Below are 230,686 nucleotides of genomic sequence, written 5' to 3'. Positions count from 1 at the left end.
TAGTACTTCTTCAGTTGTTCCATTACCTGGTAACATTGGTTCGGTAGTTGATTGGGCAATCTTTGTTCAACAAAAAGAAGGAGATTACCGAATTCGACTTCGCTCCAAAGGTCCTTCAATTAATGAATTAGCAAAACAACACAATGGCGGAGGTCATGCTCTTGCTAGTGGTGCGGTAGCTAAAGATGAAAATGAAATAAAACAGGTTGTGGTCGAATTAGACCAGTTAACCAAAGAATATAATAAGAAAGGTAAAAATTAATGAGTGCATCTTTTAAGGATTACAATTTTAAGCCATTTATCAACGATGCGATTAATGACTTAGGATTTAAAAATCCAACACCAATTCAAGCTAAAGTAATTCCTACCATTCGTCATGGTAAAAGCGTAATTGGTAAATCAGCAACTGGGAGTGGTAAGACTCATGCTTTCTTACTACCTTTAATTAACCAGTTAGACGCAGATAATCCGAAAACACAAATCGTAATTACAACCCCAAGTCGGGAATTAGCTTATCAAATTTATGAAAATATAAAACAAATTACCAGTTTCAGTTCAGAAACAATTCATATTGCCAATTATGTTGGTGGAACTGATAAAGAAAAACAAATTGAAAAATTAAAAAGAGAACAACCACAAATCGTAGTTGGAACTCCTGGTCGGATTTTAGATTTATCTAAAGCCGGTCATTTAGATATCAATACAGCTAACCAATTAGTAATTGATGAAGCCGATATGACTCTTGACCTTGGTTTTTTGGAAACCGTTGATAAAATTGCAGCGGCCATGGCAAAAGACATTCAAATGATGGTCTTTTCTGCTACGATTCCACCAAAATTAAAGCCATTTTTAAAAAAATACATGAAAAATCCAGTATTGGATGATATTCCAACGGAAACGGTCATCAATAAAGATGTTGACAACTGGTTAATCTCAACTAAGGGTCAAGATAAAAACGGTTTAATTTATAAATTATTGACCATGGGAAATCCATATTTGGCTTTGATATTTGCCAATACTCGTGAACGAGTAGATGAAATTGAAGAATATCTTCAAGGTCAGGGATTAAAAGTTGCCAAGATTCATGGTGGTATGCAACCCCGAGTTCGAAAACGTGTGATGAAGCAAATCCAAAATCTTGATTACCAGTTCGTTGTTGCATCTGATTTAGCAGCTCGTGGAATTGATATTGATGGGGTTTCTCATGTCATTAATGATGATATTCCTACTGATAATGAATACTTTATTCATCGAGTTGGTCGGACTGGACGTAAAGGAATGAAGGGAATTGCCATTACTCTTTACGGTCCTGATGAAGATACTCAAGTGCTTGAATTAGAAAAAATGGGAATTAAATTTAAACCTAAAGAAATCAAAAATGGTGAAGTTGTTGATACCTATGATCGACGTCGTCGGGAAAAGTATAAAGGCCATCATGAAAAGCTTGATGGTTCAACGTTAGCCATGATTAACAAGAAAAAGAAAAATGTTAAGCCTGGGTATAAACGAAAAATCAAACGAGCAATTAAAAATAAAGATGACCAAAATCGTAAGATTGAATTACGTAGTCAAATTCGTTCACGTAAGAAACAAAAGAAACGTAGTTCAGAACGTTATCAATAATTGACACTCATATCTTTTATAGCTATAATTTTTAACAAGGACATACTAATAGAGGAGTTTGTGCAGCGATGATTGGATAGTGAGAGCAATCAAAAACAAATTTATTTAGTGCTACCTGATTTGAAATACGGTTCTCGCGTTATAGAGATTTATGAGAGGTAAACGATAAACATCGTTGCAAACAAAGTGGTACCGCGTGTAGACGTCTTTGTGTGCAATGGTGTTTTTTATTTAATTTTATTTATTGGAGGAAGTAAAATGAAACAGCTTAGTAGCGGTGAAATTAGACAAATGTTCCTCGAATTTTTCAAGGAAAAGGGACACACAATTGTACCTAGCGCTTCATTAGTGCCACATGATGATCCAACGTTACTTTGGATTAATTCAGGGGTTGCCACGATGAAAAAATATTTTGATGGATCAGTGGTTCCAGATAATCCGAGAATGACTAGTTCCCAAAAGAGTATCCGAACTAATGATATTGAAAACGTTGGTCGGACCGCTCGTCATCAAACTTTGTTCGAAATGCTCGGTAATTTTTCCGTTGGTGATTATTTTAAGGCTGAAGTTATTCCTTGGGCATTAGAATTATTAACTAGTCCAGATTGGTTTGGCTGGGATAAAAATAAGCTCTATATGACTTATTATCCAGAAGACAAGGCTACTAAAGAACTTTGGGAAAAAGCCGGAGTTGCACCCGATCATTTAATTCCTGTGGAAGATAACTTTTGGGATATTGGTCAAGGACCTTCAGGACCAGATTCAGAAATTTTCTATGATCGTGGTGAAAAATACGATTATTTGGCTCCTGATGATCCAGAAAACTATCCTGGTGGGGAAAATGAACGTTATCTTGAAGTTTGGAACATTGTGTTTTCACAATTTAACCATACGGCAGAAGGTACATATGAACCCCTTCCTAGAAAAAACATTGATACGGGGATGGGACTTGAACGAGTAGTTTCTGTTTTCCAAGATGCACCAACGAACTTTGAAACTGATTTGTTCATGCCTTTGATTGAAAAAACGCAATCATTTAGTGACCATAAAAAATATGGTGATAATGCGGATGATGATGTTGCCTTTAAGGTAATTGCAGACCACATTCGGGCCATTACATTTGCCATTGGCGATGGCGCACTTCCTTCAAATGAAGGTCGTGGATACGTTATTCGTCGTTTACTTCGTCGTGCCACAGTTAATGGACATCAATTAGGAATTGATGGAGCTTTCCTTTACAAACTAGTTCCTGTAGTTGGTGAAATTATGAAATCCCATTATCCTAAGGTCTTAGAACAAAGTGAATATATTCAAAAGATTGTTAAAAGTGAAGAAGATCGTTTTAATGCAACCTTAAATGATGGAATTGCTTTATTAAATGAAGTGATTGCTGATACTAAGCAAGCAGGTAAAACGGAAATTTCAGGTAAAGCAGCCTTCAAACTATATGATACTTACGGTTTCCCATTAGAATTAACCGAAGAATATGCTAGTGATCGTGGTCTTAAAGTTGATGCTGAAGCTTTCGATGCTGAAATGGAAGATCAACGAAATCGGGCTCGTAACGCTCGGAGTAAGAAAGGTTCAATGAAAGTTCAACGTGATCTTTTAATTGAAATCAAAACTCCAAGCGAATATGTTGGTTACACTGATTTAACGGTTGATGATGCTGAATTAAACGATATTATTTTTGACGAAAAACTGGTTAAATCAGTTGATAAAAGCAACGGCGAAGCTGAATTAATTTTTGATAAAACACCTTTCTATGCTGAAATGGGTGGTCAAGTTGCTGATACTGGTAACATTTATAACCAAAATGGCGATTTAGTTGCTACTGTTGAAGATGTGCAACATGCTCCAAATGGTCAAAACTTGCACACGGTTAAGGTGCTTGGGGAATTAAAACAAGGTGCTCATTACAAATTAGTTGTTGATCGCCAATTCCATGCTGGTGTTGAACGTAATCATACCGCCACTCACTTGTTAGACCAAGCTTTGCGGAATGTTTTAGGCGGTCATACTGAACAAGCTGGTTCGTTAGTTAAACCAGATTATTTACGTTTTGACTTTACCCATTTTGGTTCTGTAACTAAGGAAGATTTGAAGAAAGTCGAAGACTTAGTTAACAAAAAAATCTTTGAAGCTATTCCTGTTGAAACTGTAGTTACTGATAAAGAAACTGGGAAAAAGATGGGTGCAATTGCCTTATTTGATGATAAGTATGGCAATCAAGTTCGGGTTGTTAAAGCCGGTGATTTCTCCGTTGAATTCTGTGGTGGTGACCACGTAAAGAATACTAGCCAACTAGGATTGTTCAAGATTACTTCAGAAACTGGAGTTGGTGCTGGAATTCGTCGAATTGAAGCAGTTACAGCAAAACCAGCTTTTGACTACCTAAATGATGAAGAACGTCTTTTAAATAAAGTTACTCAAACAGTTAAAGCAGCTAATAATGCTGCCACTCCTGCAAGAGTTAAAGAGATGCTTAAACAAATTAAAGATCTTGAAAGTAAACAAGAATCGCTTGAAACTAAACTTGCTAATCAAGAAGCAAGCGATATGTTTAATCATCCAGAAACCATCAATGGAGTTTCAATTGTTACTGGCAAGCTAAAGAGTGGTAACATGAATCAACTTCGTGAATTGGCTGATACTTGGCGTGATAAAAAATATTCAAACATTTTGGTTCTGGGAACAGGAACTGATGGCAAAGCTAACTTATTAGTTGCTGTTGATGAAGCAAATGTTAAAGCTGGAATTAAAGCTGGTGACATCGTTAAAGCCATTTCAAGTAACATTCAAGGTGGTGGAGGCGGTAGACCCAATCTTGCCCAAGCTGGTGGAAAGAATCCAGCTGGAATTGATGATGCCTTGCAAGCAGCAAAAGAATGGTTGAACAACAAATAATTAAAAAATAACTGTAGTTCTAAACATAAAGATTGGATAAAATATGAGAATAATGGGATTAGATGTCGGTTCAAGAACGGTTGGAGTTGCAATTAGTGATGCTCTTGGTTGGACTGCACAAGGAATTGAAATTGTTCGAATTAATGAAGATGAAAAAGAGTTCGGACTAGATCGAATTGGAGAATTAATTAAGGAATACGATGTTCAGAGAGTAGTTATTGGTTTACCTAAAAATATGAATAATACTGAGGGTCCTAGAGTTAAGGCTTCAAAACGATATGGTAAAATGGTTAAAGCTTTCTTTCATTTACCAGTCGAGTTTCAAGACGAACGTTTAACGACGGTCGAAGCAGAACGAATGTTAATTGAAAAAGCCGATGTGTCAAGGACCAAACGAAAAAAGGTAATTGATAAAGTGGCAGCAGAATTAATTTTGCAAGGCTATTTAGATAAAAATATGTAATAAAAAGGAGGACTAAAATGAATAATGAACCAGAACAAATTACTTTAATTGACGAAAATGGTGATGAAATTCTTTATAATGAATTATTTACCTTTGAATCAAAAGATTATGATCGTTCATATATTTTAATGTATCCAGCTTCTGAAGAAGGAAACGAAGACATTAATATTGAAGCATATGCATTACCAAAGGGAACTGATCCTACTTCACCAGAAGATGGTGATTTAGAGCCAATCGAAGATGATGCAGAATGGGAAATGGTACAAGAAACTTTGAACACATTTCTAGCTCCAGAAGATGATAATTAAGAATCATTAAAACGAAGAGGTATCAGCAGTTATGTTGATACCTTTTTTGTATATTCATGATAAAATTAAATTATTACTGGAGGGACTTAGATTGGATAACAAAAAGAGATTTAAAGCTAAAATTGGGAATAAAGATTTTACTTTGATAGGAACTTCTTCCGAAGAACACATGACAGCAGTCACCAAAATTTTAAATGATGAACTTAATAAAATTAAGGGACAAGTTAGTCGAATTAGCGATGAAGATGCTGCAATTTTATTAGCGTTTAATGCGATTTCTGATCAGTTAGATAAACAACTAGAACTTGATGAATTAAGAAAAAAGGTATCTGAAAAATGATTTTATCAATTATTATTTTAATTGGATTAATTTTTGCTTTAATTATTGCAAGTAATTTAGCTGATGTAGTTGCAACTTGGTTAAGGACCTTTTTTAATTTATTTGTGGTTAACAAGGTGTATTCAAATCACGGAATGTGGCATGGAATTGGTTTTGTAATTGTTTTTAGTATTGTTTTAATGCTGGTTAGATTATTTACCGGATTTTTGGATCGAATTGTTTCCTTAACCATTCTTCGTCAATTAAATGCACTTTTAGGTGCAATGATTAGTTTAATAATTTGTTTATTAGTAATTACAATTGTTATCGATGTTGCTTTACTATTTAAGCTCAACTGGATTACCTTTGCATATCAAGATTCAACTGTTGCACAATTATTAGTCAATGGCCTGGGTCAAATTTTTACTTTTTAGAATAGGTGGTTAAATGAATCAAAAAGTACTAGATACTTTAGAATATAAGCAAATTAAGCAAAAAATCGGTGATTATTTAGCGACCGAGAATGGTAAAAAAGAGTTAAAACAATTGCTTCCTAGTAGTGAAGCAGAGACTGTTAACGGATGGCTTGATGAAACTGATGACGGGGCTCATATTTATCGATTAAATCACACAATTCCCATTCCTAAACTAGTTGATATTACACCATCAATTAAACGATTAGAAATTGGAGCAAATTTAAATGGTAAAGAACTTGCTCAAGTGAGTGCTGTTTTAAATGCTATTTTAGTGATTAATCGTTTCTTTGAAAATCTAGAAACTGAAAAAGTTGAACTTCATGTTCTTTATGAAGAAGTCAAAACTTTTAGCAATCTTCCGGAAATTACCGTTCAATTAAAAAAATCAGTTGATGATTCGGGAAAAATTTTAGATTCTGCTTCTGGGACTTTGAGTTCAATTCGTCGTCAAATTAGCCGATTAGAGGGCAATATCAAGAGTAAAATGGAAAGTTTTACTCATGGAAAGCAATCTAAATATTTAAGCGACCCAATTATTACAATTCGTGATGATCGATATGTTATTCCTGTAAAAGCGGAATACAAACAAAAAATTGGTGGAATTGTGCATGACCAAAGTACTTCAGGTCAAACAATTTATCTGGAACCCGCAAGTGTAGTAGGTTTAAATAATGATTTACGGCGGGAACAAATTAACGAACGTGAAGAAGAGAAACGTATTTTAGCGCAACTCTCAGACTTAATTCGTCCCTATCAAATGGAGTTACTTTCAAATGCCAAACAGTTAGGTCACTTTGATTTAATTAATGCCAAAGCTCGGTATGCTGCCAGTATGAAAGCTACTCGTCCTGAAATTTCAGCTGATAATCAAGTTAATTTAAAAAATGCTCGTCATCCACTCATTAATCAAGAAAAAGTTGTTGGTAATGACATTAAATTGGGATTTGATTACCGGCAAATTATTATTACTGGTCCTAATACTGGTGGTAAAACAATTACCATGAAAACCTTAGGACTACTTCAACTAATGGCGCAATCTGGTTTATTTATTACTGCTGATGAAGGTAGTCAAGCTGGACTTTATGATGAAGTTTTTGCTGATATTGGTGATGATCAATCGATTGAACAAAACTTGAGTACTTTTTCATCACATATTGATAATATTATTAGCATCTTAAAACGGATGACAAACCGAAGCTTAGTTCTAATTGATGAATTAGGAGCAGGAACTGATCCTCGAGAAGGGGCAGCATTGGCCATGTCAATTTTGGATGCCATTAGTCAATCTGATGCTGAAGTTTTGTCTACTACTCATTATCCGGAATTAAAAGTTTATGGATATAATCGCCCTGAAACCATTAACGCTTCGATGGAATTTGATGAAAAAACGTTGAGTCCAACTTATCGTTTGATGATTGGAATTCCGGGACAAAGTAATGCACTTAGTATTGCTGGTCGTTTAGGTTTAAATGAGTCTATTATTATGGAAGCTGAATCATTGGTTGACGAAGATAGTCAAGATATTAATTCAATGATAAAAAAATTGACTCAGCAAACTAAAGCAGCGGATGATCGAGCACGGAAGTTAGAAGTTGAACTGAAAAAAGTTACTGAACTTCATCAAGAATTAACTGAAAAATTTAATCAATTTACTGAACGTCGTGATGCTATGATTAATAAGGCTAAACGGGATGCTAATCAAATTGTTTCTAGAACAAAAAGACAAGCAAACGAAATTATTGATGATTTACACAAACGACAAAAAAATGCTGCGATTGATGTGAAAGAAAATGAATTAATCGAACAAAAAGGTAAAATTAATGCATTGGAACAACATACTGAATTGAAGAATAACAAGGTGTTGAAACGTTCAAAAGCCAAGAAATCCTTTAAAGTTGGTGACGATGTTCTAGTTAAAACATATGGCCAACGTGGGGTATTGCTTAAAAAGATTGGAAATCACAGTTGGGAAGTCGAGCTTGGCATCTTAAAAATGAAAGTCGATGAGACTGACATGGATAGGGTCAAAGAAGAAAAGCCAAAACATCGAGCTCAAACTGTAGTTCATCGAACTCGTTCTTCATCGACATCGCCTACCCTTGATCTACGTGGAGTTCGCTATGATGATGCAATGCAACGCTTAGATCGCTACATTGACTCTGCACTATTAGCAGGTTATCCATCGGTTACGATTATTCACGGAAAAGGGACTGGTGCCTTACGTAAAGGTGTGATTAATTATTTGCGTGGAAATCGTCAAGTAAAAGAGTTTGGTTTTTCTCCTGCTAATTCTGGTGGAGATGGTTCGACCGTTGTTAAGTTTAAGTAGATTGTAATCAATCTAGTTGAACTAGAAACTGTTAGATAGTATACTTACAACAAGTAAGTAGATGAACTAAGGAGGTTTTATTATGGTACACGAAATTACAGACGCAAATTTTGAAAAGGAAACTGCACAAGGTTTAGTTGTTATTGATTTTTGGGCAAGTTGGTGTGGTCCATGTAAAATGCAAGGACCTGTAATTGATGAATTATCTGAAGAAGATAAGAACATCAAATTTTGCAAGTTGAATGTTGATGAAAATCAAGCGACTGCTTCAAGTTTAGGAATCATGAGTATTCCAACTTTATTGGTTAAAAAAGATGGGAAAATTGTTGACCAAATTGTTGGTTATCATCCTAAAGAACAATTACAAAAGCTATTAGCAGCATATTAATCTACTTTTGTAGTCACAGAAAAAGCCTTATTACAATTGCGTTTTGTAATAAGGCTTTTTACTTTATGCTTGATTTAATTCAATGAGATGTATTTCGTTAGGATCTAAAATTTGACGAGAAATATCAGAAATTACAGTAATTTCAATAATGTCTTTTCGTTTTATTTTATATTCAGCTTCGGTTTCAAAACCAGAATTTTGCTGAATGGTTTGGGCAATAAAACCTGTTTCTAACATGAAATCAGCATCTTTATCAATATTTAATCTTGTTTGTACTTCTGGTCCTGTTAGATTAAAAATGGACTTACTTTCTGATCCACTTTTTAAATCTAAAATACCAAATTGAGATTGTTGAAAGAAAGTAGGCAAGTCAGCAGTATGAATTGGGAATTTAATTGCTAAATTTTTTCCCGCCCAATAAAGAATATCGTGAATGTCTTCTGATAAAACATCCTTTAAAAGAGCATCTCTTAAAAGCTCTATTCCCCAAAATCCTGGATTGGGATTATTCTGAAAAAATTTGGTATAGTCATTTAATTCTTTTTTGCTCATAATGTTCTCCAATCGTTATTTATACGATTTCAATTTTACCATAAAGCATGATACAGAGTGCATGGTTAGTTATTTATGAGTATAATGGATATATAAAAAGAGGGGGAAACACTATGAAATCCGAACCAATTGCGTTTATGGACTCTGGTATCGGAGGCCTAACCGTTTTGAAAGTGGCTCTTAAAGAACTTCCTCATGAGAATATGATTTATTTAGGTGATGAAGCACACATGCCATATGGCGAAAAGAGTGTTGATCAAGTTGTTAACTATAGTATGGAAATTGGCAACTTTTTCGAAAAACAAAACGCGAAGTGTATGGTAGTTGCTTGTAATACTGCAACAGCATCTGCACTTAAAGATTTACAGACTAAATTATCAATTCCAGTAGTGGGGGTGATTAAGCCAGGAAGTAGTGCGGCAGTTAAAGCAACTAAAAATGGAAAAATTGGGGTAATTGGAACAAAAGTTACCATTAATAGTCATGCATATCGCGATGAAATTAAAAAACTTACTCCAGAGATTGAAACAGTCGGATTAGCTTGTCCAACCTTTATTCCTTTAGTTGAAAAAGGTGATTATACTTCACAAGCGGCGAGAGATACAATTGCAAACGGATTAGCTTCTATTAAAAACTCGGGCATTGATACTTTAATTTTAGGCTGTACTCATTTCCCAATTATTGCCAACTTAATTCAAGACGCAATGGGTGACGAAGTTAAATTAATTGATCCTGGTTATGAAACAGTTAATGTTGCTAAACAGATTTTAAAAGATAACAATGAATTAAATAATGCTAAAACGACAGAAATAAACTATTATACAACAGAAGGTGTGATACATTTTAACAATGTTGCTTCTAAATGGTTAAATCGAAAGGTGGGTTCAGAGTTGATTACACCAAATCAACTTAAAGACTATGAAAAATAAAGAAATTGTGATTGCAACCGGTAATCAAAATAAGCTTCGTGAATTTAAAGAAATGTTGGAACCAATGGGATACAATGTTAAATCTATTAAGGATTTTGAAAACATACCTGACATAGTAGAAAATGGAAAAACCTTTGAAGAAAATGCGACAATTAAAGCCACAACAGTCTCTAAAGCACTAGGGTTACCTGTGTTTGCTGATGATTCGGGATTAGTTGTTCCTTCAATTAATAATGAACCTGGAATTTATTCTGCACGCTATGCAGGTGATCATGATGATGATGCTAATAATGCTAAATTATTAAAACGACTTGGCCATTCTGATGATCGAAATGCTTATTTTCACACTTCGTTAGTAGGAGTAAAACCAAGTGGCGAGAAAATTCATGTTAGTGGAATTGTTTCTGGTGAAATTTTGACAGAAAAGCGTGGAGAAAATGGATTTGGCTATGACCCATTATTCTATGTTCCAAGTATGCATAAGACAATGGCAGAAATGACTGACGATGAAAAAAATCAAATAAGCCATCGTGGGCGTGCATTACAAAAATTAAAAGATGTTATTAATGATTGGTGGTAAAAAATAAGCTTTGCTCTGATAATTTCAGAACAAAGCTTAATTTATTTGTTTTGTAATGGATTAGTAATAGTAATTGGGTTTGAATCTGGTTTCTTTTTAGGTTTTTGGGGGACTTCAACAGTTTGAGGAGACATTGGAAGAACAATTCCAGCATTGGTAAGCGCTTTTAGATAGTCAGCAAGGTAATCAGCTTGAATTTTACTCTCTGTGCCGCTACGAGCTGTTATGACAACTTGAATGGCAAGTGAACCATCGTCTAGATAAACTGTTCCAAAAATCAAGGGATCACCAACTACATTGGCATTGGTTCCTTTTTTTTGTTCGTTAACTTGATTCATAATATCTTCAATTTCTTTAATGGGAGAATCTGGCATAATTCTAATGTTAACTAGGGTTGAAATATTACCCCTAGATAAATTTGAAATTGTTGTAATATTACGATTTGGAATGAAATTTAAGGTTCCATTTGAACTGCGAATTTGCGTGGTTCTCAAACCAATTGCATCTACAATTCCGTTGGTACTATTAATAATGACATGTTCTCCTACATCAATTTGATGTTCAAAAAGAATGAAGAAACCACTAACAATATCGCCTACAAAACCTTGTGCTCCTAGTCCAATTGCTAAACTGAAAATTCCAGCCCCAGCAATTAATGTTCCAACTGGAATTCCAATGATTGATAAGATGGAATAGAGCCAAAAGAAAATAACCAAGTAATGAAAAGCATTTTGGGTTAGGGTATAAATGGTTTTATTTCGCCGTTGAATCATAATTTTCGAATTATCAATTTTATTATCGCTATTTGATTCGTTTAACTTGTATTGATACTTTTTAAATAAATGATTGATGATTTTTCTACCAGATTCAGTAATGATAAAAAATAAAATCGATATTAAAATGATACTGATTACTTCGGTAGTTAAGCTCCACAAGATTTCATCAAAATCAAATTTGTTAAGAAATTTATTTAAAAATGTATTTTTGGTATATTGTTTTAAAGTTTCATTAGTAACAGTCAAAAATAAGTTGTTGTACATATGGTTACCTCAATCTAATAATTAATTTGATGCTATGATTATATCAAATTAATTATTAGATGGTTGCAATAATTGTCATTATTATGAAATAATGATATTCTTAACTTGTTATAAATCATTAGGAGGTAGTTCAATGACTGTTGGACAAGTAGCCGGTTTAATCGCCGCAATTGCGTTTGCTGTATTAGTAATATTTATCGGAATCTTTTTACTTAATTTAGTTAAGGCTTTAAATGATGCTAGTCGTAATTTAGATTCAATTACCATTGATATCAACGATTTAAGCGACAACGTTAGTGATTTAATTGAAAATGTTAATGATCGAATTGACCAAATTGACCCAGTTTTTCAAGCAGCAGCTGAAATAGGTACAACTGTTACCGAAGCAACTGAAAAAGCTAAAAGCACGACTGATAATTTAAAGAATAAACTCAATTTATTTACCAAGACATCAATTCTTAGCATTGTGGCTAACACTGCAATGAAGTTGTTTTCAAAAAAGAATAAGAAAAAATAATTTTCGTTAAAAAAGGGAGAATATCATGAGCTTTAAAAAAGGTTTATTTTTAGGAACAATTTTAGGTGGAGCTGCTGCATTTGCTGCATATCATTCACTTGATGAAGAAAAGCAATACGAACTTAGAAATACTGTCTTAGACGCAGTTGAAGATGCTAAGGATCGTGCGTTTGATTATGCATATTACGCAGCTGATTCATTTGCAGATGCCAAAGACTCAGCAAATTACAGAGTAAATAGCTATAAGGATTCTTTTGATGATGTTAGTGAAAAAGTTAGCAACAAACTTTTAGATTTAAAAGAAGATTTAAGTGATTTACAAACTTATTTAAACTTGATTCCAGTTCCTAAAACACCTGAACAAGATCTTGAAAAAGATAAAGAATCTGATGATATTACTTTAGATATGGATGACGCATTTTCTACCGAAAATGATAATGATAATAGAATTGTTGAAAAAACTACTGAAGAACATCGTGATTAAATTTTAGTTTTGAAAAAGACCATTTTGAATGGTTTTTTTTATTACTTGAATGTAAACGGTTACTCTGCTATTCTTGTAGATAATAAGTCTATATTGAAAGAAGGTCGAGTAACTAAAATGAAGAAAAAAGAAACTGTTACAATTTATGATGTTGCAAGAGAAGCTTCCGTTTCAATGGCAACAGTTTCACGAGCGATTAATCATAATCATAACGTTAAACCGGAAACCGAAAAAAAAGTTTTAGATGTCGTTAAACGTTTAAATTATCGTCCTAACGATGTCGCTAGAGGTTTAGCAAGTAAAAAAACTACTACGGTTGGAGTAATTATTCCTAATGTTACGAACTCTTATTTTGCCGCTTTAGCTCGCGGAATTGATGATATTGCAGAAATGTATCAATATAATATTATTTTGACCAATTCAGATGGTGATGAAAAAAAGGAGCTTAAAGCACTTAACACTTTATACTCAAAACAAGTTGATGGACTTATTTTTATGGGTAATGAAATTAGTGAAGCCGTTCGATCTGATATGAGTAACGAACGGATTCCCGTTGTTTTAGCAGGATCAGTAGATTCCCAAAACCAATTTAATAGTGTAAATATTGATTATCGTAAAGCTGTTTATGCCCAAACTAATGAATTGTTAAAAAATGGAAATGATCGTGTGGCATTTGTTGCTTCTCACTTGAACCGTTCAATCAATAAAGATTACAGAATTGAAGGTTACAAAGATGCTTTAAGAGATGCGGGAATTCCATTCCGTAAGACTCTGTTGTTTGAGGCAAATGAAGCCACTTATGATAGTGGATACAAACTAAGAAATAAGTTAGTTCAAGAAGAAGTTACTGCAGCAATCGTAAGCAATGATGATGTTGCTGCCGGTGTTATGAACTCAATGTCTGATAGTGGAATCAATGTTCCTGAACAATTTGAAGTTGCAACAAGTGATAATACTAAATTAACCGAAATGACACGGCCAATGTTATCAACCATTACTCAACCGCTTTATGATATTGGTGCAGTTTCAATGCGATTATTAACAAAATTAATGAAAAATGAAGAAGTTTCTGAACGAAATATTTTATTACCGTTTGGTTTAAAAGACAGAAATTCAACAAAATAGCAGTAAATTTGATTATGGCGGTTTTTGTTGGTATAATCGGAACTGTTAATTTCAGATATAGAGAGGAGTGCTGAATCATGTCAGGACATTCAAAATGGCATAATATTCAGGGTCGTAAAAACGCTCAAGATGCAAAAAGAGGTAAAATTTTCCAAAAGATTTCACGTAACTTGTACCAAGCTGCTAAATCAGGTGGAGTTGATCCAGATGGTAATCCACAATTAAGACTTGAATTAGAAAAAGCTAGAGCTGCAAATATGCCTAAAGATAACGTTCAACGTGCTTTAGACAAAGCTTCTGGTGTTGGAGCTGCTAACTTCGAAGAAGTAACTTATGAAGGTTATGGACCTGGTGGAACTGCTGTAATGGTTTCAACTTTGACTGATAATAGAAATCGGACAGCTGCTGCAGTTCGTTCTGCTTTTACTCATCATGGTGGTTCTTTAGGAACTAATGGTTCAGTTTCTTACAACTTTGACCGTAAGGGATACATCGTTGTTTTACGTGACGATACTGAAGACGATGAGGATACAATGTTAATGGAAGCTTTAGATGCTGGTGCTGATGATATGAAGGTTACTGATGATGAATATCAAATCTTCACTGATCCTTCAAACATGGTTGCAGTTCGAGATGCTTTACAAGCATCTGGTTACAAACTTGATAACTCAGAAGTTCGTTTATTCCCACAAACTGTTACAGAAGTACCTGAAGATAAAATTGCGCAATACACTGGACTAATTGATGAATTATCTGAAAATGATGATGTTCAAGATGTCTATGAAGCTGCTGTTTTACCTGAAGATGCAGAAGCATAATTAAATAGATTTCTAAAAAGACTCAATCTTAAATTAGATTGGGTCTTTTTTCGTATCTTATAAAAAAGGATGTGAAAAAATGGAAATTAGTAATTTATTTGATCAAATAATTGAATTAGCGGTTCAGCAACGGGCTTCCGACATTTATTTTTTGCCCAAAAGTACCAATTATGAAGTTAAAATTCATACAGTTAAAGGAGTAATTCAGTTATCTGAAATTTCTTTTGAAAAAGCACAAAGAATAATCACTTTTTGTAAATATCAAAGCGGAATGTCAGTATCAGAAAAAAGGAGACCACAGTTAGGATCACTTTCCTATGAGCATCAAAAGCTGAATTTAAGAATTCGATTATCATCTGTAGGAACGTTTAACCATCATGAATCACTAGTAATGAGAATTATTTACGATAATGGAAACGAGGATTGTCAATTTTTTGAGGAACAGATGCTACATAAATTAAAGTCATTATCTAATCAAAGGGGTTTAATGATTTTCTCAGGGCCTACTGGCTCAGGAAAAACTAGTACAATTTATAAAATTGCCCGTTCGCTACACGAAAATGAAGTAATTATGTCGATTGAGGACCCGGTTGAAATCTTTGAGGATCGTTTTTTACAGTTAGAAGTTAACGAAAAAGCTGATATGAGTTACGCCAATTTGTTGAAAGTTGGTTTGCGACAACGTCCTGATGTTTTTATTATCGGGGAAATCCGTGATGAACAAACTGCCAAGATTGCTGTTCGGGCAGCTTTAAGTGGACATCTTGTATTTACCACGGTTCATGCAAAAACACCAGCGGGAGTTGTGCAGCGGATGCTAGAGTTAGGGATTAAATATGAACAATTAAAAAGTGCAACCAATTCGATTGTCTATCAGCGATTATTACCTACAAATTCAGGAAATAATCAAGCCTTAATTTCAGTCTCAAATTTAGAAATGCTTGAAAACCAAAAGTACGATATGGAAGATTGGAAAAATAAATTGTGTAATTTGTACAAGGAAGGGAAGATTTCTAGTGAAATTCAGAAAAAATATCAATTCGGATAAAGTCACATTGCAACAACAATCTTTTATTTTTTCTACAATTTCGGAATTAATGAAAATTGGTTTTTCAATTTCACAAGCATTAGATTTTATTAAAACTGTTTCGAAAAAGAATCGCAAAATAATTTTAAAAGTCGAACAAGGATTAAAAAGTGGTTATCCATTGCCTAAATCAATGAAATTCTTTTTAAACAATTCAATGTATCAACAATTATTAATTGCTGATGAACACGGTAAGATTGAGGATGGAATGCAAGAAATTAGTGAATTTATTCAACTTCGTTTAAAACAAAAGAATAAGATTCGTGATATTGCAATTTATCCCTTAATTTTGTTTTTCTTTTTAATTTTATTGTTGATATCAATTAAACTCTTCGTTTTACCAGAAACAAATGCTTTAGGCAATATAACTGCTTCCAAAAATTGGATTACTTACTTAATGATTGTTGTGATTGGATTTTTTGGAATATCTGGGTTCTATCGTGTTAAAGATTTCTTAGCTAAACAAGCAATCTATAAAGCAAATTTTCTAGCAAAAATTCCATTTTTAGGAATGATTTTTAGTTCATATTATGAATACTATTTAACCAGTAATTTAGCAATTATGCTCCAAAATGGGTTAGATTTACGTAAGATTGTCCAAGTATTCGCAAAATTTAAAGAACGAACGTTACTTTTTGAAATTGGTCAAGAAATGGATAGATCTTTAAAACAAGGGATTGGGATTGAGCAAATTTTTAAACGTTACTATTTTGTATCTAATGAACTAGTTGTTTTTTTATCTAATGGAAGTACCAATGAAATGTTAGCAAAAAATTTACGTGCATTAAGTAGATTATGCTTTCAACGGTTAATCAAAAAATCAGAAAGATTAATTAGCCTAATTCAACCTACAGCGTTTGTGATTATAGGAATTACAATTGTTGTTACTTATTTAAAAATGTTGTTACCCCTATATCATTCAATGGAGAATATTTATTAATGAAAAAAAGAAAAGGTTTCACCCTAATCGAAATGACAGTTGTGCTATTTATAATTTCATTATTAATTTTGATTATCATTCCCAATCTAAGTTCGCAAAAGGATCATGCAAATTCAGTGCATGGAAATGCAATGGTTAGTGTTGTGCAAACACAAATTGATGCGTTTGAAGATGATCATTCTGATAATAATGTAACATTTGATAAATTAGTCGAAAATAATTATTTAACTAAGAAACAAGTTAAACAGGCGACTGAAGAAAAGATTACAATTCAAGATAATCATGCCAAAAAAGATTAGAAAAGGTTTTACTCTGATTGAAACTGTTATTGTCCTCGGAATAAGTGCCTTAATTTTGATATTTTTAGTTTTTGCAGTTGCTATGTTTCCACAAAGTAATATAAAAGAAAAAGCTTTTTGGCGTTGCTTTGATGAACAATGGAATTCGGCTATTCAAATGGCAAAAGATAATGGACAAATTACAACGGTTAGTTTTTGGTCAAATTCTGATGAAGTGGTTTTCTCACAATACAGGAATAATGGACTTCATTATAAGCGAGTTCAATTACCTGATGGATTAAGACCAGTAGAGTTTCGGGAAATTAAGATTACCGAAAAAGGGTTTGTTAAACCCCAAACGCTAAATTGGTATTCGCAAAATCGTCACTGTAAAATTCATCAAAAATTTCAGTTAGGATGGGGGATTTATTATTGTGAAGATGATAAGTAGATCGGGTTTTACCTTAGTAGATACTTTAATTGGTTTCTTCATTATTTGTACAGCTGGGACCTTTTATTTTTCAATAAGCCAAGTTATGAATCAAAGGTTAAGTCAAAGTAATCATAAATTGATGGAAACTAGGAGAATCTATGAATTTAAAAATAAATAAACATAGAAATGGTTTTTCCCTTGTGGAGACCATTTTTTCTTTATTAATTATTTCAATTGCAGTTAGTTTGATTGGATTTACATTCCAACAAATGCGTAAAAATAATTTAAACCAACAACAAGAAAGTGAAATTTTTCGTTATTTAGATTTAATTGAATCCAAACAATTTGCTTTTAAAAGTTTGATGATTAAAAACAATCAATTATTTTTATATAGTCAAACAGAACAAAAAAGTTATATTGTGAGTCGTTATAAAGATCAAATTAAAATGAAAACAGCTGATGGTGGCTATATGCCATTAATTTTGCATGTTGAAGATGCAAATTGGAAAATAGACCAAAATCATGTTATTTCAGCGATTAAGCTAAGGGGACATACTTATGAATTTACCAGTAATCTCACAACGAAAAGGTAGTTTAACTTTTATTGCAATTATTTTTTTATTTTTAGTTGCTATCGTGATTACTTATCAATTAAAAACTGTCGATACACAGGTTCACAGTAATAATTTAAGAATTGCTCATATGTTACGAACAATCGAACAATGAATCTTGAAAAATGACAATAATTTCGTTACTATTAACCTAGATACAAGCTAAAGGAGCTGAAGATATTGTCTGAAAAAGATACCACAGATTTATATCAAGTCTTTGATCAATCTACCACGGTATTAATGCAAGCCCTTAATACTTCATATTTGGATGCCTTTATTGAAACGGCTGATAACATTATTGATAATGGGACGGTACGTGTTGAAGATGGAGTTCCAAATGAAAAAATTGTCAAAGAATTGACGGAACTTTATAAAACGGTTGATTATAAAAAGATGGATGCTCCTTCGATTCGTCGAGCTATCCAAATGGCTATGATTAGAGCAATTAAAGTTGATAAAATCCAAGCAATTCATCAAATCACTCCTGATACGATTGCCTATATTATGGGATATTTGATTTTGCGTTTATACAAAGAACAAAAGTCAGTTAAGGTTCTTGATCCCGCAGTTGGATCGGAAAATCTTTTAACTGCGGTGATGAATCAATTGAATTTGGAATTACATGAGAATGTTTCTGGAATTGGGATTGATAATGACGATTCTATGATTTCAATTGCAAGTATTAGTGCTAAGATGCAAGGATTAGATATTGAATTGATTCATCAAGACAGTCTTGCTGAAATGGATATTCCAGATATCGATTTAGTAGTTTCTGATTTGCCAGTTGGCTATTATCCAATTGATGAAAATACAGTTGGTTTTGAAACTAGAGCTAGTAAAGGTCATTCATACGTTCATCACCTTTTAATTGAGCAATCAGTTAAGTACTTAAAAGGGGGTGAATTTGCAGTCTTTCTTGTTCCAAGTAACTTATTTCGAACTAATGAAGCTAAAGGTTTGTTAAAATGGATGCAAGACACTGTCTATTTACAAGGTGTTTTAAATTTACCAAAAGAATTGTTTTTAAATGAAAGTGCTCAAAAAGCAATTATGATTTTACAAAAACGCGGTAATGGTGCTAAACAGGCAGACAAAGTAATGCTTGGAGAATTCCCATCATTTAAAGATACCGATGCTTTTCAAAAATTCATGCAAGAAGTTGTTGATTGGGAAGAAAAAGATTTATTGAAGAAATAAATTTCAAAAAATAAGGGAGATAATTATGAGTAAGATCATTGCTGTTAATGCCGGTAGTTCAACTTTAAAGTTCAAATTATATGAAATGCCTGAAGAAAATGTTTTAGCTGAAGGTGTAATTGAAAGAATTGCACTTCCTGCTTCACATGTTGAAATTAAATATGGTGATGGCAAGAAATATGAAAAAACAACAGATGTAAAAAATCATGAACAAGCTATTCAAATTTTATTAGATCAATTATTGGATCTTGATATTATTAAAGAATACTCAGAAATTAATGGAGTTGGTCACCGAGTTGTTGCTGGTGGTGAATACTTTGATAAATCAGTAGTTATTACTCCTGATGTTTTGAAAAAAATTGAAAGCTTAACTGAATTAGCACCACTTCATGAACCAGCTAATGTTCTTGGAATCAAAGCTTTTAAGAAAGTTTTGCCTGATATTATTAGTGTGGCTGTTTTTGATACTGCTTTCCATGCAACTTTACCTGAAAAGAATTTCTTATACAGTCTTCCCTATGAATATTATGAAAAATATAGTGCTCGTAAATATGGATTCCACGGAATTAGTTACCGTTATGTAAGTCAACGTGCTGCTGAATTACTTGGCAAACCAGCTGAAGATTTGAAGATGATTATTATGCATTTAGGTGCTGGTGCTTCAATTTGTGCCGTTAAAAATGGTAAATCATTTGATACTTCAATGGGATTCACTCCCGTAACAGGAATTACCATGGCTACTCGTTCTGGTGATGTAGATCCTTCATTGCTTGCTTATGTAATGGAAAAAGAAGGCATGACAGATATCAATGAAATGATTAAAGTACTTAATACAAAATCTGGGCTTCTTGGAATTTCTGGAGTTTCTGCTGATATGCGTGAAGTTGAAGCAGCTCAAGCAACTAATCCACGTGCTAAAGTAGCTCGTGAAATTTACGTTAACCGGATTATTCGTTATGTTGGTGCTTACCTTGCTGAAATGGGTGGTGCAGATGCAATTGTGTTTACTGCCGGTGTTGGTGAAAATAGCATTACTATTCGTAAAGAAGTAGCAGAAGGATTAAACTACTTTGGAATTGGCGTTGATAACGAAAAGAATGACGTTCGTGGTGTTGTTAGAGATATTAGTGCAAAAGACTCAAAGATTAAGACTTTATTAGTTCCTACTGACGAAGAATTGATGATTGTACGCGATGTTCAAACATTAGCAAATAAATAAAATTAAATAATTATGGCTCTTCGTCAAGAAGTACTGATGAGAAAATAGAATAAGTTTTCAAGCAGCTCGTGTCTGGAATTCGGCATGAGCTGTTCTTTTATGGTTCCAGTTGATGGCAATATATGAATTAGGTAGGGCGAGCAGGATATGAGCCCGAAAATTGAAGAAGTTGCGAAAACCATAAGCGGTTCGTTTAATGACTTTAATTTTGTTATTTGTCCCTTCTACTGGGCTATTAGTATAGTTTTGGTATTTGAAGCTGTTAATGATCTCTAATTTATGGCTCCGCAAGGTTCGTTGAACCTTTTGGAGTGGCCAAGGTAGCGTGGTCTATTTTTGACTGAGTAACTGATTCAATTCACCTTGATCACGATGACTGACGGCTAAAATTAGATCTTGATAATAACGATAGGCCTGACTTAGATCATCATCGAAAGACAGTAAGCGATGAACTACTTCAACGTCGGTAAGCTGAGCGTAACCAAAATTATGGCGTGACCAATAGTTATCATATTTAAGAAGTCCTGCTGGGGTTAAAATTAGTTTCCAGAAGTGTTTAGGAGCTCGCCACTGGTGAGTACCTTTCCCGGCTCTATTCATAGCCTTGATACGAATTTGATTCAAAGCACGATATGCTTGGGCGACCACGTGAAAGCGGTCGGCAATAATAATGGCATGAGGGAACAATTCATGAATAAGATGACGGTAAGGTGTATACAGGTCAACCGTAATTGTTTGAACCGCTAAACGAGCCGAGCGGTCGTAACGCAGAAAGTAATTGCGTAAGTAGCGACTTCGTCGTGACAAAATAATGTCTAAAGTACGGTGATTTTCAATGTTCATCAAGATCATACTCATTCCACTGGGCGCAAAGCGACCAGACTTAAAATCATCAAAAGCAATGTGTCGTGGTAGCCAGTGGTAGTTAGGCTTGAAGAATTGATCGAGGTTAAAAGATAACCCGTCTTACAGTCCAATCAGAGATGCCAAGTTCCTTAGCAATATCGGTTTGCGATTCATTAACAGTTAGTTGCATCATAACTCGCTGTTTAATGGCTTAACTGATATGATGGTGATACTTAACGTCCTCAACTTTAGCCACTTTGGTAATCGTTTGTGGGCAGTTTAGTGACGGCTTACAAAGATATTTTTGTTTACGAATTGACCAAATAGTTGGCTCATAGTGCAAGCTTGGTCATAGTACTTTAACAAGCTTAAAGCCATTCTTGAGCATTAATTGACCGCAACGCGGGCAATGTAAAGGATAAGACTGAATAAGATGCACAATTATCTGGTTACCTTGATCTTCAATTGCATCTTTAAAGTGTGCTGTATCTAATTCAAGGTAGGGATCTTTAATTTCAAGAGCAGCTTTGGTAGAATAATTCATGAAGGATGGTCCTTTCTTTACGAAGACGGGGTTCCGAGCCATCTTTCGTTTTTTATTTTAAATTTAAACCAAAATAAGTACCGATGTTAAATCCATCAGTACTTAAAATTGTAGAGTCATAATTATAGACACTTTTTAAACAAGTGTCTTTTTTATTTAGACATATTTCGGAAAAACAAGTATAATTTAGTTAATCTATTTGTTAATTTGAAAGGACGTATTTAATTGACTGAAAATAATGAACAAAACATGGAACGTGGTTTAAAAAGTCGTCACGTTCAACTAATTGCTCTTGGAGGAACGATAGGAACCGGATTATTCTTGGGAGCTGGTAAATCGATTCATCTTGCAGGACCATCAATCCTACTTGCATATTTGATTGCTGGGTTAGCTTGTTTCTTCTTGATGAGAGCACTAGGCGAACTATTATTGTCACATACAAGCAGTGTTTCATTTATTGATTTCATTGATAAGTATTTAGGCAAAAAAACAGGATTTGTTGCTGGATGGACCTACTTAATTTGTTGGATAACCATTGCAATGGCTGAAATTACAGCTGCCGGGTTATATATGCAGTTTTGGTATCCTCATCTTCCAATTTGGGTAACTGCTCTGTTCTTATTAGTAATTTTATTTTTTATGAATTCAATTACTGTATCTGCATTTGGAGAAACTGAGTTCTGGTTTGCCATTATTAAAGTGGTTGCAATTTTAGTATTAATTGGCGTTGGGGTAATCCTCGTTGCAATTAATTACAAAACTCCCGTTGGAAATGCTTCTGTTAGTAATATTACTAATGTAAGTTTCTTCCCACATGGGTTTAGCGGGTTCTTCCTTTCTTTCCAAATGGTAGTTTTTAGTTTTGTTGGAGTTGAGATGATTGGAATGACTGCTTCTGAAACTAAAGATCCGCAAAAAATTATTCCTAAATGTATTAATGATGTTCCCGTTAGAATTATCCTATTTTATATTGGAGCGTTAGTCGCTTTAATGTGTATCTACCCTTGGACTTATGTATCACCAGATTCAAGTCCCTTTGTTCAAGTCTTTCAAGGAATTGGAATTAAATCAGCAGCCGCCATTGTTAATTTTGTCGTTTTAACCGCTGCCGTCTCTTCTTGTAATAGTGCGGTCTTTACAACTGGAAGAATGTTGTATTCTCTTACTTCAGGAAGCAAAAATAAGTTTGCAAAAAAATTAGGAATTCTTTCAAAACGAGGTCTTCCTACCAATGCCATTCTCTTATGTACTTTATTGATTGCTTTGTCAGTTATTCTTGATATCATTATTCCAAGTGGCGTGTTTGACTTCATTTCTAGTGTAGCAACGACTTGTTTCTTATACATTTGGTCACTAATTGTGATTGCTCATTATAAGTACCGGAAGTCATTGAGTGTTGAAGAAATCAAAGCATTACCTTTTAAAATGCCACTCTTTCCATATTCCAACTTATTTGTGCTCGCTTTTATGGTAATGGTTTCAATTGTTCTTCTTTTCCAATTATCGACTTTGATTGCGTTACTCGGTTCAGTAATTTGGTTTGTTGTAATGTATTTATTTGCCAATTATAAATTAAAATAATTTAAAATTATTAAGAGGCATCAGATGAAAAAATTATCAGATGAATGGTTAGCTCAATTACCACTAACAAATATAAAAAGTTTAAAACCAGTTGCTGGTGGGGACATTAACGATTCTTATGAAGTAATCAGTGACGAAGGACGTTTATTCTTAAAAGTTCAACCGAATCGAGGTAAAAGTTTTTTTGCTCACGAGGTTGAGGGAATTAAATTATTGTCACAGGCTGCTAATGTTCCGACTGTGATTGATTACGGAGAAATTGAGCATGATGGCTTTTTGCTTTTAGCTTGGATTGAGATTGGTACTGGTAATCAATACAATTTGGGTCAGATGGTTGCCCAAGTCCACCAAATTCATCAGCAAAAATTTGGGTTGGATCATAATTTTACAGCTAGTAAATTTCCTAAAATTAATACTTGGCAGACTAGTTGGTCTAAATTCTTTATTGAGCAACGGTTAGAACCCTTGATTAAATTTGCTAAAGAAAAGGGTCGTTGGAATCAATCACGTGAACAACATTATCAAATTTTAAGACAACAAATCATTGATTATGATAAAAACCACAAAATTGAACCTAGTCTTTTACATGGTGATTTGTGGATTGGAAATGCAATTTTCACTGCCAATCATCAACCAATGTTAATTGATCCAGATGTTTTTTATGGCGACCGTGAATTTGATATAGGAATTACAACCGTCTTTGGTGGGTTTAATAATGATTTTTATCGTGGGTATAACGATACATATCCATTAAGACCTGGATTTGAAAAAAGAGTTAGTTGGTATCAATTTTATTACGCTTTAATGCATGTTTATTATTTTGGTGAAAATTATGAGTCTTTATTAGATGGAATTTTGAGCTCATTTAATTAGTATCTAAAAATAAAAGCTTTCATTTGATTTTTTTCAAATGAGAGCTTTTTTGGTACGTTGGCCTTTTTGTCTGTTTAAATTTTTGAGAGATGGTAGAATTAAAATATATGTTAAGACGAGGGGAATGAAGATGAAAAATAAAGTAGCCATTTTACATACTAATGATTTACATTCACATTTTGAAAATTTCCCTAAGATTAAACGTTTTATGCAAAGTAAAACAAAAGAACTTGAATCCCAAGGATACACTATTTTTCGCGTTGATGATGGTGACGCAATGGATCGTTCTAATCCCTTAACAGATGTGACTAACGGTCAAGCAAATGTTGAACTTTTAAATCAACTTAATTATGACGTTGCAACCGTCGGAAATAATGAAGTTTTGACTAATTCTCATGACGACTTAGAACATCTATATGATAAAGCTAACTTCAAAGTTATTTTAGACAATGTTGATGAAAAAGAAACAGGCAAAAAACCACAATGGTCTGATTCATACGCTGATTATGTTTTACCGAATGGTTCTAAGCTTAGATTTATGGCCTTAACTTTTCCTTATCCCACCTTTAAAATGCTTGGTTGGAATGTTTATCCAGTCTACGAAACAATTAACAAGCAACTAAAAAAGTGGAGTGGAGATTATGACGTTTTGATTTTACTTTCTCATCTCGGTATTAATTACGATGGTGAAATTGCAAAACGTTTTCCAGAAATCTCAATAATTATTGGTGGTCACACCCATCATTTATTGAAAACAGGTAAGTTAGTAAACCAGACTTTGCTAACTGCTGCCGAAAAATGGGGACATTATGTTGGTGTGATTACTTTTAACGTTGACGGAAAACATGTCTCAAACCGTCAGGCGGAAGTAGTTAAAGTTAGCGAATTAGCTAGTCAGCCCGAGGACAAAGATTGGATCGAAGAAATTGATCAGCAAGGACACACGATGTTAGCTGATCAAAAAATTGCTGATTTACCTAAGCCCTTAACTACCTCATTAGAGTCTGATAATTCAATGATAGAGGTTGGATTGAAAGCACTTGAATCTTATACGAAAACTGAAGCGGCAATTTTGAATACCGGTTTATTTTTAAAAGATTTGCCAAAAGGAATTGTTGATATGAATCAAATTCAACAGGTCCTTCCACACAACATCCATGCCATGAAGACAACTTTTTGGGGATTTGATTTGGTTCGTTTAATTAAAGAAATGGAAAAGAATAAAAAGTTCTTGATTCATTTTGAACAAAAAGGAATGGGATTTCGTGGGAAATATTTTGGCTTGCTAGAGTACGATGGAGTTGAATATGATGATAAACGTAATCGCGTATTATGGCATGGAAAACAAATAATTTTATTTAAAAAATATGAAGTTGGATTAATTGATCATTATGATTTTATTCCATTTTTCCCAACTGTTGATATTGCTGGTAAAAATAAAATATATTTTGATGGAACTTTAAAACAAATTTTTGCTGAGTATTTAGCAAAAAAATATCCAATAAGGAATGAAAAGAATGAAGCATAGTGAAATTGAAGAATTAATTGATACTCGTAAAGATGCTAGAACGAAGCTTGCAGATATAAAGCGAGTTGATGAAAATACTTTAAAAATTAACGGTCATTTGTATAATTTAATTGTTAATAAAAATGATGGATTTGAGTTAGGACAGTTTGAGAATACTTTTAATCCTATTTTTACTCATTTTGATTATATTGTTGGTGATATTGGTTATGGACAATTACGATTAAAAGGTTTTTATGACGATCAACGTAATGTTGAAAGTGATTTAAAAAAGAGTTCAATTCAAGATTACTTAATTGATTATTGTAATTTTGGTTCGAGTTATTTTGTTTTACATAATCTTGAAGCAAGTAAAGTAAAGGAAAACAAGAAACCAATTACTCGTCCAAGAAACCGTAATCATCAAAAGAGTAATATCCAAAAGAATCACGAAAATAAACCCAAGCGACAACCGCAAAAGCAAACTAAACCTAATCATCATCGTAAGTTTACTATTCGCCAAAAAAGTGGGGACTAATATTCATGAAAAAATATAAAGGATATTTAATTGATCTTGATGGAACAATTTATCAAGGTAAAATTAAAATTCCAGCGGCCAAACGATTTGTCGAAAGACTTCAAAAGAACCAGATTCCATTTTTATTTGTCACCAATAATACGACTAAGCAGCCAGCTGACGTGGTTAAAAATTTAGCTGACAATCACGATATTTTTGTCAATGAAAGTAATGTGTATACTTCTGGACAAGCGACTACTGAATACTTACTAAATGATGTTGTTAAGCATGGGTTAACTAAAAGTGCCTATGTGATTGGTGAAAAGGGGTTAAAACAACTCCTTACTGAAAATGGATTTGATTTGTACTCATCCAATCCTAGTTATGTAGTAGTTGCCCTAGATCGAGATTTAACCTATCAAAAACTAGCGCAAGCTGTACTTTACGTAAATGCGGGGATTAAATTCATTGGAACAAATGCCGATACTTTAATCCCCAGTGAACAAGGTATGATTCCCAGTGCTGGAGCAATTATTGATTCTGTCCGTTACGCCACTCATACTAATCCCTTTATTATTGGAAAGCCCAATGATTTAATCGTGAATAATGCGGTAAAACGGATGGGATTACAAAAAGATGAAGTTGTGATGGTAGGGGATAATTATGATACTGATATTGCTGCAGGAATTAAAGCGGGTGTCGACACTCTATTAGTTTATTCTGGTGTTTCTAAACGGGATGAAGTTGCTAAATTACCAAATAAACCAACGAATGAGATTGATAATTTTGATGAATGGATTTTATAATAAACGTGATTACGTGCTTTTAATGATGATTATTTTATTTTCAATCACTATGAGTACTTTTTTGGTTATCAATGCAAATTTCATTTATGGGATTGTGATTAAATATTTAGATTTGAATGATAAATATCATGTTTCACTAAATGTTTTGCTACATAATTTGAAAGTGATGACGGATTTTATTCAGGATCCATTTATTAATGGCATGAATTTAACCCCTTATCACTTATCTAAAGGTGCGTATGAGCATTTTACGGATGTACGTAAGTTAGTTATGCTTGATTATCTAATTTTAGCGTTAAGCACTCTTTATTTGATAATTACTTGGTATAAAAAAATTATTCAACGAGAACTTTGGAAATTAACTGATTATTTAAAACGTACCATGATTATTTTATGGTTATTAATGTTAATTTGTTTAATCGATTTTAATGATATTTTTATCTATTTACACGAAATGATTTTTCCTAATCATAACTGGGTCTTTAGTCCAAAAAAAGATCCGATAATTAATGTATTACCGGATCAATATTTTTTATGTTGTTTTGCAGTGTGGTTTGGTTTAGTGTTTTTATTATTAATTGGTTTTTATGGTTATGGCAAATTACAAATAAAAACGAACAAGCATTAGGCTTGTTCGTTTTTACTATTTAGGTGACTTTTGATTATTCCAATGATGACTGGAATAAGTGAAATGAAGATGATTGAAATTACTACAATTGAGAAATGCTTTTGTACAAAGGGAATATTTCCAAAGAAATAACCACCACCACAGCAAAGGGTAACCCATGCAATACAAGCAGTTAAGTTGTATTTGATAAACTTACTATATTTGTAATCGCTACTTGCGGCAACGAATGGGGCGAAAGTTCTTACAATTGGCATAAAACGCGCGATAAAAATTGCAACCGCTCCATATTTATCAAAGAAAGTTCTAGCATGATCGAAATCCTTTTTCTTAATAAATTTACTAAGAAAGCGGTTTTCGGTAATTGCCATTCCTATTTTCTTACCGATAAAGAAGTTTAATGAATCACCACTTACCGAAGCAATTAGAAATAAAATTATAAAAATCCAAATGTTTAGTCCGTATTTAGGATTAGCTGCTAAAGCAGCTGCAGCAAAGAGAAGTGAGTCTCCCGGAAGAAACGGAAGAATCACGGCACCGGTTTCTACCAATATTATTAGAAATAAAATTAGATAGGTCCAATCACCAAAATTATTAACAATGGTAATTAGATGCTTATCGATGTGTAAAACAAAATCAATCAATGTACTCATATTAGTTATAAATCTCCGTTCATAATGTGTTTTATGCAATACTTATATTCTATCAAACAATTGAAACGATAAAACTTTAAAATTGATTAAATTTAATTGAAAAAGATATTGACGCTTTTAATCTTTACTGGTAATATTATTAATGCCGGTAAGGGAGATTGAGAAATGATTTTGATGATTAATTTTAAATTATTTCTTGACGTTATATCGCTTATCGTGTTATTATTATGTAGTTGTCTGATAGGGCAATTAATTTTTAGTTTTCATTCCGACATAGCTCAGTTGGTAGAGCACCTGACTGTTAATCAGGTTGTCGACGGTTCGAGCCCGCCTGTCGGAGTAGTATTATGGAGAGTTGTCCGAGCTGGCCGAAGGAGCATCATTGGAAATGATGTAAACGGATGAACGTCTGTTTCGAGGGTTCGAATCCCTCACTCTCCGTAAGAAATTTATTAATATGACCCGCTGGTCAAGTGGTTAAGACACTGCCCTTTCACGGCAGTAACATGGGTTCAAATCCCGTGCGGGTCATTTTGGAAGATTAGCTCAGCTGGGAGAGCATCTGCCTTACAAGCAGGAGGTCACAGGTTCGATCCCTGTATCTTCCATTATAATATGGTCCGTTGGTCCAGTCGGTTTAAGACGCCTGCCTGTCACGCAGGAGATCACGAGTTCGAGTCTCGTACGGACCGTTGTTGCAGGTTATACATGCAACTATAAAATTAAATAAACAGCATAAACATAAATGGTATGGCTCTGTAGCTCAGTTGGTAGAGCAACGGATTGAAGCTCCGTGTGTCGGCAGTTCGATTCTGTCCAGCGCCATTTATGGAGGGGTAGCGAAGTCTGGCTAAACGCGGCGGACTGTAAATCCGCTCCTTCGGGTTCGGTGGTTCGAATCCACTCCCCTCCATTTAATAGGGATGTAGTATAACGGTAGTACCTCGGTCTCCAAAACCGCTAGTGCGGGTTCGATTCCTGTCATCCCTGTTTATGATGTTATGGCGGTAGTGGTGAAGTGGTTAACACATCGGTTTGTGGTACCGACACGCGTGGGTTCGATTCCCATCTACCGCCCTTTTGATTGTCTTGCTTTAAAGCAAGAAGAGGGCAATTGATTCAAATGATTTATGGCGGTATAGCCAAGTGGTAAGGCAGAGGTCTGCAAAACCTTCATCGTCGGTTCAAATCCGACTACCGCCTTAGTATTGTCACAATCAAGCAAGCTCTTGCCGAGATGGCGGAATTGGCAGACGCGCTGGACTCAAAATCCAGTGATCATTGCGATCGTGCGGGTTCGACCCCCGCTCTCGGCATAACTAAATAATTAAAAGACTTTGTATAACGGTAAAACGTTAGTACTAAGTCTTTTTTTAATTTAAATTTTTTAAGATTAAGTGCAACTTATAATACAAAATAAAAGCGCCTGAACTATTAGTCCACACGCTTTTATTTTGTATTAAATTAATTTAAATAAATTAAGTACGCATTTTTTAAAGATGTTACCAGTAATACCCAAAATAAAACATACATCGATTTTTCCATAAAACCACCAACTTTATAATGGAAAAAGTGCCTATGTTTGTTGGTATTTTTTAAAACGAAGGGGTACCAAATATCAACTTTGTTTGCTGAAAATCCATCTTCAATGATGTGAATTAGGATTCCAATTGAAATACCAAACATACATACCGCAATGTAAAAATGATTAGATTCCAATAAAAGACTAATATACATAAATAGAAAGACATTCCATAATGTGTGCGTGAATCCACGATGTTTAACGTTAATAAAAAAATGCTTATAAAATAAACCAAAGATTGTAGTTTTATTTAATTCACTATTACGAGAATCAACATCGGGAAGTAAACTTCCAAAACCAACTGAGGCGAAGATGATGGTAGTAATCACTAATGGTACAGTTACATGATTAGTTTGTGAGTAATAATTTACAGCGGTTAAAGATATCGCTTCAGATGATACCAAATGAGTTTTTCCTAACATGTTCTCTTCCTATATTAATTTTAAACCTTTATAGCTATCATTAACTCTTATTATAGGCGGTATATCAACGTTTGTGTAGATTTTCCAAAATAAAAATCCCTAACAAAGCTAAATTTAAGGCTTTGTTAAGGATTTGATAATTAAATTACCCGTACGAGACTCGAACTCGTAGCTCCGCCTTGAGAGGGCGACGTCTTAAACCAGTTTGACCAACGGGCAATAAAGATATAACGTTTTAATTTTACTAATATAATGGTTTTATGTCAATGTTAATTTCAAATTGACATGGCTATTTAATCATTGTAAGATTATTAATGTAATTTATTGGGCATTAGCCAAACTGGTAAGGCAGTGGACTCTGAATCCATAATGTACAGGTTCGAATCCCGTATGCCCAATACTATATTAGTATGTTAGAAAAGTCGCTATTTAGCGGCTTTTTTTATTATGATAATTAATTTTAAACCATTATAATGAGTTTAATAGGGGTGATAAATATGAGTTTTGAAAAGGTTAAAGGATTAATTAATCAAATGATAAATGATGAGATTGTACCTGGTGCTTCTTATTCATTTATTACTGGTTTGAATGTTGAAGATCACGTTGCAGGATACAAGCAATTGAAACCAACGAAAGAAATTTTGCCACAAAATCAATTATACGATGTTGCTTCAATGACTAAAGTTATGGGAACTGTTCCAGTAATTATGCAACTATTACAAGAGGGTAAAATTGGCCTTGATGATTCAGTTACTAACTATCTACCAGAATGGAAATTTCCTAAAGTTACCATTCGTCATTTATTAACACATACTTCAGATATAGAAGGATACATACCTAATCGCAATGAAATGAATATGAACCAATTACGTCAAGCACTTTTAGGTCTTCATACAGGACATAACTTTGGAAAAGAAGTGAAATATCAAGACGTTAATTTTATTTTTTTAGGGTGGATTGCAGGTGTTGTCACTGGATTGCCAATTCAACCACTGATTACTCATATGGTATTAACTCCATTAGGAATGATCGATTCAACTTTTCATCCAGATGCTAGAAGAACAGTGCCAACTACTTATGATGAAAAAACTGGCATGAATCGGGTTGCCAAAGTCCATGATCCCAAAGCTCAAATTTTAGGATCGAACTGTGGGTCAGCTGGTTTGTTTAGTTCCCAACGTGATTTTGATAAATTTGCACAATGGATGTTGCAATTAACACAACCTGGCAAAGTTTACACACCAAATATTTTTGATGCGATGTTCTGTAATCAAACTCCAATGCAAAATGGAACGCGGACTTTTGGCTGGAAATTAGAGGATTATGAAGGCCATTCATATATTTACCAAACAGGTTACACAGGAATTTTAATGATTCTAGTACGGGAAAGAAAGAGTGCTTTCACATTCTTATCTAATCGTGTACATCCTGATGTCAGTGAACGATTTATCGATGCTCGCCAAGATATGATTGATGCTTACTTATCGGATTTGTTTGATTAGAATAAAATTGTTAAATGCTTATTAAGTTTTGACAGTATAGTATAATTAAACTAACTGATTTTAAAAAAATTACAATGAGGTAATTCTAATGAATAAACAACCATATAATATTGGACTAGATATTGGAACGAGTTCAGTTGGGTGGTCAGCCACTGAACTGGATAATCGTTTATTACATATTAAGGGACACAACGGAATCGGAGTTCGTTTATTTAAAGAAGGAGAATCGGCAGCTGATCGTCGTGGCTTTAGAACAACTAGAAGACGGTTATCTCGTCGAAAATGGCGGCTTCGGTTATTAAACGAAATTTTTGCTACTGAAATTGCAAAAGTTGATCCAAGTTTCTTTGCCAGATTAAAACAATCAAACGTTTCGCCCAAAGATCCAAATAAAACAATGTTTGGGAATATCTTATTTGATGACGAAAATTTAGATGATCAAAAATTTCATCATGATTACAAAACAATTTATCATTTGCGGCAAGCAATTATTAATCATCCAGAACAAAAATTTGATATTAGATTAATTTACTTAGCCATGCACCATATTATTAAATATCGTGGTCATTTTTTGAATCAAGCAAATGTGCAAGATTTTAAAGGTGGAAAAATTGATTTAGAAAAATCTTTTAAAGCGTTGAATGACATCTTTGAAAATCAAGGACGTGATTTACGGCTTGTGACTGATGAGGCTAATCAATATGTAAAAGTACTTAGTGATAACGCCAAAACTAGATCTGATCGGCAAAAAGAATTATCGAAGTTATTGTATGTTCCAATTGATAAAGATACTGATAAGAATAGTAAGAAAGTTACGGGAGAAATCCTCAAGGCTATTTTAGGTAATAAAGCTAAATTTGATGTGATTTTTGGCATTGAGGTGAAAAATCCTAAAGAATGGGTCTTAACTTTCAATAGTGATGATTTTGACGATAAAATTGAAGGTTTATCATCCCAAATGACGGATGAAGATTCTGAAATTCTTTTAATTTTGAAAGAACTTTATTTCGCTTTGAATTTATCTGATATTTTAAATAACTCAGTTACTGATAAAAATGCAAAAACTTTATCAGAAGCGATGATTAACCGTTACGATGATCATAAAAATCAATTAGCAATGTTGAAAAAAGTAATTGATAGTTCTGATAAGAAACATGCAAAGGAATTAAAAGAAGCTTATTCAGCATATATTGATGGGGAAAATAATAAAAAGATTTCTTTTGAAGATTTAAAGAAACGAATTCAAAAGAACTTAGTTAATTCAGAATTATCACAAAAAATTAATGATTTATTAGATCATGATTACTTTTTACCTAAACAACGTTCTAAAGAGAACGGTGCCATCCCACATCAATTACAACAACAAGAATTAGATCAAATCATTGAAAGTCAAAAACAATACTACCCTTTCTTAGCAGAATTAAACCCGAACGAAAAACGAAGTCGTCAAGCTAAGTATAAACTTGATGAGTTAGTTGCTTTCCAAGTTCCTTATTACGTTGGGCCAATGGTTGAAGTTACCGATAGTAATCAAGAAAATAATGGTAAGTTTGCTTGGATGATTAGAAAAGAACAAGGTGAAATTACCCCTTGGAATTTTGACGAAAAAGTTGATCGGACTGAAACTGCTACCAAATTTATTACTAGAATGACTACGACCGATACTTATTTAATTGGTGAACCAGTGCTTCCTAAAAATAGTTTGTTATACCAAAAATTTGTAGTCTTAAATGAATTAAACAATTTAAAAATCAATCAAGAAACGATTACGCCTGGACAAAAGCAATATCTTTATGAACATGTCATGAAGAAAAACAAGCGGGTGACCTTGAAAAAGATTGCAGATGCCTTAGTAATTAAAGGTGACTATCCTTACGCTCCAGAAGTTAAGGGAACAACTGACCAAAAGAATTTAAATAACGGATTAACGACTTATATCGATTTAGCCAAAATTTTTGGTAATGAATTAGATGATGTTGATCGAGAAGCAGACTTTGAAAAAATCATCGAGTGGTCAACGATTTTTGAGGATCAACATATATTTGCCTTAAAACTTCAAGAGCTTAAATGGCTTACGGAAAAACAACGTAATCAAGTTGTTAAACTTCGATACCAAGGTTGGGGTAAATTATCTAAAGAATTACTTGCTGGTTTAGTTGATGATAATGGGCAACGAATTATTGATCTTTTGTGGAGCGATAATCAAAACTTTATGCAAATCGTAAACCAAAAATCATTTAAAGAATCAATTGCTGATCATAATGGTGCTCACTTAGAAGAGAAAAATTTAAAAGATGTTATCAATGATTTATATACTTCACCTCAAAATAAAAAAGCCATTCGTCAGGTTATTTTAGTGGTCGATGACATTATTAATGCAGTTGGTTATGAACCAGCTAATATTATGATGGAGTTCGCCCGTGAAGATTCTAACGACCATCGCTTAACTAATTCTAGAAGTCGACAATTAGAAAATGTTTATAAGGATATTACTAATAGTTGGTTTGACAATGATAGTGTTAAAGATGAACTAGAGGACAAAATTAAAAATAAAGATAAGTTTACAGACCGCTTGTATCTATACTTTACACAAGGCGGAAAAGATTTATATACTGGTGAACCATTAAATATTGATGATTTATCTAGTTATGACATTGATCACATTTTGCCTCAATCATTTATTTTAGATAATTCGTTAGATAATCGGGTCCTTACTTCTCAAAGAAATAATCGGGTTTCAAAAGAAGATCAATTGCCAGGTGAATTATTCGGTACTAAGATGCACGCATTTTGGAAACGATTAAAAGCAGCTCATTTAATTAGCAATAAAAAATACTATAATTTAACGCTTACACCTAATTCAATTAGTAAATTTAATAATCAAGGACGTTTTATTAATCGTCAGCTAGTTGAAACGAGACAAGTAATTAAATTAGCTGCTGAAATACTTCATAATCGTTATTCTGAAGAAAAAGGAACTAACATTGTGACAATTAAAGCAAATTTAACTCATCACATGCGGGAAAAATTCAATTTCTATAAGAACCGAAATGTTAATGATTATCATCATGCCTTTGATGCATATTTAACGGCTTTTGTGGGAAACTGGCTATTACAACAATATCCTAAATTGAAACCTTATTTTGTATACGGTGATTTTGCTAAAACTGAAATTAATAATTTGAAGTCATTTAACATGCTTTATAAATTTGAACAAGCTCACCAATTGAATGAAAAAGATGGGAAGATTGCTAAAGATACGGATGCCTTATTAGGTTATATGAAAAATGTCTATCACTTTAAGAAGATGTTGGTTACTAAGGAATTGGAAACTAATCATGGGGCTTTATTTAAACAAACTTTGTACCCATCACCAGCTCATGATATTAAAAAACGGCAATTAATAAAACCAAAGGATAATCGGCCAACAGATATATATGGTGGTTATACACATGAAGAAAGAAAATATATGTCTTTAGTTAAAGTGATTGGGAAAAAAGATAACGAATATAGAATGGCGAATGTACCACTTTTAAAAATTAATAAGAATAATGATATTAAAGAAATTTTAAAATCACAATTTTCTAATAAGAAATTCGAAATTGTTTTACCTAAAGTTTTAAAAAATCAATTATTTAGTGAAAATGGTGCATTATTTGTGATTGGCAGTAAACAATATAAATATAATGCTAATCAACTTGTTTTATCTGATCTTGATATGAAACTTTTAAATGATTTAAGTAACAATAAATCTATTGATGAAGTTACTATCAATCAATTATTTAAAAATATTGTTGATAGTACTAATAAATATATGCCATTATATGAAATTAAAAATTTAAATGAAGTAGTTGAAAAATTCAATAATCTAGAATTTAATGATAAGAAGAAAACGATAACTGATTTCTTACTGGCAACTCATGCTAATCCTACTATGAGTAATTTGAAAAATATTGGATTGCCATCTTACTTTGGTGGATTTATAAGAAATACTGGAATTAAATTAAGTGAAAATGCAAATGTAATTTACCAATCACCAACTGGATTATTTTCACGAAAAGTTAAAATTTCTGATTTTTAAATGCAAAACAAAAAGGAAGCTAGAAGATAGCTTCCTTTTCTTATATGTATGGCCCTTAAGGGCTCAGAAGATAAAACTTGGCACAAGACCTTGTTTGATTTTAACTCAGTACGTCATTCTAATGAGATTAAAATGCTGGCATTCCAACCAACAAAATAAATATAAACAATATCTGAGATATTGTCAAGGAGAAGAACATGGGTTGGAGGACAATTGTAATAACGCAGCACGCAAAAATTTCTTATTCAGGTAGGAGAATTATCGTTCAAACTAATAGCAAAATTAATGAAATTCCAATTGATGACATTGAAGTTTTATTAATTAGTACTACACAGGCAGTTATAACAGCACGAGCAGTTGCCGAATTGGCAAATAATTCAGCAAAAGTTATTTTTTCAGATAAGGTCGGACAACCAATTACAGAAACCAATAATTATCTTCCAAATAATCGATCATATTTGTTATTAGAAAAACAATTTAATTGGGATGATAATCGCAAAGAAATGTTATGGACTTGGATTGCTACTGAAAAAATGAAAATGCAGATTGAAGTTTTACAAAAGAAAAAAATTGATACAGAAGAATTGAACTATGAGTTTGCTAAAATTGAAATTAACGATTTGACTAATCGTGAAGCCGTTATTGCCAGAAAATATTTTCCACTACTTTTTGAAGATGGTTTTGGTAGACGTGATTTTAATCCATATAATGCCGCCCTTAATTATGGATATTCAATTTTACTTTCGTTTGTTGATTTGAATATTTCAGCAGCAGGATATTTAACTCAATTAGGAATTCATCATCATAGTGATGAAAATCAATTTAACTTAGGTTCTGACTTAATGGAACCATTTCGTCCGATTGTTGATTTGTGGGTAAGTCAACAAGATATTAAAGAACTAACTCCAGACATTAAGTACGGATTAGTTGATTTATTTAATCTAGAAATTAAGTTTAATGGAAAAAATACTATTTTGCGAAATGCCATTAAAAGTCACGTTCAGAATTGTTTGAAATATCTTTCTGAAGAAACTGATGAAGTTAAAATTGATTTGGAGGTTGGAAATGAGGTATCGGGTAATGCGATTAATCGTAATGTTTGATTTGCCAGTTGAAACAAGTGAAGAAAAACGAAATTATCGCAAGTTTCGTAAAGAACTAATCAATGAAGGATTTTTAATGATTCAATATTCGGTTTACGCTAAGGTTTGCGTGAGTCGTCAATCAGCGACTTTTACTGAAAATCGAATTTCTACATATTTACCTAGCAAGGGACTAGTCCAAACTTTAATGGTAACGGAAAAGCAATACAACAGTATGAATTTTTTGATTGGTGAGAAAAAAGATGATGTTCGAAATACTTCAGATCGGACGGTGATAATTTGAAACTTACATTTTATCCTTATAGCCCCTTTGAAATTGAAAAAGGGGAGCTTACTATCATTCAAACTACAAATAAAAAATTTTATTTTGATGTTATTAATGGTTTGAAAAATCTTGATCGTCTGGTTTTAAGTCAAGATGATGAAAAAATTGATGCCAAACTAAGTTTAGTTAATTTAGACGATGTAGTGACTAATACTGAGCAAACCCTAAAATTTAAAACAAAAATTAAAAATGATGTATTAAATAATCTAAATGATGATAATCGAAAACGGTTATTTCAACTCGATGCAGAAATGAAAGAGATTTTTTTAGGTGCCGCTTATTTAGATGATTTTCCCATCCAAGTTGATGAAGATTGGGATATTAATAAACAATATGCATATACAGGTACTAAATTGTTGAATGTGAATCATGATAATCCATATGATATAATTAAAGAAGTTCTTAATTTATATGCGAAATTTGATTCAAAAAAGTTGTTAGTTCTTAAAAATCTATTTAATTATTTGTATTCCAATCAGATTGAAAGTCTGGTTCAAATGATTAAAACTTTAGAATTGAACGTACTTATTTTAGATTTTTCAAGTGAAGATTATTCCACTTTTCTAGAAGAATGCCGTTATTACTGCATTGACAGAGACTTTGTGAGATGGGATTCTGCTGATAGGTGAATATTACAGACGGTTTTAGAAGTACGTCATTCTAATGAGATTAAGAGCTTCATGGCAAGCGTGGACGAAAGGGGCAACGTTTTAGAAGTACGTCATTCTAATGAGATTAAGAGCGCTTAATCCAGCTTTAGGGCCTAATTTTTTGTTTTAGAAGTACGTCATTCTAATGAGATTAAGAGCTCGAAGACTGGACAAGAGCTTCAAGTGTCTGTTTTAGAAGTACGTCATTCTAATGAGATTAAGAGCGTGAATGAATTATTGAATAGTGATAAGCCAGTTTTAGAAGTACGTCATTCTAATGAGATTAAGAGCAATTTCTTTTTTCTGTTCTTTAATTTCTTTGTTTTAGAAGTACGTCATTCTAATGAGATTAAGAGCGTGGGAAAAACAACCATCGATTAGGTCTAAGTTTTAGAAGTACGTCATTCTAATGAGATTAAGAGCACTCATCTAGCCTATGCTTGCTTGAAGTATGTTTTAGAAGTACGTCATTCTAATGAGATTAAGAGCATATTGATGTTTCTTTAATTTCAAACAAACGTTTTAGAAGTACGTCATTCTAATGAGATTAAGAGCCTCCGTATTGTGTTTCTTTTAAAGCATTGAGTTTTAGAAGTACGTCATTCTAATGAGATTAAGAGCTTTATTTAAGGCTGGATCAAGTGAAACGTTGTTTTAGAAGTACGTCATTCTAATGAGATTAAGAGCCCGATAACAATGCTGATTGCCTATATCTTGGTTTTAGAAGTACGTCATTCTAATGAGATTAAGAGCTTTCTACTTTTAACATGTAGTCAATTGTTAGTTTTAGAAGTACGTCATTCTAATGAGATTAAGAGCAAGTTGAACAGACTGCTAGTACGCTGACTAGTTTTAGAAGTACGTCATTCTAATGAGATTAAGAGCACCAACGGAAAACAATTAGTCCTCAACGGGGTTTTAGAAGTACGTCATTCTAATGAGATTAAGAGCAGTAGTGAATGGTTATGTAGTAAAATACTAGTTTTAGAAGTACGTCATTCTAATGAGATTAAGAGCTCGAGATACCCGAAAACAAGACGTGGCTAGGTTTTAGAAGTACGTCATTCTAATGAGATTAAGAGCTCAACTTTACTAATTCGCCCATCGTGGCCTGTTTTAGAAGTACGTCATTCTAATGAGATTAAGAGCTTGATAACGATGAAAGTTGTTGTTATGCTTGTTTTAGAAGTACGTCATTCTAATGAGATTAAGAGCTATGCGCGAATAAAAAAAGAACCAACTACCGTTTTAGAAGTACGTCATTCTAATGAGATTAAGAGCAGATATTACTACGATAATTGGAAGCCTGGCGTTTTAGAAGTACGTCATTCTAATGAGATTAAGAGCCTAGATGACGTGGACGAAACTAGAGCTACGGTTTTAGAAGTACGTCATTCTAATGAGATTAAGAGCAAATTTCATTTCCAACATCAATAATATTAGGTTTTAGAAGTACGTCATTCTAATGAGATTAAGAGCTATTATTAAATGAATTAAAAACAATTAATAGTTTTAGAAGTACGTCATTCTAATGAGATTAAGAGCAGCAACTAATACTGATTTTGGTGTCCACATGTTTTAGAAGTACGTCATTCTAATGAGATTAAGAGCCAATTGTATGTTTTGCAAGTCCTCGTTCTGGTTTTAGAAGTACGTCATTCTAATGAGATTAAGAGCTCAACAACAATATGCTAACGATAAAGTTAAGTTTTAGAAGTACGTCATTCTAATGAGATTAAGAGCATAAAGGTGACGTTGTTACTGATAGACTAGATAAAATTGTTGCTTATTTATTTTTAGATAACCCAGACAATTTAACAATGCTAAAGCATAAGGACAAAGATAAGGAAAATTGTTCTGTGGATAACCTAGAGTTTTTCACCAATAAAAAGTTCAATAGTTCTCAATATTTGTTAGAAGATAAGCATAGAGTTGACCATGCAAAAGAATTTAACGAATAGGTGGATAACTAAATGAATAATGCAAAATTTGCAGTAACGGTAGATAAACGAACAGATAAGGGATTAGTTAGTAATAAATAAACTATTGTGTCATAATGATAAATGAATATAAAAACTAAACATAAGGTGGAGAATACATGTTTGAGAGTTATAAGAGAGTTTTGACAAACCTACCAGAATATTCTAAGAATATTTTTCGTAAGGGATATTTTAAATGGCTATTGGGTCAAGTAAAAGGTTGGAGTAAGATTAGTTATGCTTTATTAGTAGTAAACTTTATCTTACAAGTCTATATTTTAGCAACTACTCTTATGGGTAGTCCTTCTCCAGAATTATTATGGGGAGCAATTTTTGGATTTATTGGCTCTAACTTAGCAGTATTGACAGTTTGTGGCATTAGTAATTTAAGTCCTATCCAGGGATGGGCTGCGGCATGCTCAGCAGTGTTTATTATCTTATCTGCTGCTATTGCACACAATTATGCTAATATTGTAGAACAATTGGTTTACTTTTTTGCACTAGATTTATTCTGTATCTTAGACCCCCAGTGGAATGAAGACATCCATGTAGAATCTTTCAAGTCTTGGTTAGACTGGATTAAGTATATTATTTTCTTTGTAGTTGCATGGGGAATTGTTTATTATTTATTTGGTTTAACTGACGACCCTAGTTTATTCTGGGATTCCCTCACCTTAGCACTTGCTCTTACAGGTTCTTTACTAGAATTAAACTTAAAGAAAGAACAATATGTAGTGTGGATATTAGGTAACATTACAGCAATATTTTTATGGTTTTCTTCATTCCAACTCGGAACAGCTAGTCCAGCATTATTTGTAACTTATATGATTTTCTTTATTAATAGTTTACAAGGTGCTTATAACTGGAATAAGCTTAGTCATAAATCTAAATAATTAAAACAAATAGAAGACTAATCATTAATTTGGTTAGCCTTTTTTGTATACATATATTTATATATTATCAATGAAACTAAAACGATAATAGGGAGATTCACTATGACCTCAAGAGAAAAAAGTTTAGAGAGATTTAAGAAAAATAGTCAAACTGAACAAGAAATTGATAAAGGTATTCAAGAAGACAAACAAGCAGAAGATGATGCTGAAGTATTAAAAAGAAAATTAGAACAAGCACAAAGGGCTTTAGAACTTGCTAAGAAAGAAAACGCTAACTATAAGTCAGCTATTAATGAAGAAGAAGTAGGGAAGATTGTTTCTGACGTTGACGACGAGTTATTTATTAAAACTTATCACTATCGTGCGGGAAAAGAAGATAAGTCAGTTAGAATTGTCTTAAGACCTGCTATGGCTTATGACCAATCAGTAATGGCACAAAGAGTAGTAGATATTACTGACGGTAAAGGTGTCTATATGGATGCTAATAATACTGAATTAATTACTGCAGTTGCATTGTTCCAAACGGTTGGAAAGGGGCTACCAGATACATTAACAGATTTGCACAAGATTTCTCGTACAGATTTGGTCTTTGAAATTTTTGAAGACTATAATGAATGGTTAGACAATTTTCGTAACAAACAGATACTCTAATAAACTACTAAGAGATTTAAGATATGTCTTAGGATGTTTTAGAAGTACGTCATTCTAATGAGATTAGGAGTAATAATGTTTAAATTTAATATTGATACATCTAAACACAAAAAGAAATATACTTTAAAAATTTCTAATATTTTGATTTTAATAATAATTTTAGCAATAATTTGTTTTAAGTTAGCTATGCAATTATAATTGCATGATCAATAATAATTTCACCATAATTAGGTGGACTTTTTTAATACTCAAAAATCACATCATATTAAAATCTTGGCATGCATCATAAATGTTACTTATGTAAACTATAGGAAAATTTAATAAATTTAGTAAAAACCATTTAAAAGAAGATTAAAATACAATATACTAAAACAATATAAGTGATTAATCACACAATGACGGAGGAATTTACATTTATGAATAATGAAAAACAAAACAGCTCAAGTTTAATTTCACGTTTAGAAAATTTTAAAATCGATGGTTTCGGTTTAGTTTTCTACGCTATTATTGGAATTATCTTTGTAGCTGCTGTTTTAATTCACGCTTTGCCTAATGATATTTTAGGAGCTTTATTTACCATGGTTGTCCTTGGTAATGTTTGCTACTTCCTAGGTTCAAAGCTTCCAATCTTTAGAAGTTATCTTGGTGGTGGTGCATTCTTTGCTTTAATGGCACCAGCTACTTTAGTATTTTTCCATCTCATTCCAACTTATGTTGTTAGTGATGTACATACATTCTTATCAACTGATAACTTCCTTAACTTTTATATTGTTGCCTTGATTACCAGTGCTATTTTGGGTATGAATCGTGACATGTTATTAAAGGCTGCAGTTCGTTTCTTACCAGTTGCAATTATTTCAGCTGCCATCGCGTTTGTAGCCGTTGGTTTAGTTTCAATGTTGATTGGTAAAGGTTTCAGCTATGGTGCGTTATACGTTGCTTTCCCAGCTATGGGTGGTGGTGTTGGTGCCGGTGCTGTGCCACTTTCAAAAATTTACGCTTCATCAATGCATGGGGCTGCTGCTGGATACTTCTCACATTTACTTCCAGCTGTAATCCTTGCTAATATCTTTGCTATTTTAGGCGCTAGTTGGGTAAGTAAACTCTTATCTAACAGTAAATACAATGGTCATGGTCAAATGCTCCCTGGTGAATTTAAAGCTTCTAAAACAGATGCATCAGCTTTTTCTTTCACTAAGTTAGGAGTGGGAATGGCCGTTGCTGGTGCCATTTATCTAGTTGGTGAAATTCTTACCAAATTAGTTCCAATGGTTAACGACTTTGCCTTTATCATTATTTTAGTAATTGTCTTAAAAGCAACTAGTTTGATTCCTAAGTACTATGAAGAATCTGCTGTAACTTTTGGTCAATCAGTAACTAAGACATGTACTCATGCCTTACTTGCTGGAATGGGACTTGCTATGGTTGATTTAAACGTTTTGACTAGTTCAATTACTTGGCAATTAGTTTTATTAGTGCTTGTAAGTATCGTTGCAATTAGTACTTCAGCATTCTTCTTAGGTAAGTTATTTGGACTATATCCAGTTGAAGCTGCGATTACTGCTGGATTCATTGATAACTCAATGGGTGGAACTGGTAACGTTTCCGTTTTAGCTGCTTGTGATCGGATGCAATTAATTGCGTTTGCTCAAATGGGTAACCGTTTATGTGGTGCCATTACATTAGTTGTATCCGGTTTCTACATTGCTTTCTTTGGCTAAAATTTAAAATAAATTAAAAAATTAAAATTCTAGGATATCGGTCATTATGGCTGATTTTCCTAGAATTTTTTGGTTTTTTAGCTAATAAAAGAGTGTTTTAATTGTTACACGATATTTTGATTATGTTACACCATTACATAAATGACGTTTTCTTTAATCTTAACGTAATGTTTATGTAACATATTACCTTTAGCATTGTATTTGTTAACTGAAAGAAGTTAAGACAATATGTCATTACTATTTGTCGAAAAATAAAGGAGTTTTCTATTTATGAAGAAAAGAAACATGATTAAGTCAATCGCAACTTTTGCTGCTGTATCTGCTGGTGTTTTATTTGCAGGTTCACAAAGTGCAAGTGCCAGTACTGTAAAACATACTGTTGTATCAGGTGATACTTTAAACAAGATTTCTGCTCAATATGGCGTTTCAGTACAAGATTTAGCTCAAGCAAACAAAATTCAAGATATTAACAAAATTTATGTTGGTGAAGTATTTACTATTAGTGATGATGGTCAAGTATCTGTTTCAGATCAAAGTGCTGTTGCTGCAGCACCTGCACAAGCTGCAACTGCTCCAGTAGCACAAGCACCAGTACAACAAAGTGCTCCAGCTGCTAGTTCAGTAAGTGGTAGCGATGCTGCTGCTAAAGACTGGATTGCCGGTCGTGAATCTGGTGGTAACTACGGTGCTCAAAATGGACAATATGTTGGTAAATACCAATTATCAGCATCATACCTAAACGGTGATTACTCAGCTGCTAACCAAGAGAGAGTTGCTGATAACTATGTAACTTCACGTTACGGTTCATGGTCAGGTGCTCAATCATTCTGGCAATCACATGGTTGGTACTAAAATTAACTTATTAAAATAAAGTAAACAAAAAAGGAATTCCAATTGGAATTCCTTTTTTGTATTTAAAATTATTAATTATTATTAATGCTAAATTGTTCAGATCCCAAATTAGTACCATCAATACTTGAAGATTCATTGATACTGTTAGTGCTAATTCCTTCACTAGCATTAATTTTAATTGGATCTTTTTGATTATCTAATTCATAAACCACACTGTTTTTGGCAGAATCACCTTCAGCAAGGTTTTTATCAGGATTTGAATCAAGACGATCGTCAGTAAAACTAACTTTTTTAAGCGATTTACCTTTTTGGGTTATTTTAAAGGTATTATTCCAAGCAGTTAGTGGCGTAATAATTTTGTTTGATTTGTTAGTGGTTTTATACATGAAGACCACTAAAGGTTGACTATATTCTTGTGTATCTTTAATTGTTTTGACCCCAGTAATTTTAATTGTTTTATCATTTAATGTTGCTACATTATTTTTAAATGATGATCTAGTAGGGGTTTTGACTTGTTTAGTAGTTTGTTTTTTATCATTACTTGATTTTTTGTATTGACCATCTAATGATGAACAACTTGCTAAAGTCAAAGAACTAAGAATAACAATGCTACTGACTAAAAGTTTTTTCATCTTATTATCTCCCTTAAACATACTATTTATATTGTACCGTAAACTATCAAATTAACCAATCGGATTAGATTTACCTTGCATAATTATAATGATTAAATTTTACTTATTATAAAGTAACTCAGTCCCGCAAGATTAAGTTTTGAAAGACCTTTTAATTTAGGAGGAGAGATATATGAAAGTAGCAGTTGTAGGTTCATCACACGGTGGTTTTGAAACTGTAAGAGGAGTATTACACGATTTTCCCAATGCTGAGATTGATTGGTATGAAAAGGGCGATTTTGTTTCTTTCTTATCATGTGGAATTGAATTGTATCTTCAAGGAGTCGTTAAGGATGTTAATTCCGTTAATGATGCAACGATTGGTGGAATGGAAGCAAAGGGCGTTCATGTTCATATTAATTCTGAAGTGACTAGCATTGACCCAGAACAACATTCAATTAAGGTTGTTGATGTTAATAACGGTGAAGAAACTGAAAGTAAATATGATAAGTTAGTTCTTTCGTTAGGAGCGGTTCCTTTTGAACTACCTGTGCCAGGAAAAGATTTAAAGAATATTTATGCTATGCGTGGACGTGACTGGGAAATTCTTTTAAAGAAAGCTGAAGTTGACCCTGATATTAATAATGTCTCAGTCATTGGTTCAGGTTATATTGGAATTGAAGCCGCCGAATCATTTGCAAAGGCCGGTAAGAAAGTTACTATTATTGATCAAAATCCAACTATTTTAGGAACTTATTTAGATTCAGAATTTACAGATATCTTAACTAAAACGCTTGAAGATCACGGTATTTCAATTAAAACTAGTCAATCCGTTAAAGAAATTATTGGTAATGATGAAGATAAAGTAACCAGTTTGGTAACGACAACTGGTGAAACTATTCCTACTGATTTAGTGATTGAAGCTGCAGGAATTCGTCCAGCAACTGAATGGTTGAAAGATACTGTTAAACTTGATAGCCAAGGCTTAATTATGACTGATGAATATCAAGAAACTAGTCAACCAGATATTTTTGCCGTTGGTGATGCCACTAAAATTGAGTTTTCCCCAACTGGAACGAAAAAATTAATTGCGTTTGCACCAAATGCTCGTCGACAAGGTCGTTCAGCTGCTTATAATTTAAATGAAAAACGTCGCAAAACAACTGCTGTCTCTGGATCATCTGCACTTCATGTCTATAATTACAAGTTTGCTTCAACTGGATTAAAAGATGTTACCGCTAAAAAATGGGTATTGACGTTGAATCAGTATTTTTAACTGATGATAAAGTACCAGCTTCAAACAATGCAAAAGTATACTTCGAATTAACTTTTGATCCGCGTACTCGTGAAGTTTTAGGGGCTCAAATTATGTCTAAACAAGATGTAACGGCTAATATCAATGCAATTTCGCTAGCAATCCAAAAACACATGACAGTTGATGAATTGGTTTATGCTGATTTCTTCTTCCAACCAGGCTTTGACCGTCCTTGGAACGTTATGAATATTGCAGCACAAAAAGCACAAGATAAATTAAATAAATAATTTTTAAATCCTATCAATTTTAGTTGATAGGATTTTTTTGGATAAAATCTTAACAAAAGTAGCCTAATTTTATAAAATTTTGTCATTTTATTGATATTTTCTCAAATTACTATTATCATTGTAAATAAAATAAAACATATGTTTTAAAAATGTAGACAATTAAGGGAGTTTCAAATATGCCAAAATTAAATGCCAGACTTAGTGAGACGTATAATCATACTCTCGCCCAAATCACTCCAGCGCGTATTCGTTCGTTTTCTTTGAAAATAAGCGATGTTCCTGATTTAATCAGTTTAAATGTTGGAGAACCTGGGTTCAATACGCCAGAACACATTAAAAAAGCTGCCATTGAAAGCATTAAAGAAAACAAGTCACACTATTCTCCTCAACCAGGTTGGATGGAGTTGCGTGAAACAATTAGTCGTTACGTAAAAAAACGTCTTAATCTTGATTATGATGCTGCTACAGAGGTTGTGGTTACTGATGGGGCAACGGAAGCTCTATCCAGTACTTTTTTAGCAACAATTAATGATGGTGATAAAGTAATTGTTCCAATGCCTGCTTATCCAGCTTATGTTTCAGTAATTGAAATGGCACATGGTGAGGTAGTTTCAATTGATACCTCTGCAGATGCATTTAAATTAACGGCAGAAAAGCTCGAAGAAACTTTAAAAGCTAACCCAGATGCTAAATCAATTATTTTAAATTACCCAACTAATCCAACTGGGGTTGAATACACTGAAGATGAAATTAAGGCTTTAGCTAAAGTTTTAGACGAATATGGTTTGTTAGTAATTTCTGATGAAATATACGCTGAATTAACTTATGAAATGCCACACACTTCTATTGCACAATATTTACCTGAAAGTACGATTTTAATTAATGGTGTTTCAAAATCTCATGCCATGACTGGGTGGCGCTTAGGGTATATTACAGGACCAGCTGAAGTAATCAAAAATGTTAACAAGGTTCATGGATATTTAGTTACATCACCATCTAATCCAGCCCAGTATGCTGCACTAGAGGCCTTAGACAATGGTTATGATGATTCTAAACCAATGCTTGTTAAATATCGTGAGCGTCGTGATTTAGTAACTGAAGCACTTCGTAAAGTTGGCTTCGATGTAATTAGTCCTGATGGTGCTTTTTATATCTTTGCTAAGATGCCAAATAAGTTCAATGAAACTTCAGAAGAGTTTGCTTTAAGACTTGCTCGTGAAGCTCATGTCGGAGTTACACCAGGAGATGCTTTTGGCGAAAGTGGTCAAGGGTATGTTCGAATTTCTTATGCAGCTGACTTAGATAACATTAAGGAAGCTATGAAACGAATTACAAAATTTGTTAATGAAAATTAAATTTTAAAAAGTCTATGAGAAATCATAGGCTTTTTGTAATTTTAGGTTAAGTTATGGTTAATGACCTTTGCGAATGCTAGATAAAACGATACACTTATACTATAAAAACAAATAAATTGGAGCGATAAAATGAACGTTGGAATTGATAAGATAGGATTTTTTACTCCTAATTACTATGTTGATATGGTTGATTTAGCAAATGCTAGAAATGAAAATCCTAATAAATATTTAATTGGAATTGGACAAACGGAACAAGCAGTAATTCCAAATACCCAGGACACAGTTACCATGGCTGCTAATGCTGCTTTACAAGTAATCGATGATAGTAATCGTGATAAAATTAGTTTAATTATTTTAGGTACAGAGACTGGAATTGATAATTCTAAGTCGGGGGCTATTTATTTACAAAATTTATTAGGGTTAAGTCGTCATGCACGAGCTTTTGAAATCAAGCAAGCGTGTTATGGAGCAACTGCTGGAATTCAAATGGCCAAAGAGTTTGTAAGTCTTCATCCAAATCAACAAGCACTTGTGGTCGGAGCTGATGTAGCGCGTTATGGAGTTAGAACCGCTGGGGAAGTAACTCAAGGTGGAGGAGCAGTGGCAATGACGATTGCAGCTGACTCAACAATTCTTAAACTAAGCAAAAATAGCAGTGTATATTCAGATGATATTATGGATTTTTGGCGTCCTTTGAATCGAACTGAGGCCTTGGTTGATGGTCATTATTCGAATGATATTTACCAACAATTTTTTGTAAAGACGATTCATGATTATTTGCAAACTAATGACATGAATTTGACTGATTTAAGTGCTTTAGTATTCCATCTTCCATACACAAAGATGGGTCTTAAAGGGTTACGTGAAATTTTGCCTGAACTTTCTGAAACTGATCAAAAGCACTTCTTAAGTGAGTTTGAGGCTAGTCGTGTTTATAACAAACGAGTTGGTAATTTATATACTGGCTCGTTGTATCTCAGTTTGTTATCTCTATTGGATAATTCTGATGATTTGCATGCTGGAGATCAAATTGGAATCTTTAGTTATGGTTCAGGGGCCCAAGGTGAATTTTACACTGGTACTTTACAACCAGGATTTAAAAACAGCCAACGAAAAAAACAAATTAATGAAATACTTAATCAAAGAACTCGTTTAACAGTTCCAGAATATGAAACGATGTTTGCACAATGGCCTAAACTAGACGCTGGTGATTATCACCTTGATGATCTTAAAGATCATTCTCAATTTACTTTTACTGGAGTTAACGAAAGTAAACGTCAATATCAAACAAAAGCTTGACATTTATGACCATCGAGTTAAAGTTAATTTAACAAGAAATCTTTAATGACTGTACAGAGAGACTGCAAGATTTTAGCCGAATCTTTAATGCTGTAAAATTAGACTAAAGGACTAACGTCACTGACGTTAGTCCTTTTTGCATAACAGGGGGAATTAAGTTGAGTAAAGAAAAAGATATTGTTTTAGATATTCACGAACGACCAAGTGGGATTAAATGGATTGGGCTATCTTTACAACATATGTTTTCGATGTTTGGTAGTACCGTAATCGTTCCGTTACTAGTTGGATTGAGTCCTAGTATTGCCTTATTTGCATCTGGGATTGGTACGTTATTACATATTTTAATTACAAAGGGTAAAATTCCCGCTTACATGGGATCAAGTTTTGCTTTTATTACACCGATGTTAGCTCTAATGAAGACCACTGGGATTTCTGGAGTACAACAAGGAGTGATTGCAGTTGGGGTTGTTTACTTAATCGTTGCCATGCTGGTTTGGATGCTTGGAACTAATTGGATTGATAAATTACTTCCACCAATTGTGGTCGGCCCAACCGTGGTCGTAATTGGTCTTTCACTTGCCGGAGCCGCTGCTAAAGATGCTATGATGACTGCAAGTGGACACTATAGTTTGACGTATTTCATGATTGCTTTAGCAACCTTATTCTTAGCAGTTTTCTTTAATATGAAATTAAAGGGATTTTTAGGAATGATTCCTGTTCTATTAGCAATTATTTGTGGTTATTTAATCGCAATGGCTTGCGGCTTGGTTGATTTACATGCAATTGCCTCTGCTCCATGGTTCAAAGTTCCAGATTTTCAATTTCTTGGGACTGAAAAAGGATTCCACTTTGACTGGAAAGCAATCTTAATCATGGCACCAATTGCCTTTGTTACAATGACAGAACACATGGGTCATTTAATGGTTTTAGGTGAATTAACTCACCGAAACTTTTTTAAGGATCCAGGCCTAAATCGTACTTTAGCTGGAGATGGAGCTGCTTCATTGATGGCCGGTTTAATTGGTGGTCCAGCAGTAACTAGTTACGGTGAAAATATTGGGGTAATGGCAATTACTAAAGTTTATAGTGTGTATGTAATTGTGGGAGCTGCCATTTTTGCGATGATTTTCGCTTTTGTGAATAAATTAAACGTTTTAATTATGCAAATGCCATTGCCTGTAATTGGGGGAATTAGTTTCTTACTATTTGGAACAATTGCTTCAAGTGGGATTAAAGTAATGGTTGATGATCATCTTGATATGAATAAGAAACGTAATTTGATGATTGCTTCTGTTGTCCTTGTTATTGGAGTCGGAAATGCTTATCTTCAATTAGGTAATTTCCAGTTTACTGGAGTTGCTTTGGCAACGGTGATTGGAATTGTCTTGAACTTAATTCTTCCTGATGAAGATGGAGACAAAGTTTCTCCTGAAAAATAAGCTATCGAAGCCGATACAACTGATACTCTATAAAAACTAAACGAAAGGACTGATTTAAAAATCAGTCCTTTTTTTGATTGGCTTTAGTCAATTTGTGGAAAAAAAGTAAGTGTTTGGTTATAATTGAACTATTTGATAAACCAAAATAAGCAAACAGGAGAGTTAAAATGTGGGATATTGTCATTTCAGCATTACCTAAATTATTAGAAGCAATGGTTAAGTATACAATCCCGTTAACCTTACTTTCTTTTACATTTGGAATTATAATTGCTGTAATTGTAGCGTTAATTAAATTTTTGAATCCAAAGGTTAGTGGAATAGTTTCAATTTTATGGAAACTTCTACGATTACTTACGAGTTTTTATGTCTGGGTTTTTCGTTCGACACCGTTGTTAGTTCAATTATTTATTATCTTTTTTGGTCTTCCAGCAATTGGGGTTAAATTGCCAGCTTTCACTGCAGCTGTGATTGGTTTTTCATTGAATACTGGGGCTTATGCTTCTGAAACCATTCGTTCAGCTTTGTTATCAGTTAATAAAGATCAGTGGGATGCTGCATATACTTTGGGATTTAGTACCCCAAAAACACTATGGAAAATTATAATGCCTCAAGCATTTCGAATTGTTTTGCCACCTTTATCAAACGAATTTATTGGTTTGGTTAAAGATACATCATTAGCTAGTACCATTACGATTGCTGAAATGTTTCAGATTAGTCAGCAGTATGCAGCACAAAATTATGAACCACTTTTAATGTATGTTGAAGTTGCTGCTTTATATGCAATGCTATGTACAATTTTAAGCGTCTTACAACGCTACTTAGAAAAGAAGTCTTCTAGATATATGAAAGGGGACGAGAACTAATGTTAAAAATTAATGAAATTAAAAAAAGTTTTGGTGAAAAAGCGGTTCTCAAAGGAATTTCAGCTAAATTTCCACAAGGAAAAACAACTGTGATTGTTGGACCATCAGGATCAGGGAAGACTACGCTTTTACGTTCTTTAGATATGTTAGTGACGCCTGATTCGGGAACTTTAGATTTTGATGATTTACATTTGGATTTTGCTAAGCCAATTTCGAACAAAGAAAATAAAGAGCTTCGGGATAAAACTAGCATGGTATTTCAAAATTGGAATTTGTTTCCTAATTTAACTATTTTAAAAAACATTACAGCATCGCCTATTTTTGTGCATCACGTCGCTAAAGAGCAAGCCGAAACAAATGCGCATAATCTATTAAAAGAAGTTGGACTAGACGAATATGCGGATGCATATCCTGATGAGTTATCTGGGGGACAACAACAACGTATTTCAATTTGTCGTGCTTTAGCTGTTAAACCAGAATATATTTTACTTGATGAACCAACTAGTGCATTGGATCCAGAAAGTGAAATGATGATTTTAAAAATGTTGGAAAGATTAGCCAAAGAAGGCCAATCGATGATTATGGTTACTCACAACATGCAATTTGCAAAAGATGCCGCAGATAAAATTTTGTTTGTTGAGAATGGTGAAGTTGAGTTTGATGGTGCAAAAGATGCCTTCTTTAGTCAATCATCAATTCGAGTAAAAGAATTTTTACAAGGAATTTCATTGAAATAAGAAAAAAGACTGGAAAATTTTTCCAGTCTTTTTTATATGAAAGCAATAATTGAAATAATGAAAAATGAAAGTAAACTCCAAGTTATTTTTTCTTGACGCATAAAAATTTGAATTCCGTAAGAGAGAAGGACTAAAGCAATTAGTAAGATATCTTTATTAATTGGAAAGTTAGCTAAAATCAAACCAGAAAAACAAATTATACAAATAACATTAATTGCATCCGCTAGCTCATCTTTGAAAACTAAATTATAAAATAAGAAGTACAAGGTTACCAGGATACCAACATTTAAAACAGTTGACTGTTCCAAATATTGACGACTCATATAGTTAATAGCAGTAACGGGAATAATTGCATTTGTAAGCGAAAAACAAAATAAGCCGTAATAATTTTTAATTTGCATTTTGGGGATTCTAATAAGAATATTAACAATTCCAATTAGAATTGTAGAAATTATTAAAATAAATGGAAATTCACTGGTAACTGATAGCAAAATCGGAATAATACTTAAAACTAAGGTATAGACTCCATTTTGTTTGGTGACCATCAAATATGCTTCCGTGGCCCAACAAATTTCACAGATCATCAAATTAAAAGATTTATCAAATGAAGTAAACAAATGATGTTTAGCTGCTAAATTCCAAACTAAGATGGAGAAAAAGACAAATAAAATGCCTTGAATTATTTGAATGGTCCTTTTATGTGCGATTAAAAAATTTTTCATAAGACTACCTCACTGTTAGTATTAATAGTAGGTTACTTTGCATAATGATTCAACTACTTATTTTTAAATAGATATGATAGTATAAAAGAGTTATAAGTTTATTCCCGATAGGATTCACAATTGTGTGAAGAAGCCTTGTAACCAAAACAATTAGGGGGAAATCGAAATGTCAGAAAAACATTTATTTACTTCTGAATCAGTTTCAGAAGGACATCCAGATAAAATTGCTGATCATATTAGTGATGCAGTTTTGGATGCAATTTTAGCCAAAGACCCACATGCTCGAGTGGCTTGTGAAACATCAGTTGCCACTGGTTTAGTGTTAGTTTTTGGAGAAATTTCAACAACAGCTTACGTTAATATTCGTCAGATTGTGAAAGATACCATCAAAAAGATTGGTTATGACAATCCCGAATATGGATTTGATGCTAATAGTGTGGCTGTTTTAGTTTCAATTAATGAACAATCACCAGACATTGCTCAAGGAGTTAATGAATCCGATGAAACAAAAAACGGTGCTTCTGATCCGTTAGATCAAATTGGAGCCGGTGACCAAGGAATTATGTTTGGTTATGCCATTGATGAAACGCCAGAGTTAATGCCACTACCAATTTCCTTAGCTCATCATGTAATGCAAAAAATTGCTAAAGTTCGTAAAAGTGGGGAATTAACTTATTTACGTCCAGATGCAAAAACAGAAGTCACGGTGGAATATGATGAAAATAATCATCCGTTTCGGGTTGATACGGTTGTTTTGAGTACACAACACGATCCTGACGTTACGCAAGCTCAAATTAAAAAAGATGTGATTGAAAAGGTCATTAAAACTACAATTCCTGCTAAATATCTTGATGAAAATACCAAGTACTTAATTAATCCAACTGGTAAGTTTGTGATTGGTGGTCCAAATGGTGATGCAGGTTTAACTGGTCGTAAAATCATCGTTGATACGTATGGCGGTTCTGCTCATCATGGTGGTGGTGCTTTTTCTGGGAAAGATGCTACCAAAGTTGATCGTTCAGCAAGTTATGCAGCCCGTTATATTGCTAAAAACCTCGTTGCCGCGGGAATTGCGCATCGAATTGAAATTCAATTAGCATATGCAATCGGAGTGGCAGAACCAGTTTCTATCGAAGTGAATACTTTTGGAACATCTAAGTACAGTGATGATCAAATCATCAAAGCTATTAGACAAAACTTTGATTTACGTCCAGCTGGAATTATCAAAATGTTAGATTTACAGCGTCCAATTTATGAGCAAACATCAACTTATGGACACTTTGGAAGAACAGATATTGATTTTCCATGGGAACAAACAAATAAAGTAAAAGATTTAAAAGAATTTTTTAACGCTTAAAAAAAGCCGACCTTTATGGTCGCTTTTTTATTTGCGAATAGGGGAAAGTATGATTAAAAAGAAAGCAACAAACGTAAAAATTGTGACAATTGCATTGTTTATTGCCACATTCATGAGTGCTGTTGAAGGGACAATTGTTTCAACGGCCATGCCAACGATTGTAGGTGATTTGCATGGAGTTTCGTTAATGAACTGGGTCTTCTCAATTTTCTTATTGACGAATGCAATTGCTACTCCCATTTATGGTAAGTTAGCAGATCAATTAGGTCGAAAAAAGGTCTTTATTTTTGGTCTTTTGGTGTTTACTTTAGGTTCAATGTTGTCTGGAATATCTAATTCCATGGAAACCTTGATTATTTGGCGAGCACTTCAAGGAATTGGTGCTGGAGTAATCATGCCAGTTTCGTTTACCATCGTTGCGGACATGTATCCATTTGAAAAGCGGGCTGAAGTAATCGGTCTATTAGGATCAGCTTGGGGAATTGCATCAATTGTTGCACCTTTATTAGGAGGATTTATCGTTGATAATCTTTCTTGGCACTGGATCTTTTTTGTGAACGTACCAATTGGAATCGTGACTATAATTTTGATTGCATTTTTTTTAGTAGAACCAAAACAAGTTCGCCACAGTAAAATCGATTATGGTGGAGTTGGTTTAATTGCAGTTTTACTTTTATCAATTATGTATATGTTCCAGATTTTAGGGGAAACTCCATTGAACCTAATGATGATTGCTTTTTGTTTAATTGTTGCACTTGTTTCTGGTTTCTTATTCATTAAACAAGAACAACGAGTAGTAGATCCAATTATTCCATTAGATATGTTTAAAAACCGAACCTTTGTGACACAAAACTTAATTGCGGCATTAATCAGTGGTTTTATTTTTGCCTATGAAGTTTATCTTCCTGATTGGACTCAAGGAATTTTAGGCTTGAAAGCCACAATGGCCGGATTTGCTATCACACCAAGTTCGGTACTGTGGATGTTAGGTTCATTTTGGACCGGAAAATTATTAACGAAATATTCACCCCAATTAATTATGAATCTTAGTTTTATTTTTATTGGAATTGGATCAATCGTTTCAGTCTTTTTACCAATTTCAACGCCATTTTGGGCCTTCTTTTTGCTTTCTGGTTTAATGGGGATTGGTTTTGGAATTTGTATTACGACATCATCAGTGACGGTTCAAAATGAAGTTTCGCAAGATCGAATTGGGGTAGCTTCTTCATTTAATACATTAAGTCGAACTTTAGGGCAAACTTTAATGATTTCCGTTTTTGGAATTGTGATGAACAAATCAATGGCGGATGGGGTTATTAGTCATCCTCATACCAACATGAACTTAATGGATCAGTTAATTAACCCGCAAACAGCACAAAAGCTAAGTAGTGAAATTCTACCTAGCTTACGTGAGATTTTATATAATTCAATTCACAATGTCTTAGTTGTAGCACTTTTATTAGTCGTAGCTGCCTTTATTGTTAATTGTTTTGATCGAAAGAAGAATTAACGTTTTTGCAAAGCTAACAAAATTGGTGGTTCATGAATTTGATTAATGAATTGATACTGTAAGACGTTAAATTGATGTTGATCGATACTTTTCGCAAATTGTAAAACTTGCTCTTTTTCTTGTTTTCCACCTGGATGCCCATAATAAATTACCAAAATAATTATCCCATTTGGTTTTAGTAATTTCATCATAGATTGGACCGATTTAAGTGTAGTTTGCGGCTTAGTAACAATCTTATGATCACCTTCAGGTAAATAGCCTAAGTTAAAGATAGCTGCCGTGATCGGTGATTTTACATAATTTGTCAGATTTTCATGTCCATCATTAATTACGGTGGTTTGTTGTTCAATTTGATGTTGTTCTACTAATCTTTGGGTTAACTGAGTTGCTTGAGCTTGAATATCAAAACTATAAACGTGTCCGCGCTCACCAACTAGTTGAGCTAAGAATAGGGTATCGTTTCCTTTGCCAGCAGTGGCATCAACGACTACATCACCGGGTTTGACGATTTCTTTAAGTAGGGTATGACTAAAGTTTAATGCTGATTGTAATTTCAAAATTTTCACCATCCTTGATTTAATTATAACAGTAGTATTGACTTGTTTTTTTATAATAAATTTGGTAACCTTGCATTAACGAAATAAAAAAAATTGTTGACGTGAATTAATAGGATTAACTAGCTTTCAGAAACCAAGTGGGTGCTGTGAACTTGGAGCTAGAAGATTACGAACTTCTCACTGAAATTTAACTGAAATAAGTAAGTTAAACGTTTTCCGCGTTATGGAATTTGAGAGTCTAGATGTTTTTCATCTAGGAATTTAGGTGGTACCGCGGAAATTCGTCCTATGGAATGATTGTAATTCTATGGGATTTTTTTATTGGCATAAATAAGGAGTGAAGATTATGGCTTATGATCACGCAAAAGTTGAGAAAAAATGGCAACACTATTGGGAAGAAAATAAAACTTTCCGTACTAGTGATAAAACGGAAAAAGAAAAATATTATGTACTAGATATGTTCCCTTATCCATCAGGTCAAGGACTTCACGTTGGACATCCTGAAGGTTATACTGCCACTGATATTATGGCTCGTTTTGAACGGATGCAAGGTAAAAACGTCCTTCATCCAATTGGTTGGGATGCTTTTGGACTTCCAGCTGAACAATATGCAATGAAAACTGGACATAACCCACGTGAATTTACTAACCAAAATATTGATAATTTCCGTCGTCAAATTAAATCACTTGGATTTTCTTATGATTGGGATCGCGAAGTTAACACAACAGACCCTAAATACTACAAGTGGACCCAATGGATTTTTGAAAAGCTTTACGAAAAAGGTCTAGCTTACGAAGACGAAATTGAAGTTAACTGGGCACCTGATTTGATGGGTGGAACAGTTGTGGCTAATGAAGAAGTGGTAAACGGAAAAACTGAACGTGGTGGTTTTCCAGTTTACCGAAAACCAATGAAACAATGGGTACTTCGGATTACGGCCTATGCTGATCGTTTACTTGATGATCTTGATGACGTTGACTGGCCTGAAAGTGTCAAACAAATGCAACGGAACTGGATTGGTCGTTCCGTTGGGGCTAGCATTAACTTTAACATTGATGAACATCCTGATGAATCAATTGAAGTTTTTTCAACACGTGCCGATACCTTATTTGGAGCAACTTACATAGTTTTAGCTCCAGAAAGTGACATCGTTGATAAAATTGTTACACCAGAACAAAAAGCAGCAATTGACGAATACCGTCAAAAAATTGCTTCAAAATCAGATCTTGAAAGAACTGATTTAAATAAGGATAAATCTGGTGTGTTTACGGGAGCATATGCCATTAACCCCGTTAATGGAGCTAAACTTCCAATCTGGATTGGTGACTACGTACTTTCATCATATGGAACCGGTGCAATCATGGCAGTTCCCGCTCATGATGATCGTGATTATGAATTTGCCAAGAAATTTAAGCTTCCCATTATTCCAGTTATTGAAGGCGGGGATATTGAAAAAGAACCTTATACCGGTGATGGCGTTCACATTAATTCTGGTTTCCTTGATGGATTAGGTAAAAAAGACGCCATTAATACAATGATTGAATGGCTTCAAACACATCACGCTGGAGATAAAAAAGTTAACTACAAGCTTCGGGATTGGATTTTTTCCCGTCAACGGTACTGGGGTGAACCAATTCCAGTGATTAACTGGGACGATGGGACTAAATCATTAGTTCCTGAAGATGAACTTCCTTTGCGTCTACCAAAGACTGATGATATTAAATCATCCGGAACTGGTGAAAGTCCTTTAGCTAATTTGAAAGATTGGGTTAATGTAACTGATAAAAATGGACGTCATGGAAAACGTGAAACTAATACCATGCCACAATGGGCAGGTAGTTCATGGTACTACTTAAGATATATTGATCCAAAAAACGATAAGATGTTAGCTGATCCTAAAAAACTTGATTACTGGCTTCCAATCGATCTTTATGTTGGTGGTGCAGAACATGCAGTTCTTCACTTACTATATGCTCGTTTCTGGCACAAGTTCCTTTATGATTTAGGCGTAGTTCCAACGAAAGAACCCTTCCAAAGATTAGTTAACCAAGGAATGATTTTGGGAACTAACCATGAAAAGATGTCTAAATCAAAAGGTAATGTAGTTAACCCTGATGATATTGTTAACGAATATGGAGCGGATACTCTTCGGCTTTACGAAATGTTCATGGGACCTTTAACGGAATCAAAACCTTGGAGTACAGAAGGAATTGTCGGCGCTAACCGTTGGATTAAACGTGTTTGGAGAATGTACCTTAACGACGATAATTCAACGAGTGATATGCTGATTGCTGATAACGATGGTAAATTAGACAAAGTTTACAATCAGACAGTGAAAAAAGTTACTGATGATATTGAAAAGATGCGGTTTAACACAGCAATTTCACAAATGATGGTTTTTGTAAATGAAGTTTATAAAAATAAAACTTTACCAAAACGTTATGCAGAAGGCTTTATTAAACTTCTATCACCAATTACACCACATATGGCTGAAGAAATTTGGCAACAATTGGGACATAAAGATACAATTGCATACGCTGAATGGCCAACTTATGATGAAAGTAAGTTAAAGGATGACCAAGCAGAACTTGTTGTTCAGATTAACGGAAAAGTTCGTGCTCATATTACCGTAGCAGTGGGTACTTCAAAAGATGATATAGAAAAAATTGCTCTCGCCGACGATAATATTAAAAATAACTTACAAAATAAGACTGTCAGAAAAGTAATTGTAATTCCTAACAAAATTGTTAACATAGTTGCTAATTAGTTCTATTAAAAAATAATTACAAATATAATCATTGCGTGAAAGTAGGGTATTTTTTTGAATAATGGTTTTGAAGAAGATGTAATTCAAGAAGAATTACAAGATACTGAGTCTGAACGTGCCAAAGGTCAAATGTTAAAGGGTTCTGCCTGGATGACTGTTGGAAGTATTTTGTCAAGAATTCTTGGTGCTTTATATATTATCCCTTGGCGTTTGATTTTAGGAGCATCTTTGTTCCCGTTAGCCAACTCACTTTATACTCAAGGGTACAATATTTATAGTTTTGCTTTGATTGTTGCGGTAGCAGGGATTCCTTCTGCTATTTCTAAACAAGTCGCCCATTATAATGCTTTGAATGAATATGGGGTTGGAGTTCAAATCTATAAAAAGGGTTTGAGTTTGGCAATTTTAATGGGGATTATCAGTGCACTAATTTTATGGGTTGCTGCCCCAATCTTAACCAATGGTGATAAAAACGTAATTCCAGTTATTCATTCATTAGCCTGGGCTGTTTTAGTAATTCCAACAATGAGTTTAACTCGAGGATTTTTCCAGGGTTATAATAACATGGCTCCTTCAGCAATTTCGCAATTTGTTGAACAACTTGCTCGAGTTATTTATATGTTATTATCAGCTTTCTTAGTCCTAAAGGTCATGCATGGTAGTTGGGTTACAGCGGTTTCCCAATCTACTTTTGCGGCATGTATTGGTGCAATTTTTGGATTTTTAGTTTTAGTTTGGTTTTACTGGAAGAATCGAAATTATTATCAAGGATTGATTAAAAATAGTAATAATAAGTTATCGGTCCCAACCAACCAACTTTATTGTGAAATTATTAGTCAAGCTACGCCTTTTATTATTTTAGGAGCTGGGGTAACGATTTTCTCTTTAATCGATCAATTTACTTTTTTCCATATTATGCGTTTTGCCACTAATTTTTCTGAAGAAGCATTACAGATTAATTATGCAATTTTTGCTGGAAATGCTAATAAACTAACTATGATTGTTGTTTCATTAGCATCTTCAATTGGGATTACGGTTGTTCCATTGCTCTCAGAAGCATTTACTAAGAAAAATAAAAAGGCTTTAAAAGATTCGTTTTCTAATGCATTGGTGCTCTTTGAATTCGTTATGATTCCAGCTTCTTTGGGAATGGCTGCTATTGCGGGTCCTTTAAATCGAACTTTTTATGGAACAGCCAATATGGATTTTAGTAGCAATGTTTTAGCTTTTTCATCAATTGAATCAATTCCAATTGGATTGTTCGTAGTAGTTGCAGCAATTATGCAAGGTGTATCACAAAATAAAAAAGCCGTTAAACTATTTGCTTATGGAACGCTAGCTAAGTTTGTTACCCAATATCCTTTAGTTTATTTGTTTGGAGCATTTGGTACATTAATGTCAACAATGATTGGGTTCTTTTTAGCAACTTGGTTGATGATAAGAGCATTGAAACATGAATTTGGAATTGAAAAGAATATGCTTCAATATGAAAGTATTCAAATTATTTTCTATTCTATAGTTATGTATTTTGTTGCGTTAGTTTCAGTTTATGGATTAAACTGGTTCTTCAGTTTGTTTACGACTCCATTTAGTTCAATTATTAGTTTAATTGTAACTGGTTTAGCATCAATATTTGGAGCAATTGTTTATGCTTACTTCATGTTAAAAACTGGATTAGCTGAACAAGTTTTAGGTAAACGAGTTGGTAGATTAAAAGCTAAATTTAACATTAAATAAAAATAAGACTTTCCAATTATTTGGAAGGTCTTATTTTTATGCTTCATTTTTTTTCATAAATTGAGGTAGAGCTTCGGAAATTTGATGGGGTAAAACAACATATTGCTTTTTTGCCAATTCATCAGCAATTGCACTATGAGTGTAGACGGCAGCTAAGACAGCATTTTCTGTATTTTCGAATTGAGCTACAAATCCACCAATTATCCCTGCTAAGGTATCTCCCATGCCACCAGTTGCTTGTGCGGGTGTACCAACTGTATTAACAAATGATCCAGTTGGAGTTAATACTTGGGTCCGATGTGATTTAACGACTACAATACTACCTTGCTGTTTAAATAGGTTATTGTATGCTGCAAGATTTGTATTTTCATTTTGATCTTTAATTTTTACACCTGATAATTTTTGCCATTCCATTTGATGAGGAGTGAAAATTAGCTTAGTTTTAGGCAAAGATAAATTGTTAGATGCAATTAAGTCAATGGCAGATCCATCAACAACTAAAATTTGAGTAGGAGAAACACTCGCGAAAACCGTTTTAAGTAAACTCAAACTTTTTTCATCAGTGCCTAGTCCAGATCCAATGTTAATAACGTCCATATTTGCAATTAAAGCTTTAACAGCTGGTTCGTCATGATAATCAAGGTACATAGCTTCAGGAACCCAATTATGAAGACTACTTTGGTTAGAAGAATCAGTTATGGTAGTTGTTAAACCAACCCCGGCATAAACAGCGCCGAGCGAACTCATAATAATGGCTCCACCAAAATTTTGATTTCCGCCAATTAAAGCAATTTTTCCATAAGTTCCTTTAAAACTTTGAGTTGGCCTAATTCGAATTGTATCTTGCAAGATTTTTTTTGTGATTGGTTTCATTTCATTCACCTCGAAGTTATTATAGCATTGTAAAATTTGTGATTGTGCTAAAATCACTTATGTAGATTAAAAAAGGAGAACTTAAAATGATTGATTGGAAAAAAGAAGCAGAAAAATATAAAGAAGCTTATCTCGCTGATTTAAAGGAATTAGTGGCCATTGATAGTTCGCGTGATCTAGAACATGCGACCGATGAATTTCCTTTAGGACCCGGTCCAGCTAAGGCTTTAGAAAAATTTCTTGAATTTGGAAATCGCGATGGGTTCACTACTCATAACATTGAAAATATCGTTGGTTACATCGAATATGGTAATGGAAAAGAATATTTTGCCGTATTAGGCCATGCAGATACGGTTCCGGCTGGAAAAGGTTGGGATACTAATCCATTTGAATTAATGTTAAAGGATGGCAAAGCAATTGGCCGGGGAACTTCTGATGATAAAGGTCCTGCATTAGCTGCTTATTATGGACTTAAAATGTTAAAAGACCATGGAATTATGCCTAATTTGAAAGTTCGCTTAATTATTGGAACTGATGAAGAAACAAATTGGACGGGCATGAAACGGTACTTTGAGGTTGAGCCAGATCCTAAAATTGGTTTTTCACCAGATGCAGAATTTCCGTTGATTAACGGTGAAAAAGGGAATGTGACCTTTGAAACTAAATTTGCTGGTGATACGAAAGATGGAGAAAATACTTTAGTTTCATTTAAAGCCGGCTTGAAAGAAAACATGGTTCCTCGTGAGGCCGAAGTCGAAATTAAAACGGATACTGCTGATTTAATTTCAACTAAATTTGAAGAATATCTACTTAATGTTCCCGTTACGGGAACGTATGAAGTGACCCCCACAGGAATTAAATTAGAAATGATTGGAAAAGCTGCTCATGGGATGGAACCTAAGAACGGAATTAATGCCGGAACATATATGGCAACATTCTTGAAAGAATTCACTTTTGATAAGGCGGGACAAAATTTTGTTGGCTTTATTGCTGATAAATTGCATGATGATTCACGGGCAACTAAATTAGGTCTTCAATTTACTGATGATATCATGGGCGATCTCACGATGAACGTTGGAATTATAAATTACAGCCAAAGTCAAGGTGGATTGATTAATACTAATTTTAGATTTCCGAAAGGAATTACACCTGCTAAAATTGAACAACAATTAAAAGATAATTCAGCTTATTATCGCGGTCAAGTTGAAATGAATCCGGATTATATGGAACCTCATTTTGTTGACCCTAAAGATCCAATTGTAACGACTTTAATGGATATTTATAAAGAGCAAACTGGACAAACAGTTGCCGAACCAGAAGTAGTTGGTGGGGGAACTTATGGACGTTTGATGAAACGAGGAGTTGCTTTTGGCGCCCTTTTCCCTGGTGCAGAAGATACAATGCATCAAGCTAATGAATTTCAGAATGTTAACGATTTACTTATGGCAATGTCAATTTATGGTCAATCTTTATATGAATTAACTAAATAATTTCGTTGACAAGTTAAAATGTTCGTTATATAGTGATTAACAAGATTAATAGAATTTTAGCTGAAGAGTTGAGTACAAATTAATAGGTCTCAGAGAATTTCCGGTTGGTGTGAAGGAATGACTGATGTAATTTGGAATATGGACTTGGAGCAATTGTTGATGAATACTTAATCAACAACGGGATAGTATCCGTTATCAATACCAACTTTATTAAGTTGTTGAGGTTGTTTCAGCGATGAAACAACAAACTAAGGTGGTATCACGAAAGCATTCGTCCTTTATTAGGGCGGATGCTTTTTGTGTTTCTAAAAAGGAGAAGGAAAATGAAGAAGAAAAGTTGGATTTGGATTGGAATTGTAGTTTTAATTATTGGAATTGGTTATTTTAGTTTCGGAAATCATAGTAAAAATGTTAGTAAAGATACCATTACTGTTGGATTAATATCAGGATCAAAACCAGATCAACAAATTTGGGATACGGTTGCTAAAACAGCCAAAGATAAATATGGATTAACAATTAAGTACAAGTATTTTTCTGATTATAGTCAACCCAATGCTGCTTTAACTAGTAAGAGTATTGATGTAAATGCTTTTCAAAATTATCCATTCATGGATATTTGGAACAAGGCTCATGACTCTCATATTGTGGCAGTTGGTGATACAATCATCGAACCAATGAGAATCTACTCATACAAAGTTAACAACGTTAAAAATCTTCCAGAAGGTGCTACTATTGCTGTTCCAAATGATTCTAATAATGAATCACGAGCCCTTCATGTTATTCAAAGCGCTGGCTTAATTAAATTAAATAATGACAAGCTTGCTAATTTGAAATCAATTACGAATAACCCAGAAAACATTAAAATAAAAGAAGTTGATGCAAGTCAAACAACACGATCACTAAATGACATTGATGCAGCGGTTGTGAACGGTAACTTTGCTCAATCAGCCAATTTAAACATTAAAAAGGCAATTTATACAGAACAATTTAACAAAAATTCACATAAATGGATTAACTTTATTGCTGCAAATAAAGCTGACAAAAATGATCCTAGAATTAAAAAATTAGTTAAGGCATATCAAACTAAAGCAACGGCTAAAGAAATAAAAAAAGTATCTGGTATTAACCAATTACCAGCTTGGAATTTAAATTTAAAATAAATTAGGTGAACAGAATGAAAAAAGAAGAGAAAATTAAAATTTTACAAGATTTAGTGAAAATTAATTCAGTTAATGGTAATGAAAGAGAAATTTCAGATTACCTTTCTAATTTACTAAATAAGTATGGAATTAAACATGAAATCTTCCCCTTTGTTGATGATGAAAATCGTTCAAATTTAATTGTCGAAATTGGAGAAGGAAGAACAGATCAGGTTTTTGGACTAACAGGACATCAAGATACGGTTGCGGTGACAGATGAGTCAGCTTGGAAATATTCGGCATTTTCTGGCACAATTGAAGGCGACTTTTTATATGGTCGTGGGGCTGCTGACATGAAAAGTGGTTTAGCAGCAGAAGTGATTGCGCTAATTGAATTAGTTGAAAAACAACAAATTCCATCCGGAAAAGTTAGATTAATTATTACAGCAGGAGAAGAATTTGGTGCACCAGGAGCTTACAAGATTAATCCTAAATTAATTGAAGATTTGGATGCTTTGATTGTGGGTGAAGCTACAAATGGAAACGTTAAGTATGCTCATTCGGGTAGCTTTAATTATCGGATAAACAGCATTGGAAAATCCGTGCATAGTTCGGTGCCTAACCAAGGTATTAATGCAATTGAAGGACTTGTAGCATACATTAATGATGAAGGACGCGTTTTTAGCGATTTACCAGTTGATGAAATTTTAGGTAATGTTCAACATAGTATTACTGTAATTGAGGGTGGAAAACAAATTAATACAATTCCCGGACATGCATATTTGTTAGGTAATGTTCGACCTACGCCAACATTTAATAACAAACAAGTTCGTTCTTTAATTGAAAAAACAATTACTAAAATTAATCAGGAAACCGATTACCAATTAAAATTTGAATTATTACATGATTTTTATCCAATTCGTACATTAACTAATAACTCTTTGGTTGAAAATGCATATCAAGCTTCAAAAGAGTTCTATCCTGATCGTGATATTAAGCTCTTTACAGATAATGGTGCAACTGATGCTAGTGTCTTTGTTCAAATTAAACCGGATTTACCAGTTATTATTTTAGGTCCAGATTCAAACGGTTCTGCTCATCAAATTAATGAGCATACGTCACTTAGTAGCTATTTAGCAACAATTGATATCTATCAAAAAATTATTAATGAATTTTTTGCAAACTAAAAAGGAGCTCGTTAAAGCGAGCTCCTTTTTTAACGGATTTCTTTTAATTTTTCATCAATTTTGTCTAGTACAATTTGCGTATTTTCGGGATTTACTAAATCATATTTTTGTAAATCAATTTTCATCTTAGGGCTTAAATTAAAATCATCATACCATTTTTGATAAGCTGTCCACATTTTGTGATAGTAATTTTCCAGTTCTGGGTTATTATCGAATTGCTCATAATCTCGTCCACGTTTCTTAATACGGGATAAAATTGTGTCAAAATCTGCATATGCATATACCAATAAGTCTGGCTTCTTTTTGGGAAGTTGTTTTAATTCATCCATCATGTTATCCAATAATTTAAGATAAACTTCTAATTCAACGTCGGAAATATTTCCTTCTTTATTATTTTCTTTAGTAAATAAGGCATCTTCGTAAATCGATCGATCAAGAATGTTATTATCATCTTTCAATGCTTTTTTAATCATTGAGAAGCGTTTATTTAAAAAATAGATTTGTAGTAAAAAACCGTATTGTTTCGGATCTTTGTAATAAAGCGGTAAAACCGGATTATCCCCAACTGGTTCATAAAATGCCTTGGTACCAAGGTGATTCGAAATTTTTTCAGTTAATGTAGTTTTTCCTACCCCAATCATTCCTGCAGTAATTATCACCATACAAAACTCCTTTTTTATTTAGATATATTTAGTATATCATCATTCAAAAATAGTTAGAAAGAATTCTCAAAATCTATTTAGGATATGGTATTCTAGTAATAATAAAGTGTAGGTGGTTTTTTTGAAAAAATTTTGGTATTTATTCTGGTTTTTCCTATTTTTAGTAGTTTTATGGTCTGGATATGTTTTTTTAGAACATTCTACATCACAAAATGCAAAATTGATGTTGTTTTTTATTGGATGTGTAATTTTAGCTAGACTTGTGATTACTCCAATTGTAACTATTATTATTCGGCATCATGATTATTTAAAGGAACAAACAGAGCAAGAAAGGAAAAATGATGAAAAATCGAATTAGCAACCTGACATATTTCAAAAGAACGCTAATAATGTTAGGGTTAATTTTTGTTGTTATATTTGTGCAAACACCGATTCAAATTTTATCAATTATTCATCATCCTTCAATTATTTCGTTAGTGGTTGGTGGGGTGATTTATTTAGTATTTTTTGGATTTGCAATCTGGGGTGCACTGATAGCTTATAAAAGCGTTTATAAGCAAACAAATCATGGTTTAAACTTAAAAGACTGGTTGTTAATTGCAAAAGCATACGTATTATTTTTTGTTATTGAAATTGTTTTATCATTTCTCAACCAGTTAGTTTATGCACAAAAAACTACAGAAAATAATAAAAATATCATGGCAATACTTCATGCTAATCCAGTAATTTTAATTTTAATGTGTTTTACTATGACTTTTTTCTCCCCAATATTAGAAGAATTAGTTTTTCGTGGGTATTTAATTAAAGGATTTTTTCCAAATTTTAAGCCATTGATTCCAATGCTTATTAGTGGATTTCTATTTTCTCTTTGCCATGATAACAGCAATCCAATAAGTTTCTTGATTTATATGTCTTTAGGAATGATTCTTTCGTATGTTTATTTAAAACAGGATAAAATTGAAGTTTCAATTGGGCTTCACTTTTTGAACAATTTAATTGCAACTACGTTAATGCTAATTGGGATGTTGATAGGATAGGGAAAATAAATGAATATTTCAGAATTTAATTATTATAATAATTTGAAAAATCGTTTAGCAAAAGTTCATGATGAGATTAACTTGGAAAAGAAAAATTATTTAAAGACTATGACTAATTTGAATCAATGACTTAAAGTCATCTGGAAGTGAATGTGATGTAATTCTTGAAATAGACTTTTTTGCTACTTATGATGATTTTGAAGATGACTTTGTCGGAGCAGATTTTGTTCAAGAAATAGTTAAAAAACATTTAGAAGCACATGAGGCAATGACGATGATTATCACGGAAGATATTTATCCAAATGAATATGATATTACAATTATGCCAAAAGAAGGAGAATAACAATGGTAGATAGAAGAGATTACAAATACCCTGATACACAAGCCTATGATGCTGTAATTAAGTCTTTAAATGATAATGATGTAACTGTTAGAGATATTTCAAAGGTTGTTTATAACTTACAAAAGAAGTATATAAAGATTCCAAGTATGGAATATGTTGATAAAATTGTGATTGATGTTTTACACAAACGAGAAGTTTTAAATAATGCGTTAGTTGGGTTAGAAATTGATCGATTAGCATCAGAACATAAACTAGATGAGCCACTTCAAAGCATTGTTGAACATGATTTAGGAGTTTTTGGTGTTGACGAAACTTTAGCATTAGGAATTGCTAATATTTATGGAACCATTGGAATTACAAATTATTGTGGATTAGATACTAATAAACAAGGAATTGTTAAAATTCTTGATCAAAGAACTGATCGAGTTACAACTTTTATTGATGATATTGTTGGTTCAGTTGCAGGGGCGGCATCTGCTAAAATTGCACACGAAAATTCATAATATGTTAAAAAGAGCTCATCTTATACAGATGAGCTCTTTCATTTTATTTTTATTTTGCAGATTTAACTGCTTTTACACATTTTGGTCCAAATTCAAACTCATCGTCAAGTAATTCTGATTTACCAACATTCTTACGAACAACTTTTAATCAGTTAGATTCATTGTCACCGAGACCAGTCTGACTAACAAAAACCACCTCCACTAAATCACAATTTGATAGGGAATAGCCTTATCAAATTCTTGAAGGGTGTATGTTTCGTATGCTTTAGTTTATATCAGAACGATATAAACCGACAACTTTACCTAAAATTGTACAACTTTTTAAAATAATTGGAGCCATTGTATCATTTTCTGGTTGAAGCCTGAAGTGATCACTTTCTTTAAAGAAACGTTTACAAGTAGCTTCTCCTTCATCATTCATTGCAATCACAATTTCACCATTTTCAGCATTGTGCTGGCGACGAACAATTACTTGATCTCCATCTAAAATTCCAATGTTAATCATACTTGTACCGCTGATAGTTAACATAAAAAGAGAATCTGCATTTTGCGCTAGACTATCTGGAATTGGAAAGTAATCGGTTGCTTCTTGAACTGCGAGAATTGGTTCTCCTGCAGCTACAACTCCCAACAAAGGAATTTCTTTATTACGTGTTTCAGGGGATAATCCCAAAAAATTGATTCCTGCAGGGGTAACTTCTAAAGCTCTAGGTTTAGTTGGGTCTTTACTAATAAACCCCTTTTTTTCTAACCTTGATAAATGTCCATGAACCGTTGAAGTTGAAGAAAGTCCGACTTCTTTACATATTTCTCTAACCGTTGGTGGATAACCGTGTTCCCGCACGTTATCATAAATGAAACGTAGGATATCCATTTGTTTTGTATTTGCGTTGTTTGACATTGGTCCACCTCGAAAAAATGATTATTGCTAGTATGATAAGATTAACATATTTAACTCAGTTTGCAAACACTAGTTCGTATTTGAAAACTTTGTTTCTTAAAAATTTCATGCTATTATAGAAGTAATTAAAATAAGGAGTTGTAGATATGGCAGAAGATCCGGAACTTAAAAAAATTATTCCAAGAATTAATGAATTAGCTCATAAGGCAAAATTGCAAGACTTAACTGATAAAGAAAAAGAAGAACGAGATCAGTTACGTAAACATTACCTCAAGCGCTTTAAATCTAATTTTAAAAGTCAAATTGAAATGACACAAATTTATGATAAAGATGGAAAAGAAGTAACGCCTGAGGAAGTAAAAGAAATTCAACGTAAAAAAAATCTTAGAGATAATTAAATAAAGGAGAGTTAATTATGGCAACTTGGATGTGGATCATATTAGTTTTAGTAGCACTTGCTGCTGGTTTGGTACTTGGTTTTTTTGGTGCTCGTAAGTACATGGAAAAATATTTGAAGGAAAACCCACCAATTAATGAAGAACAATTAAAGGGTATGATGCTTCAAATGGGACAAAAACCTTCCAAAAAGAAATTGAACCAAATGATGAATTCTATGAAACGTAATGCAAAATAAAAAAACACCACTTTTTAGTGGTGTTTTTTTGATTCATCAACATATACGTAATTTGGATTAATTTCAGCATCTAAATTTTTGAACGCATCACTCATTTGCTTTTCCACAATTGCTTGATTTTTATCATCTAATTTAAGATTTTTATCTACAAAAATTGGGGTACCGAAGTTAATATGAGCTTTATTACGACAAAAAAATTCTTTTAAAGTCAATGGTCCTTGATAAACGACCGGCAAAAGTGGGACACCAGACATTTTAGCAATCATTGCCGCACCACCTTTTAGTTTTGTCGAGTGTCGCGTTCCTGATGGAAAAATCATTACTGACAAATCTGTTTTACGAAGAACTTTGATTGGCCGTTTGATTACCGAAATTCCTGGGTTATTACGATCAACTGGTTCAACGTTTAATTTAGTAAGAAACCATCCCATAAATGGATTTTTAAATAATTCTTTCTTTGCAATGAAATAAAATTGCTTAGGCAGTAAAATTTCTGCGAAGTAAATCATGTCAAACCAGGTCCGATGTGGGGCAACTAGAATATAATTTCCCTTTGGAATACGATTCTGATTCATTACGTTGACTTTTCCATTGGCAATTCTAATTAATCCTTTAGCAATTGAAAAGATAAATGAATAAAACAATCTTCTCATCCTCCTTTTTGAGTTGTACAATTGATATTATAGCATTATAACGAATGATTAAAGGGTGAATTACGATGGATCAAACAATTGAATTAAAACAGGGTGAACGAATTGATCAGCTTTACAGTAGTGATATTAAAATAATTCAAAATGCTGAAGTTTTTTCCTTTTCATTGGATGCAGTGATGCTAGCTGATTTTGCACAGGTTAAACAAAGTTACAAAACTAAAATTGTTGATCTTTGTGCTGGAAATGGTGCTGTGGGTTTATTTATCAGTAAAAAAACTCACGGAAAAATTGCCGAAGTTGAAATTCAACCAAAATTAAGTGACATGGCTAAACGAAGTGTAACCTTAAATAATTTGGAAAAACATATTTCGGTTTACAATATTGATTTAAAAAATAGTTTAGACTATTTTAAAAAGGAATCAATCGACCATGTAACAGTGAATCCGCCTTATTTTGCAAATGAAAAAGAAAGCAGCAAAAATCCTAATCCGTACTTGGCAATTGCCCGCCATGAAATCAAAACTAATTTAGAGATTGTAATTAAAACTTCTAGTGACCTGCTTAAAAACAATGGCAAAATGTATATGGTACATCGACCTGACCGTTTATTAGATATTTTGAATGAAATGCAAAAATATCGGTTAGCACCTAAAGAAATTCAATTTGTTTATCCTAAGGTTGGTCGTGATGCTAATATGATTTTGATTTCTGGAATTAAAGATGGAAAATTAAATGGTTTAAAAATAAAACCACCAATCGTAGTTTACGATGAGAACGATAATTATACAGAACCTGTGAGAAAAATGTTATATGGAAAATAAAAAATATTATCTCTATGTATTAGTTTGTGGTGATGGTTCCTTTTATGGAGGATTCACGGATAACGTTGCACACAGACTTCACCAACACCAGATTGGTAAGGGCGCTAAATATACTAAGAGCCATAAACCTGTTCGCTTATTATATTCAGAAGACTTTGAAAGTAAGAGTTTAGCTTTAAAAGCAGAGTATGCCTTTAAGCATCAATCTCGTCATGCTAAAGAAAGATATTTGATGGAACATGGAGTTGATCCGATTTTGTGGGTTAATTAATTTTAAATATTATTTGAACTTCTGCTTAATATTTTGTATAATAGATTTCGGTATTAATTTACCAATACGCATCTAGAAGGTTTTGCATAGTAGTGCTCTTTGAGTTCCATGCATAATTCTAGAGAGGAAAAACTAATTTTTATGGAGGCTTATTATGGCTGTTGTATCAATGAAACAATTATTAGAAGCTGGTGTACATTTTGGTCACCAAACTCGTCGTTGGAATCCTAAGATGGCTAAATACATCTTTACTGAACGTAATGGTATTTACATTATCGATTTACAAAAGACGGTTAAGTTATTAGGTTCAGCTTACAACTTTATGAAGAGTGAAGCTGCTGACGATGCTGTAGTTCTTTTTGTAGGAACTAAGAAACAAGCACAAGATGCAATTGAAGAAGAAGCAAAACGTTCTGGTCAATTCTACGTTAACCATCGTTGGTTAGGTGGTACTCTTACTAACTGGAACACCATCCAAAAACGGATCAAGTACTTAAAAGATCTTAAAAAGATGGCAACTGATGGTACTTTCGAAAGATTACCTAAAAAAGAAGTTGCTCTATTAACTAAGAAGACTGCTAAACTAGAAAGATTCTTAGGTGGTATCGAAGATATGCCTAAGATTCCTAACGTTATGTTTATTGTTGATCCTCATAAAGAAGAAATTGCTCTTAAAGAAGCTCAAAAATTAAACATTCCAGTTATCGCAATGGTTGATACTAATACTGATCCAGATGGTATTGATTACGTTATCCCATCAAATGATGATGCTATTCGTGCTATCAGATTAATCACTTCAACTATGGCTGATGCTGTTATCGAAGGCCGTCAAGGTGAAGATGATGTTAACGAAGAAACTTTCGTAGAAGAAACAACTGAAACAGAAGATAAATAATTAATTGTCAAGGCTGACTCTATTTAGACCTATTCGGCCTAGTAGGGTCAGTTTTTTAAATAAATAACTAAACTTAAGGGAGAACTTGGATTATGGCTAAAATTACTGCACAACAAGTTAAAGATTTACGTGAAAAAACAAGTGCCGGAATGATGGATGCTAAGAAAGCCTTAGTTGAAGCTGATGGTGATGAAAAGAAAGCAATGGAAATCCTTAGAGAAAAAGGTGTTGCTAAAGCTCAAAAGAAGAGTGGTAACACTGCTGCTAATGGATTAACGAAGGTTTCTGTTCACGATAACAAAGCTGCTATCGTTGAAATTAATTCAGAAACAGATTTCGTTGCTGCTAACGATGACTTCAAAAACTTAGTTGATGAAGTTGGCGATTTAATTGCTCTTGAACAACCTAAAGATGTTGAAGCTGCTCTTAAGTTACATTTAGGTGAAGATGGATCTGTTGAAGATACTATTATTCACACTAGCCAAATCACTGGTGAAAAGGTTTCTCTTCGTCGTTTTGCAGTTATGAACAAAAATGATGGAGAAAGCTTTGGCGCATACTTACACAATGGTGGAGAAATTGGTGTTTTAGTTAAGATTTCTGGTGCAGACAAAGACGTTGCTAAAGATGTTGCAATGCACATTGCTGCTACTAACCCTGAATTCTTATCAAAAGATGATATTTCAGCTGAACGTTTACAACATGAAAAAGATATTCTTACTAAAGAAGCTCTTGCTGAAGGTAAACCAGCTAATATCGTAGAAAAGATGGTTACTGGTCGGGTACACAAATTCCTTGCTGAAATTTGTTTAGTTGATCAACCATTTGTTAAAGATCCTGATCAAACTGTAGGCCAATACGTTGATTCTAAAGGTGGAAAAGTTGAAGCCTTTGTAAGATATCAAGTTGGTGAAGGTATTGATGAAGCAACAGAAGCTAAAGATTAATTCTGATTGTTTTTGGTATTACCACTTCAATAAATGATTTTTACACAAAAAAGCGATTGAATTCTGAACGAATTCAATCGCTTTTTTTCTATTTATTTTTATAGTCAATTTTATGATAGCAAAATATTATCCTAAGATATTACAAACCTACCGTATTTAGTGCTTTTATGCTAAAATTAAAGTTATAAACGAAGAATTTTCTGGAGGAAGTTAAATGTCTGAATTGAAATACAAACGTATTGTTTTAAAATTAAGTGGTGAAGCACTCGCAGGTGAAAAAGGCTTCGGAATTAATCCACCTGTTATTAAAAAGATTGCAGAAGAAATTAAAGATGTTTATAACCAAGGAATTCAAATTGCCGTCGTTGTCGGTGGTGGAAATATGTGGCGTGGTGAAGCGGGTGCCGAAATGGGTATGGAGCGTTCTCAAGCTGACTATATCGGAATGCTTTCAACTGTTATGAACGGTTTGGCTTTACAAGATAATCTTGAAACTGCTGGGGTACCAACTCGTTTACAAACTTCAATTGAAATGAAACAAATTGCAGAACCATACATTAGAAGAAAAGCAGTTCGTCATCTTGAAAAAGGTCGCATTGTAATCTTTTCTGGTGGTACTGGTAATCCATACTTTTCAACTGATACTGCTGCTGTTTTACGTGCCGCTGAAATTGATGCAGATGCAATTTTAATGGCTAAGAACGGTACGGATGGTATCTATTCAGCTGATCCTAATAAAGACAAAAATGCAGTTAAATTTGATAAATTAACACAAAAGCAAATTTTAGATAAAGGTCTTAATGTAATGGATTCAACAGCAAGTTCATTATCAATGGACAACGATATTCCTCTAGTAGTCTTCAACTTGAATGAACCTGGAAATATTAAACGGGTCGTTGAAGGTCAAAACATTGGAACAATTGTGGAAGGAAAATAGATATGGCTAATACAAAAGAATTAATTAATGAAACTAAGCATAAAATGAGTAAAGCTCAATCAGTACTTGAATCTGAGCTTGGACAAATGCGTGCAGGACGTGCCAATGCAAGCATTCTTAAACCAGTAATGGTCGAATATTATGGTGCCCCAACTCCTTTAGTTCAAGTTGCATCAATTTCTATTCCAGAACCACGTATTATGATGATCACCCCCTATGATAAAACTGCTTTAAAAGAAATCGAACGGGGAATTCTTGAAGCTGATTTAGGTCTTAACCCTATGAATGACGGAGATGTTGTTCGAATTGAAATTCCACAACTTACTGAAGAGCGTCGGAAAGAATTAGCTAAAAAAGTTAAAGCTACCGGCGAACAAAGTAAGGTTGCTGTTCGAAATGTGCGTCGTGATAGCATGGATATTGTTAAACGTGAATCAAAAAATGATGAGATTAACGAAGATGAAGCACATGATTTAGAAAATCAAATCCAAAAAATTACTAATGAAGCAATTAAGGGAATTGATACAATTATCAAAGAAAAACAAGAATCAGTAATGACTGATTAATTTTGAGGAAGTGTAATTATGCCTGAAGCCGACAATGCCAGATTTGAAGTAACTCCGGGAACAACAGAATTTGATAAGATGATTTTTAAATTATTGGAACCAGTTAATGATTTAGAAATTGAAAACTTAGAATTTAATGGAGAACATTTTGATAAAGTTCAAAATGGCGTTTATGTAATGCCTGCTGTTATGAGTGAAAATCTAAATTTGTTTTTTTTGATTTCTCAATTGATCGGTAGTGACTGGATAATTGCTTTTTCAAAAGCAACCGTTGAAAACCAAATTGACGTTACTGATTTATCTGAACCGATTCCAACTGGTAAAGGATTAAATCTACTTGGGTCTGAATGTCCAATTGTTGCTAATCAAATATTAGATTATTTTTCTGAACTTTTTAAAAAAGGAAAAGGAGAATGGAAAATGATTAAATAAAGGATGAGTTCGCTCATCCTTTATTTAATTTAAACACTGAGGTGAAAAAATGTTTGAAGAAACAATTGACATGAATAGAATTCCAGATAGTGTAGCCATCATTATGGATGGAAATGGACGTTGGGCAAAAAAACGCTATCTTCCACGTATTGCAGGACACAAGCGCGGAATGAATGTTGTTGAAGAAATTACTACTGAAGCAAGCGACTTAGGAATAAAAGTATTGACTTTATATGCATTTTCAACTGAAAATTGGAAAAGACCCGCTGGTGAAGTTAATTATATTATGAGTTTGCCATCTACTTTTTTTGATAAGTTTATCCCTAAATTAATTAAAAACAATGTAAAAGTTCAGACAATTGGAGACGTTTCACAGCTTCCAGATAAAACCAGAGAAGCGGTTTCTAATGCGATTGAAGAAACAAAAGCATGTACAGGAATGATTCTAAACTTTGCTCTTAATTATGGTAGCCGACTGGAAATTTTAAATGCAACAAAAAAGATAGCGACTGAAGTTAAAAATGGAAATCTTAATGTTGATGATATCAACGACGTTGTTTTTTCAAACAATCTTGAAACTTCTGGATTAAAAGATCCCGATTTGCTGATTAGAACGAGTGGTGAGGAACGAATTTCTAATTTTTTACTTTGGCAAATTGCTTATAGTGAACTAGTATTTGTAGATAAATTATGGCCTGAATATCATGCAAAAGATTTTAGACAAACAATCATTGAGTTTCAAAAACGTAAACGTCGATTTGGTGGGTTAATTAATAAATAATAGGAGTGAGTTTGTTATGAAACAACGAGTAATTACAGCAATTGTGGCTTTGTTAATATTTATTCCAGTGATTATTGCTGGTGGATATGTAATTGACTTTGCCGCAATTGTACTTGGTATAATTGCGATGTCAGAAATTTTCATTATGAAAAAGAAAATGATTATTTCAGTAGAAGCATTAATTTCTTTTATTGGAATATCTTGTTTAATTGTACCAACCAACTTTTCTAATTTTTTACCTGAATACTTAAGTCCTACTTTTATATTCTACGTTCTGGTAATGTTATTATTATTGGCAACCGTTTTTTCTAAAAACAGATTTAATTTTGACGATGCTGGAGTTTATACTTTAGGAATGATGTACATAGGTTTTGGATTTCATTATTTCATCGTTGCTCGACAAGATGGCTTAACTACATTACTTTACGCACTGTTTATTGTCTGGTGTACAGATTCTGGGGCTTATTTTATTGGTAAGCATTTTGGAAAAAATAAACTTGCTAAACATATTTCACCTAATAAGACTTTGGAAGGTTCAATTGGTGGAACCGTGATTGCTACTATTGTATGCACTATTTATTTATACTTCTTCCCAATTTCTGGGATTAATTTGATTGTAATGATTGGATTTACAATTATTCTTTCAATTTTTGGACAACTTGGTGATTTGGTAGAGTCAGCTTTAAAACGGTTTTATGGTGTTAAAGATTCTGGTAAAATTTTACCAGGACATGGTGGTATTTTAGATCGATTTGATAGTCTTTTATTTGTTTTACCAGTTCTTCACTTATTAGGAATCGTTTAAATGAAAGGTTTGTGATTATTTGTTAACAAATATTATTAGTTTCATCATTGTTTTTGGAATTTTAGTCTTTGTCCATGAATTTGGACACTTCATTGTTGCAAAAAAGTGCGGAACTATGGTTCGTGAATTTTCAATTGGAATGGGACCAAAATTATTTTACTATCGTCGTAATCATACAACTTATACAATACGTCTCTTACCATTAGGTGGTTATGTTAGATTAGCTGGTAGTGTAGATGATGAAGAAGACGAAATTAAGCCTGGAACCATTGTAATGCTTCAGTTAAATAATGCTGGCGTTGTTACTAAAATAGATTTGAGCAAGAAAAATAAGCTCTTCAAGGGAATTCCGTTTCAAGTTGCAGATGCTGATTTAGTTAACGGACTTTGGATTGAAGGTTATGAAAATGGCAATGAGGACGAAAAAAAGCGTCTTAATGTAGATCATGATGCTTTGATTGTGCAAAAGGATGGAATTGAGGTTCAAATTGCACCAGCTGATGTCCAATTTCAAAATGCACCAGCTTGGAAAAAACTATTAGTTAATTTTGCCGGAATTTTTAATAATGTTCTATTAGCAATTGTGGCTTTTATGTTTTTGGCTTTTCTTCAAGGTGGGGTTGAATCTAATTCAAATCAAGTTCAAGCTTCAAATACTAATCCACATGTGGCTAAAACAGCTGGAATTAAGGATGGCGACCGAATTTTATCAGTTAATGGTGTAAAAACTGACAACTTTCAATCACTAGCTACGCAGATTGAAAAACAACCCAATAAAAAAGTTACTTTAACTGTTAAAGATAAAAAGAAAACCAAACAAGTTAAATTAGTGACAGATTCAAAGCAAATTAATAAACAAAAAATTGGTGTGATTGGGGTTAAACAAACGTTAAATACTAGTTTTGGGGCTAAAGTAATGTCTGGTTTTACAACAACTTGGACGATGACTAAAAGTTTATTTGGGGCTTTGTGGCAAATGGTTTCTGGACACTTTAGCTTAAATAGTTTAGGGGGCCCAGTGGCAATTTATGCAAATACTTCTGAAGCAGCATCATTAGGACTAGTTGGAGTTGTGCAATTCTTAGGATGGTTATCAATTAACCTTGCTGTGGTAAACTTAATTCCAATACCAGCATTAGATGGTGGTAAAATACTATTAAATATTATTGAATTAATTAGAAGAAAGTCACTTTCCGAAAAAACTGAAATGATTATTACAATGGTTGGTTTTATATTTTTAGCTGGCTTAATGATTTTAGTTACTTGGAATGATATTATGCGTTATTTCATCCGATAAGATAGGGAGAAGAAAATGAAACAATCAAAAATGTTAATTCCTACGCAAAAACAAGATCCAACAGGTGCAGAAGCAATTAGCCACAAGATGTTGATTCGTGCTGGATTTATTCGTCAAGTTTCAGCAGGTACTTATGCTTACCTACCTTTGGCATATCGTGTTTTAGAAAAGATTGAAAAAATTATTAAAAAAGAAATGAATGAGACAGGTGCTAATGAAATGTTGCTTCCTGAAATCATTCCGGCCCAATATTGGAAAGACTCAGAAAGATATGAATCATATGGACCTGAATTGTTTAAGTTGAAAAACCGTCATGATACTGATTTTATTTTAGGTCCAACTCATGAAGAAACAATGACTGAATTAATTAAGGGGACGATTTCTTCATATAAGAAGTTACCTTTAAACTTATATCAAATTCAAGACAAATTTAGAGATGAAGATCGTCCTCGTTATGGACTTTTACGTAGTCGTGAATTTCGAATGTTAGATGCTTACTCTTTTGCTTCAAATGATGAAGAATTAGATGCAACTTATAAAGAAATGAATGATGTTTTTAGAAAAGTATTTGATCAGGTTGGATTAAATTATCTCGGCATTATTGGTGATAGTGGAAGTATGGGTGGTTCTGATTCAATGGAATTTTCCGCTCCTGCTTCTGTTGGTGAAGATACAATTGTTTATTCAGATGATAGTGACTATGCTGCAAATTTAGAAATGGCTACTGATATGTTTGTTAATAAAAAATCACATGCCGAATTAAACGATTTAGAGTTGGTTGATACACCTGATGTCAAAAATATTAATCAAGTATCTAAATTCTTTGACATTGATAAAAGTCAAATTATTAAGAGCTTATTATATATGGTTGACGAAAAACCTGTATTAATTTTAATACGTGGTGATCAAGAAGTTAATCCTGCCAAAGTAAAAAATCATTTTCATGCTGATGAGGCTGATTTAGCAACAATTGATCAAGTTTCTGAATACCTAGGAGTTAAGCCTGGATCAGTTGGACCATTTGATGTTCCAACTGACGTTCCAGTTTTATCAGATGAGTATGTTCAAAGTATTGTTAATGGAGTTACAGGTGCTAATCAAACCGATAAACATTACCAAAATGTAAATCCAAAACGTGATTTACCTGAATTAGAATATGGTGATTTTCGCTTAGTTAACGAAGGAGATATTTCTCCTGATGGTAGCGGAGTTTTGAAATTTACTAAAGGGATTGAAATTGGTCATATTTTCAAACTAGGAACTCGGTATACCGAAATTCTAGGTGCTAATATTCTTGATGAAAATGGTCGCCAAAAGCCAATTATTATGGGATGTTATGGAATTGGTGTAAGTCGTCTGCTTTCGGCTATTTCAGAACAACAAGCAGATGAAAATGGTCTTGTATGGCCAAAAGCGATTGCTCCATTTGATGTTCATTTAATTCCAACGAATATGAAAAAAGATGAACAAGTTGAGCTTGCCAACCAGATTTATGCTGATCTTCAAGCTACTGGATTAGAAGTTCTAATGGATGATCGGAAAGAACGTGCTGGAGTTAAGTTTGCTGATTCTGATTTAATTGGTATTCCAATTAGAATCACAATTGGAAAAAAAGCCGATGAAGGAATTGTAGAAGTTAAAATTCGTAAAACAGGCGAAACAGTTGAAACGAAGGTCGATGATCTTAAGAATACGATTGAAATTTTATCAAAAGAAATTTAAACATTAAGACCAGAATTTACTGGTCTTTTTTGTTCGTTTAGAGGGGAGGAAAAGATGCCTTTAAATAATAAAGAAAAGTTTAATAAATTATTAGATCAAATCAAAATTAATGACGAATATCGTTCAGAATTTGAAAACGCTGAAATTGAGCAAGTTCGAGTTCATCAAAAGTCAAAACAATGGGATTTTCATTTTTTTATCCCACATGTTCTTTCATACCAAGCGTTTATCGATTTTGTAACTGGTTTACAGACAGCCTTTAGCAATATTGCTAAGGTTGATTTTTACATTCAAACACAACAGGATAACTTAACTAATCGTGAAATTGGTGATTATTGGCAATGGGCAGTTAATAATTGTGGTATTCAATCTAGTTTATTACATGAGCTTTGTGATAATAACGTTCCTGAACTAGATGATGGACGTGTAAACTTTTATGCTGTTAACGACTTGATAAAAGATTTTATGAATAACAAAGCTATTGAACCAATTTTAAGTACTTATCAAAAAGCTGGTTTTCCTAAATTTACGATTAATACAATGGTCGACGAAACAGAATCTCAAGAAAGAATTAAAGAATTAAAGGCAGCTAAAAAAGAGCGTGATGAAAAACTAGCAAAAAAAGCTCAAGTTGCTGCAGCCAAAGCAAATGCGCAAAAAGTTCCTGCTAGTTCAGGTAGCGTTATGATTGGTCGAAAAATTGCTGATAACGTAGATATTACGCCATTGGAAAATATTACTGAAGAAGAACGTTCTGTGGTAGTTAATGGGTATGTCTTTAGTAAAGAAATTCGGGCATTACGGTCCGGGCGATCTTTAATGATCTTAAAGATTACTGACTACACCTCCTCAATCACAATTAAGAAGTTTTCAAAGGATGATGAAGAGGGAGCTAAGTTTGCTAATTTGGAAGAAGGTAGTTGGATAACTGCTCGCGGGAGTGTTCAGGAAGATAATTATTCGCATGAACTTGCAATGAATGCTTATGATATTAATCCAGCAACTCATGCCGAACGTGAAGATACTGCAAATAAAAAGCGGGCTGAATTGCATCTTCACTCTAATATGAGTCAAATGGACGCTACTAATTCGATTTCAGATTTTGTTAAACAAGCAAAAAAATGGGGACATAAAGCAATTGCGGTTACTGATCATGATGACGTACAAGCATTTCCCGAAGCATTTAATGCTGCTCAAAATAATGACATTAAAATGTTATATGGAATGGAAGCAAACGTAGTTGATGATGGTGAACCCATTGCATACAATGACAAACATGTTGGTTTAAAAGATGCAACTTATGTTGTGTTTGATACTGAAACCACTGGATTGTCAGCCATTTATGACCGTGTAATCGAACTTTCAGCAGTTAAAATGCAGGGAAATAATGTGATTGAAGAATTTGAACAATTCATTGATCCTGGATTTCATCTTTCTGAACAAACCACTAATCTAACTTCGATTACGGATGATATGGTAGCTGGTTCAAAATCAGAAGAAGAAGTTTTCAAAATGTTCCGTGAGTTTTGTGGTGATTCCATTGTGGTTGGACATAACGTTACTTTTGATATTGGATTTATGAATACTGGATATGCCCGTCATGGGATGGAACCAATCAAAAATCCAATTATCGATACTTTAACTTTAGCCCGTTTTTTATATCCAAACTACAAAAGTTATCGGTTAAATACGTTAGCTAAAAAGTTTGATGTTGTTTTGGAACATCATCATCGAGCAATTTATGATGCTGAAACAACTGGTCATTTGAATTATCTTTTCTTAAAGGATGCTGAAGATAAATATGATATTCAATATCATGATCAGTTAAATGATCATATGACTGAAAACGATGCATACAAACATGCTCGACCATTTCATGCCATCTTGATGGCCAAAACGCAAGCTGGATTAAAAAATTTATTTAAATTAGTTTCTTTAGCACACATTAAGTATTTTTATCGAGTTCCAAGAATTCCGCGAAGTGAATTAGAAAAGTATCGTGAAGGAATTTTAATTGGTTCTGCCTGTTCTAGTGGTGAAGTATTTACTGCGATAATGCAAAAAGGTAAACAAGAAGCACTAGAAAAAGCTAAATTTTATGATTACCTTGAAGTTCAGCCTCAAGCAGCTTATCAACCATTATTGGATTCTAAGTTAATTAGTGACCGAGGCAAATTACAAGAAATTATTAAAAATATGGCTGACGTTGCTAATGAAGTTAACATTCCACTAGTAGCAACCGGTGATGCCCATTATCTTAATCCACATGATTATATTTATCGAAAAATCTTAATTAATTCACAGGGTGGAGCTAATCCACTTAATCGAACTGAATTACCCGATTTACATTTTCGGACAACGGATGAAATGTTAAAAGATTTTAACTTTTTAGGTGCAGATCAAGCTGAAAAAATTGTTGTTGATAATCCTAATCAAATTGCAGATTCAGTTGAAGAAATTCATCCGCTAAAAGATAAATTGTATACTCCCAAAATGGAGGGTGCAGAGGATGAAATTAAACAGCGGACCTACGATAAAGCTCATGAATTGTACGGAGAAAAACTTCCTGAGATTGTGGAGAAACGAGTTGAGCGAGAATTAAAATCAATTATTGGAAACGGATTCTCAGTTATTTATTTAATTTCACAACGATTAGTAGCAAAAAGTAATAAAGATGGTTATTTAGTTGGATCCCGTGGTTCAGTTGGATCTAGTTTAGTTGCTACGATGACTGGAATTACCGAAGTTAATCCACTTCCTCCTCATTATCGTTGTCCTAAATGTCATTATTCAGAATTTTTCACTAAAGGTGAATACAGTTCTGGTTTTGATTTACCAAAAAAAGAATGTCCCAATTGTGGTACAACTTTAATTGGTGATGGTCATAATATTCCTTTCGAAACGTTCCTTGGTTTCAAAGGAAATAAGGTTCCTGATATCGATTTGAACTTCTCTGGTGATTATCAAGCAATTGCTCATAATTATACTAAGGTTTTGTTCGGTGAAAAGAACGTATATCGTGCCGGTACAATTGGAACAGTCGCCGATAAAACAGCTTATGGGTATGTAAAAGCATATGAGCGTGATACCGGTAAACATTTTAGAGGTGCCGAAATTGATCGACTCGCTAAAGGTGCAACTGGCGTTAAACGAACGACCGGTCAACATCCAGCTGGAATCATCATTGTTCCAGATTATATGGATATTTATGATTTCACGCCAATCCAATATCCTGCGGAAGATCAATCATCAGCATGGCAAACTACTCATTTTGATTTCCATTCGATTCATGACAACATTTTAAAAATGGATATTTTGGGTCATGATGATCCAACTATGATTCGGATGCTCCAAGATTTGTCGGGAATTGATCCTTATACGATTCCAGTAAATGATGCTGGAGTGATGTCAATTTTCAGTAGCCCAGAAATTTTAGGGGTGACGGAGGAACAAATTCAATCAAAAACAGGAACCTTAGGAATCCCTGAATTTGGGACCCGATTTGTTCGAGGAATGCTTGAACAAACTCATCCCCAAAATTTTTCTGACTTACTTCAAATTTCTGGATTGTCACATGGTACTGATGTGTGGTTAGGAAATGCCGATGAATTAATTAAAGATGGAACTGCCACAATTTCTAACGTTATCGGATGTCGTGATAACATCATGACCGATTTAATTAATTATGGAGTTGATTCTGAAACGTCATTCCAAATTATGGAAAAAGTTCGTAAAGGTAAGGGAATAAAAGATGAATGGCAACAAACGATGCGTGATGCTAATGTGCCTGAATGGTATATTGACTCATGCTTAAAGATTAAATACATGTTCCCACGGGCGCATGCAACGGCATACGTTTGGATGGCACTTCGAATTGCGTACTTCAAAGTGTATTTCCCATTAGTTTACTATGCTGCTTATTTCTCAGTTCGTGCCGATGATTTTGATGTTGAGGCAATGTCTCATGGTAAAGATGCGGTTAAAGCAGCCATGAAAGAAATTGAAGACAAAGGAAATGATGCATCTACTAAAGAAAAGAATTTATTGACGGTCTTACAATTGGCCAATGAAATGATTGAGCGAGGATTTGAATTTGAAATGATTGATCTTGATCGTTCGGATGCATCAGAATGGTTAATGGATGGCAACAAATTGATTGCTCCATTTAGTGCCGTTCCAGGATTAGGTTTGAATGTTGCTAAACAAATTGTGGCAGCTCGAGCTGATAAACCATTTATTTCTAAAGAAGATCTTGCTAAACGTGGAAAAGTTTCTAAAACGATCATTGAATATATGACGAAAAATGGAGTCTTAAAAGGCTTGCCCGATGAAAATCAGCTTAGTCTCTTTGATATGATGTAGTCTTTGATTGTGATAATGGTTTGACTGTGTTATATTAAGGACAGTAATTAAAAACTCTTTTAAGGGTGAGCAGAAAATGCTCGCCCTTTTTATTGGAAAATTTTGGAGGTAAATAGTTGAGCGAAGTTAGCGAAATTATTGATAAAGTTACCGAAACGGTACAACCAATCTTAGACGAAAATAATTTTTATCTATACAGTATTGAATATGTACAAGAAGGTGGAAGTTGGTACCTACGTGTCTTTATCGACAAAGATAATGGTATTTCAATTGATGATTGTGTCCTAGTTAGTGATCAATTAAGTGAAAAACTGGATGAAATTGATCCTGATCCATTTGCAGATCAATATTTCTTAGAAGTTTCATCTCCTGGTGCAGAACGACCATTGAATAATGAACAAGACTATCAAAATGCTATTAATGACTACATTAATGTTTCTCTCTATCAAAAATTAGATGGAAAGAAAATGTACGAAGGAACCCTTAAAGAACTTAATGATGATGATTTAACCTTGATTGTAAAAGATAAGACTCGTCGTAAAGAAGTTAAGATTCCTCGCAAGTTAATCTCAAAAGCCAGATTAGCAATTGAATTTTAGTTAGGAGAAATAATATGAGTAAAGAATTAGTAGGTGCTCTTGATGCTTTAGAACAAGAAAAAGGCATTAAAAAAGAAGTAGTAATTGAAACACTTGAATTAGCTTTAGTTTCAGCATACAAACGTAATTATGACCAAGCACAAAACGTTCAAGTTGATTTTGATGAACGTAAAGGTAATATGAATGTTTATGCTGTAAAGAAGGTTGTAGAGGAAGTTGCTGATCCACGTTTGGAAGTTAGCTTGGAAGACGCTTTGAAAATCAATCGTGGTTATGAACTTGGCGATGAAATTAAGTTTAAAGTTACTCCTGAAAATTTTGGACGAATTGCTGCTCAAACTGCTAAACAAGTTATTATGCAACGGGTTCGTGAAGCAGAACGTGAAACTGTTTATAACAAGTATAGTAAATATCAAGACGAACTAATTAATGCAGAAGTTGAACGTCAAGATAATCGATTTGTTTATTTGATGATGGACGGTGTTGAAGCCGTTATGGAACATAATGATCAAATGCCAAATGAAATTTATCGTCCACAAGAAAAACTCAAAGTATACGTTACCAAGGTTGATGATGCGGCTAAAGGACCTCAAGTCTTTGTTAGTCGAACTGCTCCTGGATTATTAAAGCGTTTATTTGAACAAGAAGTTCCTGAAGTTTATGATGGAATTGTTGAAATTGTGTCAATTGCCCGTGAAGCTGGAGATCGTTCTAAAGTTGCAGTTCGTTCTCATGATGCAAACGTTGATCCAGTTGGAACTACAGTTGGTCCTCGTGGTCAAAGAGTTCAAGATATCGTTAATGAACTAGGTGGCGAAAACATGGATATTGTCCAGTGGGATGAAGATCCTGCTCAATACATTGCTAATGCTTTGAATCCAGCTGATGTTTTAGATGTAATCTTTAAAGACGGCGAAGAAAAATCATGTACAGTAATTGTACCAGATGACCAACTTTCACTTGCCATTGGTAAACGTGGACAAAATGCTCGTTTAGCAGCTCGTCTAACTGGTTATAAGATTGATATCAAGCCAGAATCAGAAGCAAATGGAACAAGTGATGATAAAGATGAACTTGTAGAAGAAACTAATGAATCTGAAGAATAATTTCTGAGAGGAATCTAGTCATGAAAACTCGTAAGGTACCTATGCGTAAAGACGTTATTTCGGGAGAAATGTTTCCTAAACGTGAATTAATTCGGATTGTTCGTAACAAGGAAATGGAAGTTTCTTTAGATGATACGGGTAAAAAGCCTGGTCGTGGTGCTTATGTTCGGATTAACGTTGAGGCAGTTAAAAATGCAAAAGCTAAACATTTGTTAGATCAAGTTTTTGATGTTGAATTAACTGATGATTTTTACGATAATTTGATTGATTACGTTGATCACGTTCAGGCACGGGAAGAATTAAAGCGAAATGACAAATTATAATCAGATACTAAATCTTTTGGGAATTGCACGTCGGGCTGGTAAGATAGTTTCAGGAGAAGGAATTGTTTTAAATGCAATAAAAAAAGGAAAAGTTAAATTTCTTTTAATTGCTTCAGATACTGGTGCAAGTACAACCAAAAAATTTCTAAATAAGACTGATTTTTATAATGTTCCATTTAATCATGAAATTACTAAAAGTGATTTAAGCGATGCAATTGGTCAAAGTCGAACAATTGTGGGAATCACAGATAATGGTTTTGCGAGGAAATTAAATGAATTAAACGAATAATAAGGAGAGTGATTCTATGCCTAAAAAGAGAATTTATGAATTGGCCAAAGAATTAAATTTGCCAAGTAAAAAAATCCTAACAGCAGCTCAATCAAAAGGATATGATGTTAAAAACCATATGTCTGGATTAGATGCTGCAGAAGAAAAGACGGTAAAAGCAATGTTAAATAGTAACCACAAAGTAGCTGCTAAAAAAACAACAGCTAAACCTGCAGGTGCTAAGAGTACTCATACAAATAGTGGTAACCATCACACAACTACCGCTTCACAAAATCGTACTAATAGTGCAAAGCCATCTAATAACAACCATGTTAATAGTAATCAGCAAGGCAATCACTCAAATACCAATCATAGTGCAAGTAAAACTCAACATAGCAATAATTCACATAACAACAACGCTCAAAGAAATAGTGGAAAGCCACAACAAACTACTAATAAAACACAAACGCATGCTAAGAGTACAAGTACAACTCAAACTCGTTCAACCGATAGTGGAAGCGGAAAATTTGGTGGTAGTTTAAACAACCGTAATAACAAGAAAAAACGTCGTAATAACCGTAAAGGGCGTAATCCATTTGTTAGTATGTATTCAAAAAACCAACGAATTCGTCAAAATAAGAAAAAGGGACCTTCAGTACGTAAAGATCGTCCATTGCCAGAAGTATTAACTTACGAAGATGGGATGAATGCTCAAGATTTAGGTAAGTTATTACATCGTGAACCAGCAGAAATTATCAAGAAATTATTTATGCTTGGAATGATGGTTAATCAAAATCAATCACTTGATAAAGATACAATCGAAGTTTTAGCTGAAGATTATGGAATTAAGGCTGAAGAAAAGAAACATGTCGATGTTTCAGATATTGATAAGTTCTTTGAAGAAGCAGAAAATAATACAGCTTATGAGGCACCTCGTCCACCAGTTGTTACAATCATGGGACATGTTGATCATGGTAAAACCACTTTACTTGATTATTTGAGACATTCTCATATCACTTCTGGAGAAGCCGGTGGAATTACTCAAGCAATTGGTGCTTACCAACTCCATCTTGATGGAAAAGACATTACCTTCTTGGATACACCTGGACATGCGGCCTTTACTGAAATGCGTGCTCGTGGAGCAAATATCACTGATATTACAATTTTAGTTGTTGCTGCTGATGATGGAGTTATGCCACAAACCGTGGAAGCAATTGATCATGCTAAAGCTGCTGGAACTCCAATTATCGTAGCCGTTAATAAGATCGATAAAGCTGGAGCAAATCCTAACCACGTTAAAGAACAATTAATGGGTTATGGTTTAGTTCCAGAAGATTATGGTGGTGATACTATTTTTGTTGATATTTCAGCTAAAAATGGTACTAACGTTGATGATTTACTTAATATGGTTCTTCTTCAAGCAGACGTGATGGAACTTAAAGCTAACCCTAAACAAAATGGAGCTGGTTCAGTAGTTGAAGCTCGACTTGATCGTGGTAAAGGACCTGTTGCTACGTTACTTGTACAACAAGGTACACTTCATAAAGGTGATCCAATTGTTGTTGGTGATACTTTTGGACGTGTTCGTACAATGACAAACGAGCTTGGTCAAGAAATTGAATCTGCTACACCATCAACTCCAGTAGAAATTACTGGATTGAATGACGTTCCAGAAGCAGGAGATCGTTTCATTGTCTTTAATGATGAAAAAACGGCTCGTGCTGCTGGAGAAGAACGTGCTAAAGAAGCACAAATGGAAGAACGTAAACAAAATAATCGAGTTACACTTGATAATTTATTTGATTCAATGAAACAAGAAGATATGAAACAAGTTAATGTCATTATTAAAGCAGATGTACAAGGTTCAGTTGAAGCACTTGCTGGTAGTTTAAAGAAAATTGATGTAGAAGGTGTTAATGTTAACGTAATTCACTCATCAGTTGGAGCAGTTAATGAAAGTGATATTGCACTTGCAAAAGCAAGTAATGCAATTATTATTGGATTTAACGTTCGTCCTACACCTCAAGCAAAAATTCAAGCAGAAACTGATAAAGTTGATATTCGTCTTTACCAAGTTATCTATAACGCCATTGATGATGTGACTGCAGCTATGAAAGGTAAACTTGATCCAACTTTTGTTGAAGAAGTTACCGGTAGTGTTGAAGTTCGTCAAATTTACAAAGCTTCAGCAGTTGGTACAATTGCTGGTGGAATGGTAAACGAAGGTTACATTAAGAATGACAGTAAAGTTCGTTTAATTCGTGATAACGTTGTTAAATATGACGGTGAAATTGGTAGTTTGAAGCGTTTCAAAGATGATGTTAAAGAAGTTAAGCAAGGTCATGAATGTGGACTTACAATTGAAAATTACAATGACATCAAAGAAGGAGATGTTGTTGAAGCCTACCAAATGAAAGAAGTTGCTCCTAAATAATTAGAAAGGAGAGTTTTGACATGGCTCAATATCGGGTTGGAAGATTACAACAAGAAATTCAACGAGAAGTAGATGATATTCTACTAAAAAGAGTTCGTGATCCTCGAGTTCAAGGAATAACAATCACTGGAGTTAAAGCTACTGGTGATTTACAACAAGCTACTATTTTTTATAGTACTTTAAAAGACGATGAAAAAGATCAAGAACAAGTTCAAAAAGGACTTGATAAAGCTACTGGATTAATCCGTGGTGAACTTGGACATCGTTTGAGTATTTACGTTACACCTGAGATTCATTTTGAAAAGGATCAATCAATTCAATACGGAAGTAAGATTGATGAATTAATTAATAAATTAAAACGCGAACAATAAAAAAGGTGACTGAGAACAGCTCGTTCTCAGTCATTTTTGCGTACATAAATAAATGAGGTGATAACATGATTACTGGAATAATTCCTTTATATAAACCATTGGGCATGACGAGTTTTGATTGTATCAGTAAAATGCGGCATATTATTCACCAAAAAAGAATTGGACATAGTGGAACCTTAGATCCTAATGTAGATGGTGTTTTACCAGTTTGTTTAGGTCATGCCACTAAAGTAGTAGATTTTTTAATGGCATCTGGAAAAATCTATCGGGGTTCTATTACGTTAGGTTTTTCAACAACTACTGAAGATCTAGATGGAGAAATTATAGCTGAAAATTATGACTTTAAACCTTTAACTGATAAACAAATTCAAACTGGTTTAAATAATTTTGTTGGTAACATTACTCAAATTCCACCGATGTTTTCAGCTGTGAAAGTTAACGGTCGTCGTCTATATGATTATGCTCGTCATGGTGAAACAGTTGAACGGCCAAAACGAATTGCTAGAATAGATTACTTTAAAGAACTAGGTCAATCAATCATTGATGAAAAAACGCACACGCAAACCATTTTTTTTGAAGTAGGCTGTGGTAAAGGGACATATGTGAGAACATTGGCTGTAGATTTTGGAAAAAAGTTTGGTATTCCTGCTGTAATGTCACAACTAACTAGAATTAAAAGTGGAGGTTTCACATTAGACGAAACAGTTACTTTTGAACAATTAGAAAAAGCTTCCCAAAATGGTGAATTAGCATCATTAATTTATCCAATTGGTAAAGCTTTGGAAAATTATGTCAAAATTAATTTGACAGATCAACAATGGTCTCGTATCAAAAATGGAGCTTTTTTGCGTTTTAATGAAGTTAATTCAAATGATGAATTTGTTTTACTTTGTTATGATGGAGTTGATCGAGCATTATACGAACGCAGTGAAGAAAAGCAACAATATAAACCATTTAAAATGTTTAATCTTGATTAGGGGAAGTTATGAAAGTTATCAATTTGTCTTATCCAATTAGTAAAAAAATTGAATTTAAACGTCCAATTGTTTTAGCAATGGGTTTTTTTGATGGTGTCCATTTGGGACATCAAAAGGTGATTAAACAAGCTCAAAAAATTGCAAAGCAAAAGGATTTACCATTGGCAGTTTTAACTTATGATCACCATCCTGCTCTGGTTTACAAAAAATTGGAAGGAAATGCAGCTCGGTATCTTTCTATTTGGGAGAGGAAAGTTGATTTGTTTGCAAAGCTTGGTGTTGATATTGTTTATCGCGTGAATTATAACTTTGCTTTCCAGGCCCAAAAACCGCAAGCTTTTGTAGATAACTTTCTAATGCGAATGAATGTTGATACCGTAGTGGCAGGATTTGACCATACTTATGGAGCCAAAAAGGCAACAATGAAAGATTTACCAGGTTACGCACAAGGCCGTTTTAATGTAAACACCGTTCCAGCTGACCGATTAGATGATAAAAAGATTAGTTCTACGCGTATTCGTCGTAATTTAGAAGACGGTCATATGCTAACTGTTAATGATTTATTGGGATATTCATTTGAAACGACTGGTACAGTAATTCATGGATTAGCACGGGGACGGACTTTAGGTTTTCCAACTGCTAATCTTGAATATAGTGAATTTCAACAGCTTCCTTCTGAAGGAGTTTACATTGTAAGCATGCTAGTCAATGATCAATGGTTGCCAGCGATGGCTTCCATTGGCAGAAACGTAACTTTTGGGGATCATAATCCGGTTACAATTGAAATTAACATCCTAGGTTTTAACCAAAATATTTATGGTAATGAAGTTAAAGTTCGGTGGCTAAAGAAAATGCGTGATGAAGTCAAGTATACTGGTAAAGAAGCTTTGATTGAACAACTTAAACGGGATGAAATTAATACGCGTACGTATTTTAAAAATAATGGTTAAGCTTAATTCTTGACCTTAACTTTATTCCTTGGTACTCTATAAATGTACCTTAGCACTTGAAATGTGTGAGTGCTAAAAAGGAAGTGATGAAGATGCTGACAGAACGACAGTCAATGATACTAAAGTATATTATTGATGATTATTCTAAAACTGGTGTTCCTATTGGATCTAAGGCTTTAGCTGAACAATTACCGATTCATGTTAGTTCAGCAACGATTCGAAATGAAATGGCCGTTTTAAGTCATCAAAATTTCATTGAGAAGTTGCATACTTCTTCTGGAAGAGTACCTTCTAATCAAGGTTATCGATATTATATTGATAATTTAGCTAAACCTGCAAAGCTTGATACAAAGCGATTAGAGTACATTAGTGAAATGTTAGATGGTTCTTTTCAGCAAATTGATGAGATTGTTCGTCAGTCTGCTGATATCCTTTCACATCTTACTGATTATACAGCCCTAACGTTTAGTCCAGAATTAACAACTGAAAATACAATTAAGCATCTTCAGTTGGTCAATCTTGGGTTAAATCGCATGATGGTGGTAATCGTAATGGGAAATGAACAAGTGGAAAGTCAGTCATTTTTGGTAACGAATCAGTATATTGATTCACAATTATCACTCGCAACTAACTTATTAAATCAACAATTAGTTGGTAAAACTGCGTGTGAAGTTAAACAAGTTTTTCAATCAAAAATATTGACTGAGTTGCACACATATCTTCCTGATACAAATCAATTTGTTCGAGCAATTCAAGCTATTTTGAGTAAAATTGATGATGATCATTATTTCATTAGTGGTCAAATGAATATGTTCGAACAAAATGGCAAACAAGATTTTTCTAAAATCAAATCATTATATTCGATGTTTAATAACGATAACGGAATTGATGCTTTGTTAGAAAAAAGTTCAAAGCCAATTTCAGTTAAAATTGGAGCTGAATTTGATAATGATTGGTTAAAAGATTACAGCATAATTACCGGAAGTTATGATTTAGGTAATCATGGAATTGGTAGAATTGCGTTGATTGGTCCAACGCGGATGTCATATCCGAATATGTTGGGAGTAGTTGATGCCTTTCGCCACGAATTGAAAAATCGAATTTCCGGTTATTATCGTAGTTATGATCAGTAAAGGAGGGTTGAACATGTCAAAGAAAAAAGCTGAAGATAAGCAACCGATAATAAAAGATGAAGCGGTTGAAGAACCAAAGTCTGATCCTAAAGTTGATGCATTATCAGCTAAAATTGCTGAATTACAACAACAATTAGACGATTCACAAAATGATTATTTGCGTGCTCAAGCTGAAATTCAAAACATGCAAAAGCGTAGTCAAAAAGAACAAAGTGCCCTTGCTAAATATGGAGCACAAAGACTAGCTAAAGAAGTCGTTCCAGTAATGGATGATTTAAAGCGTGCTTTGCAAGTTCAAGTTGATAACGATAGTGGTCAACAACTTAAAACTGGAATCGAAATGGTTTACAAACACCTTGAAAAAGCATTAAATGACAATGATATCAAGGAAATCGATGCAGATGGGGTTGCTTTTGACCCAGAACTTCATCAAGCTGTTCAAACCGTTCCAGCAGATGATGATCATCCTGCTGATACAGTTGTTCAAGTTTTACAAAGTGGTTACAAACTTGCTGATCGGGTGCTCCGGCCAGCAATGGTAGTTGTAGCACAATAGTTATAACTATTAATTAAATAAAAAAATAAATTTAAAGAAGGTATTTAAAATGGCAAGTAATAAAATTATTGGTATTGATTTAGGTACTACAAACTCTGCAGTTGCTGTAATGGAAGGTGGAAAACCAAAAATCATCACTAATCCTGATGGTTCAAGAACCACTCCTTCAGTAGTTGCTTTTAAGAATGGTGAAATTCAAGTTGGTGAAGTGGCAAAACGTCAAGAAATCACTAACCCTAATACTGTTCGTTCAATTAAGAGTCACATGGGTGAAGAAGGATACACAGTTGACATTGATGGTAAAAAATACACACCACAACAAATTTCTGCAATGATTCTTCAATACATCAAAGGTTATGCTGAAGATTACCTTAGTGATACAGTTAGTGAAGCAGTTATTACAGTTCCTGCTTACTTTAATGATGCCCAACGTCAAGCTACTAAAGATGCTGGTAAGATTGCTGGATTAGACGTTAAACGGATTATTAACGAACCTACTGCTGCTGCATTGGCATACGGTTTGGATAAACAAGATAAAGACGAAAAAATTCTTGTTTATGATTTAGGTGGAGGTACTTTTGATGTATCTGTTCTTGAATTAGGTGACGGTGTTTTCCAAGTTCTTTCAACTAATGGTGATACTCATCTTGGTGGAGACGACTTTGACCAAAGAATCATTGATTACTTGGTTGCTGAATTCAAGAAAGAAAACGGTGTTGACTTAGCTCAAGATAAGATGGCTTTACAACGTTTGAAAGATGCTGCTGAAAAAGCTAAGAAAGAACTTTCAGGTGTTAACCAAACTGAAATCAGTCTTCCATTTATCGCATCAAACGATAATGGCCCTCTTCATTTACAAACTACGCTTACTCGTGCTAAGTTCAATGAATTAACTCATGACTTAGTTGAAAAAACTAAGATTCCATTTGAAAATGCTTTGAAAGATGCTGGTTTGAGTACTAGTGATATTGACGAAGTTATCTTAAATGGTGGATCAACTAGAATTCCTGCCGTTCAAGAAGCAGTTAAGGAATGGTCTGGTAAAGAACCTAACCACTCAATTAACCCTGATGAAGCGGTTGCTTTAGGTGCTGCTGTTCAAGGTGGTGTGCTTACTGGTGATGTTAAAGACGTTGTTTTACTTGACGTTACTCCATTGTCATTAGGTATTGAAACAATGGGTGGTGTCATGACTAAGTTAATCGAAAAGAACACGACTATCCCAACTTCAAAATCACAAACTTTCTCAACTGCTGCAGATAACCAAACTGCTGTAGATATTCATGTCTTACAAGGTGAACGTCCAATGGCTGCAGATAACAAATCATTGGGTCGTTTCCAATTGACTGACATTCCTGCTGCTCCTCGAGGAATTCCACAAATCGAAGTTACATTTGATATCGATAAAAATGGTATCGTAAATGTATCTGCTAAAGATAAAGGAACTGGTAAGGAACAAAAGATTACTATCAAGGATTCAAATGGTCTTTCTGATGAAGAAATCGAAAAGATGATGAATGAAGCCAAGGCTAACGAAGAAGCAGATAAGAAGAAAAAAGAAGAAGTTGACTTAAACAATGAAGTTGACCAATTAATCTTCCAAACTGATAAAACTTTGAAAGACGTTGAAGGTAAAGTTTCTGAAGACGAAATCAAAGGGGTTAAAGACGCTGAAGAAGAATTAAAGAAAGCTAAAGCTGATGGTAACCTTGATGATATGAAAGCTAAGAAAGATGCTTTGAACGAAAAAGTTCAAGCTGTTGCCGTTAAGTTATATCAACAACAACAATCTCAAGGTGGAGAAGCCGGTGCTGCTAATGGTGATGCATCTAAGAAAGATGACAACACTGTTGATGGTGACTTCCACGAAGTTCATGATGACGATAAAAAATAATCTGATTCAAAAGTAGTAAAAATTTACAAAAAGCCAAAGCCACTTCGGTTGGCTTTGGCTTTTTGTAATTAAATTAAAGTGGAGGTTATCATGGCTGATAAAAATTATTATGATATTTTAGGAATTTCTAAAGATGCCACCGATAAAGATATTAGTCACGCATATCGACATCTATCAAAGAAATATCATCCAGATATTAATAAAGAACCTGGAGCAGAAGCAAAATTTAAAGAAATTACAGAAGCTTATGAAGTTTTAAGTGATAAACAAAAACGAGCTAACTATGATCAATACGGTTCAGCCGATGGTCCTCAAGGATTTGGTGGCGGAGGTCAAGGTGGCGGTTTTGGCGGTGGTGCTAACTATGGTGACTTCTCCGACATCTTTAGTGATCTTTTTGGCGGAGGTCGTCGTCAACGTCAAGATCCAACTGCTCCCAGACGAGGAGAAGATTTACAATACCAACTAAATCTAACCTTTGACGAAGCTATTTTTGGGGCTAAAAAGACAATTACCTATCATCGTCAAGCTCAATGTCCTGATTGTCATGGAACTGGTGCTAAACCAGGAACGCATCCGGAAACTTGTCCTGACTGTCATGGTTCTGGAGTTGTGATGAGAACAGTTAATACGCCAATGGGACAAATGCAAACCCAGACTGCTTGTCCTAAGTGTCACGGAACTGGTAAAATCATTAAGGAAAGATGTCCTAAATGTGGTGGAATCGGTAAAATTGAAGAAGAACATAAAGTTGAGGTTAATGTTCCTGCTGGAGTTGAAGAAGGTCAACAAATGCGGCTTCAAGGCCAAGGGAATGCTGGAGAAAATGGTGGACCTTATGGTGATCTTTACATTATCTTTAGTGTTTCACCAAGTAAAGAATTCAGACGAAATGGTTCAACCATTTACTATGACAAGACCATCTCATTTACAGATGCTGCGCTTGGTAACGAAATCGATGTTAAGACGGTTTACGGTGATGGTAAATTGAAGATTCCGGCTGGAACGCAAACTGGCACTGTCTTCAAATTGCGTGGGAAAGGTGCTCCTCGTTTACACAGTGAAAGTAAGGGTGATGAATTAGTTAAAGTAATGATTGATACCCCTAAAAAACTTAATGCTGATCAAAAATTAGCATTGCGAGCATTTGCAGAAGCTAGTGGAGACAAATCACAAGAAAATAAAGGTTTCTTTGAGAAATTGAAAGACAAATTGAATAAATAGTTTAAAAAAGCGATTGAATTTTGAATTCAATCGCTTTTTTTAATAATATAATTACGAAAACTTAATAATTGTCATGTTTTTTCTTAAAATTAAAGATAGGAATAACTAGTAAAGAAATAAGAGGAAGCCACAGCATAGTTTTATATACATTTAGAAATGAATTTTTGAGTTTATTTTTTATATGTTTCTTAAACGTTTTTAGAAACTTAGCAATATTAATTTGTTTTTCTTTTTTATTTATTGCATTTATTGACATAGGAGCAGTATTACTTAGATTTGAAGTTTGAATTTTATAAATTACTTATTGCTCCTTTCTAAAAATATATTAGCTATCAAGCCGCTTCCTTATTTGTTTAATCACAAATCCATTGGTATAATTTAGATGGGTGAGAATGAACGAATTTAGAAAGTAGGAAAAAACGTGGATTATCAAAAAATGGAAGAGAAACAAAAGGGAATTAGAAACTTTGCAATTGTTGCTCATATTGATCATGGTAAATCTACTTTAGCTGATCGAATTCTAGAAATGACAGATACGGTTTCTAAACGAGAAATGAAAGCTCAATTGTTAGATAACATGGATTTGGAACGTGAACGTGGAATTACGATTAAATTAAATGCGGTTGAATTAACTTACCATGCAAAAGATGGAATCGATTATGTTTTTCATTTAATTGATACTCCGGGACACGTTGATTTTTCTTATGAAGTATCACGTAGTTTAGCAGCTTGTGAAGGGGCTTTGTTAGTGGTTGATGCTACTCAAGGTGTTCAAGCGCAAACATTAGCTAACGTCTATTTAGCACTGGAAAACGACTTGGAAATTTTACCAGTAATTAATAAAGTTGACTTGCCATCAGCTGAACCAGAACGAGTTAAACGAGAAATCGAAGATGTGATTGGAATTGATACGAGTAATGCCGTTGAAGTAAGTGCTAAAAGTGGCTTAAACGTTGATAAATTACTTGAAAAAATTGTAAAATTCATTCCCGCTCCTCAAGGTGATATTGAAGGACCACTAAAAGCCATGATTTTTGATTCAATTTATGATGATTATCGCGGAGTAGTTTTAAGTGTGCGACTTTATGATGGAGTTGTTAAAGCGGGAGATAGAATTCGTTTAATGAATAGTGGTAGTGAATACGAAGTTACCGAAGTTGGAGTGAACTCGCCTCATCCAATTCCTCGTGACTATTTAATGGCTGGAGATGTTGGTTATATTACCGCTAGTATCAAAGACATTAATGAAACTCGAGTTGGTGATACGGTTACCAAGGCGAATAATCCGACTGCAGAAGCACTACCAGGTTATCGCGAAATGATGCCAATGGTTTACGCGGGACTTTATCCAACCGATAACGCTAAATTTGAAGATTTACGAGAAGCCTTAGAAAAATTGAAGTTAAATGATGCTGCTTTGGAATTTGAACCTGAAGTATCACAAGCTTTAGGCTTTGGTTTTCGTTGTGGATTTTTAGGTTTATTGCATATGGATGTTGTGCAAGAACGATTAGAACGAGAATTCAATTTAGATTTAATCACGACAGCTCCATCAGTTACTTATCAAGTCGATATGAGTGACGGAAGTGTTGTTGAAGTGGAAAACCCTTCAGAAATGCCAGATGCATCTGCAATTAAAGACATTAAAGAACCGTATGTTAAAGCTTCATTGATGGTTCCAAACGATTACGTTGGAGCTGTCATGAAACTTTGTCAATCACGGAGAGGTGATTTTGTCACAATGGAGTACCTGGATGATACACGGGTAAATGTAATCTATGAAATGCCATTATCAGAAATTATCTTTAACTTCTTTGATCGTTTGAAATCAAGTACTCACGGATATGCATCGCTTGATTATGATGTGGATGGTTATCGTCAAAGTGATTTAGTTAAAGTTGATATTTTATTGAACGGTGACAAAGTGGATGCTTTGAGTTTTATTGCTCATAAACAATTCGCCGATGAACGTAGTCGTGATATTGTAGGCAAGTTAAAGGAAATTATCCCACGACAAAACTTTGAAATTCCAATTCAAGCTGCCATTGGAGCTAAAATTATTGCCAGAACTAACATTAAAGCTTATCGAAAAGATGTTACTTCTAAGATTCATACCGGTGATCCTGATCGTCGTGCTAAGCTTTTAGATAAGCAAAAACGAGGTAAAAAGCGGATGAAATCAGTTGGGAAAGTTGAAGTACCGCAGGCTGCGTTTATGGCAGTTTTACAAAATGACGAGGAGCAAAAACCTGGTAAATAGGCATTTGTTAACATTTTTAAATTTTAAAATATCTGATTTGCCGATAATTTGCCGAAAAAGTTTTTAAAAAGTCGTCAAAATTACATGCTAGAGTTATTTTCTTGATTAATTTCTTCGAAAATACCCCCGGTGTGTTTTTTTGTTTTTTCGGTAATATGAACATAGGTATTCATTGTTATTTCTAATTTTGAATGTCCAAGTCTAATTTGAACTTCTTTTGGCATAGCTCCATGCTCCAGTAATAAAGTTGCGTGAGTATGTCTTAACATATGAAAATGAAATTCAATATTTAATTCTTTAGAGATTTTGTCGCAATGATATTTAATTGTGTTAGGGGAAATTAAACTACCATCTGATTTTGTACAGACTAAATCACTGTTTTTATATTTCTTAAATAACATTTTGTTATTGTTTTGGAATAACTTAAATTTAATTAATTCCTTATATAAGGTTTCACCAAAATGAATATCACGATTTCTAGCTGGAGTTTTTGGTGTTGTTATTTCAACACGATGGTGTTTAATATCAATCATAGTATGTCTAACATTTATCACTCGATTTGGATGTAAGCTGATTCCTGAGACAACTTTTAAGAGAGCGTATAATGAATAAATCGTCTCTCAAAAGGAAGGAATTTTTACATGCCAACTCGTTACGACAAAGAATTCAAACAAAACATCATCAACCTATATAAACAAGGCGAATCAGCCGCCCAACTGGCCAGAGAATATGGCATTGGCTATTCAACCGTTCATAAGTGGATCCAGGGCCAGGCCAAAACTCAATCCGATAAATCGCCAGACGAAATCAAAGCGATGGAAAAGCGACTGGCTTCGCTGTCTGAGGAGAACGAAATCCTAAAAAAAGCCCTGGGCTTCCTTGCACAGAAGTAACCAATATCTTTGATTACATTCACCAAGAAAGCCATCACCACCAGGTAACCAAGATGTGCCGAATCCTCGGTGTTTCCAGAGCTCAGTATTATCGTTATCGATCCCCCAAACCTTCAAAACGCCGGGCCAAAGATGCGGACTTGAAACAACGGATTCTACGAATCTTTGCGGAATTTAAGCAGCGATACGGTGTTATGAAGATCCACCATGAATTGAATCTGGAACTTCAACCACTGCAGCTTCGGTGCAGTCCACGACGGATTTCCCGGCTCATGAAGGAACTGGATATCCACTCCGTTACCGTCAATAAGTGGAAAGCGGCTTCGGCTTCCAAAACCAAGGTTGAACAGCGTCCCAACTTGCTTAAGCAGGATTTCTCGACCACTGGTTTAAATCAAAAATGGACCGCTGATATGACCTATATTCAAACGAAGCGTAATGGCTGGTGTTACTTATCAACCATCATGGATCTGCACTCACGACGAATTATCGGCTATTCATTCTCAAAAAAGATGGATACTGATTTAGTCTTAAAGACCCTGGAAAGTGCGGTTAAAAATCGAACCATTACTGGGGACCTGATTATCCACACAGACTTAGGATCACAGTACACCAGCGATGATTACAACCAACGGTTAACAGAACTACATATCCGCCATTCTTACAGCCGTAAGGGGTGTCCATACAATAATGCACCAATGGAATCTTTTCATGCTTCCCTCAAAAAGGAATGTGTTTATCCAGTGCCGGTCTTTGAGAATTATGAAACTGCCGCTGCTGTCCTTTTTGAATATGTGCATGCTTTCTACAATAGGAAGAGAATTCATAGTTCACTGGGCTACCAGACCCCCTTACAAGTTGAAATCGCAACACTTACGAGCCAAATGGCCGCCTGATTTAATGCTTTCTATGGTTCAAATAAGTTATTAATCACGATTAATGATTTATTTGAGCTGTGGAAGGTAAACGCGGTTCTGAATGTCTCTTAAAACCTGTCTCAAATATTGACTTCAATCCAATACCACCATTTTGTAAATACAGGACTCTCATTTTTATTCATAAAAATTCTCCTATCAGCTTTTAACGTGGATCAGATTTAAACGTAAATTATTACAAAACCCCAAAACGGAGTCGAACCGTTTTGAATTCCAAATAGGGTACTAGAAATGTTAGCCATTCCACTTAGTAATATCAATTTTTTCTACTGGAGAAGAAATTTTATAACTATTTTTACCTTTGTTAATAACATTTTCATCAATATCGTTAATTGAATCAGTCACTTTAATTTCTGAATCGTTTGAATTATCCATTTTCCATAACTTACCATCACTCATAGTAATTGATTGGTGTGGTTGGATTTTGGTTTTATCCCAATTATCGTTATCATTACTAATAGCATCGCTAATATTCATAGTTGAATCATTAGAATAATCACTTAAATCTTGAAAGTCTGTTGCTCCAAAGAATTCTTCGGCAGGTTTATCTGATTTAGCGTTTTTTTCATATACTGAAATTTGATTACCAGAAAGAATTTGTTTTGGAGTTAATTCTTCGTTACTGTTATTAGTAATTTTATACATTAAGATAACTCCGTCTTTACCGTCTGTTGTCTTACCGATAGCTTCTTTGATAACTTCAATTGATCCTTTAGGTGTTTTAATCATATTTTTGTTAATACTAATTAAATCTTTTGGTGATTTTTTAGAAGTATTTGATGAGCTTAAGCTACTTTTAGTTGAATTATCAGTAGTTTTTGTAGATTTATCTTTATTTGTAAACATTGAAATAATTCCAATTAATAAAATAATTGCAATTAACCAAGCCCACCATTGTTTGTAAATAGGTTTTTGCATTATTAACTCCTAAGCTTCTTTTTGTTTTCTTAAGTTAAGATAATGCCAAATTAAGAAACCTAGTCCAATGATTAAACCTAACCAACCCCAGACGTTTAAGTCTCCGTAACTTCCAGCACCGTTAATAGCCATTAACCAACCAAGAGCCATAATTACGGCATTGATGATGTCAGCTGCTAATTTTTTAGCTTTTTTAGTTGATAAGTAGACGATACCTACAACTAAATAAAAAATTGCAAGTAAGAAACCTAAACTACCAGATGTTTCACCATTATTACTCATCGCATTTCCTAAACCTGCTGCCATTGATTGAAGAGCGATAATTACCGCTAATACAATCATTAAAATACCTACTACTAATTTTGTTGTTTTCATAAAAAAACAGCCTCCTATAAAATATAAATTTCAGCTTTTAACGTCGATCAGTTTTGGACGTAAATTAACTTTCTTTTAATAAGTTTAATTATTCATTAAGATACAACAGTAAAATAATAGCCACGCAATTTATGTGGCTTTTTAAAATCTTTTCATTTCCATTTTTACGATACCTAAAATGCGCCCAGGTCTATCTTCGTTTAAAACAATTGGGTCATATGATGGGTTATCTGGCATAAGAATTACATTGGTTTTTGTTTTTTTAATTCGTTTTAAAGTAGCAGTGTTTTCATCTTCTAATAGTATTGCTGCTATTTGTCCATTTTCCTTGTACATTTTTAGAAAATGTTTTTTTACTTTGTGCGTAGGTTGTTGGTTGAATAATATTAAATGTTGCCACTCCAGATACGGAAATAATACTAATTGCAGCAATTTTTAAAAACGTCTTTTTCATAATAATCTACTTTTATACAGAGCTAAATTTACATTAAACTAAAATCAAGCTATAAAGCACATTAAAATCCACGGTTTGAATAGATTTCAGGGTGTTTATAAATATTTAAAGCATCAATGTTTGAATTATTATCCGGATCATTATTACTAGTTGTACCAGATTGATTAGTGTTGTTTTGCGTTTCTTTTACTGGAGCAGGAGCAGGTTGATCTTTGTATTTACTTGGATTGTTAAGAATTTGTTGTGTTTGTTTTTCTTGAGGTGTTTTGTCCTTATTAGGTAAAACTTGTAATGATTTCTTCACACTTAAATTTTCGTTTTCATGAAGGTAGGCAGCCGGAGTTTTACCTTCTTTGGCTGCAAAATCATTTACATCTTTATGTTTGGGGAGTTTTTTTGGATTAGGTGTATGTTCCTTTGATATTTTCTCAACTTTTTCTGTTTTGGGTTTGGTATCTTTGTGACTAGTTTCTTTTTTTGAACCACAAGCAGCTAAGCTTAAACTGATTAATACGGTTGAAAATAGAATTGCTGATTTTTTCATAATTGCTCCTTCGTTTAGTTATTAGTAGGGTTAGATTGATTGTTATCATTTTTAGATGAATTATTGTTAGCATTACTAGTCGTCGTTGAAGGATTAGAATTACTATCTTGCTTAGATTTATTATCCGTCTTATCAGTAACTGAATTAACTTGATTTTTAACCTTATTGTCTTCGTTATCCAAAGAACTATTTGAATCATCGGACTGGTTATCAGTTGATGTTGAGGTTGACTGATAATTATCATCATTTGATGATTGAGTTTGTGCTGGGTTATTATTTGAATAAGCATCTGCCGCAACCCAACCTTTATTTAATAAGCCATTAATGTACAACTTATTGTAAATAAAGGCAAATACAATTCCCACAATTAGTGAGCCAAACGCATAGGTACGATAACCCAACATCGTCTCAGTAACGAACATAATGATAAACCAAAGCCAATCGCCACGAAATAATGCTGGCCAAAATCCAAAGAAAAAGGTGATCCAAGAGAAACCGATTTTTGCTCGCTTGATTTGATTAGTTACTGGATTTACTAAACTAATTTTCATAGATTGTTTCTCCTACTCTTCGATTACCTTAATTATAATACATTCAGCCATAATAAAAACACATTGGGGGCATTCCAATGTGTTTTGCACCAATTATTTTTGGAGATTATCACTATCGGCATTTGTTTTAATTCCATTAACAATTAATTCGATTAAGCCAAGGGCAAGTCCAATTGGTGGATAAATGTAGATGCCAATTAAAGTGACAATCACAGATAAAATAAACCAGTAACTTCTGATAAAACGATAAATAAACATTCCGGTTATTTTTTGATATGCTTTGAGATCACCATCTTGTTTTAATTGGTTTACAATTGCATAACTTAAGTAGAAGTAAGCTAAGCTCCAAGCAATAAAAACTAAAAGATAAAAAATTTCTGGTCCGGGATAGGCAATGTAGCGATCAACCCAAGCAGCTGCCACAGGAATTAACGACATGGTGAAAATCCACAATTTATTGGCCCAATAAATTTTCTTAGTAATTCGTTTTGCTAAAAATAACATGATAAAGGCGAAGGTCGCAATTGCTAAGAAAAGCGAGATGAGGGGACTATCAGGGAAATGATAACCTAAGAATTGGCTAACGTAGAAAGTTTTTACAAATCCAACGATTAGAGATAGCAGTGCAACAATTCCGACCACGGTTCCTTTAAAAGCTAAGACATCTTTTTTATGTTTTGGTTGAAAGGCACGACTGGCAAAGTAAAGCAGCATAGTGGGTACTAAACTCGTGATCCAGATTGGTTGAAAGAAAACTGAGCTAGCGGCTTCTAAGTTTTTAGTGGAATGTACGATTGAAGTTTTGACGTTAATCGGGTTCGCAATTGCTTCGGCTTTGCTGTCTGGTACTGAAAGATTAAGGGCTGCCATTTTAGCTAAAACACCAGTTCCAATCGAAGTTCCTACCTTATTAAATAGACTAGTTAAAACTGAGCTAACGTTAGTGGCTAAAGTATGATTTCGTCCTTGATTAATGACAATTTTAACGGTGGACTTTTGTCCAGTTTGACCAACCGTTTGTACTGATTGGGACAAATCTTTGGGAATAATAACGGTGGCATAGTTACCATTAAAGCTAAGGGCATGATTAGCTGCTTTAACCGTTTTGTATTCATACCATTTGAACATGGGATGATCTGCATGAGCTGCTTTAGTTTTATTATGCATAGCTTTGTTAGTTAGGCTTTTTCCGATTAGACCTTGATCTTGATTCACAATGCCAACGGGTACATTTTGGATTGTGGATTTAGCCGTTGGCAATTGGGCTAAAGTCATAATTAAAGTGACTAAAAGGGTGGCTAAAACTGCAAATGCGAAAAACTTATTTTTAAAATTCGTTTCATGAGACTTCCTCCTTTGAATAAAAGAAACAGTTAGTTGCTTTTTACTTAGTTAAGCATATACTGCTTGGTAAAGGGAAGTAAGCATTAAAATGCACGAAACTGTTGCATTTTCATTGGGGGATTAAGATGCCGAAGTATCAACATAAGCTTAATCAAACAGATCAAAAAATTAGCAATGCCTTATTGTCATTAATTACAGCAAAACCATTTGCTAAAGTCTCTACTGACCAAATTTGTAAAACGGCTGATATCAATCGTTCAACTTTTTATCGTCATTTTGCTGATAAGTATTTAGTCTTAGAAAAAATTGAAGCTGACTTACTCAGTAAATTTTTTTCCATTTCAAATAAGCGGATCGAAAAAAGTTTCTCGATTGATGAACTAGCTGAAAATTTGGAAAATTATATTGATGTTTTACTAGATATAATATTAGAAAATCGTTCTAAATTAGCTATTATTTTGAGTAAAAATGGTGATCCTAGTTTTCATAATCAGTTAGCAGAAATGTTATTAACAAAAATTAAAAATACATGGAAGAAAATTAGTCGAAATGGGAGTGAAAATTTTAATAATCTAAATACCGATCTGGCAATTGATTTCATTGTGGCATCCGATATGGCAATTATCATTTATGCAGTCGAGCATCCAGCGATTCCTCATCAAATGATTAAGAATACTTTTTTGCAACTCTTAATTGATGGACCGATGAATACAGTTTATAAGTCACTGATGAAAAAGTAGGCAGGAGTGGTACAAATTGAGCATTAAAAAGCCTATGATATAAGTAAACATAGTTTAATATAGGAGAATTACATAGTTATGAAATTTAATACGAAAAAGATAAAGTTGATTTTAGCAGTACTTGGAGCTTTTTTTGTTTTGAATACTGGCATATCTGTTAAAGCAGCGATTTTTACGCCTAATGTTCAATCAAAAGCGGCAATTTTGGTAAATAAAAATACTGGACAAGTAATTGCCAGCAAAAATGATCAAAAACGTTATCCAATTGCTTCAATTAGTAAGCTATTAGTTATTTACATGGTTGAGCAACAGATTCACCAAGGAAAATTAAAGCGAACAGATGTTATTAAAATTCCTGATAATATTTTAAAATTTAGTCAAGATTCAGGAGTCGCAAACGTCGCCATGAATAAGCAAAATAAATATACGGTTGATGATTTAGAAAAAGCAGCATTGTTGCCTTCATCTAATTCAGCAGCAATGGCTTTAGCAGAAAAAGTAAGTGGCTCTCAAGCTAATTACTATAAGGATGCCGAAAAATTATTAAATTCTTGGGGAATCAAAAACGTTAAAATTTATTCTGCTAGTGGATTATGTAATGGAGATATGGGGCAATTAAAAGATAAGTCTGTTAGTAAAAGTGCCGAAAATAAACTTTCAGCTCGTGAAGTAGCAATTGTAGCTTCAAAACTTTTAGCAAAATATCCTAATGTTTTAAACACAACTCAGTTGACCCAAACAAGTTTTCCTAGTATTAATGGGGGAAAACAACAAATTAATACAACTATTGGACTGCTTGGACACTCTAACTACGGATTCAAAGGTTTAAAAACTGGAACTTATCTTAAAGGATATAATTTTGTGGGTTTTGCGACTTTAAAAAATCAACCAGTGATTACGGTTATCTTTAATAGTCGTCACGCTTCACCATTTTTAAGTACTGAGAGTATGATGAATCAAGCAAATGCAAGTACTGAAACAATTAACAATTCAATTAAGAAAACTAAAATTGATAATGCTGATACAAAGTCTGGAGAAATTGCAATTAAGCAAAAAATTACAACCTTAATATTTGCACCTAATAATTTTAAGCAAAAAGATCTTAGAATAAACTTTAAACAAACGGATGATTTAAGTGCTCCTTTAAAGAAAAATGATCTTGTTGGAACGCAAACTTTTAAGTTTAAAGAAAAAACTTATAATGATTTCATCGGAAAACAATCCAACATTAAGTATGTTTCAAAAAATAATGTTGATAAAACTTGGATGATTGTAAGCTGGTATCGTAAATTAGTTAATTTATTTTAAATAAAAAATCTGGTAACAATTATAAAAAATTGTTACCAGATTTTTTAAATTAATAGACTATTTTTATCTTGGAATAGCCATGAATACTAAGTCTTGGTTTTTGGGGAAAGAGTTTTTTTCGCCAAATTCATCAAATGAAATACTATCACCGATATTACCAATTTCATGTTTTGGATCTTTTTTAAGAATTAAAAGATATTCATGATCACGATTAATATCATCAAGAGTAACTGCATCCAATTCAGCTACTTCACCAGAAGGTAATTCAACTTGAATGGCTTTTAAATCATGAATACCGTCGGCTTTAATTTCAAACGGAACATTTACTAACGTTATAAAATCCTCCTTACATATAATATTTCAATTATAACGGTATAATGAGCAAAAAGTAAGGTTTTAGCTTTTTAAATGCAATGAATGAAAATGCTTTATTAATTCTAAAAAGTGCTTTATAATAAAAGTGTTAAGATATTCACATATAAATAATAATTACTGAGGAGATACGATTATGGCTTTAGATAACTACTTTACTGGAATTCAACACGTTGCTATTCCCGCAGGAAATTTAGATGAAACAAAGGCTTTTTATGAAAAATTAGGTTTCGAATTAGCTGGTGAATTTATGTACAATGATGCTCGTTGTGCATTCATGAAATATGGAAACCTTATGATTGAAACCTGGGAAGGCGATAAGATTGCTGATGTTGATGGTGCTATTAACCATATCTCATTAAATACTACTGATGCTGATGCTGCATTAAAAGAAGCAAAAGCTATGGGATTAAATCTTATTGATACTGAAATCCAAACACGTCCATTCTGGGAAAAAGGAATTCGTTTCTTTAATATTTATGGACCTAACCACGAAAAAATTGAATTTTGTGAAATTGTTAAATAAATTAATTTCTAAGCAGGCGTGGATACACACGCCTGCTTTTTTTAGGCTCTTCGTCAACTGTTGTTGGTGAATCCATATTTCGAGTTCTAATCACTTCGTGATTAGGGCTCTTTTTGTTTTGATTTTGAAAACGTATAGTACTCGAGTTCTAAACCTCCAGAAGCTGCGATAGCCAAAACTGGCTCGTTTGATCGCCTTGATTTTATTATTAGAACCTTCCAAAGGACCATTTGAATAGTGTGTGGTAAAGGTGTTACGAATCTCATCATGATGGCTTTCAAGTGTTTTAATCGTGTTCTTCATTTCTTCAGAATACGTTTTGTTATTCCAAAATGCCGCATTGTAGTTATGCCAATCTTGATGTTGGACAGCTGACCGGACGCTGTTTAAGACTTGATAAGTTTGTTCTAGTTCTGAATCCAACGATAACAGCTGATGGACAACATCGGTGGCAGCCATCCAGTAAGGAAAATTAGTCCACTTTTTGAATTGTTCAAAGTTAAGCTGTTCAGTTGGTACTAACAACAGCTTCCAGTAGCGCTTAAGGGCGTGAAATTCGCGAGAAGACGGGGTAAACTTCTTCATCACCTTGATTCTGGTTTTGTTAAACGCCCGATTTAGGGCGTTGATAATATGAAACTTGTCCATGACCACCATGGCATTGGGGAACACGGTCTGCACAAGCTTGGGGTAGGTATAATTCATATCAGTCACAATAATTTTGACGTTTTCTCGGGCAGCTTGATCGAAGCGGTAAAAATACTTCTCTAGTTTATTGATGGTTCGATAAGGGAGTAAGTCGATTAATTCATGGGTTTCGCCATTCATGAACTCAAAGCTCATGGTACCAGTAGCGCTCTTGGTACTCTTCACCTCATCCATTAAGATGATCTCTGGTAAATAGTGCCAATTGGTTTGAAAGTCTCGTTCAGCGCGCATTAACTGGCGGCCCACAAATGAATCTGATGCCGATACTTCATTGGCAATGTGCTTCAAAGAGACCGGTTCACCGAGCTTCTCTAGGCATTCTTTGCGGCTGGTGTTTGAAATTGTACAGTGTTTCGGAACTGTCACTGTTTGTGCAAGAAAGTTGCCGTGACATTCTTTACAGTGGAAATAGCGGCGCTTTAAGGCTAAGATGACGGTGTTGCTCAGAACCTTCGAGAATCTGATAGTGGTATTGCGCCAGCCGTAGTTAATAATCTTTTGATCATTGATAATCCCGCACTTGGGACAAGCCTTCGGCGTGTAATCCAAGTGGCCAGTTAAGCGAATAACCCCGTCTTCTCCAGTTTCACCGTCAGTAATTTTTAGGTTCTCGTCAGCTATTCCTAATAATAATTTTGTAGTATCATTACACATAGGGCATTTCCTTCTTTCTGAAAAATCTTCGTGGTGGTTGACTTGGATGAACGGACAGGAAATGTCCGCTTTTTTATTCTAGCCATAAATAAAAAATCTGTCATCAGTAATAGATGAAAATCTATTACCAACAACAGATATTGTAGAACCTTTTTTTATGCCAAGACTTGCCATTTTTACAGCTCTCCAGTAGTATTTAATATAGAAAAGAAATTGGCTACGAAATTATAAAAGAATGGAGGGATAACATGTTAGCAATTACTAAGCAATTTTTACGTGATAACGGTTATCATTATAAAAAAGGGTACATTAGACCACTTATGACTCCAGATAGTGTTTACATTTTTCGATTTGGAAAAGATGAATTAAATAATCGAATTATTATTCGCTACGGACACGGATGGACGGGAAGACAAAAAATTAAAGAAATTGATTTACGTCTCCATAAACAAAAACATCCACGAATTTTTAAAACTGAACTTAGTTTAATGAAGTATCTTAAATCTCATTTAGAGTATCATGAAGAAAAAGTCGAGCGATTAGGTTTAGATAAGTAGAGAATGCATCCTGAAATATGGGTGCATTTTTTGTAATTATTGATTTTTTAGATTAGGAATGGAAAAATTTATGAATTTAATTGAAATTAAAGTTAAAACAACTCAAGAAGCAGTTCCTGCAGTTTCAAATATCCTAATGGAACAAAATGCACAAGGCATTCAAATTGACGATGCTAAAAATGATGGCAACGCAACCGTGATTACCTATTTTCCTGATGATGTTGATATTAAAAAAATAAAAAAAGATGTTGAAACTCAAACTAAAAAATTAATTGATTTTGGTTTGAATCCTGGAAATGTAGAAGTAGTAATTAGTGATATTGAAGAAAAAAGCTGGGCACATAATTGGGAAGATTATTATCATGCTGAACGAATCACACGTTATTTAACGATTGTTCCAGCTTGGGAAGATTATCAAAGCAAAGAATCTGATCAGTTAATCATTAAACTAGATCCTGGAATGGCATTTGGAACTGGAACTCATCCAACCACAAAAATGGCAATGCAAGCCTTAGAAATGACTTTGCGTGGGGGAGAAAAACTATTTGATGTTGGAACTGGTTCAGGTGTTTTAAGTATTGCAGCCCGTAAATTAGGTGCTAATCAAATTGAAGCTTGGGATAATGATCCGATTGCAGTTGAAGCAACGAAGAAAAATTTTGCTTTAAATCCAGGGATGAATAATATCAAAGTGAGTGTTAACAGTTTGTTGGACGGAATTAATGGAAAAGCGGATGTAATTGTCGCAAATATGTTAGCAGACGTGCTTTTACCATTGATTCCTCAAGCAGTTGAACATTTAGATAAGGGCGGAAAATTTATTACTGCGGGAATTTATGCTGATAAATTGGAAATAATGCTTAAAAATTTAAAAGAAAATGGATTTAAAATTAATCAAGTAACAGAAGTTGATAATTGGCGGTCAATTATTGCTACAAAAGGGGAATAATCATGCAACATTATTTTTTAAATCAATCATTAGAAGTTGGTGATCAATTAGAATTACCAACTGAAATCAAGAAACATTGGTTACGCGTAATGAGGGCTGAAAAAGGAAGCAAGGCTGAGTTTGTAGCAAATAACCAGCTCATCTATATTGGTGAATTGATTGATGAGCAAAATGGAAAAATTGAACTTATCAAAAAAATTGAGCATAATGTGGAATTACCTTTTGCAGTGACAATTGCTTGTGGACTACCCAAAAACGGTAAGGCAGAATTGATTGTGCAAAAGGCCACTGAAATGGGCGTTAACACAATCATTTTTCTACCTACTGATTGGTCGGTTGCTAAATGGAATCAAAAAGCAGTGAAAAAAGTAGATCGTCTTCAAAAAATTGCAAAAAGTGCTGCCGAACAATCGCATCGTAATTTGATTCCAAAAGTTATGTATTTGGATGGATTAAATAAATTATGTGAAATTCCAGCAAACCAAAAAGTAGTCGCTTACGAAGAGTCAGCTAAACACGGAGAAAGTAGTAATTTAGTTAAAGTGGTTAATTCTTTGGATAAAGGAGAAAAATTGTTAGCTTTCTTTGGACCAGAAGGTGGGATTTCGCCCGATGAAATTTCAAAATTGAAAGATATGAATTTTACCTTAGTTGGATTAGGACCAAGAATTTTACGAACCGAATCAGCACCACTCTATTTTTTGAGTGCTGTGTCTGCACTTTCCGAACTAAAATGATATAATTGTTTTTAAAATAGTTTTATTTACGAACTAAAATATTTTAAAAAGAAAAAAGTGAGGAGATGTAATGAATGGCAAGCTTAAAAACGTGGACGCCCGATGAAATTTTTGCAAAGGTTTCAGAAAGTATGAATGATGAACAAGTTAACACAATCAAACATGCATATGAATTTGCAAAAAAGGCTCATGGAGATAAACGTCGTTCATCTGGTGGCACTTATCTCTCACATGTAACACAAGTAGCGGGAATTTTAGCTGGACTAAATATGGATTATGAAACAATTACAGCTGGATTTTTAAATGATGTAGTTGAAGATAGTAACGTTCAACTTTCTGATGTAGAGAATGAATTTGGCAGTAACGTTTCTTTAATTGTAGATGGTGTCACAAAGATTAGTAAAATTAAATATAAATCTAACAAAGAACAGCTGGCAGAAAATTATCGAAAATTACTTTTGGTAATGTGTAAAGATATCAGAGTCATGATTGTTAAATTGGCTGATCAAATGCATAATATGGATACTTTAGAATCACTTGGAAACGAAGCACAACAAAGAAAGTTCTCGGAAGAAACGATTGATGTTTATGCACCTATTGCTGATCGACTCGGGATGGGGACAATCAAGTGGGAACTCCAAGATATGTCATTACGTTATTTAAAGCCTAATGAATATTATGAAATTGCTCATTCTATGAAATCAAAAAGAAATGAACGAGAAGCATATGTTGCTAATGCAATCGAAGAAGTAAAAAAAGCCATTGCAAATTTTCATATTGATGCTGATATTTATGGACGGCCAAAACATATTTACTCAATTTATAAAAAAATGGTTGATAAGCATAAAAAGTTTGAAGATATATATGATCTTTCGGCAATTCGTGTTTTAGTTGATTCAATTAAAGATTGTTATACAGTTTTGGGAGCAATCCACGCAAAATGGCGTCCAATTCCGGGAAGATTTAAAGACTACATTGCAATGCCCAAACCAAATATGTATCAATCTTTGCATACTACAGTCATTGGCCCTGAAGGTAAACCACTTGAGGTTCAAATTCGAACTCACAAGATGCATCAAATTGCTGAATATGGGGTTGCAGCTCATTGGGCTTATAAACAAGGTGTGACTGAAGAAATAAAAAGTGATAAAGATGGAGTTCAGCTAAATTTGTTTAAACGAATTATTGAAATTCAAGAAGAAACTGATAATGCATCTGATTTTATGGACAGTGTAAAAGGTGATTTATTTACTGATAATGTTTATGCATTTACTCCAGCAGGAGATGTTTTAGAGTTACCTAAAGGCTCTGGGCCACTTGATATGGCTTATGTAATTCATACGCAAGTAGGAAATAAAACAACTGGGGCACGAGTAAATGGAAAAATGGTTTCATTAGATTATCAAATTAAAAATGGTGATATTGTTGAAATTATTACATCATCTAACTCAACTGGTCCAGGAAAGAATTGGCTTGATTTAGTTCATACTAATAGTGCTAAACATAAAATCAATCAGTTTTTCAAGAAGCAAGGTCGTGATGATGATATTAAATCCGGCCTTGAAGTATTGAATACTCATTTAGAAGAAAATGGTTACGTTCCTGGTGATTTATTGACTTCTGAAAACTGGAAAAGAGTTTTAGATGAACTACATTTTCGTACTAAAGAAGACTTACTAGCCGCACTTGGTTTTGGTGATATTCATGTTCAAGGGGTTGCAAATCGTTTTACTAGCGATATTAGAAGTGAACAAGAAAAAATCAAGCAACATGAGGCAGAAAAGGCTTTACTAGAACAAACAAATCAAACGGTTTCAACCAAAGAATCTACTGTTAAAAAAGGTAGTAATCCGGCTGATAATGTAGTGATTGAAGGAATTGACAATGTTTTAGTTAGAATGAGCCATTGTTGCTTACCACTTCCTGGTGATCGAATTGAAGGTTACATTACAAAGGGACGCGGAATTACGATTCATCGAATCGGATGTCCAAACGTTAATTCTGAAGAAAAAAGCAGAATGATTGATGCGCATTGGGCTAATTCGGATAATAATTTGGTTAATTATCCTTCAAAAATTAAAATTGATTCTTATAATCGAAATGGAATTTTTAATGATGTCGTTAAAAAGTTAAATAATAGTCCAGCTTTAGTAACTTCAATTAGTGGTAAAGTTCATGATGATACTGCTTTAACAATTGTTGTAATTATTAATATCAAAAATCTTAAACAATTACATGAGGTAATTGATACAATAAAAATGGTATCTGGGGTGAAACAAGTTCATCGGGTACTTGGATAAAGGATGAAATAAAGTGAAATTAGTTATTCAAAGAGTTAATCATGCAAGTGTTAAAATTGACGGTCAGGTTAATGGTGAAATTGAAAACGGATTTATGATTTTAGTTGGGTCAGAAAAAAATGATAATCAAGCTACTGTTGATTATTTGGCTAATAAGATTGCTAAATTGCGGGTTTTTGAGGATGAAAATGGCAAAATGAATTTAAATATTCATCAAGTTGAAGGTGAAATTTTGTCTGTTTCCCAATTTACACTTTTAGCAGAGCTTGAACATGGAAATCGACCTTCATTTAAAGCAGCAGGTGATCCAGCTGAAGCAAAAAAAATGTATGAGGCATTTAATTTAGCTCTTGAAAATGAAAACCTGAAAGTTGAAACTGGTGTTTTTGGAGCAGATATGCAAGTTGATTTAGAAAATGATGGGCCAGCAACTTTTGAATTGAATTATCAGGTGAAATAATGCTTAAAAATTTAATTTGGGATTTTGATGGAACTCTGTTTGATACCTATCCATTCATGGTTACGGCTTTTGGAAAAGCCCTCCAAGCACAAAAAATTAGTGAGTTTGAAATTGATCCTGATGCTATTTACGAACAAATGCGTGTTCATTCAGTTGGTTCGGCAATTACAAAATACAGTGCTAGATTTGGAATTGATAAGGATAAGTTATTAAGTGATTATAAATCATTTGAGCAAGACGAAGTGGAATTGGCTAAGCCCTTTGTTGGTGTCAAAAGTAATTTACAAAAAATCATTGATAATGGCGGGCAAAATGCTTTGCTTACGCATCGAAACCAACAGGCATTATCATTACTAAAAAAATATGATTTAAAGCGTTTTTTCACGGGATTTGTGACTAGCGATAATCAGTTAAAAAGAAAGCCAGACCCTGAGTCATTAAACTATTTAATTCATAAATTAGATTTAAATAGATCAAAAACGGCAATGATTGGTGATCGAGAATTAGATATGACTGCTGGTAATAATGCCTCAGTTAAGACAATCTTGTTTGATCCTGATTATTTAATTGAAACAAATAATGCTGATTTTGTAATTCACGATTATCAAAAATTAATGACAGATATTTAATAAAAAAACCAGATTATTATCTCTTTTGTGAGATTATAATCTGGTTTTTATTAATAGGTTGAATTTATATAATTATTAACTCCATTTTCGACATCTTGCGCTACTGTTTCTTGGTACTGTTGGTTTTCAATGTGTTTAAAGTCATCATCGTCATTGATGTATCCCATTTCTAAAAGAATTGAAGGGACTTTGACATCTCTAATAACTAAGAAATTTCCAAATTCAATACCACGATTATCAATAGGAATGTTTTCCATTTGACGATTAATGTCCGTGGCTAATTTTAAGGATAATCCCTTGTGGTAGTAATAACTGGTAAATCCAGATGCAGTATTGTTTTCTGGAGATGAGTCAAAATGAAAACTAATAAATAAGTTGGCATTATTATCTGTCGAAAAGCTGGGACGGCTAAATAAACTAACTGTTTTGTCGCTGTCCCTTGTCATAATAACATTTGCTCCTTTTTCCTGAAGCTGTTTAGCAGCCTTTTTTGCTACCTGCAATGTGTATGTTTTTTCCATATTATTTCCGGTAGAAAGGGCACCGGAATCGCTTCCTCCATGACCTGGATCAAGAACAACAGTTGTTTCAGATAGGTTGGTAGCCTCTTTTAAGGTTTTATTATTAACTAACCAGTCAGGAATCCAACCAATTTTACTATGATCATAAACTACTCGGTCCCAATTATCTTGACGATTTAAGATTTGAACTCTTGTACCAGCGTTAATTTTACCGGTTGTTTGATAAGAAATATTTGGACCACTTTTAACTTGTAAATTATTACAATGAATCATAACGTTATTTCTCAATAATAAAATAATCAAAATTAATAAAGTTATGCTAGTAACAATTAAGGTAAAAGTAAATCCACGCTTATTTTTAATATTTATTTTCATAATTAATCCTTTTAAAAACGTGATTAAACATATAATAATATATTTAATTAAAAGTTACTAATTAAATATATTATTTTGTCAGTATCTTGACTTTTTTAGAAAAAGTTATTATTCTTAAAGAGAATATTCCACTGATTATGATGATTAGTAGATAGATAATTCAATTATCAGAGAGCGCTGTTAGATGGGAATGCGTAATTGAAACTATTGAAGACACACCTAGGTGTAGATTAAATAATAAAAAGAAATAAAAAAGGTGGTACCGTGCTAATTGCGCCCTTGTTGCAATTTAGTACGGTCTTTTTTTATTAAAAAGGGGAAATTTAGTTATGAGAAGAACTGCATACGCTGGTCAAATTAATGAAAAATTTTTAGACCAAGAAGTTACGCTCGATGGTTGGGTAGCTAAAAAAAGAAACCTCGGAAGTTTAATCTTTATTGATTTACGTGACCGAGAAGGAATCGTTCAACTAGTATTTAATGCTAGCGATAGTAAAAAGGCATTCGAAGTTGCAGAAGCAATGAAGAATGAATATGTAATTGAAATTAAAGGTAAAGTTGTAGCGCGTTCAGAAAAGGAAATTAATCCTGACTTATTTACTGGAAAAGTCGAAGTTCATGTAAATGATGCCAAAATTTTAAGTAAATCAAAACCAGTTCCATTTGATATCAAAGATGATACCAATGCTTCAGATGACCTTCGTTTGAATTACCGTTATTTAGATTTACGTCGTCCTTATATGCAAAAGGGGCTAATGATACGTAATCGAATTTCTCAAGCTACTCACAGTTATTTGGACGAACATGGTTTCATAGATATTGAAACTCCTGATTTGACAGTATCTACCCCTGAAGGTGCACGTGATTATTTAGTTCCTTCTCGTGTTTATCCCGGCTCATTTTATGCTCTTCCACAATCACCTCAACAATTTAAACAAATGTTAATGGGAGCAGGATTTGATCGTTATTATCAAATTGCTCGTTGTTTCCGTGATGAAGATTTGCGTGGGGATCGTCAGCCTGAATTTACCCAAATCGACCTTGAAACCTCCTTCATGAGTGCCGAAGAAATTCAAGATATTACAGAAGGGTTAATTAAGAGAGTAATGAAAGAAACTCTTGATTATGATGTTAAACTCCCATTTGAAAGAATCAGTTGGCAAGAATCGATGGATCGTTTTGGTACTGACCAACCTGATACACGTTTTGGAATGGAATTGAAAGATTTATCTGATATCGTTAAAGGTTCAGATTTTAAAGTATTTAGTTCAGCTGTAGCTGATGGCGGCCAAGTAAAAGCGATTGCCGTTCCTGGTGGGGCTAGTGAATATTCACGAAAAGAAATTGATAAATATACTGACTATGTAAAACGCTTTGGTGCTAAAGGATTAGCTTGGATGAAAGTTACAGAAGATGGATTTTCTGGTCCAGTTGCTAAATTCTTTAAGGATCCTGAAAAGATTAAAGCAATTGAAGAACGTACAGGTGCAAAAGCAGGCGATTTAATTCTCTTTGCTGCTGATCGTGCTAAAGTAGTTGCCGATACATTAGGTTATTTACGGGTTGCTATTGCTGAAGAACAAAACATGATTCCTAAAGATAAATTTAATTTTCTTTGGGTTGTTGATTGGCCATTATTTGAATATGACGAAGGTGATCAACGTTGGACAGCAGCACATCATCCATTTACCATGCCAAATGAAGGTGATGAACATTACCTTAATGACGGAGAAGACCCACATAAGGCACATGCCCAAAGTTACGATATTATTTTAAATGGTCTTGAATTGGGTGGTGGATCAATTCGTATCCATACCCGTGAACTTCAAGAAAAAATGTTCAAAGCATTAGGATTTACTAAAGAAAGTGCAGAAGCACAATTTGGTTACTTCTTAAGAGCTTTAGACTATGGTTTTCCACCACATGGTGGACTTGCAATTGGACTTGATCGTTTTGCTCGTTTGTTAGCTGAACGAGGTAATATTCGTGATGTGATTGCATTCCCTAAAAACTCTAAGGCAGTTGAGCCATTGACAGGTGCTCCAGCAGCTGTTGCTCCAAAACAATTGGAAGATTTAGGTATTTCAATTAATAAGACAGATAAAGAAAAATAATTAATGATAGAAAGTTGCTAATTTTTAGTGACTTTCTATTTTTTTAAAATTGAGAATGTTATACTATGGAATGATAATAATCAAATAGATTTAGAAGGTATTTATATGGGCGACGTACACAAAGTAATCAGAAGACATCAAATTCTGACAAAAATTTCAACAGCATTTATCTATGCAGTATTGGTATCAATTGCAATGAACTTTTTTTGGACTCCTGGACATATTTATTCATCTGGAGTAACTGGATTTGCTCAATTGCTTACGACCCTTACTCATAGATATACATCTTTTACGCTGTCGACTGCTGCCGGATTGTTCGTCCTTAATATTCCACTGCTATTCTTGGCTTGGAAATCAATTGGACATCAATTTGCAATCTTTACTTTCTTATCAGTATTTCTTGCTAGTACAATGATTAAAGTTTTGCATCCAATGACTTTAACTACTGACCCCCTAATCTGTGCACTTTTTGGGGGTGCTGTTAATGGATTTGGTACAGGTTTGGCTTTGAAAAACCAAATTTCTACTGGTGGATTAGATATTTTAGGGATTGTGATTCAGCGAAAAACTGGTAAATCAATTGGAACAATTAATATTGCTTTTAATGCATTTATTATTTTATCAGCAGGATTTATGTATGGCTGGCCTTATGCTTTTTACTCAGCAATTGGCTTATTGGTTAACGCAAAAGTAATGGATATGACTTATACACGGCAGCAACGAATGGAAGTCATGATTATTACTAGTATGCCAAAAACTGTTATTGATAGTGTGCAAAATCATATGAGACGGGGAATTACAATTGTTCATCATGCTGAAGGAGCATACAATCATCAGCCCAAAACGGTGCTCTTTACAGTCATTTCTCGGTATGAAAAAAACGAATTAGACGAAGCTTTAAAGGAATCTGATCCTAATGCGTTTGCAGTGGCAGTTGATGTTGATGCAGTCTTTGGACATTTTTATGAAAATAAACCTAAATAATTAATTAGATGGCGGCTTAAAAATGAAATTTATATATGTTATTTTTGTTAAGTTAATTTCAAGTTTGTTTTACTTTAAAAATAAGAAAAATGTTTGTTATATCATGAGCTATAATAATAATTTGCACATGATTAAACAAACCGCAGCTATTTTACCACCTGATCAAAAATTGATTGTATTTTACAATCCAAGGGTAATGGTTGCAGCTTATGATTTACAGGCTTTTGGAATTAAAGCAATTCCGATGAAGAGTAGTTTCTCCTTTGCATTGCGGATGATTCCACAAATTATGTCAGCTCGGGTCGTATTTGTTGATAATTATTATGCCTTTATTGCGGGATTAGTTCATCCTAAAAAAAAGATGAAAATTATTCAGTTGTGGCATGCTGATGGTTCAATTAAATGTTTTGGAATTGATACACCCAAATTTGAAAGCTATTCATGGATTAAAAAAATGCGTCATCGGAAAGTTTATAACAGTTTTGATGATTTTGTGGTTGCTTCTCCCGCAATGGCTGAAGTCTTTGAGAATAGTTTTAAACAACCTTATAAAAAGATGAAATTTTTAGGTACACCTCGATCAGATCGATTATTTAGTGATAAATGGATTAGCGTTGTTCGTAAACGGGTTTATACTGCAGCACCAGAGCTGAAGGATAAACGGGTTATTTTATACTTACCTACTTATCGTTCTGATAGTAAGATTAATCCTCCCGAAGGAACCATTCAGGCATTAGCATCTGATCCTAATGCTGTTGTAGCAGTTAAACTATATCAAGATGTCAATCGAGCTAAATTAAAATTAGAACAATTCAATTTAAAAAACGTTAAAATTTATGATGAATTTACAGCTACAGATTTAATGACTGTTGCAGATACTTTTGTGACTGATTATTCTTCGTATTCTTTTGATTACAGTTTGATGCCTCAAGCTCGGTCAATGATTTTTTACATGTATGATTACCAGGAATATTCAAAAAATCCTGGAATTCAAGTCGGTTATGAAAATTGGTTACCTAGTAAACCAATTCATACAGTTGACCAATTAAGAAAAGCAGTTTTAGCAAATGAAAAATTAGATTTTTCTGATTTCAATGCAATGTGGAATACCTATAATGATGGAAAATCTTATAATCGTATCTTAAATAAATATGTTTTGCAAAAATCGGAGGATGAATAAGATGACTAAAGAATTTTTAATCGGTTCACATGTTGCCATGAAAGCACCAAAAATGTTTTTAGGTTCAGCAGAAGAGGCTAAAAACGATGAAGAAACGGTTTTTATGGTTTATACAGGGGCACCACAAAATTCTCGAAGAAAACCACTTGATGAACTAAAAATTCCAGAAGGTAAACAATATATGGAAGAAAATGGCTTATTAGAGGTAGTTGTTCATGCACCATACATTATTAATCTTGCCAATACAAAAAAGCCAGAAAGTTTCGAATTTGCTGTCCAATTTTTACAAAAAGAAATTGAACGTGCAGGTGCAATGGGGGCAACTCAAATTGTTCTTCATCCCGGGGCTCACGTTGGAGCTGGAGTAAAAGCTGGAATTCAGCAGCTGATTAAGGGCTTAAATTTAGTAATTAAGCCTGAACAGACTGTTCAAATTGCAATTGAAACTATGGCAGGTAAAGGAACTGAAATTGGAACAACCTTTGAACAAATTGCAGAAATTATTGAAGGAGTTAAATTAAAAGATAAAGTTTCAGTATGTTTCGACACCTGTCACACTTACGATGCTGGGTATGATGTTAAGAATGATTTTGATGGTGTTATGCAAGAATTTGATAATGTAATTGGCTTAGACCGTTTGAAAGTAATTCATTTAAATGATGACAAAAATCCAATGGGAAGTCATAAAGACCGGCATGCCAACATTGGCTTTGGAACCATTGGTTTTGAAGCTCTAGATAAAATTGCTCATTACGAAAAATTGCAAGACGTTCCCAAAATAATGGAAACTCCTGCAATTAAAATAGATGATAAAGTTAAAATTGACCCACATAAGTATGAAGTTGAAATGTTTCGTGAACAGAAATTTAATCCCGACTTAATTAAAGATATTGAAAATGGAATTATAAAATAGTTCTTTTGGGTAAACTTTCAGTAATGATGGTGGCTGTTTCTTCAATTGATTTATTTACGACATTAATTGAGAGACAGCCGATTTTATGATAAAGGTTCTTGGCATAGTCAAGTTCCTTTTTTATATTGTCTGAGTTTGAATATGGAGTATCTCCGTCTAGTCCATATTCTTTCATTCTTTGAGAGCGAATCTGTTTCAACTTGGTTACTGAATTAGTTAACCCAAAAATTTTTTTAGGATCAACTTCCCAAATTTCTTTTGGTAATTGAAGATCTGGTCCAATTGGAAGGTTAGCAACTTTATAGCTTTCGTTAGCAAGATAAAGTGATAAGGGTGTTTTAGAAGTTCTAGAAACACCTAAAATAACGATATCTGCTTTGGTTAAGCCACTAGGGTTACGTCCATCGTCGTTTGCAACTGTAAATTCAATTGAAGCAATTCTTTTGAAGTATTCAGCGTTTAAATTATGAACTAACCCAGGTACTTCTGCAGATGATTCATTTAAGCGGTGTGAAATAATGTTGATTGGTTTTTGAATACAATCGAAACTATATAATTTATTTTGACGAGAAAAAAGTCCTACCATATCACTTAATTCTGGATTAACCAAAGTATGAAAAATGATGGCATCATTTTCTTTAGCTAGTTTTAAAATCCCACTTAGAATTGATTTAGTTCTTATGAAAGGATATTGACTGATATTAGCTCTAGCTTCAGGAAATTGGGCAGCTGCAGTTTTGGCAATTGCAGTCCCTGTTTGACCACTAGAATCTGAAATTACAAAAACATTATAAATTGTTTTCATGAATAGCTCCTTGTGCTTTATTTTTATTCTTATTATACTCTGTTTAAAATTTTTGAAGATTCTTTTAATCTTCCGTTGACGTAAATTTTATCATGGGATATAATTATATTTGTTGGGTGGAAACATTCAGCACACTAAAACTTGGAGGGGAGGGATTTTTAAATGTCAAAAACAGTTGTTCGCAAGAACGAATCTCTTGATGATGCTCTTCGTCGTTTTAAACGTACAGTTTCTAAGAGCGGTACTCTCCAGGAATTTCGTAAGCGTGAATTTTACGAAAAGCCTAGTGTTAAACGTAAATTAAAATCAGAAGCAGCAAGAAAACGTAACAATAAAAAGAAAAAGAGCCGTAGCAAGTTCTAATTAAAAGAGCAATCACTTTTGATTGCTTTTTTTTTTGAATTTTAAATAGAAATAAGGAGAAGACAAATGTCATTAAACGAAACGTTGACAAATGATTTAAAAACAGCTATGAAGGCTGGAAAGAAAGATGAACTTACAATTATCAGAATGCTTAAAACGAATTTAATGAACGAAAAAATTAAATTTGGACATGATTTAAATGATGATGAAGCTGCAGCAGTAGTAAATCGTGAAATTAAGCAACATTTAGATTCAATTGAACAATTTAAAGCGGGAGCCCGTGAAGATCTCGTTGAACAACAAGAAAAAGAAATGAAAATTCTTAAAAAATATGCTCCAAAGCAAATGGAGCCTGAAGAAGTTGCTAAAATAGTTAAAGAGACAGTGAAGCAATTAGGTGCTACTGGAAAAAGTGATTTTGGTAAAGTTATGGGTGCTGTGATGGGCAAAATTAAAGGTAAAGCAGACGGTAATGTTGTCAAAAAAGCTGTTAATGATGAACTAAAATAAACGTGGGTATGATTGCTGTTTTAAACCTTAAAATTATGCTAGACTTTAGTAAAATTAGGATTAAGGAGATTATTTTTATTGATTGAAAATTTTGAATATCAAAAACAAATCGTTTTAAAAAATCCAAATGATCAAAGTAAATTATTTGGAACACAAGATGCATTTATTAAGATTTTAGAAGAAGAATTTCAAGTTTGGATTCGTTATTCAGCAGGAGTTATAAAGATAGATGGACATAATGAAAGTGATGTTCAACTTACTAATGATATTTTGTTTAACATGTTGAAATTAATTCATGCTGGAATTGAAGTTAATGCTAGTGATTTTGTTTCTGCAATTGGAATGGCTCGTAATGGAAAAATTACAGCTTTGCCTGATTTATATAATCAAGTTTTAATCAAAGATCGTAAAGGTAATCCTGTTCGGGTTAAGAATTTTGGTCAACGTGAATATATTCAAGCTATTTATAATCATGATATTACCTTTGGTATTGGTCCTGCAGGTACAGGTAAAACGTATTTAGCAGTTGTAATGGCGGTTGCCGCGTTAAAAAAAGGTAAAGTTGATAAAATTGTTTTGACTAGACCAGCTGTTGAAGCTGGCGAAAGTTTAGGATTCTTGCCTGGTGATTTAAAAGAAAAGGTTGATCCATATCTTCGCCCACTTTATGATTCTTTATATGCTATTTTAGGGATGGAACATACCGAACGTTTAATTGAGCGAGGGGTTATTGAGATTGCACCACTAGCGTATATGCGTGGACGAACTCTCGATAATGCTTTTGTAATTTTAGATGAAGCTCAAAATACGACTAACCAGCAAATGAAAATGTTTTTAACTAGGTTAGGTTTCAATTCTAAAATGGTGGTTAATGGTGATATTCAACAAATTGACTTAAAAGGTCATGTGGCCAGCGGTTTAGTAACCGCACCTAATATTTTGAAAAACATTAACAATATTGAAGTTATTAGATTGACTGCTGAAGATGTAGTGAGAAACCCAGTTGTTGCTAAAATTATTACTGCTTACGAAAATGAAGATAAATAAAGGATTGTAAATTCATGGACTTAGAAATTTATGATGAAACTAATGGTCAAGTATCTGAAGACCAAAAGAAACTAATAAAAAATGTTTTAGATTTTGCTGCAAAAAAGATTGGATTAAAAGCTAATACAGAAATGTCAGTTACCATGGTTAAAAATGATAGAATTCAAGAAATCAATCGCGATTATCGAAAAGTTGATCGAGCAACTGATGTAATTAGTTTTGCAATTGAAGATGAAAATGATGATGAATTTCCAGTAATGATGAGTGATGAAATGAAAGCTGAAATTCCCGAAAATATTGGTGATATTTTTGTCAGTATTGATAAAGTTAATGAACAAGCAGATTTTTTGGGTCATTCAGTTGATCGTGAACTAGGTTTCTTAATTGTTCATGGATTTTTACATCTCAATGGTTATGACCACATGAAACCCGAAGATGAAAAAGTTATGTTTGACCTACAGAGAAAGATTTTAAATGAATATGGGCTTAAAAAATAAGCGGCAAACTAGTAAAAACAAGAATTTTGGTCAAGCGTTTGGCCATGCATGGGATGGTCTAACTACTCTTTGTTGCAATGAAAGGAATTTTCGCTTTCATTTAGTAACAACAGCTGTTGTTTTAACAGCTGGTTTAACTATGAGAGTTGGCTATTTTAAATTTCTTTGGTTAGTTTTGGCTTGCTATTTGGTATTACAAGCCGAAGTAATCAATACCTTAGCTGAGTACTTAGTTGATTTAACAATTGGAAGCCAGTATAACGACTTAGCTAAAAAAATTAAAGATATTGCTGCTGGTTGGGTATTGTTTTCAACGATGCTTGCCATCGTGATTGGCTTGATTGTTTTTGGAACGACCATCATTAAATTAATATAAGAAAAAGGAAATTAAATGGAAAAAGCAGAAAATTTTAAATCAGGATTTGTGGCCATTGTTGGTCGACCTAACGTTGGGAAATCAACTTTTTTAAATAGAGTGGTTGGTCAAAAAATTGCCATTATGAGTGATAAGGCACAGACTACGCGTAATAAAATTCAAGGTGTCTATACTACTAAAGATGCTCAAATTGTCTTTTTAGATACTCCTGGAATTCACAAACCCGAAAACAAACTAGATGAATACATGGATGCTTCGGCATTGTCTTCATTACGTGAAGTTGAGGCCGTTTTATTTATGGTTAGTGCAACTGAGACAAGAGGTGCTGGAGATAACTATATTATTGATCAACTAAAAAAAGTTGATGTACCGGTTTATCTAATCATTAATAAAATTGATGAAATAAATCCTGATAAACTATTGGTAATCATGGATACTTATCGTAAGGCTTATGATTGGGCAGAAGTATTTCCAATTTCTGCTTTAAGGGGGAATAATGTTGATGAATTAATTGGTAATTTGATTGATCATTTACCAGAAGGTCCACAATATTATCCTGATGATCAAGTTACTGATCATCCCGAACGATTTATTGTACAAGAAATTGTACGAGAAAAAATATTGGAAAACACACGTCAAGAGATCCCTCATTCTGTAGCCGTTTACGTTGAAAGTATGAAAACCAATGAAAATGGTAAAGTTCAAATTGAGGCTTCAATTATCGTTGATCGTGAAGGTCAAAAACGGATTATCATTGGTAAAGGTGGAGCATTACTTAAATATATTAGTATTGGTGCTCGTCGAGAAATTGAAAAATTATTGGGCAGCAAAGTTAACTTAAAACTTTGGATTAGAGTTCAATCTGGTTGGCGTGATAAGGATACAGCACTTAATAACTTGGGTTATAGTGAGAAAAATGATTATTAATTAGCAGGTGATATTTGTGGTAAATACAAAGAGTAAACCATTTCATGGAATATTAATTTATCGCAAAAATTATCGAGAGAACGATATGTTAGTTAAGTTTTTTACTGCTGAAGCTGGTAAAAAAATGTTTTTTGTTCGTGGAGCAAATCGTCCTAAGTTTAAGATGATTAGTGACATTTTACCCTTTAGTTATGGAACCTATGAAGGTGAATTGCGTGGCAATGGATTGTCATACATCGATAGCGGTGGGAGTGTTAAACATTTTGACCAGATTAGTGAAGACATATATCTAAACGGATATGCGACATATTTAATGGGTCTGATAGATGCTGCTCTACCAGATAATGTTCCTAATAAAATTTGGTTTGATAAACTTTTTTATGCTCTTAATTTAATTAATAATGGGTTTGATGCAGAAATTATTACTAATATCTTTGAAATTCAATTATTACCTCTATTTGGAGTTGCTCCTGATTTTAAAAATTGTACAGTCTGTCATGAAGAACATCAAATCTATGACTATTCTGAAAAGTTTGGTGGATTAATTGGGGAACAAGAATTTGCACACGATAGTCATCGAATGCATTTAGATCAAAGAACCATTTATTACTTACGTTTATTTTCAGCAGTCGATATTACTAAAATTAATAATATTAAAGTTAATCGAGTTACAAAGCAAAAATTACGACAAGTAATTGATAAAATATATGATAATTCAGTTGGATTAAATCTAAAAAGTAAAAAATTCTTGGATCAAATGAATTCTTGGAAAATCAAACTTAACTAATTAATAATAATTGACTGAATCATGTTATCAAATTATAATATAGTTAATTAAATATGTGACACAGATAAAAGAAGGTTGTTAATTTTAACAATTCAGCGACATCATGTTAGTGAGAGATGATGATTGTTTTTAACAATTGGCGCTTTTTGAGTCAATCCGTTTCGAGATGCTGATTTTTTATAATCAGAAGTAGGGTGGAACCGCGACTAAATCGTCCCTATGCAAAAGTAAGTCTACTTTTGCATAGGCTTTTTTATTTGTTTGGCAAAAGGGGGAGTCAAAATGACAAAAAAAATGTCAGTACAAGATATAGCTACTACATTAAAATTATATTGGAGTAAACAGGGATGCATGATCATGGATGCCTACGATACAGAAAAAGGTGCAGGTACCATGAGTCCCTTTACGTTTTTACGTGCTATTGGACCTGAGCCTTGGAATGTAGCTTACGTTGAGCCATCAAGAAGACCTGCAGATGGACGTTATGGTGAGAATCCAAATCGTTTATACCAACATCATCAATTCCAAGTATTGATGAAACCTTCTCCAGATAATATCCAAGAATTGTATATTAGTTCCTTAAAAGAACTCGGAATTAATCCACTTGAACATGATATTCGATTTGTGGAAGACAACTGGGAAAATCCTTCCATGGGATGTGCCGGTGTTGGTTGGGAAGTTTGGCTTGATGGAATGGAAGTAACGCAATTTACTTATTTCCAAGTAGTTGGTGGACTTCAAATGGATCCAGTTGCTGTAGAAATCACCTATGGATTAGAACGTTTATCATCATACATTCAAAACGTTAATAATGTATTTGATCTTGAATGGTCAAATGGCGTTAAATATGGTGATATTTTCAAAGAACCAGAATATGAACATTCAAAATACAGTTTTGAATTAAGTGATCAAGAGATGCTTCATAAGATGTTTGATGCTTATGAGAAAGAAGCTAAACGATTAATTAAAGAGAGCTTGGTTCATCCAGCTTATGATTATGTTTTAAAATGTAGTCATACATTTAATTTGCTTGATGCTCGTGGAGCAGTTTCCGTTACTGAACGTGCTGGGTATCTTGCACGAATTCGAAAAATGGCACATGGAATTGCCCAAGCTTTTGTTCAAGAACGGCGCAAGCTTGGATTCCCGTTAATTAAAGATGAAAATCAACGTGAAACAGTTTTAGCTGAATTTGCTAAACGTGAAGAAAAGAAAAATAAACAAAAAAAGAACAAGGGGGATAAAAAATAATGACACATACATTCCTATTAGAAATTGGGTTGGAAGAAATGCCAGCTCATGTTGTTACCCCAAGTATTAATGAATTAGCTGAAAAAACAGAGAAATACCTAAAAGAAAATCGGATTTCCTTTGACAAGGTTCAAAAATTTTCAACACCAAGAAGACTTGCTTTAGAAATATCTGGTCTGGCCGATAAGCAACCAGATATTGACGAAGAAGTTAAAGGTCCTGCTGAAAAAATTGCCAAGGATGCGGAAGGAAATTGGAGCAAGGCCGCCATTGGATTTACTCGTGGACAAGGATTAACTCCTGACGACATTACCTTTAAAGATATTAAGGGAACAAACTATGTATTTGTTAATAAACACGTAACTGGAAAACCAGTTACTGATGTTTTGTCAAGCTTAATTGATGTAGTTGCTGACATGAATTTTCCAACTATGATGAAATGGGGAACTAATAAATTCCAATTTATCCGTCCAATTAAATGGATTGTTGCGTTGTTAGACACTGAAGTTGTTCCAATGGAATTAGTTGGGGTTAAATCAGGACGTAAGTCACTTGGACATCGTTTCTTAGGTAATGAAGTTAGCATTGCTAACGCTGCAGACTATGAAACTGATCTTAACAAGGAATTTGTAATCGTGGATGCTGATAAGCGAAAAGCTAAGATTAAAGCTCAAATCGAAGCGATTGCCAATGAAAATAATTGGAAAGTTAAGATTGATGATGACTTACTTGAAGAAGTTAATAACTTGGTTGAATACCCAACTAGTTTTTATGGTACATTTGACAAACGTTTCTTAGACATTCCACGTGAAGTATTGATAACTTCAATGAGAAATCATCAACGTTTCTTCTACGTAGAAAATCAAGATGGCAAACTACTACCATTCTTTATTTCAGTTCGAAACGGAAATTCTGATTTTATTGAAAATGTGATTAAAGGAAATGAAAAAGTCCTTGCTGCTCGTTTATACGATGCTGAATTTTTCTATCAAGAAGATCAAAACCATGATATTGATTACTTTGTTAACAAATTGAAGAACGTTACTTTCCATGACAAGATTTCAACTGTTTACGAAAAAATGCAACGAGTTCAAGTGATTTCCCGTTTAATTGGTAAAAAAGTTGGACTTAATGATAGTCAATTAGCAGACTTACAAAGGGCTGCTGAAATTTACAAGTTTGATTTAGTAACTGGAATGGTCGGTGAATTTTCTGAATTACAAGGTGTTATGGGAGAAAAATATGCCTTATTATTTGGTGAAAAACCAGAAGTTGCTGTTGCAATCAGAGAACACTATATGCCAATTTCTGCTAATGGTGAACTTCCTCAATCAAAAATTGGTGCAGTTTTAGCCGTTGCAGATAAATTAGACACAGTGATGACATTTTTTGCTGCTGGAATGATTCCTAGTGGATCAAACGATCCATACGCATTAAGACGACAAGCTGCAGGAATTGTAAATATTGTTGATAATCAGAAATGGAGATTACCATTGGATAGTCTAATGGAAAAAATCATAACTGATGAAAATACAGCTCAAGTTGCCCCTAAAGTTGATCAAAAACCAATTATTAAAGATGTAATTTTATTTATAAAAGAACGAATTAAACGTGTTTTAAGAGCAGCAAAAATTAAATTTGATCTTGTAGATGCTGCTGTTAACGCTACTAGCACGGATATTCTTTATAACATTAATAGTGCAAAAGTTCTTAATAATCATAAAGAAGATGCTGATTTTAAAGCCGTTATTGAAGCATTAACTCGGGTTGAAAGAATTTCAAATAAATCTGACTTTAAAGCAACAGATTTGTTTGTTGATCCAGCATTGTTTGAAAATGAATCAGAATTAAAGATGAATGCTGAAGTTGATCGTCTTTCTACTGATTTTGAAAAATTAACTGCTGCAGATGATTTTTCAAAACTTGCCAGTTTAGAACCTGTAATCAAAGAATACTTTGATAAGACAATGGTAATGGCAAAAGATGAAACTGTTAAAGAAAATCGATTAAAAGAACTTACTAAGTTAGCACGCATGATTAATTATTTTGCAGAAGTAGATAAGATTATCGTTAAATAAAAAGATAATTATCTGAAAGGTTCGGTGAGTTGTGGCTAAAATACCAGAGGAGTTTGTGGAAAAAGTACGAAATAATACTAATATCCGCGATGTTGTTGGACAATACGTGCAACTAAAGCAGGCTGGTAAAAACTTATTTGGCTTGTGCCCCTTCCACGAAGAAAGAACCCCATCTTTTTCAGTTAATGAAGAAAAACAAATCTTTCATTGTTTTAGTTGTGGTCGAGGTGGTAACGTTTTTAGTTTTTTGATGGACTTAAAAGGCGTTAGTTTCCCTGAAGCTGTCGAAATGGTGGCTAAAGATGATGGAATTGAAATTCCAAATAATGCAAATTGGAATCAAACTTCTCCTAAGCAACAAAAACTTAAACCATTAATTGATATCAATGAGTCAGCAGCAAAATTATATCATCACGTTCTAGTTAACACTGAGCTAGGTGAAGAGGCATTAAATTATTTAAAAAAACGTAAAATTTCTGATGAAATGATTGAGACTTTTAATTTAGGTTATGCTCCTAATGAAAGAATTCTGAAAAAATATTTCGAAGAAAAAAAAGTTAATTATCAAGATTTAAGAAAAACAGGCTTATTTACTGAGACAAATGACGGTAGTCTAAAAGATCGTTTTGCTGGAAGATTGATGGTTCCAATTCGGAATGAAAGTGGTAAAACGGTTGGATTTTCTGGTCGTTTATTGCATAAAGATGATGATATGCCTAAATATCTGAATACACCTGAAACGGAGCTGTTTAATAAACGTAAAATTATTTATAATTTTGACTTAGCTAAGCCAGAAATTAGACAAAAGCACGATGTAATTCTTTTTGAAGGATTTATGGATGTGATTTCAGCTTACCAAGCTGGTGTTAAAAACGGTGTTGCTTCCATGGGAACAAGTTTAACAGAAGAACAAATTTATGATTTGAAACGAGTTACAAAACAAATTTATGTTTGTTATGATGGTGATACACCAGGACAAAAAGCGACCAATCGAGCTGTTGATTTATTGCAAAAAGATAGTAATTTAAAAATTGGAATTATTCAAATGCCTGATGGTATAGATCCCGATGAATATCGTCGTAATAATGGAGAAACTAGTTTCCAACAGGTTGTTGAAAATGGTCGAGAGTCAATTGTCAAATTTAAAATTAATTATTTACGTTCTCAATTCAATTTGACTAATGAAGAAGATAAATTGGATTATATCGATAAGATTTTACACATTATTGCAACTGTTGATAATCCTGTTGAACGTGACGTTTATCTTACTGAGCTAGCAGATAATTTAGATGTTAGTTTAGGTAGTTTGGAAATCCAGACAGAAAAATATGTTAATGTTACTCGCAAAAGAAGTCAAAGTAATCGAAATCGTGAAAGATTTATTCAAACGCCCAATGTATTTAACCAAGAAACAAAACATTATTCACGAATTGAAAATGCAGAACGTCATTTATTAAATATGATGTTGCATAATTCAGAAGTTTGGAAAAAGATTCGTCGTAATCATAATTTTTCATTTGTCCATGATTTATACCAACAAATTTTTATTTTCGCACAGGAATATTTTAGATATCATGCAGAGTATAATGTTTCAGAATTTAGTGATTTTGTCGGAGAAACTGAAATCCAATCGACCTTAGCTGAATTAGAAATGAATAGTGATGATACTGAGTATAACGATGAAGAAATTTCAGATTGTGTTAAAATAATAATGCAAGATGCACCAATTATAGAAGAATTGAAAAAGAAAAAAATTGATTTTAACAATGCAAAACAACTTGGCGATGAAATATTACAGTTGAAATTAGCAACTGAACTAATTGATTTGCAAAAGAAATTGCAAAGCTTGAAATCAAATGAAGATTAATGGGAGGTCATTAGAATGGCAGAAAAAGAAGCAAAGAAGAAAAATGAAATAAAAAAATCAACTCCCGAAGCAAAAAGTAAAACTGCTGCAAAACGTGCAAGAACTACTAAAGAACTAAAAAAAGAATTTGATGGTAAAGGATTCAAAAAAGTTTATAAAGAAGTCGTTAAAAAGAACAAAAAAATCGGTCATATTACTTACAAATTACTTGAGCAAGAACTTCAAGTCCCATTTGATTTGGATAAAAAACAAATGGGAAAAGTCCTTGAACAAATTGAAGATGATGGGATTAGCATCGTTGACGAAAATGGTGAGCCAGATCCACGGGCATTAAAGGCTGCTAAAAAAGTTACGCAAAAAGAATTAAAAAATGCTTCAAGTTCAAAAGGGGTTAAAATTAATGATCCCGTTAGAATGTATTTGAAAGAAATTGGACTTGTTCCTTTACTTACAGCTGATCAAGAAGTTCAATTGGCTTTAAGAATTGAAGAAGGCGACGAATCTGCTAAACAAGAATTAGCAGAAGCAAATTTACGTTTAGTGGTTTCAATTGCTAAGCGGTATGTTGGTCGTGGAATGCAATTTCTTGATTTAATTCAAGAAGGTAATATGGGACTTATGAAAGCCGTTGAAAAATTTGATTACCGCAAAGGATTCAAGTTTTCAACTTACGCAACATGGTGGATTAGACAAGCAATTACCCGTGCAATTGCTGACCAAGCTAGAACGATTCGGATTCCTGTTCATATGGTTGAGACCATTAACAAATTAATCCGTGTGCAACGACAACTACTTCAAGATTTGGGACGTGACCCACTTCCATCAGAAATTGGTGCTGAAATGGACATGCCTACTTCTAAAGTTAGAAATATTTTAAAGATTTCTCAAGAACCAGTTTCATTGGAAACACCAATTGGTGAAGAAGATGATTCACATTTAGGTGATTTCATTGAAGATAAAGATGCTACAAGTCCTGAAGAACACGCTTCATATGAATTGCTTAAAGAGCAATTAGAAGGTGTCTTAGATACTCTAACTGATCGTGAAGAAAATGTATTGAGATTGCGTTTTGGACTTGATGATGGTCGTACCAGAACTCTTGAAGAAGTTGGAAGAGTATTTGGAGTTACTCGTGAACGAATCAGACAAATTGAAGCAAAGGCTTTAAGAAAACTTCGTCATCCATCAAGAAGTAAACAATTAAAAGATTTCTTAGATTAAGCAAAATAAAAAACAGGGACTCTTGTCTCTGCTTTTTTATTGAGAAAATATAGAGGAGATAATATGGACGCAAAGCATCTTTCAAAACGAATGCAAGCGGTTGCTGATTTAGTTCCAAAATCTGATACAGTAGCTGATATAGGATCAGACCATGCTTATTTGCCAGCTTATTTGTTGGAACAAGGGATTGTAAAACGAGCAATTGCTGGCGAAGTAGTAAAAGGACCATTTGAAAATGCACAATCAGAAATTATTAATCAAAATTTATCTGATCAAATGGAAGCCCGCATGGGTGATGGTTTAGATGTAATAGAATCAGATGATCTAGTTAATACGATTACGATTGCCGGAATGGGTGGGGAATTAATTACCGATATTTTGGAACGTGGAAAAGCAAAATTAACAATGCATCCTGTTTTAGTTTTACAAGCAAATGTTGATGAAAATACGGTTAGAAAATGGCTGGCTAATCATCAATATGAAATTACGGGAGAAAACATTGTTTACGATGCTGGTCATTATTATGAAATGTTTCGTGCAGAATATGTTGAACATAAAATTTCCTATTCTCATGAAGAACTTGATTTTGGACCATTATTATTAAAAGAAAAATCAGATGTTTTTAAAGCTAAATGGAATGATAAATTAGATAAGAACCAGTTTATCTTAGATAAATTACTTATTTCTAAATCTCATCCAATTGAAAAGATTAAAAAAATCAAAACAACAATCACTGAAATTGAAGGTGTTTTAAATGACCACAGTTAGAGAATTTATTAAACGTTTTGAACAATTTGCACCAATTGAGCTTCGTGAAAACGGAGATCCAACGGGATTTCAAATTGGAAACAAAGATGCGGAAATAAAAGCAATGATGACAACTCTAGATGTTCGCCCTGAAACAGTCCAAGAAGCAATTGACAATCATGTTAACTTTATTTTTGCTCATCATCCAGTTATGTTTCGTCCAGCAAAAAATCTTGATTTGAGTAATCCGCAAAATGAAATGTATGCTGAAATTTTGAAACATGATATTACTGTTTACGCTGCGCATACTAATTTAGATAATGCAAATGGTGGGATGAATGACTGGTTGGCTTCTGCTATTGGTTTAAAAAACATTTCTGGTATGATTTTGCATGATACAAATATTAATAATGAACCTCATTATTTAGGGAGAGTTGGAGATTTACCACGTGCAATTACATTTAAAGAACTAGCTGAACAATGTAAAACCATTTTCAATTTACAAGAATTGAGAATGGTAACCAACAATCCTGACAAATTAGTTAAGCGAGTTGCAATTCTTGGAGGTAGCGGAGGTAAATTTTATTCAGCAGCAATCGCTAAAAATGCAGATGTTTATTTTACTGGTGATTTATATTATCACACTTCGCAAGATATGTTAGCTGAGGGATTAATGGCAATTGATCCTGGTCATCATGTTGAAAGCATTTGTAAATTGAAATTAAAAGAATTATTTGAAAAATGGAAATGCGAGAATAACTGGCAATTTAAAATTATTGCATCTAAGCTTTCAACAGATCCTTTTAGTTTTTTTAATTAAATAATAAAAACTACAATCTAATTTTAGGATTGTAGTTTTTATTATTTAAAATTCAATTTTCAAACTTTAAGGTTTCATTACTAATTTAAATAGGTTAATTCCTATTAAAGCAATTATGGCACCAACTATAGCTGTTTGAATAGCAATTGTTTTAGTGAAATTGGCTTGTACTAATGCTGAACCAATATAACCAATTACTTCTCCGTAAACGATACCCCAAAAAAGTGTTGTTAAGTTTGCTGCGACAGTTTTCATTATATGCACACTCCCTTACTAAGATAGTATTTTATCACTATCAAAGATAATTGCAATTATGAGTTCTTAATTATTTAAATAAAGGGTTCTTTGCTATAATTAAGAAAAAACGAAAGGTAGTGGGAAAATGACATATGTACCATTGCAGAACATTAGCTCGTATAGTTTGTTGCAAAGTCCCAATATGCTACCAAAATTAATAGATGTAGCTAAAAAACGTGGCTATAAGTCATTAGCATTAACGGATATCAATGTGATGTATGGGGCTGTTGCTTTTTTCAAAGAAGCCACGAAGGCAAACATTAAGCCAATCATTGGTTTAACTTTAAAAATTAAAGGCTCGGTTTTAACAGAACACGATTTTAAAATTGTTTTATTAGCTAAAAATAATCATGGGTATCAAAATTTAATGAAAATATCGACCAAAGTAATGACAATCGAAGATTATCAAACCTTTGATGAATTTAAAAATGAATTAAATGACTTATTTGTATTGCTTCCAACTAATAGTGAGGTGCAAAGCCTTGTTAGTTATGGAAAATTAGATCAAGCCAAACAAGCTTTACAACAAATTAGGTGTTTGGTAGATGAAGATTCATTACGTTTAGGAATTAGTACTAATCCAGAAAAACTTGATGAATTGAAAATGTTATCTAATGAAACAAATACAAAAATGATTGCATTAAATGAAGTTGATTATTTAAAAGCAAATGACTTGTTTGATACTCAAGTTTTAAAATCAATTGATAACGGAAATATTTTAGAAGATCCTGAATCACAAAAGAATGGATTGGGCTCTAATTGGCTTGAAAACCGAATTGAAATAGAACAAAAGTACGAAAAGATGGATTTGTCACCAATCTTACTTGAAAACCAATTTGTTATGCAAAATTGTAATGTACAAATTAAAAAAGAAATGCCAAGCCTTCCAAAATTTAAAACCCCAAATCAGCAAACCTCAAAAGAATATTTAGCAAATTTATGTTTGAAGGGATTAAAGTCGCGTTTAAAAAACAATTCTAAGGATTATCAAATTTATTTAACGCGTCTAAAATACGAATTAGATGTTATTAATCGAATGGGATTTGATGATTATTTTTTAATTGTGTGGGATGTAATTAATTTTGCACATCAACACAACATTTTGACGGGCCCAGGTCGTGGGTCCGCAGCTGGATCAATTGTTGCGTATACTTTGTATATCACAGATGTTGATCCAATTAAGTATGACTTATTGTTTGAGCGTTTTTTAAATGAAGAACGTGCACAAATGCCTGATATTGATGTTGATATTCCTGATGATAAGCGTAGTCAAATTTTAAATTATGTTCACGATAAGTATGGGAATGAAAGGGTAGCACAAATCATTACGTTTGGAACTTTAGGTGCAAAACAGTCAATTCGAGATGTTGGTCGAGTTTTCGGAATGACGCCATTAGAAATGAATAGTTGGAGTAAGGCAATTCCAGCTCATTTACATGAAACTTTAAAAAGAGCGGTAAATGAATCTCAAAGCTTAAAAAATATTATTTCAGACCAACCAATTAATAAGTTATTATTTGAGACGGCAACTGACTTAGAGGGACTACCACGCCATTATTCAACTCATGCTGCGGGTTTGATTTTGAGTGATCAACCAATTGTTGAAAAATCACCATTACAAACTGGAAATGAAGGTTTATTGATGACCCAATATTCAAAGTATTATGTTGAAGATGTGGGATTATTAAAAATTGATTTTTTAGGTTTGCGAAATTTATCCATTATGGCTAATATCTTAAAAATGGTTCACAACCAAATTAATCCTAATTTTGAAATTACAAAAATTGATTTAAATGATCCGCAAACCCTTAAGTTATTTCAGGATGGTAAGACTAATGGAGTTTTCCAGTTTGAATCAACTGGAATTAAAAATGTTTTACGTAAAATGCATCCAACTAATTTTGACTTGATTGCTGCCGTTAATGCCTTGTATCGTCCTGGTCCAATGGAAAATATTGATCTGTTTATTAAAAGGAAAAATAATCCTGATAAAGTTCATTATCCAAACCAAGCGATTGAGAAAATTCTAAAGCCCACTTTTGGGATTATTGTCTACCAAGAACAAGTTATGCAATTGGCTTCTACTATGGCTGGTTTTAGCTTATCTCAAGCGGATGTTTTACGTCGAGCAATGAGTAAAAAGCATAAAAGTGAAATGGAAGCCATGAAGGATGGTTTCTTATCCGGTTCAATTAAAAATGGTTATACAAAAGAGACTGCAGAAACTACATTTGATTATATTGAAAGATTCGCGGGTTATGGTTTTAATAAATCTCATGCTTTTGCTTATAGTAAGATGGCGTTTGAATTAGCTTTTTTAAAAGCACACTATCCAGGTCCTTTCTATACGGTTCTATTCAATTCTGTTTTAGGAAATAAAGTAAAAATCAAGGCATACGTTCAAGAAGCCAGAGATGCAAATATTAAAGTTGTTGCACCTAGTATTAACGACAGTAAAGCAGATTTTGTTTATGATAATAACCAAATCAGATTTGGTTTTAATGTGATTAAGGGGGTTCGATCTGACTTTATTAAGACAATTCTGGCTGAACGTCAAGAAAATGGATTATATCAAAGCCTGAATGATTTTATTAATCGAATGCCTGAAAAATACCGAAAAGAAGACCAACTTAGTGCTTTAGTGTATGCTGGATGCTTTGATGGATTTGGATATAATCGACGTGAAATGATTGAAGCTCTTTCAAAACTGATCAGCTCTTCAGACATTCCGAATAGTTTATTTTCCGATGTTCCTGGAATGGAAGTTAAAATAAAAAAGAAAGATGATTTTCCAGATTGGCAAAAAATTAATTTTGAAAATGAATATCTAGGGACTTTTTTATCAGGTCATCCAGTGGAAAGATATCGAGAGCTCCATCAGCAAACTCATTCACTTAATACCTCTGAATTAATTGATGGACAAAAAAACATTAATTCAATTTTATTGGTTAACCATGTTAAATTAATCAGAACTAAAAAAGGTCAACCAATGGTCTTTATAACAGCTAGTGATCAATTTGGAAGCGTTGATATTACAATTTTTCCAACGGTTTACAATCAGATTAAAGGTTGGATAAAACCTAATCTAGTTATTATGATTAAAGGAAATGTTCAAAATCGAAGAGGGTTACAAATTGTAGCCGATAAAATTGAGATTGCTGCAAATGCTGTTTATAAAGCTAAAAAAAGAAAATTATATATCCGAATTGATGTTGAACATGATTCAGAAAAAATAGCTTATCAGTTAAAAGATATTTTATTAAAATATCATGGCAAAAGTAATGTGATTTTGTATCGAGTTAAGTCTAAACAAGAAAATGCATTACCAGCACAATATAACGCAGAAATTAATTCAAATTTAATCGAACAGCTTAAATTACTATTAGGAAATTCTAATATCGTCGTTCGTTAATTTTTCGAGATTAGATACAGACAACATTTTATAAAAGTGTTATAATTACCTTGAAATCTAATTAATTAGGCAAGTTAAATCATTGCTTAATTTTACACAAGAAGGAGAGGTTTTAACTTATGAAGAGAACAAAAATCGTAAGTACACTTGGACCCGCTGCTAATGATGTTGATACTATTTCAGCATTATTAAACTCAGGTGCCAATGTTTTTCGTTTCAACTTTTCACATGGAGATCATGAAGAACATTTATCACGTATGAATATGGTAAAGGAAGCTGAAAAGAAAACTGGTAAGCTCGCTGGTATTTTACTTGATACTAAAGGTGCTGAAATCAGAACTACTAAAGAAGTAGATGGTGAAATCCAATTCAAGATTGGTGATAAGTTCAGAATTTCTATGGACGACACACTTGAAGGTACTAAGGAAAAAATTGCCGTTACTTACCCAGGCTTATACGATGATGTTAAAGTTGGCGGACACGTATTATTCGATGATGGTTTAGTTGATGCTAAGGTTATCGATAAGGACGCTAAGAACCGCGAATTAGTTTGTGAAATTATGAATGATGGTGTACTTGGTTCACGTAAAGGTGTTAACGCACCTGGTGTATCAATTAACTTGCCAGGAATCACTGAAAAAGATTCAGATGATATTCGTTTTGGTTGTGAACATGGAATTAACTTTATTTCTGCTTCATTTGTTCGTAAACCTCAAGATATTTTAGATATTCGTGCCTTATTAGAAGAAAAGAACATGGCTGATGTTCAAGTATTTCCTAAGATTGAATCACAAGAAGGTATTGATAACTTTGCTGAAATCTTAAAAGTTTCAGATGGTTTAATGGTTGCTCGTGGTGACATGGGTGTTGAAATTCCACCAGAAAATGTTCCAACTGTTCAAAAACGTCTTATCAAGATGTGTAATGAAGTTGGTAAACCAGTTATTACTGCTACTCAAATGTTAGATTCAATGCAAGAAGAACCTCGTCCAACTCGTGCCGAAGTATCTGATGTTGCTAATGCTGTTTATGATGGTACTGATGCAACTATGCTTTCTGGTGAAAGTGCCCACGGTGATTATCCAGTTGAATCAGTTGCTATGATGGCTCGTATTGATAAAGTTGCTGATGATCATTTCCAAGAATTTGGTACTCCACGTCCTGTATTTAATGACAGTGATGTTACTGAAGCTCTTGGCGAATCAGTTGCACGTATTGCTAAAGACATGGATATTCACACTATTGTTTGTGCTACTGGATCAGGTTATACTGCACGTATGATTTCGAAATATCATCCAAATGCTAATATTTTAGCTCTTACTTTTGATGATCGTGTACGTCGTGGTTTGACTGTTAACTATGCTGTTAACCCAGTACTTGTAAACAAACCAGAAACAGCAGATGAAATGGTTGAACTTGCTACAGCTAAAGCAGTTGAAACTGGTTTAGCTAAAGAAGGCGAACAAATCATCATTCTTACTGGTGTTCCTTTGGGTGATGAAGGTACTACTAACACAGTTCGTGTTCAATTAATTGGTACTAAATTAGCTCAAGGTCAAGGTATTGGTGACCAAGTTGTTATTGGTAAAACAGTTGTAGCTGATGACGCAAAATCAGCTAACGATAATACTGTTGATGGTAGCGTGTTAGTTGTTAAAGATACTAACAAAGCTTACTTACCAGCTATGAAGAAAGCTAGCGCAATCGTTGTTGAAAACGGTGGTTTAACTTCATATGCAGCAGTTGTTGGAATTTCATTGAATATTCCAGTAATCGTTGCCGCAAACGATGCTACTAAGAACATTAAAAACGGTGCTTCAGTTACTGTTGATGCTCGTCGTGGTATGGTTTATGCAGGTAACCAATCAAAAAACGCTTAATTTAAATTAACTTTAGAAAGACATCCGATTTTTGTCGGATGTCTTTTTTATTTGCTATAATAAGAGTATTAGGTACCTAGACTGATAGAATGGTGAGTGGTTCATATGAATGAAGATAACGGAAGAATTATTACTGGAACAGTAACAGACGAAAATGAAAACGAATATTTTATTCAAAAGGATGGAATTACATATTCATTAGATAAAAGTGAATTGAAAAAGCCTCTCAAAAGTGGAAGTGAATTTAAGGGCTTTGCATACGAAAATGAGAAACATAATCAAAGGATTACGCGCGAAATACCTGAAGTTGGAGTAGATAGTTATTCATGGGGTAAAGTAGTTGGAACAAAATTTGGTTTAGGCGTGTTTGTTGACATTGGATTAAAAGATAAAGATATTGCCGTTTCAATGGATGATTTACCTGATATGAAGTCTTTATGGCCAGATGTAGGCGATGAGTTGATGATTGCAATTAAACGCGATAGCAAAGGACGACTTTGGGGTGAGTTAGCTGACGATAAAGTTTTCAAAGCCATCTCACAGCCAGTTAATAATCCTAAAATGAAAAATTGGGACGTAACTTGTTGGGTAATTAATACAAAAAAAATGGGCACCCAGGTTATTACAGATCATTATAATTTAGGTTTTATTGATAAATCAGAACAGGAACAGGAACCTAGATTAGGTGAGAAATTAACAGCACGAGTGATTGGAATCAGACCTAATAAAACTTTTTATTTATCATTACGTCCTCGTGCGTATGAATCAATTGGTGAAGATGCAGAAATGATTAAACGGATTTTAGAAATGAAGCCGGATAATTTTTTACCATACAATGATAAGAGTGATCCAGATGAAATTAAAAACTATTTTGGAATTAGTAAGGGACAATTCAAGCGTGCACTTGGTAATTTATTAAAACACAGATTAGTAAAAAAAGAAGAAAATGGAATTTCTTTAATTAAGTAATGGTGATAAAATGCAAGACCAAATCAATGATTATTTGCATTATTTATTAGTTGAACGTGGATTATCAAATAATTCAATTAAAAGTTATCAACAAGATTTAAAACAATTTATGGTTTATTTGAAGGATAACTATTATGAAGAATTTAGTAGTATTGATCAGTATACAATTTTAAGTTATTTAGAATTTGAAAAAAACTCTGGAAAAGCACGTAATTCTGTTATTAGACTAGTATCGACACTTAGAAAATTTTTCCAATATTTAAAACGATTTAATAAAATTAAAGAAAATCCGATGAACCGTATTGATACTCCTAAAAAGGGTTCACATTTGCCGGCAGTTTTAAATGATAACGAATTATCAAAGCTAATGAGTATTCCTGATTTTAATAATAAGTATGGGATTCGGGATCGTACCATTCTTGAAACTCTGTACGCATCGGGATTACGTGTCTCGGAATTAGTTAATTTGAAATTAGCTGACTTACATTTGGAAATGAATTTAATTCAAACGATTGGTAAGGGTGATAAGGAAAGAATTGTTCCAATCGATGATGTTGCAATTAATTGGTTAAATAAGTATTTAAATCAAGTTCGTCCGGTTTTATTAAAAAATAGAACATCAAAATATGTATTTTTAAATGCCCATGGATCGAAAATTAGTCGACAAAGTGTATGGAAAAAAATCAAGGGATATGTTGTAATTGCTGATATTCATAAAGATGTAACACCACATACACTTCGGCATACTTTTGCTACGCATCTTTTAGAAAATGGTGCTGACTTAAGAACTGTGCAAGAATTGTTAGGACATTCTGATATTTCAACAACCCAAATTTATACCCATGTTTCTCAAGAACATTTGCGGCAGGAATATCAAAAATATCATCCCAGAGCATAGGAGAGTTTTTATGTTATATCGTTATCAAAAAGAATATGAAAAAATTGTGTTGGGAATTCTATCATTATCGCAAGAGCGCAGTAATTTAGAATATTTAAAGCAAGAAATCGATTGGTATTGTGCTTCTGACAATCGAAATCTTTTCATTTGGAAAGATCAGTTTAATAACTGGGCCGGTGTAATTGGAGTTGAAACAAAATATGATTTTATTTTATTACGTCGCATTACGCTTACTCCTGATGTAAATACAATGTTTAATATTTTTCATGTTTTAGATAATCTACAAAAAATTTATCCTGACAAACAAATTGTTGGGACTCTAAAGAATAAGCTTATTATTGCTAAATGGGAGCGTAATAATGAACAACGATGAAATTAAAATTCATCTAAATGATTTTGATGGTCCTTTAGAGCTTTTATTACATTTAATTAAGCAGTCTAAAATGGATATTTATGATATTAATATTAAAGATATTACGTCACAATACGTTAATTTATTGAATAAAATGGAAAAGTTAAATATTGATATTGCAGGTGAATTTTTTGTAATGGCGGCAAACTTAATGAAAATTAAGTCTCAAATGCTGTTGGCCGAAGAAACCGAGCAAGAAACTGAAGAAGATCCGCGTGAAGATTTAGTTGCTCAGTTAATTGAGTACAAAAAGTATAAGCGTGCTGCTTTGGTTTTAAAGCAAAAAGAACGAGAGAGAAATCATTTGCACTCACGTGGTATTTATATTAATCGCAATGAAATTTCCATTGAAGAAGATGAGTTTCAAATATCGTTATTAAAAAATGCTTGGGAAAAATTAATTCGTAGGAAAGCAATTACACAAGATGCGCCTGTTGGCAAAATTAATGAATGGAATTATGAAATTCCTAATCAAATGGAATTAATCGAAAATAAATTAAAAGACAGTTTGAAACATGAAATTAAATTTTGTGATCTTTTAAAAAGTAATGCACCACTTGAGGAATTAGTAACTGACTTCTTAGCTTTGTTAACGCTTATTAAACAAAAAAGAGTTTGGATTATGCAAGTAAAAATTGATGATGACATTATAATAAAGGGTGTTTAAAGAATGTTAATTAAAAAAATTGAAGCTTTGATTTATATTTCTGGTGATTTGGGAGTTTCGGTCAAGGAACTCGAAAAATTAATTGATGCACCTAAAGCAGCAATTCGTGAAAATTTAATTAAACTTCAAGAAGAATATCAAAAATATGATTCGGCTCTGGAAATAATTCAAAATGGAGATACTTTTCAACTGGTTACAAAAATTGAATATAATGATTTAATTCAAAAATATGTTAAAACGGATGAAAATCTTTTAAGTCAAGCCGCTCTAGAAACCTTAACAATCATCGCATATAAGCAACCGCTAACTAGAGTGATGGTAGATGATGTACGAGGAATTAATAGTTCCGTTTCAATTCGCAATTTATTGAATTTAGGTTTAATTAAAGAAAGTGGAAAAGTTGATGAGCCCGGTATGCCGTCGCTCTATCGAACCACTGACTTATTCTTAAAGGCTTTCGGATTGAATAATATTAAACAATTACCTGAATTAAATGAAAGTGAAAGTTTTAACCAACAAAAAGAAGAAATTTTTAACCATAATATTGGTTTATTAGAAAATGAGGTAAATAATGAGTGATAGATTACAAAAAGTGATGGCACATTCTGGGGTTGCATCGCGTCGTGCTTGTGAAAAGTTAATTGAAACCGGTCATGTTCGAGTAAATGGAAAAGTAGTAAATACTTTAGGGGTTAAAGTTTCTCCTGCAGATCGAATTGAGGTTGACCACACCACAATTAAAACTGAAGAATTAGTTTATTTTGTTTTAAATAAGCCTAGGGGAATTATTACCTCATCTGATGATGAAAAAGATCGTAAAACTGTATTAGATTTCTTTAAACATAAAGTTTCAGAACGAATTTATCCAGTGGGTCGGTTAGATTATGACACCAGTGGTGTATTACTGTTGACAAATGATGGTTCTTTGGATTTTAAATTAACTCATCCTAAACATCAAATAGATAAAGTTTATATTGCAAAAGTAGACGGAATTCCTGATGAAAAAGATCTTAATCAACTTCGTAGGGGAGTTAAGTTAGAACGTAATTTGAAGAGTGCACCTGCAGAAGCAAAAGTGATAAAAAAAGTAGGTGAAGATGAAGGAAATTCATTGGTTGAATTAACAATTCATGAAGGACGAAATCACGAAGTTAAGAAAATGATGAGTAGTATTGGGCATCCAGTTGAAAAATTAAAACGAATTTCTTTTGCAGGAATTCAAGCTGATAATTTAGAAGTTGGAAAGTGGAGACCACTAAAAAAACGTGAAATTAGAGATTTGTTTGAATTGGTTAATGATTAAGAAATGAGCTGATATATTCGATGAAATTAAATGAAGAGCTTGCTTTATTTTTGTTAGATAAACATCAGCCAAGAAGAAAAAGATTGTTAGAAAATTTGTTGGTTGGAAAAAAAACGGTTGCTACAATTTATTGGGCTTTAAGATATCAAATTCTTGGTTATTTGGGGTTGGGCCGCTACATGGAAATAACTAAGTTAGATTTTAATAATTTAGAGAAGCAAAAATTAGTAATAAAAGATGAAAACCAAGCTTATGTATTAACTGATAAGGGATATATTCTAAGAAGTAAAATACTAGGTGATAATTTAAAATTCAATTGGCAACGTAATTTTCAATCATTTAATTTTATGCGCTTTAAATCTCGTTTATTACTTTTCATTCAAGTTATTTCTGAATATCAACACAATCAACGAAAATATTATCCAGTCAATGTATCAGATAGTGAAATGAATTTTGTTAAATATTATTTTAAAAAAATTGATAGAGAATCAATTGCTTTTAGTTTAAAAAATGAGTTATTAAATTTTTTTAGTGTGATTAATAACGAAAATCTAGCTAATCAATTAGCCAATGAATTAGTTGGCTTTCAAAAAAATGGACGGACTTTATTTCAATTAGCCAATGAATTTGATGAATCTTTAATTAAAGTATATTTATCTGATATTGACGTTATCAGTCAGTTAATTGATTTTGTTGTTAACAATCAAGAATCAGTTATTTTTCCTTTGTTAAAAGGTTTACACCAAAATGTAGTAAGTGATAGCGCAATTATGACTCTTAACCAATATTTGATTAATCATGATATATCTAAAGTGGCATTGAAACGTCACTTAAAAGAATCCACAATCTATGAGCACTTGATGGAAATTGCAATTTATTTTCCAATTAATAAATTTCCCTATTCCGACTTTATTAATGATGTACAAATCGAAGAATTGAAAGAGCAATTAAGTGATGATATTGATAAATGGAATTACGAGAACTTAAGCCTTAAACAAAGTTTATCTTTTTTTCAGTTTCGGCTTTTGGAAATTTATTTAACTAAGGTAGGCAATGATGAATAAAACGAACGTTAAACAAATATTAAAGAAAAGATTTGGTTTTGATTCTTTTAATCCAGGACAGGAAGAAACAATTCAAGCTCTTCAATCGGGTAAGAACGTTTTATCGATTTTACCTACTGGAGCGGGAAAGAGTTTGATATACCAAATTTACAGTTATTTGATTAACAAACCAATTGTCATTGTTTCTCCCTTATTATCATTAATGAATGATCAAGTTGAAAGAATTCGTTACCTAGGGTCTTCTAATGTAGTTGCGATTAATTCTGAACACGATTGGAAAGAACGAAAGTCCATTCTGTCTAATTTAGAACATTATCGCTATATTTTCATTTCACCTGAAATGTTAAATCAAAAAGAAATAAATCAAAGTTTAGCAAAGTTAAATATTGGTTTATTTGTAGTAGATGAAGCTCACTGTATCTCTAAATGGGGTATTGACTTTAGACCAGATTATCTTAGTTTGAAAAGTAATTTAAAGAAATTAGGAAATCCTCAAACGTTAATGCTAACGGCAACTGCTTCAAAAAAAGTTCAAGATGATATTATTAAAAAAATAGGGATTGATAATTGTAGCAGAATTATTGAATCAGTTAACCGTCCTAACATATTTTTAGCTGTTCAAAAAACTGAAACAGAAATGGATAAGCAATCAAATTTAATTTATTTACTAACTAAATTAAAAGGACCCGGTATTATTTATTTTTCTAGTAAGAAAATGGCAAACTTAATGTCTGATATGATTAATTTGAAAACCAAACTAAAGTCCGCCCCTTATCATGCAGATTTAAGTAATAGTGATCGTTTTAAAATTCAACATCAATTTATGGATAATGAGTTAGATGTTGTCTGTGCAACTAATGCTTTTGGAATGGGAATCGATAAATCAGATATTAAATTTGTAATTCATTATCATCTACCTAAAGATTTAGAAAGTTATGTGCAAGAAATTGGACGAGCTGGTCGAAATGGTCAACCTAGTATTGCAATATTAATGTACTCTGATGGTGATGAACAAATAGCACTTAATCTGTTGGAAAGTTCTTTTCCAACAGAACGTGATTATGAAAATTATAATAAACATAAATTTAATTATCTTGATGAACAAACCAAAAGACTATTAGATTTTTACTATCAACATGGTTATTCTGAGTCTCAAATTAAACAAATTTTTAAAGAAAATCACAGTTTGAAAGTTAAAGATTTATATAAACTAGTAGATTATATTAATTATGTTGGTTGTCGTAGGAAATTTATTCAAGCTAATTTTGATGAAAACTTTGATATGCATGATGACGATTGCTGTGATTTTCAACATGATCAAATTGATTTAACACCATATGAGTATTTTATTACGCAACCTACTAATGAAATTTCGGACTGGAAAAGTATAATTAATCAATTATTTTAAAAAAATTAAATGATATAATTAAGAAAATAATAATTGGAGGATTTAAATTACTATGGATAAAAATGGAAATAAAAAACCATGGGAAAATTCTTTTTCTGATGATAATGCTCAAGAAGAAGGGTACCTTTCAAGAATTGCATTGAGAAAGCAAAAGGGAAATTTTAAGTTGATTTTGGCTGTTTTAGTTTCAATTGTAGCTTTAACTGCAATTTTTTCATTAGTTTTTGGAATGTCAAAACAAAATGATGTTCAACAATATCAATCAATTTCTAAGAAAAAGACAAAAAAGGTTACTAAGCCAAAGAAAAAGGTTACTAAACCCCAAAAAAATAATGAATCAAAACATGATACTGAACAAAACACAAGTCAAAACACAAGTCAAAACACAAGTCAAAACACAAGTCAAAACACGAATGAAACTCAGACGACAAGTAATGACCAAGAATCGAGTGGAGAGCAGAATCCAAACGATACCAACCATGATACATCGCAAGATAAAGACAATGCAGAGTATGTAACCGTTAACCAAAGCGAGGGAATTTATCGTTTAGCAACAAATGCTGGAATTAGCGTTAGCCAACTTCAAGCATTAAATGGTTTAAATAAAAATAGTGTTATTACTCCTGGACAAAAACTAAGAATTAAATAAAAAATATAGGGATTGATATAATGCATAAAAAGGAATTACAAGTAGCAATTGACGGGCCTGCATCAGCAGGGAAAAGTACAGTAGCTAAAATAGTAGCTAAAAACTTCAATTATATATATGTTGATACAGGAGCTATGTATCGTTCTATCACATATAAGGCAATCCAAAATAATATCAATTTAAATGATGAAAATAAGATTGTTGAGTTACTACATAAAACTAAAATAACTTTTACCCCAGGAAATCCAGTTCAACATGTATTCATTGATGGTGAAGAAGTTACAGATAAAATTAGATCTGAAAAAGTTACTAATAATGTTTCAACAGTTGCTGCACTTCCTCTAATCCGTAGAGAACTTGTTAAACGCCAACAAGAGATTGCAAAAGATGGTGGAGTAATTATGGATGGTCGTGATATTGGCACAACGGTTCTTCCAAACGCAGATTTAAAAATATTTTTAATTGCAAGTGTTAAAGAACGTGCCGAACGTCGCTACATAGAAAATCAGAAAAAAGGTATTAATGTAACACTCGAAGAATTAAAAAAAGAAATTGAAGTCCGTGATTATAAAGATTCACACCGGAAAGTCTCACCTTTAAAAAAAGCTAAAGATGCAATTGAAATTGATACTACTTCATTGTCAATTGAACAGGTATCTGATAAAATTTCCAGTTTAATTAAAAAAAGAATTCAAAAATAAAAAAATTATTACAACAGTCGTATTTTACTGGCATTTTATCGCTATATAGGCTAAAATGATAGTAGAGTAGTTTCAAGGAGGAAATGTTTGATGAGTGAAAATGAAAACAAACAATTATTAGATGCACTTGATAATATTAAAGAAGTCAATGTGGGTGATGTTGTTACTGGTGAAATTTTAGCAGTAGATAACGATTCACAATTGATGGTAGGAATTGATGGTGCTGGTGTTGAAGGTGTTATTCCAAGCAAAGAAGTTTCTGCTACCATGGAAAGTAATCCAACTGATAAATATAAAGTTGGAGACACTGTAAAAGTTGTCGTAGTTTCAAAAATCGGTGATGATAAAGAAGGTGGAAGTTACCTTCTTTCAATCCGTCGTCTCGAAGCTCTTAAGGTTTGGGATGAAATTAAAGAAAAAGCTGATAAAGGTGAAAATATTACTGTTAAAGTTACCCGTCCTGTACGTGGTGGTTTAGTAGTAAATGCTGATGGTGTTCGTGGATTTATTCCAGCTTCAATGATTACTGATCATTTTGTTAGCGATTTAAATCAATACAAAGGTGCAGAATTAGAAGTTAAGATTATTGAAGTTGTTCCTGAAGACAATCGTTTAATTCTTTCACATCGTGCTGTTGCTGAAAAAGATCGTAAAGAAGCAAGAGAAAAAATCATGGGTAGCCTTAAAGTTGGCGATATTGTTGAAGGTAAAGTTGCTCGTTTAACTAACTTCGGTGCTTTTGTTGATCTTGGTGGAATTGATGGTTTAGTTCATGTTTCTGAAATTTCATATGATCATGTAAGTAAACCAAGTGATATTCTTAAAGTTGGTGAAGACGTTAAGGTTAAGGTTCTTGCAATTGAACCAGAACGTAATCGTATCTCATTATCAATCAAACAATTACAACCAGGTCCCTGGGATGACATCGAAGAAAAAGCTGCTGTTGGTAGCATATTAGATGGTACTGTTAAACGTCTTGTTGACTTTGGTGCATTCGTTGAAGTTTTACCAGGCGTTGAAGGTTTAGTTCACATCTCACAAATTTCACACAAGCATATTGACAAGCCAAGCGATGTACTTAAATCTGGTGAAAAGATTCAAGTCAAGGTTCTTTCAGTTGATCCTGAAGAACATCGTTTAGCATTATCAATGAAAGCCTTGGAAGAAGCTCCTAAAGAAGAAAACAAGAAGGCTCCTAAAAAGAATGTTGATGATAATTCAACTTCAAATGCTCCTGAAGAAGAAAGTGGTTTCACTTTAGGTGATATTTTAGGAAAAGACATTGATAACGATTCAGAAGAATAGTTTTTCATAAAAAAATCCTTCATTAATTTGGGGGATTTTTTTATTTTAGAAGGAGAGGTGAATTATATGGCACAGCCTACTGTAGCAATTGTTGGTCGTCCAAATGTTGGCAAATCAACAATTTTTAATCGTGTTGCTGGGGAAAGAATTTCAATTGTTGAGGATACTCCAGGTGTAACTAGAGATCGTATTTATTCTCACGGAGAATGGTTAGGACACAATTTTAATTTGATTGATACTGGTGGAATTGAAGTTTCTGATCAACCATTTATCAAACAGATTACAGCCCAAGCTGAAATTGCGATTGATGAAGCAGATGTTATAATTTTTATGGTTAATGGTAAACAAGGTATTACTGATGCTGACGAACGTGTTGCACAAATACTATATAGATCAAATAAACCAGTTGTTTTAGCAGTTAATAAAATAGATAACTTTGAAAGTCGCGCTGATATTTATGATTTTTATTCATTAGGTTTTGGCGATCCATATCCAATCTCTGGGGCTCATGGTCTTGGATTAGGTGATTTGTTGGACGAAGTTATTAAAAACTTTCCCGAAGCTCCAGAAGAGAAAAAAGATAATAGTATACGCTTTAGTTTAATTGGACGTCCTAACGTTGGAAAATCATCATTAGTTAACGCATTTTTAGGGGATAATCGAGTAATTGTTTCTGATGTTGCTGGAACAACTCGGGATGCAATTGATTCTAAATTTGTTCATGACGGACAAGAGTTTACAATTGTTGATACTGCGGGAATTAGAAAACGTGGTAAGGTTTACGAGAAAACTGAAAAATATAGTGTTATGCGAGCAATGAAGGCTATTGATGAAAGTGACGTAGTTTTAGTTGTACTTAACGCTGAAGAAGGTATTAGAGAGCAAGATAAACGGGTTGCAGGATATGCTCATGAAGCCGGAAGAGGAGTTATTATTGTTGTTAATAAGTGGGATGCCCTTAAAAAGGATAATCACAGTCAACAACAATTTGAAGCTGCTATTAGAGCGGAATTTCAATATCTTGCTTATGCACCGATTGTTTTTGTTTCTGCAAAAACAAAACAACGTTTGTCGCAATTGCCTGATTTAATTGAAAAGGTTAATACAAATCATAAGAAACGGATTAGTTCATCTACTCTTAACGAAGTTATTATGGATGCTGTTGCAATGACTCCAACTCCAACAATTAAAACTCGTAAACTTAGAATTTATTATGCTACACAAGTTGCAACACAACCACCTGCAATTGTTCTTTTTGTTAATGATCCAGAACTATTACATTTTTCATATCGTCGTTATCTAGAAAATCAAATTCGTAAAAATTTTGATTTTACAGGTACTCCAATCAGAATAATTCCAAGAAGTAGAAAATAATAAACTTTTTTAAATAAAAAATCGAAATTGCTGAAGTAATTCATCGAAATAGCGTTGCAATCGTATTTTTGGTGTGATATCTTTAAGTACGAGATAGTCTTTAGATTATTTCATAGTTCCGATACATAATTTAAGGAGCTTACAAGTTGATGTTCATCTGAACATTTATCAGGAGGTGAATCACTCATGGCCAACAAAGCAGAATTAGTAGATGATGTTGCAAAAACAACTGGTTTAACTAAAAAGGATGCTACTGCAGCTTTAGATGCTGTATTTGAAGCAATCCAAGATCAACTTGCTAAAGGCGAACGTGTTCAATTAATCGGTTTTGGTAGTTTCGAAGTACGTCAACGTGCTGCCCGTAAGGGACGTAACCCACAAACTGGTAAGGAAATTGAAATCCCTGCAAGTAAAGTACCTGCCTTTAAACCTGGTAAAGCTTTAAAGGATGCTGTTAAATAATTTTGACAGTTAAAACCGGTTCGCTTAAGCGAGCTGGTTTTTTTGTTGGAGGAGAGAATTAACTATGAGCAATTCAGAAAAAGCGTTAGAAGCCTTACAAAACAATGATTTAGATGAATATCAAAAGAATTTAAAAAATGCTTTAGATCAAGATAATGATGATATGTTATTTTCATTAGCTGAAGAACTTTACTCACTAGGTTTTTCTGATGATGCTTTAAAAATTTATCGTCAATTATTAAAAAAATATCCTGATGAAGATGAAATTAGAACTTATATTGCTGATATTTTAATTGCTAAGGATGATACTGATGGAGCTTTAGAAGTACTAAACGAAATCAAACCAGACTCAAGCTATTACATTAATGCTTTGTTGGTAGAGGCTGATTTATATCAAACCCAGGATTTATTTGTAGTTAGTGAACACAAACTAATAGAAGCTGAAAAATTAGCTCCTGATGAACCAATTGTAAAGTTTGCTTTGGCTGAGCTATATTATTCTGAAGGTAAGTATGAAAGTGCAATTAAACTCTACCTTAATTTAATTAAACAAGGACAATTATCAATTTCAAATGTTAATTTAGTTGAACGTCTTGGAGTTTCTTATGCACACGTGGGTAATTTTGAAAATGCCATTGGCTATTTAGAACAAATTAAACCAATTGACATGACCCCAGATGTTTTATTTGAAACGGGATTTACTTATTTGCAATTAGGTAATTATGCAAAGTCTATTGAAATTTTTGAAATGCTTAGAGATACTGATAATCAATATGCTTCTTTATATATTTATTTAGGAGAGGCATTTGAAAAAGACAATAAGCCAGAAGACGCTTTAAGAACTTATCAAGAAGGTTTAAGCGTTGATGAATATAATGTAATTCTTTATCTTAAAGCTGCTGATATCGCTGCTAAATTAGGTGAAATGGATCTTACAGTTAAATATCTAGAAAAAGGTAATCAAGTTAATCCAGACAATATGGAAGTAGTCACCAAATTATCTGAAATCTATGTTAAAGATGGACAATTTGAAAAAGATGTTGATTTCTTATCTGATTATCTTTCTGATAATAATTTGGTTCCTCAATTGTATTGGGACTTAGCAATTTCTTATGATCATATGAATAAAATTAAGCAAGCTAGTGAAAATTATCAAAAAGCAGCTATGAATTTGAAAGACAATCCTGATTTTTTGAAAAATTATATTTTCTTTTTACGTGAGAACGGAAAAGTTAATGAATCGATTGAATTTTTGAAACAATATGTAAATTTAGTTCCAGATGATGACGAAATGGTTTACATGTTACAAGATTTGGAAACAAAATAAAATCCAAAGAACAGTCTAAATTAATATTTGGGCTGTTTTTTTAAGGTATAATAAAGTGACAAGCTAATGAAAGAGGGAAATAAAATGAAAATTGAAAATTTGCCGTCAGAATTTATTGACGCCAGAAAAGTCCTTCAAGTAATTGAACAAAATGGATTTGAAGCATATTTTGTTGGTGGGAGCGTGCGTGATACCTTATTGAATTTGCCAATTCATGATGTAGATATGGCCACATCTGCCTATCCAGCAGAAATAAAAAAAATTTTTAAACGGACGATTGATACCGGAATTGAACACGGTACTGTAACAGTGATGTTTGATCATAAGGGATTTGAAATTACGACTTTTAGAACTGAAAGTGGATATCAAGATTTTCGTCGACCTGATAAGGTAACCTTTATTAGATCTTTAAAAGAAGACTTAAAACGGCGAGACTTTACGATTAATGCCTTCGCGATGAAAGAGAATGGTGAGGTAATTGATTTATTTAATGGCATGGAAGATTTACAGCATCATTTAATTCGTGCCGTTGGTGATGCAAATCAACGTTTTAACGAAGATGCGTTACGCATGATGCGAGCTGTCCGTTTTGGTAGTCAATTAAATTTTAAAATTGAAGAAAAAACCTTTGCTGCAATTAAAGCAAACTGTCAGCTGCTTAAAAAAATTGCAATTGAAAGAATCAACGTAGAGTTTATCAAGATGATGTTAGGAATTTCACCATCACGAGGGTTACAAGAAATTTTAGGAACTGATTTGTTTGAATATGTTCCTTTCTTTAATCAATATCTTTCCGAATTAAAACACCTAGCTAATTTGGATTTAAGTAATCATCTAACTAATGAAATTCAAGTTTGGTCTCTATTGGCTTTTGAACTAAACTTAAAACAATCCCAAATCAGAAAAATGATGAAATTGTGGAAATGTTCTAATAAAATGACTGAAAATGTTTTACAAGTTGTTAAAGGAATTAAAATGTTGCAAAATAAACAAATAGTTTCTCTATTTATTTATCAAATTGGACTAAATAATCTTTTAAATGCTAATCATGTGATGGAAATCTATGGACTTAATCAAGGAGAAGAAGAATTAGAAAATGCCTTTAATAGCCTGCCAATTAAACAAAAAGCCGAATTAAACGTTAATGGTGGTAGCTTAATAAAAGCTGGATTTAAGCCAGGTCCCCAACTAGGTAAAGTATTAAATGACTTAGAATTAATGGTAATTAATGGGGAAGTCGAAAACGACCAAATTACATTAATTAATAAGGCCAAAGAATTAGCAAACGAAAATTGAGGTAGTTATGGTAGAAACTTTACGAGCAGATAAATTAACAAAAACATATGGTGAAAAGGTTCTATTTAAGAATCTTGACTTTATTATCAATGAAAACGATCGAATTGGTCTAATTGGTACCAATGGTAGTGGTAAATCATCATTACTGAATGCCATTGCAGGAACTGATCATGATTTTACTGGTAATATTATTACGTCTAAAGCTTATCGAATTGGTTATTTACAACAACAACCTGATTTACCAGAAGATATGACAGTAATGGAATCAGTTTTTGCTGGGAAACAAAAAGTTTTTAAAATTATTAGACATTATGAAGATGCCTTGAATGATTATTCCAATCATCCTGATAATCAAGAATTTGAACGGCGTTATTTAGCTGCTGAGGCTAAAATGAACGAAGGTGATGCTTGGAATACTGAAAGTCGAGTTAAGACAATTTTAACTCAGCTAAAGATTACTAATATGGATCAGAAAATTGGTACAATGTCTGGTGGGCAACAAAAACGAGTTGGCTTAGCACAAGTACTAATTCAATCTCCTAATTTACTTTTACTTGATGAACCAACCAATCACTTAGATTTTGACTCAATCGATTGGTTGGAACAATATTTATCTAGCTACAAGGGTTCATTGATTGTTGTAACTCATGATCGTTATTTTTTAGATCAGGTTTCAAATCATATTTGGGAATTGTCGTTTGGGGGCTTATATGAATATCCTGGTAATTATCAAACATATGTTGCCAAAAAGGCAGAATTAGTCGATGAACAGTTTGCTACCAGTCATAAAGAACAACAATTGTATAAACAAGAGCTCAAATGGATGAAAACTGGGGCAAAAGCTCGTTCGACTAAGCAAAATGCTAGAATTGAGAGATTTAACCAACTTGAAGACAAAGTCAAAGAAGGAACACCACTTGATGGTGAACTTGATATTGCAATGGGACAACAACGACTTGGTAAAAAAGTAATTGAAATTAATCATGTAAGCCTTGAAATTGCAAATAAACCAATCCTTCGAGATTTTAGTATGTTAATTCAAAATGGACAGCGAATTGGAATTAGTGGTGAAAATGGTGCCGGTAAATCATCATTACTGAATGCTATTGCCGGCATACTACCAATTCAATCGGGATCGATTGAAATTGGGGAAACTGTAAAAATGGCCTATTACACGCAACAGATGGAGACCATTCCAGAAGATAAACGAGTCATTAGCTATTTAACTGATATTGGGCAGAATATTGTTGATGCAGATGGCAACAAAATTAGTGTAACCAACTTATTAGAACAATTTTTATTCCCTAAATTTATGCATGGAACTTTGATTCGGAAACTTTCTGGGGGAGAAAAACGTCGTCTCTATCTTTTAAAATTATTGATGGAACAACCAAATGTTTTGCTTTTGGATGAACCTACCAATAACCTTGATATTGCTACATTAACTGTTCTAGAAGATTACATTAAGCATTTTAATGGGACAACCATTACTGTGTCACATGATCGTTATTTCCTTAATAAAGTTGCTGATCGTCTTTTAATTTTTGAAGGAAATACTAAGATTGAACGATATAATGGGATTTTTACAGATTATCTAAGCAGTAAAAAAGAAAAAAAAGTGCGTAATGAAACAAAGGTAAAATCAGATAATAAAGTTGAAGCAAGATCTAATTCAACGAAAAAGAAAACTAAGCTTACTTATGCTGAAAAAATTGAATTTGATGGCATTGAAGCAAAAATTGAAAAGAATGAAAATGAAATTAAACAGGTCACAGAAGAAATGCAAAATAATGGCGAAGATTATAATAAATTAGCTAAATTACAACGAAAATTAGATGATTTAAACAAAGAATCAGATGATTTGGTTGCTCGTTGGGAATATTTGAGCGAATTTGCTGAATAATAATTAGGAGAATTTTTTAATGTTAGAAGATGCATATTTAAATTTAGCAAGGTTTGTATTAGAAAATGGACACAAAAAAGAAGATCGAACGGGAACAGGAACTATTAGTTATTTTGGACAACAAATGCGATTTGATTTATCCCAGGGTTTTCCATTATTAACCACTAAAAGCGTACCTTTTCGATTAATAAAAAGTGAGTTATTGTGGTTTTTAAGAGGAGACACTAATATTGCTTATTTATTGAAAAATAATAATCATATTTGGGATGAATGGGCTTTTGAACGTTGGGTTAATTCAGATGAATATACTGGACCAGATATGACTGATTTTGGGATTAGATCTCAAAAAGATCCCGAATTCAAAAAGCAATATCTTGCACAAAAAAAATTGTTTTGCCAAATGATTCTTGATGACGAAATATTTGCTAAGAAATTTGGAGATTTAGGCTTAGTCTATGGAAGTCAATGGAGAAAGTGGAAAACCAGTACTGGTGAAACAATCGATCAGATTAAAAAGGTAATTGAAACGATTAAAACTAATCCAAATTCACGACGAATGATTGTTTCTGCTTGGAATCCAGAAGATGTTGACGATATGGCATTACCACCATGTCATACAATGTTTCAGTTTTATGTGAACGACGGTAAATTAAGTTGTCAACTTTACCAACGTAGTGCCGATATCTTTTTAGGGGTTCCTTTTAACATTGCTAGTTATGCATTGTTAACTAGTCTTATTGCAAAGGAATGTGGCCTTGAACCTGGTGATTTTGTACATACATTAGGTGATGCACATATCTATTTGAATCACGTTGATCAAATTAAGGAGCAACTTTCTAGAACACCTTTTAAAGCACCTAAATTATGGCTTAATCCTGAAAAAGAAAGTATCTTTGACTATGATATGGATGATATTAAAATTGAAGACTATAAGCATCACAGTGCAATTAAAGGTGCTGTGGCAGTTTAATAAGGAGTTAACATGTTAGCATTTATTTGGGCAGAAGCTGCCAACAAAGTAATCGGTAAGAATGGAAATCTTCCGTGGCATATTGCCGATGACATGGCATTTTTTAAAGAAACAACCCTTAATCATCAAATTATTTGTGGTTATACAACTTTTAAAAGTTTTGGTCGGCCATTACCAAAGCGAAAAAATTTAATTTTAACTCATCGAGACCCATCAGAATTTCCAGAAAGTGTTACCGTTTTTAATTCAAAAGATGACCTTTTGCAATATGCAAATAAATTTCCAAATGAAATGATTTTTGTAGTTGGAGGAAGAGCAATTTATCAAGAACTTTTGCCTTATACTGATTATTTGTATCGTACAAAGATTGATAAAAATGTTGACGGTGATACAAAAATGGTTGAGATTAACTATGATAATTTTAAATTAATTAAGAAAATTGATGGGAAAGATAATCTTGATTATCCTCATCATTTCGAAATCTATCAAAGAAAAAATAAGTAAGAGGTTTTATTAATGAGGAAAAGCTTTTATGAATATTTAATGACCGAAAGAAATCCGAATGGTTATGATGAAATCTCACAATTTGCTAATAATGCTTTCTTCGATACTCAATTTCCAAAGCACGAAAATAATTTTGAAATTATTTCAAAATATTTGGAAGAGAATGCTGGATATTTACCAAGTATGACAATTTTTGATGAAGCATGGCAAAAATACTTAGCTTATTTAGATTAAGGGAGAAATTATGAAAAGTAATATTCAATGGTTTCCGGGTCACATGGCTAAAGCAATCCGCCAATTCGAGGAAAACATTAAATTAGTAGATATTGTGTTTGAATTAGTAGATGCTCGGATTCCATACACATCAATTAATCCAGAAGTTAAACGAATTAGTCGTGACAAACCCCGCTTAATGATTTTAACTAAAGCTGACTTAGCTGATCCTGTAATGACAAAAAAATGGATTGAATATTTTAAATCACAAGGAATTAGAGCAATTGCTATTGATTCTAAAGTTAATGGAGTTCGAAAAAAAATTGAAAATATTTCTGAAGGTATTTTAAAAGATTACTTAGAATCCCAAAGTAATAAGGGATATGATAGAAAGGCTTTAAAAGCAATTTGCGTTGGTGTTCCTAATGTTGGTAAATCAACTTTGCTAAATCAATTAGTTAGTAAACGTTCTGCACAGGTTGGTAATAGACCTGGAGTTACAAAAGGGCAACAATGGCTAACTTCTAATGGAAAATTAGTATTATTAGATACGCCCGGAATTTTGTGGCCTAAATTTCAATCTCAAGAGATTGCAGAAAAACTTTCATTAACAGGTGCAATTCGAGAAAGCTCATTTCATAGTGATGATGTAGCATTATTTGCGTTAGACTTTTTCAAACAGAATCATCGAGAAGAGCTAAAGAATCGTTATCATTTAACAGATGCTGATTTCGAGTTAAGTAATCCAGATTTGCTCCTTAAAATTACAGCAAATCTAGGAATGCGCGATGATTATGAACGTGCCTCAGATCGGATAATTAATGATGTTAGAAAAGGTAAATTAGGACGTTATACTTTAGACTTTCCAGATAAAATTTCTGTTGGAGAAGAATAGTTTTGAATATTAAAGAAATTAAAGAATCTTTTATGCGAGTTCGAGAAACACAGGACCCGCTTTTTTCGTTATATAAGGATGATAAACGTAAGGGTGTACAAAATATCATTAAACAAACTCAAGGTAGAATTGCACGTCAACAAAAAGCAGAAAATGATTTTGAAAAAAGATTTGAAATTGAAACTAATTTCTGGAGTCAAGGGATTAACTTAATTGCTGGAATAGATGAAGTCGGTCGAGGTCCATTAGCAGGACCTGTGGTTGCAGCAGCAATTATTTTGCCACATGATTTTAAAATTCTAGAGGTTAATGATTCAAAAAAATTAACTGATCAGAAACGCCGTGAATTAGTTGAAATAATTAAGGAACAAGCAATTAGTTATGCTTATGCTGTTATTGATAATCATGTAATTGATGAAGTTAATATTTATCAAGCGACTCGGATTGCAATGAAACAAGCAGTTGAATCATTAGATGTTAAGCCTCAACAATTATTAATTGATGCAATGGATATAGATCTGGACATTCCACAATTAAAAATAATTAAAGGTGATGCAAAATCAAACTCAATCGCAGCAGCAAGTATTTTGGCTAAAGTAACGCGTGATGATTTAATGATTAAGTATCATAAGCAATACCCAGAATATGATTTTTGTAATAATGATGGTTATGGTACCCCAAAACACTTAGCTGCTTTAGAAACATATGGGGTAACCCCAATTCACCGTAAAACCTTTGCCCCGGTTAAAGATCTAACTCAAAAATAAACTAATTACGTATCTATCTAAAAGTGGAGCGTGCTAGTTAAATGGATAAAAGAACTTTGTTATTAAGAATTAAATTGTGTCCGGGGATTGGTTTAAAGGGAGAAAATTTAGCTTATCAGTGGCTGAAAAATGAAAATATTGGTAATTTAGATATTGAAGAAGTTCAAGCCATGACTATTAATTTACTCAGAGAGCATCATTTAAATTATCAAAAGTTTGCAGTTTTCTTTCTAAGTCGCGATTTAAATATTATGGTTAATCAGGCTATGAGAAAAAAATGGATTACAATTTTTGATGACATCTATCCAGAACAATTAAAAGAGATGTATTTGCCACCGGTGATATTATTTTATGCTGGTAATTTAAATTTATTAAACGAAAAAAATTTATTAGGTGTGGTAGGTTCTCGAAAATGTTCTAAGTACGCAGTTCAGGCTATGAAAAAAATTTTTAGTCAGAATGTAATTAGTCATTATGTAATTGTTTCTGGTTTGGCTGAAGGAGTGGATACGCTTGGACATCAGATTGCTTTAGCTAATAGGGGAAAAACAATTGCAGTTTTGGGAACGGGATTAGATTGTTTTTATCCTCGAAGTAATCAAGGACTTCAAATTGAACTAACAAAAAATAATTTAGTTTTGAGCGAATATGATTCTGGAATTGGTCCGCGCAAACATCATTTTGTTGAACGAAATCGTATTATTGCTGGACTTTCACAAAAATTATTAGTTGTCGAAGCAAGACTTAAATCTGGTTCGTTGATTACAGCAAGTTTAGCTTTACAAAATAATCGTGATATCCTTGCAGTACCTGGTAATGTTAATAGCAGTTATTCGGCAGGTTCCAACGAATTAATTGCCGCAGGTTGTCAACCTTGTCTTGATGAAAGAGACGTCTTAGGACGCATTATCATTTGACACTATAAAAAAACTGCAATATGATGATTTAGAAATTCAAATAAAAAATAACTATATATGTAGAAAAAATAAATGAGGGATAGATTTAATGGCCACTAGTACGACTAGTAAAAAGAAAACAACAGCAAAAAGTAAAAAAAAGCGTACTACGAATAAAAAATTAGTCATTGTGGAATCACCTGCTAAAGCAAAGACCATTAGTAAATACTTAGGAAGAACCTATACGGTTGTCGCAAGTAAAGGACATATCCGTGATTTACCTAAAAGTCGAATGGGAATTGACATTTCGGATGATTTTAAACCTGATTATATTTCAATTCGTGGTAAAGGTGACACAATTAAAATGTTAAAGGCAGAGGCAAAAAAAGCTAAAGAAGTTTTTCTTGCTTCCGATCCTGATCGTGAAGGTGAAGCAATTGCTTGGCACGTTTCTCATGTATTAAATTTAGATGTTAATGATAAAAATCGAGTAACCTTTAACGAAATAACTAAAGAAACAGTTAAAGATGCCTTTAAGCATCCGCGTACGATTGATATGAACTTAGTTGATGCTCAACAAGCTCGAAGGATTATTGATCGTTTGGTGGGATATTCAATTTCCCCAATTCTTTGGAAAAAAGTAAAAAAAGGGCTTAGTGCTGGACGAGTTCAATCCGTTGCACTATGGATTATTATTAAACGAGAACGTGAAATTCAAGCTTTTAATCCAGAAGAATATTGGACCATTGATTCCATTTTTAAAAAGGGACGTTCAAAGTTTAAAGCATCTTTTTATGGTGTGGATGGTAAGAAATTTCCTTTAGGCAATAATGATGATGTTCAAAATGTTCTAAAGAAGCTTGATGCTAAAGCTGATTTTGAAATTACGGATGTTAAAAAACGAGAAAAGAAAAGACAACCGCCTCGTCCGTTTACTACCAGTACCTTACAACAAGATGCAAATAAAAAGTTGCATTTTAAAACTGGTCGGACCATGATGGCTGCTCAACAATTGTATGAAGGAATTAACATTGGTAAAGAAGGTAGTCAAGGATTGATTACCTATATGCGTACTGATTCAACTAGAATTTCTGCAGGAGCTAAGCTCGAAGCAGCCCAATTCATTCATGATGAATATGGTCCAGAGTATGCCTTGAATCATCCGCGGAAATTGAAACTTCCTGAAGGTTCTCAAGATGCCCATGAAGCTGTTCGACCTACTTCAGTTATGCGAACCCCTAAGCAGATTGAAAAATACTTAACTAAAGATCAATTCAAATTATATAATTTAATTTGGTCAAGATTTGTGGCTAGTCAAATGACACCCGCAATTGTTGATACAGAAACTGTTAAAGTAGTTCAAAATGGGGTCGAATATCGTGCTAACGGTTCAAAACTTAATTTTGAAGGATATTTAAAAGCTTATTCAGCAGGAAAAGAGAAAGATAATATTCTTCCCGATCTTGAAATTGGTGATCACGTCACTTTAGATAATAATGTTCCTAATCAACACTTTACTCAGCCACCAGCTCGATATACAGAAGCAAACTTAATTAAGGCTCTCGAAGAAAACGGAGTTGGTCGACCATCGACTTATGCTCCTACTTTGATGACGATTCAAAAACGTTATTACGTTAAACTTGATGCCCGTCGGTTTGTACCAACAGAATTAGGTGAAATCGTTAATAAATTAATTGAAGAATATTTCCCAGAAATTGTAAATGTTGATTTTACAGCTGATATTGAAGGGAAACTTGATGATATTGAAGAAGCAAAACTTAGATGGGTCAAATTAGTAAGTGAGTTCTATCAACCATTTTCTAAAGAAGTTAGTTATGCGGAAAAAGAAATGGAAGATGTTCAAATTAAAGAACCGTTGGCCGGATTTAATTGTAATATTTGTGGTTCTCCTATGGTAGAAAAAATGGGTAAATATGGGAAGTTCTTTGCCTGTTCTCGTTTCCCAGATTGTCGTAATACACAAACAATTGTTAAAGAAATTGGAGTAATTTGTCCTAAGTGTCATGAAGGTCAAGTTATCGAACGGAAAACTAAGAAAAATCGATTATTCTATGGTTGTTCGCGTTATCCTGATTGTGATTTTGTGACTTGGGATAAACCAATTGGTCGTGATTGTCCTAAGTGTGGACATTTCTTGGTTAATAAGAAGGTTCGTGGCGGATGGCAAGTAATTTGTCCTGAAGGCGATTATGAAGAAAATGTAATTAAATAAAAAGAGACTGTTCTTTTTGAACAGTCTTTTTTAAATAGAGTAGGTGATTCTAATGAATCAAAGTAATCAAAAATTAATTCAACTATTTATTAAATATATTATTAATGAGCGTCAATACTCAGATAATACAGCCCGAGCATATCATGATGATATTTCACAATTTTCTGAATTTTTAGCAGATTCTGGTGTAGATAAAGATTTTAGTTTGATTGATAGTTTTGATGTGGAAGTCTACCTAAGTCATTTACATGATTTTGGAGATAATAACAATACAATTGCTCGGAAAATGTCTTCTTTACGCTCTTTTTACAATTTTTTGGTTAACAATCAAATTGTGGAAGATAATCCCTTTGTATATGTAAACATCAAAAAGCATACTAATCACTTACCTCGGTTCTTCTATAATAAAGAATTGGATAAACTTTTTGAAACAGCTAAAATAGCTAAAAATCCCTTATTAGCATATCGAAATACTTCTTTATTAGAAGTTTTATATGGCACGGGAATTCGAGTTAGTGAGTGCGCTAATTTAACACTTGACGATGTCGATTTATCTAATAATATGATGCTTGTACTTGGTAAAGGGAATAAGGAACGTTACCTGCCTTTTGGTAAATATGCAAATGATGCAATCACTGAATACATTCATAAAAGTCGGAATGTATTAATGGATAAATTTAATAAACAGCATCCTTACCTATTTGTTGATCAACATGGTTCACATATTACTAGTCGTGGAATAGAATACATTTTAAACCAAATTATGAAAAAAAGTGGATTAAATACAAGTATTCATCCTCATATGTTACGACATACTTTTGCTACTCAAATGTTAAATAATGGGGCTGATTTAAGAACTGTGCAGGAGTTATTAGGTCATGCAAATTTATCAACCACCCAAATTTATACGCATGTTACCAAAGAAAAATTGTTAAAAAATTATCAAAACTTTTTTAAACGGCGTGATGATGAGAATCCAGATTAAGATATTTTTAAATTTTATGTTTTTTCTTTGCAAAGCTATTAATCCATGTCAGAATAGAGAGACAAAGAATTATTTGCGGGGAGAATGACAATGATTGTATCATTAAAAAATGAAGATTTAACCGTTAAAATTAATCAAATAGGAGCTGAATTAATCTCGGTTAAAAATTCTCACCAGCTCGAGTATATTTGGGAAGCTAATCCAAATTATTGGAAAAGACATGCTCCAATTTTATTTCCAATGGTTGGTCGTTTAAAAAATGATGAATATAACTATGATGGAAAAATATATACAATGTATCAACATGGCTTTGCACGCGATAGTAAATTTGAAATCATTGACTCTAATGATACGAAAGTGATTTTTTTGTTAAAATCAAACTCTAAAACCATGAAGATTTATCCATTTAGGTTTGAATTGTTTGTAACTTATATTCTTGTTGGAGATACTTTACAAATACAAATGTTAGTTAAAAACCAAGATGAACATTCCATGTACTTTTCAATTGGTGCTCATCCAGGTTTTAAAGTTCCAATCAATCCTGATGAAGAAAGTTATAGTGATTATGAGTTGGTTGTAAAGCCTGAAAAAAATTATTCGTTAATTGAATTAAATAAAAACGGATTAACAACTTCCAATCAATCTAAGTTTAGTATTGATGGTAATCCAATTAAGATTAGTCACGAACTATTTAGAGATGATGCTCGAATTTTTGATGTCGAAGCTAATAAGCAAACTACTTTTACGCTTAAATCTAAGAAATCGCATCATGGTGTATCATTAACAGCATATAAAAATCAATATTTTGGAGTTTGGTCAACTTACCCCACTAAATCTGAATTTGTTTGTATTGAACCATGGTGGGGAATTGCTGATTCAGAAAATAGTACAGGATTTATTAGGAATAAAAATTATATTAGCCGATTATGTTGCGGCGAAGAATTTGTTGCCAATTTTGATATTACATTTTTCTAAAATAAAAAGACTTTCAATATTGAAAGTCTTTTTATTATTTAATTGATTTTTTGATATATTTTAAATACCAATAATAAAAACCAAACGGGACTAGATTCTCATTTCCATGAATAATTTTTATGATATTTTTGCGATGACGATAAATCACAAAGCAGGTTAGGCAGAAAGCAATTAAAGTAAGTGCTTTATCATGAGTACAGAATGAAACAAAAATAATCATGATGAAACTAATTATACTTCCAAGGCTCACCATACTTGTAATTAGGATACAGGATGCAAGGACGATAGCTGCAATTAAGAAAAATCTTGGATTATACGCCAATAACATTCCTGCACTAGTTGCGACAGCCTTTCCACCCTTAAAATGATCAAAGATCGAAAAAGTGTGTCCGATAACTGCAACTACACCAAAAACCAGTGGATACCATGAACTAATTCCATAATACATCGGTAGCCAAGTTGCAATAAATCCTTTGCCAATATCCATAAATAAAACAATCGTTCCAGCAACTGGCCCTAAAACACGGTAAGTATTAGTGGTACCGATGTTTTTTGAACCATGTCTCCTAATATCAATGCTAAAAAATGTTTTACCGATCCAAACTCCACTTGGAATTGATCCAAGTAGATATGCAATCAATAAAAGAATAATTATTTTAATCATTTTTCCTCCAAAGATTTAAATATGAACAATCATAATTTTAGCATTAATTATCTAAATAAGACAGATTACAAGATAAAAAGGTATTGATAAATCCTTTATTTGCAATACATGCTAAATAAGTTATTATAAAATACAGACGAAAAGGAGTTTTCAGCATATGACGAAATTAAACAATTCAGAAAAGTATGATGCTTCCTCAATTCAAGTTCTTCATGGATTAGAAGCGGTTCGTAAACGTCCAGGGATGTACATTGGTTCTACTGATAGTAAAGGCTTACATCATCTGGTTTACGAAATTGTAGACAATGCTGTCGATGAAGCAATCGCAGGTTACGGAAAAGAAATAAATGTAACAATTCATAAAGATGACAGTATTACAGTTGTCGATCATGGTCGGGGAATGCCGGTTGGAATGCATGCTTCTGGTAAACCTACTCCAGAGGTTATTTTAACTGTTTTACATGCTGGTGGTAAGTTTGGTCAAGGAGGATATAAAACTTCTGGAGGATTGCACGGTGTGGGCTCTAGTGTAGTAAATGCACTATCAAGTCACTTAACGGTTGAGATTGTGCGAGATCATCAAAAATATCAAGAAGATTTTGAAAATGGTGGTCATCCAGTTGGAACTCTTCGTAATTTAGGTAAAACTAAAGCTGGCAATGGAACCACGATTACCTTTAAACCTGATTCAGAAATGTTTACTACGATTACGTATAATTTTGATACTTTAGCAACCCGTTTACGTGAATCAGCATTTTTATTGAAAGGGGTTAAAATTACCCTTACCGATGAAAGAGAAGGCAAAGAGCGTGAAGAAGTTTACCAATATGATGATGGAATTAAGGAATTTGTTGCATATTTAAATGAAGGAAAAAGTGTACTTGGCGATGTCATGTACTTTGATGGTAGTAAGCAAGGGATTGAAGTTGAAGTAGCTGCAGAATATAACGACGGCTATACTGAAACCATGCTTTCATTCGTTAATAATGTACGTACCAAAGATGGTGGTACTCATGAAGCTGGTTTTAAGAGCGGATGGACAAAGGCCTTTAATGAATATGCTCGTAAAGTTGGCATTTTAAAAGAGAAAGATAAAAATCTTGACGGTTCCGATATTCGTGAAGGATTAACTGCAGTGATTGCATTACGTGTTCCTGAAGAAGGACTTCAATTTGAAGGCCAAACTAAAGAAAAACTTGGAACACCAGAAGCACGTTCAATCGTTGATAGTGTTGTTGATGAACAATTACTTTACTTTTTAATGGAAAACGGTGATTTGGCTAATACACTAGTTCAAAAAGCATTACGTGCTCGAAAAGCTAGAGAAGCAGCAAAAAAAGCTCGAGAAGAGAGCCGCCATGGTAAAAAGAAAAAGAAACAAGAAAAATTACTATCTGGCAAGTTGACGCCCGCCCAATCAAAAGATGCTGCTAAAAATGAATTATTTTTAGTCGAAGGTGATTCTGCTGGAGGTTCAGCTAAACAAGGTCGTGATCGAAAGCATCAAGCCATTCTTCCTTTAAGAGGGAAAGTTCTTAATACAGAAAAAGCAAATGTAGCTGATATCATGAAAAATGAAGAAATTAGCACAATTATTTATACTGTTGGTGCTGGTATGGGAAATGATTTTAAATTAAAAGATGCTAATTATGACAAAATCATTATTATGACGGATGCCGATGATGATGGGGCTCATATTCAAATTCTGTTATTGACATTCTTTTACAAGTTTATGCGTCCTATGATTGAAGCTGGTCATGTCTACGTTGCTTTGCCACCACTTTATAAACTACAAGAAGGTAAAGGTAAAAAAGCTAAAATTGAATATGCATGGACCAATGAAGAATTAAATTCTCTTAGAAAAGACTTTCCTAAGGGAATGACATTGCAAAGATTTAAAGGCCTTGGGGAAATGAATGCTGACCAGTTATGGGAAACAACCATGGATCCCGAACATCGAACTTTGATTAGAGTACAAATTGATGATGCTGCTGTTGCAGAACGTCAAGTGTCAACTTTAATGGGAAGTAAAGTAGAACCACGTCGAGACTGGATTGAAAATAATGTTCAATTTAATCTTGAAGATGAAGGAAGTATTTTAGATAATACAAAATAATAGGAGGTGAAATGATTGGCAAAAGAAGCTGAAATTAAAAATCTTTCCTTAGCATCCGTTATGGATGAACGTTTTAGTCGTTATTCAAAAGCAATTATTCAAGAACGGGCTTTGCCAGACGTTCGTGATGGGTTGAAACCTGTTCAAAGACGAATTCTTTATTCAATGAATAAAGACGGAAACACTTATGATAAGGGTTTCAGAAAATCTGCTAAATCAGTTGGTAATGTAATGGGTAATTTCCATCCCCATGGTGATAGTTCCATCTATGATGCGATGGTTCGAATGAGTCAATCATGGAAACTAAGAGAACCACTAATTGATATGCATGGTAATAATGGATCAATGGATGGTGATCCTCCTGCAGCTATGCGTTATACAGAAGCTCGAATTAGTAAAATTGCTGGTGAGATGCTTCGAGATATTGATAAAGGAACCGTTGACTGGGTTTTAAACTTCGATGATACTGAGTATGAACCCACTGTTTTACCAGCTCGATTGCCTAACTTATTAATTAATGGGGCCACTGGGATTTCAGCTGGATATGCAACTGAAATCCCTCCTCATAATTTAGGTGAAGTAATTGATGCCTTACTCTACTTACAAGGACATGCGGATGCCACGCTCGATGATTTAATGAAGTTTGTGCAAGGTCCTGATTTTCCTACTGGTGGTATCATTCAAGGAATAGATGGAATTAAGCAGGCATATAAAGACGGTCATGGTAAAATCATGATTCGTTCACGTAGTACGATTGAGGATCTTCGTGGTGGTAAAAAATTAGTTAAAGTTACTGAAATTCCTTACGAAGTAAACAAATCACAATTAGTTAAACAAATTGATGAAATTAGAATTAATAAAAAAGTTGATGGAATTGCAGAAGTCCGAGATGATTCTGATCGAACTGGATTAATGATTTCCATCGAATTGAAACGTGATGCTGAAGTAAAGGGAATTTTAAATTATTTGTATAAAAACACTGATTTACAAGTTTCCTATAACTTTAATGTAGTTGCTATTAAAGATATGCGTCCCCAGCGACTTGGATTAAAGGATATTTTAGCCACATATTTAGATTATCAACGTTCGGTAATTACTAAACGAACTAAGTTTGATTTAGATAAGGCACAAGAACGCCAACACATTGTCGAAGGATTAATCAAGGCACTTTCAATTCTTGATGAAGTAATTAGTACCATTCGTTCTAGTTCAAATCGTAAAGATGCTCGTGATAATTTAATGAGTGAGTATGATTTTACTGAAAAGCAAGCGGATGCCATCGTTGCATTACAACTTTATCGCTTAACCAACACCGATGTAACGAAGTTAAAGAAAGAAAATGCTGATTTAGCGGCTAAAATCGCTGAATTTAAATCAATTTTAGCTAATCCAGAAGAACTAGATCACGTTTTAGCTGATGAGTTACGGGATTTAGAGGAAGAGTATCGCAGTCCACGACGTTCAACAATTGAAGCAGAAATTGAGAATATCAAAATTAGTAAAAAAGTAGTTGTTCCAGATGAACAAGTTATGGTCATGGTTTCTCGAGATGGTTATTTAAAACGCAGTAGTATTCGTTCATATAAAGCGTCTGAATTAACTGATAATGGTTTAAAAGACGAAGATTGCCCAGTCTTTATTAAACAATTGAGTACCCGCGATTCATTATTTATTTTTACTGATGCAGGTAACTTAGTTTATCGTCCAGTATTTGAATTAGATGATGTTAAATGGAAAGATACGGGGGATCATATTTCTCAATTAAGTGGAATTGATTCTAATGAAAAAGTACTCGCGTCATTTGCCTTTCCTAACCTTAAAGAACAAGGTAACTTTGTAATTACAACAAAGTCTGGTCATATTAAACAAACCGAATTTGAAAAATTATTGCCAGGTAGAACTTATAAGAGCCGTGCAACTGTTTATGAAAAACTAAAAGATGAATTAGATTCAGTTGTTGATGTTGAGTATATTCCTAATGGAGATGCTAGTGACATTCTGATTATGACAGAACAAGGTCTAGCTCTTCGTTATAGTCTTAGTGAAGTTTCTGTTAATGGGGCTCGTACAACTGGTGCTAAAGCAATTAGTTTGAGTAAAGACGATGTCGTCGTTAATGCCCAATTAGTTAATGAAAATTCACCGCTTGCATTAGTATTTCAAAATGGTAACTTTAAAAAAATAAAAACAAATGAAATTCCTGTTACCAGCCGAGCACGTAAAGGGGTTAAAGTTTTACGTGATCTTAAGACTCGTAAGAATCTACTCGCTAATTTTGTTAGAATTAATCCTGATGATCAAATTTTAACCATTTATACTGATCACTTAAATGGACATGATGTTATTTTAGAAGAACATGGTTTTTCAAATCGTACTTCTAATGGAAATCCAGAAGTTGATGTTAAAATTGATGGTGTACCTGTTTCAATTAATCATCAACCAGTTGCTACAGAAAGTGATGAGATTACTAGTTTAGTTTAAAGTTATTTATCCGCTATGTAGGATATTAATTATCTTTGTGGTAAAGTATAATTATAAGAATTTAAAGGAGATTATTTAAATGACTAAAGAATTAGTTTTTGGACACAAAAATCCTGATACAGATGCAATTGCTGCTGCCATTGCACTAGCATATTTAGAAAAACAAGATGGTTACGATACTGAAGCAGTAGCTTTAGGTCCTGTTAATCCTGAAACTAAATTTGTTTTGGATTACTTTGGTGTTAAGGTTCCTCGGATTGTGGAAAATGCTGAACCTGAAACTGATAAAGTAATGTTAGTTGATCATAATGAACCACAACAAAGTATTAATGATATTGCTAATTTGACAGTTACTCACGTAGTTGATCATCACAGAATTAATGGGTTTAACACAGCTAAACCACTATACTTCCGTGCAGCCCCTTATGGTTGTTGTTCAACGGTGATTACTCAAATGTACTCAGAAGAAGGAATTGATATTCCTAAAGAAATTGCTGGTCTTATGATGTCAGCTATTATTTCTGATACATTGTTACTTAAATCACCAACCACTACTGACGTTGACCGTGATGCTTTACAAGCTTTAGCTGATATTGCTGGAGTAGATAATATCGAAGATTACGGTGTTAAAATGCTTAAAGCCGGAACCAACGTTGATGCTAAATCAGACAAAGAACTAATTGATAGTGATGCTAAATCATTCACTTTAGGTGGTAAAAACGTTCGAATCGATCAAATTAACGTTGTTGATTTGGAAGATATTAACAAACGACTTGCCGACATTAAAACTGCCATGGTTGAAGAAGCTAAAGCAGAAAACTATGATTTATTCTTAGTTTTAGTTACGAACGTGTTAACCAGTAACTCAGAAATGATCGTAGTTGGTGAACCAAAAGCAATCGTGGAAACTGCCTTTGCTAATAAATTAAATGACGATGATGTCATGAGTTTACCTGGAGTTGTTTCTCGTAAGAAACAAGTTGTTCCACCATTGACTGAGCAATTAGAAGCTGAAAAATAATAAATTCTTGTTTACTAAAAAACAAGAATATTAAAAAGCGGTTGGATTCCTTTTGAATTCAATCGCTTTTTGTTAAAATATTCTAATCAATAAGTTAGATTGCTTGCAATCTATTATAATTAATCTATCATTAGGTTAATAAATAACATGGAGGAATAAATGATGAGTAAATTTAATGAAGATGTGCTTAAACAAAAGCTAACCCCGGAAGAATATGCGGTTACACAAGAAGCAGCGACCGAACCAGCCTTTACTGGTAAGTACGATGACTTTTTTGAAAAAGGTTTATATGTTGATGTAGCTACTGGTGAACCATTATTTATTTCTGATGATAAGTATAATTCTGGCTGTGGTTGGCCAGCTTTCACTAAGCCAGTTGATAAGAATGCAATTAAAAACAACACGGATACATCTTATGGGATGATTAGAACGGAAGTTAGAAGCTCTGATGGAAATTCTCATTTAGGTCATGTTTTCCCTGATGGTCCTGCTGATAAAGGTGGCTTAAGATACTGCATTAATTCGGCTGCTTTAAAATTTATTCCATATGCTGATCTTGAAAAAGATGGCTACGGGGAATACAAAAAATTAATTAAATAAGAGGTTTTTAAATGAGTAAAAAAACAGAAACTGCAATTTTTGCAGGTGGTTGTTTCTGGTGCATGGTTAAACCATTTGACCAGATGCCAGGGATTGAATCAGTTGTATCTGGATATACTGGTGGACATGTGGCTAATCCAACTTATGAAGAAGTTTGCAGCGGAAAAACTGGACATACTGAAGCCGTTAAAATTACGTTTGATCCAGAAATAATTTCATATCAACAACTGGTCGATATTTATTGGCGGCAAACTGATCCAACTGATGCAATGGGACAATTTCAAGATCGTGGCGATAGTTATCGTCCTATAATTTTTGTAAATAGTCCGGAACAACGAAAAATTGCAGAAGCTTCAAAAAAAACATTAGAAGACTCTGGAAAATTTGATGATCCAATTGTAACTAAGATTGAAGCTGCTAAACCATTTTATCCAGCTGAAGATTATCATCAAGATTTCTATAAAAAGAATCCACTTCGGGCTGAAATGGAGGAAATGGGTGGAAGAGAACAATTTAAACAAGCTATTTGGAAAAATAAATAATCATTAGTTTAATAAATTAAGATCTATGATAAAATCATAGGTCTTTTTTGTTGTTATTGTATAATGCAATCAATGTGCAACTGCTGGTTGCGGGCTATGCAATCGTTTGATAACAGGGGTTTTGTAGATTTTTCTAACTATTTAGGTATACTTAAATTCAGATATGCATATCGAATCAAAAATAGGAGATCTAAAATGCAAAATCAATTTAGAAAACAAATTATTAAATTACGACAAGCACAAAACTTATCGCAAGAAATGTTAGCTAAAAAAATGTTTGTTTCACGGCAATCAGTTTCTAAATGGGAAAAGGGGGATTCCATTCCTGATTTAGATAAATTACTTTCTTTATCCCAAATCTTTAACGTTGATTTAAATGAACTAGTTAATGGTAATAAAATTGAAAAAGAACGATTGTTAAAGCTTTCAGGAATTAAAATGGATTTTGATACCCCTGTATTACGCAATATTAATTTACAAGTTTCTGCTAATGAAAGAATTGCCTTTTTAGGAAGTAATGGTGCTGGTAAAACTACTTTAGTAAGAATCATTAGTGGGTCGTTAAAACCGACTTCAGGTACAGTTGAACGTAACTATAATCAAAATCTGGACTTTGGATTGATGACTCAGGAAAATACTTTAATTGAAAGTTTTCGGGTATCAGAAATGATTGAGCTGACCATTTCATTAAGTAAGTTAACTAATGTAAATATTGATGAAGTTCTTAACGAATTTGGACTTTTAGATAAGAAAAAACAATTTGTTTCAGCTTTATCTGGAGGACAAAAACGAAAACTAGATTTATTAATTAGTTCCATTAAACCATCGAAACTATTAATTTTAGATGAGCCAACGGTAGGAATGGATTTAGAAACAATTGATTTTTTCTGGAGGTATATGGATCAAATTAAAGGAACTGTCATTACAATTACTCATGATTTTAATCAAATTGACCATTATTTTGATTGAGTTATTCTTTTAAAAAATGGTGAAATTAGTTGCGATGAAAAAGTAGCAACCATTCATTCGCATAATCAAACCATTGATCAATGGTATCGTCAACATAATAGTGAGGTGGAATAATGAATATTTACTTAATGACTAAAAATACCTTTAGAAATAAGCGCTTTATTTTCTTTACCATTTTAACTCCGTTTTTTTGGTACATAGCATTAGTAATGATGAGCAAAACGAGTGGTTTTTATAAAACTAAATATGCTTATATTTGGTTTACTGTTAGTTGTTTGATTGGAATTGCGGGAAACTCTTTAGTTTCGTTTGCCAAATCAATTAATTCCATGAAAAATTTCTATGAATTACAAATTGCAACCTCCAAATACATGATTTTAAAATGGTTGTATGATGAAATCATTGTCCAATTAGTTTTAAATACGATCATTTGTTTAGTTATTTTAATCGTTACGTTTTTGATTGGTCACGTTAAATTTAGCCTAAAATTTGTTTTATTAATTATAATTTTAAACATTTTGGGTTGTTATTTAAGCTTGTTTGGTTTTACATTGGGTCAATTTTTTAATGCAAGGGCCATTGATGCATCTAGTTTTTTGACTATGTTGGTAATTAGTTTTTTGATTGTTCCATTTTATACCTGGGTTAAGTCAGATTGGGTATCAATTCTGACTAATGTTCAAAGGGTATTTCCTGGATATTACGTTAATCAATTAATCCAGCATCTATTCTTGGTGGGGAATTACTTAACCCAGCTATTTGCTTTATCTTTTCAATTATCTTAACCAGTATTCCGGAAATTATTGCACTTTTATGGAAATTTAAAATTAAAAGTTAAGGGGGATTGTTGATGAATGATTTTAAAAAGATTCACGATTTTTTGAAAGATAATTATGAAAATGGCAACTTTCATGAACCAGATTATCATTTGGTACCATTTGACTACCAAATTGATGTTATTCATTAATTCTTAAAACTATCAGGATAAAGAAAAAACCAGCTATATCAATGCTTTAAGCACTCGATATAACTGGTTATTTTTTACTTTATGGATGTTTAGAAAATCGGCTCACAGAAATTGTTGATTTTATGATTGGCTACAATCAAGCAAAAAAAGACTTAAAATAAAAAAATAGATCATGATAGTGTTTTATAACTAACTGTCATGATCTGTTTTATTTTAAAAATTAATAATTTCAGGACGATCCCTAAATGATTCAATGATTGCAGAATTAATGGTAATCATAATAATTGCTTTATCATGAAGATTTTCGTCTAATTGCTTAATCTGTGGAATATCATTTGCTAATTTTTCAACCTGTTCAGAATCTGTGACTGACTTAGCAGTTGCTTGATTAGATGAAAACCGTAATCTTGTTTTCTGATCAAATAGACTAGCAATTGCGACTTGTGAATTTTTTGAGATATTCTTTGCCCGTTCAGTTGTGGCAGACGTCACCACGTAAAAGACATTTTCTTTTTCAGAGCTTTGAGCATAAGTGATAATTGAATTGCTAATTATGCCATCTGTATTCTTAGTTGCTAAATATATGAACGCAGGTAAGCTATTTAAGACCTTAGAAAACTTGTTTTCATTACTATTAACACCGCTAGCGTTTTTTCGAGTTGTTAATTTCTTGATAGTAAGAAAGGTTAGGGGAACAATCAGAACCAAATATCCAACAATTATTCCTAAAATAATTGAAGTTAGATGCTGAAAATTAAATGGATATCCAATTACCAAGATGGCAAGTAAAAATGAAATAGCGTATGCGATAAATAATTCAATGAATCTTTTTAAGTACATGTTATGCCTCCAATGTGTAAAATGTTTCACAATTTCTATTATAGCCCAAAATCTCTTGAAATATTTGTTATAATAGAAATGTAGATTATTTTTATGGTAGTTAAAATGGAACCAGATAAAGCTCAAGCTGTTTGGAAAGATGTCGGATAAAATGTCGATTTTGTTTCTTTAGAATTAAAACGTGACGATCAAGATAAAGCTCAAGCTGGAATTCAAGAATTTGCCGATCGTTCTCAAGCAATTATTCGTTCAATGTGAATTAGAGAACCCGAAGCTGATTTGCGAGTAGCAATTGGGTTTAGTAACAAAGCTTGGAATTATCTTTTCCCTAAAGCTAATAAACCAAAAGAATTAGAAGATTTTACAGGTGTTACTGGACCTGAATATAGTATGCCAGCTACAGACGGTGATATTTTCTTGCATATTCGGGCAAAGAACCAAGCAGTTGTATATGAAGTTGTTACCCAATATTGCAAATTCTTAAAAGATTTTACTAATGTTTTAGACGAAGTAAAAGGGTTTAGATACCTTGAAGGTCGTGCAATCATCGGATTCATTGATGGTACAGAAGATCCACAAGTTGAGAATGCAGCACCATATGCAATTATTGGTGATGAAGATCCTGAGTTTGTGAACGGATTGTATTTATTTACCCAAAAATGGATTCACGATATGGATTTTTGGAATAAAATGACAGTTGAACACCAAGATAAAGCGGTTGGGCGAGAAAAATTTTCTGACCTAGAATTAGAAGACGAAGATAAATATACTAATGCTCATAATTTAGCTTCCAATACTGGTGATGAAAATAAAATTGTCCGTATGAATGTACCATTTTATGATCCAGCAAGTGATAAAACCGGTACTTATTTCATGGGATATGCTAGACATTGGAGTGTTACTAAAGAAATGTTGCAACAAATGGTTGATATGAGTGATTTCTTATTAACTTTTTCAACTTTAAAGACTGGAACTTTATATTTTGTACCATCAAGACCAATGCTAGATGCGATTGCTGCTGGTGAATTAAATCCAGAAGATTAATTAAATAATTATTTAAAAGTTCTAAAACGATAAATGTTTTAGAACTTTTTGTTTTAATTAAAATATTGTTAGATATGTCAATTCGTAATACGTAATTGCTTTTTAACTTGATTTATTAATTTTAACGCTACTTCGTATAATATATATTATGTAAACTAGAAAAAGAATTTAAATATCTCATCATTCACCTATTAAAAAAAGCCATTCACTAAAGAATGACTTTTTATTTAATTTCATCGAAATTAATATCTTTTTCCCATCCAAGTGCTAACGCTTTTTCTCCAAGATGAGCACCGATTGATGGTCCAAAATATCCTTGTTCAATTTTAATGTTTGGAAATTTTTCATGGATACTTTTAACCCATGTATCTCCAGCTTTACGATCATTAGCATCAATCACAAAAAACTTTACTTTATAATCAATATTTTTAAGATCATCAGTAACAATTGATTCAACACGTTTTAATGCACGTTTCATCGTTCTAACTTTATCAAATGCTACAATTTCATCTGTTTGATTATCAAAAGTTAAAATTGGCTTGATGTTCAATAAGCCACCAATAAAAGCAGTTGCGTTGGATAATCGCCCACCTTTTACTAAATTATTAATATCATCAACAACCATTAATTCATTAATGGTACTACGTTGTTCTTCAAGTTTTTTTATAATTTCATCTGGATTTGTTCCAATATTGGCTAATGCAGCAGCGTATTTCACTAAATCTCCCATAAGAGCAACTGTGATTTCTGAATCAAAAGGAATTACACGAATATTATCTAACATCGTTGCAACATTGGCCACTTGGCTCAATAAACCTGAAATTGTAGATGCAAGATGAATACTAATAACTGTATCATATCCTTCATCAGCTAATTGATTATATATTTCAATTAATTCACCAATCGGCGGTTGAGAGGTTGTTGGAAGCTTTTTAGAAACGTTTAATTTACGATAAAATTCTGCATTATCGATATCGATTCCTTCTCGATAACTTTCATTACCAAAAACAACTGAAATCGGAATAACATGAATATTATATCTTTTGATGTCTTCTGTTGACAAATAAGCTGAACTATCAGTTAAAATTGCTGTTTTCAATTACTAATCACCCTTTTTACTTATTAATTTTTTTCATACTATTTTCCAAACGGTTTAACAAAATTTTTAACATGTTTTTTTCTTCATCAGACCATTGTTCAAAAATTCGATCTTTAATTTTTGTATAATTATTTCCAATATCAACAATTGCTTTATTTCCTAAATCTGAAATTGTATATACTAGTTGACGCTTATCTTTTCCAATAGCTTTTTTATGAACCATTTCCTTTTCAACTAATCTTTTTAACTGTCTTGATAAGGTTGATGTATCCAGTTCCATTTTTTTAGAGAGAGTTTCTTGCTTATTAAATCCATTTGAAATTGATAAAAGTAATTGCCATTCAGAGATTGTTAAATTATTTCCTTTAGTTAAAGTTTGTAATTGTTGTTGTTGTAATTTACTAATTTCACGTAAAGCAGTAAGACTATTTTTCATAGGAAAAACCTCCGTAATTAATTATAGCATTAATTGTGTAATACAAGATTGAGTAAATACAATTTACTACAAGAAAATGGTTTGATAGTTTATACTAGAGGTACTAATAGAAAAAGAGGTTACAATATGTCATTTGATGGATCATTTACCCACTCTATGACCAAAGAGTTGAAAAGTGAGTTACTAAATGGTCGAGTTACAAAAGTTAACGAACCTTATTTAAATGAAATTATATTAACAGTTAGATCAAATTCTAAAAATTATCAAGTATTATTATCAGCTAATCCTTCTTATGCACGTGTTCAAACAACAAAAGTTCCCTTTGTTAATCCAAAGGTTCCTAGTAATTTTGTAATGACTTTGCGAAAACATATTCAAGGAAGTTTTATAACTAAAATTCATCAAGTTGATAGTGATCGAATCATTCATTTTCACTTTAATTCTCGAAATGAACTAGGTGATATGGAAGAATTGGTGATTGTCATTGAAATTATGGCACGTCACAGTAATATTGTTTTAGTTGAAGCAAGAAACAGTAACATAATTGATGCTGTAAAAAGAATTGGCTCAGATAAAAATCGTTATAGAACCCTTTTACCGGGTTCAAAATATATTAATCCCCCCAAACAAGATAGTGTTAATCCATTTGGTGAAGTTGAATTTAGCAAACTTAAATCATTAGAGCAATCGTTTCCTAATGTTAATGTATTGTCTATTGAATTGAGAAAAATGTTTCAAGGACTTGGTAAAGATACCTCGCTAGCCTTAGCAGATGCCTTACATGCTACAGGATCTACTATTGAAAGCAAGTTTAAATCATTTTTTGAAAAATTTAATAATGCAAAAGCTACCATTGCAACTGATGAAAATGAAAAGTTAGTATTTTCAGCATTTCCATTTGCAACTGAGAAATCACTAAAGCAATTTGATACATTAAGTGAAATGCTTGATGAGTATTTTCAAGTTAAAGTTAAACGTGAACGAGTTCGTGAGCAAGGATCACAATTAATTCAAGTTACCAAAAATGAATTAAAAAAGAATCGAAATAAACTACGTAAATTGGAACGTTCTCTTGATGAGAATAAGCATTCAGATGATTATCGGATTAAAGGTGAAGTTTTAATGACCTATCTTCATAAAGTAAAGCCAGGAGATAAGACTGTTAAACTAGATAATTTCTACGATGATAATCATCAAATCGAAATCAAGTTGAAACCTTCGCTCTCCCCCTCAGCAAATGCACAATGGTACTTTAAGCAATATCAAAAAAAGAAAAATTCTTTGAAATATCTTAATGAACAAATTGAAAAGACTACTGAAGAAATTAATTATTTTGAAAATATTGAGGCTCAAATTCAAATTGCGAACCCAGAAGATTTGTTTGATATTAAAACAGAACTTAAATCTGGTGGTTATATTCGTGACCATTCTAAAGCTAAAAAGAAAACTAGAATTAAGGTAAGCAAACCAGAAAAATTCATTTCTTCTGACGGAACTACGATTCTAGTCGGTAAAAATAACTTACAAAATGATCAGTTGACTTTAAAAACTGCCGATAAACGTGATATTTGGCTTCATGCTCAAAAGATTCATGGATCCCATGTAATTATTAGAAATTTTGATCCTTCTGAACAAACAATTGTTGAAGCTGCAGAACTAGCTGCGTACTTCTCTAAAGCACGTGATTCTGCTAATGTACCTGTTGACTATGATCCTGTTAAACGTGTTAAGAAGCCAAATGGTGGCAAACCAGGTTTAGTTCATTATACAGGACAAAAGACTGTTTTTGTAACTCCATCTAAAGAAATCGTAGAACAACTTCGAGAAAATAAATAAAAGAGTCAGATCAAATGATCTGACTCTTTTATTTATATAAAATTTCTGCACCGATTTCCAAAGAACGATTTTTTATTCCATTTGAAATTTCCAATGAGTTAAAAGGGAATTTAGTCTGCATGACAATTATTTTATCATTAAAGTTAACATTCGATATTAGTTTTTCTACTTCGCCAATGTTAAAGTGACCAGTATACATTTTCATTAAAATTGCAATCCAATTTATATGGGTAGCTAAATTTAAGAAAAGCGTTTCTGTAATTCGTAAAGGTGAAACTCCAGACACAGTAGCTTGTCCTTTTTCATTCAAACTAAATACAACTTGAATTAATCCAGTTAATTGATGTTTTTTGATTTCTAAAATTGCATTATCTAAAAGATGATTAAAATTTAAAGATTTATTTTTATAAGGAATAAAATAATCAGTTTGTTTTTCAATATTTTTGTGAGAGTTATCATCTTGCGATGAAAATCCCACACTAGTAATTAAATTTATACTATCTTTTGATACTAAAAAATCAAAAGCAAAATCTGCTTTACTTGATTTCCAACTACCCTTTTTTTGATCTGGGGGTAACACTACAATCTTTGTATTACTTAATTTATTTAACTCTCTAATCAAATAATGACGATTTCCGGGAACAAATATATATTCTGGCTTTTCAAGTTTAACAATATCTAAAATATCTCCAAGTTGAACAGGTTCTATATATTGTTTATCACTAATAGAAGGAATTAAACTTACAGAATTAGGGTTATTATTTAAAATAATGGTTTTAAGCCCTAATTTATGTAAATGAATTAACATTTCTGCTGTATAAACATCTGCTGCAATATTTGGTCCTAAATGATTACGTCCTTTACCAATAACCAAGGCACTATGATTACTTAATTGACTAGTATCACTTTCATACTCAAAACTACCATAAAAGGAGTCAATTTTTTCGACGAATTTTCCTCCAGTTGGCTCAATCATTTTATAAGTCTTGTAGATATTATTTTCAATCGCAATTCGATTGATTTTTGAATTTGTTGCATTCCAATAATGACAAAACATTCCTGTTCCAAACCCAAATTTACTTCCATTCAAAAGGACGCTGGGATTTAAAGGATTATTCTTTACTTTTTTAATTTGTTTTAAAATATTACTGATGATAACAAAGAAAAATTCATCAATTTTAGTTAATTCAGATAAATCACTAGTTGAATATCCACGATTTACTGCTTCAAAAAGAATTAAAATCTGAATGTCGGTAGGATGAATCAATTCATTAATAAGCTCATCTTCTGTTAAATCACTGTAACTAGGTAAGACATCTTTAGGACTTGGTTGTGAACTACGAAGAGCATTCATAAATGCGCCTTCAACATTTCTACCAATTCCAATTGATGAACCTGTTGATTTTGCTTTAGAGCCTAATTTATTAATTGCATTAGGAAGATAATCGAATGGCCAAACAGGCATTTTAACAGTTACGTGATCACTAATTGGTTGCAAAATTGAAGTTAGTTTGTGAAATCTTGGTGGTAGTTTAATATCTGAAATAGGTACGTTTAATAAAATTGATGCAACTACCCTAGCTAATGGATAACCAGTAGCTTTTTCTGCAATTGCTGTTTGTGAGTTAAAAAATGGATTTACTTTAATAACAAAGCATTCATTATTATTTGAATTTAAAGCAAATTGTATATGACAAACTCCCTTAATTCCAAGACAGTCCATGGTTCTAAATGAAATTGCTCTGATAATATGTAGTTGAGCATCGTTTAAAGTTTGAGCAGGCGCGAATACGACTGAATCTGTTGAATTTAAACCAACAGCATTCATATCCTCTAGTGAAGAAATGACCATTTTAGTACCGTCAATATCTCTAATTGCTACGATTCCAATTTCTTTGTAGCCACCTACTTCTCGTTCCAATGCAACTTTGTTATCTTTAGATTGTTGAAATAAATCATAAATATCGTTATTAAGTTGCTCAATATTTTGAAAAATATGACGTCTACCATATTTGCTAGCTTTAATTGCTTTAGCAGCAATTGGAAAAACCATTTCATTAATACTATTTCTCAATTCATCAAAGTTTGAAACAACATTAGTTTTTAAAATTGGAATATCATTCTCTAGTAATCGACCAGCTAATAATGAATTTTTAGCCATTTTTTCGGTATTATTTTTTATACCACCAAAAAGATTAATATTGTCTGCATTTAATCCAATAATTTTAATATTATGGTCATGTAGAACGCCCTTTTTATTTAAATTTTTAATAATTTTAAGAGCATTTTTTTGACCATAAATTGGGGTGATAGCATCAATATTTTCAGACTGAATAATTGCCTCAACATTTTCTAAAGTTATTTTTTTAATAAATAAATTATTTTTAGGAATTTCAGAAAACATAATTGAGTATGGATTATCATCAATTAATAGTGTTTTAATTCCAATCCTTGACCAAGATAACATAGCTTGGAATGCAGCTGCATCTTGTTCGCCTTCATGACCAATATTTGAAGAACCACCGCCAATTATTAGAATTTTTTTAATATCATTCATTAATTGACCTCCTATGTGCTTCAATACTTTCAATAAATTCATCAAATATATCAAGAGTATCATCTAAGTCATTAATTCTTTCAGGAAAAAATTGAACAGAAAAAGTAGGATAATCACGACTTCTAATTCCTTGGATTGTTCCATTTATTAAATCTACATAAGTAATAATTAATTTAGAAGAATCAATTGTTTCAGGATTAACAGCATAATCCGTTGCCTGATTAGGATATACAATTTCATTCGTAATTATTTTTCGAACTGGATGACTGCTTCCATGTGTACCAAAATTCATACGACTTACTTTTGCACCATTAGCAATTGAAATTAGCTCGTGACCTAATCCAATTCCCAATAATGGTAATTCTTTTTGAATTGCTAGAATATTTTTAATAACAATTGGGTCAATTTCATCAGGCGAACCAGGTCCAGATGAAATAACAATTCCGCCGGGATCTAAATTCTTAATGTCGGCAAAATTGATATTCCAAGGAACTACAATAATATTACAATTTAATTTTGATAACTGTCTTATAATACTTTCTCTTAGCCCTAAATCAACAACTACTACTGTTATTCCTGTTCCGGGAACTAGATATGGTTTAGGCGTTGCTACTGATTGAATTTGTTGATTACTTAATACAGCAGCTTGTAACTGATCAAATGCATGTTCATCATTGCTATTTACAATACTAGCTTTTTTTATCTGATGTTTACGAATATGTTTCTGAATTTGTCGTGTATCAATATTACAAATTCCTGGGATATGGCGCTCCTTTAAAAAGGAATCTAAAGACATGTTTTTTAAATGTGAAAAAGAAATATTTTCGGCTTCATTTACCACAATTCCCTTTGCTGAGGTCATAATTGATTCATAACTTTTGGGATTAATACCAATATTACCGATGGATGGCTGTACAAAAGTTATAATCTGATTATGGTACGAAGGATCAGTTAATGCTTCTTGATAATTGTTAAAATTGGTATTTACAACTAATTCACCAGTAGCATTAGAAAGGTCACCAAAGGCTTCCCCCGCAAATGAGCTACCATCATCAAGAATTAGATATCTTTTTCCCAACACAATCACCACCTTACAATCAATTTGTTAATTATTCTTTTGTAATTTCAACTCCATCACGATCATCAATTTCAGAAACTAAGACATTAATTTTTTCATCTTTTGAACTTGGTAAATTTTTACCAACAAAGTCAGCTCTAATTGGAATTTCACGATGTCCGCGATCAACAAGGACAGCTAAACTGATTCTTTTTGGACGACCAATTTCATTAATAGCACCTAAAGCAGCTCTAACAGTTCGACCAGTAAAAAGAACATCATCAACTAAAACTACATTTTTATTATCAATATTAACTACGTTTTCAGCTACTTGTTCACTTGAATTCACACTAGTTTTTTTGTCATCACGATATTTTGTAATATTTAATTCAATTACTGGAATATCTGTATTTTCTAATTTTTTTAAACGATTAGCAATTCGGTTTGCAAGAAAAACCCCTCTAGTTTTGATACCAATCAAAACTAAGTTTTCTACACCCTTATTCTTTTCAATAATTTCATAGGTAATACGGTTTAAGGCTCGTTGCATAGCCATGCCGTTTAGAACTACTTTTTCATTTTGCATAATTATTAAACCTCTTTTGTATGGTATTGATCTCTTAAATTATTAAGCGTTTTTTTAAATATTTCTGGTAATGGAGTCTCAAAGTTTACTTCTTCACCTGTTGTTGGATGTTTAAAACCTAGTTCAGCAGCATGAAGAAACTGACCCTTTCCTTTAATTGTTTTCCTTGGACCATAAAGTGGATCACCAACTAAAGGATGATTAATATACTTCATATGAACTCTAATTTGATGCGTTCTTCCAGTTTCTAGCTGGCATTGAATTAACGTATAATCATTACCAAATCTTTCTAGTACTTTAAAATGAGTTACAGCATTTCTACCATCACTAACAATTGCTTGTTTTTTTCGATCTTTAGGTGAACGACCAAGTGGTGCATCAATTGTTCCTGTATCTTCTTTAATTGATCCATGAACCAATGCGATGTATTTGCGACGACTAGTTTTATTTTTTAATTGTTGTGATAAAGATTTTAAAGCGACTTCAGATTTTGCCACCATAAGCAGACCAGAAGTATCTTTATCAATTCGATGTACAATGCCAGGACGAAATGTTCCATTTATATTAGGCAAATTTGTATGATACAACAATGCATTTACCAAAGTATGATTGGGATGTCCAGGTGCAGGATGAACGACCATTCCTTGAGGTTTGTTAACTACAAGAACGTCTTTATCCTCATATATAATATCAAGTTTAATGTTTTCTGGTTCTAAATCTAATTTTTGAGGCGCAGGAACCTCAACGGTAATCTCATCACCTTTTTTTACTTTATATTTAGCCTTTTGAGATTCACCATTAACTTTAACAAAATTTTGCTTGATTAATTCATTAGCATGAGAACGGCTAATATCTGAAATTGTTTCAGATATCGACTTATCTAATCTTGGACCTTGAATCATTACTTGATAGTTTAATTCTTTCAATCCCTACTCCTCTTTTAACAGCGAAAATAATAAAATAATTACTCCAAAAGTTAAACACATATCAGCAACATTAAAAATTGGAAAGTTAATAAAATCAATTTTAATCATATCTGTTACAAAACCAAACTTGATTCTGTCAATTAGATTTCCAACTGTTCCTGTAAGCATTAATGCTATTCCTAAAGATATAAAGTATTCATTACGACACTTGTACAATAAATAAATAAAAACAAGGATTGCAAATATGGCAACTAATAAAAAGAAAATTGAATTTCCTTCCATAAAGCTCCATGCGGCTCCAGTATTTTGTAAGTATGTAAATGATAATATTTTGGGTATTATTTTTATTTCTTGACCTAATTTAATGTTTACTCTTGTTTGAAATTTTATCAATTGATCAAAGATTAATAAAATAATTGTAATAAATAAAAGTAAAACATGATATTTTTTTGAATTCAATCTAATCCTCTGATTTATTTAGTATTTCTGACAATTCAATTGCTGAATTTGAAGGAACTAAAAATTTATACTGTTTCCCACCTATGTTAAAAGAAATTGAATTTCTTTTTGAATTAAAATCGGAAATTGATTTAAGGTAAAACGTCTTTCCAAAAGGATGAAAAACACTACAAATTTTTATTTCCTTTTTTGTAATAAATAATTTACGAAAATAAACTTGAATCCAAGTTAAAAATGCAAAAACAATAAAAATTAATAAAGTAGTTGTTTGAAATGTAGTTATTTCTAACCAAACTATAATACCAATTAATAAAACAATTAAAGTCCAACTCCAACAAATACAACTATTTAATAGTTGAGGTTGATATAAAAATTTTCGTTTTTGAGTTATCATAAAAACATCCCTTCGAAATGGAGAATTCAAATGTATTATAAACTATATTCTGATGCAGCAAAATCCCCTAGTTCAGATATTATTGGAATCGGTGTTTTGCTAGTTGATAATCATAACCAGATACAAGCTAGATTTAATGGAAAAGCGGCCGATAATCATGAAGCTGAATTTAAGGCATGCATTGAGTCACTCAATTTTTTTAAATCAAAACTTAGTAAAAGAGATTATAATAAAGTGACATTGACTTTTTTCTCTGATAGTAAAATTTTAGTTGATAGTTTGAATAAGCGTTATGCTAAGCATTATCAAAATTATGTAAATCAGATTCTAGAATTGGAATCTGAATATAACTTAGTGTTTAATAATTGGATTCCTGATAATAAAAACCATGGTGCACATAATTTAGCGAATCAAGCACTTCATGATCTTAATTAATATAAGTTGAAATTGGTTTTTGATATTGATTAAGGTCAATTTTTTTGTTTTTAATTAGATCAACTATAAGTTTGGATACTATTGGACCTGTGGTCAATCCAGAAGAACCAAGTCCAGTTCCAATGAATAATGAAGGGTGTCCTGGAATCATTCCTAAAAATGGACTAAAGTCATCAGTATATGCTCTTGTGCCGACTTTTGAAAGAATAATATCGTTAGCTTTGACATTATTAATTAAATTATTAGCAGTTTTTACAAGTGCTATATCTACAGATTTTTCATGTTTTAAGTCAAATCCTTGATCATTATCATGTGTAGCTCCAATAATTAATTTTTCTCTTCCAACTGGAATAAAATCGTATTCGGATTCAGGCATCATTACTGGCATTTTATTAATAAATTCGTTATTAGCAATTCGTAGTTCGATTAGTTGGCCTTTTTGTGGTCGCAAATTTAAGTTGATTTTTAAATTTGCTAATATTTCCTTTGACCAGGCACCAGTAGCAAGAATGATTTTATCGAAAGTAAATATTTTACCCTTGTAAAGAATCTGGTTGTCATTAATTAATTTAACCTTGCCTTTATAAATGCTTAGATTACGGTTCATTGCAATATTTAAAAGATGTTGACAATACAGATTTCCATCAATTCTACTTCCACCAGGTACAAATAATCCATCATAAGGAGAATTTTTAATAATTGGAATTAAATTTTTGATTTCATCTTTAGAAATATATTGAACGCTCCCCATTTGAGGATTGTTTTTTTCTCTTTCCAAAGCAATTTTATATAATTCATCCAAAGATTCTTTATTTTTACGCGTTATGATAGTTCCATTGTTAGCGTACGCGTCATCATTCATTTTTGTTTCTTGTGCTATTTTTGCTACAAGTTCAGCGCCATCTGACGCCAGTCGAAACCATTTTTTGTTTCGACGTTTTGATAGCCACGGAGAAATAATTCCTGCAGCTGCTTTGGTTGCTTGTCCAATTCCTTCATCAAACATGGAAACTTCAAAATTTGCATATTCACCTTGGCTTAAATAATAAGCAGCAGTTGAACCAACAATTCCCCCACCAATTATTGCAATCTTTTGTACCATTAAATCCACCTTCTATTAGTTTTAACTTAAGAACGCTTTTTTTCTGCCCAATATTGGAAATAATCGGTTCTAATGCGACCGTTATATAATTTTCGGCGTTTTGTAGCTTTTTTTCCATAAAATTTTTCAAAATTTAAATCACTTGTTAAATAATATTTTGACCAAGTAGTCATTGGAATAAATACTTCTCCTAAATCATGATACAATCTTTCGGCTTCTTCTAAGTCTCCTAATCGTTGTCCATAAGGTGGATTAGTAATTACCACTCCATCTTGTTTATCTGTTTTAAAGTCTTGCACTGCTAATTGTTTAAAACTAATATCATGAAGTAGTCCAATCTCTTGAGCATTAACTTTAGCATAATTAATCATTTCACCGTTTACATCACTGGCTGAGATATCAAATTCAGAATCGTAATCTGCTTGTGCATCAGCTTCTTCTTTTACTTTCCGAATTGTTTCTTTAGGAACCCAGTCCCAATTGTCAAAGACAAATTCTCTTTGAATACCAGGAGCGATATTTCTAGCAATCATAGCAGCTTCGATTGCAATTGTACCTGATCCACACATTGGATCAAGAAATGGCATGGTTTTGGGGTGCCAATTTGATAATAAGATTAAAGCTGCTGCCATATTTTCTTTGAGGGGTGCATCACCTTTAGCAACTCGATAACCACGTTTAAACAAACTTGGACCAGTTGTATCAAGTAAGTCGTAAACCATATTTTTATTAACTCGTACTTCTAGTGGATATAATCCGCCCGTTTCTGGTAAACGAGTCCGACGATGATAAAAATCACCTAATTTAGTAGCAATTGCTTTTTTAGTAATTGCCTGAACGTCTGGAACACTATGTAAATCTGATTTTTGTGAACGTCCTTCAACGGGAAATTTTCCATCCATCGGAATTAAACTTTCCCATGAAAGAGCCTTCGTTTTTTCAAATAGTTGATCAAAAGTTTTTGCTTCAAATGATCCTACGATGATTTTTACTCGATCAGCAGTTCTTAACCAAATATTTGCTTTAATAATATCCTCAATTGTTCCATCGAAAAGGACCATTCCATTTTGAACTTCAACTTCATAACCAAGGTCACGAAGCTCCTTTGCAGTCAAAGATTCAATTCCAGCCGCACAAGTTACCATTAATTTAAATTTTTTCATAAATATTGCCTTTCTGATTATATAAAAAAAGAGTGGGAAAACCCACTCTTCCTGATTGGTACATGCTCCTGTAAGCCATGTTTTGTGCTCAATTGAATTATCAGGAAAAACAATTGAGTAGTAATCATCTATCTCAGAAATCAAAAAGATTTCTGCCCTACACTTGGTTCTGTTTCCGTGTGTAAAGCTCCCCTACCAAAGTTTGGGTTTCCCGCTCGCGGGGTTTACTGCGTTCCAGTAATCCAATTTCTTGAATTAATCGTCTCTATAGCACCTTGGGAAGTACTGTAGCATATACCGAAGTACTTAGCTATTTCCTTCGCCGTAATTGTTAAAAACAATCCCCCGGCTTATTTTTTCACCGAGCACGAACACTACAGGCATCACAGCCTGTGCGAGAGTGGACTTTCCTCAGCCAGCATATAGCTAACCGCGATTACTCAGAGCATGTACCAATTATACCTAATTATTTAAGTTTTCGCCAAAAACTTTACGTTCAAGATTTGATAATCGTTTAAGAATGTCCATGTTTGAAACATTACTTTCTTGATTTTTCTGAACAGTTTTATCTTGGCGCGTACCACGTGTATCTACACTTGTTTCTGGATCAATCGTCGTTCTAGGCATTTCAAACAATCGATTATTAAGCTCAATTATTTTAGATTTTAGTTGACGATTTTCTGAATTTAATTGGTCAATTTGTTGATCTTTTTCAGAAATGTTTTTTTGAAAACTTTCATAATCTTTAATAATATCGTCGAGGAATGAATCAACATCTGTTGAATCATAACCTCTCATTTTTTGTTTGAATTCTTTTTGTAGAATATCTTTTGGTGTGAAGTTAATATTCTCCATTTTAATGCACCTCTTTTTTCTTAACTATAACATTATAACACAATAATTCAATAATTCAAAAAAACTAAATGTCGTGATTTGATTTATTTTCTTCTGCCATTTCGGCAGCTACGTCCTGCAAATCATCCATTTCAATTAATTGGATTGGATAATTATTTTGATTTTGATATTTTAAGGCTGCTTTATAGTCAAAAATTGGTTTACCTTCATTTTCTGTATCATATAAAAATAGTGCTTTATCTGTATGAGTTAACATAAAATATTGATAATTTTTCAATTGTTGAGGTGATTCGTAATCTCTTTGGCTAGTTGATGCAAAGAAATCAGCAGAGCTAATTAATTGCTGATATCTTCCATAATTTGTTTCATTCCAATTTTTACCAAAATTTCTAAAGGGAACGATTACTGCTAATTGGAATTGGTCAGGGTACTCTTTTTTTAATTCGTGAACAATTTCAATTACCCATTGTTCAGTCCCGAGCTGACCACCAGTAATAAGCCAGTCACATCCATTTTCAATTAAATTAGTTATTTCATTTTTTAAAGCTCGTTTAATTACTTTTAATTTTGTATCGTTATTATTAAAAACTCCAATTTCATAATTTCGATATCCAGTTATCCAAGTTCGAGTCATCTTAACTCCTATAAACATTTAAATTTTCAATAATTTTATGATATTGATATAATTGTATTACATTTATCATTCGTAATGAATTATACTTATCGTATTACGTTAAACCTTCTAAAGGAGTTGGATTTTTGACAATTAAGTATCCTAATGGAAGTAATTATATATCTTCTAATCGAAGTAACAAAGATCGTCCCATTAACTATGGTGACCGTGGAATGACATTAGAACAAGAAATTAATGACAGTAACAGCTATTATTTAATGAAAGATATTGCTGTCATTCATAAAAAGCCGACCCCCATCCAAATTGTTAGAGTTGATTATCCTAAACGAAGTGCTGCAGTAATCAAAGAAGCTTATTTTAAGCAAGCTTCTACTACAGATTATAATGGAATTTATATGGGGAAATACATTGACTTTGATGCTAAAGAAACGATGAACAAGACCTCCCTTCCCTTAAGTAATTTTCATGAACATCAAATTGTTCATATGAAAAAATGTGTTGAACAAGGTGGGATTTGTTTTGCCTTAGTTAAATTCGTAAAATTAAATGAAATTTTTGTTTTAAACAGTGATAATTTATTTACTTTTTGGAATCGAATGAAAAATGATGGTAGAAAATCAATTTCTAAAAAGGAATTTGAAAATTTAGGATATAAAATTAATTATCAAATCAATCCCGTTCTACCATATTTAGATGCGGTGAAAAAAATTATTGATAGTTTAAATTAAAGGAGAAAAATATGAGCTCAGATGAAATATATTCGCGAATTAAAAAAAATAAGCGACACATGGGACCAATTGGACATATTGTTTTATGGATTATTTTCTTTATCTTTGTCCTATTTTTAATGGGTTGTGGAATGTTTACTTATTACGCCGCTACCTCCCCCCACATTTCATATAGTACATTGTCTAGTGATAATTCAACTACTATTTATGATAAAGATGGAAGAGTTATTTCTCGTTTAGGTATGCAAAATAGAGACTATGTTAAATCCCAAGATATACCAGAAAATTTAAAAAATGCCATTATTTCAGTTGAGGATCGTCACTTCTACACGGATAAAGGAATTGATCCAATTCGAATTATGGAAGCTGCTGTTAGCAATATTTTTGGTGGGGGCGGATTACAAGGTGGAAGTACTTTAACTCAACAATTAGTAAAATTATCAGTTTTTTCTACTAAATCTTCTGATCAAACCTTAAAGCGAAAAGCCCAAGAAGCTTGGTTAGCAATCCAAGTAGACCGTAACTATAGCAAACAACAAATTTTAGAGTTTTATATCAATAAGGTTTATATGGGTAACAACTCTTATGGGATGCGAACTGCTTCAGATGTAATGTTTAATAAACCGTTAAGCGAGTTAGATTTATCACAAACCGCTTTATTAGCTGGATTACCACAAGCGCCTGTTTCTTATAATCCAGTTACCAATCCTGAATACGCTAGAGATCGTCGTAATCAAGTATTGGATGCGATGGTTAAAAATAAAGCAATTTCAAAAGCGCAAGCGGAGTCAGCTAAAAAAGAAGATATTGAAAAAGGAATTAATAAGAAACGTGCTGAAAGTAATCCTACTCAAGCAAATGAAAAGTATGCAGATGGATATATTAGTCAAGTAATCCAGGAACTACAACAAAAAGGATATAAGCTAGATGCGGGAAACAAAGTTTATACGAACCTTGATATGGATATGCAAAAGCACATGTACAAATTAGCTAATGATAGTGATAACGGTCTTGGATTTCCAAATAATGATTTTCAAATTGGTGCAACTGTAGTTGATCCTAATAATGGTAAAGTTGTTGCAATGCTTGGTGGAAGAAAACAAAATACCTTATTCGGATTGAATCGAGCAGTTCAAACGGCTCGATCTAGTGGTTCAACCATTAAACCTTTAATGGATTATGGACCTGCCGTTGAATATTTAAACTACCCCACTTACGAAACGGTTAAAGATACCCCTTACACATATCCTGGTACAAATATTAAAGTCGAAAATTTTGACAATAAGTTTGATGGAAATATGACTATGCAAAAAGCATTGGTTGAATCAAGGAATGTTCCTGCTGTACGTACTTTAAGTGCTGTTGGTATTGGTCGTGCCACTGATTTCTTAAGTGGATTAGGAATGACTTTTAAGAAACCACTCACTCTTCAAAATGGTTTAGGAGCTTATGTTTCAACTGAACAAGAAGCAGCTGCTTTCTCAGCTTTTTCTAACGGTGGTACTTACTATAAGCCTTATACAATAGATAAAGTTGTTACTCCAACGGGTGATATTGAAAACTTTAGTACTAAGAGTAATCAAGCAATGTCAGCTTCCACAGCTTTCATCATGACGCAGATGCTTAAAGGTGTTATTAACAATAGCGATGGAAGTGCGACAAGTGCTAGAATTTCTGGCTTGAATCAAGCTGGTAAATCTGGTCAAACTCAATACCCTTCAGAATGGATTAGTAAAGTTCCATATAACTCAGATATGGATGCGTGGTTTACAGGTTATACCAAACACTATTCAATGTCAGTTTGGACTGGTTATGATCAACCATTCCAAGAAGGACATGAAATTACTGGAAGACAATATACTATTGCCCAGAACTACTATAAAGCTGTTATGTCAACTGCTTCTGAAGGTTTACCAAATACTGATTGGTCAAAGCCTAGTGATGTTGTTAAGACATATAAAGATGGTCATGATCAATATTATATTGCTGGACATGGTGAAAATCAGAATAGTAAACCTTCTTCATCAATTTCTGGGACTCAAAATCAACAAGTAAATAATAATCAATCAGTAACCAACAATAGTCAAAATCAAAATAATCAGCAAAATAATGGGAATGATTCGAATAATAATCATACTAATAATGGGACTAATGCGCCTACAGAACAGACCCCAAATAATAGTAATAATAATCAATCGAATAATAATCCTCAAAATACAACAAATAATAACGCTGATAGCAACAACACTAGTAATACTCAAACACAACCGGATAATAAACCAACTACTGCTTCAGATAATACAAATAGTAGTCATTAAAAAAAGGGTCGCTTTTAAAAGCGACCCTTTTTTTATTGTTATTTTAAAATCAAATAAATGAACAATCCAATTAGCGAACTAACTAATAAAGTAACATCATTTTTAATTGTTAAAATAAATGTTTCCTTTTTAACTTGAACTGCAAAAAACTTTTTAGTATTTTTCATAATTACTGGAATGGTTAAAAATACGACTAGCATTTCAATTGGTAAGTAACGTAAAATGATTGCAGCTAACAATAACAAGTAACCAAGAACATAGTAAGTAGCATATACTTTTAGTGCTCCTTGCTTGCCCACGTAGCTAACAAAAGTATGACGGTTAACTTTAATATCAGCATCATAATCGCAAGTGTTATTAGCTAACATAATATTAGCAATGGCAAAAATTGCAATTCCAGAAACAAAGATTAATTTCCAAACTAAGTTCCACGAATAATCAGAAATAGGAATATTAACTAACACGCAAGCAAGTGTGATGATATAACCCATGGTTAAGCCAGAAAATAGTTCCCCTAATGGTCCATTTTCAATCGGATATTTTCCACCAGTATATAGGTAACCAATTAAGGTACTAACTAATCCTAATGCTAAAATTATAAAATTAGTTAAGTAAACCAAATATAGTGCTAAAATTACCCCTGCTAGAATCATTGCATAACATAGTAGTTTAAATTGCTTTAAATCTTTATCATGAACAATTTTCGCAAAAACCTCATCTTGATTTTGTTCAACCGCAAAGTTTTTCGAATTATCATAGTCTTTAATGCTATCACGTAAATTAACAATCATTTGCATTAAACAACAAATTAATAAAAATACAATTGTATTTAAAATATTAATGGCATTGAAATAATACAGTGTGAATGAAATTCCTAAAACAAATGGCAAAATTGTAGCAATTAAGCTATAAAATCTAACCATTTTTAAAACCTTTTGTAATTTTTGCAATTTTATTCCTCCCCGTTAATATCCTTATTTTACTACAATTAAGGTGCTCCTATGTCAATAAATGGCACAAATTTAGTTAGACAGCTATTCTAATTCTTTCCGTGTTGTACCAGTGAATATAATTTTCTGTTTTTAATACCACATCTTCAAAACTTGTAAATCTAGTTTGAAAGGCAAACTCACGTTTTAAGATTGAATGAAATGCTTCAATTGGACCATTGTCATATGGATGTCCTTTTTGTGAGTAAGAGTGCCTAATTTCATGTCCCTCAAGGACATGCTCAAATATTGAACTAGTATATTGGTTTCCCATATCTGAATGTAAATATTCTGGTTTTTTATTTTTCTTTAATGCTTCAATTAAAGTATGGCTTACTAATTTACTAGTCATATGTTTTGAAACCTTTTGAGATAAAATTTTATAGGTCTGGTCATCAAAGACGGTACTTAAGTAAACCCAGACACCTTTTTCTAATTGTAGATAGGTAATATCAGCACGCCAAATAGACTTTCCACTAAGATTTTTAATTAGATTTGGTCTTTGATCATAATCAACATGAGTTCCTGGCTTTTTAAATCGTCTACACATAAGTGATCTAATTCCAAGCTCCTTCATCAAACGTGTAAACGTGTAATTCTTCTAATACTAAAGTTAATCCCTAGCTCTCTTTGGAGAGCTACTTTAAGTCTTGGGGCTCCGTATGCTTTGTAGTTTTTAGACCATGCTTCCTTTAGGAATGGTTTGACTTTTTCCTCTAACATTTTTCTATAATTTGGAGTGTAATTTATCCAGTTATAATATGTTCTTCTGGGAACTTGAAGGGCCTTTAAAATAATAGTAAGGCGATGATTCTCAGCTAAAAATCGGTTGATTAATGGTAAATGTGTTTCTCGTTTTACTTTTTCCCTAAGATCATCGCCGCTGCTTTTAAAATTTCATTTTCTTCCTTTAAATCCTCATACTCTTTCTTTAGTTTTAAAAAGTCTTTTCTTGTGATTGGTTTTCCATCATCTACAGAGACTAACTTTTCATCATTAAACAAAGCCACAGGCTTTGTTTAAATTCTAGTGAATATCTTTTTGAACGATTTTTCATATAAAAAACTCCTATCTGATTATAATTTTACACAAATTGTCTAAGTATTTGTGTGCCAATTATCAGTATAGAAGCAGATGGGTATATTAATATATTTGTAGTACAATTAAAATTGTAGGTAGTAAATAAAGTGACAAATTGTCACTTAAAAATTAGGAGGCGAATGTGTATGACTGATGTACTTGTATTAGGTGCCGGTTATGCTGGTATGCGTGCATGTAAAGTTTTAGCTAAAAGTAAGTTGGATTTAAACGTTACTTTAGTTAATAAGAACTCATACCATTATGATGCAACTGCTTTACACACAATTGCCGCAGGAACTAATGTTCCAGAAAATATCGAAATGGATATTCGTGATGCTGTGAGTGACAAAATTAAGTTTGTTCAAGATACAGTTGTTGATATTAATAGAGAAAAAAATGAAGTTGATTTAGCTGAAAATGGCTCTCTTCACTTTGATTATCTATTTAATGCTTTAGGGTTTGAACCAGAAACTTTTGGTACTCCTGGAGCGGATGATATTGCACTAAAAATTAGTAATGTTGATAATGCTTTAGAAGATTACCACACAATATTGGCTGTTTTAGAAAAGTATCAAGAAACTAAAGATAAATCATTATTATCGATTGCAGTTGTTGGTGGTGGTTTTACTAGTATTGAATTACTTGGTGAATTAGCTTATCAAATTCCAAAGTGGGCTAAAAAATATGGGTTTGCTAAAGATGATATGAAAATCACTTGTATTGCTCCAGGATTTTTACCAATGTTTGATAAAAAATACGCTGATTATGCTCAAAAATATCTTGAAAGTAAAGGAATCACATTTATCATGGGGGGGACAGTTTCTGAAGTGAAAACTGATGGTGTAATTTATGGCGATGATAAAATTTTCCTCCCTGCTAACATTACTTTTTGGACCGCTGGTGTACGAGGTAATAAAATCATGGCTAAAGCCGGATATGATCAACATCGTGATCGGGTTGCAGTTAATGACGATATGAGTTTAAGTGATTTCCCTAATGAATACATTATTGGTGATGTTTCTGCTGTTAAAGATCCAGAAAGTGGAAGAATGTACCCTACTACTGGGCAAATTTCGATTGTTGAAGCTACTAATGCAGTCAAAAATTTAGAAGCTAAACTTCAAAATAAGCAACCAGTTAAGTTTGTGTATAATTCATTAGGAACTGTTTGTTCACTTGGACCTTATTCTGGAATTGCTGATATTAATTTATTAGGTGTTCACCTTAAACTCAAGGGAATTATTGTACCACCTTTGAAACATGCAATCTTTAAACGTTCAGCTTTTGAATTATCTGGTCTTAAGGCCGCACTTCAAAGCTAATTGTTAATTAAGGAGAATAGAGATAATGTTAAATTTAGGACTTAGTGTTTTACCACTAGCTCGTTTCCAATTTGCAATGACAACTATTTTTCACTTTTTCTTTGTGCCAATGTCAATTGGACTTGTCTTAGTTGTCGCAATTATGGAGACATTATATGTGATTAAAAAAGATCCTATGTACAAAACCATGACTAAGTTTTGGGGAAGAATTTTCCTACTTAGTTTTGCCGTTGGTGTTGTTACTGGGTTGATTCAAGAATTCCAATTTGGAATGAACTGGTCAGAATATTCAAGATTCATGGGAGATATTTTTGGAGCTCCCCTTGCAATTGAAGCTTTACTTGCCTTCTTCATGGAATCTACTTTCATTGGAGTTTGGATGTTTACTTGGGACAAATTAAAACCAGCTTGGCATGCATTGATGATTTGGTTAGTATTCTTGGGATCATCAATTTCGGCTCTTTGGATTTTAGCTGCTAATAGTTTTATGCAGCATCCAGTTGGTTATAAAATTAATGCTGCAACTGGACATGTACAAATGACCAGTTTTTCTGCATTACTTAAGAATCAACAATTATGGTATGAATTTCCCCATGTAATTTTTGGAGCATTCATTACAGGAGCATTCATTGTTGCTGGTTTGTCGGCAATTATGCTTTTCAGAAATAAATCACCTAAGTTTTTTAGAAAATCAATGAGAATTGGTTTAATTATTGTATTATTTGCTTGTGTTGGCAGTTTCTTATCTGGTGATATGCAAACTCAATACCTAATTAAAGAACAACCAATGAAATTTGCTGCAACTGAAGGTATTTACAAAAACACCGACAATCCTGCACCCTGGACGGTATTCCAAATTACTAATGAAAAAGATCATAAGGGAGAATTTAAAATTGAAGTTCCTTACATGTTAAGTGTTCTTTCTTATCATAAACTTTCAGGTTCCGTTACTGGAATGGATCAAACTAACAAAGCTCTTCATAAAAAATACAATAAAAAATTTGGCAAAAATATGAATTATAATTTACCTGTTAACACCCTATTTTTTGCGTTTAGAATTATGAGTGCTGGCTTTGGAGCTTTAGCTGGTTTAGCAATTTTAGGACTATGGTTCTCTCGAAAGAAAAAAGATACTATTTTAAAGCAAAAATGGCTAACATTACTTCTTGGAATTGCAACTTTTGGACCATTTATCATTAACTCATGTGGATGGCTAGTTACGGAACTTGGACGTGATCCTTGGGTTGTTTATGGATTACTTCCAATTGCAGCTGCAGTTTCACCTTCAACTTCTGCTACCTCAGTATTGTTTACAAATATTGTTTACTTCTTATTATTTACCACTCTTGGTTTCTTCATGATTATGTATGCAAAACACTTCTTATTTGAAGGACCTGAAGGTTTAGGTGATAAAACTAATTATGATCTTGAAGATCCATTTTCTAAGGAGGCATTTGAAAAATGAGTTTCTTACAATTATTATGGTATGCCGTAATTGGTTTACTTTTCATAATCTTCTTAGTACTTGATGGTGCTGATTTTGGAGTTGGGATGGCTACAAGATTTTTAGCATCTAATTATACTGAACGGAAATTATTGCTTAGAACAATTGGACCTCACTGGGATGGTAATGAAGTTTTCTTAGTTACTGCTGGTGGAGCAATGTTTGCTTCTCTACCTGGATGGTATGCAAGTTTATTTTCTGGATTCTACCTCCTCTTATTCTTTGTGTTAATTGCTTTGATTTTTAGAGGAGTTTCTTTTGAATTTTCTGATGCAGCGTTAACTGAAAAAGGAAAACGTGGCTGGTTATGGGTTAACTTTATCTCATGTTTGTTCATTCCATTTTTATTAGGAATGTTGTTTACTGATATGATCCAACCCCTTCCAATTGATGCCGGTGGAAATATCTTCGTAAGTTTTTATAACGTTGTTAACCCACTTTCAATTCTTGGTGGACTTTGTATTACTGCAGTTTCACTTTATCAAGGATTAAATTACATTGCCCTTCGTACTGAAGGATTAATTCGTTATCATGCTTCTCGTTTAGCTGATAATTTATATTGGATTGCTTATCCAGTTGAAGTATTAATTGTAATTGCATTATATTTCCAAACTAATTTCTACGAACGTCACCTTGTAGCAACATTAGTATTCTTAGTATTAATTGTTGCTGTGACAGTTTGGGGACAAATTGCAGCAGCAACTGATAAAGAAATTCAAGCAATTATTGCTAGTTCATCATTATTTGCATTAATCGTAATGTTAATCTTTACTGGATTATTCCCTTATGTTTTAATTGCAAATAATCCTGCTCATAGCTTGTTGATTAAGGAAGTTTCATCTTCACCATACACATTGGTAATAATGACAATTGTGTTAGTAATTCTCTTGCCAATTATGCTTGCATACTTCATCTGGAGTTATGTATCACAATGGCATCGAATTTCACTTGAAGAATTCAAAAAAGATTTGGATAATGGTGAAACATATTAATTAAGATTGGAGAATCTATATGTTTGATAAACAACTCATGTCTATTCCCGGTGTCAAAAAGTTAATTGCTAAACTTAGTTGTTTAGCAACTATCCAATCTTTAGCAATTATATTAGAGGCTTACTTCTTATCAGTAGCAGTCGTTAATACATGGAGCTTAAAAAAAATTACAGCATTGCTCTTGCCAATGCTGTATTTTTTTATAGCCTTTGTTGTTCGTTATTCTATCACAAGAATTGAAAGTCAAATAACTGATCGATTTGCAACGAAAGCTACTGGTGAAATTAAAACTCAATTACTTACTAAAGAATTTGAACTTGGACCTCGGATGATTAGTCAAATCGGATCAGGTCATTTAATTACTTTGGCACTTGAAGGAACAGATAAAATTGAAAATTATTTTAATTTAATTATTCTAAAAACTGTTAATATGGCAATTATTCCTGTAATTTTACTAATTGCAATTTTTTTAATTAACTTTATCTCAGGAATAACCCTCTTTTTAGTTTTCCCAATCATTATTATTTTTATGATTATTTTAGGTTTAGCCGCACAAGCAAAATCTGCACGTCAATATAAAGGTTTTACGGATATGTCAAATAATTTTATTGATACGATGCGTGGACTAAAAACATTAAAACTTTTTGGGCTTAGTGATAAGTATGCTGATAACCTTTATCGAGTTAGTGAAAATTATCGTAAAAGTACGATGAGCGTGTTGAAAGTTGCCCTTCTTTCAACATTTGCACTCGATTTTTTTACAACAATTTCAATTGCAATTGTGGCTGTCTTCTTAGGGGTTACCTTAATTGATGGTAAAATTTTATTATTACCAGCTTTAACCATTTTAGTCCTTGCCCCAGATTACTTTTTGCCAGTTAGAGATTATGGCGATGATTACCATGCTACTTTGGATGGAAAAAATGCTTTAACTAATATTTTTGAAATTTTAAAAATCAAATCCCCAACTAGTAAAATTAAATTAAGTGATTTTACTGGTTGGAATAATACTAGTGAACTAAAAATTAGTGACTTGAATTTCTCTTACGATAAAACAAGTCAAGCTCTACAAAATATCAATTTTAATGTTAAAGGATACAAAAAAATTGGAATTGTGGGACGCTCTGGTTCTGGTAAATCAACCTTTTTAAACATGCTAGGTGGTTGGCTTGAACCATCGAATGCAGATCAATTACCGTTTGATGTGAATGGCAAAAAAGTTGATAGTTTATCTCAAATAGAATGGCAAAAACACATTAGTTATATTCCTCAAGATCCATATATTTTTGCCGGTACAATTGCTGAAAACATTGCTTTTTATCAACCAAACACCACTAAACAACAAATTAAAGTTGTTGCTGAAAAAGCAGGATTAATGGATTTCGTTAATGATTTACAAGCTGGATTAGATACAAAAATTGGAGAAAGTGGTCGTGGAATTAGTGGTGGTCAAGCACAACGAATTGCGCTCGCAAGAACATTATTAGATGATAATCGTGAAATTTTATTGCTGGATGAACCCACGGCTCATTTAGATATTGAAACTGAATATGAGCTTAAGCAAACAATGCTTCCTATTTTCAGAAATCATCTTGTTATTTTTGCTACTCATCGACTTCATTGGATGCAAAATATGGATTATATTTTAGTCATGGATGAGGGTAAATTAGTAGAACAAGGAACACCTGTTGAATTGATAAATAGAAATGGGATTTATAAAGAATTAATAGACGAGATTCGAGGTGCAGATCAAAATGCATAAAATATTTAAAAATGATACTTGGATTAAACCTTATCTAGCTAGATATAAAAAACTATTAGTTTTGGTATTTTTCTTAGGCGTTTTAACGTTTTTCTGTGCCATCGGTTTAATGTTTGTTGCTGGTTATTTAATTAGTCGCTCAGCTACTCATCCCTATAATATTTTAGTGGTTTATGTTCCAGTTCTTTTAACTCGTGCTTTTGGGATAGGAAGACCCTTATTTAAGTACTTGGAACGGATCAATAGTCATAACTGGGTGCTAAAGGTTACCTCATTATTAAGAAAGCGTTTGTATACCACACTTGAGACTAGTGCCATGTTTTTAACTAGTAAGTTTCAAACCGGAGATTTACTTAGCATTTTAGCTGAAGATATTGATCATTTGGAAAATTTATATTTGAGAACGATTTTTCCTACGGTAGTTGCTTACATTACAGGAATTATCGTAATCCTTTGTCTTGGAGTTATCAGCTGGCTATATGCCATATTCATGCTAATGTCATTTGCAATCATCTTATTATTTATTCCCCTTGCTTCAGTTGCGATGCGGGGTGCTGCAAAGGAGTATGAACGATCATTGGTTCATGAATCGTATAGTGAATTAACCGATGCAACCTTTGGAATTGGTGACTGGATGATTTCAGGGAGAAAAAATGGATTTTTAAAGCGAGTTACGAAAAACGATAGTAAATTAGATGCATCAAATTTTAGAACTCGTAAATATGAATGGAATCGTGATCTACTAGTTAAAGTTATGTTTGCAATTATTTTAATTGGTACTTTAATTTGGTCAAATTGGTTTTTTAACTCATCGCAAGCGCTGGCTAATTATGCTGCGGCTTTTGTCTTAGGAGTTTTTCCCTTGATGGATACTTTTATTCCAGTTAGTCAAGCAATGGAAGAATGGCCAATGTATAAGGATTCGGTGCTTAGATTAAATAAGCTTTCAAATGATGAAATTAAACCTAATCCTGATCAATCAGCTGCTAATCCTGATACTTTTAAAGAAATCAAAATGAATGATGTAACGTTTAATTATCCTGGCGAGTCAGTTAGTTTAATTAAAAACGTTTCTTTAGAAGTTAAAAGAGGCCAAAAATTAGCAATTATTGGACCCAGTGGTGTTGGTAAAACTACTCTACTTCAATTATTATTAGGATCATTAATTCCAACTAAAGGATCTGTAACGATTGATGGAATTAATGTGACAAGATTACAGAACAATCAGGCTAAATGGTTTAGTGTTTTAGACCAACACCCTTTTCTATTCAACACTTCTGTTTTGAATAATGTTCGAATTGGAAACGAAAATGCTAGTAATGAAGATGTTAAACAAGCAATAAAAGATGTAGGATTGGAAGATTATATTAAATCATTACCAGATGGCTACAATACTAATGTTCGCGAAAGTGGTGTTCGTTTTTCTGGTGGTCAACGCCAACGATTAGCATTAGCAAGAATTTTACTACAAAATAATCCGATTGTTTTGCTGGATGAACCAACGGTTGGGCTTGATCCAATTACAGAAAATGATTTAATTAAGACATTAGATAGAGTACTTAAAGGAAAAACAGTTATTTGGGTAACCCATCATCTTCAAGGTTTATCAAACATGAATCAAGTTATTTTCCTAGAAAATGGTTCAATTAAGATGGAAGGTACCCCATCAGAACTATATAAAAACAACCCCCGTTACCGTAAGCTATATGCTATGGATCAAGGGATTGTTCAAGATTAATTATTTGAATAATTTTTCAATAATCATGTTTAAAGTATTTTTGGAAATACCATCAGGTAATTTATCAATTAAGTGTTTACACTCTTTTAAGGTTTTTTCTAATTTTTGTTGAGCTTGTTTTAACCCACCACTCGTCTCGATTATAATTTGAATTTTTTGAAGATCAGCTGAATCCAGCTGATCTTTTTTTAGTATCTTTAGTAACTCTTCTTTATAACTAGTTCGCAAGGCATAAATAATTGGAAGTGTATATATTCCTTCAGTTACATCTTCGAGTTTTGGTTTTCCAGTCTTATAGGTAGGATTAAAATCAAGTAAATCATCTCTAATTTGAAAAGAGTCTCCTAACTTGGAACCAATTTGTTCAGCTAATTTAACAGTTGTTTCATCAGCACCACCTAAAATAGCACCTTCTGCAGCACTATTTATAAATAAAGCAGATGTTTTTCCGTTAATGGCTTTGAAGTAATCAGTTTCAGATCTTTTTAGATTATCTTTCGAGAGACTTTGATGTAATTCGCCATCCAAAATAGATTGGATTAGTTCAATATTAAAATTTAAATTATTTTTGTCAGGTGCGTATTCGATAAGTAATTTGAAATAACGAGTAAATAAATAATCTCCTAAGTAAATTGCTTCGTGTTGACCAAATTTTTTATTGAGTGTTTTCGCAGCACGACGCAAATCAGATTCATCAATAACGTCATCATGAACTAAAGAAGCTAAATGAATAATCTCTATTGATGATGCCGCCTTTTCGAAAATTAGATCATTATTATTAGGACCATACTCACTGAATAATAAAAGTAAGGCTGCCCGAATCATCTTACCATTGCCATTAATCAAATCATCAATTCCTTTTTTGAATTTGGAATTATCAATATTAATTTGATTAATCATGATTTTTTGAGTTTTTTTTAATTTATTTTCTAAATTTGGAAACTGTTCCCATAAACTATAGTCCATGAATTTTATTTTTCCTTAATGTTTTTTGTTAGTTATATTTTATCATATTAAAACTGATTAAAATAAAAAAGCACGAATGACTTTTAACCATTCGTGTATTATTCCTTCTTTATTTTAAAGATTGGAATTTTAGGTAAATCTGTTGATTGATTATTAGAATTATTTTTTTGCTGTTCATAATTTTTACGTTGTTCTTCAACTTGTGCAACCGTTGTAATGTTTTGCTTTTTCCAAGAAATTAAAATTCTATCAATGTATTTTAAACTGTAAACCTGCTTCAAAACTGCCTCACGAAGAGCTAATTTAACAATTTTGGTTGAATATTTATCAATTGTAAGCCAATCGTTAATTGTTTCTAATTCAATTGGAGATAGTGGACGGCCAAATTCTTGTGTGAAATTATTGAATAATTCTTGGCGATTTGAGAGACTTTCTTCTTCAGTATCTTTAATAGAATCTGTTACCTCAATTTTAGAATCTGGATGTTGTTCTAATAATTGATTAATTTTTTGATTTAGTGGTGTAAAGCTATATTCATCTACATTTTCTTTTCCACTAGTAATTGCAACAAATCTTTTCTTTACTAATTGATGAATTGTATCAAAAACTAGTTTTGTATCAAATCCTGTCATGTCCACAATCATTTGTGGTTCAGGGAAGTTAATTCCCCTTGTTTTTAAATAGGAAAGTTCAATTAAAATTACTGATTCTGTTGCGGTTAAACCCAGATTATTGATGTTTGCTAAAATAGCACCTGAAATGTTTACAGATCCATAATCTAAATATTTAATTAAATTATTGTCCATCTAGACACTTCCTATACATTTAATGATTCAATTTTTTTGCCATTTTTAAAGTTTATAGTGACATAATCGTATCCACCGTTATATTTTTTTAAAGAAATTAGCCAAGCAGGTTTGTTATTCACTAAAACCAAACCAGCGTTTATAATTTTTTGATTGTTATTAGATTTTGCAATTATTTTAGCTTTTTCTTCACTAATTCCATCAGATTGTTTAAAAATTTTGATATGTTTCATATTTTTAGTAACAACCGCAAATGAAGGTATATTCTTCTTATTTTCACCAGCTACTGAATAGTATGTTGTTCCTAAATCATTTTCACTAAAATTTGATATATCATGGAATTTTGCATATTTTTCAACTAAATCAATTGTGATTGCTTGCTTTTTTTGAAACGGTCTCTGAGCAATGTGAATTGCAATTAAACCAGATAAAATTATGACAATTGCTAAAGCAAATATTATTTTTGAATAGCGTAATAATCTCATACGTAGTAATCTTTTTTCTCGCATAGGTATCCTCTTTTAAATTCACTAATAATTCAATTATAGCAACTTATCATTTTCTTTTGAATCAAAAAATGTTTTATTTTCTTTTGTAATATTCTCTATATCCCCTGTAATAATTTTTAGGTCTGGATTAAAAGATCTAAGGATTTGTTCACCATATTTTCTAGTAACTAAACGATTATCCAAAATTGTAATTGTGCCATAATCATTTTCATGACGTAACAACCTTCCCATTCCTTGATTCAAATCCATAATCGCCTTTGGCAAGGCATAGCTAATAAAAGGATTTTTTTTCTCTTTTCGCAAATATGAAGATCTTGCTTTAGCAATTGGGTTGCTTGGTGCTGCAAATGGTAAGCGAGTAATAATGACTGATTTAAGATAATTATTTGGAAAATCAATTCCTTCCCAAAATCCATTCGCTCCTAAAATAACTGGATTTTTTGTTTCCTGAAATTTTCTAATTATTTTTTCTTGGCTTCCAGATATTCCAGAAGCAAAAATATGAGGAACTTTATTATTAATTAGAATATTGTGATAAACTGATTCGATTAATTGTAATGAATTGAATAATACAAGTGTTGGAACAGGATGACTATTGTATATATCAATAATAGAATCTGATAAGTATTTAACATAATCGTCATTATCAAAACTTTCGGGCATAGGAGTTTGGTTAGAAACCATTAATTTCATTTGATTTGCATAATCAAAATTTGATTTTAGCCTTTTCATTCTGGTATTATTTCTATTCAAATCAAGTTGATTATAAATAAATTGCGATTTTTTGGAGGTAAACAAGACAGCACCAGTAAAAATAGCAGGTTTGAAATATTTATAAATATCTTTACTTAAACTATTGGTTGAATCAAGTTGTAAACTCTCTAAAATTACATTGTTGGGATCATGATCCAATCCATATTTCATCAAAATAACATCTGCAAAGTTATTAGCTGCAAAGTTATCTATAAAAATATTTAATTGTTCAATAAATTTTATAATTTTAGTCACGTGTTCATTAAACTTTAAGAATATTTCGTAATCAGCTGGTGTCCAGCGTTTAGAATTTTGTGCTATTTCGAAATTTAAAGATTTTAATTGATTTTGTAGAATACTATTTAAACTAGTTATTTTAGTAATTTGTTGTTGATTTAGTTCAATAAACTCTTTGAGCTTGTCCAATCGTAACCCAACTTCAGAACGATGTTGATTAAGTCGTTTCATAAAGAACTTAGCAAACTGACTAACTAAATAAGTGTTAGTTTCCGATATTTGGTCAACTGCTTGAGCGATTCTTTCAGTTTTAGATAGCAAACTATTATTACTTTCAAAGATATCGTTTAGATTTTCAGCATGAGTTTGAAAAATATCATTTCTTACTCGCCCACTATTTTTTTTAATAGTTCCAAGCCACAAATGTTTTTGTTGAGAATTAAATGCTACATCTGATAGTGTAGATGCTTCGTCAACTACTAAGTATGGTTTTTGATTTAGAGTCTCATTGATTTTACGAGCGTTTTGATAGAGATAATTATGATTGGTAATTACAATATCTGCTGATTTAAGCATTTGCGTTTGACGGTTGATAAAATCATAATTTCCTAAATCTAGATTATCATCAGAAAAACCAGCTTGATAATTAATTTGATTAATAATAATTGCTTTTTTAGGCAAATTTAATTCATCTAGGTCACCTGTATCAGTTTCAGTCAACCAAATTAAAATTTTGGCTTTGATAAATTGTGATTGTTTGTTACCATCATCAATTAATAAGCTGAGTAAAAACCGATTTAAATCTAAATAATGATTTTTTCCTTTTAAAATTACTGAATTAAATCCAAATCCAAATTCTTCGTTTAAAGTATGATTGATAGTTTTTTGTAATTGAGATTGTAATGCAATTGTAGCAGTACTAATGACAACTGGTCTTCCTTTTTGAACTAAATATGCCATCGGAATTAAGTACCCTAAAGTTTTTCCGCTACCAGTAGGCGCTTCGATTATTAAGTTAGTGGGCTTTTTTTTCGAATCTGTGTAATTATGATAAATAGCATTCATCATTTTACTTTGAGATTCTCGCCATTGATATCCTGGTTCAAGTAACTTTAACTTTTTACTTTTGGTTTTAGGGAATTTAGGAACTTTTAATTTTTCAATAAACTGTGGGGATTTTACCTTTTTTAAAATAATCCCCTCAACGTTTACTAAATTATTTGGTAATTCTAGTTTTTTGGATTGTTTTTGTTGATAAATTGAGCTAATAAATGAAAGTGTATCTTGTGGTAATTCAAGGTTAATATCTAAAATGTTTTTTAAAGTTGTTTGCGGAATTGTTTTAATTTTATCTGTAATTTTAATTAATAAAACTGCTGTTGCAGCTGCATCACTAGCTGATGAGTGTGGGTGTTTATGAATAATATTAAAATGACTGCTGAGATCACTTAATCGATAACTATTCAAAGTTGGAAAAAAAATTTGCGTTAGACTAACCGTATCAATTGCGGGAATATCTAATTCTGGAAAGCCAACTTTTTCTAAAAAGGCATTTAAAAAGGGGAAATCAAAGTTGACATTGTGAGCAACAAATACAGTATTCTTTAATTTTTTGTAGATGGTTGCTGCTACTTGATCAAAAGTTGGAGCATTTTTAATGGTCTCGCTTGTAATTCCGGTTAGATTTGAAATCTCTTCTGAAATCTCAACCCCATCATTTATGTAAGTCGAATATGAATCAATGATTTGATTATTTTTAACAAAACTTACGCTAAATTGAATAATATGATCTCCGTGTTTGATACTCGTACCAGTAGTCTCCATATCAACAACGGTGTATGTTGTATTCTGATTCATTAACTTTCCTACTCTCGTTCTTATAAACTATTCTAATTCTACTACAAAACCAGTTAAATCGATAATATCAAATCGCTTGTATGATTGGTTATTTCTTCAAATATGATAAAATATAACAGTTAAGAAAGTGAGCGATAGCTAATGAATAAAGAAGCAATTGGAAAAAGTCATGCTAAGGTTATTTTTTTAGGAGAACATAGTGCGGTTTATCAAAAGCCTGCAATCGTCTTTCCACTTCCGCAAATTGAAGCCCAAGTTACAATTAAACCCATTTATTCTAATGAATCAGAAATTGAGAGTAAATATTTCAATGGTCCTTTATCCGAATTACCCACTTCTATGACTGGTATTTCACAATTAATTGAACGATTAAATGAACTTTTAAATCCTAAGCACATAAAATTTAGTATTCAAATTATCAGTGAAATTCCCTTAGGACGTGGGATGGGTTCTTCTGCAGCTACTTCAGCTGCCCTTACTCGTGCTTATTTTGCATATTTTGAAAAATCATTAGATAAACAAGAACTAGATAATCTAATTAATGTTGAAGAATCAATTACTCACGGAAATCCTAGTGGAATTGATGCCAAAACGGTGATTTCTGATCAACCAATTTTATTTGAAAATGGTCATTTTACCCCAATCTCTTTTAATACCACTGGGTTTATTATTATTGCAGATACTGGTATTTCTAGTAACACCAAAATTGCTGTTGATGAAGTTCATAACCGATTAAATTACCATCCAGAATTAGTGAAACAAGAAATTAATCAATTAGGAAATTTAACAGAACAAGTCAAATTAACTTTGAACAACAATGATATTAAAAAAACAGGACAATTAATGAACGATGCCCAAATGATTCTTTCTAATTTGGGGGTTAGTTCTTTCAAACTTGATCATTTAATCTCGGTAGCAAAAGCCAATGATGCTTTAGGTGCAAAATTAACTGGTAGCGGAATGGGCGGATGCATTATTGCCCTTTGCGGTACGTTGGAAAAAGCACAACTAATTAAGAAACAATTATTGAATAATGGTGCTAAATCTGCCTGGATCCAATCATTAAATGAATTAACTAGTGAGGCAAAACAATGACAATTTCTAAAAATAAAGTAACTGCTCGTGCATACACTAATATTGCTTTGATTAAATATTGGGGAAAAGTTGATCAGAAATTAAAAATACCTACAACCAGTAGCTTGTCGTTAACATTAAAAGATTTTTATACTGATACATCAGTTTTATTTAATGAAAAGCTTTTAGAAGACAAAATCACTTTTAACGGTCAACAATTATCAGAAAAAAAAGCTGAACGAATCGTTAATTTTCTCGATGTTGTTAGAGACCTAGCTCAACAAAACGTTTATGCAGAAGTTTCTACAATTAACAAAGTCCCTACCTCTGCTGGATTAGCATCTTCAGCGTCTGGTTTTGCAGCGCTTGCTGCTTCTGCTAGCAAAGCAATTGGATTAAATTTAAACAAAAAAGACCTTTCTCGACTAGCACGTCGAGGTTCTGGATCAGCTACTAGAAGTATTTATGGTGGTTTTGTGGAGTGGAAAAAAGGCTTTAGTGACGAAACTTCATATGCTGTCCCCTTTGAAGAAGAAGTTGATTGGCCAATTAATGTAGTTGCTGTTATGGTTAATCAATCAGAAAAACAAATGAGCAGTTCTAAAGGAATGCAAATTTCAGTAAACACCTCCCCTTATTACTCAGCATGGAAAAAAGTTTCTAAAAAAGCTCTTAAAGAGATTAAAGTTGCAATTAAAAATCGTGATTTTGATAGGATGGGTAAAATTGCAGAGGAAAATGCAATGCAAATGCATGCGTTAACGTTGAGTTCTTCACCCGATTACACTTATTTTGATGCGGACTCATTAAAAGTAATGAATCTCGTTCATAGTTTAAGAAGCAGTGGTCTAACGTGTTATTTTACAATGGATGCTGGTCCAAATGTTAAAATACTAGTAGAAAAACAAAATACTTCTAAACTGGTCAGTGAGTTAGAAAAAGAATTTGGGTCTGATAAAGTAATTGTTACCTCAGCAGGACCTGGAATTGAGTACCAATAAAAATATTTTACGAAAGAAGTTATTTTTTTGATTACTACAAAAGCACCTGGGAAATTATATCTTGCTGGCGAATATGCTGTTGTCGAAACTGGACACACTGCAATTATTGCTGCAGTTAATCGGTTTGTTACAGCAGAAATTGAAGAAGCAAAAAGTTATGGAACGATTACTTCCCAACAGTATGAAAAAACCATGTTACATTGGCAACGGATTAATTCAGAAATCGTTTTAGATGACCGGGAAAATCCCTTTAAATACATCGTTTCTGCAATTAAAGTTGCTGAAGAATACATTAAGTCACTCAGACTCGATTTAAAAACTTTTAACATTAATATTAATAGTGAGTTAGATAATGGAGATGGAAAAAAATATGGACTAGGTTCCTCTGCGGCAGTGACGGTTGCTACAACAAAAGCCGTATGTAAGCTTTACCAGCTTAACCTAACAAAAATAGAGTTATTCAAGTTAGCTGCAATTGCACACTTTGAAGTTCAGGGAAATGGATCATTAGGAGATGTTGCATCCAGTGTTTTTGGTGGTTTAATTTCATACACCTCTTTTGATCGAACCTGGCTTTCAAGTTTTCGGAAAAGAGTATCACTTAATAAACTAATTAAATTAGAATGGCCGAGCTTGGAAATTATTCCATTAAAAGTTCCATCAACCTTAAAATTTTTAGTTGGTTGGTCTGGTGCACCTGCTTCGACCTCTCATTTAATTGATAAAGTCGAATTAAAAAAAGGGAAAAATAAAGTACGTTATCATCAATTTTTACATGATAGTAACAAATGTGTGCATGATATTACTAATGGATTTCATCAAGATAATATTAAAATCATTATGAATAACATTAAGAAAAATCGTTTGCTTCTACTAGAGCTCGGAGAAATGGCTAATGTCGTGATTGAAACTCCTAAACTGAAAGAATTAGTTGAAATTGCAGATTGCTTTGGAGGAGCTGCCAAAACATCTGGTGCAGGTGGTGGGGATTGCGGAATTGTCTTTATTAAGAATAGTGACGCAATTAATAAATTAGTTGAAGATTGGAAGCAACATGGAATTGATCGTTTAAATATCGAAATTTATAATTATTGAGGACATCATAATGGTAAGCATTCAATCGCATCGAAAAGATGAACATTTATCTTTAGCTAAAAAATTTCATAAAGAAAAATCAAATGCTGGATTTGATCAAATTCACTTCATCCCTAATACAATTCCAGAGATTAGTTTTAATGATGTCAATATTTCCACTAAAGTTGGTTCATTAACGTTTGATATCCCCTTTTATATTGAGGCAATGACTGGTGGCAGTGAATATACTGGTAAAATTAACCGACAATTAAGTGAAATTGCACAAAAGTTAAATCTTGCGATGGCAGTTGGAAGTGAAAGCGTTGCCCTTCGTGAACCACAACTTGAGGGTACTTTTTCAATTATTAAAAGGGTTAATCCTACCGGATTAAAAATTGCTAATTTAAGTGCTAATGCATCGATTGAAGAAGTTGAAAAAGCTATTACTTTAATTGGTGCAAGTGCAATTGAAATTCATGTTAATGTTGCTCAAGAGGTTGTGATGCCTGAAGGCGATAAAACTTTTAATTGGATTAAAAACATCAAAAAAATCGTTGAAGCCTTCCCCATTCCAGTTATTGTTAAGGAAGTTGGCTTTGGTATGGCTCATGAATCAATTGAAAAATTGAAAGCAGTTGGTGTTAAATATATTAATCTTGGTGGTAAAGGTGGTACAAATTTTGTGCAAATTGAGAATTTTCGTCGACCTTCTAAGGATATGAATTATCTTGAAGATTGGGGATTAACGACAGTTCAATCACTATTTGAAGCTCAAGTATTACCAGATTTGAATTATATTGCTGCTGGAGGAATAACTTCCCCGTTAGACGTTGTAAAAGCTCTGTATTTAGGCGCTGATGCCGTTGGGATTGCAAGTACAATATTATCCTCATTAATTGATAATGGTCCTGAAAAGACCGAAATGATGCTTTCAGAATGGATTTATGGAATTAAAGCGATTTTTGTCATGCTTGGCGTAAAAAATATTACTGAATTAAGAAAAAGTAAGATCTTTACTAGTACAGACTTACAAAATTATCTCCAGCAAAGAAAGCTAAAATAAAAACGACTTCCTTAGAAGTCGTTTTTATTATGCTTTAAATCGTAATCCTTTTGGAAAGAAATTTTTAATTGTCCCAGAAACTACTTTTCCAAATCCAATTGACATTCCATCACAAATTAATAAATACCATCCTTTTTCTAAATTAGAATCAGTAGGAATTGTATCCCCATGGACGTATAATTTCCATTCGTCACGTGTAATATTTAATTTATTTTTTACGTGCTCTGGATTAATTTCCAATGCTAGCCCATATGCTGGTTCAATTCGATTTTTCTTAATTTGTCCAAGTGGTGTTCCTGGTCGCATAACTTTTAAACCATTTAAGTCAGGAATTTCAGGGTTGAATGAATACAAAGTTTCTCCAAATTTTAATAAAGGGTGTGGATCAAAATTAACGAAATTATCATAGTTAAACTTCTCCCAATCTTTTTTTAAATTTCCCGAAACATTAGAACGTTGATGTTTTATTTTTCCAATTTTACCGTCATCTAAACTTTGTAATTTAGCCACAAAATGTCCATCTCCCCTAAATAAATGAGGAAATAATCGAACCGTCTTACTTAGATCTGGATTTCCATTCGCCCACGCTGGTCGTCCACTACTCATGCCCTTGAATTTCTCAATTGGCAAAATTTTAAAATTATAATTATCAACTAGCCAGGCAATGATTTGCTCATCTTCTTCTGGTGCAAAAGTACAGGTCGAATAAATAATTTGGCCACCTGGTTTCAACATCTTAACTGCTTTTTTGATAATTTCACGTTGAAGCGTCGCACATTCTTTTGGGTAATCTTCTGACCAATAGTTGGTAGCATCATGATTTTTGCGAAACATACCCTCCCCAGAACAAGGAGCATCAATTAAAATTTTATCAAAATATTTTTTGAAATGTTTTGATAAATTAGCTGGATCTTCATTTAAAATTAATGGGTTTTTAACTCCAAATCTTTCAATATTTTCCACTAGTATTTTAGCTCTTCCACGGTCAATTTCGTTAGAAACCAAGAGTCCTTGATTATTCATTAAACTAGCTAACTGTGTTGATTTTCCACCCGGAGCGGCACACAAATCTAGAATTTTTTCCCCAGGTTTAGGATCGGCTACTTGTGCAACAAACATTGCAGAAGGTTCTTGACTGTATATATACCCACTTTGATGTTCGGCCGATTTACCGTCAATTTTACCAATAAATCCATTATCGACATATTCGATTGGTTCTTTTGTATTAATTTGAAGATTAGCTTTCGGTTTTAAACGATTAATTCTAAATCCATGATCTGCTTCTTCATCAAAACTTTTAATAAAATTTTCGTATTCTTCTCCTAAAAGTCGTTTATATTTTGATTTAAATTTTTCTGGTAATTCCACTTATTTCTTCTCCTCGAATGTTTCAGTAGTTCTAACTGCTAACTGCCAATTATGGTAAAGTCGTTTTCTTTCAATTTCAGACATTTGTGGTTCAAATGTTTGTCCTGTTTGCTTAATTCCATCGATTTCATCAACGTCTTTCCAAAATCCAACTGCTAACCCAGCTAAAAATGCAGCCCCCAAAGCGGTTGATTCAGAAGTTGCTGATCTTTCAATTGCTTGATTTAAGATATCTGCTTGGAATTTCATTAAGAAATCATTTTTTGAAACTCCCCCATCAATTACTAATGAATTTAATGGAACTTGTGTTTCTTCTGTCATGGTATTGATGACATCTTTAGTTTGAAAAGCTAATGATTCTAATGTGGCTTTTACAATTTCATTTATTCCAGTATGATTGGTAATTCCTAAAATAGATCCCCGCACACTTTCATTCCAATAAGGTGCACCTAGTCCTGTAAAAGCAGGAACAATAAATACTGGTTCGTCATTTGCGGTTTTAGCCATATTAGCAGTTCCACTGATATTTTCAATCAATTTCAATTCATCTTTTAACCATTGAACGGCAGCTCCTGCAATAAAGATACTACCTTCGAATGCATAATAAACTTTGCCACTAATTCCATAAGCAATGGTCGTTAATAAACCTAGTTTTGAAAACTTAGGTTTATCACCTAAATTCATCATAATAAAAGCACCGGTTCCATATGTGTTTTTCGTCATCCCCGGTTTTAATGCTAATTGACCAAATAAAGAAGCTTGTTGATCACCAGCAATTCCAGAAATCGGAATTTGGACCCCCATGAAGGTAAAATTTTGCGTATATCCATAAACATGAGAAGATTCTTCAACCTTCGGAAGCATTTTCTTTGGGATATTAAAAACATCTAATAAATCCTGATCCCACTCTAATTTGTTGATATTAAATAACATGGTACGACTGGCATTCGTTACATCAGTAGCATGTACTTTTCCAGCGGTTAATTTCCATAATAACCATGTATCAATGGTTCCAAAAAGTAAATCGCCAGTTTCAGCTAAGGTTTGTGCCCCATCAACATGATCTAAAATCCAACGAATTTTAGTTGCTGAAAAGTATGAATCAATGATTAGTCCAGTTTTTTGTTGAATCTCATCTGCTAAACCATGTTGTTTAATCTGTTTTGCAATGTCATTAGTTTGTTTTGACTGCCATACAATGGCGTTATAAATTGGTTTTCCAGTTCTTTTATTCCAAATAACAGTAGTTTCTCTTTGATTACTAATTCCAATTGAACGAACCTTATAAGGTTGTGTTTCAGTTTTAAATAAGACATCAGAAATTACTGACTCAGTTTTATTCCAGATTTCATTTGGATCTTGTTCTACCCAACCTGGATGTGGAAAAACTTGTTTGATTTCTTTTTGTGAACGATCAATTTCTTTTCCTTGATGATTGAATAATATGGCACGAACGGATGTTGTTCCCTCGTCAATTGCCATTATATATTGTTCATTTTTCATAATTAACTCCGTTTGTTTTTAATACTCTAATTATAACGCTTCTATGATTTTTAGTAATTTTTTTCAAGCAGTTATTCTACTATTTTTTATATAAATCCTATAAGTACATTTAATATTTTTCAAAAGTTAATGGTGCTATACTTATTTTGTTAAAATAACAGATTTATTAACAAGGGAGATTAGTATAATGGAATTTAATAATGTTACAGTCATTGGTGGGGGAATTCTTGGTTCTCAAATTGCTTATATGTCAGCATTTCATGGTAAAAACGTTACTATTTGGGGACGAAAAGAAAGTTCATTAGACAGTGCTAAAGAACGAGTTAGTCGTTGGGCTCAAGCAGTTAAGGAAGATTTAGGTGCTACTGAAAAACAATTAAATGATGCACAAGACCATCTTACTTATACTACTGACTTGTCACAAGTACTCAAAGATGCTGATTTAGTAATTGAAGCACTTCCAGAAAATGTTGAAATTAAGAAAGACTTTTATGAAAAGTTTGCTAAATTAGCTGATCCTAAAACAATTGTTGCTACTAATACATCAACCCTTTTACCTTCACAATTTGCTGATTATACTGGTCGCCCAGATAAATTTTTAGCTTATCATTTTGCCAATGAAATTTGGAAAAATAATACTGCTGAAATTATGTCACAAAGTAAAACTAGTAAAGAACTTCCTAAAATGTTTGAAAAATATTCAAGAGAAATTGGAATGGTTCCTTTACTTGTTAATAAGGAACAACCTGGATATATTTTAAATTCATTATTAGTTCCTTTCTTAACAGCAGGCGTTCAATTATGGGTTAAAGGAATTTCCGACCCTCAGACAATTGATAAAACTTGGATGATTGCTACAGGTTCACCTATGGGTCCTTTTGCTTTTATTGATATGATTGGATTACGTACCGTTTATGAGATTAATAAAATGACAAAAGACTCAACCTCACAAAAAGCTGCTGAATTACTTAAAAAGATGATTGATAAAGGTGAAATCGGAGTTGAATCTGGAAAGGGATTCTATACTTATCCTCATCCTGATTTTAAAAAGGCTGAATTTTTAAAATAAAACGTTTAGATAAAAAATATATATTTAACTAAATATTGCTTAAGAGCTAATTTCCAATTTGAAATTAGCTCTTTTTTAATTTCAGAAAATTAAACTTTATAGGAGTCTATTTAATCGATGTTACAATTACTATGATAGATAAAGTGTATTAAAGGAGCGGATTTTATGAATAATTTTGAATTTTCTGCCTGTACGAGTATTCTAGTCGGTAAAAATGCAACTACTGATGGAAGTACTCTAATTGGAAGAAATGAAGATTGTAAAGCAGCATGGCCAAAACGCTTTATAGTTAATGAACATCAAGTACTTGATAAACCCCAAAAGTTTGTTTCAAAAGACAACGGTTTTACTTTAGAGCTTCCTAAAGAACGAGGAAAATATACCTCAACTCCAGAATGGACTGATAAATATGGAGTTTTTGAAGAAGATGGAATCAATGAATACGGTGTTGCCATTAGTGCTACTGAAAGTACTTATGCTAATAACAAAGTATTAGGATTTGATCCGCTAGTTTCTAATGGTATTGGTGAGGAAGCAATTGTAACTGTTGTACTTCCCTACGTTAAGTCTGCAATTGAAGGGGTTAACCGACTTGGGGAAATCATCAACAAGTATGGTGCATCAGAAACTAACGGAATTTTAATTTCTGATTCTGAAAATGTTTGGTATTTTGAAATTGGATCTGGTCATCAGTGGGTCGCTCAACGAATTCCTGATGATAGTTATGCAGTAATAGCTAATCAAATGGCCATTCAAGATGTTAATTTTGATGATTCGGATAATTTTAAATGGTCTACTGATATTCAAAAATTTGTGGCTGATAATTCATTAAATCCTAATCGTCATGGATTTAATTTTAGAGAAATTTTTGGAACACAAAATCAATCAGATGCATACTACAATACTCCTCGAGTTTGGTATGGTCAAAAAATGTTTAATCCAGAAATTGAACAAGATCCGGAATCACAAAATTTACCCTTCATTCGTAAGAGTAAACAATTAATTTCAGTGTTTGATGCCCAAGATTTTCTGAGTTCACATTTCCAAGAAACGGTCTATGATCCTATTGGAAACGGGACTGAAGCACAAAAACATATGTTTAGACCAATTAGCCTTGCTAAAACTCAAGAATCGCATGTTTTACAATTATCAGCTAAATATCCAAAGGAAATTGGTGACATCCATTGGCTTTTAATGGGAGTGGGATCACAAAGTACATTTGTCCCCTTCTTTGCTGGAATTACAGATACCCCTAAGGAATATAAATACAAAGTTGGACATGATTATGATCATGAATCAGCATATTGGATCTTTAAATTAGTAGGAATTTTAATTGATCCACATTATCTTCAATTTAATGAGCAATTAAAAGACGTACAAAATCAATTGATTCAGCAATACATTGCTAATGTTAATGAAGCTCAAATTGCCTCATTAAATGAAAAACAAAATTTAACTGAATTGGCCAATCACTATAGTTTCAAATCAGCTAATCTTGCGTTAACTGCTTATCGAAATCTGGCGGCTAAATTTATTACAGCTTCGACCGATTTTTCACCTTTGAATTATCAACAAGATTTAAATTTATAAACTACTTATATAAGAAATGCGTGTATTAATGGGAAAAAGTAATAGTAAAAAAATGAGTGCTAATAAATTAGCGCTTATGATATTATCGTCAATCTTTGGATTTGCTAATGTAACTGTTGCTTATAATCAAATGGGATATGCTAGCATCATTTGGTATATCTTTGCTGCTTTGGTATTCTTTTTACCAAGTGGTTTGATGTTTGCTGAATATGGATCAGCATTTAGTGAGCAAAAAGGTGGGATTTATTCATGGTTGAAAAACTCTATCGGCGATCGTTTAGCTTTCATTGGTACTTTTATTTGGTTAGCTGGTTGGGTTATTTGGATGATTTCTGTTGCCAGTAAAGTTTGGATTCCGCTTTCAAATATCTTTTTTGGAACGGATAAAACTAATACTTGGCATTTACTAAGCTTTTTTAATTCCATGCAAACTATTGGAATTTTGGCAATTACTTGGGTAATTGTGGTTACCTTTTTTGCTAGTCAAGGTTTTAATCAATTGCTAAAGTATCTGGCATTGGGGGATTTTTCTCGATTATTTTACCAATTGCTTTTGTGGCGGTATCGGTTGTTGTATTAATTGTTAATCATGGTCATTTAGCCCGGCCAATTACAGGAATTAACTCTTTCATAAAATCGCCTAACATTCAATTTACTAATCCAATTGCCCTAATGTCTTTTATTGTTTATGCAATTTTTGCATATGGTGGAATGGAAACTACAGGTGGAATAGTTAATCAAGTTAATAATCCAAAAAAGAATTATCCTCGAGGAATTATTATTGCAGCAATTATAATGACTTTGACATATTCTTTTTCAATCTTCTTTGTTGGTGTAACAACTAACTGGAATAAAGTCTTGGGGAATGAAAAAGTTAATCTTGGAAATATTACCTATGTATTAGTTAATAATTTAGGGTTTGTTACTGCTAAAACGTTTGGATTATCGAATGGAATTGCAATTTTATTTGGTGATTGGTTTGCCCGCTTTGCTGGTCTAAGTATGTTTATTTCATACATTGGTGCTTTTTTTGTTTTAATCTATTCTCCATTGGAATCATTTCTAGAAGGAACTGACAAAAGAATTTGGCCAAAAAAATGGTCACATTGAATAAACATGATATGCCGGCTTTTACAATGTGGGCACAGGCTTTGATTGTTTCTTTTGTAATTTTTGCAATTTCATTTGGTGGTTCTGGAACTCAAAAATTTTATTTGATTTTAACTGATATGGGCAACATTTCAAGCGCAGTTCCTTACCTATTTTTAATCGGGGCATTTCCATTTTTTAAACGTCTTCAAGAAATTGATCGACCATTTGTTTTCTTTAAACCTGGTTGGAAAACTAACATAACTGTGATTATCATGATGTTCATAATTACCTTAGGAATAAGTTTTACTGCTATTCAACCAATTATTTCTAAAGACTTTGAAACAGCTTTTTGGACGATTATTGGTCCTCTATTTTTTGGTTTGCTTGGTTGGTTATTATATGAAAACGGAATTAGAAATATTAAATTGCTAGAAAAATAAGTATAAAAAAAGAACCTACAAATGTAAGTTCTTTTTTTATACTTATTAACGTTTTTTGAATGATTGCTTGATACGAGCAGCCTTTCCTTGACGATCGCGTAAGTAGTATAGTTTTGAACGACGAACTTTACCACGACGAATAACTTCAAGCTTAGCAACACGTGGCGAGTTTAATGGGAAGATTCTTTCTACCCCAACACCATTACTGATCTTACGAACAGTATAAGTAGCTTGAATTCCGGCACCATGACGTTTAATAACGACACCAGTAAAGTTTTGGATACGTTCTGTATCACCTTCAACAACCTTAACAGATACGTTAACAGTATCTCCGGCACGAAAATCAGGCATGTCTGAACGTAATTGTTCAGCGTTGATTTTTTCAATCAATTTGTTTTGACGCATAATAAATTCCCCTAACTAGCACTCTTATCTTTCCGACAGCGGAATACTGTTGATTTTTTTGGTATAAATACCAAATATTATTATAACATATAATAATCCTAAATCAAATTATTATTTTTTTCTTCCTCAATTCGCACTTCAGCTAGTAACCGTTTAGCATCTTTAGATAATTTACTATGATCAATCATTTCTGGTCGCTTAAGATATGTTTTTCGTAAAGACTCTTTTAAACGCCAATCAGCTATTTTTTGATGATCTCCACTTAAGAGTATCTTAGGGACTTTTTGCCCCCTAAAATCGGCTGGACGTGTGTATTGCGGGTATTCCAATAATCCATCAGAGAAAGAATCTCCAGGAGCAGATTGCGCGTTACCTAAAACACCAGGAATTAAACGTGAAACTGCATCAATCATTACTAAAGCTGGTAATTCACCACCAGTTAAAACAAAATTGCCTATTGAATATTCATCGGTCACAATTGATTTAATTCTTTCATCAAAACCTTCATAATGACCACAAATAAAAGTAAGATGTTCTTCTTTAGCTAATTCTTCTGCTATGTGTTGATTAAACTGTTTACCAGCTGGGTCAGTTAAAATAACTCGTCCCTTAGGAATTCCATTTTTTTTAGCAATTTTTTGAGTTTGTTGAAATGCATCGACAATTGGCTGAGGCTGAAGTAACATTCCCGCTCCACCACCATAAATTGTATCATCAACATTATGATGTTTATCAGCAGAATAATCTCTGAAGTTTGTAATTGAAACGTCTAATAAGCCACGATCAATTGCTTTACCAATTATTGAATCACTCAAAGGTCCCTCCAAAATACGAGGAAATAAACTTAAAATATCAACTTTCATGTTACTCAAGCCCTTCTAATACATCGACAATTATTTTATGATTTTTTAAATCAACATTTTTAATAACATCATCAATTTTTGGCAACAATAAATCAGGCTGATTATTACGCTTAACAACCCATACATCATTTGGACCTAATTCCATAATATCTTTTACTGTTCCAACTAACTCGCCATTTTCTTTAAAAACATCTAAACCAATAATTTCGTGATAAAAATAAGTATCAGGATCTAATTCTAAATTTTCTTGTTGTTCCCTAGTAATTTTTAATATTGATGGTTTCAAGAATGTAACATCATTAATTGAGTCTAAACCCTTAAAATGTATAAGAACAAAGTTTTTGTGTTTACGTTTTCCGTCAACTTCTAATTCAACAGTTTTTCCATCCTTTAAAAAAGCGGTAACTTTTTCTCCTTTTTTAAAACGTTGATCAGGAAAATCAGTAATCGGTTGAACTCGTAATTCGCCTTTTAATCCCTGTGTATTCACGATTTTTCCTACATCAAAGTATTCCATTATTCACCTCTAATTAAAAAAGAAACCCTTACATAAAAACAAAGTTTTATATAAGGGTTTCTTTTATTTACCACCATCAATAATAAGTTTAACCCTTTTATTGTCAGTAACATGTACACTATAAATAATAGTGCGAATTGTTTGCGCAACTCTGCCACGTTTACCAATCACTCGTCCAACATCTTTTGGATTAGTTGATAAGATGTATTCGTGAAAGTCAGAAGTCTCTTGATGATTGATTTTGACATCATCTGGGAACTTAACTAATGGTTTAATGATTTTTTTTATTAAATTATCAAAATTAATCATAATTAAATTTATTTTTTATCGGCTAACTTAATATCATGAAGTTTCTTCATGATACCAGCATCAGATAAAATGTTTTTAACAGTATCAGATGGTTTAGCACCCTTCTTCAACCAATCAAGAACATTTTCTTCTTTAAGAGTTACTTGGTCAACTTGAACAAGTGGGTTATAAGTACCAACATTTTCAATATAACGACCATCACGAGGACTACGTGAATCAGCAACTACAATACGGTAAAATGGGTTTTTCTTTGAACCCATACGTTTCAAACGGATTTTAACAGACATAACTACACCTCCTATTGATTTCTTAACAATATATAGTTTAACAATAATTTTTATAGATGTAAAGAGTTTTTTCTTTACACCTAATTACTTTCTTTTTTTCTTATTTTTTTTGCGCTTATTTTTTTTAATTTTTCGACTCATACGTTTCATAGCAAGACTAGATAACTTATTCATCCCTTTACCCATTCCTGTTTGTTGCATCATATTTTCCATTCCAGACATATTACCATTAGAAATTTGATTCATCATCTTCTTCATTTGATTGAATTGCTTAATCAAACGATTAACACTTTGAATTGGTTGAGCTGAACCCTTTGCAATTCGGCGACGTCGTGATGGATTTAGAACATCTGGGTTTTCACGTTCTTCATTAGTCATTGAATAAATAATTGCTTTAATTCGATCTAAATCTTTTGGATCCATATCTACGTTTTGTAAGGCAGGATTATTAGCCATCCCAGGAATCATAGCCATCAAATTTTTTAATGGTCCCATATTTTGAATTTGTTGAAGTTGATCAAGAAAATCATCAAAATTAAATGTATTTTCTTTCATTTTTTCGGCAAGTTCCATTGATTTTTTTTCATCAATGTTTTTTTTGGTCTTTTCGACTAATGATAAGACATCGCCCATTCCTAAAATTCTGGAAGCCATACGATCTGGATGGAAAACATCTAAATTATCCATCTTTTCACCTTGACCAGTGAAGAGAATTGGTTTACCAGTTACAGCTTTAATTGATAAAGCTGCACCACCACGTGTATCTCCATCTAATTTAGTTAAAACTACTCCAGTAATATCTAAAGCTTCGTTGAATCCTTCAGCCATATTAACAGCATTTTGCCCAGTCATAGCATCAACAACTAAAAGAATGTCAGTTGGTTTAGCAACTTCTTTGATTTCTTTTAGTTCATTCATTAATTTTTCGTCAATTTGTAATCGACCAGCAGTATCAATAAATACGTAATCATTATGATTTTCTTTTGCAACTTTTAAACCATCTTCAACAATTTTAACTGGGTTAACTTCAGTTCCTTCTTCAAAGACAGGAACATCAATTTGTTTACCAATTTGTTGAAGTTGTTCAATTGCAGCTGGACGATAAACGTCGGCCGCAATCATTAAAGGACGAGCATTGTCATCTTCCTTTAATATTTTAGCTAATTTACCAACTGTTGTTGTTTTACCAGCACCTTGGAGCCCAGCCATCATAATAATCGTTGGGATTTTATTTGATTTTTTTAAGGTAGTTGTTTCTCCACCCATCATTTCAGTTAATTCATCATCAACAATTTTAATGATTTGTTGTCCTGGGTTTAAACCTTCTAAGACATTTTCACCTTTAGCTTTAGCTTGTACTTTTTTTACAAAGTCACGAACTACGGTGAAATTAACATCGGCATCAAGTAATGCAAGCCGAATTTCACGCATAGTAGATCGCAAATCAGCTTCGGTAATTTGTCCTTTACCACGTAGTTTTCTGAAAGCCTCTTGCAGTTTACTACTTAATCCTTCAAAAGCCATATTTAAAACCTCTATTCTTCTTCAATTTCTTCTAATTTATCAATTAAACTATTTAGTGCTGAGTCTTTAGAATAAGAAACTTTAATCAAAGCTTCTAATTCGTCAACAACTTTATTTCGTTTAATAAATTTTTCATATAAGCCCATTTTTGATTCATAGTTTTCTAATGTTTTTTCAGTTCTTTTAATATTATCGTAAACTGCTTGTCTGCTAACATTAAAATTCTCTGAAATCTCACCTAATGATAAATCATCTGCATAATATTGCGAAATATAATCGGCTTGTTTTGTAGTTAATAAACAACCATAAAAGTCAAATAAAGCATTAATATAATTGTCACGAACTAGTTTAAGATCAAAATTTTTATCCATATTTATTCCTCAACTAATCCCTTAAACAAACCATAGACAAATTTTTCTGGATCAAATGTTTGCAAATCATCCACTGACTCACCTAAACCTACATACTTAACAGGAATTCCAATTTCATTTTTAATGGCAATTACGATACCACCTTTAGCAGTACCATCAAGCTTTGTTAAAACAATCCCGGAAATGTCAGCTACTTCTTTGAAAGTTTTAGCCTGACTCATTGCGTTTTGACCAATCGTTGCATCAATTACTAACAAAACTTCTTGTGGGGCTCCAGGAATTTTATTAGTGATAATTTTATTCATTTTGGCTAATTCTTTCATTAAATTGACTTTGTTTTGCAAACGTCCAGCCGTATCAATAAATAAAATATCATAATCATCTGACTTAGCTTTTTCCACAGCATCATAAACAACTGAAGCAGGATCGCTACCTTCTGATTTCTTGACAATATCAACATGATCACGTTTAGCCCATTCATCTAATTGTTGGATTGCTCCGGCACGGAATGTATCAGCAGCAGCTAAAAGGACTTTTTTGCCTTGTTTTTGGTATTTATGAGCCATTTTTCCAATTGTAGTAGTTTTTCCTGCACCATTTACTCCGATAAATAAGATAACTGTAGGACCATCAGGATTTTCTTTTAATTTATTTTCATCATTAGAAGGAGAATCATAAATTTCTACTAATTTTTGAATTACAAAATTTTGAACTTCTTTATGACCTTTTACATTATCTAGTTTAACAGCTTCCTTTAATTGATCACTAATTTGAGTTGCTGTTTGTACACCAACATCAGATTCGATAAGGGTATCTTCTAAATCATCAAAAAAATCTTCATCAACGTTTCTAAAATTTGCAAAAAGATGATTTAACTTTTCTCCAAAAGAAGATCTAGTTTTTTCCAATCCTTCTTCATAGCTTGCTTGATTTTCATCTTTTTGAGATTCTATTTCATCTATTTTTTCGTTATTTTCAACGATAGGTGTTACAGAATCATTGTCTTTTTCAGGTTGATTAAAATCACTGGGTTTAATTTCAGAATCAGCAGTTTCTTTTTTGCCCGATTCTGGTGATTCTTCATTATTTTCTTCATTTTCAGTTAATGTTTTTTGTTCATCCACTTTGTTTTCTTCATTTGATGTAGATTGGTTTTTATGTTTAAAAATATCAAATAATCCCATTACTATCTCCTATCCTTATGGTTAATCAAATCAACAGATACTAGTTTTGAAACCCCAGAATCTTGCATGGTAATTCCGAATAAATCATCTGCATAAATCATAGTTTCTTTTCTATGCGTAACAACAATAAATTGAGTTTCATTTTTTAGATTTTTGATGTACTTTGCAAAACAATCTACATTTGCTGGATCAAGTGCTGACTCTGCTTCATCTAAAATAACAAATGGAACTGGCTTAACTTCAATAATTGCGAATAATAAAGCTAATGCCGTTAACGCCTTTTCACCCCCAGATAGTAAAGTAATATTACGGTAGCGTTTTCCAGGAGGCTTAACTAGAATGTCGATTCCCGTTGTAAGCAAATGATGCGGTTCACTTAATTCAAGTTTAGCTTCTCCACCACCAAAAATATTTCTAAACACTTGACTAAAAGATGCAGAAATTTTGTTATATGCTTGTTCAAATCGAACTTTAACGGTTTCATCCATTTTGTCCATGATTGTTAATAATTGATTCTTCGCTTCAAGCAAATCGTTCATTTGATGCTGCATAAATTCATGGCGTTCTTTAATTTCCTGATAAGCTTCAATTGATCCAAGATTAACTGGTCCCAATTCAGAAATTTGTAATTGGATATTTTGAATCTCATTATTTAATTGATTTAAATTTAAATCTAATTTTTTGTAAATTTGATTACTATTATTTAGTTCATCAAATTTGGTCTTAATTCGACTTAAATTATGATCAACCACAGTTAATTGTGATTTAAACTGATTAAGATATTCATTATTCTCAATTAAATGATTTTGTTCTTGTCCAATTTTAGCATCTAATTGTTGTAGTTCAGTTCTTTTTGTATCTAGAATTTCTTTAGTTTGATTAAAATTATTCTCAGTTTCATTAATTTGGATTTGAATATCATGAGTATCGAAATGATTAACTTTACTAATTTCTGCTAACTTTTGTTTAATTTTTTTAATCAAATTTTTGGAATTAGTTTGATTAATTTCATTTTTGTCAATCTGCTGTTTTATATTTGAACAAATTTGATTAACGTTGCTAAGTCTTTCTTTTACAATTCCAATTTGTTGTTGTAAATCATTCTTAGAATTAAGTTCAACATTATAATCATGTTTTAAAAGTTCTAAATTAGAAGTCAAAGACTTATTACGGGATTGGTTATCATCAATTTGTTCCTGTAATTTTGTAATTTGTTGTTTTAAGTCTTCTGGCTGTTCAAATTCATTATCCCCACGATTGCCTAGTTTTAAATTTAATGCCTTTATTTCTCGTTCTATTTTATTTTTTTCATTTTCTTGCAAGCTTAAATTATTTTTTTCTAACATTAGTTTTGAACTTATTTCACTGGAATCTTGATAAACCATTCGTTTTTTTTCTTGATCATCTTTTAGTTTAAATTGAATTTCTTTTAGGTTTTGTTCACCCGAATTCAACTTTTCTTGCATACGTTGAACTTGATTTTTTAAGTTAATTAAATTATTTTTTTGCGTTAAAAGACCATCATTTTGACGTTGGTTTTCCCCCCCAGTAATTGATCCACCAGCATTAACAACATCTCCATCTAATGAAACTACTTTTACTCTGTGATTACAAATATTACTAATCTGAGTTGCTGATTTTAAAGAATCAGCAATAATTATTCCACCAAGCAAATGTTGTTTTACTTGCTTATATTTATCATCAATCTGGACTAAATCAGATGCGATCCCGATAAAACCATCAATTTGACGAACCTTTTGCAGAATCGTATCTGATACAAAACGATCAGTAATCCCATTAACTGGTAAAAGGGTTACACGCCCAAGTTTGTTTTTATTTAAATATGCAATTGCTTTACGTGCGTCGCTAACATTTTCTACAATTATCTGTTGAATAGCCGCACCAAGAGCAGTTTCAATTGCCTTAATATATTGATTATCGACATTTAAATAATCTCCGACCGCGCCAATAATTCCAGACAAATGTTCTTTTTGTTTTAATAAATTACGAGTTCCACGATACAAATTGTTATGATTTTCAAGTAAAGAAGCTAATCCATCTCGTTCAGTCTTTGCTTCTTGAAAAATTCTAAGAGCATCTAACCAATTAGCACGCATCGTTTCAACTCGATTTTCATCATTTTTTATTAGTGATTCGTATTTTTCGAGTTTCTTTGAAGCTTCAACCTCATTTTCTTTTAAAAGTTTAAGTTTAGAAATAATGTTATTAATCGATTCATTGATTGAATTTAATTGATCCTTTTTTTGTCTTAATTCTTGAAATAGCAATTTTGAGTTACTATCAGCTTGTTGACTTAGTTTTTCATTCATGCGCAAGTCATTACGAGTATCTGAAATTTTTTGCATTAATTCGACATATTTGGATCGACCCTTATTAATTTCTTTTTCTGTAAATAAAACATCTTTTTCTAATTGTTCGATTTTTAAAGTTTTTAATTTATTTTCAAGATTAGTAAGTTGTTGTTTTAATGATTCTTGGTTATCGGACTCCTTAGCTAATTGACCAGCCAATTTATTTTTATTAGAAATTAAATCATCTAATTGTTGCTGTAAATCATTTTGTTTTTGTAAATCAAATTTTTTTCTTTGTTCATTAAGTTTTTTTTCACTACTCAAATTTTCAAGTAATTTATTCTTTTCTAATAATTCACTTTGCAAATTTTCTTTATCAATATCTAATTGATTAATTTTTTGACTTAGTTTTTCTTTATTTAAGTTCAAATTATCAATTTCCTTAATCAATTGACCATGTTCAATTTGAACTTCTTTTAATTTGTTTTGAATTTTACTTTTTTCTTCAGAATTATTTTTTAAAACAAATTCGAATTTATTAAACTTTAATTCATTCAAATATTTATTTTTAGACAAATAGAGCGAAGCGATTTCGCTTTGCTCTTTCAAAGGGTTCATTTGTTTTTCAATTTCCCTAATAATATCAGAAATTCTGTCTAAATTTAATTGCGTATCTTCTAATTTTTTTTCTGATTCATTCTTTTGCTTTTTATAATGATAAACTCCCGCGGCCGTTTCGATAATTGTTCGTCTTTTTTGGACGTCATCATCTAAAATATCATCAACATTCCCTTGAGAAATAATTGACAATGAACCTTCTCCTAGACCTGTGTCCATAAATAGATTATGTATATCCCGTAGCAAACATTCATGATCATTAATTGAATAAATACTTTCGCCACTTCGATAGTATTTTCTTGTCACTTTTACTTCACTATAATCTGATTCTAAGAAATGCGATGTATTATCAAAAATCAAACTAACTTCTGCACGATTCAAAGGGTGTTGATCTTTTGAACCAGAAAAAATAACATCTTTCATTTTTTTACCACGAAGACTTTTAGCTGATTGTTCTCCTAATGCCCAACGTACGGCTTCAATAACATTACTTTTTCCACTACCATTTGGACCAACAATTCCAGTAAAACCGTTTTGAAAATCAATGTTAGTTTTATTAGCAAATGATTTAAAACCTGCTATTTGGATTGATTTTAATTTCAAAACAGATTCCTCACTTTATTATTGCAATTTTTGATCTTTAATTCCTAATTTGTCTAGAGCCATTTTAGAAGCTAGTTGTTCTGCGTTTTTCTTTGAATGACCTTCCCCTACTCCAAGCTCCTGATCATCAACAAATACAGCAACTTTAAACTGTCGATCATTATCAGGACCATTTTCATCTAATAGCTTATACTCAATTTTAACCGGACCGTTTATTTGAATAGCTTCTTGCAATTCAGTTTTGTGATCAAAGAATTCATCGAACCAACCTTCATCAAGTTTAGGGAAAATAACTAAATTACAAAAATGTTTAACTGTTTCAATTCCTTGATCAAGATATACTGCCCCAATAAATGATTCAAAAATATCACAAAGAAGTGAATCACGTTTTCTAGCGCCAGCTTTTTCCTCACCCTTACCTAAACGAATGTATTTATCAAAGTGACATTCACGAGCGAACCGACTAAAACTATGACGATTAACCATTGCAGCTCTTAATTTTGTCAATCGACCTTGTGGCATTTCAGGATAACGTTTAAAGATGTAGTCAGACACTACAAGTTGATAGACAGCATCACCTAAAAATTCTAATCTTTCATAGAATTTTAAATCTTGATCTGGATGCTCATTTACATATGAAGCTTGTGTGAAAGCCTCATCTAATAGTTCTTCATTATTAAATTTTATGTTATATTTATCTGCTAATTTATTATCAAATTCTTTTTGCACAGTATACTCCTCCGTAATTCCTAATCTAAGTATATCATTAAACGAAAAACTCTATCTAATATTAGACAGAGCTTTATTGATTTGTTATTTTGTTTCAGCGACTTTTGTAAAATGATTTTTTACTGATTCTACATAACCAGATTTTACAATTTCAGCGGCGTTAAATAAACAATTTTTAACTGTTTTAGCATCACTATTACCATGGCCCTTTACTACTGGATCTTTAATCCCTAATAAAACTGCACCACCATAACGTTTGTAATCCATTTTTTTAGCCATCTTTTTAAGACTATCTTTCATCAAGAAAGCACCTAATTTAGCTTTAAACCCACCATTTTTAATTGATTCCTTTAACAAACCTAATCCAGACATTGCAGTACCTTCAATCGCCTTAAGAACTGCATTTCCAGTAAAACCATCTGTAACAACAACATCGGCAACTCCATTTAACAATTCACGAGACTCGATGTTCCCGATAAAATTAATTTCACCATTTGCGTTCATTGATTGAAGTGCATCGTGCATTTTACGATGAATCATGTCACCCTTATCAGCTTCGGTTCCGTTATTAATTAATCCAATTCGAGGATTATTAACATGTCCAACTAGTTCTGAGTAATATTTTCCTAATAAAGCGTATTGTTCAATGTTGGTAACTTTTGCATCGGCATTAGCCCCTGCATCAACCATGGTAAATCCTTTATCGTTATTCATAACAGGCATTGTCGCCGTAAAACCAGGACGATCTATTCCTTTGATTCTACCAATAATTAACAAGGATGCAACTAATAATGCCCCTGTATTTCCAATGGAAACTAAGGCATCTGCTTTTCCGTCTTTGACAGCTTTAGCAGCTAAAACCAGACTTGAATTTTTTTTACGTTTAACTGCTCGAACTGGTTCATCTTCCATAGTAATTACTTCGTCAGCATGAATGATTTTAATGTTCTTTTCGTCTTTTAAAAGTGGTTTGATTTGTTTTTCATCACCAAATAATAAAAACTCGATATCGTCTCGACTATTACGAGCTAGTTCAACCCCTTCAACTACTGATTGTGGTGCATAATCTCCACCCATGGCGTCTACTGCAAGTTTAATCATATCTATCTTACTCCTTCAATCAAAAGATGTGTTCTCATTTAAAGTGGTTAAATTTTTTAATAATTCTTGATTTTCATCAAGATCTTTCCAGTTTTCGTTATCTGTAACCTGTTTAGCTACATCTTGAGCAGCACTAAGAATATTTAAATCTGCAATTGGATCTCCAACTTGAAAAGAAGGAAGCCCTGATTGCTGTTTTCCCAGCAAATCGCCCGGTCCTCTTAATTCTAAATCTTTTTGTGAAATAAAGAAACCATCTGTCGATGAGCTCATAACATTCATTCTTTTAATTCCAATTTCAGTTTTTGGATCAGCAATCAAAACGCAATAAGATTGCTGTGATCCGCGTCCAACTCTTCCACGTAATTGATGAAGTTGAGCCAGGCCAAAATGATCTGCATCAAAAATTACCATTACACTTGCATTTGAAACATCTACTCCAACTTCAACAACTGTTGTAGATACTAGAATTTGCGTTTTGTTATCTTTAAAATCCTGCATTACCGTATTTTTTTCGTTTTCATTTAATTTACCATGTAAAAGACCTACTTTGTATTTATTTCCAAAATATTGTTGGAATTTTTCAAAAGTCTCTATTACGTTTCGCATATCCATTACTTCTGATTCTTCAATCAAGGGAACAATTACATATGCTTGTTCGTTATTTTTAAGATGTTTTTGTAAAAAGTTAAGCATGGTTTTAATTTGTGAATTTTTAATCCAGGTTGTTTTAATTGGTTTTCGTCCACCTGGTAACTCATCTATAACAGACACATCCATTTCTCCATATGCAGTAATCGATAAAGTCCTAGGAATTGGTGTAGCAGTCATCGATAAAACATTTGTTGCTTTGCCTTTTTCACGCATTTTTCGTCTTTGATTGACACCAAAACGATGTTGTTCATCAATTACTGCTAAACCTAAATCGTTATATTTAACTTTATCTTGAAATAAAGCATGTGTTCCAATAATTAAATTAATTTCTCCATTTTTAATTCTAGGAAGCATTTGTTTCCTAGCAGAAGCAGGTGTAGCTCCAGTTAATAATGCAATATTAACATCTGTCCCAGCAAATAGTTTAGCCAATCCATTAGCATGTTGTTCAGCCAAAATCTCAGTTGGAGCTAACATTACCGCCTGTTTTCCCGAGAGAATTGTAGATAAAATGGCAATTGCAGCAACGACTGTCTTTCCACTTCCGACGTCTCCTTGCAACAATCGATTCATAACATAAGGTCTATGTAAATCAGCTAAAATTTCATTAACTACACAATCTTGTGCCCCCGTTAGATGATACGGCAATTTCTCAATAAAGGGCATTAAGGTTAATTTATCAGCCATAATTCGGGCATCTTTATTTTTCTGGTGATTAGTCTTAATGGTCTGTAGTTGCATTTGAAATAAAAAAAATTCATTAAACTTAGCCGTTCTTAATGCTGCTTTAACATCATCATGGTTTTTCGGAAAATGTAGGTCATGAATAACCTTTTTAAAAGATTCGAGACGAAACTTATCAATAATCCATTTAGGGACAAAATCGTCAATTACATCATAATATTCTGTAAAAGCCTGTTGAATGATTTGCTGTAATGTTTTTTGAGTTATCTTGTTATTAACAGAATAAATAGCACTAAAATTATTTTTGCTATTTGATTTCATTAATTTGATTCCAGTCATCGATTTTGAAACAGCATTAAATTTACCATGAACTAAAACTTTATGACCAATTTGTAATTGTTTTTTAAGCCATGCTTGATTAAAAAAGGTAACCGGAATAACATCATGATCTATTAATAAATGAACTGTTAAACGACTTTTTCGACGACCATAGAAACTAATAGTAGGTTCAGCAGCAATTTCACCTTTTAAAGTTACTGTTTGCTGATCAACAATCTCTTGAATTTCTTTTGGTACAAAATCTTCATACCGAAAAGGAAAATACGTTAATAAATCAAAAATAGTATGAATATCCAAATCAAATAAAGCCTCTTGTTTTTTAGGGCCTACACCATTTAAAGTTGAAACCGAATCAGTAAGATTCTTCATAGGTTTCCTCCTTATAGAAGAAAAAACTGCCAATCATAAATGATTGGCAGTTTTTGATGTTTTTATTCAACAGAGATAAGTAATGGATATACTGGTTGATCTCCTTCATGGATTTCAACTTCAAGTTCAGGATTAATTTCGATTGCTTTTGCCTCAATTTGATCTGCATCTGATTGAGTTGCACCCTCACCAAAAATAATGGTTACATTTTCACTGTCTTCATCTAACATTTTTGTCAACATTGAAATTGTTGCATCATTTAAAGTATCTTCAATAATTTCAATTTTACCATCAACAATTCCCATGTAACTGCCTTTTTTAATATCAAGACCATTAATCTTTGTATCACGAACTGCAGCTGTAACTTGACCACTTTTAACTGAATCTAGTGAATCATCCATTTCATTCTGATTTTCTTCAATTGAAGCGGCTGGATTAAAAGAAAACATCGCCGTTAAACCTTGTTGAATGGTTTTAGTATGAATAACTTTCATTGGTATATCAGTTAAACTTTCAGCTTGTTCAGCAGCCAAAAAAATATTCTTATTGTTTGGTAAAACAATTGCTTTTTTTGCATTTGAATTGTTAACCGCATTAACAATATCTTCAGTACTTGGATTCATGGTTTGACCACCACTAATAATGTTAGTTACCCCAAGGCTTTTAAATAATTCTTCAAGACCTTTACCAGCTACCACAGAGATTACAGCTATCTCTTTTGGACTTTCTTTTTTATCAGTTATTGGTTGATGTTCAATTTCTTCATCATTTTCCATGATTTCTTCTTGCTGACTACGCATGTTATCAATCTTGATGTTAATTAAATCACCAAATTTTTGTCCCCAAGTTAATACTTTACCTGGATGCTCAGTATGAATGTGAACTTTAGCAACTTCATCATCATTTATAACCAGC

Annotated in this window: 215 protein-coding genes, 13 tRNA genes, 1 other RNA gene, 5 pseudogenes, 1 CRISPR repeat array, 1 riboswitch and 2 other annotated features (2 of these 238 running past the window's edge); of the genes and pseudogenes, 172 read left to right on the top strand and 62 right to left on the bottom strand. The window is 32.8% G+C overall.

The window, feature by feature from the left end:
* The 9 genes from PY770_RS04710 to trxA all read left to right on the top strand — a co-directional run.
* On the top strand, positions 1-262 hold the final stretch of the coding sequence (locus tag PY770_RS04710) for a DHH family phosphoesterase (protein WP_103428471.1). The gene continues 698 nt to the left of window position 1, outside the view; 262 of the gene's 960 nt are visible here — the last part of the coding sequence; its start codon lies off the left edge, out of view; it ends in the stop codon at positions 260-262.
* Entirely contained in the window at positions 262-1,623 is a 1,362-nt protein-coding gene (locus PY770_RS04705) for a DEAD/DEAH box helicase (RefSeq protein ID WP_103428472.1), read from the top strand. The genes PY770_RS04710 and PY770_RS04705 overlap by 1 nt, the downstream gene beginning before the upstream one ends.
* Positions 1,624-1,881: 258 nt before the next feature.
* Positions 1,882-4,530 (top strand): alanine--tRNA ligase, encoded by a 2,649-nt coding sequence (gene alaS / locus PY770_RS04700; RefSeq protein WP_103428473.1) that lies wholly within the window; start codon positions 1,882-1,884, stop codon positions 4,528-4,530.
* A 43-nt stretch (positions 4,531-4,573) separates the two neighbouring features.
* Positions 4,574-4,993 (top strand): Holliday junction resolvase RuvX, encoded by a 420-nt coding sequence (gene ruvX, locus PY770_RS04695; protein WP_103428474.1) that lies wholly within the window; start codon positions 4,574-4,576, stop codon positions 4,991-4,993.
* 17 nt (positions 4,994-5,010) lie between these two features.
* A complete protein-coding gene (locus PY770_RS04690; protein ID WP_056957462.1) occupies positions 5,011-5,301 on the top strand; it encodes a DUF1292 domain-containing protein in 291 nt (96 codons plus the stop codon).
* A gap of 91 nt (positions 5,302-5,392) precedes the next feature.
* Positions 5,393-5,641, top strand: a complete 249-nt coding sequence (locus PY770_RS04685; RefSeq protein ID WP_014082156.1) for a cell division protein ZapA — start codon at positions 5,393-5,395, stop codon at positions 5,639-5,641.
* Complete coding sequence (locus PY770_RS04680) at positions 5,638-6,054, top strand: CvpA family protein (RefSeq protein WP_275045825.1); 417 nt, start codon at positions 5,638-5,640, stop codon at positions 6,052-6,054. The genes PY770_RS04685 and PY770_RS04680 overlap by 4 nt, the downstream gene beginning before the upstream one ends.
* A gap of 13 nt (positions 6,055-6,067) precedes the next feature.
* Complete coding sequence (locus tag PY770_RS04675) at positions 6,068-8,425, top strand: endonuclease MutS2 (protein ID WP_103423067.1); 2,358 nt, start codon at positions 6,068-6,070, stop codon at positions 8,423-8,425.
* Positions 8,426-8,507: 82 nt separating this feature from the next.
* On the top strand, positions 8,508-8,813 hold the full coding sequence (gene trxA, locus PY770_RS04670) for a thioredoxin (RefSeq protein WP_014082153.1): 306 nt from the start codon (positions 8,508-8,510) through the stop codon (positions 8,811-8,813).
* A 63-nt stretch (positions 8,814-8,876) separates the two neighbouring features.
* Here trxA and PY770_RS04665 read toward each other — a convergent pair whose 3' ends face one another.
* Positions 8,877-9,365, bottom strand: a complete 489-nt coding sequence (locus PY770_RS04665; protein WP_056957458.1) for a DUF2507 domain-containing protein — start codon at positions 9,363-9,365, stop codon at positions 8,877-8,879.
* Positions 9,366-9,478: 113 nt separating this feature from the next.
* On the opposite strand from PY770_RS04665, the gene murI reads away from it, so the two are divergent.
* Both murI and PY770_RS04655 read left to right on the top strand, forming a co-directional pair.
* Entirely contained in the window at positions 9,479-10,294 is an 816-nt protein-coding gene (murI, locus tag PY770_RS04660) for a glutamate racemase (protein WP_238331810.1), read from the top strand.
* Positions 10,284-10,874 carry an XTP/dITP diphosphatase gene (locus PY770_RS04655; RefSeq protein ID WP_041817845.1) on the top strand — a complete coding sequence of 197 codons (591 nt, stop codon included), beginning with the start codon at positions 10,284-10,286 and terminating at the stop codon, positions 10,872-10,874. Before murI ends, PY770_RS04655 begins: the two co-directional genes overlap by 11 nt.
* Positions 10,875-10,915: 41 nt before the next feature.
* Here the strand turns inward: PY770_RS04655 and PY770_RS04650 are convergent, their stop codons facing one another.
* Positions 10,916-11,914, bottom strand: a complete 999-nt coding sequence (locus tag PY770_RS04650) for a mechanosensitive ion channel family protein (protein WP_163600883.1) — start codon at positions 11,912-11,914, stop codon at positions 10,916-10,918.
* A gap of 133 nt (positions 11,915-12,047) precedes the next feature.
* On the opposite strand from PY770_RS04650, the gene PY770_RS04645 reads away from it, so the two are divergent.
* The 12 genes from PY770_RS04645 to PY770_RS04590 all read left to right on the top strand — a co-directional run bounded on the left by PY770_RS04645 (position 12,048) and on the right by PY770_RS04590 (position 20,623).
* A complete protein-coding gene (locus PY770_RS04645; RefSeq protein ID WP_163601505.1) occupies positions 12,048-12,431 on the top strand; it encodes a DUF948 domain-containing protein in 384 nt (127 codons plus the stop codon).
* Between the two features lie 25 nt (positions 12,432-12,456).
* Positions 12,457-12,915 carry a YtxH domain-containing protein gene (locus tag PY770_RS04640; protein ID WP_103423064.1) on the top strand — a complete coding sequence of 153 codons (459 nt, stop codon included), beginning with the start codon at positions 12,457-12,459 and terminating at the stop codon, positions 12,913-12,915.
* Positions 12,916-13,032: 117 nt separating this feature from the next.
* Positions 13,033-14,040, top strand: a complete 1,008-nt coding sequence (gene ccpA / locus PY770_RS04635) for a catabolite control protein A (RefSeq protein ID WP_056957453.1) — start codon at positions 13,033-13,035, stop codon at positions 14,038-14,040.
* Between the two features lie 77 nt (positions 14,041-14,117).
* Positions 14,118-14,858, top strand: coding sequence for a YebC/PmpR family DNA-binding transcriptional regulator (locus PY770_RS04630; RefSeq protein ID WP_014082146.1), 741 nt, complete (start codon positions 14,118-14,120; stop codon positions 14,856-14,858).
* Positions 14,859-14,937: 79 nt separating this feature from the next.
* A complete protein-coding gene (gene comGA / locus PY770_RS04625) occupies positions 14,938-15,906 on the top strand; it encodes a competence type IV pilus ATPase ComGA (RefSeq protein ID WP_156843445.1) in 969 nt (322 codons plus the stop codon).
* Positions 15,875-16,885 carry a type II secretion system F family protein gene (locus PY770_RS04620; RefSeq protein WP_163600884.1) on the top strand — a complete coding sequence of 337 codons (1,011 nt, stop codon included), beginning with the start codon at positions 15,875-15,877 and terminating at the stop codon, positions 16,883-16,885. The genes comGA and PY770_RS04620 overlap by 32 nt, the downstream gene beginning before the upstream one ends.
* Positions 16,885-17,184, top strand: a complete 300-nt coding sequence (gene comGC / locus PY770_RS04615) for a competence type IV pilus major pilin ComGC (RefSeq protein WP_014082143.1) — start codon at positions 16,885-16,887, stop codon at positions 17,182-17,184. The genes PY770_RS04620 and comGC overlap by 1 nt, the downstream gene beginning before the upstream one ends.
* Complete coding sequence (locus tag PY770_RS04610; RefSeq protein ID WP_056957450.1) at positions 17,168-17,614, top strand: type II secretion system protein; 447 nt, start codon at positions 17,168-17,170, stop codon at positions 17,612-17,614. Before comGC ends, PY770_RS04610 begins: the two co-directional genes overlap by 17 nt.
* Before the next feature lie 140 nt (positions 17,615-17,754).
* Complete coding sequence (locus tag PY770_RS04605; RefSeq protein WP_103468009.1) at positions 17,755-18,189, top strand: competence type IV pilus minor pilin ComGF; 435 nt, start codon at positions 17,755-17,757, stop codon at positions 18,187-18,189.
* Positions 18,155-18,322 carry a hypothetical protein gene (locus PY770_RS04600; RefSeq protein WP_156843444.1) on the top strand — a complete coding sequence of 56 codons (168 nt, stop codon included), beginning with the start codon at positions 18,155-18,157 and terminating at the stop codon, positions 18,320-18,322. Before PY770_RS04605 ends, PY770_RS04600 begins: the two co-directional genes overlap by 35 nt.
* Positions 18,323-18,387: 65 nt before the next feature.
* A complete protein-coding gene (locus tag PY770_RS04595) occupies positions 18,388-19,404 on the top strand; it encodes a class I SAM-dependent methyltransferase (protein WP_275045824.1) in 1,017 nt (338 codons plus the stop codon).
* 25 nt (positions 19,405-19,429) lie between these two features.
* A complete protein-coding gene (locus PY770_RS04590; protein ID WP_014082138.1) occupies positions 19,430-20,623 on the top strand; it encodes an acetate/propionate family kinase in 1,194 nt (397 codons plus the stop codon).
* Between the two features lie 57 nt (positions 20,624-20,680).
* Here PY770_RS04590 and PY770_RS07160 read toward each other — a convergent pair.
* A pseudogene (locus tag PY770_RS07160) lies at positions 20,681-22,013 on the bottom strand (ISL3 family transposase).
* Positions 22,014-22,262: 249 nt separating this feature from the next.
* Here PY770_RS07160 and PY770_RS04570 point away from each other — a divergent pair.
* From PY770_RS04570 to PY770_RS04545, 6 genes are all read left to right on the top strand, one after another.
* Positions 22,263-23,594, top strand: a complete 1,332-nt coding sequence (locus PY770_RS04570; RefSeq protein ID WP_103428521.1) for an amino acid permease — start codon at positions 22,263-22,265, stop codon at positions 23,592-23,594.
* A gap of 24 nt (positions 23,595-23,618) precedes the next feature.
* Positions 23,619-24,467: a fructosamine kinase family protein gene (locus tag PY770_RS04565; RefSeq protein WP_014082136.1), complete on the top strand. Its 849-nt coding sequence runs from the start codon at positions 23,619-23,621 to the stop codon at positions 24,465-24,467.
* 130 nt (positions 24,468-24,597) lie between these two features.
* The gene (locus tag PY770_RS04560) at positions 24,598-25,995 is read left to right on the top strand and encodes a bifunctional metallophosphatase/5'-nucleotidase (RefSeq protein ID WP_275045823.1); all 1,398 of its coding nucleotides are present in this window, start codon (positions 24,598-24,600) and stop codon (positions 25,993-25,995) included.
* Complete coding sequence (locus PY770_RS04555; protein ID WP_014082134.1) at positions 25,985-26,509, top strand: YutD family protein; 525 nt, start codon at positions 25,985-25,987, stop codon at positions 26,507-26,509. Before PY770_RS04560 ends, PY770_RS04555 begins: the two co-directional genes overlap by 11 nt.
* A gap of 5 nt (positions 26,510-26,514) precedes the next feature.
* Positions 26,515-27,294, top strand: a complete 780-nt coding sequence (locus tag PY770_RS04550) for a TIGR01457 family HAD-type hydrolase (RefSeq protein WP_014082133.1) — start codon at positions 26,515-26,517, stop codon at positions 27,292-27,294.
* Entirely contained in the window at positions 27,278-27,922 is a 645-nt protein-coding gene (locus PY770_RS04545) for a TIGR01906 family membrane protein (protein WP_056957442.1), read from the top strand. The genes PY770_RS04550 and PY770_RS04545 overlap by 17 nt, the downstream gene beginning before the upstream one ends.
* Here the strand turns inward: PY770_RS04545 and PY770_RS04540 are convergent.
* Complete coding sequence (locus PY770_RS04540; RefSeq protein ID WP_275045822.1) at positions 27,919-28,572, bottom strand: VTT domain-containing protein; 654 nt, start codon at positions 28,570-28,572, stop codon at positions 27,919-27,921. The genes PY770_RS04545 and PY770_RS04540 overlap by 4 nt on opposite strands.
* Before the next feature lie 267 nt (positions 28,573-28,839).
* Here PY770_RS04540 and PY770_RS04535 point away from each other — a divergent pair.
* From PY770_RS04535 to PY770_RS04485, 11 genes are all read left to right on the top strand, one after another.
* A tRNA-Asn gene (locus PY770_RS04535) sits at positions 28,840-28,912 on the top strand.
* A gap of 9 nt (positions 28,913-28,921) precedes the next feature.
* A tRNA-Ser gene (locus PY770_RS04530) sits at positions 28,922-29,013 on the top strand.
* Between the two features lie 18 nt (positions 29,014-29,031).
* Positions 29,032-29,103: transfer RNA gene (locus tag PY770_RS04525), tRNA-Glu, on the top strand.
* Positions 29,104-29,107: 4 nt separating this feature from the next.
* A tRNA-Val gene (locus PY770_RS04520) sits at positions 29,108-29,180 on the top strand.
* Between the two features lie 9 nt (positions 29,181-29,189).
* A tRNA-Asp gene (locus PY770_RS04515) sits at positions 29,190-29,264 on the top strand.
* Between the two features lie 60 nt (positions 29,265-29,324).
* Positions 29,325-29,397 (top strand) — tRNA-Phe (locus tag PY770_RS04510).
* A gap of 5 nt (positions 29,398-29,402) precedes the next feature.
* Positions 29,403-29,485 (top strand) — tRNA-Tyr (locus PY770_RS04505).
* A 6-nt stretch (positions 29,486-29,491) separates the two neighbouring features.
* Positions 29,492-29,562 (top strand) — tRNA-Trp (locus PY770_RS04500).
* Between the two features lie 14 nt (positions 29,563-29,576).
* Positions 29,577-29,649: transfer RNA gene (locus PY770_RS04495), tRNA-His, on the top strand.
* 55 nt (positions 29,650-29,704) lie between these two features.
* A tRNA-Cys gene (locus tag PY770_RS04490) sits at positions 29,705-29,775 on the top strand.
* Between the two features lie 28 nt (positions 29,776-29,803).
* Positions 29,804-29,888: transfer RNA gene (locus tag PY770_RS04485), tRNA-Leu, on the top strand.
* A gap of 148 nt (positions 29,889-30,036) precedes the next feature.
* On the opposite strand, the gene PY770_RS04480 is transcribed toward PY770_RS04485, so the two are convergent.
* Positions 30,037-30,576, bottom strand: a complete 540-nt coding sequence (locus PY770_RS04480; protein ID WP_139571222.1) for a metal-dependent hydrolase — start codon at positions 30,574-30,576, stop codon at positions 30,037-30,039.
* A gap of 145 nt (positions 30,577-30,721) precedes the next feature.
* A tRNA-Glu gene (locus PY770_RS04475) sits at positions 30,722-30,795 on the bottom strand.
* Positions 30,796-30,901: 106 nt separating this feature from the next.
* Here PY770_RS04475 and PY770_RS04470 point away from each other — a divergent pair.
* The 10 genes from PY770_RS04470 (at position 30,902) to apf (ending at position 44,333) form a co-directional block, all read left to right on the top strand.
* A tRNA-Gln gene (locus tag PY770_RS04470) sits at positions 30,902-30,974 on the top strand.
* A gap of 99 nt (positions 30,975-31,073) precedes the next feature.
* Positions 31,074-32,078: a serine hydrolase domain-containing protein gene (locus PY770_RS04465; RefSeq protein ID WP_056958670.1), complete on the top strand. Its 1,005-nt coding sequence runs from the start codon at positions 31,074-31,076 to the stop codon at positions 32,076-32,078.
* A gap of 88 nt (positions 32,079-32,166) precedes the next feature.
* Complete coding sequence (cas9, locus tag PY770_RS04460; RefSeq protein WP_275045821.1) at positions 32,167-36,159, top strand: type II CRISPR RNA-guided endonuclease Cas9; 3,993 nt, start codon at positions 32,167-32,169, stop codon at positions 36,157-36,159.
* A gap of 197 nt (positions 36,160-36,356) precedes the next feature.
* Positions 36,357-37,262 carry a type II CRISPR-associated endonuclease Cas1 gene (gene cas1 / locus PY770_RS04455; protein WP_056958675.1) on the top strand — a complete coding sequence of 302 codons (906 nt, stop codon included), beginning with the start codon at positions 36,357-36,359 and terminating at the stop codon, positions 37,260-37,262.
* Complete coding sequence (gene cas2, locus PY770_RS04450; RefSeq protein ID WP_041817833.1) at positions 37,240-37,545, top strand: CRISPR-associated endonuclease Cas2; 306 nt, start codon at positions 37,240-37,242, stop codon at positions 37,543-37,545. Before cas1 ends, cas2 begins: the two co-directional genes overlap by 23 nt.
* Positions 37,542-38,216, top strand: coding sequence for a type II-A CRISPR-associated protein Csn2 (gene csn2, locus PY770_RS04445; protein WP_103428488.1), 675 nt, complete (start codon positions 37,542-37,544; stop codon positions 38,214-38,216). The genes cas2 and csn2 overlap by 4 nt, the downstream gene beginning before the upstream one ends.
* Before the next feature lie 12 nt (positions 38,217-38,228).
* Positions 38,229-39,980: a CRISPR direct-repeat array (repeat unit 36 nt; unit sequence GTTTTAGAAGTACGTCATTCTAATGAGATTAAGAGC).
* 355 nt (positions 39,981-40,335) lie between these two features.
* Positions 40,336-41,109, top strand: a complete 774-nt coding sequence (pnuC, locus tag PY770_RS04440) for a nicotinamide riboside transporter PnuC (protein WP_275045820.1) — start codon at positions 40,336-40,338, stop codon at positions 41,107-41,109.
* A gap of 102 nt (positions 41,110-41,211) precedes the next feature.
* The gene (locus PY770_RS04435; protein ID WP_275045819.1) at positions 41,212-41,760 is read left to right on the top strand and encodes a hypothetical protein; all 549 of its coding nucleotides are present in this window, start codon (positions 41,212-41,214) and stop codon (positions 41,758-41,760) included.
* Positions 41,761-42,176: 416 nt separating this feature from the next.
* Entirely contained in the window at positions 42,177-43,481 is a 1,305-nt protein-coding gene (locus PY770_RS04430; RefSeq protein WP_275045818.1) for a 2-hydroxycarboxylate transporter family protein, read from the top strand.
* A gap of 270 nt (positions 43,482-43,751) precedes the next feature.
* A complete protein-coding gene (apf, locus tag PY770_RS04425) occupies positions 43,752-44,333 on the top strand; it encodes an aggregation-promoting factor (protein WP_275045817.1) in 582 nt (193 codons plus the stop codon).
* Between the two features lie 71 nt (positions 44,334-44,404).
* Here apf and PY770_RS04420 read toward each other — a convergent pair whose 3' ends face one another.
* On the bottom strand, positions 44,405-44,965 hold the full coding sequence (locus tag PY770_RS04420) for a DUF5067 domain-containing protein (protein ID WP_014082122.1): 561 nt from the start codon (positions 44,963-44,965) through the stop codon (positions 44,405-44,407).
* Between the two features lie 172 nt (positions 44,966-45,137).
* Between PY770_RS04420 and PY770_RS04415 the strand changes: the two are divergent.
* The 6 genes and pseudogenes from PY770_RS04415 to PY770_RS04390 all read left to right on the top strand — a co-directional run bounded on the left by PY770_RS04415 (position 45,138) and on the right by PY770_RS04390 (position 52,179).
* A pseudogene (locus PY770_RS04415) lies at positions 45,138-46,486 on the top strand (FAD-dependent oxidoreductase).
* A 176-nt stretch (positions 46,487-46,662) separates the two neighbouring features.
* Positions 46,663-47,841: an aminotransferase class I/II-fold pyridoxal phosphate-dependent enzyme gene (locus PY770_RS04410; RefSeq protein WP_056957883.1), complete on the top strand. Its 1,179-nt coding sequence runs from the start codon at positions 46,663-46,665 to the stop codon at positions 47,839-47,841.
* Between the two features lie 129 nt (positions 47,842-47,970).
* On the top strand, positions 47,971-49,140 hold the full coding sequence (locus PY770_RS04405; RefSeq protein WP_103428491.1) for a hydroxymethylglutaryl-CoA synthase: 1,170 nt from the start codon (positions 47,971-47,973) through the stop codon (positions 49,138-49,140).
* A gap of 158 nt (positions 49,141-49,298) precedes the next feature.
* Entirely contained in the window at positions 49,299-50,579 is a 1,281-nt protein-coding gene (locus PY770_RS04400; RefSeq protein ID WP_041817827.1) for a uracil-xanthine permease family protein, read from the top strand.
* A gap of 167 nt (positions 50,580-50,746) precedes the next feature.
* Positions 50,747-51,442: an amino acid ABC transporter permease gene (locus tag PY770_RS04395; RefSeq protein ID WP_275045816.1), complete on the top strand. Its 696-nt coding sequence runs from the start codon at positions 50,747-50,749 to the stop codon at positions 51,440-51,442.
* Complete coding sequence (locus PY770_RS04390) at positions 51,442-52,179, top strand: amino acid ABC transporter ATP-binding protein (protein WP_275045815.1); 738 nt, start codon at positions 51,442-51,444, stop codon at positions 52,177-52,179. The genes PY770_RS04395 and PY770_RS04390 overlap by 1 nt, the downstream gene beginning before the upstream one ends.
* A gap of 32 nt (positions 52,180-52,211) precedes the next feature.
* Here the strand turns inward: PY770_RS04390 and PY770_RS04385 are convergent, their stop codons facing one another.
* Positions 52,212-52,901, bottom strand: a complete 690-nt coding sequence (locus PY770_RS04385) for a hypothetical protein (protein ID WP_103450926.1) — start codon at positions 52,899-52,901, stop codon at positions 52,212-52,214.
* Positions 52,902-52,986: 85 nt separating this feature from the next.
* Positions 52,987-53,070: riboswitch (SMK box riboswitch) on the top strand.
* Here PY770_RS04385 and metK point away from each other — a divergent pair.
* Positions 53,068-54,258, top strand: coding sequence for a methionine adenosyltransferase (metK, locus tag PY770_RS04380; protein ID WP_163601108.1), 1,191 nt, complete (start codon positions 53,068-53,070; stop codon positions 54,256-54,258). (Overlaps the previous riboswitch by 3 nt.)
* 49 nt (positions 54,259-54,307) lie before the next feature.
* On the top strand, positions 54,308-55,768 hold the full coding sequence (locus PY770_RS04375) for an MDR family MFS transporter (RefSeq protein ID WP_163601107.1): 1,461 nt from the start codon (positions 54,308-54,310) through the stop codon (positions 55,766-55,768).
* Here PY770_RS04375 and mnmM read toward each other — a convergent pair.
* A complete protein-coding gene (mnmM, locus tag PY770_RS04370) occupies positions 55,765-56,337 on the bottom strand; it encodes a tRNA 5-(aminomethyl)-2-thiouridylate-methyltransferase MnmM (protein WP_163601106.1) in 573 nt (190 codons plus the stop codon). The two genes, PY770_RS04375 and mnmM, sit on opposite strands and share 4 nt — an antisense overlap.
* A gap of 75 nt (positions 56,338-56,412) precedes the next feature.
* Positions 56,413-56,617: a binding site (T-box leader), on the top strand.
* 54 nt (positions 56,618-56,671) lie between these two features.
* On the opposite strand from mnmM, the gene leuS reads away from it, so the two are divergent.
* Together leuS and PY770_RS04360 are read left to right on the top strand one after the other, a co-directional pair.
* The gene (gene leuS / locus PY770_RS04365) at positions 56,672-59,092 is read left to right on the top strand and encodes a leucine--tRNA ligase (protein WP_103450927.1); all 2,421 of its coding nucleotides are present in this window, start codon (positions 56,672-56,674) and stop codon (positions 59,090-59,092) included.
* A 54-nt stretch (positions 59,093-59,146) separates the two neighbouring features.
* Complete coding sequence (locus PY770_RS04360; protein WP_191996357.1) at positions 59,147-60,829, top strand: putative polysaccharide biosynthesis protein; 1,683 nt, start codon at positions 59,147-59,149, stop codon at positions 60,827-60,829.
* A 36-nt stretch (positions 60,830-60,865) separates the two neighbouring features.
* Here the strand turns inward: PY770_RS04360 and PY770_RS04355 are convergent, their stop codons facing one another.
* Positions 60,866-61,702 (bottom strand): NAD(P)H-hydrate dehydratase, encoded by an 837-nt coding sequence (locus PY770_RS04355; RefSeq protein WP_041817820.1) that lies wholly within the window; start codon positions 61,700-61,702, stop codon positions 60,866-60,868.
* An 86-nt stretch (positions 61,703-61,788) separates the two neighbouring features.
* Between PY770_RS04355 and pepV the strand changes: the two genes are divergently transcribed.
* The 3 genes from pepV (at position 61,789) to PY770_RS04340 (ending at position 65,518) form a co-directional block, all read left to right on the top strand.
* Positions 61,789-63,192: a dipeptidase PepV gene (gene pepV, locus PY770_RS04350; protein ID WP_163601105.1), complete on the top strand. Its 1,404-nt coding sequence runs from the start codon at positions 61,789-61,791 to the stop codon at positions 63,190-63,192.
* Positions 63,193-63,245: 53 nt separating this feature from the next.
* Positions 63,246-63,474 (top strand) — a binding site (T-box leader).
* A 41-nt stretch (positions 63,475-63,515) separates the two neighbouring features.
* Positions 63,516-64,352, top strand: coding sequence for a MetQ/NlpA family ABC transporter substrate-binding protein (locus PY770_RS04345; protein ID WP_163601104.1), 837 nt, complete (start codon positions 63,516-63,518; stop codon positions 64,350-64,352).
* 14 nt (positions 64,353-64,366) lie between these two features.
* Positions 64,367-65,518 (top strand): ArgE/DapE family deacylase, encoded by a 1,152-nt coding sequence (locus PY770_RS04340; protein WP_103428496.1) that lies wholly within the window; start codon positions 64,367-64,369, stop codon positions 65,516-65,518.
* A gap of 29 nt (positions 65,519-65,547) precedes the next feature.
* Here the strand turns inward: PY770_RS04340 and PY770_RS04335 are convergent, their stop codons facing one another.
* Positions 65,548-66,180 (bottom strand): deoxynucleoside kinase, encoded by a 633-nt coding sequence (locus PY770_RS04335; protein ID WP_014082107.1) that lies wholly within the window; start codon positions 66,178-66,180, stop codon positions 65,548-65,550.
* 121 nt (positions 66,181-66,301) lie between these two features.
* On the opposite strand from PY770_RS04335, the gene PY770_RS04330 reads away from it, so the two are divergent.
* From PY770_RS04330 to PY770_RS04320, 3 genes are all read left to right on the top strand, one after another.
* Positions 66,302-66,538 (top strand): hypothetical protein, encoded by a 237-nt coding sequence (locus PY770_RS04330; RefSeq protein ID WP_275045814.1) that lies wholly within the window; start codon positions 66,302-66,304, stop codon positions 66,536-66,538.
* Between the two features lie 31 nt (positions 66,539-66,569).
* Complete coding sequence (locus tag PY770_RS04325; RefSeq protein WP_056957867.1) at positions 66,570-67,217, top strand: CPBP family intramembrane glutamic endopeptidase; 648 nt, start codon at positions 66,570-66,572, stop codon at positions 67,215-67,217.
* 345 nt (positions 67,218-67,562) lie between these two features.
* Positions 67,563-68,063, top strand: a complete 501-nt coding sequence (locus PY770_RS04320) for a phosphatidylglycerophosphatase A family protein (protein WP_014082103.1) — start codon at positions 67,563-67,565, stop codon at positions 68,061-68,063.
* Positions 68,064-68,328: 265 nt separating this feature from the next.
* Here PY770_RS04320 and lexA read toward each other — a convergent pair whose 3' ends face one another.
* Complete coding sequence (lexA, locus tag PY770_RS04315) at positions 68,329-68,964, bottom strand: transcriptional repressor LexA (protein WP_103428500.1); 636 nt, start codon at positions 68,962-68,964, stop codon at positions 68,329-68,331.
* Between the two features lie 146 nt (positions 68,965-69,110).
* Here lexA and PY770_RS04310 point away from each other — a divergent pair, with 146 nt between their 5' ends.
* Complete coding sequence (locus PY770_RS04310) at positions 69,111-69,362, top strand: DUF896 domain-containing protein (protein ID WP_014082101.1); 252 nt, start codon at positions 69,111-69,113, stop codon at positions 69,360-69,362.
* Positions 69,363-69,379: 17 nt separating this feature from the next.
* A complete protein-coding gene (locus tag PY770_RS04305; protein WP_056957865.1) occupies positions 69,380-69,598 on the top strand; it encodes a YneF family protein in 219 nt (72 codons plus the stop codon).
* Positions 69,599-69,612: 14 nt separating this feature from the next.
* On the opposite strand, the gene PY770_RS04300 is transcribed toward PY770_RS04305, so the two are convergent.
* Positions 69,613-70,242 (bottom strand): lysophospholipid acyltransferase family protein, encoded by a 630-nt coding sequence (locus PY770_RS04300; protein WP_275045813.1) that lies wholly within the window; start codon positions 70,240-70,242, stop codon positions 69,613-69,615.
* Positions 70,243-70,316: 74 nt separating this feature from the next.
* Between PY770_RS04300 and PY770_RS04295 the strand changes: the two genes are divergently transcribed.
* The 25 genes from PY770_RS04295 (at position 70,317) to lepA (ending at position 98,182) form a co-directional block, all read left to right on the top strand.
* Entirely contained in the window at positions 70,317-71,072 is a 756-nt protein-coding gene (locus PY770_RS04295; RefSeq protein WP_014082098.1) for a tRNA1(Val) (adenine(37)-N6)-methyltransferase, read from the top strand.
* Positions 71,062-71,343, top strand: coding sequence for a GIY-YIG nuclease family protein (locus tag PY770_RS04290; protein ID WP_014082097.1), 282 nt, complete (start codon positions 71,062-71,064; stop codon positions 71,341-71,343). The genes PY770_RS04295 and PY770_RS04290 overlap by 11 nt, the downstream gene beginning before the upstream one ends.
* Before the next feature lie 154 nt (positions 71,344-71,497).
* Positions 71,498-72,238, top strand: coding sequence for a 30S ribosomal protein S2 (gene rpsB, locus PY770_RS04285; protein ID WP_014082096.1), 741 nt, complete (start codon positions 71,498-71,500; stop codon positions 72,236-72,238).
* Between the two features lie 89 nt (positions 72,239-72,327).
* Complete coding sequence (tsf, locus tag PY770_RS04280; RefSeq protein ID WP_180337692.1) at positions 72,328-73,185, top strand: translation elongation factor Ts; 858 nt, start codon at positions 72,328-72,330, stop codon at positions 73,183-73,185.
* A 214-nt stretch (positions 73,186-73,399) separates the two neighbouring features.
* Complete coding sequence (gene pyrH / locus PY770_RS04275) at positions 73,400-74,122, top strand: UMP kinase (RefSeq protein WP_014082094.1); 723 nt, start codon at positions 73,400-73,402, stop codon at positions 74,120-74,122.
* Between the two features lie 2 nt (positions 74,123-74,124).
* Entirely contained in the window at positions 74,125-74,688 is a 564-nt protein-coding gene (gene frr / locus PY770_RS04270) for a ribosome recycling factor (protein WP_014082093.1), read from the top strand.
* 18 nt (positions 74,689-74,706) lie between these two features.
* A complete protein-coding gene (locus PY770_RS04265) occupies positions 74,707-75,120 on the top strand; it encodes a hypothetical protein (RefSeq protein WP_103428503.1) in 414 nt (137 codons plus the stop codon).
* A 49-nt stretch (positions 75,121-75,169) separates the two neighbouring features.
* Positions 75,170-75,901: an isoprenyl transferase gene (locus PY770_RS04260; protein WP_014082091.1), complete on the top strand. Its 732-nt coding sequence runs from the start codon at positions 75,170-75,172 to the stop codon at positions 75,899-75,901.
* A 16-nt stretch (positions 75,902-75,917) separates the two neighbouring features.
* Entirely contained in the window at positions 75,918-76,706 is a 789-nt protein-coding gene (locus tag PY770_RS04255) for a phosphatidate cytidylyltransferase (RefSeq protein WP_275045812.1), read from the top strand.
* A gap of 19 nt (positions 76,707-76,725) precedes the next feature.
* The gene (gene rseP / locus PY770_RS04250) at positions 76,726-78,003 is read left to right on the top strand and encodes an RIP metalloprotease RseP (protein ID WP_275045811.1); all 1,278 of its coding nucleotides are present in this window, start codon (positions 76,726-76,728) and stop codon (positions 78,001-78,003) included.
* Between the two features lie 15 nt (positions 78,004-78,018).
* On the top strand, positions 78,019-79,725 hold the full coding sequence (locus PY770_RS04245) for a proline--tRNA ligase (protein WP_139562252.1): 1,707 nt from the start codon (positions 78,019-78,021) through the stop codon (positions 79,723-79,725).
* Positions 79,726-79,779: 54 nt separating this feature from the next.
* The gene (locus PY770_RS04240; RefSeq protein ID WP_275045810.1) at positions 79,780-84,087 is read left to right on the top strand and encodes a PolC-type DNA polymerase III; all 4,308 of its coding nucleotides are present in this window, start codon (positions 79,780-79,782) and stop codon (positions 84,085-84,087) included.
* 116 nt (positions 84,088-84,203) lie between these two features.
* A complete protein-coding gene (gene rimP, locus PY770_RS04235) occupies positions 84,204-84,686 on the top strand; it encodes a ribosome maturation factor RimP (protein ID WP_014082086.1) in 483 nt (160 codons plus the stop codon).
* Between the two features lie 14 nt (positions 84,687-84,700).
* Positions 84,701-85,792 (top strand): transcription termination factor NusA, encoded by a 1,092-nt coding sequence (gene nusA, locus PY770_RS04230; RefSeq protein ID WP_103428509.1) that lies wholly within the window; start codon positions 84,701-84,703, stop codon positions 85,790-85,792.
* Between the two features lie 20 nt (positions 85,793-85,812).
* Positions 85,813-86,115 carry an RNase P modulator RnpM gene (gene rnpM / locus PY770_RS04225; protein WP_041817808.1) on the top strand — a complete coding sequence of 101 codons (303 nt, stop codon included), beginning with the start codon at positions 85,813-85,815 and terminating at the stop codon, positions 86,113-86,115.
* Entirely contained in the window at positions 86,102-86,404 is a 303-nt protein-coding gene (locus tag PY770_RS04220; protein ID WP_103428510.1) for a L7Ae/L30e/S12e/Gadd45 family ribosomal protein, read from the top strand. The genes rnpM and PY770_RS04220 overlap by 14 nt, the downstream gene beginning before the upstream one ends.
* Before the next feature lie 16 nt (positions 86,405-86,420).
* The gene (gene infB, locus PY770_RS04215; RefSeq protein ID WP_163601020.1) at positions 86,421-88,817 is read left to right on the top strand and encodes a translation initiation factor IF-2; all 2,397 of its coding nucleotides are present in this window, start codon (positions 86,421-86,423) and stop codon (positions 88,815-88,817) included.
* Between the two features lie 20 nt (positions 88,818-88,837).
* A complete protein-coding gene (gene rbfA / locus PY770_RS04210; protein ID WP_014082082.1) occupies positions 88,838-89,188 on the top strand; it encodes a 30S ribosome-binding factor RbfA in 351 nt (116 codons plus the stop codon).
* Positions 89,189-89,253: 65 nt separating this feature from the next.
* Positions 89,254-90,165, top strand: a complete 912-nt coding sequence (gene truB / locus PY770_RS04205; RefSeq protein WP_014082081.1) for a tRNA pseudouridine(55) synthase TruB — start codon at positions 89,254-89,256, stop codon at positions 90,163-90,165.
* Positions 90,166-90,173: 8 nt separating this feature from the next.
* Positions 90,174-91,115 carry a riboflavin biosynthesis protein RibF gene (gene ribF, locus PY770_RS04200; protein ID WP_103423025.1) on the top strand — a complete coding sequence of 314 codons (942 nt, stop codon included), beginning with the start codon at positions 90,174-90,176 and terminating at the stop codon, positions 91,113-91,115.
* Positions 91,116-91,207: 92 nt separating this feature from the next.
* Positions 91,208-92,248, top strand: a complete 1,041-nt coding sequence (gene hrcA / locus PY770_RS04195; protein WP_238331826.1) for a heat-inducible transcriptional repressor HrcA — start codon at positions 91,208-91,210, stop codon at positions 92,246-92,248.
* Between the two features lie 13 nt (positions 92,249-92,261).
* On the top strand, positions 92,262-92,804 hold the full coding sequence (gene grpE, locus PY770_RS04190; protein WP_041817803.1) for a nucleotide exchange factor GrpE: 543 nt from the start codon (positions 92,262-92,264) through the stop codon (positions 92,802-92,804).
* A gap of 49 nt (positions 92,805-92,853) precedes the next feature.
* A complete protein-coding gene (gene dnaK, locus PY770_RS04185) occupies positions 92,854-94,698 on the top strand; it encodes a molecular chaperone DnaK (protein ID WP_139554820.1) in 1,845 nt (614 codons plus the stop codon).
* 90 nt (positions 94,699-94,788) lie between these two features.
* The gene (gene dnaJ, locus PY770_RS04180) at positions 94,789-95,922 is read left to right on the top strand and encodes a molecular chaperone DnaJ (protein WP_014082076.1); all 1,134 of its coding nucleotides are present in this window, start codon (positions 94,789-94,791) and stop codon (positions 95,920-95,922) included.
* Positions 95,923-96,358: 436 nt separating this feature from the next.
* Positions 96,359-98,182, top strand: coding sequence for a translation elongation factor 4 (gene lepA, locus PY770_RS04175; RefSeq protein ID WP_168848116.1), 1,824 nt, complete (start codon positions 96,359-96,361; stop codon positions 98,180-98,182).
* An 80-nt stretch (positions 98,183-98,262) separates the two neighbouring features.
* Here lepA and PY770_RS04170 read toward each other — a convergent pair whose 3' ends face one another.
* Positions 98,263-98,796 (bottom strand): site-specific integrase, encoded by a 534-nt coding sequence (locus PY770_RS04170; protein ID WP_395433287.1) that lies wholly within the window; start codon positions 98,794-98,796, stop codon positions 98,263-98,265.
* 27 nt (positions 98,797-98,823) lie between these two features.
* Between PY770_RS04170 and PY770_RS04165 the strand changes: the two genes are divergently transcribed.
* Positions 98,824-99,075, top strand: coding sequence for a transposase (locus tag PY770_RS04165; RefSeq protein WP_075269600.1), 252 nt, complete (start codon positions 98,824-98,826; stop codon positions 99,073-99,075).
* 5 nt (positions 99,076-99,080) lie between these two features.
* Positions 99,081-99,971 carry an IS3 family transposase gene (locus tag PY770_RS04160; RefSeq protein WP_338148607.1) on the top strand — a complete coding sequence of 297 codons (891 nt, stop codon included), beginning with the start codon at positions 99,081-99,083 and terminating at the stop codon, positions 99,969-99,971.
* Positions 99,972-100,244: 273 nt separating this feature from the next.
* On the opposite strand, the gene PY770_RS04155 is transcribed toward PY770_RS04160, so the two are convergent.
* The 6 genes from PY770_RS04155 to PY770_RS04130 all read right to left on the bottom strand — a co-directional run bounded on the left by PY770_RS04155 (position 100,245) and on the right by PY770_RS04130 (position 104,127).
* Positions 100,245-100,928: a hypothetical protein gene (locus PY770_RS04155; RefSeq protein ID WP_163600849.1), complete on the bottom strand. Its 684-nt coding sequence runs from the start codon at positions 100,926-100,928 to the stop codon at positions 100,245-100,247.
* Between the two features lie 9 nt (positions 100,929-100,937).
* The gene (locus PY770_RS04150; protein ID WP_163600850.1) at positions 100,938-101,303 is read right to left on the bottom strand and encodes a hypothetical protein; all 366 of its coding nucleotides are present in this window, start codon (positions 101,301-101,303) and stop codon (positions 100,938-100,940) included.
* A gap of 141 nt (positions 101,304-101,444) precedes the next feature.
* The gene (locus tag PY770_RS04145; protein ID WP_163600851.1) at positions 101,445-101,735 is read right to left on the bottom strand and encodes a LexA family protein; all 291 of its coding nucleotides are present in this window, start codon (positions 101,733-101,735) and stop codon (positions 101,445-101,447) included.
* An 83-nt stretch (positions 101,736-101,818) separates the two neighbouring features.
* A complete protein-coding gene (locus PY770_RS04140) occupies positions 101,819-102,301 on the bottom strand; it encodes a hypothetical protein (protein WP_056957755.1) in 483 nt (160 codons plus the stop codon).
* A 14-nt stretch (positions 102,302-102,315) separates the two neighbouring features.
* On the bottom strand, positions 102,316-102,852 hold the full coding sequence (locus PY770_RS04135; RefSeq protein ID WP_225362358.1) for a hypothetical protein: 537 nt from the start codon (positions 102,850-102,852) through the stop codon (positions 102,316-102,318).
* 93 nt (positions 102,853-102,945) lie between these two features.
* Positions 102,946-104,127, bottom strand: a complete 1,182-nt coding sequence (locus tag PY770_RS04130; protein ID WP_163600852.1) for a YhgE/Pip domain-containing protein — start codon at positions 104,125-104,127, stop codon at positions 102,946-102,948.
* 194 nt (positions 104,128-104,321) lie between these two features.
* On the opposite strand from PY770_RS04130, the gene PY770_RS04125 reads away from it, so the two are divergent.
* Complete coding sequence (locus tag PY770_RS04125) at positions 104,322-104,936, top strand: TetR/AcrR family transcriptional regulator (RefSeq protein WP_275045808.1); 615 nt, start codon at positions 104,322-104,324, stop codon at positions 104,934-104,936.
* Positions 104,937-105,014: 78 nt separating this feature from the next.
* Entirely contained in the window at positions 105,015-106,244 is a 1,230-nt protein-coding gene (locus PY770_RS04120; RefSeq protein WP_139554826.1) for a serine hydrolase, read from the top strand.
* Positions 106,245-106,307: 63 nt separating this feature from the next.
* On the opposite strand, the gene PY770_RS04115 is transcribed toward PY770_RS04120, so the two are convergent.
* A complete protein-coding gene (locus PY770_RS04115; protein ID WP_225362079.1) occupies positions 106,308-106,484 on the bottom strand; it encodes a hypothetical protein in 177 nt (58 codons plus the stop codon).
* A gap of 268 nt (positions 106,485-106,752) precedes the next feature.
* On the opposite strand from PY770_RS04115, the gene PY770_RS04110 reads away from it, so the two are divergent.
* Positions 106,753-107,142 carry a VOC family protein gene (locus PY770_RS04110; RefSeq protein WP_103429015.1) on the top strand — a complete coding sequence of 130 codons (390 nt, stop codon included), beginning with the start codon at positions 106,753-106,755 and terminating at the stop codon, positions 107,140-107,142.
* Between the two features lie 90 nt (positions 107,143-107,232).
* Here the strand turns inward: PY770_RS04110 and PY770_RS04105 are convergent, their stop codons facing one another.
* Positions 107,233-108,504, bottom strand: coding sequence for an ISL3 family transposase (locus PY770_RS04105; RefSeq protein ID WP_275045807.1), 1,272 nt, complete (start codon positions 108,502-108,504; stop codon positions 107,233-107,235).
* A 248-nt stretch (positions 108,505-108,752) separates the two neighbouring features.
* Here PY770_RS04105 and PY770_RS04100 point away from each other — a divergent pair, with 248 nt between their 5' ends.
* From PY770_RS04100 to PY770_RS04075, 6 genes are all read left to right on the top strand, one after another.
* Positions 108,753-109,061, top strand: coding sequence for a hypothetical protein (locus tag PY770_RS04100; RefSeq protein WP_103429016.1), 309 nt, complete (start codon positions 108,753-108,755; stop codon positions 109,059-109,061).
* Between the two features lie 70 nt (positions 109,062-109,131).
* Positions 109,132-110,010 carry a 50S ribosomal protein L11 methyltransferase gene (gene prmA, locus PY770_RS04095; protein ID WP_041817795.1) on the top strand — a complete coding sequence of 293 codons (879 nt, stop codon included), beginning with the start codon at positions 109,132-109,134 and terminating at the stop codon, positions 110,008-110,010.
* A 2-nt stretch (positions 110,011-110,012) separates the two neighbouring features.
* Positions 110,013-110,747: a 16S rRNA (uracil(1498)-N(3))-methyltransferase gene (locus tag PY770_RS04090; protein ID WP_056957761.1), complete on the top strand. Its 735-nt coding sequence runs from the start codon at positions 110,013-110,015 to the stop codon at positions 110,745-110,747.
* A gap of 74 nt (positions 110,748-110,821) precedes the next feature.
* Positions 110,822-113,047, top strand: coding sequence for a RelA/SpoT family protein (locus PY770_RS04085; RefSeq protein ID WP_163600855.1), 2,226 nt, complete (start codon positions 110,822-110,824; stop codon positions 113,045-113,047).
* A gap of 13 nt (positions 113,048-113,060) precedes the next feature.
* The gene (gene dtd, locus PY770_RS04080; protein WP_014082061.1) at positions 113,061-113,507 is read left to right on the top strand and encodes a D-aminoacyl-tRNA deacylase; all 447 of its coding nucleotides are present in this window, start codon (positions 113,061-113,063) and stop codon (positions 113,505-113,507) included.
* Positions 113,507-114,136, top strand: a complete 630-nt coding sequence (locus tag PY770_RS04075) for an HAD-IA family hydrolase (protein ID WP_103429018.1) — start codon at positions 113,507-113,509, stop codon at positions 114,134-114,136. The genes dtd and PY770_RS04075 overlap by 1 nt, the downstream gene beginning before the upstream one ends.
* A gap of 50 nt (positions 114,137-114,186) precedes the next feature.
* Here the strand turns inward: PY770_RS04075 and PY770_RS04070 are convergent, their stop codons facing one another.
* Entirely contained in the window at positions 114,187-115,032 is an 846-nt protein-coding gene (locus PY770_RS04070; RefSeq protein WP_041817793.1) for an N-acetylmuramoyl-L-alanine amidase family protein, read from the bottom strand.
* 329 nt (positions 115,033-115,361) lie between these two features.
* On the opposite strand from PY770_RS04070, the gene aspS reads away from it, so the two are divergent.
* From aspS to PY770_RS04050, 4 genes are all read left to right on the top strand, one after another.
* On the top strand, positions 115,362-117,146 hold the full coding sequence (aspS, locus tag PY770_RS04065) for an aspartate--tRNA ligase (RefSeq protein WP_103429019.1): 1,785 nt from the start codon (positions 115,362-115,364) through the stop codon (positions 117,144-117,146).
* A gap of 105 nt (positions 117,147-117,251) precedes the next feature.
* Positions 117,252-118,130 (top strand): YitT family protein, encoded by an 879-nt coding sequence (locus PY770_RS04060; protein ID WP_056957766.1) that lies wholly within the window; start codon positions 117,252-117,254, stop codon positions 118,128-118,130.
* Between the two features lie 22 nt (positions 118,131-118,152).
* Positions 118,153-119,310: a CDP-glycerol glycerophosphotransferase family protein gene (locus PY770_RS04055; protein ID WP_103429020.1), complete on the top strand. Its 1,158-nt coding sequence runs from the start codon at positions 118,153-118,155 to the stop codon at positions 119,308-119,310.
* 1 nt (position 119,311) lies between these two features.
* Positions 119,312-120,223, top strand: a complete 912-nt coding sequence (locus tag PY770_RS04050) for a deoxyribonuclease IV (protein WP_103429021.1) — start codon at positions 119,312-119,314, stop codon at positions 120,221-120,223.
* Here the strand turns inward: PY770_RS04050 and PY770_RS04045 are convergent.
* Complete coding sequence (locus PY770_RS04045) at positions 120,213-121,028, bottom strand: pyruvate, water dikinase regulatory protein (RefSeq protein ID WP_103429022.1); 816 nt, start codon at positions 121,026-121,028, stop codon at positions 120,213-120,215. The two genes, PY770_RS04050 and PY770_RS04045, sit on opposite strands and share 11 nt — an antisense overlap.
* 162 nt (positions 121,029-121,190) lie before the next feature.
* Here PY770_RS04045 and rpsU point away from each other — a divergent pair, with 162 nt between their 5' ends.
* The 13 genes from rpsU to PY770_RS03980 all read left to right on the top strand — a co-directional run bounded on the left by rpsU (position 121,191) and on the right by PY770_RS03980 (position 133,519).
* Entirely contained in the window at positions 121,191-121,391 is a 201-nt protein-coding gene (gene rpsU, locus PY770_RS04040) for a 30S ribosomal protein S21 (protein ID WP_014082053.1), read from the top strand.
* A gap of 66 nt (positions 121,392-121,457) precedes the next feature.
* On the top strand, positions 121,458-121,901 hold the full coding sequence (locus PY770_RS04035; protein WP_014082052.1) for a GatB/YqeY domain-containing protein: 444 nt from the start codon (positions 121,458-121,460) through the stop codon (positions 121,899-121,901).
* A gap of 78 nt (positions 121,902-121,979) precedes the next feature.
* The gene (locus PY770_RS04030; protein ID WP_168848091.1) at positions 121,980-122,948 is read left to right on the top strand and encodes a PhoH family protein; all 969 of its coding nucleotides are present in this window, start codon (positions 121,980-121,982) and stop codon (positions 122,946-122,948) included.
* Between the two features lie 14 nt (positions 122,949-122,962).
* Entirely contained in the window at positions 122,963-123,445 is a 483-nt protein-coding gene (gene ybeY, locus PY770_RS04025) for an rRNA maturation RNase YbeY (protein ID WP_056957770.1), read from the top strand.
* Positions 123,423-123,821, top strand: coding sequence for a diacylglycerol kinase family protein (locus tag PY770_RS04020; RefSeq protein WP_103429023.1), 399 nt, complete (start codon positions 123,423-123,425; stop codon positions 123,819-123,821). The genes ybeY and PY770_RS04020 overlap by 23 nt, the downstream gene beginning before the upstream one ends.
* A gap of 15 nt (positions 123,822-123,836) precedes the next feature.
* Entirely contained in the window at positions 123,837-124,748 is a 912-nt protein-coding gene (gene era / locus PY770_RS04015; RefSeq protein WP_014082048.1) for a GTPase Era, read from the top strand.
* Positions 124,749-124,764: 16 nt separating this feature from the next.
* Positions 124,765-125,535 (top strand): DNA repair protein RecO, encoded by a 771-nt coding sequence (gene recO / locus PY770_RS04010; protein ID WP_014082047.1) that lies wholly within the window; start codon positions 124,765-124,767, stop codon positions 125,533-125,535.
* Between the two features lie 282 nt (positions 125,536-125,817).
* Positions 125,818-126,786: a glycine--tRNA ligase subunit alpha gene (gene glyQ, locus PY770_RS04005; RefSeq protein WP_041817780.1), complete on the top strand. Its 969-nt coding sequence runs from the start codon at positions 125,818-125,820 to the stop codon at positions 126,784-126,786.
* Positions 126,786-128,864 carry a glycine--tRNA ligase subunit beta gene (gene glyS, locus PY770_RS04000; protein ID WP_103423551.1) on the top strand — a complete coding sequence of 693 codons (2,079 nt, stop codon included), beginning with the start codon at positions 126,786-126,788 and terminating at the stop codon, positions 128,862-128,864. Before glyQ ends, glyS begins: the two co-directional genes overlap by 1 nt.
* Positions 128,865-128,895: 31 nt before the next feature.
* Positions 128,896-130,731: a DNA primase gene (gene dnaG, locus PY770_RS03995; protein WP_139562265.1), complete on the top strand. Its 1,836-nt coding sequence runs from the start codon at positions 128,896-128,898 to the stop codon at positions 130,729-130,731.
* 15 nt (positions 130,732-130,746) lie between these two features.
* Positions 130,747-131,952: an RNA polymerase sigma factor RpoD gene (rpoD, locus tag PY770_RS03990; protein WP_103429025.1), complete on the top strand. Its 1,206-nt coding sequence runs from the start codon at positions 130,747-130,749 to the stop codon at positions 131,950-131,952.
* Positions 131,953-132,015: 63 nt separating this feature from the next.
* On the top strand, positions 132,016-132,720 hold the full coding sequence (locus PY770_RS03985) for a tRNA (adenine(22)-N(1))-methyltransferase (RefSeq protein WP_163601558.1): 705 nt from the start codon (positions 132,016-132,018) through the stop codon (positions 132,718-132,720).
* Positions 132,707-133,519, top strand: coding sequence for a Nif3-like dinuclear metal center hexameric protein (locus PY770_RS03980; protein WP_056957776.1), 813 nt, complete (start codon positions 132,707-132,709; stop codon positions 133,517-133,519). The genes PY770_RS03985 and PY770_RS03980 overlap by 14 nt, the downstream gene beginning before the upstream one ends.
* A 66-nt stretch (positions 133,520-133,585) precedes the next feature.
* On the opposite strand, the gene PY770_RS03975 is transcribed toward PY770_RS03980, so the two are convergent.
* On the bottom strand, positions 133,586-133,774 hold the full coding sequence (locus PY770_RS03975) for a DUF2929 family protein (protein WP_014082040.1): 189 nt from the start codon (positions 133,772-133,774) through the stop codon (positions 133,586-133,588).
* Positions 133,775-133,901: 127 nt separating this feature from the next.
* Between PY770_RS03975 and dnaE the strand changes: the two genes are divergently transcribed.
* From dnaE to PY770_RS03840, 27 genes are all read left to right on the top strand, one after another.
* Positions 133,902-137,228, top strand: coding sequence for a DNA polymerase III subunit alpha (dnaE, locus tag PY770_RS03970; protein ID WP_275045806.1), 3,327 nt, complete (start codon positions 133,902-133,904; stop codon positions 137,226-137,228).
* Between the two features lie 119 nt (positions 137,229-137,347).
* Positions 137,348-139,108: a pyruvate kinase gene (gene pyk / locus PY770_RS03965; protein ID WP_103429029.1), complete on the top strand. Its 1,761-nt coding sequence runs from the start codon at positions 137,348-137,350 to the stop codon at positions 139,106-139,108.
* A 105-nt stretch (positions 139,109-139,213) separates the two neighbouring features.
* Positions 139,214-140,077 (top strand): CvfB family protein, encoded by an 864-nt coding sequence (locus PY770_RS03960; protein WP_103429030.1) that lies wholly within the window; start codon positions 139,214-139,216, stop codon positions 140,075-140,077.
* A 10-nt stretch (positions 140,078-140,087) separates the two neighbouring features.
* Positions 140,088-140,975 carry a site-specific tyrosine recombinase XerD gene (xerD, locus tag PY770_RS03955; RefSeq protein ID WP_275045805.1) on the top strand — a complete coding sequence of 296 codons (888 nt, stop codon included), beginning with the start codon at positions 140,088-140,090 and terminating at the stop codon, positions 140,973-140,975.
* A 10-nt stretch (positions 140,976-140,985) separates the two neighbouring features.
* Entirely contained in the window at positions 140,986-141,348 is a 363-nt protein-coding gene (locus tag PY770_RS03950; protein WP_014082035.1) for a hypothetical protein, read from the top strand.
* A complete protein-coding gene (locus tag PY770_RS03945; RefSeq protein ID WP_275045804.1) occupies positions 141,335-142,054 on the top strand; it encodes a segregation and condensation protein A in 720 nt (239 codons plus the stop codon). Before PY770_RS03950 ends, PY770_RS03945 begins: the two co-directional genes overlap by 14 nt.
* A gap of 3 nt (positions 142,055-142,057) precedes the next feature.
* Positions 142,058-142,633: an SMC-Scp complex subunit ScpB gene (scpB, locus tag PY770_RS03940; protein WP_103423545.1), complete on the top strand. Its 576-nt coding sequence runs from the start codon at positions 142,058-142,060 to the stop codon at positions 142,631-142,633.
* On the top strand, positions 142,626-143,357 hold the full coding sequence (locus tag PY770_RS03935; RefSeq protein ID WP_103423544.1) for a pseudouridine synthase: 732 nt from the start codon (positions 142,626-142,628) through the stop codon (positions 143,355-143,357). Before scpB ends, PY770_RS03935 begins: the two co-directional genes overlap by 8 nt.
* 20 nt (positions 143,358-143,377) lie before the next feature.
* Positions 143,378-144,421: a helix-turn-helix domain-containing protein gene (locus PY770_RS03930; protein WP_275045803.1), complete on the top strand. Its 1,044-nt coding sequence runs from the start codon at positions 143,378-143,380 to the stop codon at positions 144,419-144,421.
* The gene (locus PY770_RS03925; protein ID WP_225429588.1) at positions 144,411-145,829 is read left to right on the top strand and encodes a RecQ family ATP-dependent DNA helicase; all 1,419 of its coding nucleotides are present in this window, start codon (positions 144,411-144,413) and stop codon (positions 145,827-145,829) included. The genes PY770_RS03930 and PY770_RS03925 overlap by 11 nt, the downstream gene beginning before the upstream one ends.
* Positions 145,830-145,881: 52 nt before the next feature.
* The gene (locus PY770_RS03920; protein WP_275045802.1) at positions 145,882-146,478 is read left to right on the top strand and encodes a LysM peptidoglycan-binding domain-containing protein; all 597 of its coding nucleotides are present in this window, start codon (positions 145,882-145,884) and stop codon (positions 146,476-146,478) included.
* Positions 146,479-146,498: 20 nt separating this feature from the next.
* A complete protein-coding gene (cmk, locus tag PY770_RS03915) occupies positions 146,499-147,179 on the top strand; it encodes a (d)CMP kinase (RefSeq protein ID WP_041817774.1) in 681 nt (226 codons plus the stop codon).
* 90 nt (positions 147,180-147,269) lie between these two features.
* Positions 147,270-148,484, top strand: a complete 1,215-nt coding sequence (rpsA, locus tag PY770_RS03910; RefSeq protein ID WP_103429036.1) for a 30S ribosomal protein S1 — start codon at positions 147,270-147,272, stop codon at positions 148,482-148,484.
* Positions 148,485-148,550: 66 nt separating this feature from the next.
* Positions 148,551-149,858 carry a ribosome biogenesis GTPase Der gene (der, locus tag PY770_RS03905; protein WP_056957789.1) on the top strand — a complete coding sequence of 436 codons (1,308 nt, stop codon included), beginning with the start codon at positions 148,551-148,553 and terminating at the stop codon, positions 149,856-149,858.
* A gap of 186 nt (positions 149,859-150,044) precedes the next feature.
* Positions 150,045-150,320 carry an HU family DNA-binding protein gene (locus PY770_RS03900; RefSeq protein WP_014082025.1) on the top strand — a complete coding sequence of 92 codons (276 nt, stop codon included), beginning with the start codon at positions 150,045-150,047 and terminating at the stop codon, positions 150,318-150,320.
* A 64-nt stretch (positions 150,321-150,384) separates the two neighbouring features.
* The gene (locus tag PY770_RS03895; protein ID WP_275045801.1) at positions 150,385-151,647 is read left to right on the top strand and encodes a tetratricopeptide repeat protein; all 1,263 of its coding nucleotides are present in this window, start codon (positions 150,385-150,387) and stop codon (positions 151,645-151,647) included.
* Between the two features lie 84 nt (positions 151,648-151,731).
* The gene (locus tag PY770_RS03890; protein ID WP_103423537.1) at positions 151,732-152,943 is read left to right on the top strand and encodes a CCA tRNA nucleotidyltransferase; all 1,212 of its coding nucleotides are present in this window, start codon (positions 151,732-151,734) and stop codon (positions 152,941-152,943) included.
* A gap of 7 nt (positions 152,944-152,950) precedes the next feature.
* Positions 152,951-154,846 (top strand): ABC-F family ATP-binding cassette domain-containing protein, encoded by a 1,896-nt coding sequence (locus PY770_RS03885; RefSeq protein WP_275045800.1) that lies wholly within the window; start codon positions 152,951-152,953, stop codon positions 154,844-154,846.
* A 19-nt stretch (positions 154,847-154,865) separates the two neighbouring features.
* Positions 154,866-155,816 (top strand): thymidylate synthase, encoded by a 951-nt coding sequence (locus tag PY770_RS03880; RefSeq protein ID WP_056957794.1) that lies wholly within the window; start codon positions 154,866-154,868, stop codon positions 155,814-155,816.
* A 12-nt stretch (positions 155,817-155,828) separates the two neighbouring features.
* A complete protein-coding gene (locus tag PY770_RS03875) occupies positions 155,829-156,320 on the top strand; it encodes a dihydrofolate reductase (protein ID WP_103423535.1) in 492 nt (163 codons plus the stop codon).
* 12 nt (positions 156,321-156,332) lie between these two features.
* Entirely contained in the window at positions 156,333-156,554 is a 222-nt protein-coding gene (locus PY770_RS03870) for a YozE family protein (protein ID WP_014082019.1), read from the top strand.
* A 10-nt stretch (positions 156,555-156,564) separates the two neighbouring features.
* Positions 156,565-157,428 (top strand): ribosome biogenesis GTPase YlqF, encoded by an 864-nt coding sequence (gene ylqF, locus PY770_RS03865; RefSeq protein WP_014082018.1) that lies wholly within the window; start codon positions 156,565-156,567, stop codon positions 157,426-157,428.
* A 2-nt stretch (positions 157,429-157,430) separates the two neighbouring features.
* The gene (locus PY770_RS03860; RefSeq protein WP_275045799.1) at positions 157,431-158,195 is read left to right on the top strand and encodes a ribonuclease HII; all 765 of its coding nucleotides are present in this window, start codon (positions 157,431-157,433) and stop codon (positions 158,193-158,195) included.
* A gap of 41 nt (positions 158,196-158,236) precedes the next feature.
* On the top strand, positions 158,237-159,112 hold the full coding sequence (gene dprA / locus PY770_RS03855) for a DNA-processing protein DprA (RefSeq protein ID WP_275045798.1): 876 nt from the start codon (positions 158,237-158,239) through the stop codon (positions 159,110-159,112).
* An 88-nt stretch (positions 159,113-159,200) separates the two neighbouring features.
* Positions 159,201-161,324 carry a type I DNA topoisomerase gene (gene topA / locus PY770_RS03850; protein WP_103429042.1) on the top strand — a complete coding sequence of 708 codons (2,124 nt, stop codon included), beginning with the start codon at positions 159,201-159,203 and terminating at the stop codon, positions 161,322-161,324.
* Positions 161,325-161,376: 52 nt separating this feature from the next.
* A complete protein-coding gene (gene xerC, locus PY770_RS03845; protein WP_275045797.1) occupies positions 161,377-162,309 on the top strand; it encodes a tyrosine recombinase XerC in 933 nt (310 codons plus the stop codon).
* A gap of 84 nt (positions 162,310-162,393) precedes the next feature.
* A complete protein-coding gene (locus PY770_RS03840) occupies positions 162,394-163,284 on the top strand; it encodes an aldose 1-epimerase family protein (protein ID WP_139562616.1) in 891 nt (296 codons plus the stop codon).
* Between the two features lie 34 nt (positions 163,285-163,318).
* Here PY770_RS03840 and plsY read toward each other — a convergent pair whose 3' ends face one another.
* The gene (gene plsY / locus PY770_RS03835) at positions 163,319-163,948 is read right to left on the bottom strand and encodes a glycerol-3-phosphate 1-O-acyltransferase PlsY (RefSeq protein ID WP_041817764.1); all 630 of its coding nucleotides are present in this window, start codon (positions 163,946-163,948) and stop codon (positions 163,319-163,321) included.
* A 157-nt stretch (positions 163,949-164,105) separates the two neighbouring features.
* Here plsY and parE point away from each other — a divergent pair, with 157 nt between their 5' ends.
* The 7 genes and pseudogenes from parE (at position 164,106) to PY770_RS03800 (ending at position 172,462) form a co-directional block, all read left to right on the top strand.
* Entirely contained in the window at positions 164,106-166,064 is a 1,959-nt protein-coding gene (gene parE, locus PY770_RS03830) for a DNA topoisomerase IV subunit B (protein WP_139562271.1), read from the top strand.
* A gap of 15 nt (positions 166,065-166,079) precedes the next feature.
* Positions 166,080-168,545, top strand: coding sequence for a DNA topoisomerase IV subunit A (parC, locus tag PY770_RS03825; RefSeq protein WP_275045796.1), 2,466 nt, complete (start codon positions 166,080-166,082; stop codon positions 168,543-168,545).
* 79 nt (positions 168,546-168,624) lie between these two features.
* The gene (locus tag PY770_RS03820) at positions 168,625-169,566 is read left to right on the top strand and encodes a manganese-dependent inorganic pyrophosphatase (RefSeq protein WP_014082009.1); all 942 of its coding nucleotides are present in this window, start codon (positions 168,625-168,627) and stop codon (positions 169,564-169,566) included.
* A gap of 162 nt (positions 169,567-169,728) precedes the next feature.
* Positions 169,729-170,166: a peptide-methionine (R)-S-oxide reductase MsrB gene (gene msrB / locus PY770_RS03815; protein ID WP_014082008.1), complete on the top strand. Its 438-nt coding sequence runs from the start codon at positions 169,729-169,731 to the stop codon at positions 170,164-170,166.
* An 11-nt stretch (positions 170,167-170,177) separates the two neighbouring features.
* A complete protein-coding gene (gene msrA / locus PY770_RS03810; RefSeq protein ID WP_103429047.1) occupies positions 170,178-170,708 on the top strand; it encodes a peptide-methionine (S)-S-oxide reductase MsrA in 531 nt (176 codons plus the stop codon).
* A gap of 195 nt (positions 170,709-170,903) precedes the next feature.
* Positions 170,904-171,791: pseudogene (locus PY770_RS03805) on the top strand (ATP-binding cassette domain-containing protein).
* Positions 171,791-172,462, top strand: a complete 672-nt coding sequence (locus PY770_RS03800; protein ID WP_275045795.1) for a hypothetical protein — start codon at positions 171,791-171,793, stop codon at positions 172,460-172,462. The pseudogene PY770_RS03805 and the gene PY770_RS03800 overlap by 1 nt, the downstream one beginning before the upstream one ends.
* A gap of 395 nt (positions 172,463-172,857) precedes the next feature.
* On the opposite strand, the gene PY770_RS03795 is transcribed toward PY770_RS03800, so the two are convergent.
* Positions 172,858-173,484 carry a pyridoxamine 5'-phosphate oxidase family protein gene (locus tag PY770_RS03795; RefSeq protein ID WP_275045794.1) on the bottom strand — a complete coding sequence of 209 codons (627 nt, stop codon included), beginning with the start codon at positions 173,482-173,484 and terminating at the stop codon, positions 172,858-172,860.
* Between the two features lie 93 nt (positions 173,485-173,577).
* On the opposite strand from PY770_RS03795, the pseudogene PY770_RS03790 reads away from it, so the two are divergent.
* Positions 173,578-174,528, top strand: a pseudogene (locus PY770_RS03790) (Dyp-type peroxidase).
* A 223-nt stretch (positions 174,529-174,751) separates the two neighbouring features.
* On the opposite strand, the gene PY770_RS03785 reads toward PY770_RS03790, so the two are convergent.
* Both PY770_RS03785 and PY770_RS03780 read right to left on the bottom strand, forming a co-directional pair.
* Positions 174,752-175,627: a DegV family protein gene (locus tag PY770_RS03785; RefSeq protein WP_056958571.1), complete on the bottom strand. Its 876-nt coding sequence runs from the start codon at positions 175,625-175,627 to the stop codon at positions 174,752-174,754.
* Between the two features lie 16 nt (positions 175,628-175,643).
* Positions 175,644-176,063, bottom strand: coding sequence for a MarR family winged helix-turn-helix transcriptional regulator (locus tag PY770_RS03780; RefSeq protein WP_056958569.1), 420 nt, complete (start codon positions 176,061-176,063; stop codon positions 175,644-175,646).
* A gap of 126 nt (positions 176,064-176,189) precedes the next feature.
* Between PY770_RS03780 and PY770_RS03775 the strand changes: the two genes are divergently transcribed.
* Positions 176,190-177,899: an Rqc2 family fibronectin-binding protein gene (locus PY770_RS03775; RefSeq protein WP_275045793.1), complete on the top strand. Its 1,710-nt coding sequence runs from the start codon at positions 176,190-176,192 to the stop codon at positions 177,897-177,899.
* Between the two features lie 28 nt (positions 177,900-177,927).
* Here PY770_RS03775 and PY770_RS03770 read toward each other — a convergent pair whose 3' ends face one another.
* From PY770_RS03770 to PY770_RS03745, 6 genes are read right to left on the bottom strand one after another with little or no spacing between them, the layout of a single operon-like run.
* A complete protein-coding gene (locus PY770_RS03770) occupies positions 177,928-180,456 on the bottom strand; it encodes a carbamoyl phosphate synthase preATP-grasp domain-containing protein (RefSeq protein WP_275045792.1) in 2,529 nt (842 codons plus the stop codon).
* On the bottom strand, positions 180,449-181,534 hold the full coding sequence (locus PY770_RS03765; RefSeq protein WP_275046098.1) for a carbamoyl phosphate synthase small subunit: 1,086 nt from the start codon (positions 181,532-181,534) through the stop codon (positions 180,449-180,451). Before PY770_RS03765 ends, PY770_RS03770 begins: the two co-directional genes overlap by 8 nt.
* Before the next feature lie 31 nt (positions 181,535-181,565).
* Entirely contained in the window at positions 181,566-182,099 is a 534-nt protein-coding gene (gene pyrR, locus PY770_RS03760; RefSeq protein ID WP_103423519.1) for a bifunctional pyr operon transcriptional regulator/uracil phosphoribosyltransferase PyrR, read from the bottom strand.
* Positions 182,100-182,104: 5 nt separating this feature from the next.
* Entirely contained in the window at positions 182,105-183,025 is a 921-nt protein-coding gene (locus PY770_RS03755) for an RluA family pseudouridine synthase (protein ID WP_014081997.1), read from the bottom strand.
* 3 nt (positions 183,026-183,028) lie between these two features.
* The gene (lspA, locus tag PY770_RS03750; RefSeq protein ID WP_139555144.1) at positions 183,029-183,484 is read right to left on the bottom strand and encodes a signal peptidase II; all 456 of its coding nucleotides are present in this window, start codon (positions 183,482-183,484) and stop codon (positions 183,029-183,031) included.
* 1 nt (position 183,485) lies between these two features.
* Positions 183,486-183,878, bottom strand: a complete 393-nt coding sequence (locus PY770_RS03745) for an EbsA family protein (RefSeq protein ID WP_056958561.1) — start codon at positions 183,876-183,878, stop codon at positions 183,486-183,488.
* Between the two features lie 30 nt (positions 183,879-183,908).
* On the opposite strand from PY770_RS03745, the gene PY770_RS03740 reads away from it, so the two are divergent.
* The gene (locus tag PY770_RS03740; RefSeq protein ID WP_139555143.1) at positions 183,909-184,313 is read left to right on the top strand and encodes a ribonuclease HI family protein; all 405 of its coding nucleotides are present in this window, start codon (positions 183,909-183,911) and stop codon (positions 184,311-184,313) included.
* Here PY770_RS03740 and PY770_RS03735 read toward each other — a convergent pair.
* The 5 genes from PY770_RS03735 to PY770_RS03715 form a co-directional block, all read right to left on the bottom strand.
* Complete coding sequence (locus PY770_RS03735; RefSeq protein ID WP_163601093.1) at positions 184,306-185,415, bottom strand: NAD(P)/FAD-dependent oxidoreductase; 1,110 nt, start codon at positions 185,413-185,415, stop codon at positions 184,306-184,308. The two genes, PY770_RS03740 and PY770_RS03735, sit on opposite strands and share 8 nt — an antisense overlap.
* A gap of 26 nt (positions 185,416-185,441) precedes the next feature.
* Positions 185,442-186,578 (bottom strand): THUMP domain-containing class I SAM-dependent RNA methyltransferase, encoded by a 1,137-nt coding sequence (locus tag PY770_RS03730; protein ID WP_056958557.1) that lies wholly within the window; start codon positions 186,576-186,578, stop codon positions 185,442-185,444.
* Positions 186,579-186,644: 66 nt separating this feature from the next.
* Positions 186,645-187,026, bottom strand: an RNA gene (gene rnpB, locus PY770_RS03725) — RNase P RNA component class B.
* A 14-nt stretch (positions 187,027-187,040) separates the two neighbouring features.
* Positions 187,041-187,433 carry a cell division regulator GpsB gene (gene gpsB, locus PY770_RS03720; protein WP_275045791.1) on the bottom strand — a complete coding sequence of 131 codons (393 nt, stop codon included), beginning with the start codon at positions 187,431-187,433 and terminating at the stop codon, positions 187,041-187,043.
* Between the two features lie 64 nt (positions 187,434-187,497).
* On the bottom strand, positions 187,498-188,067 hold the full coding sequence (locus PY770_RS03715) for an SLOG family protein (RefSeq protein WP_103423515.1): 570 nt from the start codon (positions 188,065-188,067) through the stop codon (positions 187,498-187,500).
* 125 nt (positions 188,068-188,192) lie between these two features.
* On the opposite strand from PY770_RS03715, the gene recU reads away from it, so the two are divergent.
* Both recU and PY770_RS03705 read left to right on the top strand, forming a co-directional pair.
* Positions 188,193-188,795, top strand: a complete 603-nt coding sequence (gene recU, locus PY770_RS03710) for a Holliday junction resolvase RecU (RefSeq protein ID WP_275045790.1) — start codon at positions 188,193-188,195, stop codon at positions 188,793-188,795.
* An 11-nt stretch (positions 188,796-188,806) separates the two neighbouring features.
* On the top strand, positions 188,807-191,113 hold the full coding sequence (locus PY770_RS03705; protein ID WP_103429056.1) for a transglycosylase domain-containing protein: 2,307 nt from the start codon (positions 188,807-188,809) through the stop codon (positions 191,111-191,113).
* Positions 191,114-191,151: 38 nt separating this feature from the next.
* Here PY770_RS03705 and PY770_RS03700 read toward each other — a convergent pair whose 3' ends face one another.
* The 3 genes from PY770_RS03700 to PY770_RS03690 form a co-directional block, all read right to left on the bottom strand.
* Entirely contained in the window at positions 191,152-192,063 is a 912-nt protein-coding gene (locus tag PY770_RS03700; RefSeq protein WP_275045789.1) for a prenyltransferase, read from the bottom strand.
* A gap of 76 nt (positions 192,064-192,139) precedes the next feature.
* On the bottom strand, positions 192,140-192,682 hold the full coding sequence (locus PY770_RS03695; RefSeq protein WP_275045788.1) for an IS3 family transposase: 543 nt from the start codon (positions 192,680-192,682) through the stop codon (positions 192,140-192,142).
* A gap of 277 nt (positions 192,683-192,959) precedes the next feature.
* Complete coding sequence (locus tag PY770_RS03690) at positions 192,960-193,106, bottom strand: transposase (RefSeq protein ID WP_275045787.1); 147 nt, start codon at positions 193,104-193,106, stop codon at positions 192,960-192,962.
* A 222-nt stretch (positions 193,107-193,328) separates the two neighbouring features.
* Between PY770_RS03690 and PY770_RS03685 the strand changes: the two genes are divergently transcribed.
* From PY770_RS03685 to cydC, 5 genes are read left to right on the top strand one after another with little or no spacing between them, the layout of a single operon-like run.
* The gene (locus tag PY770_RS03685) at positions 193,329-194,504 is read left to right on the top strand and encodes an NAD(P)/FAD-dependent oxidoreductase (protein ID WP_275045786.1); all 1,176 of its coding nucleotides are present in this window, start codon (positions 193,329-193,331) and stop codon (positions 194,502-194,504) included.
* A 25-nt stretch (positions 194,505-194,529) separates the two neighbouring features.
* On the top strand, positions 194,530-195,969 hold the full coding sequence (locus tag PY770_RS03680) for a cytochrome ubiquinol oxidase subunit I (protein WP_275045785.1): 1,440 nt from the start codon (positions 194,530-194,532) through the stop codon (positions 195,967-195,969).
* On the top strand, positions 195,966-197,000 hold the full coding sequence (gene cydB, locus PY770_RS03675; RefSeq protein ID WP_275045784.1) for a cytochrome d ubiquinol oxidase subunit II: 1,035 nt from the start codon (positions 195,966-195,968) through the stop codon (positions 196,998-197,000). Before PY770_RS03680 ends, cydB begins: the two co-directional genes overlap by 4 nt.
* A gap of 19 nt (positions 197,001-197,019) precedes the next feature.
* Positions 197,020-198,762, top strand: a complete 1,743-nt coding sequence (gene cydD / locus PY770_RS03670; RefSeq protein WP_103428763.1) for a thiol reductant ABC exporter subunit CydD — start codon at positions 197,020-197,022, stop codon at positions 198,760-198,762.
* A complete protein-coding gene (gene cydC, locus PY770_RS03665) occupies positions 198,755-200,500 on the top strand; it encodes a thiol reductant ABC exporter subunit CydC (RefSeq protein WP_275045783.1) in 1,746 nt (581 codons plus the stop codon). The genes cydD and cydC overlap by 8 nt, the downstream gene beginning before the upstream one ends.
* On the opposite strand, the gene PY770_RS03660 is transcribed toward cydC, so the two are convergent.
* The 4 genes from PY770_RS03660 to PY770_RS03645 all read right to left on the bottom strand — a co-directional run bounded on the left by PY770_RS03660 (position 200,501) and on the right by PY770_RS03645 (position 205,628).
* Positions 200,501-201,466 (bottom strand): polyprenyl synthetase family protein, encoded by a 966-nt coding sequence (locus PY770_RS03660; protein WP_163601164.1) that lies wholly within the window; start codon positions 201,464-201,466, stop codon positions 200,501-200,503.
* 98 nt (positions 201,467-201,564) lie between these two features.
* Complete coding sequence (locus PY770_RS03655; RefSeq protein WP_056957572.1) at positions 201,565-202,272, bottom strand: DnaD domain-containing protein; 708 nt, start codon at positions 202,270-202,272, stop codon at positions 201,565-201,567.
* An 11-nt stretch (positions 202,273-202,283) separates the two neighbouring features.
* Positions 202,284-202,781, bottom strand: coding sequence for a PepSY domain-containing protein (locus tag PY770_RS03650; RefSeq protein ID WP_163601165.1), 498 nt, complete (start codon positions 202,779-202,781; stop codon positions 202,284-202,286).
* Positions 202,782-202,814: 33 nt separating this feature from the next.
* Positions 202,815-205,628 (bottom strand): helicase C-terminal domain-containing protein, encoded by a 2,814-nt coding sequence (locus PY770_RS03645; protein ID WP_163601166.1) that lies wholly within the window; start codon positions 205,626-205,628, stop codon positions 202,815-202,817.
* 141 nt (positions 205,629-205,769) lie between these two features.
* Between PY770_RS03645 and mvk the strand changes: the two genes are divergently transcribed.
* The 4 genes from mvk to fni are packed head-to-tail and all read left to right on the top strand — an operon-like array spanning position 205,770 to position 209,840.
* Complete coding sequence (mvk, locus tag PY770_RS03640) at positions 205,770-206,723, top strand: mevalonate kinase (protein WP_163601167.1); 954 nt, start codon at positions 205,770-205,772, stop codon at positions 206,721-206,723.
* A complete protein-coding gene (mvaD, locus tag PY770_RS03635) occupies positions 206,720-207,703 on the top strand; it encodes a diphosphomevalonate decarboxylase (protein WP_163601168.1) in 984 nt (327 codons plus the stop codon). Before mvk ends, mvaD begins: the two co-directional genes overlap by 4 nt.
* A 27-nt stretch (positions 207,704-207,730) precedes the next feature.
* Positions 207,731-208,798 carry a phosphomevalonate kinase gene (locus tag PY770_RS03630; RefSeq protein ID WP_103428756.1) on the top strand — a complete coding sequence of 356 codons (1,068 nt, stop codon included), beginning with the start codon at positions 207,731-207,733 and terminating at the stop codon, positions 208,796-208,798.
* Positions 208,799-208,808: 10 nt separating this feature from the next.
* Positions 208,809-209,840: a type 2 isopentenyl-diphosphate Delta-isomerase gene (fni, locus tag PY770_RS03625; protein ID WP_163601170.1), complete on the top strand. Its 1,032-nt coding sequence runs from the start codon at positions 208,809-208,811 to the stop codon at positions 209,838-209,840.
* 27 nt (positions 209,841-209,867) lie between these two features.
* On the opposite strand, the gene PY770_RS03620 is transcribed toward fni, so the two are convergent.
* Positions 209,868-211,208 carry an RsmB/NOP family class I SAM-dependent RNA methyltransferase gene (locus PY770_RS03620; RefSeq protein ID WP_103428754.1) on the bottom strand — a complete coding sequence of 447 codons (1,341 nt, stop codon included), beginning with the start codon at positions 211,206-211,208 and terminating at the stop codon, positions 209,868-209,870.
* On the bottom strand, positions 211,209-212,711 hold the full coding sequence (gene glpK, locus PY770_RS03615; RefSeq protein WP_163601132.1) for a glycerol kinase GlpK: 1,503 nt from the start codon (positions 212,709-212,711) through the stop codon (positions 211,209-211,211).
* Positions 212,712-212,898: 187 nt separating this feature from the next.
* Here glpK and PY770_RS03610 point away from each other — a divergent pair, with 187 nt between their 5' ends.
* The 3 genes and pseudogenes from PY770_RS03610 (at position 212,899) to yjeM (ending at position 216,902) form a co-directional block, all read left to right on the top strand.
* On the top strand, positions 212,899-213,780 hold the full coding sequence (locus PY770_RS03610) for a 3-hydroxyacyl-CoA dehydrogenase (RefSeq protein ID WP_163601131.1): 882 nt from the start codon (positions 212,899-212,901) through the stop codon (positions 213,778-213,780).
* A 165-nt stretch (positions 213,781-213,945) separates the two neighbouring features.
* Positions 213,946-215,370 (top strand): C69 family dipeptidase, encoded by a 1,425-nt coding sequence (locus PY770_RS03605; protein ID WP_163601130.1) that lies wholly within the window; start codon positions 213,946-213,948, stop codon positions 215,368-215,370.
* Between the two features lie 28 nt (positions 215,371-215,398).
* Positions 215,399-216,902, top strand: a pseudogene (gene yjeM, locus PY770_RS03600) (glutamate/gamma-aminobutyrate family transporter YjeM).
* A gap of 45 nt (positions 216,903-216,947) precedes the next feature.
* Here yjeM and rplS read toward each other — a convergent pair.
* From rplS to PY770_RS03535, 13 genes are all read right to left on the bottom strand, one after another.
* On the bottom strand, positions 216,948-217,307 hold the full coding sequence (gene rplS / locus PY770_RS03595; RefSeq protein WP_056957582.1) for a 50S ribosomal protein L19: 360 nt from the start codon (positions 217,305-217,307) through the stop codon (positions 216,948-216,950).
* Between the two features lie 98 nt (positions 217,308-217,405).
* Positions 217,406-218,170, bottom strand: a complete 765-nt coding sequence (gene trmD / locus PY770_RS03590; RefSeq protein ID WP_014081966.1) for a tRNA (guanosine(37)-N1)-methyltransferase TrmD — start codon at positions 218,168-218,170, stop codon at positions 217,406-217,408.
* 1 nt (position 218,171) lies between these two features.
* Positions 218,172-218,687, bottom strand: a complete 516-nt coding sequence (rimM, locus tag PY770_RS03585) for a ribosome maturation factor RimM (protein WP_014081965.1) — start codon at positions 218,685-218,687, stop codon at positions 218,172-218,174.
* A gap of 63 nt (positions 218,688-218,750) precedes the next feature.
* On the bottom strand, positions 218,751-218,996 hold the full coding sequence (locus PY770_RS03580; protein ID WP_103428748.1) for a KH domain-containing protein: 246 nt from the start codon (positions 218,994-218,996) through the stop codon (positions 218,751-218,753).
* An 8-nt stretch (positions 218,997-219,004) separates the two neighbouring features.
* Entirely contained in the window at positions 219,005-219,283 is a 279-nt protein-coding gene (gene rpsP, locus PY770_RS03575) for a 30S ribosomal protein S16 (protein ID WP_014081963.1), read from the bottom strand.
* Between the two features lie 84 nt (positions 219,284-219,367).
* Positions 219,368-220,807 (bottom strand): signal recognition particle protein, encoded by a 1,440-nt coding sequence (ffh, locus tag PY770_RS03570; RefSeq protein ID WP_139562300.1) that lies wholly within the window; start codon positions 220,805-220,807, stop codon positions 219,368-219,370.
* An 11-nt stretch (positions 220,808-220,818) separates the two neighbouring features.
* Positions 220,819-221,178 carry a putative DNA-binding protein gene (locus tag PY770_RS03565; protein ID WP_014081961.1) on the bottom strand — a complete coding sequence of 120 codons (360 nt, stop codon included), beginning with the start codon at positions 221,176-221,178 and terminating at the stop codon, positions 220,819-220,821.
* Positions 221,179-221,180: 2 nt separating this feature from the next.
* Positions 221,181-222,362 carry a signal recognition particle-docking protein FtsY gene (gene ftsY, locus PY770_RS03560; RefSeq protein WP_275045782.1) on the bottom strand — a complete coding sequence of 394 codons (1,182 nt, stop codon included), beginning with the start codon at positions 222,360-222,362 and terminating at the stop codon, positions 221,181-221,183.
* 2 nt (positions 222,363-222,364) lie between these two features.
* Complete coding sequence (gene smc / locus PY770_RS03555) at positions 222,365-225,895, bottom strand: chromosome segregation protein SMC (RefSeq protein WP_275045781.1); 3,531 nt, start codon at positions 225,893-225,895, stop codon at positions 222,365-222,367.
* Positions 225,896-225,913: 18 nt separating this feature from the next.
* Positions 225,914-226,624 (bottom strand): ribonuclease III, encoded by a 711-nt coding sequence (gene rnc, locus PY770_RS03550; RefSeq protein WP_056957586.1) that lies wholly within the window; start codon positions 226,622-226,624, stop codon positions 225,914-225,916.
* Between the two features lie 84 nt (positions 226,625-226,708).
* On the bottom strand, positions 226,709-227,722 hold the full coding sequence (plsX, locus tag PY770_RS03545) for a phosphate acyltransferase PlsX (RefSeq protein WP_275046097.1): 1,014 nt from the start codon (positions 227,720-227,722) through the stop codon (positions 226,709-226,711).
* Positions 227,723-227,740: 18 nt separating this feature from the next.
* The gene (gene recG, locus PY770_RS03540; RefSeq protein WP_163601126.1) at positions 227,741-229,771 is read right to left on the bottom strand and encodes an ATP-dependent DNA helicase RecG; all 2,031 of its coding nucleotides are present in this window, start codon (positions 229,769-229,771) and stop codon (positions 227,741-227,743) included.
* 62 nt (positions 229,772-229,833) lie between these two features.
* Positions 229,834-230,686, bottom strand: partial view of a DAK2 domain-containing protein gene (locus tag PY770_RS03535; RefSeq protein WP_163601125.1) — the 3' portion only. The gene runs 845 nt beyond the window's last position; only the last 853 of its 1,698 coding nucleotides appear in the window; the start codon falls outside the window, past its right edge — the gene reads right to left on this strand; its stop codon occupies positions 229,834-229,836.

The sequence above is a fragment of the Fructilactobacillus sanfranciscensis genome, assembly GCF_029023685.1.
GTDB lineage: Bacteria > Bacillota > Bacilli > Lactobacillales > Lactobacillaceae > Fructilactobacillus > Fructilactobacillus sanfranciscensis.
This window is presented reverse-complemented; position numbering and strand designations above follow the sequence as displayed.

Bases quoted from the DNA above. Each gene is read 5' to 3' on its own strand.
- rbfA (WP_014082082.1), top strand. From the start codon at position 88,838: ATGGCTCAATATCGGGTTGGAAGATTACAACAAGAAATTCAACGAGAA.
- PY770_RS04430 (WP_275045818.1), top strand. From the start codon at position 42,177: ATGAATAATGAAAAACAAAACAGCTCAAGTTTAATTTCACGTTTAGAA.
- PY770_RS04570 (WP_103428521.1), top strand. From the start codon at position 22,263: ATGGAACGTGGTTTAAAAAGTCGTCACGTTCAACTAATTGCTCTTGGA.
- PY770_RS03655 (WP_056957572.1), bottom strand. From the start codon at position 202,272: ATGGACAATAATTTAATTAAATATTTAGATTATGGATCTGTAAACATT.
- PY770_RS04295 (WP_014082098.1), top strand. From the start codon at position 70,317: ATGGATCAAACAATTGAATTAAAACAGGGTGAACGAATTGATCAGCTT.
- PY770_RS03820 (WP_014082009.1), top strand. From the start codon at position 168,625: ATGACTAAAGAATTAGTTTTTGGACACAAAAATCCTGATACAGATGCA.
- hrcA (WP_238331826.1), top strand. From the start codon at position 91,208: ATGCTGACAGAACGACAGTCAATGATACTAAAGTATATTATTGATGAT.
- PY770_RS04435 (WP_275045819.1), top strand. From the start codon at position 41,212: ATGACCTCAAGAGAAAAAAGTTTAGAGAGATTTAAGAAAAATAGTCAA.
- PY770_RS03780 (WP_056958569.1), bottom strand. From the start codon at position 176,063: ATGAAAAATAGTCTTACTGCTTTACGTGAAATTAGTAAATTACAACAA.
- PY770_RS03920 (WP_275045802.1), top strand. From the start codon at position 145,882: ATGGATAAAAATGGAAATAAAAAACCATGGGAAAATTCTTTTTCTGAT.
- PY770_RS03730 (WP_056958557.1), bottom strand. From the start codon at position 186,578: ATGAAAAAATTTAAATTAATGGTAACTTGTGCGGCTGGAATTGAATCT.
- PY770_RS03775 (WP_275045793.1), top strand. From the start codon at position 176,190: ATGTCATTTGATGGATCATTTACCCACTCTATGACCAAAGAGTTGAAA.
- PY770_RS04120 (WP_139554826.1), top strand. From the start codon at position 105,015: ATGAAATTTAATACGAAAAAGATAAAGTTGATTTTAGCAGTACTTGGA.
- PY770_RS04135 (WP_225362358.1), bottom strand. From the start codon at position 102,852: ATGAAAATTAGTTTAGTAAATCCAGTAACTAATCAAATCAAGCGAGCA.
- cas9 (WP_275045821.1), top strand. From the start codon at position 32,167: ATGAATAAACAACCATATAATATTGGACTAGATATTGGAACGAGTTCA.
- metK (WP_163601108.1), top strand. From the start codon at position 53,068: ATGTCAGAAAAACATTTATTTACTTCTGAATCAGTTTCAGAAGGACAT.
- nusA (WP_103428509.1), top strand. From the start codon at position 84,701: ATGAGTAAAGAATTAGTAGGTGCTCTTGATGCTTTAGAACAAGAAAAA.
- PY770_RS03770 (WP_275045792.1), bottom strand. From the start codon at position 180,456: ATGAATGATATTAAAAAAATTCTAATAATTGGCGGTGGTTCTTCAAAT.
- pyrR (WP_103423519.1), bottom strand. From the start codon at position 182,099: ATGCAAAATGAAAAAGTAGTTCTAAACGGCATGGCTATGCAACGAGCC.
- fni (WP_163601170.1), top strand. From the start codon at position 208,809: ATGGTAAGCATTCAATCGCATCGAAAAGATGAACATTTATCTTTAGCT.
- PY770_RS03935 (WP_103423544.1), top strand. From the start codon at position 142,626: ATGAGTGATAGATTACAAAAAGTGATGGCACATTCTGGGGTTGCATCG.
- rimM (WP_014081965.1), bottom strand. From the start codon at position 218,687: ATGGAATACTTTGATGTAGGAAAAATCGTGAATACACAGGGATTAAAA.
- dnaK (WP_139554820.1), top strand. From the start codon at position 92,854: ATGGCAAGTAATAAAATTATTGGTATTGATTTAGGTACTACAAACTCT.
- PY770_RS04140 (WP_056957755.1), bottom strand. From the start codon at position 102,301: ATGAAAAAATCAGCAATTCTATTTTCAACCGTATTAATCAGTTTAAGC.
- PY770_RS04555 (WP_014082134.1), top strand. From the start codon at position 25,985: ATGAAGCATAGTGAAATTGAAGAATTAATTGATACTCGTAAAGATGCT.
- mvaD (WP_163601168.1), top strand. From the start codon at position 206,720: ATGACAATTTCTAAAAATAAAGTAACTGCTCGTGCATACACTAATATT.
- PY770_RS04465 (WP_056958670.1), top strand. From the start codon at position 31,074: ATGAGTTTTGAAAAGGTTAAAGGATTAATTAATCAAATGATAAATGAT.
- PY770_RS04605 (WP_103468009.1), top strand. From the start codon at position 17,755: ATGAATTTAAAAATAAATAAACATAGAAATGGTTTTTCCCTTGTGGAG.
- PY770_RS03650 (WP_163601165.1), bottom strand. From the start codon at position 202,781: ATGCGAGAAAAAAGATTACTACGTATGAGATTATTACGCTATTCAAAA.
- PY770_RS04420 (WP_014082122.1), bottom strand. From the start codon at position 44,965: ATGAAAAAACTTTTAGTCAGTAGCATTGTTATTCTTAGTTCTTTGACT.
- PY770_RS03875 (WP_103423535.1), top strand. From the start codon at position 155,829: ATGTTAGCATTTATTTGGGCAGAAGCTGCCAACAAAGTAATCGGTAAG.
- PY770_RS03735 (WP_163601093.1), bottom strand. From the start codon at position 185,415: ATGGTACAAAAGATTGCAATAATTGGTGGGGGAATTGTTGGTTCAACT.
- PY770_RS04540 (WP_275045822.1), bottom strand. From the start codon at position 28,572: ATGAGTACATTGATTGATTTTGTTTTACACATCGATAAGCATCTAATT.
- grpE (WP_041817803.1), top strand. From the start codon at position 92,262: ATGTCAAAGAAAAAAGCTGAAGATAAGCAACCGATAATAAAAGATGAA.
- PY770_RS04645 (WP_163601505.1), top strand. From the start codon at position 12,048: ATGACTGTTGGACAAGTAGCCGGTTTAATCGCCGCAATTGCGTTTGCT.
- PY770_RS03685 (WP_275045786.1), top strand. From the start codon at position 193,329: ATGACTGATGTACTTGTATTAGGTGCCGGTTATGCTGGTATGCGTGCA.
- PY770_RS04630 (WP_014082146.1), top strand. From the start codon at position 14,118: ATGTCAGGACATTCAAAATGGCATAATATTCAGGGTCGTAAAAACGCT.
- lepA (WP_168848116.1), top strand. From the start codon at position 96,359: ATGGAAGAGAAACAAAAGGGAATTAGAAACTTTGCAATTGTTGCTCAT.
- PY770_RS04255 (WP_275045812.1), top strand. From the start codon at position 75,918: ATGAAACAACGAGTAATTACAGCAATTGTGGCTTTGTTAATATTTATT.
- murI (WP_238331810.1), top strand. From the start codon at position 9,479: ATGAAATCCGAACCAATTGCGTTTATGGACTCTGGTATCGGAGGCCTA.
- PY770_RS04640 (WP_103423064.1), top strand. From the start codon at position 12,457: ATGAGCTTTAAAAAAGGTTTATTTTTAGGAACAATTTTAGGTGGAGCT.
- PY770_RS04260 (WP_014082091.1), top strand. From the start codon at position 75,170: ATGTTTGAAGAAACAATTGACATGAATAGAATTCCAGATAGTGTAGCC.
- PY770_RS04675 (WP_103423067.1), top strand. From the start codon at position 6,068: ATGAATCAAAAAGTACTAGATACTTTAGAATATAAGCAAATTAAGCAA.
- era (WP_014082048.1), top strand. From the start codon at position 123,837: ATGGAAAAAGCAGAAAATTTTAAATCAGGATTTGTGGCCATTGTTGGT.
- PY770_RS03925 (WP_225429588.1), top strand. From the start codon at position 144,411: ATGATGAATAAAACGAACGTTAAACAAATATTAAAGAAAAGATTTGGT.
- PY770_RS04130 (WP_163600852.1), bottom strand. From the start codon at position 104,127: ATGACTTTAGCCCAATTGCCAACGGCTAAATCCACAATCCAAAATGTA.
- PY770_RS04560 (WP_275045823.1), top strand. From the start codon at position 24,598: ATGAAAAATAAAGTAGCCATTTTACATACTAATGATTTACATTCACAT.
- PY770_RS03645 (WP_163601166.1), bottom strand. From the start codon at position 205,628: ATGAATCAGAATACAACATACACCGTTGTTGATATGGAGACTACTGGT.
- PY770_RS04290 (WP_014082097.1), top strand. From the start codon at position 71,062: ATGGAAAATAAAAAATATTATCTCTATGTATTAGTTTGTGGTGATGGT.
- lexA (WP_103428500.1), bottom strand. From the start codon at position 68,964: ATGTCAAACAACGCAAATACAAAACAAATGGATATCCTACGTTTCATT.
- msrA (WP_103429047.1), top strand. From the start codon at position 170,178: ATGAGTAAAAAAACAGAAACTGCAATTTTTGCAGGTGGTTGTTTCTGG.
- PY770_RS04045 (WP_103429022.1), bottom strand. From the start codon at position 121,028: ATGAAAACAATTTATAATGTTTTTGTAATTTCAGATTCTAGTGGTCAA.
- msrB (WP_014082008.1), top strand. From the start codon at position 169,729: ATGAGTAAATTTAATGAAGATGTGCTTAAACAAAAGCTAACCCCGGAA.
- PY770_RS03745 (WP_056958561.1), bottom strand. From the start codon at position 183,878: ATGATAACTCAAAAACGAAAATTTTTATATCAACCTCAACTATTAAAT.
- PY770_RS04335 (WP_014082107.1), bottom strand. From the start codon at position 66,180: ATGGTGATAATTACTGCAGGAATGATTGGGGTAGGAAAAACTACATTA.
- pyk (WP_103429029.1), top strand. From the start codon at position 137,348: ATGAAGAGAACAAAAATCGTAAGTACACTTGGACCCGCTGCTAATGAT.
- leuS (WP_103450927.1), top strand. From the start codon at position 56,672: ATGGCTTATGATCACGCAAAAGTTGAGAAAAAATGGCAACACTATTGG.
- der (WP_056957789.1), top strand. From the start codon at position 148,551: ATGGCACAGCCTACTGTAGCAATTGTTGGTCGTCCAAATGTTGGCAAA.
- PY770_RS04265 (WP_103428503.1), top strand. From the start codon at position 74,707: ATGCCTGAAGCCGACAATGCCAGATTTGAAGTAACTCCGGGAACAACA.
- PY770_RS03890 (WP_103423537.1), top strand. From the start codon at position 151,732: ATGAAAATTGAAAATTTGCCGTCAGAATTTATTGACGCCAGAAAAGTC.
- PY770_RS03605 (WP_163601130.1), top strand. From the start codon at position 213,946: ATGAATAATTTTGAATTTTCTGCCTGTACGAGTATTCTAGTCGGTAAA.
- mnmM (WP_163601106.1), bottom strand. From the start codon at position 56,337: ATGGTGAAAATTTTGAAATTACAATCAGCATTAAACTTTAGTCATACC.
- PY770_RS04060 (WP_056957766.1), top strand. From the start codon at position 117,252: ATGGGCGACGTACACAAAGTAATCAGAAGACATCAAATTCTGACAAAA.
- PY770_RS04655 (WP_041817845.1), top strand. From the start codon at position 10,284: ATGAAAAATAAAGAAATTGTGATTGCAACCGGTAATCAAAATAAGCTT.
- PY770_RS04085 (WP_163600855.1), top strand. From the start codon at position 110,822: ATGGCAAGCTTAAAAACGTGGACGCCCGATGAAATTTTTGCAAAGGTT.
- PY770_RS03580 (WP_103428748.1), bottom strand. From the start codon at position 218,996: ATGATTAATTTTGATAATTTAATAAAAAAAATCATTAAACCATTAGTT.
- PY770_RS04610 (WP_056957450.1), top strand. From the start codon at position 17,168: ATGCCAAAAAAGATTAGAAAAGGTTTTACTCTGATTGAAACTGTTATT.
- ylqF (WP_014082018.1), top strand. From the start codon at position 156,565: ATGAAAAGTAATATTCAATGGTTTCCGGGTCACATGGCTAAAGCAATC.
- glyQ (WP_041817780.1), top strand. From the start codon at position 125,818: ATGACAAAAAAAATGTCAGTACAAGATATAGCTACTACATTAAAATTA.
- topA (WP_103429042.1), top strand. From the start codon at position 159,201: ATGGCCACTAGTACGACTAGTAAAAAGAAAACAACAGCAAAAAGTAAA.
- ybeY (WP_056957770.1), top strand. From the start codon at position 122,963: ATGGACTTAGAAATTTATGATGAAACTAATGGTCAAGTATCTGAAGAC.
- infB (WP_163601020.1), top strand. From the start codon at position 86,421: ATGCCTAAAAAGAGAATTTATGAATTGGCCAAAGAATTAAATTTGCCA.
- trmD (WP_014081966.1), bottom strand. From the start codon at position 218,170: ATGAAAGTTGATATTTTAAGTTTATTTCCTCGTATTTTGGAGGGACCT.
- PY770_RS04110 (WP_103429015.1), top strand. From the start codon at position 106,753: ATGGCTTTAGATAACTACTTTACTGGAATTCAACACGTTGCTATTCCC.
- PY770_RS03610 (WP_163601131.1), top strand. From the start codon at position 212,899: ATGGAATTTAATAATGTTACAGTCATTGGTGGGGGAATTCTTGGTTCT.
- PY770_RS03680 (WP_275045785.1), top strand. From the start codon at position 194,530: ATGTTAAATTTAGGACTTAGTGTTTTACCACTAGCTCGTTTCCAATTT.
- rpsB (WP_014082096.1), top strand. From the start codon at position 71,498: ATGGCTGTTGTATCAATGAAACAATTATTAGAAGCTGGTGTACATTTT.
- PY770_RS04680 (WP_275045825.1), top strand. From the start codon at position 5,638: ATGATTTTATCAATTATTATTTTAATTGGATTAATTTTTGCTTTAATT.
- PY770_RS04310 (WP_014082101.1), top strand. From the start codon at position 69,111: ATGGCAGAAGATCCGGAACTTAAAAAAATTATTCCAAGAATTAATGAA.
- cas1 (WP_056958675.1), top strand. From the start codon at position 36,357: ATGGGTTGGAGGACAATTGTAATAACGCAGCACGCAAAAATTTCTTAT.
- trxA (WP_014082153.1), top strand. From the start codon at position 8,508: ATGGTACACGAAATTACAGACGCAAATTTTGAAAAGGAAACTGCACAA.
- PY770_RS03795 (WP_275045794.1), bottom strand. From the start codon at position 173,484: ATGTACTTAAAAAGATTCATTGAATTATTTATCGCATACGCTATTTCA.
- comGA (WP_156843445.1), top strand. From the start codon at position 14,938: ATGGAAATTAGTAATTTATTTGATCAAATAATTGAATTAGCGGTTCAG.
- PY770_RS03870 (WP_014082019.1), top strand. From the start codon at position 156,333: ATGAGGAAAAGCTTTTATGAATATTTAATGACCGAAAGAAATCCGAAT.
- rpoD (WP_103429025.1), top strand. From the start codon at position 130,747: ATGGCAGAAAAAGAAGCAAAGAAGAAAAATGAAATAAAAAAATCAACT.
- PY770_RS03900 (WP_014082025.1), top strand. From the start codon at position 150,045: ATGGCCAACAAAGCAGAATTAGTAGATGATGTTGCAAAAACAACTGGT.
- PY770_RS04070 (WP_041817793.1), bottom strand. From the start codon at position 115,032: ATGAAAATAAATATTAAAAATAAGCGTGGATTTACTTTTACCTTAATT.
- PY770_RS04705 (WP_103428472.1), top strand. From the start codon at position 262: ATGAGTGCATCTTTTAAGGATTACAATTTTAAGCCATTTATCAACGAT.
- PY770_RS04665 (WP_056957458.1), bottom strand. From the start codon at position 9,365: ATGAGCAAAAAAGAATTAAATGACTATACCAAATTTTTTCAGAATAAT.
- PY770_RS03740 (WP_139555143.1), top strand. From the start codon at position 183,909: ATGTATTATAAACTATATTCTGATGCAGCAAAATCCCCTAGTTCAGAT.
- PY770_RS04035 (WP_014082052.1), top strand. From the start codon at position 121,458: ATGTCATTAAACGAAACGTTGACAAATGATTTAAAAACAGCTATGAAG.
- PY770_RS04590 (WP_014082138.1), top strand. From the start codon at position 19,430: ATGAGTAAGATCATTGCTGTTAATGCCGGTAGTTCAACTTTAAAGTTC.
- apf (WP_275045817.1), top strand. From the start codon at position 43,752: ATGAAGAAAAGAAACATGATTAAGTCAATCGCAACTTTTGCTGCTGTA.
- xerD (WP_275045805.1), top strand. From the start codon at position 140,088: ATGCAAGACCAAATCAATGATTATTTGCATTATTTATTAGTTGAACGT.
- cydC (WP_275045783.1), top strand. From the start codon at position 198,755: ATGCATAAAATATTTAAAAATGATACTTGGATTAAACCTTATCTAGCT.
- PY770_RS04055 (WP_103429020.1), top strand. From the start codon at position 118,153: ATGAAATTTATATATGTTATTTTTGTTAAGTTAATTTCAAGTTTGTTT.
- PY770_RS04325 (WP_056957867.1), top strand. From the start codon at position 66,570: ATGTTAGGGTTAATTTTTGTTGTTATATTTGTGCAAACACCGATTCAA.
- PY770_RS03660 (WP_163601164.1), bottom strand. From the start codon at position 201,466: ATGGACTATAGTTTATGGGAACAGTTTCCAAATTTAGAAAATAAATTA.
- ftsY (WP_275045782.1), bottom strand. From the start codon at position 222,362: ATGGGATTATTTGATATTTTTAAACATAAAAACCAATCTACATCAAAT.
- glpK (WP_163601132.1), bottom strand. From the start codon at position 212,711: ATGAAAAATGAACAATATATAATGGCAATTGACGAGGGAACAACATCC.
- PY770_RS04410 (WP_056957883.1), top strand. From the start codon at position 46,663: ATGCCAAAATTAAATGCCAGACTTAGTGAGACGTATAATCATACTCTC.
- cydB (WP_275045784.1), top strand. From the start codon at position 195,966: ATGAGTTTCTTACAATTATTATGGTATGCCGTAATTGGTTTACTTTTC.
- comGC (WP_014082143.1), top strand. From the start codon at position 16,885: ATGAAAAAAAGAAAAGGTTTCACCCTAATCGAAATGACAGTTGTGCTA.
- PY770_RS04125 (WP_275045808.1), top strand. From the start codon at position 104,322: ATGCCGAAGTATCAACATAAGCTTAATCAAACAGATCAAAAAATTAGC.
- PY770_RS03950 (WP_014082035.1), top strand. From the start codon at position 140,986: ATGTTATATCGTTATCAAAAAGAATATGAAAAAATTGTGTTGGGAATT.
- PY770_RS04405 (WP_103428491.1), top strand. From the start codon at position 47,971: ATGAACGTTGGAATTGATAAGATAGGATTTTTTACTCCTAATTACTAT.
- PY770_RS04395 (WP_275045816.1), top strand. From the start codon at position 50,747: ATGTGGGATATTGTCATTTCAGCATTACCTAAATTATTAGAAGCAATG.
- rpsU (WP_014082053.1), top strand. From the start codon at position 121,191: ATGTCAAAAACAGTTGTTCGCAAGAACGAATCTCTTGATGATGCTCTT.
- PY770_RS04305 (WP_056957865.1), top strand. From the start codon at position 69,380: ATGGCAACTTGGATGTGGATCATATTAGTTTTAGTAGCACTTGCTGCT.
- dprA (WP_275045798.1), top strand. From the start codon at position 158,237: ATGGATAAAAGAACTTTGTTATTAAGAATTAAATTGTGTCCGGGGATT.
- aspS (WP_103429019.1), top strand. From the start codon at position 115,362: ATGAGAAGAACTGCATACGCTGGTCAAATTAATGAAAAATTTTTAGAC.
- PY770_RS03715 (WP_103423515.1), bottom strand. From the start codon at position 188,067: ATGACTCGAACTTGGATAACTGGATATCGAAATTATGAAATTGGAGTT.
- cydD (WP_103428763.1), top strand. From the start codon at position 197,020: ATGTTTGATAAACAACTCATGTCTATTCCCGGTGTCAAAAAGTTAATT.
- ribF (WP_103423025.1), top strand. From the start codon at position 90,174: ATGAAAGTTATCAATTTGTCTTATCCAATTAGTAAAAAAATTGAATTT.
- PY770_RS04105 (WP_275045807.1), bottom strand. From the start codon at position 108,504: ATGTGTAATGATACTACAAAATTATTATTAGGAATAGCTGACGAGAAC.
- xerC (WP_275045797.1), top strand. From the start codon at position 161,377: ATGAATCAAAGTAATCAAAAATTAATTCAACTATTTATTAAATATATT.
- PY770_RS04545 (WP_056957442.1), top strand. From the start codon at position 27,278: ATGAATGGATTTTATAATAAACGTGATTACGTGCTTTTAATGATGATT.
- PY770_RS04650 (WP_163600883.1), bottom strand. From the start codon at position 11,914: ATGTACAACAACTTATTTTTGACTGTTACTAATGAAACTTTAAAACAA.
- PY770_RS04075 (WP_103429018.1), top strand. From the start codon at position 113,507: ATGCTTAAAAATTTAATTTGGGATTTTGATGGAACTCTGTTTGATACC.
- PY770_RS04340 (WP_103428496.1), top strand. From the start codon at position 64,367: ATGAAAAAAGAAGAGAAAATTAAAATTTTACAAGATTTAGTGAAAATT.
- PY770_RS04375 (WP_163601107.1), top strand. From the start codon at position 54,308: ATGATTAAAAAGAAAGCAACAAACGTAAAAATTGTGACAATTGCATTG.
- PY770_RS04690 (WP_056957462.1), top strand. From the start codon at position 5,011: ATGAATAATGAACCAGAACAAATTACTTTAATTGACGAAAATGGTGAT.
- PY770_RS04155 (WP_163600849.1), bottom strand. From the start codon at position 100,928: ATGCAAAAACCTATTTACAAACAATGGTGGGCTTGGTTAATTGCAATT.
- ruvX (WP_103428474.1), top strand. From the start codon at position 4,574: ATGAGAATAATGGGATTAGATGTCGGTTCAAGAACGGTTGGAGTTGCA.
- PY770_RS03960 (WP_103429030.1), top strand. From the start codon at position 139,214: ATGAATGAAGATAACGGAAGAATTATTACTGGAACAGTAACAGACGAA.
- PY770_RS04100 (WP_103429016.1), top strand. From the start codon at position 108,753: ATGTTAGCAATTACTAAGCAATTTTTACGTGATAACGGTTATCATTAT.
- rnpM (WP_041817808.1), top strand. From the start codon at position 85,813: ATGAAAACTCGTAAGGTACCTATGCGTAAAGACGTTATTTCGGGAGAA.
- gpsB (WP_275045791.1), bottom strand. From the start codon at position 187,433: ATGGAGAATATTAACTTCACACCAAAAGATATTCTACAAAAAGAATTC.
- PY770_RS04480 (WP_139571222.1), bottom strand. From the start codon at position 30,576: ATGTTAGGAAAAACTCATTTGGTATCATCTGAAGCGATATCTTTAACC.
- dnaJ (WP_014082076.1), top strand. From the start codon at position 94,789: ATGGCTGATAAAAATTATTATGATATTTTAGGAATTTCTAAAGATGCC.
- PY770_RS03945 (WP_275045804.1), top strand. From the start codon at position 141,335: ATGAACAACGATGAAATTAAAATTCATCTAAATGATTTTGATGGTCCT.
- PY770_RS04090 (WP_056957761.1), top strand. From the start codon at position 110,013: ATGCAACATTATTTTTTAAATCAATCATTAGAAGTTGGTGATCAATTA.
- cas2 (WP_041817833.1), top strand. From the start codon at position 37,240: ATGCGATTAATCGTAATGTTTGATTTGCCAGTTGAAACAAGTGAAGAA.
- PY770_RS04600 (WP_156843444.1), top strand. From the start codon at position 18,155: ATGAATTTACCAGTAATCTCACAACGAAAAGGTAGTTTAACTTTTATT.
- rpsP (WP_014081963.1), bottom strand. From the start codon at position 219,283: ATGTCTGTTAAAATCCGTTTGAAACGTATGGGTTCAAAGAAAAACCCA.
- pepV (WP_163601105.1), top strand. From the start codon at position 61,789: ATGATTGATTGGAAAAAAGAAGCAGAAAAATATAAAGAAGCTTATCTC.
- PY770_RS03800 (WP_275045795.1), top strand. From the start codon at position 171,791: ATGAATATTTACTTAATGACTAAAAATACCTTTAGAAATAAGCGCTTT.
- scpB (WP_103423545.1), top strand. From the start codon at position 142,058: ATGTTAATTAAAAAAATTGAAGCTTTGATTTATATTTCTGGTGATTTG.
- PY770_RS03930 (WP_275045803.1), top strand. From the start codon at position 143,378: ATGAAATTAAATGAAGAGCTTGCTTTATTTTTGTTAGATAAACATCAG.
- mvk (WP_163601167.1), top strand. From the start codon at position 205,770: ATGAATAAAGAAGCAATTGGAAAAAGTCATGCTAAGGTTATTTTTTTA.
- ffh (WP_139562300.1), bottom strand. From the start codon at position 220,807: ATGGCTTTTGAAGGATTAAGTAGTAAACTGCAAGAGGCTTTCAGAAAA.
- PY770_RS04020 (WP_103429023.1), top strand. From the start codon at position 123,423: ATGAATATGGGCTTAAAAAATAAGCGGCAAACTAGTAAAAACAAGAAT.
- dnaE (WP_275045806.1), top strand. From the start codon at position 133,902: ATGACATATGTACCATTGCAGAACATTAGCTCGTATAGTTTGTTGCAA.
- PY770_RS04390 (WP_275045815.1), top strand. From the start codon at position 51,442: ATGTTAAAAATTAATGAAATTAAAAAAAGTTTTGGTGAAAAAGCGGTT.
- rplS (WP_056957582.1), bottom strand. From the start codon at position 217,307: ATGCGTCAAAACAAATTGATTGAAAAAATCAACGCTGAACAATTACGT.
- pyrH (WP_014082094.1), top strand. From the start codon at position 73,400: ATGTCTGAATTGAAATACAAACGTATTGTTTTAAAATTAAGTGGTGAA.
- PY770_RS04345 (WP_163601104.1), top strand. From the start codon at position 63,516: ATGAAGAAGAAAAGTTGGATTTGGATTGGAATTGTAGTTTTAATTATT.
- PY770_RS03985 (WP_163601558.1), top strand. From the start codon at position 132,016: ATGGACGCAAAGCATCTTTCAAAACGAATGCAAGCGGTTGCTGATTTA.
- PY770_RS03565 (WP_014081961.1), bottom strand. From the start codon at position 221,178: ATGGATAAAAATTTTGATCTTAAACTAGTTCGTGACAATTATATTAAT.
- alaS (WP_103428473.1), top strand. From the start codon at position 1,882: ATGAAACAGCTTAGTAGCGGTGAAATTAGACAAATGTTCCTCGAATTT.
- PY770_RS04165 (WP_075269600.1), top strand. From the start codon at position 98,824: ATGCCAACTCGTTACGACAAAGAATTCAAACAAAACATCATCAACCTA.
- prmA (WP_041817795.1), top strand. From the start codon at position 109,132: ATGAATTTAATTGAAATTAAAGTTAAAACAACTCAAGAAGCAGTTCCT.
- pnuC (WP_275045820.1), top strand. From the start codon at position 40,336: ATGTTTGAGAGTTATAAGAGAGTTTTGACAAACCTACCAGAATATTCT.
- PY770_RS04355 (WP_041817820.1), bottom strand. From the start codon at position 61,702: ATGAAACCAATCACAAAAAAAATCTTGCAAGATACAATTCGAATTAGG.
- ccpA (WP_056957453.1), top strand. From the start codon at position 13,033: ATGAAGAAAAAAGAAACTGTTACAATTTATGATGTTGCAAGAGAAGCT.
- PY770_RS04220 (WP_103428510.1), top strand. From the start codon at position 86,102: ATGACAAATTATAATCAGATACTAAATCTTTTGGGAATTGCACGTCGG.
- glyS (WP_103423551.1), top strand. From the start codon at position 126,786: ATGACACATACATTCCTATTAGAAATTGGGTTGGAAGAAATGCCAGCT.
- PY770_RS03895 (WP_275045801.1), top strand. From the start codon at position 150,385: ATGAGCAATTCAGAAAAAGCGTTAGAAGCCTTACAAAACAATGATTTA.
- PY770_RS04050 (WP_103429021.1), top strand. From the start codon at position 119,312: ATGACTAAAGAATTTTTAATCGGTTCACATGTTGCCATGAAAGCACCA.
- PY770_RS04240 (WP_275045810.1), top strand. From the start codon at position 79,780: ATGCCTTTAAATAATAAAGAAAAGTTTAATAAATTATTAGATCAAATC.
- PY770_RS03840 (WP_139562616.1), top strand. From the start codon at position 162,394: ATGACAATGATTGTATCATTAAAAAATGAAGATTTAACCGTTAAAATT.
- PY770_RS03975 (WP_014082040.1), bottom strand. From the start codon at position 133,774: ATGAAAACTGTCGCAGCAAACTTAACAACACTTTTTTGGGGTATCGTT.
- parE (WP_139562271.1), top strand. From the start codon at position 164,106: ATGACGAAATTAAACAATTCAGAAAAGTATGATGCTTCCTCAATTCAA.
- PY770_RS04565 (WP_014082136.1), top strand. From the start codon at position 23,619: ATGAAAAAATTATCAGATGAATGGTTAGCTCAATTACCACTAACAAAT.
- PY770_RS04385 (WP_103450926.1), bottom strand. From the start codon at position 52,901: ATGAAAAATTTTTTAATCGCACATAAAAGGACCATTCAAATAATTCAA.
- PY770_RS04320 (WP_014082103.1), top strand. From the start codon at position 67,563: ATGGTAGATAGAAGAGATTACAAATACCCTGATACACAAGCCTATGAT.
- PY770_RS04550 (WP_014082133.1), top strand. From the start codon at position 26,515: ATGAAAAAATATAAAGGATATTTAATTGATCTTGATGGAACAATTTAT.
- PY770_RS03705 (WP_103429056.1), top strand. From the start codon at position 188,807: ATGAGCTCAGATGAAATATATTCGCGAATTAAAAAAAATAAGCGACAC.
- PY770_RS03880 (WP_056957794.1), top strand. From the start codon at position 154,866: ATGTTAGAAGATGCATATTTAAATTTAGCAAGGTTTGTATTAGAAAAT.
- truB (WP_014082081.1), top strand. From the start codon at position 89,254: ATGATTACTGGAATAATTCCTTTATATAAACCATTGGGCATGACGAGT.
- plsY (WP_041817764.1), bottom strand. From the start codon at position 163,948: ATGATTAAAATAATTATTCTTTTATTGATTGCATATCTACTTGGATCA.
- PY770_RS04150 (WP_163600850.1), bottom strand. From the start codon at position 101,303: ATGAAAACAACAAAATTAGTAGTAGGTATTTTAATGATTGTATTAGCG.
- frr (WP_014082093.1), top strand. From the start codon at position 74,125: ATGGCTAATACAAAAGAATTAATTAATGAAACTAAGCATAAAATGAGT.
- PY770_RS04245 (WP_139562252.1), top strand. From the start codon at position 78,019: ATGAAACAATCAAAAATGTTAATTCCTACGCAAAAACAAGATCCAACA.
- PY770_RS03885 (WP_275045800.1), top strand. From the start codon at position 152,951: ATGGTAGAAACTTTACGAGCAGATAAATTAACAAAAACATATGGTGAA.
- recG (WP_163601126.1), bottom strand. From the start codon at position 229,771: ATGAAGAATCTTACTGATTCGGTTTCAACTTTAAATGGTGTAGGCCCT.
- cmk (WP_041817774.1), top strand. From the start codon at position 146,499: ATGCATAAAAAGGAATTACAAGTAGCAATTGACGGGCCTGCATCAGCA.
- PY770_RS03980 (WP_056957776.1), top strand. From the start codon at position 132,707: ATGACCACAGTTAGAGAATTTATTAAACGTTTTGAACAATTTGCACCA.
- rpsA (WP_103429036.1), top strand. From the start codon at position 147,270: ATGAGTGAAAATGAAAACAAACAATTATTAGATGCACTTGATAATATT.